The organism is Candidatus Pseudomonas phytovorans (assembly GCA_029202525.1).
Taxonomy (GTDB): Bacteria; Pseudomonadota; Gammaproteobacteria; order Pseudomonadales; family Pseudomonadaceae; genus Aquipseudomonas; species Aquipseudomonas phytovorans.
In genome coordinates this window covers 1069524-1299194 of record CP119325.1, presented here as the reverse complement: position 1 = coordinate 1299194, position 229671 = coordinate 1069524, and the positions used below count along the sequence as shown (strand labels likewise).

General features: G+C 61.1%; 205 protein-coding genes, 2 tRNA genes, 3 pseudogenes and 1 riboswitch (2 of these 211 running past the window's edge). Of the genes and pseudogenes, 92 read left to right on the top strand and 118 right to left on the bottom strand.

Annotation, left to right across the window (positions count from 1 at the left end; genetic code table 11):
* Positions 1 to 376: the beginning of a TonB-dependent siderophore receptor gene (locus tag P0Y58_05700; GenBank protein WEK31694.1), read on the bottom strand. The gene continues 1946 nt to the left of window position 1, outside the view; the window shows 376 of its 2322 coding nt (coding positions 1–376); its start codon is at positions 374 to 376; its stop codon lies beyond the left edge, outside the window.
* A 182-nt stretch (positions 377 to 558) separates the two neighbouring features.
* On the opposite strand from P0Y58_05700, the gene P0Y58_05695 reads away from it, so the two are divergent.
* Both P0Y58_05695 and P0Y58_05690 read left to right on the top strand, forming a co-directional pair.
* Positions 559 to 1281 (top strand): response regulator, encoded by a 723-nt coding sequence (locus tag P0Y58_05695; protein ID WEK31693.1) that lies wholly within the window; start codon positions 559 to 561, stop codon positions 1279 to 1281.
* Complete coding sequence (locus tag P0Y58_05690) at positions 1278 to 2654, top strand: ATP-binding protein (protein WEK31692.1); 1377 nt, start codon at positions 1278 to 1280, stop codon at positions 2652 to 2654. The genes P0Y58_05695 and P0Y58_05690 overlap by 4 nt, the downstream gene beginning before the upstream one ends.
* Before the next feature lie 7 nt (positions 2655 to 2661).
* Here the strand turns inward: P0Y58_05690 and P0Y58_05685 are convergent, their stop codons facing one another.
* From P0Y58_05685 to P0Y58_05670, 4 genes are all read right to left on the bottom strand, one after another.
* Positions 2662 to 3672, bottom strand: a complete 1011-nt coding sequence (locus P0Y58_05685) for an NAD(P)-dependent alcohol dehydrogenase (GenBank protein ID WEK31691.1) — start codon at positions 3670 to 3672, stop codon at positions 2662 to 2664.
* Entirely contained in the window at positions 3669 to 4292 is a 624-nt protein-coding gene (locus P0Y58_05680; protein ID WEK31690.1) for an HAD family hydrolase, read from the bottom strand. Before P0Y58_05680 ends, P0Y58_05685 begins: the two co-directional genes overlap by 4 nt.
* Positions 4289 to 5158 carry an acyl-CoA thioesterase II gene (gene tesB / locus P0Y58_05675; GenBank protein WEK31689.1) on the bottom strand — a complete coding sequence of 290 codons (870 nt, stop codon included), beginning with the start codon at positions 5156 to 5158 and terminating at the stop codon, positions 4289 to 4291. The genes P0Y58_05680 and tesB overlap by 4 nt, the downstream gene beginning before the upstream one ends.
* Before the next feature lie 96 nt (positions 5159 to 5254).
* Positions 5255 to 5824 carry a GNAT family N-acetyltransferase gene (locus P0Y58_05670; GenBank protein ID WEK31688.1) on the bottom strand — a complete coding sequence of 190 codons (570 nt, stop codon included), beginning with the start codon at positions 5822 to 5824 and terminating at the stop codon, positions 5255 to 5257.
* Positions 5825 to 6003: 179 nt separating this feature from the next.
* Between P0Y58_05670 and P0Y58_05665 the strand changes: the two genes are divergently transcribed.
* The 3 genes from P0Y58_05665 to P0Y58_05655 all read left to right on the top strand — a co-directional run bounded on the left by P0Y58_05665 (position 6004) and on the right by P0Y58_05655 (position 9034).
* Positions 6004 to 6690 carry a histidine phosphatase family protein gene (locus P0Y58_05665; protein WEK31687.1) on the top strand — a complete coding sequence of 229 codons (687 nt, stop codon included), beginning with the start codon at positions 6004 to 6006 and terminating at the stop codon, positions 6688 to 6690.
* A 39-nt stretch (positions 6691 to 6729) separates the two neighbouring features.
* On the top strand, positions 6730 to 7644 hold the full coding sequence (locus P0Y58_05660; protein ID WEK31686.1) for a histone deacetylase: 915 nt from the start codon (positions 6730 to 6732) through the stop codon (positions 7642 to 7644).
* A gap of 148 nt (positions 7645 to 7792) precedes the next feature.
* Positions 7793 to 9034: a TIGR03862 family flavoprotein gene (locus P0Y58_05655; protein WEK31685.1), complete on the top strand. Its 1242-nt coding sequence runs from the start codon at positions 7793 to 7795 to the stop codon at positions 9032 to 9034.
* A gap of 135 nt (positions 9035 to 9169) precedes the next feature.
* Here P0Y58_05655 and P0Y58_05650 read toward each other — a convergent pair whose 3' ends face one another.
* The 5 genes from P0Y58_05650 to P0Y58_05630 all read right to left on the bottom strand — a co-directional run bounded on the left by P0Y58_05650 (position 9170) and on the right by P0Y58_05630 (position 13616).
* The gene (locus tag P0Y58_05650) at positions 9170 to 10492 is read right to left on the bottom strand and encodes a DEAD/DEAH box helicase (protein ID WEK31684.1); all 1323 of its coding nucleotides are present in this window, start codon (positions 10490 to 10492) and stop codon (positions 9170 to 9172) included.
* 54 nt (positions 10493 to 10546) lie between these two features.
* Positions 10547 to 11467: a drug/metabolite exporter YedA gene (gene yedA / locus P0Y58_05645; GenBank protein WEK31683.1), complete on the bottom strand. Its 921-nt coding sequence runs from the start codon at positions 11465 to 11467 to the stop codon at positions 10547 to 10549.
* Positions 11468 to 11593: 126 nt separating this feature from the next.
* The gene (locus P0Y58_05640; GenBank protein ID WEK31682.1) at positions 11594 to 12199 is read right to left on the bottom strand and encodes a 3'-5' exonuclease; all 606 of its coding nucleotides are present in this window, start codon (positions 12197 to 12199) and stop codon (positions 11594 to 11596) included.
* A 10-nt stretch (positions 12200 to 12209) separates the two neighbouring features.
* Entirely contained in the window at positions 12210 to 12689 is a 480-nt protein-coding gene (locus tag P0Y58_05635; protein WEK31681.1) for an NYN domain-containing protein, read from the bottom strand.
* A gap of 162 nt (positions 12690 to 12851) precedes the next feature.
* The gene (locus P0Y58_05630) at positions 12852 to 13616 is read right to left on the bottom strand and encodes a DUF2076 domain-containing protein (GenBank protein WEK31680.1); all 765 of its coding nucleotides are present in this window, start codon (positions 13614 to 13616) and stop codon (positions 12852 to 12854) included.
* 167 nt (positions 13617 to 13783) lie between these two features.
* On the opposite strand from P0Y58_05630, the gene P0Y58_05625 reads away from it, so the two are divergent.
* Complete coding sequence (locus P0Y58_05625) at positions 13784 to 14440, top strand: YciC family protein (GenBank protein ID WEK31679.1); 657 nt, start codon at positions 13784 to 13786, stop codon at positions 14438 to 14440.
* Here P0Y58_05625 and hrpB read toward each other — a convergent pair whose 3' ends face one another.
* Positions 14441 to 16969, bottom strand: coding sequence for an ATP-dependent helicase HrpB (gene hrpB / locus P0Y58_05620; protein ID WEK31678.1), 2529 nt, complete (start codon positions 16967 to 16969; stop codon positions 14441 to 14443).
* A gap of 117 nt (positions 16970 to 17086) precedes the next feature.
* Here hrpB and P0Y58_05615 point away from each other — a divergent pair, with 117 nt between their 5' ends.
* Entirely contained in the window at positions 17087 to 17506 is a 420-nt protein-coding gene (locus P0Y58_05615) for a polyribonucleotide nucleotidyltransferase (GenBank protein ID WEK31677.1), read from the top strand.
* Positions 17507 to 17532: 26 nt separating this feature from the next.
* The gene (locus P0Y58_05610; protein WEK31676.1) at positions 17533 to 18402 is read left to right on the top strand and encodes a cation diffusion facilitator family transporter; all 870 of its coding nucleotides are present in this window, start codon (positions 17533 to 17535) and stop codon (positions 18400 to 18402) included.
* 36 nt (positions 18403 to 18438) lie between these two features.
* Here P0Y58_05610 and P0Y58_05605 read toward each other — a convergent pair whose 3' ends face one another.
* Positions 18439 to 19275: a hypothetical protein gene (locus P0Y58_05605; GenBank protein ID WEK31675.1), complete on the bottom strand. Its 837-nt coding sequence runs from the start codon at positions 19273 to 19275 to the stop codon at positions 18439 to 18441.
* Positions 19276 to 19670: 395 nt separating this feature from the next.
* Here P0Y58_05605 and P0Y58_05600 point away from each other — a divergent pair, with 395 nt between their 5' ends.
* Together P0Y58_05600 and P0Y58_05595 are read left to right on the top strand one after the other, a co-directional pair.
* Complete coding sequence (locus P0Y58_05600; protein ID WEK31674.1) at positions 19671 to 20147, top strand: Lrp/AsnC family transcriptional regulator; 477 nt, start codon at positions 19671 to 19673, stop codon at positions 20145 to 20147.
* Between the two features lie 54 nt (positions 20148 to 20201).
* Positions 20202 to 20405 (top strand): DUF2788 domain-containing protein, encoded by a 204-nt coding sequence (locus P0Y58_05595; GenBank protein WEK31673.1) that lies wholly within the window; start codon positions 20202 to 20204, stop codon positions 20403 to 20405.
* A 187-nt stretch (positions 20406 to 20592) separates the two neighbouring features.
* On the opposite strand, the gene P0Y58_05590 is transcribed toward P0Y58_05595, so the two are convergent.
* The 3 genes from P0Y58_05590 to P0Y58_05580 all read right to left on the bottom strand — a co-directional run bounded on the left by P0Y58_05590 (position 20593) and on the right by P0Y58_05580 (position 24531).
* Positions 20593 to 21231 (bottom strand): pseudouridine synthase, encoded by a 639-nt coding sequence (locus P0Y58_05590; protein ID WEK31672.1) that lies wholly within the window; start codon positions 21229 to 21231, stop codon positions 20593 to 20595.
* A 6-nt stretch (positions 21232 to 21237) separates the two neighbouring features.
* Positions 21238 to 22701, bottom strand: coding sequence for an AMP nucleosidase (amn, locus tag P0Y58_05585; GenBank protein WEK31671.1), 1464 nt, complete (start codon positions 22699 to 22701; stop codon positions 21238 to 21240).
* 177 nt (positions 22702 to 22878) lie between these two features.
* On the bottom strand, positions 22879 to 24531 hold the full coding sequence (locus P0Y58_05580; GenBank protein WEK31670.1) for an acyl-CoA dehydrogenase family protein: 1653 nt from the start codon (positions 24529 to 24531) through the stop codon (positions 22879 to 22881).
* A gap of 377 nt (positions 24532 to 24908) precedes the next feature.
* Between P0Y58_05580 and P0Y58_05575 the strand changes: the two genes are divergently transcribed.
* Positions 24909 to 26263 (top strand): IS3 family transposase gene (locus tag P0Y58_05575; protein WEK31669.1). Its coding sequence is split into 2 segments (ribosomal slippage): positions 24909 to 25401 and positions 25401 to 26263, totalling 1356 coding nucleotides; the frame shifts between segments, so codons are not numbered across the junction.
* Positions 26264 to 26344: 81 nt separating this feature from the next.
* Here P0Y58_05575 and P0Y58_05570 read toward each other — a convergent pair.
* Positions 26345 to 28330 carry a 7TM diverse intracellular signaling domain-containing protein gene (locus P0Y58_05570; GenBank protein WEK31668.1) on the bottom strand — a complete coding sequence of 662 codons (1986 nt, stop codon included), beginning with the start codon at positions 28328 to 28330 and terminating at the stop codon, positions 26345 to 26347.
* Positions 28331 to 28595: 265 nt separating this feature from the next.
* Here P0Y58_05570 and P0Y58_05565 point away from each other — a divergent pair, with 265 nt between their 5' ends.
* The 4 genes from P0Y58_05565 (at position 28596) to P0Y58_05550 (ending at position 32166) form a co-directional block, all read left to right on the top strand.
* Entirely contained in the window at positions 28596 to 29393 is a 798-nt protein-coding gene (locus P0Y58_05565; protein WEK31667.1) for a hydroxymethylpyrimidine/phosphomethylpyrimidine kinase, read from the top strand.
* Positions 29394 to 29406: 13 nt separating this feature from the next.
* Positions 29407 to 30030 carry a thiamine phosphate synthase gene (gene thiE / locus P0Y58_05560; GenBank protein WEK31666.1) on the top strand — a complete coding sequence of 208 codons (624 nt, stop codon included), beginning with the start codon at positions 29407 to 29409 and terminating at the stop codon, positions 30028 to 30030.
* Positions 30031 to 30047: 17 nt separating this feature from the next.
* Complete coding sequence (hemL, locus tag P0Y58_05555; GenBank protein ID WEK31665.1) at positions 30048 to 31331, top strand: glutamate-1-semialdehyde 2,1-aminomutase; 1284 nt, start codon at positions 30048 to 30050, stop codon at positions 31329 to 31331.
* Between the two features lie 289 nt (positions 31332 to 31620).
* The gene (locus tag P0Y58_05550; protein WEK31664.1) at positions 31621 to 32166 is read left to right on the top strand and encodes a tetratricopeptide repeat protein; all 546 of its coding nucleotides are present in this window, start codon (positions 31621 to 31623) and stop codon (positions 32164 to 32166) included.
* 3 nt (positions 32167 to 32169) lie between these two features.
* On the opposite strand, the gene P0Y58_05545 is transcribed toward P0Y58_05550, so the two are convergent.
* Positions 32170 to 32496 carry a DUF1820 family protein gene (locus tag P0Y58_05545; protein WEK31663.1) on the bottom strand — a complete coding sequence of 109 codons (327 nt, stop codon included), beginning with the start codon at positions 32494 to 32496 and terminating at the stop codon, positions 32170 to 32172.
* Positions 32497 to 32745: 249 nt separating this feature from the next.
* Between P0Y58_05545 and P0Y58_05540 the strand changes: the two genes are divergently transcribed.
* From P0Y58_05540 to lnt, 4 genes are read left to right on the top strand one after another with little or no spacing between them, the layout of a single operon-like run.
* Positions 32746 to 33744, top strand: coding sequence for a PhoH family protein (locus P0Y58_05540; protein WEK31662.1), 999 nt, complete (start codon positions 32746 to 32748; stop codon positions 33742 to 33744).
* Entirely contained in the window at positions 33737 to 34210 is a 474-nt protein-coding gene (gene ybeY, locus P0Y58_05535) for an rRNA maturation RNase YbeY (protein ID WEK31661.1), read from the top strand. The genes P0Y58_05540 and ybeY overlap by 8 nt, the downstream gene beginning before the upstream one ends.
* 25 nt (positions 34211 to 34235) lie before the next feature.
* The gene (locus P0Y58_05530) at positions 34236 to 35075 is read left to right on the top strand and encodes an HlyC/CorC family transporter (GenBank protein WEK31660.1); all 840 of its coding nucleotides are present in this window, start codon (positions 34236 to 34238) and stop codon (positions 35073 to 35075) included.
* Positions 35076 to 35083: 8 nt separating this feature from the next.
* Positions 35084 to 36601: an apolipoprotein N-acyltransferase gene (gene lnt, locus P0Y58_05525; protein WEK31659.1), complete on the top strand. Its 1518-nt coding sequence runs from the start codon at positions 35084 to 35086 to the stop codon at positions 36599 to 36601.
* 155 nt (positions 36602 to 36756) lie between these two features.
* Here lnt and P0Y58_05520 read toward each other — a convergent pair whose 3' ends face one another.
* Together P0Y58_05520 and P0Y58_05515 are read right to left on the bottom strand one after the other, a co-directional pair.
* Entirely contained in the window at positions 36757 to 37518 is a 762-nt protein-coding gene (locus tag P0Y58_05520) for a YdcF family protein (GenBank protein ID WEK31658.1), read from the bottom strand.
* A 135-nt stretch (positions 37519 to 37653) separates the two neighbouring features.
* Positions 37654 to 37968, bottom strand: coding sequence for a hypothetical protein (locus tag P0Y58_05515; protein ID WEK31657.1), 315 nt, complete (start codon positions 37966 to 37968; stop codon positions 37654 to 37656).
* 228 nt (positions 37969 to 38196) lie between these two features.
* On the opposite strand from P0Y58_05515, the gene leuS reads away from it, so the two are divergent.
* From leuS to P0Y58_05490, 5 genes are all read left to right on the top strand, one after another.
* Positions 38197 to 40803: a leucine--tRNA ligase gene (leuS, locus tag P0Y58_05510; protein WEK31656.1), complete on the top strand. Its 2607-nt coding sequence runs from the start codon at positions 38197 to 38199 to the stop codon at positions 40801 to 40803.
* Positions 40804 to 40864: 61 nt separating this feature from the next.
* Positions 40865 to 41470 carry a hypothetical protein gene (locus P0Y58_05505; GenBank protein ID WEK31655.1) on the top strand — a complete coding sequence of 202 codons (606 nt, stop codon included), beginning with the start codon at positions 40865 to 40867 and terminating at the stop codon, positions 41468 to 41470.
* Positions 41471 to 41509: 39 nt separating this feature from the next.
* A complete protein-coding gene (holA, locus tag P0Y58_05500; GenBank protein ID WEK31654.1) occupies positions 41510 to 42547 on the top strand; it encodes a DNA polymerase III subunit delta in 1038 nt (345 codons plus the stop codon).
* Between the two features lie 209 nt (positions 42548 to 42756).
* Positions 42757 to 42921 (top strand): alternative ribosome rescue factor ArfA, encoded by a 165-nt coding sequence (arfA, locus tag P0Y58_05495; GenBank protein WEK31653.1) that lies wholly within the window; start codon positions 42757 to 42759, stop codon positions 42919 to 42921.
* A gap of 60 nt (positions 42922 to 42981) precedes the next feature.
* Entirely contained in the window at positions 42982 to 44298 is a 1317-nt protein-coding gene (locus tag P0Y58_05490; protein WEK31652.1) for a lytic murein transglycosylase, read from the top strand.
* 33 nt (positions 44299 to 44331) lie between these two features.
* On the opposite strand, the gene P0Y58_05485 is transcribed toward P0Y58_05490, so the two are convergent.
* The 13 genes from P0Y58_05485 to P0Y58_05425 all read right to left on the bottom strand — a co-directional run bounded on the left by P0Y58_05485 (position 44332) and on the right by P0Y58_05425 (position 56789).
* Positions 44332 to 45270 carry an LD-carboxypeptidase gene (locus tag P0Y58_05485; GenBank protein WEK31651.1) on the bottom strand — a complete coding sequence of 313 codons (939 nt, stop codon included), beginning with the start codon at positions 45268 to 45270 and terminating at the stop codon, positions 44332 to 44334.
* A gap of 109 nt (positions 45271 to 45379) precedes the next feature.
* A complete protein-coding gene (gene lipA, locus P0Y58_05480) occupies positions 45380 to 46396 on the bottom strand; it encodes a lipoyl synthase (protein WEK31650.1) in 1017 nt (338 codons plus the stop codon).
* A gap of 2 nt (positions 46397 to 46398) precedes the next feature.
* Positions 46399 to 47046, bottom strand: a complete 648-nt coding sequence (gene lipB / locus P0Y58_05475) for a lipoyl(octanoyl) transferase LipB (GenBank protein ID WEK31649.1) — start codon at positions 47044 to 47046, stop codon at positions 46399 to 46401.
* Positions 47046 to 47321: a DUF493 domain-containing protein gene (locus tag P0Y58_05470; protein ID WEK31648.1), complete on the bottom strand. Its 276-nt coding sequence runs from the start codon at positions 47319 to 47321 to the stop codon at positions 47046 to 47048. The genes lipB and P0Y58_05470 overlap by 1 nt, the downstream gene beginning before the upstream one ends.
* Positions 47322 to 47394: 73 nt before the next feature.
* Entirely contained in the window at positions 47395 to 48555 is a 1161-nt protein-coding gene (locus tag P0Y58_05465) for a D-alanyl-D-alanine carboxypeptidase (GenBank protein ID WEK31647.1), read from the bottom strand.
* A gap of 272 nt (positions 48556 to 48827) precedes the next feature.
* Entirely contained in the window at positions 48828 to 49829 is a 1002-nt protein-coding gene (locus P0Y58_05460) for a septal ring lytic transglycosylase RlpA family protein (GenBank protein WEK31646.1), read from the bottom strand.
* The gene (gene mltB / locus P0Y58_05455; protein ID WEK31645.1) at positions 49829 to 50839 is read right to left on the bottom strand and encodes a lytic murein transglycosylase B; all 1011 of its coding nucleotides are present in this window, start codon (positions 50837 to 50839) and stop codon (positions 49829 to 49831) included. Before mltB ends, P0Y58_05460 begins: the two co-directional genes overlap by 1 nt.
* A gap of 17 nt (positions 50840 to 50856) precedes the next feature.
* A complete protein-coding gene (gene rodA / locus P0Y58_05450) occupies positions 50857 to 51960 on the bottom strand; it encodes a rod shape-determining protein RodA (protein WEK33278.1) in 1104 nt (367 codons plus the stop codon).
* A 38-nt stretch (positions 51961 to 51998) separates the two neighbouring features.
* Entirely contained in the window at positions 51999 to 53888 is a 1890-nt protein-coding gene (gene mrdA, locus P0Y58_05445; GenBank protein WEK31644.1) for a penicillin-binding protein 2, read from the bottom strand.
* Positions 53889 to 53904: 16 nt separating this feature from the next.
* Entirely contained in the window at positions 53905 to 54372 is a 468-nt protein-coding gene (gene rlmH, locus P0Y58_05440; protein WEK31643.1) for a 23S rRNA (pseudouridine(1915)-N(3))-methyltransferase RlmH, read from the bottom strand.
* Positions 54373 to 54381: 9 nt separating this feature from the next.
* Entirely contained in the window at positions 54382 to 54813 is a 432-nt protein-coding gene (gene rsfS, locus P0Y58_05435; protein ID WEK31642.1) for a ribosome silencing factor, read from the bottom strand.
* A gap of 43 nt (positions 54814 to 54856) precedes the next feature.
* Complete coding sequence (gene nadD, locus P0Y58_05430; protein WEK31641.1) at positions 54857 to 55516, bottom strand: nicotinate-nucleotide adenylyltransferase; 660 nt, start codon at positions 55514 to 55516, stop codon at positions 54857 to 54859.
* Between the two features lies 1 nt (position 55517).
* Positions 55518 to 56789 carry a glutamate-5-semialdehyde dehydrogenase gene (locus P0Y58_05425; GenBank protein ID WEK31640.1) on the bottom strand — a complete coding sequence of 424 codons (1272 nt, stop codon included), beginning with the start codon at positions 56787 to 56789 and terminating at the stop codon, positions 55518 to 55520.
* Positions 56790 to 57308: 519 nt separating this feature from the next.
* Between P0Y58_05425 and P0Y58_05420 the strand changes: the two genes are divergently transcribed.
* Together P0Y58_05420 and P0Y58_05415 are read left to right on the top strand one after the other, a co-directional pair.
* Entirely contained in the window at positions 57309 to 57977 is a 669-nt protein-coding gene (locus P0Y58_05420) for a DNA-3-methyladenine glycosylase (protein WEK31639.1), read from the top strand.
* 2 nt (positions 57978 to 57979) lie between these two features.
* Positions 57980 to 59296 (top strand): bifunctional DedA family/phosphatase PAP2 family protein, encoded by a 1317-nt coding sequence (locus P0Y58_05415; GenBank protein WEK31638.1) that lies wholly within the window; start codon positions 57980 to 57982, stop codon positions 59294 to 59296.
* A gap of 128 nt (positions 59297 to 59424) precedes the next feature.
* Here the strand turns inward: P0Y58_05415 and P0Y58_05410 are convergent, their stop codons facing one another.
* Genes P0Y58_05410 through P0Y58_05400 form a run of 3 tightly spaced genes read right to left on the bottom strand, consistent with a single transcriptional unit; the run spans position 59425 to position 61100 of the window.
* On the bottom strand, positions 59425 to 60015 hold the full coding sequence (locus tag P0Y58_05410) for an LON peptidase substrate-binding domain-containing protein (GenBank protein ID WEK31637.1): 591 nt from the start codon (positions 60013 to 60015) through the stop codon (positions 59425 to 59427).
* A gap of 9 nt (positions 60016 to 60024) precedes the next feature.
* Positions 60025 to 60741, bottom strand: a complete 717-nt coding sequence (locus tag P0Y58_05405; protein ID WEK31636.1) for an LrgB family protein — start codon at positions 60739 to 60741, stop codon at positions 60025 to 60027.
* On the bottom strand, positions 60738 to 61100 hold the full coding sequence (locus tag P0Y58_05400) for a CidA/LrgA family protein (protein WEK31635.1): 363 nt from the start codon (positions 61098 to 61100) through the stop codon (positions 60738 to 60740). Before P0Y58_05400 ends, P0Y58_05405 begins: the two co-directional genes overlap by 4 nt.
* 143 nt (positions 61101 to 61243) lie before the next feature.
* On the opposite strand from P0Y58_05400, the gene P0Y58_05395 reads away from it, so the two are divergent.
* The 9 genes from P0Y58_05395 to P0Y58_05355 all read left to right on the top strand — a co-directional run bounded on the left by P0Y58_05395 (position 61244) and on the right by P0Y58_05355 (position 72352).
* Positions 61244 to 61699, top strand: coding sequence for a MaoC family dehydratase (locus P0Y58_05395; GenBank protein ID WEK31634.1), 456 nt, complete (start codon positions 61244 to 61246; stop codon positions 61697 to 61699).
* Between the two features lie 116 nt (positions 61700 to 61815).
* Entirely contained in the window at positions 61816 to 62694 is an 879-nt protein-coding gene (gene prmA / locus P0Y58_05390) for a 50S ribosomal protein L11 methyltransferase (GenBank protein ID WEK31633.1), read from the top strand.
* Positions 62695 to 62736: 42 nt separating this feature from the next.
* Positions 62737 to 64101 (top strand): DUF3426 domain-containing protein, encoded by a 1365-nt coding sequence (locus P0Y58_05385; protein ID WEK31632.1) that lies wholly within the window; start codon positions 62737 to 62739, stop codon positions 64099 to 64101.
* A 196-nt stretch (positions 64102 to 64297) separates the two neighbouring features.
* Positions 64298 to 65311: a tRNA dihydrouridine synthase DusB gene (dusB, locus tag P0Y58_05380; GenBank protein WEK31631.1), complete on the top strand. Its 1014-nt coding sequence runs from the start codon at positions 64298 to 64300 to the stop codon at positions 65309 to 65311.
* Entirely contained in the window at positions 65308 to 65628 is a 321-nt protein-coding gene (fis, locus tag P0Y58_05375; GenBank protein WEK31630.1) for a DNA-binding transcriptional regulator Fis, read from the top strand. Before dusB ends, fis begins: the two co-directional genes overlap by 4 nt.
* An 80-nt stretch (positions 65629 to 65708) precedes the next feature.
* Positions 65709 to 67316 (top strand): bifunctional phosphoribosylaminoimidazolecarboxamide formyltransferase/IMP cyclohydrolase, encoded by a 1608-nt coding sequence (purH, locus tag P0Y58_05370; GenBank protein ID WEK31629.1) that lies wholly within the window; start codon positions 65709 to 65711, stop codon positions 67314 to 67316.
* Positions 67317 to 67498: 182 nt separating this feature from the next.
* The gene (purD, locus tag P0Y58_05365; protein ID WEK31628.1) at positions 67499 to 68791 is read left to right on the top strand and encodes a phosphoribosylamine--glycine ligase; all 1293 of its coding nucleotides are present in this window, start codon (positions 67499 to 67501) and stop codon (positions 68789 to 68791) included.
* A gap of 153 nt (positions 68792 to 68944) precedes the next feature.
* On the top strand, positions 68945 to 71716 hold the full coding sequence (locus P0Y58_05360; protein ID WEK31627.1) for a response regulator: 2772 nt from the start codon (positions 68945 to 68947) through the stop codon (positions 71714 to 71716).
* A gap of 39 nt (positions 71717 to 71755) precedes the next feature.
* The gene (locus P0Y58_05355) at positions 71756 to 72352 is read left to right on the top strand and encodes a MarC family protein (GenBank protein WEK31626.1); all 597 of its coding nucleotides are present in this window, start codon (positions 71756 to 71758) and stop codon (positions 72350 to 72352) included.
* Here P0Y58_05355 and P0Y58_05350 read toward each other — a convergent pair.
* From P0Y58_05350 to cobG, 7 genes are all read right to left on the bottom strand, one after another.
* Positions 72349 to 72996, bottom strand: coding sequence for a hypothetical protein (locus P0Y58_05350; GenBank protein WEK31625.1), 648 nt, complete (start codon positions 72994 to 72996; stop codon positions 72349 to 72351). The two genes, P0Y58_05355 and P0Y58_05350, sit on opposite strands and share 4 nt — an antisense overlap.
* Positions 72965 to 73657, bottom strand: coding sequence for a hypothetical protein (locus P0Y58_05345; protein WEK31624.1), 693 nt, complete (start codon positions 73655 to 73657; stop codon positions 72965 to 72967). Before P0Y58_05345 ends, P0Y58_05350 begins: the two co-directional genes overlap by 32 nt.
* 59 nt (positions 73658 to 73716) lie before the next feature.
* Positions 73717 to 74397: a hypothetical protein gene (locus P0Y58_05340; GenBank protein WEK31623.1), complete on the bottom strand. Its 681-nt coding sequence runs from the start codon at positions 74395 to 74397 to the stop codon at positions 73717 to 73719.
* 93 nt (positions 74398 to 74490) lie between these two features.
* A complete protein-coding gene (cobJ, locus tag P0Y58_05335; GenBank protein WEK31622.1) occupies positions 74491 to 76188 on the bottom strand; it encodes a precorrin-3B C(17)-methyltransferase in 1698 nt (565 codons plus the stop codon).
* Complete coding sequence (locus tag P0Y58_05330) at positions 76176 to 76907, bottom strand: precorrin-2 C(20)-methyltransferase (protein WEK31621.1); 732 nt, start codon at positions 76905 to 76907, stop codon at positions 76176 to 76178. The genes cobJ and P0Y58_05330 overlap by 13 nt, the downstream gene beginning before the upstream one ends.
* Positions 76907 to 77533: a precorrin-8X methylmutase gene (locus P0Y58_05325; GenBank protein ID WEK31620.1), complete on the bottom strand. Its 627-nt coding sequence runs from the start codon at positions 77531 to 77533 to the stop codon at positions 76907 to 76909. Before P0Y58_05325 ends, P0Y58_05330 begins: the two co-directional genes overlap by 1 nt.
* On the bottom strand, positions 77526 to 78857 hold the full coding sequence (gene cobG, locus P0Y58_05320) for a precorrin-3B synthase (protein ID WEK31619.1): 1332 nt from the start codon (positions 78855 to 78857) through the stop codon (positions 77526 to 77528). The genes P0Y58_05325 and cobG overlap by 8 nt, the downstream gene beginning before the upstream one ends.
* A 243-nt stretch (positions 78858 to 79100) precedes the next feature.
* Between cobG and cbiE the strand changes: the two genes are divergently transcribed.
* The 20 genes from cbiE (at position 79101) to P0Y58_05220 (ending at position 104587) form a co-directional block, all read left to right on the top strand.
* On the top strand, positions 79101 to 80312 hold the full coding sequence (gene cbiE / locus P0Y58_05315; protein ID WEK31618.1) for a precorrin-6y C5,15-methyltransferase (decarboxylating) subunit CbiE: 1212 nt from the start codon (positions 79101 to 79103) through the stop codon (positions 80310 to 80312).
* Positions 80305 to 81399 carry a cobalt-precorrin-5B (C(1))-methyltransferase gene (locus tag P0Y58_05310; protein WEK31617.1) on the top strand — a complete coding sequence of 365 codons (1095 nt, stop codon included), beginning with the start codon at positions 80305 to 80307 and terminating at the stop codon, positions 81397 to 81399. Before cbiE ends, P0Y58_05310 begins: the two co-directional genes overlap by 8 nt.
* Entirely contained in the window at positions 81396 to 82115 is a 720-nt protein-coding gene (locus tag P0Y58_05305) for a cobalt-precorrin-6A reductase (protein ID WEK31616.1), read from the top strand. Before P0Y58_05310 ends, P0Y58_05305 begins: the two co-directional genes overlap by 4 nt.
* Before the next feature lie 93 nt (positions 82116 to 82208).
* Positions 82209 to 82439, top strand: coding sequence for a type II toxin-antitoxin system VapB family antitoxin (gene vapB / locus P0Y58_05300; protein ID WEK31615.1), 231 nt, complete (start codon positions 82209 to 82211; stop codon positions 82437 to 82439).
* A complete protein-coding gene (gene vapC / locus P0Y58_05295) occupies positions 82439 to 82849 on the top strand; it encodes a tRNA(fMet)-specific endonuclease VapC (GenBank protein ID WEK31614.1) in 411 nt (136 codons plus the stop codon). Before vapB ends, vapC begins: the two co-directional genes overlap by 1 nt.
* A 130-nt stretch (positions 82850 to 82979) precedes the next feature.
* Positions 82980 to 83417 carry an NfeD family protein gene (locus P0Y58_05290; GenBank protein ID WEK31613.1) on the top strand — a complete coding sequence of 146 codons (438 nt, stop codon included), beginning with the start codon at positions 82980 to 82982 and terminating at the stop codon, positions 83415 to 83417.
* Positions 83418 to 83443: 26 nt separating this feature from the next.
* Complete coding sequence (locus P0Y58_05285; GenBank protein WEK31612.1) at positions 83444 to 84298, top strand: SPFH/Band 7/PHB domain protein; 855 nt, start codon at positions 83444 to 83446, stop codon at positions 84296 to 84298.
* Positions 84299 to 84523: 225 nt separating this feature from the next.
* Positions 84524 to 84913 (top strand): DUF2946 domain-containing protein, encoded by a 390-nt coding sequence (locus P0Y58_05280; GenBank protein ID WEK31611.1) that lies wholly within the window; start codon positions 84524 to 84526, stop codon positions 84911 to 84913.
* A 46-nt stretch (positions 84914 to 84959) separates the two neighbouring features.
* Positions 84960 to 85445, top strand: coding sequence for a copper chaperone PCu(A)C (locus tag P0Y58_05275; GenBank protein ID WEK31610.1), 486 nt, complete (start codon positions 84960 to 84962; stop codon positions 85443 to 85445).
* A gap of 22 nt (positions 85446 to 85467) precedes the next feature.
* Positions 85468 to 85899, top strand: a complete 432-nt coding sequence (locus tag P0Y58_05270; GenBank protein WEK31609.1) for a DUF2946 domain-containing protein — start codon at positions 85468 to 85470, stop codon at positions 85897 to 85899.
* A 66-nt stretch (positions 85900 to 85965) separates the two neighbouring features.
* Positions 85966 to 88032 (top strand): TonB-dependent copper receptor, encoded by a 2067-nt coding sequence (locus P0Y58_05265; protein ID WEK31608.1) that lies wholly within the window; start codon positions 85966 to 85968, stop codon positions 88030 to 88032.
* A 58-nt stretch (positions 88033 to 88090) separates the two neighbouring features.
* Positions 88091 to 89458, top strand: a complete 1368-nt coding sequence (locus P0Y58_05260) for a PepSY domain-containing protein (GenBank protein WEK31607.1) — start codon at positions 88091 to 88093, stop codon at positions 89456 to 89458.
* 237 nt (positions 89459 to 89695) lie between these two features.
* Complete coding sequence (gene cycA / locus P0Y58_05255; protein WEK31606.1) at positions 89696 to 91102, top strand: D-serine/D-alanine/glycine transporter; 1407 nt, start codon at positions 89696 to 89698, stop codon at positions 91100 to 91102.
* Between the two features lie 161 nt (positions 91103 to 91263).
* Complete coding sequence (locus tag P0Y58_05250) at positions 91264 to 98265, top strand: Tc toxin subunit A (GenBank protein WEK31605.1); 7002 nt, start codon at positions 91264 to 91266, stop codon at positions 98263 to 98265.
* Positions 98266 to 98457: 192 nt separating this feature from the next.
* Positions 98458 to 99723 carry an urea ABC transporter substrate-binding protein gene (gene urtA, locus P0Y58_05245; protein ID WEK31604.1) on the top strand — a complete coding sequence of 422 codons (1266 nt, stop codon included), beginning with the start codon at positions 98458 to 98460 and terminating at the stop codon, positions 99721 to 99723.
* A 211-nt stretch (positions 99724 to 99934) separates the two neighbouring features.
* Positions 99935 to 101389: an urea ABC transporter permease subunit UrtB gene (gene urtB, locus P0Y58_05240; protein WEK33277.1), complete on the top strand. Its 1455-nt coding sequence runs from the start codon at positions 99935 to 99937 to the stop codon at positions 101387 to 101389.
* Positions 101389 to 102468 (top strand): urea ABC transporter permease subunit UrtC, encoded by a 1080-nt coding sequence (urtC, locus tag P0Y58_05235; protein WEK31603.1) that lies wholly within the window; start codon positions 101389 to 101391, stop codon positions 102466 to 102468. Before urtB ends, urtC begins: the two co-directional genes overlap by 1 nt.
* Positions 102465 to 103322, top strand: coding sequence for an urea ABC transporter ATP-binding protein UrtD (gene urtD, locus P0Y58_05230; GenBank protein WEK31602.1), 858 nt, complete (start codon positions 102465 to 102467; stop codon positions 103320 to 103322). Before urtC ends, urtD begins: the two co-directional genes overlap by 4 nt.
* Before the next feature lie 19 nt (positions 103323 to 103341).
* The gene (gene urtE / locus P0Y58_05225; GenBank protein WEK31601.1) at positions 103342 to 104040 is read left to right on the top strand and encodes an urea ABC transporter ATP-binding subunit UrtE; all 699 of its coding nucleotides are present in this window, start codon (positions 103342 to 103344) and stop codon (positions 104038 to 104040) included.
* A gap of 31 nt (positions 104041 to 104071) precedes the next feature.
* Positions 104072 to 104587: a GNAT family N-acetyltransferase gene (locus P0Y58_05220; GenBank protein WEK31600.1), complete on the top strand. Its 516-nt coding sequence runs from the start codon at positions 104072 to 104074 to the stop codon at positions 104585 to 104587.
* A 128-nt stretch (positions 104588 to 104715) separates the two neighbouring features.
* On the opposite strand, the gene P0Y58_05215 is transcribed toward P0Y58_05220, so the two are convergent.
* Positions 104716 to 105021, bottom strand: coding sequence for a chaperone modulator CbpM (locus P0Y58_05215; GenBank protein ID WEK31599.1), 306 nt, complete (start codon positions 105019 to 105021; stop codon positions 104716 to 104718).
* Positions 105022 to 105023: 2 nt separating this feature from the next.
* Complete coding sequence (cbpA, locus tag P0Y58_05210; protein ID WEK31598.1) at positions 105024 to 105980, bottom strand: curved DNA-binding protein; 957 nt, start codon at positions 105978 to 105980, stop codon at positions 105024 to 105026.
* Between the two features lie 164 nt (positions 105981 to 106144).
* On the opposite strand from cbpA, the gene P0Y58_05205 reads away from it, so the two are divergent.
* Positions 106145 to 107416: an Hsp70 family protein gene (locus P0Y58_05205; GenBank protein WEK31597.1), complete on the top strand. Its 1272-nt coding sequence runs from the start codon at positions 106145 to 106147 to the stop codon at positions 107414 to 107416.
* A gap of 127 nt (positions 107417 to 107543) precedes the next feature.
* Here the strand turns inward: P0Y58_05205 and P0Y58_05200 are convergent, their stop codons facing one another.
* The 3 genes from P0Y58_05200 to P0Y58_05190 all read right to left on the bottom strand — a co-directional run bounded on the left by P0Y58_05200 (position 107544) and on the right by P0Y58_05190 (position 109761).
* Positions 107544 to 108551 (bottom strand): hypothetical protein, encoded by a 1008-nt coding sequence (locus P0Y58_05200; GenBank protein WEK31596.1) that lies wholly within the window; start codon positions 108549 to 108551, stop codon positions 107544 to 107546.
* Between the two features lie 70 nt (positions 108552 to 108621).
* Entirely contained in the window at positions 108622 to 108909 is a 288-nt protein-coding gene (locus P0Y58_05195; protein ID WEK31595.1) for a PsiF family protein, read from the bottom strand.
* 63 nt (positions 108910 to 108972) lie between these two features.
* Positions 108973 to 109761 (bottom strand): helix-turn-helix transcriptional regulator, encoded by a 789-nt coding sequence (locus tag P0Y58_05190; GenBank protein WEK31594.1) that lies wholly within the window; start codon positions 109759 to 109761, stop codon positions 108973 to 108975.
* A 124-nt stretch (positions 109762 to 109885) separates the two neighbouring features.
* Between P0Y58_05190 and P0Y58_05185 the strand changes: the two genes are divergently transcribed.
* Positions 109886 to 110758 carry a DMT family transporter gene (locus P0Y58_05185; protein ID WEK31593.1) on the top strand — a complete coding sequence of 291 codons (873 nt, stop codon included), beginning with the start codon at positions 109886 to 109888 and terminating at the stop codon, positions 110756 to 110758.
* Here P0Y58_05185 and P0Y58_05180 read toward each other — a convergent pair.
* Positions 110755 to 111645 (bottom strand): triacylglycerol lipase, encoded by an 891-nt coding sequence (locus P0Y58_05180; protein ID WEK31592.1) that lies wholly within the window; start codon positions 111643 to 111645, stop codon positions 110755 to 110757. The two genes, P0Y58_05185 and P0Y58_05180, sit on opposite strands and share 4 nt — an antisense overlap.
* A gap of 123 nt (positions 111646 to 111768) precedes the next feature.
* On the opposite strand from P0Y58_05180, the gene osmE reads away from it, so the two are divergent.
* The gene (gene osmE, locus P0Y58_05175; protein WEK31591.1) at positions 111769 to 112110 is read left to right on the top strand and encodes an osmotically-inducible lipoprotein OsmE; all 342 of its coding nucleotides are present in this window, start codon (positions 111769 to 111771) and stop codon (positions 112108 to 112110) included.
* A 48-nt stretch (positions 112111 to 112158) separates the two neighbouring features.
* On the top strand, positions 112159 to 112689 hold the full coding sequence (locus tag P0Y58_05170) for a ferritin-like domain-containing protein (protein ID WEK31590.1): 531 nt from the start codon (positions 112159 to 112161) through the stop codon (positions 112687 to 112689).
* Between the two features lie 130 nt (positions 112690 to 112819).
* Here P0Y58_05170 and P0Y58_05165 read toward each other — a convergent pair whose 3' ends face one another.
* Entirely contained in the window at positions 112820 to 114886 is a 2067-nt protein-coding gene (locus tag P0Y58_05165) for an AsmA family protein (protein ID WEK31589.1), read from the bottom strand.
* A 339-nt stretch (positions 114887 to 115225) separates the two neighbouring features.
* On the opposite strand from P0Y58_05165, the gene P0Y58_05160 reads away from it, so the two are divergent.
* The 3 genes from P0Y58_05160 (at position 115226) to P0Y58_05150 (ending at position 117622) form a co-directional block, all read left to right on the top strand.
* Complete coding sequence (locus P0Y58_05160; GenBank protein ID WEK31588.1) at positions 115226 to 115723, top strand: phage infection protein; 498 nt, start codon at positions 115226 to 115228, stop codon at positions 115721 to 115723.
* A 122-nt stretch (positions 115724 to 115845) separates the two neighbouring features.
* On the top strand, positions 115846 to 116481 hold the full coding sequence (locus P0Y58_05155) for a TetR family transcriptional regulator (protein WEK31587.1): 636 nt from the start codon (positions 115846 to 115848) through the stop codon (positions 116479 to 116481).
* A gap of 43 nt (positions 116482 to 116524) precedes the next feature.
* Complete coding sequence (locus P0Y58_05150) at positions 116525 to 117622, top strand: AGE family epimerase/isomerase (GenBank protein ID WEK31586.1); 1098 nt, start codon at positions 116525 to 116527, stop codon at positions 117620 to 117622.
* A 179-nt stretch (positions 117623 to 117801) separates the two neighbouring features.
* Here the strand turns inward: P0Y58_05150 and P0Y58_05145 are convergent, their stop codons facing one another.
* The 6 genes from P0Y58_05145 to P0Y58_05120 all read right to left on the bottom strand — a co-directional run bounded on the left by P0Y58_05145 (position 117802) and on the right by P0Y58_05120 (position 124248).
* Entirely contained in the window at positions 117802 to 118569 is a 768-nt protein-coding gene (locus P0Y58_05145) for an SDR family oxidoreductase (protein ID WEK31585.1), read from the bottom strand.
* Between the two features lie 593 nt (positions 118570 to 119162).
* Entirely contained in the window at positions 119163 to 119879 is a 717-nt protein-coding gene (locus P0Y58_05140; GenBank protein ID WEK31584.1) for an ABC transporter ATP-binding protein, read from the bottom strand.
* Complete coding sequence (locus P0Y58_05135; protein ID WEK31583.1) at positions 119876 to 120751, bottom strand: ATP-binding cassette domain-containing protein; 876 nt, start codon at positions 120749 to 120751, stop codon at positions 119876 to 119878. The genes P0Y58_05140 and P0Y58_05135 overlap by 4 nt, the downstream gene beginning before the upstream one ends.
* The gene (gene livM / locus P0Y58_05130; protein WEK31582.1) at positions 120748 to 122049 is read right to left on the bottom strand and encodes a high-affinity branched-chain amino acid ABC transporter permease LivM; all 1302 of its coding nucleotides are present in this window, start codon (positions 122047 to 122049) and stop codon (positions 120748 to 120750) included. Before livM ends, P0Y58_05135 begins: the two co-directional genes overlap by 4 nt.
* Positions 122050 to 122051: 2 nt before the next feature.
* Entirely contained in the window at positions 122052 to 122966 is a 915-nt protein-coding gene (locus tag P0Y58_05125; GenBank protein WEK31581.1) for a branched-chain amino acid ABC transporter permease, read from the bottom strand.
* A gap of 145 nt (positions 122967 to 123111) precedes the next feature.
* The gene (locus tag P0Y58_05120; GenBank protein WEK31580.1) at positions 123112 to 124248 is read right to left on the bottom strand and encodes a branched-chain amino acid ABC transporter substrate-binding protein; all 1137 of its coding nucleotides are present in this window, start codon (positions 124246 to 124248) and stop codon (positions 123112 to 123114) included.
* A gap of 470 nt (positions 124249 to 124718) precedes the next feature.
* Here P0Y58_05120 and pncB point away from each other — a divergent pair, with 470 nt between their 5' ends.
* The 6 genes and pseudogenes from pncB to P0Y58_05090 all read left to right on the top strand — a co-directional run bounded on the left by pncB (position 124719) and on the right by P0Y58_05090 (position 132929).
* Complete coding sequence (pncB, locus tag P0Y58_05115; GenBank protein ID WEK31579.1) at positions 124719 to 125924, top strand: nicotinate phosphoribosyltransferase; 1206 nt, start codon at positions 124719 to 124721, stop codon at positions 125922 to 125924.
* Positions 125925 to 125927: 3 nt separating this feature from the next.
* Positions 125928 to 126452, top strand: a pseudogene (nadE, locus tag P0Y58_05110) (NAD(+) synthase).
* 138 nt (positions 126453 to 126590) lie between these two features.
* Positions 126591 to 127859, top strand: a complete 1269-nt coding sequence (locus P0Y58_05105; protein ID WEK31578.1) for a tyrosine-type recombinase/integrase — start codon at positions 126591 to 126593, stop codon at positions 127857 to 127859.
* Entirely contained in the window at positions 127856 to 130291 is a 2436-nt protein-coding gene (locus P0Y58_05100) for a hypothetical protein (protein WEK31577.1), read from the top strand. The genes P0Y58_05105 and P0Y58_05100 overlap by 4 nt, the downstream gene beginning before the upstream one ends.
* Positions 130288 to 132420 carry a site-specific integrase gene (locus tag P0Y58_05095; GenBank protein WEK31576.1) on the top strand — a complete coding sequence of 711 codons (2133 nt, stop codon included), beginning with the start codon at positions 130288 to 130290 and terminating at the stop codon, positions 132418 to 132420. Before P0Y58_05100 ends, P0Y58_05095 begins: the two co-directional genes overlap by 4 nt.
* Positions 132417 to 132929: a hypothetical protein gene (locus P0Y58_05090; protein WEK31575.1), complete on the top strand. Its 513-nt coding sequence runs from the start codon at positions 132417 to 132419 to the stop codon at positions 132927 to 132929. The genes P0Y58_05095 and P0Y58_05090 overlap by 4 nt, the downstream gene beginning before the upstream one ends.
* A gap of 99 nt (positions 132930 to 133028) precedes the next feature.
* Here the strand turns inward: P0Y58_05090 and P0Y58_05085 are convergent, their stop codons facing one another.
* Entirely contained in the window at positions 133029 to 134183 is a 1155-nt protein-coding gene (locus P0Y58_05085; protein ID WEK31574.1) for a hypothetical protein, read from the bottom strand.
* Between the two features lie 698 nt (positions 134184 to 134881).
* On the opposite strand from P0Y58_05085, the gene P0Y58_05080 reads away from it, so the two are divergent.
* From P0Y58_05080 to P0Y58_05070, 3 genes are all read left to right on the top strand, one after another.
* Positions 134882 to 135250, top strand: a complete 369-nt coding sequence (locus P0Y58_05080) for a hypothetical protein (GenBank protein ID WEK31573.1) — start codon at positions 134882 to 134884, stop codon at positions 135248 to 135250.
* Between the two features lie 710 nt (positions 135251 to 135960).
* Positions 135961 to 136170 (top strand): hypothetical protein, encoded by a 210-nt coding sequence (locus P0Y58_05075; GenBank protein WEK31572.1) that lies wholly within the window; start codon positions 135961 to 135963, stop codon positions 136168 to 136170.
* 26 nt (positions 136171 to 136196) lie between these two features.
* Positions 136197 to 136652, top strand: a complete 456-nt coding sequence (locus P0Y58_05070; GenBank protein WEK31571.1) for a hypothetical protein — start codon at positions 136197 to 136199, stop codon at positions 136650 to 136652.
* Positions 136653 to 136875: 223 nt separating this feature from the next.
* Here the strand turns inward: P0Y58_05070 and P0Y58_05065 are convergent, their stop codons facing one another.
* From P0Y58_05065 to P0Y58_05045, 5 genes are all read right to left on the bottom strand, one after another.
* On the bottom strand, positions 136876 to 138153 hold the full coding sequence (locus P0Y58_05065) for a DUF5623 domain-containing protein (GenBank protein WEK31570.1): 1278 nt from the start codon (positions 138151 to 138153) through the stop codon (positions 136876 to 136878).
* Positions 138154 to 138482: 329 nt separating this feature from the next.
* Positions 138483 to 138974: a KilA-N domain-containing protein gene (locus tag P0Y58_05060; GenBank protein ID WEK31569.1), complete on the bottom strand. Its 492-nt coding sequence runs from the start codon at positions 138972 to 138974 to the stop codon at positions 138483 to 138485.
* Positions 138975 to 139220: 246 nt separating this feature from the next.
* Positions 139221 to 140213, bottom strand: a complete 993-nt coding sequence (locus P0Y58_05055) for a hypothetical protein (protein WEK31568.1) — start codon at positions 140211 to 140213, stop codon at positions 139221 to 139223.
* A gap of 111 nt (positions 140214 to 140324) precedes the next feature.
* Positions 140325 to 141662, bottom strand: a complete 1338-nt coding sequence (locus P0Y58_05050; protein ID WEK31567.1) for a hypothetical protein — start codon at positions 141660 to 141662, stop codon at positions 140325 to 140327.
* Between the two features lie 321 nt (positions 141663 to 141983).
* A complete protein-coding gene (locus P0Y58_05045; protein WEK31566.1) occupies positions 141984 to 142382 on the bottom strand; it encodes a hypothetical protein in 399 nt (132 codons plus the stop codon).
* 328 nt (positions 142383 to 142710) lie between these two features.
* Between P0Y58_05045 and P0Y58_05040 the strand changes: the two genes are divergently transcribed.
* Positions 142711 to 143520, top strand: a complete 810-nt coding sequence (locus P0Y58_05040; GenBank protein WEK31565.1) for a hypothetical protein — start codon at positions 142711 to 142713, stop codon at positions 143518 to 143520.
* A gap of 191 nt (positions 143521 to 143711) precedes the next feature.
* On the opposite strand, the gene P0Y58_05035 is transcribed toward P0Y58_05040, so the two are convergent.
* The 3 genes and pseudogenes from P0Y58_05035 to P0Y58_05025 all read right to left on the bottom strand — a co-directional run bounded on the left by P0Y58_05035 (position 143712) and on the right by P0Y58_05025 (position 146140).
* Positions 143712 to 144389, bottom strand: coding sequence for a GIY-YIG nuclease family protein (locus P0Y58_05035; GenBank protein ID WEK31564.1), 678 nt, complete (start codon positions 144387 to 144389; stop codon positions 143712 to 143714).
* Between the two features lie 53 nt (positions 144390 to 144442).
* Positions 144443 to 144656: pseudogene (locus P0Y58_05030) on the bottom strand (hypothetical protein).
* 119 nt (positions 144657 to 144775) lie between these two features.
* Entirely contained in the window at positions 144776 to 146140 is a 1365-nt protein-coding gene (locus P0Y58_05025) for a putative DNA binding domain-containing protein (GenBank protein ID WEK31563.1), read from the bottom strand.
* Between the two features lie 505 nt (positions 146141 to 146645).
* Here P0Y58_05025 and P0Y58_05020 point away from each other — a divergent pair.
* A complete protein-coding gene (locus tag P0Y58_05020) occupies positions 146646 to 147290 on the top strand; it encodes a hypothetical protein (protein WEK31562.1) in 645 nt (214 codons plus the stop codon).
* 47 nt (positions 147291 to 147337) lie between these two features.
* Here the strand turns inward: P0Y58_05020 and P0Y58_05015 are convergent, their stop codons facing one another.
* From P0Y58_05015 to P0Y58_05000, 4 genes are all read right to left on the bottom strand, one after another.
* Complete coding sequence (locus P0Y58_05015) at positions 147338 to 148039, bottom strand: RES family NAD+ phosphorylase (protein WEK31561.1); 702 nt, start codon at positions 148037 to 148039, stop codon at positions 147338 to 147340.
* A gap of 426 nt (positions 148040 to 148465) precedes the next feature.
* Positions 148466 to 148897: a hypothetical protein gene (locus P0Y58_05010; GenBank protein WEK31560.1), complete on the bottom strand. Its 432-nt coding sequence runs from the start codon at positions 148895 to 148897 to the stop codon at positions 148466 to 148468.
* Between the two features lie 643 nt (positions 148898 to 149540).
* Positions 149541 to 149831: a hypothetical protein gene (locus P0Y58_05005; GenBank protein WEK31559.1), complete on the bottom strand. Its 291-nt coding sequence runs from the start codon at positions 149829 to 149831 to the stop codon at positions 149541 to 149543.
* A 71-nt stretch (positions 149832 to 149902) separates the two neighbouring features.
* The gene (locus tag P0Y58_05000; GenBank protein ID WEK31558.1) at positions 149903 to 150244 is read right to left on the bottom strand and encodes a hypothetical protein; all 342 of its coding nucleotides are present in this window, start codon (positions 150242 to 150244) and stop codon (positions 149903 to 149905) included.
* A gap of 128 nt (positions 150245 to 150372) precedes the next feature.
* Between P0Y58_05000 and P0Y58_04995 the strand changes: the two genes are divergently transcribed.
* Positions 150373 to 150666, top strand: coding sequence for a hypothetical protein (locus tag P0Y58_04995; GenBank protein ID WEK31557.1), 294 nt, complete (start codon positions 150373 to 150375; stop codon positions 150664 to 150666).
* Between the two features lie 17 nt (positions 150667 to 150683).
* Here P0Y58_04995 and P0Y58_04990 read toward each other — a convergent pair whose 3' ends face one another.
* The 3 genes from P0Y58_04990 to P0Y58_04980 all read right to left on the bottom strand — a co-directional run bounded on the left by P0Y58_04990 (position 150684) and on the right by P0Y58_04980 (position 152684).
* A complete protein-coding gene (locus P0Y58_04990) occupies positions 150684 to 151076 on the bottom strand; it encodes a hypothetical protein (protein ID WEK31556.1) in 393 nt (130 codons plus the stop codon).
* 63 nt (positions 151077 to 151139) lie between these two features.
* The gene (locus P0Y58_04985) at positions 151140 to 151868 is read right to left on the bottom strand and encodes a metallophosphoesterase family protein (GenBank protein WEK31555.1); all 729 of its coding nucleotides are present in this window, start codon (positions 151866 to 151868) and stop codon (positions 151140 to 151142) included.
* Positions 151869 to 152342: 474 nt separating this feature from the next.
* Positions 152343 to 152684 (bottom strand): hypothetical protein, encoded by a 342-nt coding sequence (locus P0Y58_04980; GenBank protein ID WEK31554.1) that lies wholly within the window; start codon positions 152682 to 152684, stop codon positions 152343 to 152345.
* A gap of 338 nt (positions 152685 to 153022) precedes the next feature.
* On the opposite strand from P0Y58_04980, the gene P0Y58_04975 reads away from it, so the two are divergent.
* Positions 153023 to 153430 carry a sigma-70 family RNA polymerase sigma factor gene (locus P0Y58_04975; GenBank protein WEK31553.1) on the top strand — a complete coding sequence of 136 codons (408 nt, stop codon included), beginning with the start codon at positions 153023 to 153025 and terminating at the stop codon, positions 153428 to 153430.
* A gap of 113 nt (positions 153431 to 153543) precedes the next feature.
* On the opposite strand, the gene P0Y58_04970 is transcribed toward P0Y58_04975, so the two are convergent.
* The 4 genes from P0Y58_04970 to P0Y58_04955 form a co-directional block, all read right to left on the bottom strand.
* Complete coding sequence (locus P0Y58_04970) at positions 153544 to 154701, bottom strand: YiiX/YebB-like N1pC/P60 family cysteine hydrolase (protein WEK31552.1); 1158 nt, start codon at positions 154699 to 154701, stop codon at positions 153544 to 153546.
* 279 nt (positions 154702 to 154980) lie between these two features.
* Positions 154981 to 155400 carry a hypothetical protein gene (locus P0Y58_04965; protein ID WEK31551.1) on the bottom strand — a complete coding sequence of 140 codons (420 nt, stop codon included), beginning with the start codon at positions 155398 to 155400 and terminating at the stop codon, positions 154981 to 154983.
* A 253-nt stretch (positions 155401 to 155653) separates the two neighbouring features.
* Entirely contained in the window at positions 155654 to 157321 is a 1668-nt protein-coding gene (locus tag P0Y58_04960) for a hypothetical protein (GenBank protein ID WEK31550.1), read from the bottom strand.
* A gap of 550 nt (positions 157322 to 157871) precedes the next feature.
* Entirely contained in the window at positions 157872 to 159524 is a 1653-nt protein-coding gene (locus P0Y58_04955) for an NAD+ synthase (GenBank protein ID WEK31549.1), read from the bottom strand.
* 320 nt (positions 159525 to 159844) lie between these two features.
* On the opposite strand from P0Y58_04955, the pseudogene nadE (P0Y58_04950) reads away from it, so the two are divergent.
* Positions 159845 to 160150: pseudogene (gene nadE / locus P0Y58_04950) on the top strand (NAD(+) synthase).
* Positions 160151 to 160263: 113 nt separating this feature from the next.
* Here nadE (P0Y58_04950) and azu read toward each other — a convergent pair.
* Positions 160264 to 160713: an azurin gene (azu, locus tag P0Y58_04945; GenBank protein ID WEK31548.1), complete on the bottom strand. Its 450-nt coding sequence runs from the start codon at positions 160711 to 160713 to the stop codon at positions 160264 to 160266.
* A 350-nt stretch (positions 160714 to 161063) separates the two neighbouring features.
* On the opposite strand from azu, the gene P0Y58_04940 reads away from it, so the two are divergent.
* On the top strand, positions 161064 to 161651 hold the full coding sequence (locus tag P0Y58_04940; protein WEK31547.1) for a TIGR00730 family Rossman fold protein: 588 nt from the start codon (positions 161064 to 161066) through the stop codon (positions 161649 to 161651).
* A gap of 138 nt (positions 161652 to 161789) precedes the next feature.
* On the opposite strand, the gene P0Y58_04935 is transcribed toward P0Y58_04940, so the two are convergent.
* Positions 161790 to 164093, bottom strand: coding sequence for a YgiQ family radical SAM protein (locus P0Y58_04935; GenBank protein ID WEK31546.1), 2304 nt, complete (start codon positions 164091 to 164093; stop codon positions 161790 to 161792).
* Positions 164094 to 164598: 505 nt separating this feature from the next.
* Positions 164599 to 164862 (bottom strand): DUF3077 domain-containing protein, encoded by a 264-nt coding sequence (locus P0Y58_04930; GenBank protein WEK31545.1) that lies wholly within the window; start codon positions 164860 to 164862, stop codon positions 164599 to 164601.
* Between the two features lie 612 nt (positions 164863 to 165474).
* On the opposite strand from P0Y58_04930, the gene P0Y58_04925 reads away from it, so the two are divergent.
* Positions 165475 to 167109, top strand: a complete 1635-nt coding sequence (locus P0Y58_04925) for an ATP-binding cassette domain-containing protein (GenBank protein WEK31544.1) — start codon at positions 165475 to 165477, stop codon at positions 167107 to 167109.
* A gap of 171 nt (positions 167110 to 167280) precedes the next feature.
* Here P0Y58_04925 and dnaB read toward each other — a convergent pair whose 3' ends face one another.
* From dnaB to rnr, 7 genes are all read right to left on the bottom strand, one after another.
* Entirely contained in the window at positions 167281 to 168678 is a 1398-nt protein-coding gene (gene dnaB, locus P0Y58_04920) for a replicative DNA helicase (protein WEK31543.1), read from the bottom strand.
* Positions 168679 to 168790: 112 nt separating this feature from the next.
* Positions 168791 to 169237: a 50S ribosomal protein L9 gene (rplI, locus tag P0Y58_04915; protein WEK31542.1), complete on the bottom strand. Its 447-nt coding sequence runs from the start codon at positions 169235 to 169237 to the stop codon at positions 168791 to 168793.
* A gap of 20 nt (positions 169238 to 169257) precedes the next feature.
* Complete coding sequence (locus P0Y58_04910) at positions 169258 to 170121, bottom strand: hypothetical protein (protein WEK31541.1); 864 nt, start codon at positions 170119 to 170121, stop codon at positions 169258 to 169260.
* A 33-nt stretch (positions 170122 to 170154) separates the two neighbouring features.
* Positions 170155 to 170385, bottom strand: coding sequence for a 30S ribosomal protein S18 (gene rpsR, locus P0Y58_04905; GenBank protein WEK31540.1), 231 nt, complete (start codon positions 170383 to 170385; stop codon positions 170155 to 170157).
* 28 nt (positions 170386 to 170413) lie between these two features.
* A complete protein-coding gene (gene rpsF / locus P0Y58_04900; GenBank protein WEK31539.1) occupies positions 170414 to 170839 on the bottom strand; it encodes a 30S ribosomal protein S6 in 426 nt (141 codons plus the stop codon).
* A gap of 305 nt (positions 170840 to 171144) precedes the next feature.
* Positions 171145 to 171891 (bottom strand): 23S rRNA (guanosine(2251)-2'-O)-methyltransferase RlmB, encoded by a 747-nt coding sequence (gene rlmB, locus P0Y58_04895; GenBank protein ID WEK31538.1) that lies wholly within the window; start codon positions 171889 to 171891, stop codon positions 171145 to 171147.
* The gene (gene rnr / locus P0Y58_04890) at positions 171888 to 174467 is read right to left on the bottom strand and encodes a ribonuclease R (GenBank protein ID WEK31537.1); all 2580 of its coding nucleotides are present in this window, start codon (positions 174465 to 174467) and stop codon (positions 171888 to 171890) included. Before rnr ends, rlmB begins: the two co-directional genes overlap by 4 nt.
* 272 nt (positions 174468 to 174739) lie before the next feature.
* Here rnr and P0Y58_04885 point away from each other — a divergent pair.
* A tRNA-Leu gene (locus P0Y58_04885) sits at positions 174740 to 174826 on the top strand.
* An 88-nt stretch (positions 174827 to 174914) separates the two neighbouring features.
* Positions 174915 to 175001, top strand: a tRNA-Leu gene (locus tag P0Y58_04880).
* A gap of 105 nt (positions 175002 to 175106) precedes the next feature.
* Here P0Y58_04880 and P0Y58_04875 read toward each other — a convergent pair.
* The 4 genes from P0Y58_04875 to P0Y58_04860 form a co-directional block, all read right to left on the bottom strand.
* On the bottom strand, positions 175107 to 176594 hold the full coding sequence (locus tag P0Y58_04875) for a porin family protein (protein ID WEK31536.1): 1488 nt from the start codon (positions 176592 to 176594) through the stop codon (positions 175107 to 175109).
* A 74-nt stretch (positions 176595 to 176668) separates the two neighbouring features.
* Complete coding sequence (locus P0Y58_04870; protein WEK31535.1) at positions 176669 to 177499, bottom strand: hypothetical protein; 831 nt, start codon at positions 177497 to 177499, stop codon at positions 176669 to 176671.
* An 84-nt stretch (positions 177500 to 177583) separates the two neighbouring features.
* On the bottom strand, positions 177584 to 180679 hold the full coding sequence (locus P0Y58_04865) for a TonB-dependent receptor (protein ID WEK31534.1): 3096 nt from the start codon (positions 180677 to 180679) through the stop codon (positions 177584 to 177586).
* A 172-nt stretch (positions 180680 to 180851) separates the two neighbouring features.
* Positions 180852 to 181814, bottom strand: coding sequence for an AraC family transcriptional regulator (locus tag P0Y58_04860; protein WEK31533.1), 963 nt, complete (start codon positions 181812 to 181814; stop codon positions 180852 to 180854).
* A gap of 202 nt (positions 181815 to 182016) precedes the next feature.
* On the opposite strand from P0Y58_04860, the gene P0Y58_04855 reads away from it, so the two are divergent.
* From P0Y58_04855 to P0Y58_04840, 4 genes are all read left to right on the top strand, one after another.
* On the top strand, positions 182017 to 183039 hold the full coding sequence (locus P0Y58_04855; GenBank protein ID WEK31532.1) for a class I SAM-dependent methyltransferase: 1023 nt from the start codon (positions 182017 to 182019) through the stop codon (positions 183037 to 183039).
* A gap of 4 nt (positions 183040 to 183043) precedes the next feature.
* Positions 183044 to 184312, top strand: a complete 1269-nt coding sequence (locus P0Y58_04850; protein ID WEK31531.1) for an MFS transporter — start codon at positions 183044 to 183046, stop codon at positions 184310 to 184312.
* 121 nt (positions 184313 to 184433) lie between these two features.
* Positions 184434 to 185447 (top strand): extracellular solute-binding protein, encoded by a 1014-nt coding sequence (locus P0Y58_04845; protein ID WEK31530.1) that lies wholly within the window; start codon positions 184434 to 184436, stop codon positions 185445 to 185447.
* Positions 185447 to 187012: an iron ABC transporter permease gene (locus P0Y58_04840; protein WEK31529.1), complete on the top strand. Its 1566-nt coding sequence runs from the start codon at positions 185447 to 185449 to the stop codon at positions 187010 to 187012. Before P0Y58_04845 ends, P0Y58_04840 begins: the two co-directional genes overlap by 1 nt.
* A gap of 330 nt (positions 187013 to 187342) precedes the next feature.
* Here the strand turns inward: P0Y58_04840 and P0Y58_04835 are convergent, their stop codons facing one another.
* The 12 genes from P0Y58_04835 to P0Y58_04780 all read right to left on the bottom strand — a co-directional run bounded on the left by P0Y58_04835 (position 187343) and on the right by P0Y58_04780 (position 201856).
* Positions 187343 to 189277: a methyl-accepting chemotaxis protein gene (locus P0Y58_04835; GenBank protein WEK31528.1), complete on the bottom strand. Its 1935-nt coding sequence runs from the start codon at positions 189275 to 189277 to the stop codon at positions 187343 to 187345.
* A gap of 296 nt (positions 189278 to 189573) precedes the next feature.
* The gene (locus P0Y58_04830) at positions 189574 to 190866 is read right to left on the bottom strand and encodes an adenylosuccinate synthase (protein WEK31527.1); all 1293 of its coding nucleotides are present in this window, start codon (positions 190864 to 190866) and stop codon (positions 189574 to 189576) included.
* Positions 190867 to 190922: 56 nt separating this feature from the next.
* Positions 190923 to 192110: an ATP phosphoribosyltransferase regulatory subunit gene (locus tag P0Y58_04825; protein ID WEK31526.1), complete on the bottom strand. Its 1188-nt coding sequence runs from the start codon at positions 192108 to 192110 to the stop codon at positions 190923 to 190925.
* Positions 192111 to 192411: 301 nt separating this feature from the next.
* On the bottom strand, positions 192412 to 193281 hold the full coding sequence (hflC, locus tag P0Y58_04820; protein ID WEK31525.1) for a protease modulator HflC: 870 nt from the start codon (positions 193279 to 193281) through the stop codon (positions 192412 to 192414).
* Entirely contained in the window at positions 193281 to 194459 is a 1179-nt protein-coding gene (gene hflK, locus P0Y58_04815; GenBank protein WEK31524.1) for an FtsH protease activity modulator HflK, read from the bottom strand. The genes hflC and hflK overlap by 1 nt, the downstream gene beginning before the upstream one ends.
* Before the next feature lie 96 nt (positions 194460 to 194555).
* Positions 194556 to 195857 carry a GTPase HflX gene (gene hflX / locus P0Y58_04810; GenBank protein ID WEK31523.1) on the bottom strand — a complete coding sequence of 434 codons (1302 nt, stop codon included), beginning with the start codon at positions 195855 to 195857 and terminating at the stop codon, positions 194556 to 194558.
* Positions 195858 to 195869: 12 nt separating this feature from the next.
* The gene (gene hfq / locus P0Y58_04805) at positions 195870 to 196130 is read right to left on the bottom strand and encodes an RNA chaperone Hfq (GenBank protein WEK31522.1); all 261 of its coding nucleotides are present in this window, start codon (positions 196128 to 196130) and stop codon (positions 195870 to 195872) included.
* A gap of 94 nt (positions 196131 to 196224) precedes the next feature.
* Entirely contained in the window at positions 196225 to 197196 is a 972-nt protein-coding gene (miaA, locus tag P0Y58_04800) for a tRNA (adenosine(37)-N6)-dimethylallyltransferase MiaA (GenBank protein WEK31521.1), read from the bottom strand.
* Position 197197: 1 nt separating this feature from the next.
* Complete coding sequence (mutL, locus tag P0Y58_04795; protein WEK31520.1) at positions 197198 to 199096, bottom strand: DNA mismatch repair endonuclease MutL; 1899 nt, start codon at positions 199094 to 199096, stop codon at positions 197198 to 197200.
* The gene (locus P0Y58_04790) at positions 199093 to 200523 is read right to left on the bottom strand and encodes an N-acetylmuramoyl-L-alanine amidase (protein ID WEK31519.1); all 1431 of its coding nucleotides are present in this window, start codon (positions 200521 to 200523) and stop codon (positions 199093 to 199095) included. Before P0Y58_04790 ends, mutL begins: the two co-directional genes overlap by 4 nt.
* A gap of 11 nt (positions 200524 to 200534) precedes the next feature.
* On the bottom strand, positions 200535 to 201008 hold the full coding sequence (tsaE, locus tag P0Y58_04785) for a tRNA (adenosine(37)-N6)-threonylcarbamoyltransferase complex ATPase subunit type 1 TsaE (protein ID WEK31518.1): 474 nt from the start codon (positions 201006 to 201008) through the stop codon (positions 200535 to 200537).
* Positions 200996 to 201856, bottom strand: a complete 861-nt coding sequence (locus P0Y58_04780; GenBank protein ID WEK31517.1) for an NAD(P)H-hydrate dehydratase — start codon at positions 201854 to 201856, stop codon at positions 200996 to 200998. Before P0Y58_04780 ends, tsaE begins: the two co-directional genes overlap by 13 nt.
* 65 nt (positions 201857 to 201921) lie before the next feature.
* On the opposite strand from P0Y58_04780, the gene queG reads away from it, so the two are divergent.
* Complete coding sequence (gene queG, locus P0Y58_04775) at positions 201922 to 202986, top strand: tRNA epoxyqueuosine(34) reductase QueG (protein ID WEK31516.1); 1065 nt, start codon at positions 201922 to 201924, stop codon at positions 202984 to 202986.
* A gap of 128 nt (positions 202987 to 203114) precedes the next feature.
* On the opposite strand, the gene P0Y58_04770 is transcribed toward queG, so the two are convergent.
* Positions 203115 to 203726 carry a trimeric intracellular cation channel family protein gene (locus P0Y58_04770; protein WEK31515.1) on the bottom strand — a complete coding sequence of 204 codons (612 nt, stop codon included), beginning with the start codon at positions 203724 to 203726 and terminating at the stop codon, positions 203115 to 203117.
* Positions 203727 to 203817: 91 nt separating this feature from the next.
* The gene (gene orn / locus P0Y58_04765) at positions 203818 to 204360 is read right to left on the bottom strand and encodes an oligoribonuclease (protein ID WEK31514.1); all 543 of its coding nucleotides are present in this window, start codon (positions 204358 to 204360) and stop codon (positions 203818 to 203820) included.
* 150 nt (positions 204361 to 204510) lie between these two features.
* Between orn and rsgA the strand changes: the two genes are divergently transcribed.
* Entirely contained in the window at positions 204511 to 205542 is a 1032-nt protein-coding gene (rsgA, locus tag P0Y58_04760) for a small ribosomal subunit biogenesis GTPase RsgA (protein WEK31513.1), read from the top strand.
* A 42-nt stretch (positions 205543 to 205584) separates the two neighbouring features.
* On the opposite strand, the gene motB is transcribed toward rsgA, so the two are convergent.
* Positions 205585 to 206637: a flagellar motor protein MotB gene (gene motB, locus P0Y58_04755; protein WEK31512.1), complete on the bottom strand. Its 1053-nt coding sequence runs from the start codon at positions 206635 to 206637 to the stop codon at positions 205585 to 205587.
* A 3-nt stretch (positions 206638 to 206640) separates the two neighbouring features.
* On the bottom strand, positions 206641 to 207492 hold the full coding sequence (gene motA / locus P0Y58_04750; GenBank protein WEK31511.1) for a flagellar motor stator protein MotA: 852 nt from the start codon (positions 207490 to 207492) through the stop codon (positions 206641 to 206643).
* Positions 207493 to 207622: 130 nt separating this feature from the next.
* Here motA and P0Y58_04745 point away from each other — a divergent pair, with 130 nt between their 5' ends.
* The 3 genes from P0Y58_04745 to asd are packed head-to-tail and all read left to right on the top strand — an operon-like array spanning position 207623 to position 210885.
* The gene (locus P0Y58_04745; protein WEK31510.1) at positions 207623 to 209158 is read left to right on the top strand and encodes an HDOD domain-containing protein; all 1536 of its coding nucleotides are present in this window, start codon (positions 207623 to 207625) and stop codon (positions 209156 to 209158) included.
* 44 nt (positions 209159 to 209202) lie between these two features.
* Complete coding sequence (locus tag P0Y58_04740; protein WEK31509.1) at positions 209203 to 210012, top strand: rhodanese-like domain-containing protein; 810 nt, start codon at positions 209203 to 209205, stop codon at positions 210010 to 210012.
* Positions 210013 to 210021: 9 nt separating this feature from the next.
* Positions 210022 to 210885 carry an archaetidylserine decarboxylase gene (gene asd, locus P0Y58_04735; protein WEK31508.1) on the top strand — a complete coding sequence of 288 codons (864 nt, stop codon included), beginning with the start codon at positions 210022 to 210024 and terminating at the stop codon, positions 210883 to 210885.
* Between the two features lie 76 nt (positions 210886 to 210961).
* Here asd and serB read toward each other — a convergent pair whose 3' ends face one another.
* The gene (gene serB, locus P0Y58_04730; protein ID WEK31507.1) at positions 210962 to 212176 is read right to left on the bottom strand and encodes a phosphoserine phosphatase SerB; all 1215 of its coding nucleotides are present in this window, start codon (positions 212174 to 212176) and stop codon (positions 210962 to 210964) included.
* A gap of 134 nt (positions 212177 to 212310) precedes the next feature.
* Between serB and P0Y58_04725 the strand changes: the two genes are divergently transcribed.
* Positions 212311 to 213768 carry an AhpA/YtjB family protein gene (locus P0Y58_04725; protein ID WEK31506.1) on the top strand — a complete coding sequence of 486 codons (1458 nt, stop codon included), beginning with the start codon at positions 212311 to 212313 and terminating at the stop codon, positions 213766 to 213768.
* Between the two features lie 179 nt (positions 213769 to 213947).
* On the opposite strand, the gene P0Y58_04720 is transcribed toward P0Y58_04725, so the two are convergent.
* The 9 genes from P0Y58_04720 to P0Y58_04680 all read right to left on the bottom strand — a co-directional run bounded on the left by P0Y58_04720 (position 213948) and on the right by P0Y58_04680 (position 223259).
* Positions 213948 to 214658 (bottom strand): PqiC family protein, encoded by a 711-nt coding sequence (locus P0Y58_04720; protein ID WEK31505.1) that lies wholly within the window; start codon positions 214656 to 214658, stop codon positions 213948 to 213950.
* Positions 214659 to 214830: 172 nt separating this feature from the next.
* Positions 214831 to 217089, bottom strand: coding sequence for a DNA topoisomerase IV subunit A (gene parC, locus P0Y58_04715; protein ID WEK31504.1), 2259 nt, complete (start codon positions 217087 to 217089; stop codon positions 214831 to 214833).
* A 10-nt stretch (positions 217090 to 217099) separates the two neighbouring features.
* Positions 217100 to 217618 (bottom strand): TIGR02281 family clan AA aspartic protease, encoded by a 519-nt coding sequence (locus P0Y58_04710; protein ID WEK31503.1) that lies wholly within the window; start codon positions 217616 to 217618, stop codon positions 217100 to 217102.
* Entirely contained in the window at positions 217615 to 218601 is a 987-nt protein-coding gene (locus tag P0Y58_04705; GenBank protein ID WEK31502.1) for an esterase-like activity of phytase family protein, read from the bottom strand. The genes P0Y58_04710 and P0Y58_04705 overlap by 4 nt, the downstream gene beginning before the upstream one ends.
* A complete protein-coding gene (gene parE, locus P0Y58_04700) occupies positions 218598 to 220502 on the bottom strand; it encodes a DNA topoisomerase IV subunit B (GenBank protein ID WEK31501.1) in 1905 nt (634 codons plus the stop codon). Before parE ends, P0Y58_04705 begins: the two co-directional genes overlap by 4 nt.
* Before the next feature lie 36 nt (positions 220503 to 220538).
* Positions 220539 to 221147, bottom strand: a complete 609-nt coding sequence (locus tag P0Y58_04695; protein ID WEK31500.1) for an esterase — start codon at positions 221145 to 221147, stop codon at positions 220539 to 220541.
* Positions 221148 to 221399: 252 nt separating this feature from the next.
* Entirely contained in the window at positions 221400 to 222197 is a 798-nt protein-coding gene (gene cpdA / locus P0Y58_04690) for a 3',5'-cyclic-AMP phosphodiesterase (protein ID WEK31499.1), read from the bottom strand.
* A gap of 1 nt (position 222198) precedes the next feature.
* Positions 222199 to 222651, bottom strand: a complete 453-nt coding sequence (locus P0Y58_04685) for a DUF1249 domain-containing protein (GenBank protein ID WEK31498.1) — start codon at positions 222649 to 222651, stop codon at positions 222199 to 222201.
* Entirely contained in the window at positions 222642 to 223259 is a 618-nt protein-coding gene (locus P0Y58_04680) for an NUDIX domain-containing protein (protein ID WEK31497.1), read from the bottom strand. Before P0Y58_04680 ends, P0Y58_04685 begins: the two co-directional genes overlap by 10 nt.
* 185 nt (positions 223260 to 223444) lie before the next feature.
* Here P0Y58_04680 and P0Y58_04675 point away from each other — a divergent pair, with 185 nt between their 5' ends.
* Entirely contained in the window at positions 223445 to 224191 is a 747-nt protein-coding gene (locus tag P0Y58_04675) for an RsiV family protein (GenBank protein WEK31496.1), read from the top strand.
* Here P0Y58_04675 and cytX read toward each other — a convergent pair.
* Both cytX and thiC read right to left on the bottom strand, forming a co-directional pair.
* Positions 224160 to 225443 carry a putative hydroxymethylpyrimidine transporter CytX gene (gene cytX, locus P0Y58_04670; GenBank protein ID WEK31495.1) on the bottom strand — a complete coding sequence of 428 codons (1284 nt, stop codon included), beginning with the start codon at positions 225441 to 225443 and terminating at the stop codon, positions 224160 to 224162. The two genes, P0Y58_04675 and cytX, sit on opposite strands and share 32 nt — an antisense overlap.
* A 148-nt stretch (positions 225444 to 225591) precedes the next feature.
* Positions 225592 to 227472, bottom strand: a complete 1881-nt coding sequence (thiC, locus tag P0Y58_04665) for a phosphomethylpyrimidine synthase ThiC (GenBank protein WEK31494.1) — start codon at positions 227470 to 227472, stop codon at positions 225592 to 225594.
* 156 nt (positions 227473 to 227628) lie between these two features.
* A riboswitch (TPP riboswitch) is annotated at positions 227629 to 227735 on the bottom strand.
* 160 nt (positions 227736 to 227895) lie between these two features.
* On the opposite strand from thiC, the gene P0Y58_04660 reads away from it, so the two are divergent.
* Positions 227896 to 229329, top strand: coding sequence for a TolC family outer membrane protein (locus tag P0Y58_04660; protein WEK31493.1), 1434 nt, complete (start codon positions 227896 to 227898; stop codon positions 229327 to 229329).
* 114 nt (positions 229330 to 229443) lie between these two features.
* On the opposite strand, the gene waaA is transcribed toward P0Y58_04660, so the two are convergent.
* On the bottom strand, positions 229444 to 229671 hold the end of the coding sequence (gene waaA / locus P0Y58_04655) for a lipid IV(A) 3-deoxy-D-manno-octulosonic acid transferase (protein ID WEK31492.1). 1044 nt of this gene lie beyond the right edge of the window; 228 of the gene's 1272 nt are visible here — the last part of the coding sequence; its start codon lies off the right edge, out of view; its stop codon occupies positions 229444 to 229446.

Sequence of the window (229671 nt, the reverse complement as noted above, 5' to 3'; positions counted from 1 at the left end):
CGTCACGCACACCATCCACGGTCAGGCTCTGTTCGGCAGCAAAGCCGCGGATTGAAAACAGGTCGCCCCAGCCCAGGTTGCCCTCGCCCGAGGTAAAGGTAATGCCCGGCACATTGCGTAGCACCTCTTGCAGGCTTTGGGCGTTCTGCTCTTCCAGCACCGCCCGTGGCACTACACTGATGCTTTGCGGTGCGTCCAGCAGCGGCGTGGTGATCTTGCTCGACGTCACGCTGTCGACTTTGTAGCGGTCCTGTTTGCCAGTCACTTCGGTGGCAGGCAAGTCGACGGCGTGGGCCGGCATGACGCAGGCACCGAGCACCAGGCCGAAAGCCGGGGCCAGGGTTGCGGTCAGGCGCGGTGAGGACGCAGGGGGCATGTGAATTCCTTAAAGAAAATCAATCTCATTCATGGTGCGGAATTCTAATGATGGCCAGCCGCCCGCCGGTGTCCGCAAATGTATTGCCGTGCAGGCCATTGGCTCTGCAACACATTCCGTTACATTCGCATCGAATGACGCGGTGTAAGGTGCGCTCCAGTTCTGTTGCCGCAGGTGCCTGCATGACCAAGCCCGACCACATTCTGATCGTTGATGACGACCCCGAAATCCGTCAGTTGTTGTCTACCTACCTGGCCGAAGCCGGCTACCGCACCTCAGTGGCCGCCGAAGGCCGCGAGATGCGTCGGCGCCTGGACGAGCACCCGGTAGACCTGGTGGTGCTGGACCTGATGCTGCCCGGCGAGGACGGGCTCAGCCTTTGCCGCAATCTGCGTGCGCGCAGCAACATCCCGGTGATCATGCTGACCGCCCGTGGCACCTTGGTGGACCGTATCGTCGGCCTGGAAATGGGCGCCGATGACTACCTGGCCAAACCCTTCGACCCACGCGAGCTGCTGGTGCGGATCAAGGTGGTACTGCGCCGCACCCAGAGTTTCCCCGAGCGTGCGAAGTTCGATGAAGCCAGCCGCCTGCGCTTTGCCGGCTGGCGCCTGGACACTGCCACCCGGCAATTGCGCTCGCCCGCCGGGCTGGTGATCAGCCTGGGCACCTCCGACTACCGGCTGCTGCGCCTGTTGCTGCAACACCCCAACCGCGCCCTGAGCCGCGACTTTCTGCTCAACCACATCTACGACCGCGAACGCGAGCCGTTCGACCGCAGCATTGATGTGTGCGTCAGCCGCATGCGCCAGCACCTGGGCGATGACCCACGCAACCCAACGCTGATTCGCACAGTGCGCAACGAGGGCTACATGCTCACCGTCGATGACGTAAGCAGCGAATGAAGCGCTTGTGGCCACGTTCGCTGCAGGGGCGCATGGTGATGATCCTGGTCGGCGGCGTGCTGGCTTCGCAGTTGCTCACCAGCAGTATCTGGTACGAGGTGCGCCAGACCCAGGTCATGGAAATACCCCTGCGCCTGCTTGCCGGGCGCCTGGCCGACCTGTTGCAGGTGGCCAGAAACCAGCCAGCACAGCTGGATGCCTTGCTCGCGGGCATGGAATCGCCACGCTGGCAGCGCTTGCCGGCGCCCGCCTCTGACACGCCCCCGGACGAGCCGGAGCAGGCAGCATTGCTGCGTGATCTGCTAGCGGCGCGCACCGGTGGCGATGCACCTGTGCGCTTGCTGGCCCTGGAGGTAATCGGCCCCGATGGCCACCCCGGTGGCGCGCCGATGTTACTGCGCGGGGCACCGGCCAGCGTCCGCACCGTGGTGCAACTGACCCTGCCCGATGGCCGGCCGCTGTACCTGCAAACCACCGAGGACCAAGGTTGGCGCAATGCCTCGATCGGCTCACTGGTGTTCGACTTCATCTTCCGCATCTATCTGCTGCGCAGCATTGCCTTGGTGCTGATCGCCTTGCTGGCCGTGCGCCTGGCCTTGCGCCCGCTCAAGCAGATGGCCGCCGCCGCCGAAGCGCTGGGGCAAGACATCCACCGCCCACCGTTGAGTGTGGATGGCCCGCAGGAAGTGCGCCGGGCGGCCCAGGCGTTCAATGCGATGCAACAGCGCCTGATCGACAGCATTGCCGAGCGCACGCGCTTTTTCGCAGCGGTTTCCCACGACCTGCGCACGCCCATCACCCGTTTGCGCCTGCGTACCGAACTGCTGCCCGAAGAAAGCCTGCGCCAGCGGTTCCGCAGTGACTTGCAGCACATGGAAGACATGGTCTCGGCCAGCCTCGACTTCCTGCGCAGCGGCGAGCTGGAGAATGCGCGTGAACCGGTAGATATCGACGCACTGCTGATTGGCCTGCAAGCCGACTTTGAAGACCTCGGTTGTGAAGTATGCGTGACCGGTCATGCCCAGCCCTACAGCGCCCATCCCAGCGGGCTGCGCCGTTGCCTGCAAAACCTGCTGGACAACGCCCGGCGGTATGCGCCCGGGCCTGTGGAGATTGAAGTGCGCGACACGCCAGACCGGTTGCGTATCGAGATTGGCGACCGCGGCCCAGGCATCGAGCCAGAGCACATGGCACGGGTACTGGAACCGTTCTACCAGGCCGACCCTTCACGCAGTAGTGGCGGGCACGGGTTGGGCCTGAGCATTGCCGCCAGCATTGCCAGTGCCCATGGCGGCAGCCTCAAGCTTGGGCCGCGCATGGGCGGTGGATTGCTGATAACCCTCGACCTGCCAAGGCCGTTCGGCAACCGCTGAGTGGGGGCTACCAGGTCAGGCAGATCTTGCCGAAATGCCGGTTGCTTTCCTGGTAGCGGAACGCATCGACGATCTGCTCCAGTTCGAAATGCTTGTCCACTACCGGCCGCAGGCCGTTGGCATCGATCGCCCGCACCATCGCCTGCTGCTGGGCACGGCTGCCCACCAGCACACCCTGTAAGCGAATCTGCCGCACCAGCGCCTGCACCAGCGGCAGTTGCCCGGCCACGCCGGTCAGGATACCGATCAGCGACACATGCCCACCGATGCGCGCGGCAATCATCGACTGCTCCAGCGTCGCCGGGCCACCCACCTCGATCACATGGTCAACGCCGCGGTTGTCGGTGAGCGCGCGCACCTTCTCACCCCAGGCCGGGGTGCTCTTGTAGTTGATCAAGTGGTCGGCGCCCAGTGCCTTCAGGCGCTCCAGCTTGGCGTCGCTGGACGAGGTGGCGATCACCGTAGCGCCGGCCAGCTTGGCAAACTGCAGGGCGAAGATCGATACACCGCCAGTGCCCTGCACCAGCACCGTGTCGCCAGGCTTGAGGTGGTCGTCGCTCATCAGCGCACGCCAGGCCGTTAGGCCGGCCGTGGTCAGCGTAGCGGCTTCGGCATGGCTGAAGCTTTTGGGGGCCAAGGTGAACGCGGTAGCGCGGGCGGTCACCTGTTCGCGGGCATACCCATCGAGGCCGTCGCCGGGCACCCTGCCAAAGCCCTCGACATTGGCCTGGCCGTCGACCCAGTCGGGGAAGAAGGTACTGACCACATTGTCGCCGACCTGAAATTCGCTGACACCTTCACCCACCGCAATGACTTCGCCGGCGCCATCAGCCATGGGGATACGCCGCTCGCTCGGGCCCCACATGCCGCTGACCACAGCGAAGTCATGGTAATTGAGGGAGCTGGCGTGTAGCTGCACGGTGATCTCGCCGGCCTGGGGCGCGGGGGCCTCGCTGGTGCCGACCTCGACCTTGTCGTAGCCGCCGCCGGGTTGTACGTAGATGGCCTTGCTGGTCATGGGTGGGTCTCCGTATCAGAAGAAAGAATGGGGTTCAGCATCACCTTCAAAGCCCGGCAATCCGCTGCGTGCCAATCCACCAGCTCCGGCCATGGGTTATCCGGTAAATTCACCAGCACCGTGCGCGCCCCCGCTGCACGACCGCAGTCCAGATCGAACCGATAATCTCCTACCATCACCAGCTCGCTGGGCGCCACGCCCCAGGCACTGGCAATCTTCAGCAGCCCATCCGGGCTGGGCTTGGGCGCCGCTTCGTCACGCCCGAGAATGTGCTCCACAGGGAAGCAGTCTGCCAGGCCGATGGCCTCCAGCGTCACATGCGCCAGCTCACGCGCATTGCGGGTCAGAATACCCAGCCGGCAGCCGCGTTCGGCCAGTTCGCGCACCAATTCCACTGCCCCAGTGGCCGCCGTGGAGGCAATTGCCAGGTCACGCTCGTGCTCCAGCAACCAGGCATGCTTGGCCGCCGCCACGTCTGCGGGCAAGGCCGCCAGGTGGGTGAGAATGTCGTCCTCGGCCGGGATGTCCAACGCCACGCGAATGGCGTCGAAGTCATGCACCGCCACGGTCAGGGTGCCGTCCATGTCGAACACCCAGTTACGTACCTCGCCCAGGCTCATGCCCAATCCTTACGATGGCGAATCAGGCCTTCCTGGCTTGACGATGCCACCAGTTGCCCGGCCTGGTTGAAGATGCTGCCGCGGCAGAAACCGCGGGAATTCCCGGCCCAGGGGCTGTCGGTTGCGTACAGCAGCCACTCGTCGGCGCGCAGGTTGCCATGGAACCACAACGAATGGTCGAGGCTGGCGATCTGCATGTCGCGCTGCCACACCGACTTGCCATGCGGCAGCAACGCCGTGGTCAGCAGGCCGAAGTCCGAGGCATAGGCCAGCAGGTACTTGTGCAGGGCGGGCACGTCGGGCAGGTTGCCGTCGGCGCGGAACCAGGCGTACTTCACCGGGTCGCCGGGCTTGGGATTGAACGGGTCGCGCTCAGTGACCGGGCGGATCTCGATCGGCTTGGCACACAGCACCTTATCGCGAATTCGCTCGGGTAACTGGTCGGCCATGGCGCGGGCCAGTTCCACTTCGGTCGGCAGGTTTTCCGGGCCGACCACGTCAGGCATCTGCGCCTGGTGTTCGAAACCTTCCTCGTCGTACTGGAACGATGCGCTGCAGGTGAAGATGGTCTGGCCCTTCTGGATCGCCGTCACCCGACGTGTGCTGAAGCTGCCACCATCGCGCACGCGGTCTACCGAGTACACCACCGGCAGGCTGGCATCACCCGGGCGCAGGAAGTAGCCGTGCAACGAATGCACATGGCGCGCGTCCTCGACCGTCTGGCTGGCCGCCGACAACGACTGGCCCAGCACTTGCCCACCGTACAGCTGGCGGAAGCCCAGGTCCTGGCTACGCCCACGGAACAGGTTCTCCTCGATGGATTCGAGGCTCAACAGGTCGACCAGGTCGTCCAACACATGACTCATCGGGGGTTCTCCTCGCAAGGCAACACGTCTCTACAGCGCTCGTAATGAAGGCAAATGATACAGGGTTTGTCATTCGCGCCGGGCATGGCCGTGCATTCAGGCGCGCAGGGTGCGCTCCCAGTGCGCGCGATCGATGCGGTACAGCACATGCGGGCGCAGCGGGTGGCCCACGGCCAGGCGGGGGTGTTCGAAGCTGCCGTTCAGGTCCTGCTGCATGCCGATGGCCTGCATCACCTTCTGCGACGGCAGGTTGCTCTCGCTAGTGAACGACACCACCTCTTCCAGGCGCAATTGGGCGAAAGCACAACGCAGGCAGGTCCACGCCGCCTCGCTGGCAAAGCCCAGGCCCCAGTGGCGACGCGCCAGGCGCCAGCCGATCTCTACTGCCGGGGCGAAAGGCGCGTCGAAGTTGACATTGAGCAACCCGGTCATGCCGATGAACGCGCCGCTGTCCTTGCGCTCCAGCGCCCACAGGCCAAAGCCGTACTCATTGAAATGCCCACGCACCCGGCCGATCAACGCAGCCGCCTCGACGCGCGTCAACGGCGCCGGAAAATAGCGCATCACCTGTGGGTCGGCGCACAGCGCGGCAAACTCGCGCAGGTCATCGTCATGCCATTGGCGCAGCACCAGCCGTGCGCTTTCCAGTTCAAGAATAGGGGTCATCGGGTTTGCTCCGGTTTACCGCCTTGCAGTTTACAGCGTAGGCGCGGGCGCGGGTTTCACCCAGCCGGCAGCCGCCAAATGCAATTTTCACACGCCCTTCACCAGCCCCCGACAGGCCACTTGGCAGGATGCCGCCATCCACCTCCGCGCCAGCCGCGGCACTGCCAACGGAGCAACGCATGCTATCGAGCAACATCCTGGGCCACCCAGCCATTCACGCCCGGCGCAAGCGGCGCCTGTCACGCAAAGCCCTCGGTGCCGCCCTTGGCCTGTGCATGGTCGTGGCGGCGTTGACCACCTGGCTGGCGACGAGGACGCATATCGTGGACCTTGGCAACGAACAACAACTGAGTGACAGCGGCCTGCTGCAAGACTGGGCCGACGGGGCAGTGATCGTGATGATCCGCCATGCCGAACGCTGCGACAGCGCCCCCGGGCCCTGCCTGGACGATCCCACCGGGATTACCGTGGCCGGCAGCCAGGCCGCCGGCCGTGTTGGCCAAGGGCTGCACCAACTGGGCCTGAACAACGCCGACTTACTCAGCAGCCCCAAGCTGCGCACCCGGCAAACCGCGCACTTCATCCTCGGCCAGGCGGTGGCCAGCGAGGACTGGCTGGAAGGCTGTGATAACCAGTTCGCCAGCGAAGCACTGTCCCGCAAGCGCCCAGGCCACAACCTGGTGCTGGTGACCCACAATGGCTGCATCGACCATTTCGCCCGCCAGCAGAACGTTGCGGGGGGTGAGCGCCAGAGTGGCTACGCCAGCGCCCTGTTCGTGTCGGTGGATGGCAACGGCAAGGCACGCATCCTCGGGCGCCTGAACGAACCGGACTGGCAGCGCGTATTGGCCAGCGCAGGGCGATAACTGGCAAGATCAGCACTGGCCCTGACTGCGACCCCACCCATGCCGTTGCCGCTGATCTACCACGAAGACTACAGCCCGGAGTTCCCCGCCGAACACCGCTTCCCGATGGACAAGTTCCGCCTGCTGCATGACCACCTGGTCGACAGCGGGCTGACCACCGACCAGGCGTTGCTGCGCCCGGACATCTGCCCCAACGACATCCTCGCCCTGGCCCACGACCGCGGCTATATCGAGCGTTACATGAACGGCGACCTGTCCCGCGAGGACCAGCGTCGCCTCGGCCTGCCCTGGAGCGAAGCTCTGGCCCGGCGTACGGTGCGGGCAGTGGGCGGCTCGCTGCTCACCGCCGAGATGGCGCTGCAACATGGCATCGCCTGCCACCTCGCCGGCGGCACCCACCATGCCCATTACGACCACCCCGCCGGCTTCTGCATCTTCAACGACCTGGCGGTGATCAGCCGCTACCTGCTGGAGGCCGGCCGGGTACACCGGGTACTGATCTTCGACTGCGATGTGCACCAGGGCGACGGTACCGCGCGCATCCTGCACGACACCCCAGAGGCCATCACCGTGTCGTTGCATTGCGAACAGAATTTCCCGGCCCGCAAGGCTCAGAGCGACTGGGACATCCCCCTGCCCCGCGGCATGGGCGACGCGGCCTACCTGAAGGTGGTGGATGACACCCTCAACTACCTGCTGCCGCTCTATCAACCCGACCTGGTGCTGTATGACGCCGGCGTCGATGTGCACAAGGACGATGCCCTGGGCTACTTGCAACTGACCGACGCCGGCCTGGCCGCCCGTGACGAAGCGGTGCTGCGCCACTGCCTGGGCCGTGACATCCCGGTGGTTGGCGTGATTGGCGGCGGCTACAGCAAGGACCGCGAAGCCTTGGCCAGGCGCCATGGCATCCTTCACCACAGCGCGGCCCGGGTCATCAGTTGTTCACAATGACTGTGGAACCGCTTGTGGATAACCTGCTGGAAAGCTGCTGTAGCCCTTTGTACGCATGGCCTGCAGAACTATGATCATTTTTTGATCAGTGCTTCGATGGGCAGCGCTGCGCTAGAATGCGCCTCTTTTCCACAGCCTGCGGCCCACCATGCCCGATCTGAACCCTGCCTCCCCTCCTCCCGCCGTCGTCATCGGTGGCGGCCCAGCCGGCCTGATGGCCGCCGAAGCACTGGCCCAGGCAGGCCTGGCGGTCGAGGTGTTCGACGCCATGCCTTCGGTGGGGCGCAAGTTCCTGCTAGCGGGTGTTGGCGGCATGAACATTACCCACTCCGAGCCTTACCCGGCGTTCGTGTCACGCTATGCCGAGCGCCGGGGCGAAATCGATGCGCTACTGGGCGGCTTCGACGCAGACGCCTTGCGCCAGTGGATTCACGGCCTGGGCATCGAAACCTTCGTCGGCAGCTCTGGGCGGGTGTTCCCCACCGATATGAAAGCCGCCCCCCTGCTGCGCGCCTGGCTGAAGCGCCTGCGCGACGCCGGAGTAGTTATCCACACCCGCCATCGCTGGTTGGGCTGGAATGCCGACGGTGCCTTGAGGATCGCTTATCCACAGGGCGAGCTCGCGGTGAAGGCCGCGGTCGTGGTACTGGCGCTGGGTGGCGGCAGCTGGGCTCGGCTTGGTTCGGATGGGGCCTGGCAGCCACTTCTGGCCGAACGGGCTGTGGATATCTCGCCCTTGCAGCCAAGCAACTGCGGCTTAGAGGTGGAAGGCTGGAGCGCATTGCTGAAAGAAAAATTCGCCGGGGCACCGTTGAAGAACATTGCCCTCAGCGTCCCGGGCAGCGCGCCACGCAAGGGCGAGTTCATCCTCACTGCGCAGGGTGTGGAAGGCAGCCTGGTGTATGCCTGGTCAGCGCCAGTGCGTGAAGCCATCAACCGCGACGGCCAAGGGGTACTGCTGCTCGACCTGCTGCCAGACAAGCCTGTGGACAAGATTGCCCAGGCACTGGCCAAGCCACGCGGTTCGCGCTCAATGGCCAAGCATCTGCACAGCCAGCTGGGGATTGATGGCGTCAAGGCGGCGCTGCTGCGTGAGCTGACCGATCAGGTGACCTTTGCCGACCCACAGGCGCTGGCCCGTGCGATCAAGGCGCTGCCGATCACACTGGTGCGAACGCGGCCGCTGGATGAAGCGATCAGTAGCGCTGGCGGGGTGCGTTTCGAGGGGCTGGATGAGGGGTTGATGGTCAAGGGCATGCCGGGGGTGTTCTGTGCCGGCGAGATGCTCGACTGGGAAGCGCCGACCGGGGGTTACCTGCTGACCGCGTGCTTTGCCAGCGGCTTGCGCGCCGGGCGGGCGGCGGCAGATTGGCTCACTCGGGTTTCCTGACAGATTTTGGGGCTGCTTTGCAGCCCATCGCGACACAAGGCCGCTCCTACAAGGGTTGCACAATGGCTACGGCTTGCGCTGTACCTGTAGGAGCGGCCTTGTGTCGCGAAAGGGCCGCAAAGCGGCCCCAAAATCTCAAGGCTTACGCTTACGCGGCCCACCATTGAAGCTAGGCACCTTGCGCACTGCTTTCACCGCCGGCTCCGGCTCGCCACTGTCCATCCAGCGCCCCAGCCCGCGTTTGGCGCTGTTCTCTTTCGGCTTCTTGGGCTTCTTCGGCTTCTTGATCACCTGGCCGCTGGCGTCGGTCATCGGCACCCGGTGCTCAGGGATGAAGTCCGGCTCCTCATGGCGCGGCAAGGTCTGCCGGGTCAGCACTTCGATGGCCGACAGCATTTGCACTTCATCCGCACACACCAGCGAAATCGCCTCGCCTTTGTTGCCTGCCCGCCCGGTACGCCCGATGCGATGCACGTAATCTTCGGCAACGATCGGCAGGTCGAGGTTGACCACCAGCGGGAGGTCGTCGATATCCAGGCCACGGGCTGCCACGTCGGTTGCCACAAGCACCTGAATCTCGCGGGCCTTGAAGCTGTCCAGCGCACGCTGGCGGGTGGCCTGCGGGCGGTCGCCGTGGATGCCGTCGGCGTTCACGCCTTCAGCCAGCAAGCGCTCCACCAGCTGGTCGACACCGTTACGGGTCTTGGCAAACACCAGTACCTGCGTCCAGCGCTGTTTGCGCAGCAGGTGGCAGAACAGGTCTTCCTTGCGCTTTTTATCCACAGGCACCAGCCACTGCTTGACGCTGGAGGCGGCAGCGTTGCGCGGGCTGACTTCGATGCTGAGCGGGTCGTTCAAGGCCAGCCCGGCAAGCACGCGAATCTGGTCCGAGAACGTGGCGGAGAACAGCAGGGTCTGGCGCTTGCGTGGCAGCGCGGCGTACACCGACTGCAGCTCTTCGGCAAAGCCCAGGTCGAGCATGCGGTCGGCTTCGTCCAGCACCAGGGTTTGCACCTGGTTGAACTTCACCGCGTTCTGCCGGAACAGGTCAAGCAAGCGGCCCGGGGTGGCCACCAGCAGGTCGACACCACGGCGCAAGCGCATCATCTGCGGGTTGATGCTGACCCCGCCATACACCGCGTAGGTGCTCAGCGGCAGGTTTTCGGCGTACTCCTGCACGTTGTTGTGCACCTGCTCGGCCAACTCTCGCGTCGGCACCAGTATCAGTGCGCGGATCGAGTTGGCGGCCACCTTCTCGCCCTCCAGTGCCAGGCGTTGCAGCACCGGCAGGGCAAAACCCGCGGTCTTGCCGGTGCCGGTCTGCGCCGCAGCCATCAGGTCACGGCCGGCCAGCACAGCGGGGATGGCCTGGGCCTGCACCGGGGTCGGGGTGGTGTAGTCCAGCTGCTGCAGGGTGCGCAGCAACGGTTCGATCAGGCCGAGTTTGGCGAAATTCATGGCAATACCGTAAGGGGGGTTCAGCGAAGGCGGCAAGTTTACCGCATCACCCCCTTACTTGCAGATTTCGCCTTTCAACGGCTGCACTGGCTCAGGTGCCTTGCGCCACTGCGGCAGGCCGATCAGTACCACCGCGCCAATGATAACCGCCATGGCCACGCACTCTTCGGCGCCAATTTGTTCACCGGCAAAGACGATGCCCAGCAACACCGCCACCCCCGGGTTGACGTAGGCATAGCTGGTGGCGGCCGCCGGGCGCACATGCTTGAGCAGGTACATGTAGGCACTGAAGGCCAGGATCGAGCCGAAGAACACCAGGTAGGCCAGCGCGCCCCAACCAGCGGCGGTCGGCATCTGCGTCATGCGTTCGCCCGACAACACGCTGCCCAGCAACAGCACCGCACCACCCACGAGCATTTCTGCGGCGCTGGCCATGGGCCCCTGGGGCAGCGGCAAGCTCTTGCTCCACACCGAGCCGAACGCCCAAGACGCCGCCGCAAAAATGATCAGCGCCGCCCCCATTGGGCTTGCCTGCAAGTTGGAGCCCAGGTTGAGCAGGCCGATACCCACCAGCCCCAGGGCGATGCCCGCCCACTCCAGCCTGGAGTTGCGGTGACCGAACAACAGGCCGAACAGCAAGGTGAACAATGGCACTGTCGCCACCGCCAGCGCCGCCACGCCCGACGCTACCCCGGCATGCTCGGCCACGGTCACGCCGCCGTTGCCGCAGCTGAGCAGCAAAAAGCCGATTGCCCCTGCCGCTCGCCACTGCGGCCAGGTCGGCGCTGGTGCACCACGCCAGCGCAAAAAACCATACAGCAGGCCGCCAGCAATCAGGAAGCGCACCCCGGCCATGAGCATCGGCGGCCAGCTCTCCACCCCGATACGAATGAACAGGTAGGTAGAGCCCCAGACCAGGTACAGGGCCAGGAAAGCACCGATGAGCAACAACGGGAAGCGACGGGAGGCAGGCATGGGAAAAACTCGAAATCCGTTTACGGGTAATTCAGTTTAACGGCCTGCCGGGGTGTAGTTGCGTTACAGAACCGGCTCAAATGAGCAGCACACTTTTGGTGCGTCCGGCTTGGGCTCTGGCGGACCTCAGCGGAACTTGGCCAGGGCTTCGCGCACCTTCGCGGCAGGCACTTTCTGCAGGCGGCAAAGCAGGCTGTGGGACAGTTGCTGGATACCGTGGGCCTGGCGCAGTTCGCCGACCAGGTGTTGCAGCAGGTTGGCAGCCATCTCGGCATCGGCCATGGCCCGGTGCGCGGTACCGGTATCCGGCAGGCCGGCCCAGCGGGTCAGGGTGCCCAGCTTATGGTTCGGTGCCATCGGCAGCAGGCGCCGGGACAGCAGCAGGGAACAGGCGAAAGACTGGCTGCGGCTGCGGCCGATACGGCTCAGTTCGTAATCCCAGAACTTCTGGTCGAACGCGGCGTTGTGTGCCAGCAGCGGCGTGCCCCCGACAAACTCGGCCACTTCGTTCATCACTTTGTCCACCGGTGGCGCGCTGCGCAACATGGCGGTGGTGATGCCGGTCAGCCCGGCAACGAAGGCCGGCACTGGCACGCCCGCGTTCATCAGGCTCTGGTAGCGCTCGACAATGCGCCCGTCTTCCAGCATTACCACCGCCACTTCGGTGGCACGGCAGCCGGCTCCGGGGGAGATACCGGTGGTTTCAAAGTCGATTACAGCAATACGTTCCATCAACAGCGCCTCAGTGTTTGAGCAACAGCTTACCCTCGATGGGCACATAACGGGTGGCCGAACGGATCAGCGACAATGCGGTGAGCCCGGGCACCCCATACACCACGGCCTCTGTACCGTGACGCTGGATCACCCGTTCCAGCAGCAGGTCGAAATCACCATCGCCAGAGGCCAGCACCACCTGGTCGACCCGGCTAGCGGCATCGATCACATCCAGGGTAATGCCCACATCCCAGTCACCTTTGGCCGAGCCATCGCTGCGCTGGATGAAGGGCTTGAGGCGCACATCGAACCCGAGGTTGCGCAAGATCTGCTGGAACTGCTGTTGCTTGCTGTCGCCACGGTCGATGGCATAGGCCACCGCTTCAACAATTTGCCCTTCGCGGCTTACATCGGACCACAGGGCGGTGTAGTTGAAATGGCAACCGTGGGCTTGGCGCACGGTGTAGTAGAGGTTCTGCACATCGGCGAACAGCGCGATCTTTTTCACCTGGGAACCTCATGGTCGGCCTGGAATGCAGGGGGCTGCTGTGCAGCCCTTTCGCGACACAAGGCCGCTCCTACAGGGAATTGCGTACCCGTGTAGGAGCGGCCTTGCGTCGCGAAAGGGGCGCGGCGCGCCCCCAGAAATGCCAGCAGTATGCCAGACCTGTCAGACGTACGAATCGTCGTCCGAGAAGAACCCGCCATCGTCGCTGCCGTAATCGGTGTCGGCATAACCGCCCTGGTCATTGCCCCAACCACCGTTGTCAGCCACTTGCTGCTGCCCGCCCTGATCGTTCCAGCCGCCGCTGTCACTGGCTGGCGTTGGCTCTTCCTTGATCACCTCGACCACTTCTTCCGGCTGCGAGTTGTGGTTGAACAGGCTGCTGATGCCCTGCGCCAGCAACACACCACCGGCCACACCGGCTGCAGTCTGCATGGCCCCACCGAGGAAGCTGCTGGCACCACCGCGCGCCGGCGCTGCGCCAAAACCAGGCTGCTGCGCCGGCGCTTGTGGCTGGGAAAAGCCCGGGGCCGACGGTTCACGCCAGCCACCCCCCGAGGCCACCGGGGCTGCAGCAGGACGCTGCGGCTGTGCGGCTGGAGCCGTACTGCGCCCACCCGAACCAAAAATGCTCGACAGGAAGCCACCGCCGCCATTACCCGGCGCGCTGTTGCCAGCTGGTGCGGCCTGAGCCTGGGCCCGAGCCTGCTGCAACTCGGCTTCCAGCTGCTTGTTCTGTTCGTCGAGGCGCTTGATCGCGGCCTCCTGCACCAGAATCGCCTGGGCCATGTAGTAAGGCGCCGCTGGCTGCTGGCTCAGGTGTTGCTCGATGCACGCCTGAGCCTGCGCGTCACGCGGCTGGTTTGGGTCTTCGGCTTGCTTGATGCGGCCGAACAGGCCGTCGATCAGGGTTTGTTCTTCAGTGTTCATGGGGCGACCTCGTGGGGTACCGGGACAACGGACAGCGTCAAAGATGGGGTGTAGCGGCACGGGATTCAATCACTGGCGCCGTGAAACTTTTTTCAGCAAGTGACAGCCGCGCGCCTGCTTTGGGCTAAAGTTAGGCCCCTGTTTTTACTGCCATGCGATGTTGACTGATGAATCCGCTGAGCGTTCTGCGCGACTCCCTGTACTTCTTCCGCCGCCACCTGCCGAGCATCCTCCAGCTGTGCCTGCCGCTGGTGGTACTGGAAGCCTTGCTCACCCAGTTGCTGTACCAGCAACTGGGCGACCAGGCATCGCCGGCCTACGGCATGCTGGTGAGCCTGCTGTTCTACCCGCTGTACAGCGCGGCACTGATTCTTTACCTGCACACCCGCAGCAATGGCCAGGACATCGGCAAGCGCGACCTGTTCGCCCGCGCCCTGCAGCTATGGCCGCAACTGGCCTTGCTGATCCTGATCAGCTCGCTGCTGATCATGGCCGGCCTGGCGCTGTTCATCTTCCCGGGGGTGTGGATCATGATCAACCTGGTGTTCGCCGAGTACCTGCTGGTGCTGCGCGGCCTGCCGGTAGTGCAGGCGATGCGCGAAAGCGCACGCATGACCACCGGGCACTTCATGCGCATCATGATCTGCGTGGTGGCGGTGCTGGCACCGATCTGGCTGATCGACGGGCTGCTGCTGATGGCCTTCCCCGAGCCATCACCCGGCATGGAGCTGGCCATGGACAGCCTCAGCGGCTTCCTTCAGCTGTTCAGCACCGTGGTGCTGTACCGCCTGTTCACGTTGCTGGAAGGTGAAGCCGAGGCGTAATCAGGTGCCTCTAGGCTTGGCCCGCGCGGTGGCCTCGGCCACCAGCGGGTCATCCGGCCAGTAGTGCTTGGGGTACCGCCCTTTCAGGTCTTTCTTCACCTCGGCATAGGTGGTGCGCCAGAAATTGGCCAGGTCCTGAGTCACCTGCACCGGCCGGCGTGCCGGTGACAGCAGGTGCAACTTGACCTGCTGGCGGCCATTGGCGATGCGCGGGGTGTCGGCCAGGCCAAACAGTTCTTGCAGGCGCACGGCGAGAATCGGCGGGGTTTCGCTGTAGTCCAGCCGGATGTTGGAGCCCGACGGCACGGCCAAATGCGCGGGGGCCTGCTCTTCCAGCCGTTGCGGTAGCGGCCAGGGCAGCAGGTTACGCAGTAGCGACGGCAGGTCCAGCGCGGTGAAGTGGCTAAGGCGGGACACTTTGCCCAGGTAAGGCTGCAACCAGTCTTCCAGGCTGGCAAGCAGCGCCTCGTCACCCAGGTCGGGCCATTCGCTCTGCCCGCCCTTGTCCAGGTCCAGCTGGCGTAACAGCGCCACCCGTGCCTGCCACTGGCGCAGCTCGGGGGTCCATGTCAGCAGGTTCAGGCCTTTGCGGCGTACCAGTCCCAGCAGCGCTTTGGCGCGGGCGTCATCACTCAGGCCAGTCAAGGGCTCGCGGCTCAGTATCAGCTCACCGACCTTGGTTTGGCGTTCGGCCCGCAGCACTTGCTCGCGCTCGTCCCAGTCGAGTAGATCGACACACTCGACCTGCTCGGCCAGCACATCATCAAGCAGCGCAGGGTCGAATTCTGCCGCCAGGTAGATGCGCTCTTCGCGCTGGCCCTGGCGGCTGCCCAGGTCGGCAATCACCAACCAGGGGTGTTTCATCAAGGCATCGACCTCGCCGAACAAGGCTGCACGGCCATTGGCCAGGCGATACTCGGCGCCCCCCTCTCGCCGCTGCTGCGCGACCCGGTCGGGATAGGCAAGCGCCAGCAAGGCGCCAAGCCAACGCGGATGGTTGGGGTCGGCAACGGCGGCCCCGGCCTTGCCGCGCAGCAGGCCACGGTACTGACGCGCAAGCTGCCGGGCGCGCTGTACGCCACCTTGACCGCCACGGTTGGCCTTGCTCTCGCCGCTGACCAAAGCCAGCCGGCTGTGCAGGTCGGCACCGCCGCCACGCAGGATATCCCGCTCACCGAGCAACGCCGCCACATCGCAGGCCATGGCAGCCAGACCCAGGCTCTGGCCACGCAGCAACAAATGGGCGATGCGAGGGTGAGCCGGCAGCTCGGCCATGGCCTGGCCGTGACCGCTGAGCGTGTCGCGGCTACCCGGTTTGAATGCACCCAGCCGCGCCAGCAGGTCCTGAGCCTGGGAAAACGCCGCGCTGGGCGGTTGGTCCAGCCAGCGCAAATGATGCGGTGCCACGCCCCAGCGGGCGAGCTGCAGGGCCAGCCCGGCCAGGTCGGCCTGGAGGATTTCGGCGCTGCCATGGGCAGCCAGTTGGTCATGCTGGGCCTCGGACCACAGCCGGTAGCACACACCCGGCTCCAAGCGGCCGGCGCGGCCAGCGCGCTGGGTGGCACTGGCACGAGAGATACGCTGAGTGTCCAGGCGGGTCATGCCACTGCCGGGGTCGAAGCGCGGCACCCGGGCCAGGCCTGCGTCGATCACCACACGCACGCCGTCGATGGTCAGGCTGGTCTCGGCGATGTTAGTCGCCAGCACCACCTTGCGCTGGCCCTTGGGCGCCGGGTCGATGGCGGCGCGCTGGGCATTGAGGTCGAGTTCACCGTGCAACGGGCACAGCAGAATTTCCGGCCGCTCGCCCAGTGCCTCCTGCAGGCTCTGGTGGACCCGGCGGATTTCGGCCTGGCCCGGCAAGAACACCAGCACACTGCCCGCTTGGTCGGCCAGTGCCTGCAGCACGCTGTCCACTACCCGTGGCTCGATGAACTCGCCCGGCTGGAAGGGCCGCCCCCAGCGGATGTCCACCGGGTGCATGCGGCCCTCACTGCTGACCACCGGAGCGCCGTCCAGCAGCCGCGACAGGCGCTCGCCTTCCAGGGTTGCGGACATCAGCATGATCTTCAGCGGTGGGTCGTCACGCAGCAGCTCGCGGCCATTGAGGCTTAGCGCCAGGGCCAGGTCGGCATCCAGGCTGCGTTCGTGAAATTCGTCGAAGATCAGCAAGCCCACACCCTCCAGCGCCGGGTCGCTTTGCAGCCGCCGGGTAAGGATGCCCTCGGTCACCACTTCGATACGGGTTTTCGGCCCGACCTTGCTGTCCAGGCGGATGCGATAGCCCACCGTTTCACCCACCTGCTCACCCAGCTCACTGGCCAGCCGTTCAGCCGCCGCCCGCGCCGCCAGGCGCCGCGGTTCGAGCATGAGAATGGTCTGCCCGGCCAGCCACGGCTCGTTCAGCAGCGCCAGCGGCACGCGAGTGGTCTTGCCGGCGCCGGGCGGTGCTTCGAGCACGGCTTCGTCACGTTTTTCCAGGGCTTGGCGCAAAGCGGGCAAGACGGCATCGATCGGTAATGAAATCATGGTGGTCCTCGAACAATCTGGCGAGTATAACGGCGAACCCAGCCTGCTCTATCATGGTCTTAAGCATCAGGCGCAGGCGCTTCGCTTGCCCTGCTGAATACCTTCTCGGAGATTTACATGCGCATCCCATCCCGCGTCATCGGCGGCGCCATCATCGTCACCTTGCTGACCCAGCTGACGGCCTGCGGCACGCTCTTCTATCCAGACCGTCGCGGCCAGATCGGCGGCAAGATCGACCCCGTGGTTGCCGCCATGGACGCCATCGGTATCCTGTTCTATGTGATCCCGGGGTTGATCGCCTTCGGTATCGACTTTGCCACCGGCGCCATCTATTACCCGGGCGGGCACACCGCCCAGGTCGACCCGGCCAAGCTGCGCGATGCCGTCAGCCCCGACGGCAAGGTCGACAACCTGAAGTTGCAGGCCATTATCGAAAGCGAACTGGGCCAGCGCCTGCCGCTGAACGACCCGCGGCTGATTCAGCACCGCGGCAGTGTCGAGCAGTTGGCCAGCCTGGGCCTGATACCGGCAGCCTGAACCCCACATACGGACGTTGACCACGGATGATCACCCCGGCCGAACACAAGCGCCTGCTACGCCTGGCCACCCGCGCCTCACTGGCGGTGGCCAGTATCCTGGTGCTGAGCAAGGCGCTGGCCTGGTGGCTGAGCGGCTCGGTCAGCCTGCTGGCCGGGTTGACCGACTCGGCACTGGATGCGGTCGCCTCGTTTCTCAACCTGCTGGCCGTGCACTACGCCTTGCGCCCGGCCGACGACGATCACCGCTTCGGTCACGGCAAGGCCGAGGCCTTGGCCGGCATGGCGCAGGCGCTGTTCATCGGCGTCAGTGCGGTACTGATCGGGGTGCAGGCGGTAGAGCGCCTGCAAAATCCGCAACCACTGGGTGACACCGCCATCGGCATCGCGGTGATGCTGTTGTCGCTGGGGCTCACCCTTGCCCTGCTGGCACTGCAGCGCAAGGTCGTTCGCCTGACCGGCTCCACCGCCGTGCGGGCCGACTCCCTGCACTACCGCTCGGACCTGCTGCTGAACAGCAGTATCCTGCTAGCCCTGCTGCTTGCACGCTTTGGCTGGCCACAGCTGGATGCGCTGTTCGGTCTGGGTATCGCCTTCTACATCCTCTGGAGCGCGTTACAGATTGCCCGCGAAAGTACGGCGATCCTGATGGACCAGGAGCTGCCAGGCGATGTTGCTGAGGACATGACCATACTGGTTTTGGCCATACCAGGGGTAAAAGGCGTGCATGACCTGCGTACACGGGTGTCGGGCAACCAGTGGTTCGTGCAATTGCACCTGGAGCTGCCGGGGCAGTTGCCGCTGCATGACGCGCATGGGCTGTGCGTGGAAGCCTCACGGGTGATCCGCCAGCGTTATCCACAGGCGGATGTAATGGTGCACGCAGACCCTGTGTAAACCTGCAAGGGCCCTATCGCCGGCAGCACATCCGGGTCAGTTGATACTGTAGCCTCGGCCATTGAAGCAGGCCCCCAGCGCCCGCTGGTAAAGGCTGAGCACATTGGCCGGCGGCGCATAGGTCGCCGTGGCCGGGTCGAAGCCCGACTGGCTCACCGCCCAGCGGTGGCACTGGTAACGGTCCTGCTCCTGCTGTTGCTCTCCCTGGCCATTCATCGGATACGCCACCACGTCATAGCCACCGTTCGAGGGTGCCACCGGTACAGGCGCCGGGACGGCGACGGGCGGGTTGACCACCACATACTCCTGGCTGTCAGCCAGGTACTGGTAATACGTGTCGGCCACCAGGAAGAACATCGCACCACCCAGCCAGACTTCCTGCGCATAGGGCGGCAGGTAATTCACCCGCACGCCGTAAGGCGGGGTCACCACGATGTAACTGCCGCCATGCGGGCGATACCAGTAGCCCCCGGAGTAGAAATAGTCGGCACCACGGTAAGGCACTTTCCAGTAGCGGTCGGGGAAATGATCGACCGTGTGCCCCGGGCGATACTGGGGCCCAGGCCCCCAGCCATTGCCGTGGCCATCCGGGCGCCCCTGCCAGTCACCACCGGGGCGCTGCCCCGGGCCGCCGGCTTCCCATTGACGGTTATCGCCATGGCGCCGGGGTATGTCCTGGTAGTAGCCCTGCCTTGGCGGCTGGGTCTGGCGCACTTCGTCGCGCGCGTTCAGCGAGCGGCCGGGCGTGCCTTCTGCCTGCCCCTGCTGCCCGTGTTCGCCATGCCCCTCACCCGGCCCTTCAGCCAAGGCCCCCAGGCTGATGCTCAAACCCAGCAAACCAACACCTGCCAACTGCCAGATGCGCGACTTCATGGTGTTCCTCTCGGTAGAAAATACGGCAACTACAGCCAGTCTACCGTGACGGCCACACAGGCCAATTAAATTTCCAGACAGAAAAAAGGGAGGCCACAGGGCCTCCCTTTTGAAATTGTCGTCCGTGCTCGGCACTTGTGGCACCGGCTCACCTCACACCGTCTTCTGGAGGGTGTGTAGCCCGGGGGCCTGGCGCATCCTGTTGGATGGCTGGCCGCGACCGCCCGCCTAGAGCGCGTCGCCGTGGACTGATGTCCGGGCAGTGATTCTGTGGATAAAGATACCGGACAGGCTGCAGCAGAGGATTGCGAAGATTGCTCAGATAAATAGCACTTGCGCAATTTTTCACCCTCGATTGATAATTCGCCGCAATACGAACAGAAAAGGCAAATGCCATGAGCAAACTTGACCGCTACGACCTGAGCATCCTCGCCGAATTGCAGCGCGATGCGCGCATTTCCAACCAGGAACTGGCCGAACGTATCGGCCTGTCGCCCTCGCCATGCTCGCGTCGGGTCAAGCAACTGGAGGACGACGGCTACATCTCGCGCCAGGTGGCCCTGCTCGATCGCAAGAAGCTGGGCCTGAGCCTGACCGCCTACGTGCTGATCGGCATGGACCGCCACACCCCGGAGCGCTTCGAAACCTTCGAGGCGGCCATCCGCGTCCTGCCGCAGGTGCTTGAATGCAGCCTGGTCACCGGGATGGATGCCGACTACCAGCTCAAAGTGGTAGTACCAGACATGGACCACTACCAGAAACTGCTACTAGGCAGCCTCACCCGTATCGAAGGCGTCACCAGCGTGCGGTCGAGCTTCGTGCTCAACCAGGTACTGGCCAGCACCGAGTTGCCATTGACCCACCTGCGCTGATTGCCCACGGTAGCCGGCGTATAATCGGCTGCTCAGCCTGCCTGGAGAACACAGATGGATCCCGCCGTATTCGAAGAGTGGATGATGATCATCCTGGTGACCGTATTGATCGGTTTCATGGGTTTCATCGTCTGGGACCTGGCGAAAAAGTCCAAGGCCGGCAAGTTCGGGACATTGATCCTGTTCTTCGTGCTGGGGCTGGGGGTGCTGGCCTTCATCATCAAAAGCGTGGTGGTGGGGTTTCTGGAAGGGGTGTAATCCCTTTCGCAGCACCAGGCTACTTTCAGATGACTCATTGATTTAGCAGGGACTCTGTGGGAGCGGGCTTGCCCCGCGAACACCGGCAAAGCCGGTGCCATGCACCGCGTGGCTCCCTTCGCGGGACAAGCCCGCTCCCACAATGACCACTGGTCTCTGGGTAATCTCCTGCAGAACGATGCCTCGGTTACCGGTGAAGCTTCGGTGCAACTTCGCGCCAGCAGCCCTGCTCCAGCCCCTCCAGCGCCCAGTCACCAATTCGCACGCGCACCAGGCGCAAGGTCGGCAACCCCACCGCCGCCGTCATCCGCCGTACCTGGCGGTTACGCCCTTCACGGATCACCAATTCCAGCCAACTGGTAGGCACGCTCTTGCGAAAACGTACCGGCGGGTTACGTGGCCAAAGTTCGGGTTCTTCCAGGCGCCGCGCCTCGGCCGGCAAGGTTGGCCCATCGTTCAGCTCCACGCCATCGCGCAAGCGCTGCAACTGCTCGTCGCTCGGCTCACCTTCCACCTGCACCCAGTAGGTTTTCGCCAGCTTGTGCTTAGGGTCAGCAATCCGCGCCTGCAAGCCACCGTCGTTGGTCAGCAACAGCAAGCCTTCACTGTCGCGATCCAGTCGCCCGGCCGGGTACACACCCGCGATGTCGATGAAGTCCTTGAGGGTCGCACGCCCTTCGCCGTCGCTGAACTGGGTCAGCACGTCGAACGGTTTGTTGAACAGGATCAGACGCGGCTCGGCCGGCGGCGCCTTGGGCTGGCGACGCGGGCCGGCGGCAGGCCGCGCCTGGGGGCGGCGCGGCTTGTTACGGGGTGGCAGGGGCATGGATCCTCAGCGGAACGGCGGCTCATCGAAGCTGCGCAGTTTACGCGAGTGCAGCGAGTTGAGCTCGGTGCGCAGCAGGTCGAGGGCAGCAATGCCGATTTTCAGGTGCTGGCTGACCGCCCGGTTGTAGAAGGCGTTGGCCGACCCCGGCAGCTTGATCTCGCTGTGCAGCGGCTTGTCGGACACACACAGCAAGGTGCCATACGGCACGCGCAAACGATAACCCTGGGCGGCAATGGTGCCGCTTTCCATGTCTACCGCCACGGCACGCGACAGGTTGATGAGTGGGCGTTCCTGGGCCCAACGCAGCTCCCAGTTACGGTCGTCGTAGGTCAGCACGGTGCCGGTGCGCAAACGCTTCTTCAACTGCTCGCCACGCTCGCCAGTAACCTGCGCGGCGGCTTCCTGCAAAGCCAGCTGCACCTCGGCCAGGGCCGGGATCGGGATGTTCGGCGGCACCACCCGGTCGAGAATGCCGTCACGGCGCATGTAGGCGTGTGCCAGCACATAGTCGCCGATAGTCTGCGACTGGCGCAGGCCACCACAGTGGCCGATCATCAGCCAGCAGTGCGGGCGCAGCACGGCCAGGTGGTCGGTGATGTTCTTGGCGTTGGACGGGCCGACACCGATATTGACCAGCGTAACGCCATCGCCGTCAGCGGCAATCAGGTGGTAGGCCGGCATCTGGTAGCGGTGCCAGACCACGCTGGCCACCAACGCCTGGACTTCACCGTGGTCCATGCCCTTGTCGACCACCACGTTGCCCGGCAGCACCATGCGCACGAAGCGCGGGTCGTCGCGCAATTGCTCCAGGCCATGGCTGATGAACTGGTCGACATAGCGGTGGTAGTTGGTCAGCAGAATCCACGGCTGTACATGGCGCCAGTCGCTGCCGGTGTAGTGCACCAGGCGGCGCAGCGAGAAGTCGACGCGCGCGGCGTCGAACAGTGCCAGCGGCAGGACTTCGGCACGCTCCCAGTCGTACAGGCCGTCGGCGATGTTGTCGGTGGCGGCGGAAAGGTCGGTGCTGGGGAACACCCGCGCCAGTTGCGCGGCGGTAATGCCGGTACCCGCCAACTCGTCGCCCTGGTCGACCACGTACGGATAAGGGATGTTCTGTTCACTGACGCCGACTTCAACCGTAACGGTGTAGTCGTGCATCAACGGGCGCAGTTGCTCCAGCAAGTAGCCACGGAATGCAGCCGGCTGGGTGACAGTGACGCTGTAGGTGCCGGCCACTTGAACCTTGGCGTAGGCCCGCGTGGTGGCAGCGACTTCACCGTGGCTGTAGTAGGTCAGGCGCAACGCCGGGTAGCGGAACAGTGCGCGTTCTTCGGCATCTGGCTCAGTACGGTCCTTCAGGTAACGCTTGAGGGCCTGGCTAAGGGCCCCGGTGGCCTGTTCATGCAAGGCCGCCAGACGGTCGACGGCCTGTTCGGGGGTATCAACGACTACAAAAGCGTGGCTCACACTGTGCTTCCTGTCTGGACATGCATGTGAACCATCTTGCCTGCCTTCTGGGCTAAATACATCCCCATTGATCGGTGTTGGATTCATTCGCGGGCGCGCCCGCTCCCACAGGTATGGCGCTGACCTGGAAATCTGTGAAGGTTCTGTGGGAGCGGGCATGCCCGCGAAGAAACCAACTCAATTCGTCCAGGCTGGCGTCGCCCTTGCCACCAAGGCCTCCACATCGACACCACGCGGCAGTGCACCGTAAACCCGGCCACCACCCGCCAACCGGCTGCCGATAAACGCATCACTCACGAGCGCATTGCCCGCTTCCAGCAATAGCTTTGCCTGCAGCGCCAGGGCAATATCCCCGGTCAGCTGCCGCGCGCGGTACTGCATATCGCCGGTATCGGCAAACGCCCCCTTGAGGTTACCGATGTGCGCCGCCAGGCGCGGGTCACCGTGGCCATCGCCCAGCTCGGCAAACAACGCATCGAGCACACCCGGTTCTTTGGACAAGGCTCGCAGCACATCCAGGCACTGCACGTTGCCAGAGCCTTCCCAGGTCGAATTGACCGGTGCCTCGCGATACAGCCGTGGCAGGATGCAATCTTCCACATAACCCGCGCCGCCCATGCACTCGGCGGCCTCGTTGATCATGGCCGGCGCCCGCTTGCAGATCCAATACTTGCCCACTGCCGTGACCAGCCGGGCAAAGTGCGCCTGCTGCGGGTCGTCCAGCTGCTCAAGCGCGTGCCCCATACGCAGGCTGAGGGCCAACGCAGCCTCGCTTTCCAGGGCCAGGTCGGCCAGCACGTTCTGCATCAGTGGCTGCTCGCTCAGCACCCGCCCGCCAACCTTGCGGTGTGCGCAGTGGTGGGTGGCCTGCGTAAGCGCCTGGCGCATCAGCGCGCTGGAACCCACCATGCAGTCGAAGCGGGTCATGGCCACCATCTCGATGATGGTCGGCACGCCACGCCCTTCTTCGCCGATCATCCAGGCCAATGCACCGCGCAACTCCACCTCGCTGGAGGCGTTGGAGCTATTGCCCAGCTTGTTCTTCAGGCGCTGGATATAGAACTGGTTGCGGCTGTCGTCCGGGCGGTGGCGCGGCAACAGAAAGCAGCTCAGACCTTTTTCGGTCTGTGCCAGGGTGAGGAAGGCATCGCACATGGGTGCCGAGCAGAACCATTTGTGGCCGACCAATTCATAGGCCTGGCCAGGGCCCGGCGCACCCACCGGGTACGCCCGGGTGGTATTGGCACGCACATCGGTGCCGCCCTGCTTCTCGGTCATGGCCATGCCCAGAGTGACCCCGGCCTTGTGCCGGTCGCCGACGTTACGCGGGTCGTATTCACAGGCCAGAATCTTCGGCAGCCAGTATTCGGCCAGCTCGGGCTGCAAGCGCAGCGCCGGCACGGCAGCGAAGGTCATGGTCAGCGGGCAGCCTGTGCCGGCCTCGGCCTGGCTGTGCAGGTAGGTCATCGAAGCCCGTGCTACATGCGCGCCGGGGCGGGGTTCAGCCCATGGCAATGACGGCAGCCCGTGTTCGACGGCAGTGCGCATCAACTCGTGATAGGCGGGGTGGAACTCGACCAGATCGATGCGATGGCCGTAGCGGTCGTGGCTGCTGAATTCGGGTTTGTGGGCGTTGGCCAGGAAGCCCGCCTGCATCAACGGGCCGCCGGCCAGCGCGCCGTAGGCATCGATCCGCGACTCGGCCCAGCCCGCGCCAAAGCGCCTCGACCACTCTTGCAATGGCAGGTCGAGGCGGTAGAGGTTGGCACCGTCGAGAGACGGTGGCTGGTTGGTGACCTCGTGAGTTTCAGCGTACTGGTGCAGGTTCATCGGGGGCTCCTGGATCCGGGTAGGCTTGAGAGACCCAGTGAAGCACTCCCGGTGGGGGAGTCAAAGTGGCATTCATGACTAAACGTGTGGTGGCAGGACTTGAGGTTGCATAAGGGCTGACAGGTGCTCGCCACAACGCATTCAGCGCCTGGGAGATCGAGCGCCGCCCGCGCGGCGCTTCGCGGGGCAAGCCCGCTCCCACATCTGTTTCGGGCCAGTATCGCCTGTGCCTGCGCACGCGAACGCCTTGTTTGTCCTACACGATATCGAGGTGGACGCCAAAGGGGCCCGCGCGCCTCTGTCTCAGGAATAACTGGCCCGAGACAAATGGACTGCCCCCAAGAAGTTGGACAAAAAATCCAACCCTTGGGGGACCTATGGGCAAATACACAGAGCAGTTCAAGCTCACAGCCGTCTCAGCCTACCTGGATGGCAATAATGGCTTCCGAAAGGTAGCCCAGCATTTCGATGTTGATTTCAGCCTGCTCCGCCGGTGGGTTTCCAGCCATCAGAGCGAATCCAGCCTTTCTTCACGCTCACATGGGCGGCGTTATGACGACGATTTCAAGCGACAGGTGCTGAGCTACATGCACGAACATCGCCTTTCCATGCGGCAAACCGCAGCACATTTTGGCCTCGGTCAATCATCGCAGATAGGCAGCTGGCAGCGGCAGTACTACAGTGGTGACCCTATAGCCCCTGTCGACCGCCAGAAAAAGCCGATCAAAGTGCCGAAGAAGATCAAACCAGCAAAACCCACAAATACTGACGATTCGCAAAAGCCCCGAGACCAGCTGATGGCGGAGCTCGAATATCTGCGCATGGAGAACGCTGTCTTAAAGGAGCTCAAGGCTTTGCGAGAGGAAAAGGAACGAATGTCGGGGAAAAAGTCCTGATCGTTTCGAGGCTCAAGCCTAGATTCCCTTTGCCTGACCTGCTGCGTCTGGTCGGGCTGGCTCGCAGTACCTTTTACTATCAGGTGCAAGCTCAGCAGAAGCCGGACAAATATGCCGAGCTTAAAGAGCAGATTCAGCAGGTCTATCGCAAAGAGAAAGGGCGTTACGGCTATCGACGCGTTGCACTCGTGATCAGAAAAGGTGGGGTACTGGTCAACAAGAAGGTCATCGAGAGGCTGATGGCTGCCCTGGGTCTGCAGTCACTGGTGCGACCTAAGAAGTATCAGTCGTACCGAGGTGTTGTTGGCAAGATAGCGCCGAATCTGCTGGAGCGAAATTTCGTTGCCCAGCGTCCTAATCAGAAATGGGTGAGTGACGTAACTGAGTTCAAAGTGGCTGAACAGAAGCTCTATCTTTCGCCTGTGATGGATTTGTACAACGGAGAAATCATCGCTTACGAGACGGCGAGTCGCCCTCAGTACAGCCTGGTTGGGAACATGCTCGACAAGGCACTCAAAACCTTGGGAGAAAAGCCGAAGCTGGTGCTCCACACCGACCAGGGCTGGCAGTACCAGCAGGGTCAGTATCGCCACCAGCTGCGCAGTCGTGGGGTGAAACAGAGCATGTCTCGTAAAGGCAATTGCCTAGACAATGCAGCTATGGAAAGCTTCTTCGGCACGCTCAAGTCAGAATTTTTCTACCTCAAGCGTTTCGAGAGTATTGATGAATTGAAAGCGGGCCTGGATGAGTACATTCACTACTACAACCATGACCGCATCAAGCTAAGGCTCAATGGCCTGAGCCCTGTCGAGTACAGGACCCAGGCGGCAGCATAGAACTGTCCAACTTTTGGGGGGCAGTCCACAAATGTGGGAGCGGGCTTGCCCCGCGAAGCGCCGCGCAGGCGGCGCTCGATCTCAGAGGCGCCGCACCTGCATCGGCGAGCGCATCATCTGCACCTGCGAAACCGCCATGTTCAAACTCAATTCGAACCGGCTCCCCAGCCCCCGCGTCGACTCATGCGCCAACCGGGCCCCAAGCAGTTCGCCCATCTGCCGGCAGATCGACAACCCGATCCCCAGCCCGCCATACCGCCGGGTCATCGAGCCATCCACCTGGAAGAAGCGCTGATACAAGGTCGACTGTTCCAGGTCATCAAAGCCAATACCGCTGTCACTCACCGTAAAGGTCAGCGCCAGATCTTCCGGCCCCACCCGGCGCCCGCGCACCTGGATCATCACGCCACCCTGGTGGGTAAACTTCAGTCCATTGTCCACCAAACAGCCCAGGCAACGCGCCAGCTTCTGCCCATCGCCCAGCAGCCCGTCGGGCAGATCGGCTGGAATATCCAGGCTCAGGTACAAGCCTTTACCCAAAGCCTGCCCGGCATAACCTGCACGCAAGCCCTGCAACAAGGTGCGTAAGCTGAACGGCGCAGGCTGCGCACGCAGCCGGCCGGCCTGCAGCTCAGACAGCGTGAGAATGGCGTCAACCATGTCCATCATGCCCTGCGCCGACCCCACCGCCGTACGATGGTACTGAGCCATTTCGGCTTCCATCGGCAGCGTGTGCATCAATTCCAGCGAACCGATCACGCCATTCATCGGCGTACGCAGCTCATGGGTCACGCTGGCCAGAAACTCATCCTTCAAGCGGTTGCTCCTGGCCAGTTGCAGGTTCAACTGCTCCAGTGTGCGCCCGGTTTCACGCAACGTCTGCGCCTGCTGGTCACGCAGGCTGTTGATGCGGTCGGCCAGCGCCAGCGACAGCAATGCCACCTCCAGCGCCGAGCCCAGCTGGCTGGCATACATGGTCAGGAACACGTTCGGCAGGTAGCCCAGCACCATCAGGGTGTTGACCAGCCCTCCCAGCAGAAATGCCGTCCAGGCGATGATGAACCAGCGCGCCACGCGCAGCCCCCGCCACCAGGCGAACAGCCCGGCACTGAAAATGCTTACGGTGAACAGCAACGCCAGCACCGTGGCCATACGCAGGGCAACGCCATAAGGCATGCTCACCGCAAGCAACATGACCAGCGCGCCCCCCAGCATCAGCAGCTGCAACAGCCGGTCGAAACCCCGGCTGACGCGGCCCAGTTGCAGGAAGTGCCGAGCGAACTGGCAACCGAACAGCCCGGCGGCACCAATGAACAACGGCGTAGAGGCGTTCGCCCACCACGGGCTGTCCGGCCAGAAGTAAGCCACACCGGCACCGTTCACAGACACCTGGTAAAAACCGAACGAAGCGATATAGAGGATGTAGTAGAGGTAGCTGACGTCTCGTACGCTGAGGTAGATGAACAGGTTGTACACCAGCATCACCAACAGCACGCCGTAGATCATCCCCAGCACATACAGGCGTGTGGGTTGCTCCTCCATGTAGGCCTCGGCAGACCACAACGCCAACGGCGCCTGCACCGAGCCTTCACTGTGCAGGCGCAGATAAGCCGTCGTTACCTGGCCAGGCGGCAGTTGCAGTTCGAACAAGTAGTTGTTTTGCCGGATCTGCCGGCTGTCATACGGCAAGGCATCGCCGGTACGCTGAGCCAGGCGGTACACGCCGGTAGCGTCGGCAAGGTACAGCTCAAGGTGATCGAGCGGTGGGTAGGCCAACTCCAGCAGCCACTGCCGGGGGCCAGAGCCCGACCTTGCAACGGGGCGCAACTCCACCTTGAGCCAGAACACCGAACTGGAGTAACCGGCGTTCAGCACGTCTTCGTGGTGGGGGCGAAAGCGTTTGGCGAACCCGGGAGCACTGACCTGGGCGATGCTGGCACTGCCATCAAGGTCTTCATAAACCTGCATGGCCTTGCCCAACGGAAGATGCCGGGTAGCGTCGTCGAAATCGACCGCTCCGGCAAGCACGGGCAGCAAGCCCAGAAGCACAATCAGCAAATAGCGCATACAGCCCCAGCATGGCCTGTCCGGTCGCGTCGCGGTAGCCTCCCATCCGTTTGAGACGACGTGATCCGGCAGAACCCGTTTGTCGAGTTATCCGAGCACTCTAGCATAGCTTCGCAACCTGACAATCGACCATGTTAAAAACCAAAGAAAAGGCTCTAAATCAATGCTTTCAGAAGAGCACAGAACAAATATCTGACCGATCGATCAATAAATGTCGTTTGTCGGACGATCCGCCCAAACAGGTTTGGTGGTAAGCTCGCCGACCATGAATACCTACAGCTCCCGCCCCGTTGTCCTCTGTCTCTCCGGCCACGACCCCAGTGGCGGCGCCGGCCTGCAGGCAGATATCGAAGCCCTGATCGCCCAAGGCTGTCACGCAGCGCCTGCAGTGACCGCCCTGACCGTGCAGGATACCGTCAACGTTTCCGACTTCCGCGTGCTCGACCGCGAGTGGGTGCTGGCCCAGGCCAACGCCGTGCTGGCCGACTCCACAGTAGCCGCAGTCAAGCTGGGCATGCTCGGCTCGATCGACATGGTCGACACCGTCGCCGAACTGCTGGCTGCCCACCCGCATCTGCCGCTGGTCTGCGACCCGGTGCTGCGTGCCGGTGGCGGTGGCCGCCTGGGCAAGGACGAAGTGGGCTACGCCATGCGCGAACGCCTGTTGCCGCTGGCGACCATCGCCACGCCGAACCTGCCCGAAGCACGCATCCTGGCTGAACTGCCCGAAGGCACTGCGGACGAGTGCGCCGAAAAACTCCTGCCGTTCTGTAGACACCTGCTGATTACTGGCGGTCACGGCGACGAAGACGAAATTCACAACCGCCTGTATACCCAGGACGGCCAGCGTCACACCTGGACCTGCCAACGCCTACCGGGCAGCTACCACGGCTCGGGCTGCACCCTGGCCAGCGCCCTGGCCGGCCGCCTTGCCCTTGGCGAGCAGCTGGAAAGCGCCGTGCGCAGCGCCCTGGAATACACCTGGCGCACCCTGCGTGACGCCGAGCAGCTGGGCAAAGGCCAGTTCGTGCCGCGCCGCCTGCCCCTGGACTTCTGCTCCTGATACGAGGCCTTCAATGAAGCTACGCGGTCTGTACGCCATCACCGACAGCCAGCTGCTCGCCGGCCGTTTCCTGTCCCATGTCGAGGCGGCACTGGAAGGCGGCGTGTGCCTGCTGCAGTACCGCGACAAAAGTGACGACGCGGCGCGCCGCCTGCGTGAAGCCGAAGGGCTGCTGAAACTCTGCGAACGCTACGGCACCGAGCTGCTGATCAACGACGATGCCGAACTGGCCGCGCGCCTGGGCGTCGGCGTGCACCTGGGCCAGACCGACGGCCCGCTGACCCCGGCCCGCGCCCTGCTCGGCCGCCAGGCGATCATCGGCTCTACGTGCCACGCCAGCCTCGAACTGGCCGCCCAGGCCGCCAGCGAGGGCGCCAGCTACGTAGCGTTCGGCCGCTTCTTCAATTCCGTTACCAAGCCGGGCGCGCCCGCCGCCAACGTCGAACTGCTTGAGCAGGCGCGTGCCCAGGTGAAACTGCCGATTGCCGTAATCGGCGGCATCACCCTCGACAACGCCGCCCCGCTGGTCGCCCACGGTGCCGACCTGCTGGCGGTGATCCATGGCCTGTTCGGTGCCGACAGCGCGCAGGAAGTTACCCGCCGCGCCCGCGCCTTCAACGCCTTGTTCGCATCCTGATTTCGAGAGAATTTTTCATGTCCCGTTCCGAAGACCTGTTCGCCAAAGCCCAGAAGCACATCCCCGGCGGCGTCAACTCGCCAGTGCGCGCATTCAAGAGCGTGGGCGGCACGCCGCTGTTCTTCAAGCATGCAGAAGGCGCCTACGTCGTTGACGAAGACGACAAGCGCTATGTCGACTACGTCGGCTCATGGGGCCCGATGATTCTCGGCCACGGCCACCCGGATGTGCTGGATGCGGTACGCAAGCAGCTGGAGCACGGACTGTCCTACGGCGCACCGACCGCCATGGAAACCGACATGGCCGACCTGGTCTGCTCGCTGGTGCCGTCCATGGAAATGGTGCGCATGGTCAGCTCGGGCACCGAAGCCACCATGAGCGCCATCCGCCTGGCCCGTGGCTACACCGGCCGTGACGCCATCATCAAGTTCGAAGGCTGCTACCACGGCCACTCCGACAGCCTGCTGGTAAAAGCCGGCTCCGGCCTGCTGACCCAGGGCGTGCCTAGCTCGGCCGGCGTGCCGGCAGACTTTGCCAAGCACACCCTGACCCTGCCGTTCAACGACATCGCTGCGGTCGAGAAAACCTTGGCCGACGTCGGCCAGACCGTGGCCTGCATCATCGTCGAGCCCGTGGCCGGCAACATGAACTGCGTCCCCCCGGCGCCGGGCTTCCTTGAAGGACTGCGTGAGCAGTGCGACAAACACGGCGTGGTGCTGATCTTCGACGAAGTGATGACCGGTTTCCGCGTTTCTCTGGGTGGTGCCCAGGGCCACTACGGCATCAAGCCCGACCTGTCGACCTTCGGCAAGATCGTCGGTGGCGGCATGCCTGTCGGCTGCTTCGGCGGCAAACGCGAAATCATGGGCTGCATCGCCCCGCTCGGTCCGGTCTACCAGGCCGGCACGCTTTCAGGCAACCCGCTGGCCATGGCAGCCGGCCTGACTACCCTGAAGCTGATCAGCCGCCCGGGTTTCCACACCGAGCTGACCGACTACACCAGCCGCATGCTCGACGGCCTGCAACAACGTGCCGATGCCGCCGGCATACCGTTCGTCACCACCCAGGCGGGTGCCATGTTCGGCCTGTACTTCAGCGGCGCCGACGACATTGTTACCTTTGAAGACGTGATGAGCAGCGATGCCGAACGCTTCAAGCGCTTCTTCCACCTGATGCTGGAAGGTGGTGTGTACCTGGCGCCGAGCGCGTTCGAGGCCGGCTTCACTTCCATCGCTCATGGCGACAAGGAACTGCAGATCACACTGGATGCAGCTGAAAAGGCCTTCGCAGCCCTGAAGTAAAGCAGTGCACCGCGCCTTTGTGGGAGCGGCCTTGCGTCGCGAAAGGGCTGCAAAGCAGCCCCAGCAATCCAAGCATTTTTGCTGAAATTCTGGGGCCGCTCTGCGGCCCTTTCGCGACACAAGGCCACTCCCACAGGGGCCAATACAGGCAACAATTGACCCGATACAATCAGCTGACTTCCCCAACCAAGCAGAAATTCGAGTAAAACTTTGTAAGGTTGGCGCTGCTTATCCCATAATGTGCCACCAGAGACATTGGCCGCAGCTTCGCAGAGGTAAGTCGATCCCCATGAACCGCACCGGCCGCGCCCTGACCCTGGGCTGCCTGTTGCTTCTTCAGCCCCTGCTGGCCTTGGCGGAGGGCGGTAACTCGTTGCTGATTCCGGCGACGGGCCGCTGCACCTTGAATGTTCAGCCTGAAGACCTGGCAAACGCCCTCAAGGCCTGCGAGCAGACGGCTACCGCGGGGGATGCCCAGGCGCAATTCGAACTGGGCGAGTACTACTACACGCAAACGCCGAAAAACCTGAACAAAGCCCTGGACTGGTTCCAGAAGGCTTCGTTGCAAGGCCAGGCCGACGCCCAGTACCGTCTGGGTGCTATGTTTTTCCATGGCGAAGGGGTCAAGGCCAACAACGTGCAGGCCTACATCCTGCTGAAAATGGCCGCGGTCAACGGTGCAGAAGATGCGCTGGACATGGCCGACGAAGTGACCGAACAAATGCCCCGCGACGAACTGGAGCACGCCACCCAGGTGCTCGGCCAGATCTTCCGCAAATACCTGCTGGAACTGCAGAACGCCGAAGGGCGCACGCCGTTCTCGCCACTCCCCTGAGGCTTACTTTTCCGGCATTGGCATCGGGAACGGCATCACATTGCCGCCGCCTTTGGCTTCGCTGATCTTTGCCGTGCCCAGGCGCTCCACTTCGTCGATTCGCACTATTGAGTGCATCGGCACGAAACTGCGGATCACCCCCTCGAACTGGCTCTTGAGCTTCTCTTCGCTCGGGTCCACCACCAGTTGCGAGCGCTCGCCGAACACGAACTCCTCAATTTCCAGGAAGCCCCACAGGTCGCTCTGGTAGATCTGCTTGGCATACATCTCGAAGACCTGCCCCTGGTTGAGGAAGATCACTTTATAGATGGCAGGTTCGCGTTTGCTCATGTTTGGCGGGATAACACATGCGTAAGAAAAGGCAGGCATGATACCTGTTCCGGCCTCTTCGGGGTGAACACGCTCCCACAGGATCTCGACCGGCCTTGAAATCGGCGCAGTACCTGTGGAAGCGGGTTCACCCGCGAAGAGGCCGGAACAGGCCTTACATACCGTTGAACGTTTCAGTGCTTTCGCCACTGGCATTCAAGGGTTATTCTTGAGTTCACACCCATTGCCGTCGAGCGGCTAAAAACGACCTTGAACGCACCCATAGAACCCCATCGTTTCATCCTCGAGCCCTTCGAGGCCCACCGTTTCGCCAACTTGTGCGGGCAGTTCGACGAGCACTTGCGCCTGATCGAGCAGCGCTTGGCCATCGAGATCCGCAACCGCGGCAATCAGTTCGAGCTGATCGGCGAACCCAAGACCACCTCTGCCGCCGAACAGTTGCTGCGCCGTCTCTACCGCGAGACCAAGGCCAACGACCTGTCGCCGGAAACCGTGCACCTGTACCTGCAGGAGTCGGCTGTCGAGAACATCGACAACCCGGCCGTCAACGAGGTCAGCGTGTCGCTGCGTACGCGCAAGGGCAACATACGCCCGCGCGGGCTCAACCAGCAGCGCTACGTGAAGGAAATCCTGGCCAACGACATCAACTTCGGCATTGGCCCGGCCGGGACCGGCAAGACCTACCTCGCAGTGGCTTGTGCCGTGGACGCGCTCGAGCGCGAACAGGTGCGCCGTATCCTGCTGGTGCGCCCGGCGGTTGAGGCAGGCGAAAAGCTTGGCTTCCTGCCCGGTGACCTGGCGCAGAAGATCGACCCGTACCTGCGCCCCCTGTACGACGCCCTGTACGAAATGCTCGGTTTCGAACACGTGGCCAAGCTGATCGAACGCCAGGTGATCGAGATCGCCCCGCTGGCCTACATGCGTGGCCGCACCCTGAACAACAGCTTCATCATCCTCGACGAAAGCCAGAACACTACGCTGGAACAGATGAAAATGTTCCTTACCCGCATCGGCTTCGGCTCCACGGCGGTGATTACCGGCGACATTACCCAGGTCGACCTGCCACGAGGCACCAAGTCGGGCCTGGCGCACGTCATCGAGGTTCTGAAAGACGTTCCGGGCATCAGTTTTACCCACTTCCAACCCAAAGATGTGGTTCGTCACCCACTGGTGCAGCGCATTGTCGAAGCGTATGACCGCTTCGAGGGCCGCCAATACAAGCCCGAGGCGCCCGGCAAAGATGCTTGAACTTGATCTGCAACGGGCAACGGACGCTACCGCCCCGGATGACGCCGACTTCCGCCGCTGGTGCGAACTGGCCCTGCGCCAGCGTAGCGCCGACTCGGAAATGACCATTCGCCTGGTCGACGAAGCCGAAGGCCGTGAGCTGAACCACACCTACCGGCATAAAGACTACGCGACCAACGTGCTGTCGTTCCCGGCCGATGTGCCCGATGACCTGCTCGACATCCCGCTACTGGGCGATCTGGTCATCTGCGTGGCAGTGGTCGAACGCGAAGCTGCCGAACAAGGCAAGTCGCTAGAGGCCCACTGGGCGCACCTGGTCATCCACGGTTGCCTGCACCTGCTCGGCTACGACCACATCGATGATGAGGAAGCCGAGGAAATGGAAAGCCTGGAACGGGAATTGCTGGCAGAACTGGGTCACCCTGACCCGTACGCCGACGATGAAACCGACTCTCTCACACACTGAAACACGAAGGATCACGAGAACCGCCATGAGCGAAGATCGATCGAGCAACGGGCAAAAGTCCTGGCTGGGCAAACTGACCCAGGCTTTTGCCCATGAGCCGAAAAACCGCCAGGAGCTCCTTGAGCTGCTGCGCGAAGCCCATCAGAACAAACTGCTGGACAGCGAAGCGCTGACCATCGTCGAAGGCGCCATTCAGGTCGCAGACCTGCAGGTGCGCGACATCATGGTGCCGCGCTCGCAAATGAACAGCATCAAGGCCGGCCAGTCGCCTCGCGAGTTTCTGCCAGCAGTAATCGAAGCCGCGCACTCGCGCTACCCGGTGATCGGCGAAAGCCACGACGATGTGCTTGGCATCCTGCTCGCCAAAGACCTGCTGCCGCTGATCCTCAAGGAGAACGGCGACAGCTTCAACATCAAGGACCTGCTGCGCCCGGCCACTTTCGTGCCCGAGTCCAAGCGCCTGAACGTGTTGCTGCGCGAGTTCCGCGCCAACCATAACCACATGGCCATCGTCATCGACGAATATGGCGGTGTGGCGGGCCTGGTCACCATCGAAGACGTGCTGGAGCAGATCGTCGGCGATATCGAGGACGAGCACGACGTTGAGGAAGACAGCTACATCAAGCCGCTGCCCAGCGGTGACTTCCTGGTCAAGGCGCTTACCCCGATCGACAACTTCAACGAGTTCTTCGACAGCGAGTTCTCCGATGACGAGTTCGACACGGTCGGCGGCCTGGTGATGAGTGCTTTCGGCCACCTGCCCAAGCGCAACGAAACCACCGAGATCGGGTCTTACAAGTTCCGGATTCTCAACGCTGACAGCCGGCGGATACACTTGCTGCGCCTGACCCCGATCACCCGTTAAGGACAAACATGCGTTGGATCACCCGCCCCGGCTGGCCCGGTAACCTGCTGGCCCTGGCGGCCGGTGCTTCCACCCTTCTGGCCCTGGCGCCGTTCGACATCTGGCCGCTGGCCATATTGTCCATCGCTGTGCTCTACCTTGGCCTGCGCGAACTCACCCCGCGCCAGGCCATGTGGCGGGGCTGGTGGTTCGGTTTTGGCCTGTATGGCGCCGGCACCTGGTGGATCTACGTCAGCATGAACACCTACGGCGGCGCCTCGCCGCTGCTGGCGATCCTGCTGCTGTTGGCGTTTTTCGCCGCCCTGGCCTGGTTCTTTGCCCTGCCCACCTGGCTGTGGGCACGCTGGCTGAGGCGTACTGAAGCGCCGCTGGCCGATGCCTTGTGCTTCGCCGCCCTGTGGCTGCTGCAAGAGGCCTTCCGCGGCTGGTTCCTGACCGGTTTCCCCTGGCTCTACGCTGGCTACAGCCAGCTGGACGGCCCACTCGCCGGCCTGGCACCGCTGGGTGGTGTGTGGCTGGTTTCCTTCACCCTGGCGCTCACTGCCGCCCTGCTGTGCAACCTGCAGCGCCTGCGCGCACGCCCCTCGTTCCTGGCCGTGGCCTGCCTGCTGTTGCTGGCACCATGGGCACTGGGCCTGGCGCTGAAGGGCCATGCCTGGACCAAACCGGCGGGTGACCCGCTGAAAGTGGCAGCCATTCAAGGCAACGTCGAGCAGGACCTGAAATGGGACCCGGCGCACATCGATGCGCAACTGGCGCTGTACCGTGACCTGAGCTTCAGTTCCAGGCCGGTGGACCTGCTGATCTGGCCGGAAACCGCAGTGCCGGTGCTCAAGGACCAGGCTCAGGGTTACATCGACGTGATGGGCCGCTTCGCCGCCGAGCGGCATACGGCGCTGATCACCGGCGTGCCCGTGCGTGAAGTGGTGCATCACCAGCGCCGCTATTACAACGGCATCACCGTCACCGGTGAAGGCGACGGCACCTACCTCAAGCAGAAGCTGGTGCCGTTCGGCGAGTACGTGCCGTTGCAGGACATGCTGCGTGGCGCCATCGAGTTCTTCAACCTGCCCATGTCCGACTTCGCCCGCGGGCCGGAAGACCAGCCGCTGTTGCAGGCCAAGGGCTATCAGATTGCGCCGTACATCTGTTACGAAGTGGTCTACCCCGAGTTTGCTGCAGGCCTGGCCGCACGCAGCGACCTGCTGCTGACCATCAGCAACGACACCTGGTTCGGCAAGTCGATAGGCCCTCTGCAGCACTTGCAGATGGCACAGATGCGCGCACTGGAAGCCGGCCGCTGGATGATCCGCGCCACCAACAACGGCGTGACTGCACTGATTGACCCGTTTGGGCGCATTACCACGCAGGTGCCGCAGTTCCAGCAAGCGGTGCTGTATGGCGAAGTGGTGCCGATGCAGCAACTGACGCCGTACCTGAAATGGCGCTCCTGGCCGCTGGCGATTGTCTGTGTGCTGCTGCTGGGTTGGGCGTTGCTGGCAGGGCGCATAGCCAAAACCGTCTAACCAGGCGACACAGATCCCTGTAGGAGCGGCCTTGTGTCGCGATCGGGCCGCAAAGCGGCCCCGGCATTCTTGGTGTAAACGCTGAATTCTGGGGCTGCTACGCAGCCCATCGCGACACAAGGCCGCTCCTACAAGGAATCGAGTGCACCCTTGGCTCAGTAGAACACCCGATACCCCACCAACCCCACCACTTCATTGAACAATTGCCCGCTCTGCCACATTGCCCGGCTCTCCGGCAGCAAGCCGCCAAACGGCCGTGCATGATCGCGCCCCAGGAACCCCACCGGCGCCGGCACCACCTCGAACCCCGCCTGCTCGAAGCTCCAGCGCGAGCGCTGCATGTGCCAGGCCTGGGTCACCACCACCACACGGTGAATCCCCAACGGCTGCAACACCTTGGCCGTGAGCTGGGCATTTTCCCAGGTCGTGCGACTGGCCTCTTCGCGCCACTTCACTTCGACCGCAAAATCTTCATGCAGGCGATCAGCCATCAGCCGCGCCTCGCTCGGCGGCGTGCCGTAGTGCAATCCACCACTGGTCAACACTGGCAAGCCCGAGGCCTTGGCCAGCCGCGCGGCAAAGCGCATGCGTTCCAGCGCCGTGGCAGTGGGCTGGTCGCTACCGCCCCAGGCCGGGTCGCCGCGCTCACGCCCCGCCCCCAGCACCACAATCGCATCCGCCCGGCTCGCCAAAGTGGCCCAGTCGCTCACGGCCAACGGTGGCTCGCTTTCCAGCACACGGGCGGTTTCCTGCACCATCAGCGGCAGGCTCATAAGCCACAGGCCACCGAGCCCCATGGCAAAACACAGCGCCGCCAGCCGTGGCCGCCGCGCACGCAGCCACCACGCCGCGAGCAGCAGCAGGAAAAGGATGCCCGGCGGCATCAGCCATTGTTTGATGAAAAATCGGATCGGCATCGGCCACACCTCCTTGGCAGGCGTGCAGCCTAAAAGGATCAACGCCGGTCAACAAGGGTGCGACCGGCGCCAATCGTGAGTTGTGTGATATTGAAGAACCGGCGCGCGATGGCCTGCGCCTGACATCCTGAACGGCTAGCGATGTGGCAGCGTCCTGGATCTGGCCGTATTGGCTGGGCGTTTCTTGTCCTTGAGCCAGATGATCTTGGCCGATGTCGGCTCCGCTTGTGGGTAACTGCCGGCACAGGCACTTTGGCGCACCGGGAGGGAATCCAGGTAGGCCTTGATCACTTCGAACTCTGCGTGGCTAAGGCCGCGCAATTCCAGCTCCGCTGGCATCTCGTCGCGCAATCGTACCGAGGTTCTGGCCGTTTCCAACGCCAGGCCAAGCCGGTCTATCAGGCGTTCATAAAGCTCCGGCTTGATTGCGGGTAGCTGCGTCTCTCCCATCCGTTCACCTCATTGAAGATAAAGAATATCTCCCCCCACACCTGAGCTTAGCGGTGCAATGAAAAGCAGCTGCCTGCCGCGACCAGCGGGCATTCGCAACGAAGGTTTCCCACGATGCGCAGCGCTGCTGTATGCTACGGCGTTCACTCTAAACGACACCGGAGTACCGGTTGCAGCGAGGTTCCGCTGCCTGGAACAAGGTCTCTCCTCTCTCAGCCAAAAGTAGCCATGCACGAACAATACACGCCCCGTGATATCGAAGCCGCCGCCCAGAACTTCTGGGACGAGCAACAATCGTTCGCTGTTACCGAACAGCCAGGCAAAGACACCTTCTATTGCCTATCGATGTTCCCGTACCCGAGCGGCAAGCTACACATGGGCCACGTGCGCAACTACACCATCGGCGACGTGATTGCCCGTTACCAGCGCATGCTGGGCAAGAACGTCCTGCAGCCGATGGGCTGGGACGCTTTCGGCATGCCCGCGGAAAACGCGGCGATGAAAAACAACGTCGCCCCGGCCAAGTGGACCTACGAAAACATCGACTACATGAAGACCCAGCTCAAGAGCCTGGGCCTGGCCATCGACTGGGCACGTGAAGTGACCACCTGCAAGCCCGACTACTACCGTTGGGAGCAGTGGCTGTTCACCCGCCTGTTCGAGAAAGGCATCATCTACCGCAAGAACGGTACCGTGAACTGGGACCCGGCAGACCAGACCGTACTGGCCAACGAGCAGGTCATCGACGGCCGTGGCTGGCGTTCGGGCGCGCTGATCGAAAAGCGCGAAATCCCGATGTACTACTTCCGCATCACCGACTACGCCGACGAGCTGCTGGAAAGCCTCGACGAACTGCCGGGCTGGCCTGAACAGGTCAAGACCATGCAGCGCAACTGGATCGGCAAATCGCGCGGCATGGAAGTACAGTTCCCGTACAACCAGGCCAGCATCGGCCACGAAGGCACCCTGAAGGTCTTCACCACCCGCCCGGACACGCTGATGGGCGCGACCTACGTCGCCGTTGCCGCCGAGCACCCGCTGGCCACCCAGGCAGCCCAGGGCAACCCGGCGCTGCAGGCGTTCATCGACGAGTGCAAGGGCGGCAGCGTTGCCGAAGCCGACATGGCCACCCAGGAGAAGAAGGGCATGGCCACTTCCCTGCTGGTCGAGCACCCGCTGACCGGCGAGAAGCTGCCGGTCTGGGTCGCCAACTATGTGCTGATGCACTACGGCGACGGCGCCGTGATGGCCGTGCCGGCCCACGACGAGCGCGACTTCGAGTTCGCCCACAAGTACCACCTGCCGGTCAAGGCCGTGGTGCGCACCAGCGCTGGCGATGAAGTCGGCAGCGAGTGGCAGGCCGCCTATGGCGAGCATGGCCAGCTGATCAACTCCGCCGAGTTCGACGGCCTGGACTTCGCCGGTGCTTTCGACGCCATCGAAGCCGCCCTGATCCGCAAGGAACTGGGCAAGTCGCGCACCCAGTTCCGCCTGCGCGACTGGGGCATCAGCCGCCAGCGCTACTGGGGCTGCCCGATTCCGATCATCCACTGCCCGTCTTGCGGCGACGTACCGGTACCGCAAGACCAGCTGCCGGTCACCCTGCCCGAGAACGTGGTACCGGACGGCGCCGGTTCGCCACTGGCGCGCATGCCTGAATTCTACGAATGCACCTGCCCGAAATGCGGCACTGCGGCCAAACGCGAAACCGACACCATGGACACCTTCGTCGAGTCGTCCTGGTACTTCGCCCGCTACGCATCGCCGAACTACGACAAGGGCCTGGTCGACCCGAAAGCCGCCAATCACTGGCTGCCGGTAGACCAGTACATCGGCGGTATCGAACACGCGATCCTGCACCTGTTGTACGCGCGTTTCTTCCACAAGCTGATGCGCGACGAAGGCCTGGTCACCTCGAACGAGCCGTTCAAGAACCTGCTGACCCAGGGCATGGTGGTCGCCGAGACCTACTACCGCGTGGCCAGCAATGGCGGCAAGGACTGGTTCAACCCGGCCGACGTCGAAATCGAGCGCGATGCCAAGGCCAAGATCATTGGCGCCCGCCTGAAGACCGACGGCCTGCCGGTGGAAATCGGCGGCACCGAGAAGATGTCGAAGTCGAAAAACAACGGCGTTGATCCGCAATCGATGATCGAAGCCTACGGCGCCGACACCTGCCGCCTGTTCATGATGTTCGCCTCGCCGCCCGACATGAGCCTGGAATGGTCCGACTCTGGCGTCGAGGGTGCCAGCCGCTTCCTGCGCCGTGTCTGGCGCCTGGCCCAGGCTCACGTCAGCCAGGGCCTGCCGGGCAAGCTGGACATCGCCGCCCTGGACGACGCGCAGAAGGTCATTCGCCGTGCCATCCACGCAGCCATCAAGCAGGCCAGCAACGATGTAGGCCAGTTCCACAAGTTCAACACCGCCATCGCCCAGGTGATGACCGTGATGAACGTGCTGGAAAAAGCCCCACAGGCCAGCGAACAAGACCGCGCCCTGCTGCACGAAGGCCTGGAAGCCGTCACCCTGCTGCTGTCGCCGATCACCCCGCACATCTCCCATGAGCTGTGGCTGCATCTTGGCCACGCAGGGTCGGTGATCGATGCCGCCTGGCCGAGCGTCGACGAACAGGCACTGGTGCAGGACACCGTTACCCTGGTGGTTCAGGTCAACGGTAAACTGCGCGGCCAGGTCGAGATGCCTGCTGCGGCCAGCCGCGAAGAAGTCGAAGCCGCCGCCCGCAGCAACGAGAACGTCCTGCGCTTTATCGATGGCCTGACCATTCGCAAGGTCATCGTGGTACCGGGCAAACTGGTCAACATCGTCGCCAACTGATGACAACGCCCACCCGCAGTGGCTGCGGGTGGGCGGAACAGGCCCACAAGGGAGCAACAACATGATCAAACGCAATTTGCTGGTAATCGGCCTGGCGGTCATGCTCAGCGCCTGCGGTTTCCAGCTGCGCGGCACCGGCTCCACTGAGCTGAGTGTGAAAGAAATGGACGTCAGCGCACGCAATGCCTACGGCCCGACAGTGGTCGAGTTGCGCGAGGTACTGCAGCGTAGCGGTGTCAACGTGCATGCTGGCGCGCCTTACCGCCTGGTACTGACCAACGAGCAGGAGCGCGAGCGCTCGGCAACCTACAGCGGCGGCAACCGTACCGCCGAGTACGAGCTGACCACCGAGCTGAACTACAGCATCCAGGGCCTGAACAACCTGGAGCTGCTGAGCGACAAACTGGAAGTGCGCAAGATCTACGTGCGTGACGGCTCGAACATCACCGGTTCCGAGCAGGAAGCCACCCGCGCCCGTGAAGAAATGCGCCGCAACCTGGTCAACGCCATGGTCGTCCGCCTGCAGATGCTGAGCCCGTCCCAGCTCGACGAACTGCAGCGCAAAGCCGACGAACGCGCCAAGGCCGAAGCCGCCGCGCTGGAGGCGGCCCAGCGTCAGCAGGCCGAAACGCCTCAGCAGTCGCCACTGGAAGTACCGGGCAACTAAGCCCGTGCGGGGCGCCCTTGGGTGCCCCGCCTGTTTCCCATGAAACTCGCCCCCGCCCAACTCAACAAGCACCTGCAAGGCACACTGGCCCCGGTCTATGTGGTCAGCGGCGACGACCCGCTGCTGTGCCAGGAAGCCGCTGACGCCATCCGCAACGCGGCACGCCAGCAAGGTTTCGACGAACGCCAGGTATTCAGTGCCGACGCCAACTTCGACTGGGGCACCCTGCTCCAGGCGGGTGCCAGCCTGTCGTTGTTCGCCCAGCGCCGCCTGCTGGAACTGCGCCTGCCCTCGGGCAAGCCCGGTGACAAGGGCGCCGCCGCGCTGATGGAATACTGCGCCAAACCCGCCGAAGACACCTTGCTGCTGGTCAGCCTGCCCAAGCTCGACGGCAGCGCGCAGAAGACCAAGTGGGGCAAGGCCTTGATCGAAGGCGGCCACTGCCAGTTCATCCAGATCTGGCCGGTGGATGTGCACCAGCTACCCCAGTGGATCAACCAGCGGCTGCAGCAAGCCGGCCTGTCGGCACAGCGTGACGCTGTCGACCTGATCGCTGCGCGCGTGGAAGGCAACCTGCTGGCCGCCGCCCAGGAAATCGAAAAGCTCAAGCTGCTCGCCGACGGTAACCCGATTACCGTTGAAACCGTGCAGGGCGCCGTCGCCGACAGCGCCCGCTTCGATGTCTTCGGCCTGGTCGACGCCATTCTCAACGGCGAAGCGGCGCATGCCCTGCGCATGCTCGAAGGCTTGCGTGGTGAAGGCGTAGAACCGCCAGTGATCCTCTGGGCCTTGGCCCGCGAGCTGCGCCAACTGGCCGGGCTGGCCCAACAGTTCAGCCAGGGGGTGCCCCTGGACAAAGCCTTCAGCCAGGCCCGCCCGCCGATCTGGGACAAACGCCGGCCGCTGGTCAGCAAAGCCCTGCAGCGCCTGTCGGCGCAGCGCTGGGCGCAGTTGCTGCAGGATGCCCAGCGGATCGATGCGCAGATCAAAGGCCAGGCCGAGGGCTCGCCCTGGACCGGATTGTCGCGGTTGGCGCTGTTGATGGCTGGCCAGCGCCTGGCGCTCCCTCCGGAATAACACCCCTCCCCTGTGGGAGCGGGCGTGCCCGCGAATCAGGCGACGCGGTGGATGGCACCGGCTTCGCCGGTGTTCGCGGCGGTTCGACGCCTCGACACGCCCGCTCCCACAGGACTGCGATCGACCATAAACACAATCAATTGGCCCAACCCCGCCCCGAGGCCTACAGTGCGCCCCGAAACCCACCCACCCACCCCGGGAGCGCCACCATGAGCAAAAAGCCGAAGAAACACGGCCCCAACAAGGCCAAGTCGATCATCGCCCAACCGCTGTTCCGCTGCCGCCAGGAACAACCGGAAAAGGGCAAAGGCAGCTACCGCCGCGAAGCCTTCCAATCGAGAGATTGGGAGGCTTCCTACTTTTTGGCAGCATGAAAGCATCGCAAGCGCAGGCATGGTATGGTCGTCACCTGACCTGCAATTCTGGATCTGTGCATGCTCTTCCGTCTTATCCCCCGTTGGGAAACCCGCCAGCTGATCGCGGCCTCCAGCTTTATCCTGCTCGTGGCCTGCGCGGAAAAGCCCACCGCTGCCGACGCACTGCCGCTGGCCCCTGCCCAACCCGCTCCAGTGGTGACTGTGCCCGGCACAACGCCCGACGTCAGCACTGAAATCCAGCCTCTGCAAACCTTCGCCCAGTGGCAGGCAGGCTTCCGCCAGCAAGCCCTGCAAGCCGGTATCTCGCCAAGCACGTTCGACAGCGCCTTCCTCGGCGTCACGCCGGACATGGACGTGATCAAGGCCGACCGCAGCCAGCCAGAGTTCACCCGCCCGGTATGGGAATACCTCGAAGGCGCCCTGTCGCCTCTGCGTGTGCGCAATGGCAAGAAGCTGCTGGAGCAGAACGCCGAACTGCTGACCCGCCTCGAACAACGCTATGGCGTCGACCGCCAGGTGCTGGTCGCGGTGTGGGGCATGGAGAGCAACTTTGGTCAGTTCCAGGGCAACAAGTCGGTGATTCGCTCGCTGGCCACACTGGCCTATGAGGGCCGCCGCCCACAGTTCGCCCAGGACCAGCTCATCGCCGCGCTGCAGATCATCCAGCATGGTGACATTCAGCCCGAAGCCATGCGTGGCTCCTGGGCCGGCGCCATGGGCCAGACCCAGTTCATCCCGACCACCTACAACACTCATGCCGTGGACTTCGACGGTGATGGCCGCCGCGACATCTGGAACAGTACCCCGGATGCCCTGGCCTCGACTGCGCACTACCTGCAAAGCTCGGGCTGGAAGCGTGGTCAGCCGTGGGGCTTCGAGGTACAAGTGCCGGCTGGCTTCGATTTCTGGCAAGCCGATGGCGCGCTGCGCAAACCGGTTAGCGAGTGGCTGGCGATGGGCGTGACACTGCCTGCAGGCACTCAACTACCGGCAAACAGCAACCAGCTGTCTGCCGCCCTGCTGCTACCAGCGGGCGCACGCGGCCCGGCGTTCCTGGTGCTGGACAACTTCCGCGCCATTCTCAAGTACAACAACTCATCATCCTACGCGCTGGCGGTGAGCCTGCTGGGGGATCGCTTCAGCGGCTGGGGGTTCATTGCCGGCAGCTGGCCTAAAGAAGACCTGCCGCTAAGCCGCAGCGAGCGTATGGACTTGCAGATCCTGTTGAACAGCCGCGGGCATGATGCTGGCAATGCCGATGGCATTATCGGGGCCAATACCCGCAAAGCCATTCGCAATGCCCAGCAGGGGCTGGGGTGGCCGGCAGATGGCTATCCGACCCATAAGCTGCTCGAGAGCCTGCGTAACCAGTAAGATTTTTGGGGCCGCTATGCGGCCCCGGCAATCTCAAGCCTTGAACAGATCCTGTTCCAGCACCAAGCTCTGCGGATCACTGTCCAGCCGGACCCGAGCCCCCAACGGCAGACACACATTCGGGTCACAATGCCCACTGCGCCACCCTGCCAATACCGGCACCCCCAACGGGCCAAAGGTATCCACCAGCAACGGCGCCAAAGCCGCCGTGGTAATCCCGGCAAAGTCCCCCACCAGCACGCCCTTCACCCCCTCCAGCTTGCCCGCCAGACGCAACTGGGTCAGCAGGCGATCCACCCGGTACAGAGGCTCGTTGACGTCCTCGATAAACAGGATGCAGCCCTGGGTGTCCAGCTCGGCAAGCGTCCCCATGGTCGCACCCAGCATCGACAGGTTCCCGCCCAGCAGCGGCCCGCTGGCCACACCCGGCAATACACTTTCCAAGGCATGGTCGGCGGGATGCACGATCTGCTCGCCTGCCCGCACATGCCCGCCCAGCTGCGCCAGCAACGACGACTCGGTCGGTGGCAACTTGGCCCCCAGCAGGTCGGCATTGAGCATGCCGCCATGGAACGTAACCAGCCCGCTATACCGGTAAATAGCCGTGTGCAGCGCGGTAATGTCGCTGTAGCCGATCAACGGCTTGGGGTTGCGCCGAATCAGCTCGAAGTCGAGTTGGTCGAGCAGGCGCATGCTGCCGTAGCCGCCACGCATGCACAGTATGGCGTCGATGCCCGGGTCGGCAAAAGCATCGTGCAGGTCCTGAAGGCGCTGTTGGTCCGGCCCTGCCAGGTAACCCTGAGCCTGCAGGGCACCTGGGTAAATTCGGCAACGGTAGCCTCGATCAGCGAACCACTGGCTGACCTTGTGTGTATCCAGCCGCGCCGAGCCCGCCGGCGCAATGATGGCGAAACAGGCATCCTGCGAAATCGCCTTGGGCAAATGTGCGTGAAGGGTCTCGACACAATTCATCATGCAGCTCCAGACAGCTTGTCGCTTGTAGCTTATGGCTTCTCGCTCACAAAAAAAATGCCGATGCCGCCTTTTAGCGTGCATCGGCATACGTGGCTCTACGCTTGGCTCAGAGCTTGATCTTGGCTTCGTGAGCTTGCTGGTCAGCGTGATACGAAGAACGCACCAGCGGGCCGGAGGCGACGTTCTTGAAGCCCATCTTGTAACCTTCTTCGGCGAACCAGGCGAAAGTGTCCGGGTGAACGAAACGCTGCACCGGCAGGTGGCTGCGCGATGGCTGCAGGTACTGCCCAAGGGTGAGCATGTCGATTTCATGCTCACGCATGCGGTGCATCACCTCGATCACTTCCTCGTCAGTCTCGCCCAGGCCGAGCATCAGGCCCGACTTGGTCGGTACGTGCGGCACCATCTGCTTGAACTTCTGCAGCAGGTCCAGCGACCAGTCGTAGTCCGAACCCGGGCGCGCGGCCTTGTACAGGCGCGGTACGGTTTCGAGGTTGTGGTTGAACACATCAGGCGGCTCTTGCGCGGTGATTTCCAACGCAACGTCCATACGGCCCCGGTAGTCCGGCACCAGCGTCTCAAGCTGCACGCCTGGCGACAACTTGCGGATCTCGCGCAGGCAGTCGGCAAAGTGCTGGGCACCGCCGTCGCGCAGGTCGTCGCGGTCCACCGAGGTGATCACCACGTACTTCAGGCGCAGGTCGGCAATCGCTACCGCCAGGTTCATCGGCTCGTCTGCGTCCAGCGCTTTCGGCCGGCCGTGACCCACGTCACAGAACGGGCAGCGGCGGGTACAGATGTCACCCATGATCATGAAGGTGGCGGTACCACCGGAGAAGCACTCACCCAGGTTCGGGCAGGAGGCCTCTTCGCACACGCTGTGCAGCTTATGCTTGCGCAGCAGTTGCTTGATGCGGTCTACCTCAGGCGAAACCGGGATACGCACGCGGATCCAGTCGGGCTTCTTCGGCAGCTCGTCGGTAGGGATGATCTTTACCGGGATGCGCGCGACCTTGTCGGCGCCACGCAGTTTAACCCCAGCTTCCACCTTCTTCGGCGCGGGGCGCGGGGTGACATCCTGGGTGGGTATCAGGTTCGGCACGGCTTCTAGCACAGTTGTCATATTCAGTCGATTCCGCCCGTGAGGGTCGTCTGCTCAGCGTAGTCGAGGTGCTTGACCAGCTGTCCGCGCAGCCTTGTCCTGACCTCGTCGAGTTCGATCGGACCTGCCAGGTCGCGCAGCTGGGTCATGGCCAGCCCCGCATAGCCGCAGGGGTTGATTCGGCGGAATGGCGCAAGGTCCATGTCCACGTTCAGGGCAAGGCCATGGAACGAACGGCCGTTGCGGATTCGCAGGCCGAGGGAGGCGATCTTCGCTCCGTCGACATAGACGCCCGGGGCATCAGGCTTGGCCGATGCCTGCACGTCGTAACTGGCGAGCAGGCCAATCAAGGCCTGTTCGATACGGCTGACCAGCTCGCGTACGCCAAAACCCAGCCGCCGCACGTCCAGCAGCAGGTAGGCCACCTGCTGACCGGGGCCATGGTAGGTCACCTGGCCACCGCGGTCGGTCTGCACCACCGGGATGTCGCCCGGCACCAGCAGGTGCTCGGCCTTGCCGGCCTGGCCCTGGGTAAAGACTGCGATGTGCTCGACCAGCCAGATTTCATCCTGGCTGGCCGGGGTACGCTGCTCGGTGAAGCGACGCATGGCTTCCAGCACTGGTTCGTAGTGCTGCAGGCCAAGCTCGCGAAAACCGAGGCAGGTGGACATCAGAGCACCATTTTCACGATGCCGGTAGCACGCAGGGCGCTATTGATATCGTGCAGCTGGTCCTCGCTCGTGGCAACGATGTGCAGTTGCACGGTGGTGTACTTGCCTTCCTTGCTCTGACGCTCCGCCAACGTAGTCATGTCGACTTCGGCGTGCTTCATGAGGATCTCGATAACCGTGTCCTTGAAATGGACCACAGTATCGCCGATGACCTTGATCGGGTAATCGACGCAGGGGAATTCGATCTTGTGCGACTTTACGTCTGGTTCGCTCATGGCGGAAACGGCCTCGTAAGCCGTGGCAACAACAACGCCCCCGCGAAACGCGCGGGGGCATGCAGGTCACGTATCAGTTGAACAACCCGAAGAAGAATAGACGGATGCTATCCCACATACGGCGGAAGAAACCACCTTCCTCGACGCCATCGAGGGCGATCAGGTCGGCGCTGTGAACCACTTTCTCGTCCAGTTTGACTTCCACTTTGCCGATCACGTCACCTTTGGCGATTGGCGCGGTGAGCTGCGGATTCATGGTCATCGAAGCCTGAAGGCGCTTCAATTGGCCTTTAGGCATGGTCATGGTCAGGTCGTCTGCCAGGCCAGCCTTGATCTGGCTGGTGGCGCCCTTCCAGACCGGAGCCTGGGTCAGCTCGGTGCCCTTCTGGTAGAAGGTCTGGGTTTCGAAGAAGCGGAAGCCGTAGGTCAGCAGCTTCTGGGTCTCGGCGGCACGCGACTGCTCGCTGTTGGTGCCGAACACCACGGCGATCAGGCGCTGGCCATCGCGAACGGCGGAAGCCACCATGCAATAGCCGGCTTCGTCGGTGTGGCCGGTCTTCAGGCCATCGACGGTCTTGTCACGCCACAGCAGCAGGTTGCGGTTAGGCTGCTTGATGTTGTTCCAGAAGAACTCTTTCTGCGAGTAGATGGCGTAGTGGGCCGGGTCGACGGTGATGATCGCACGGGCCAGGGTGGCCATGTCATGCGCCGACGAGTAGTGCTCCGGGTTCGGCAGGCCGGTCGGGTTCATGAAGTGGCTGTTGCTCATGCCCAGATCGGCAGCCGTCTTGTTCATCATGTCGGCGAAGGCATCTTCGCTGCCGGCGATGTGCTCGGACAGGGCGACCGAGGCGTCGTTGCCGGACTGGATGATGATGCCGTGCAGCAGGTCGCTGACAGTCACCTGGGTGCCGACCTTGATGAACATGCGCGAACCGCCGGTACGCCAGGCGTTTTCGCTGACGGTAACCGGGTCGTTCTCGCCGATCTGGCCGCGGCGAATGTCCAGGGTGGCGATGTAGGCGGTCATCAGCTTGGTCAGGCTTGCTGGCGGCAGGCGCTCGTCACCGTTGTTCTCGACCAGCACGTTGCCGCTGGACGCGTCCATGAGTACGTAGGACTTGGCTGCCAGTTGCGGTGGTGCCGGCGTCATCTGCTCTGCCGCGAAGGCGGCAGGCGTGATCAGCAGCAGTACTGGCAGGCAAAGTCGTTTGGCAAGGTTGGTGATGTTCATCCGTCTCTCGAAAATCGCTAATGGTCTGAGATGTTCCCTGGGCAAGATCATGTGCCCAGCGCCAGTCAGTCTAGTTTTGTGGCCGTAGGCCTGGCCCGTTAAAGTGCGGCGTTATGTCGCTGCGGGCAAAAGCCGACATTGTACATGTCCGCGCCCGGCAATTCATGACAAAACCGACAGTTTGGTGTTGCCTTCTTCGCGGGTAAACCCGCTCCCACAGGTTCACGCGAAACCCTATGGGAGCGGGTTTACCCGCGAAGAAGGCAACACGGTCAGTCAGCTGTGACCAGCTTTGCCTGCCCCAAGTTCGCCAGGCGGATACTGTCTTGTGCTTGCTGGATCTCGCCCTGGCTGCCGATCGGCCCCAGGCGAACGCGGTGCAGGGTTTGCTGGTTACGTACGATCGAGCTGATGAACACCGGTGCACTGACCATGGTGCTGAGCTTGGAGCGCAGCAATTCGGCGGCGTCAGGGTTGGCAAAGGCGCCTACCTGCAGGAAGCTGCCGCCATTACCGCCCGGTACGTTGTTGCCACCCACCTGCACCGGCACCACCGGCGCCGCATGCTGCTGTGCCGGCGGGGTCCATTGCTCGACACGCCCGGTATTGGCCGCGATCGCCTGGGTCTGGGCCACCTGCGGTTCTTTCAGCACCATCGGCGGCGTCTGTCCACGCTGGGCCCACCACTGTTGCGGGTCGATACCCTCGACGCGCACATGCGCAGTGCCAGTCTCGGCATAGCCGAGCTTCTTGGCCGCCGCGTAGGACAAGTCGATGATGCGGTCGGAATAGAACGGCCCACGGTCATTGACCCGCAGGATCACGCTACGGCCATTGGCCAGATTGGTCACCCGCACGTAGGCCGGCAGCGGCAGGGTCTTGTGCGCCGCGCTCATGCCATACAGGTCGTACAGCTCGCCGTTGGCGGTGTTCTGGCCATGGAACTTGGTGCCGTACCACGACGCGGTACCCTCGGCGCGGTAATTGCGCGACTCCTGCATCGGGTAGTAGGTCTTGCCCAGCACCGTGTAGGGGTTGGCCTTGTAGTTGCCGGTGTGCACGGTCGGCGTGGCGTCGGGGATCTTGTTCACATCCACGTCCCACCACGGCGCGCCGTCCTTGTGCGCCCGGTTGATGTCCAGCCCCGGCTGGGTCCGCACCACGTTGCCACTGCTTTGCTGGGTCGGGCGGCTGGATGAACAGCTGGCCAGTACCACACCAACGGCGAGGCAGGTCAACAGCTTGAAGGAATTGGCAGAAATGATTGCGCGCATTACTTGACGCCCCGTGCTTGGACCAGCTGTTCCGCAAGCTGATGCACCGCCATGGCATACATCACGCTGCGGTTGTAGCGAGTGATCGCGTAGAAGTTTTTCAGCCCCATCCAGTACTCGGGGCCATTGTCGCCTTCGAGCCGGAAGGCGGTAACCGGCAGATCATCGCGCAGCGAATCATGGACCGACCAGCCAAGCGCGCGCAACTCCCCTACCGTTTTCACCGGTTCGATGCCGGTGGTCAGGCCTTGATCGGCACGTGCACCGTCCACCCAGGCGCGGCTGACCACGCCCCCGCCCGCTACCCAGCCATGGCGCTTGAAGTAATTGGCGACGCTGCCGATGGCATCGTCCGGGTTGTTCCAGATATTGATGTGGCCATCGCCGTCGAAGTCCACCGCGTAGTTGCGAAAACTGCTCGGCATGAACTGCGGCAGGCCCATGGCACCGGCATAGGAGCCTTTGAGCGTGAGCGGGTCGAGCTGCTCGTCACGGGCCAATAGCAGGAATTCGCGCAGTTCCTTGCGGAAGAACTCCGCCCGCGGCGGGTAATCGAAGCCCAGGGTCGACAGGGCGTCAATCACCCGGTAGTTGCCGGTATTGCGGCCAAAGAACGTTTCCACGCCGATGATCGCGACAATGTACTGCGCCGGCACGCCGTATTGCTGTTCGGCACGGGCCAGCACGGCCTCATGCTGGCGCCAGAAGTCCACACCACGGGCAATGCGCGCGTCGGTGAGGAACATCGGCCGGTAGTCCTTCCAGGGTTTGACCCGTTCGGCCGGGCGCGAGATAGCGTCAAGGATCGACTGCTTGCGCTGCACTTCACGGAACACGCCCATCAGTTGCTCAGGGGCAAAACCATGGTCGCGGCTCATTTCGCCAACAAACTCGGCCACCTGCGGTGAGCCCTGGTAATCGCCGGCATGGGCCAGCTGTACAGCGCCGAACAGGCCCACCGCGCCGATCCACGGCGCACAACGGGCAGCCCAGTTACGCACTGCTTGCATGAAATTCTTCACCTTATTCAAACCTGCGCGATCCATTTGCGGTGCGTATGGATCGACATCAGAACGCCAAACGCTGACAGCAGCGTCACCAACGATGTTCCGCCATAGCTGATGAAGGGTAGCGGCACGCCCACCACGGGCAGGAGGCCGCTGACCATCCCGATATTGACGAACACGTATACAAAAAAGGTCATGGTCAGGCTGCCCGCAAGCAGCTTGCCGAACAGGGTCTGCGCCTGGGCGGTGATCACCAGGCCACGGCCGATCAGCAGCAAATAGACGATCAGCAACAGGCAGATGCCGACCAGGCCGAACTCCTCGCCCAGCACGGCGATGATGAAGTCGGTGTGGCTTTCCGGCAGGAAATCCAGGTGCGACTGGGTGCCAAGCAGCCAGCCCTTGCCGAACACGCCGCCCGAGCCGATCGCCGCCTTGGACTGGATGATGTTCCAGCCCGTGCCCAACGGGTCGCTTTCGGGGTCAAGGAAGGTCAGTACCCGCTGCTTCTGATAGTCGTGCATGACGAAGAACCACATCGCCACTGCCACCGGCACCGCCGCCGCCAGCACACTGAGGATCCAGCGCCAGCGCAAGCCACCCATGAACAGCACGAAGGCGCCGGAGGCAAGAATCAGCAGCGCCGTACCCAGGTCGGGCTGCCGCACGATCAGGATGAACGGCACACCGATCAGCACCAGGCTGATTGCCACGTGCTTCAAGTGCGGCGGCAAGGTGCGCTTGGACAGGTACCAGGCGATGGTCGCCGGCATGATGATCTTCATGAATTCCGAGGGCTGGAAGCGGATCACCCCGGGGATGTTGATCCAGCGCGTGGCACCCATGGCGTTATGGCCCATGACGTCTACCACCACCAGCAACAGCACACCCGTGAGGTAGGCCAGCGGTACCCAGCGCGCCATGAAACGCGGCTCCAGTTGGGCAATGACGAACATCGACACCAGGCCGATACCGAACGAGGTGGCCTGCTTGAGCAGCAGGTCCCAGTTCTTGCCACTGGCCGAATAGAGTACGAACAGGCTGCCGGCCGCCAGGGTCAGCAGAATCACCAGCAAGGGGCCGTCGATATGAATGCGCTGCAGAAAGCTGGCGCGCCGACGCATCACATCCTCACTGGAGAGCATGCGATCGAAATTGTTCATCACAGGGCCGATTCCTGGGTAACGGTGGCCGGCGCGAACTCGGGCTTGAGCCGGCCGTTTTCGTCGAGCAGCCAGGCATCCATGATCTGGCGTACCACGGGCGCAGCGACACCCGAGCCGGACTCACCGTTCTCGACCATCACCGAAACCACGATCTTCGGGGCATCGGCCGGGGCAAAGGCCACGAACAAAGCGTGGTCGCGGTGGCGCTCCTGGAGCTTGTTGCGGTCGTACTTCTCACCCTGCTTGATCGCCACCACCTGGGCGGTGCCGCTCTTGCCGGCAATGCGGTACTGGGCACCGGCAGCGGCCTTGCGCGCCGTACCGCGGGCGCCGTGCATCACCTGTTCCATGCCATGGGTGACCTTGGCCCAGTCAGACTTGTCACGCAGCATGATGTTTTCCATGGGGTTGTCGTCCACTGGCGCCTGGCCTTCGATGGTCTTGGCCAGGTGCGGGCGGTTCCACACCCCCTTGTTGGCGATCAGCGCAGTGGCCTGGGCCAGTTGCAGCGGCGTAGCCTGCATGTAGCCCTGGCCAATGCCGAGAATCAGGGTTTCACCGGGGAACCAGGCCTGGCGGCGGGTGGCACGCTTCCATTCGCGCGACGGCATCAACCCGGCAGACTCCTCGAACATATCAAGGGAAACCCGCTGGCCAATGCCGAACTTGTTCATGTAGCTGGAAAGCCGATCGATACCCATCTTGTGTGCAAGGTCGTAGAAGTAGGTGTCGTTGGACCGCATGATCGCGGTGTCCAGATCGACCCAGCCATCGCCGGTGCGGTTCCAGTTACGGTATTTGTGGTCATAGTTGGGCAACTGGTAATAGCCCGGGTCGAACACCCGGCTGCTGGCATTGACCACACCACTGTCCAGGCCGGCAATTGCCACCGCCGGCTTGATGGTCGAACCGGGCGGGTACAGGCCACGCAGCACGCGGTTGAACAGCGGCCGGTCGATCGAGTCGCGCAGTTCGGCATAGGCCTTGAAGCTGATGCCGGTTACAAACAGGTTGGGGTCGAAGCTTGGCTGGCTGACCATCGCCAGCACCTCACCCGTACGCGGGTCGAGTGCCACCACCGCGCCGCGCCGGCCACCCAGGGCGGCCTCGGCGGCCTCCTGAAGCTTGATGTCCAGGCTCAGCACAATGTCCTTGCCCGGTTTCGGGTCGGTGCGCTTGAGCACCCGCAGCACACGGCCTCGGGCGTTGGTCTCGACTTCCTCGTAACCCACCTGCCCGTGCAGGTCGTCTTCGTAGAAGCGTTCGATGCCGGTCTTGCCGATGTGGTGGGTGCCGCTGTAGTTCACCGGATCGAGGGTTTTAAGCTCTTTCTCGTTGATGCGCCCCACATAACCCACCGAGTGGGCGAAATGCGCACCCTGCGGGTAATGGCGCACCAGTTGGGCTACCACTTCCACGCCCGGCAGGCGGAACTGGTTCACCGCCACCCGGGCGATCTGCTCTTCGTTGAGCTCGAACAGGATCGGCACCGGCTCGAACGGCCGACGACCCTGTCGCATGCGTTTCTCGAACAAGGCACGATCATCGGCAGTCAGCTCTAGCACTTCGACGATGCTGTCCAGCACTTCCTGCCAGTTACCCGCACGTTCGCGGGTCATCGACAGGCTGAAGCTGGGTCGGTTGTCGGCAACGATCAACCCGTTGCGGTCGAAGATCAGCCCGCGGGTCGGCGGGATCGGCTGCACGTGCACCCGGTTGTTCTCCGACAGCGTGGAGTGATAGTCGTACTGGATGATCTGCAGGTAATACAGCCGCGCGATCAGCACGCAAACAAGCAGCATGATCGCAACCGCGCCGACCACGACGCGGTTACGCACCAAGCGGGCGTCTTTCTCGTGGTCCTTGAGACGGATCGGCTGCGACATCGGACTGCTTACAGGCTCATTTGTGGTAAGGGTGCCCGGACAACACGGTCCAGGCGCGGTAGATCTGCTCGCCGATGAGTATCCTTACCAACGGGTGCGGGAGGGTCAGCGGCGACAGCGACCAGCGTTGCTCGGCGCGCGCGCAAACCTCAGGTGCCAGGCCTTCCGGGCCGCCCACCATCAAATTCACCGTGCGCGCATCCAGGCGCCAGCGGTCCAGCTCGGTCGCCAGCTGCTCGGTACTCCAGGGCTTGCCATGGACCTCGAGGGTGACAATGCGTTCCCCAGGCTGAACCTTGCTCAGCATGGCTTCGCCCTCCTGACGGATCAGGCGGGCGACGTCAGCATTCTTGCCACGGGTGTTCAGCGGGATTTCCACCAGCTCCAGCGACAGCTCGGCAGGCAGGCGCTTGGCATACTCATGCCAACCTTCCTCGACCCACTTCGGCATGCGCGAGCCGACCGCGATCAGGCGCAGACGCACGACGCTTCCTTATTCCCGGTCTTTGATCTTGGAGTCGAAGTAGTCGCTGGCGTTTTCCGGGCTGTGGTGCTTGGCATCGGCAGCACGGCTCTGCTCTGCACCTGCCCACAGACGCTCCAGGTCGTAGAACTGGCGGGCAGCGGCGGTCATCATGTGCACGATGACGTCGTTCAGGTCCAGCAGCACCCAGTCGCTGTCGCCCTTGCCTTCTTCGCCGAGTGGCTGCGCGCCTTGTTTTTTGACCGCTTCACGGACCTTTTCCAGCATCGCGTTGATCTGGCGGTTGGAGGTACCGGTGGCAATGATCATGTAGTCGGTCAGGCTGTGCTTTTCGCGCACGTCGATGACCTGGATGTCCTGGGCTTTAACGTCTTCCAGGGCGCTAATGGTCAGTTTGACCAGTTCTTCGCCACTGATGCCATTGGTTTTCTGCTTGCTCATATAAAACTCGTTCAACTCGTTGGATGAGGCGCCAAAGGCACCGTCAGTTAGGTGCACGATACAGTTCGTGCGCCTCTATGTAGGCCAGTACGGCGTCCGGCACCAGGAACCTCACCGATTTGCCGCTGGCCAGCAGCTGTCGGATCTGTGTAGCCGACACCGCAAGCGGCGTCTGCCAGACGAACGAAATATTTCCCGCCGGGCCGGACATGGCGGCGGGATCGCTCTCCGAGCGCGCAGCCAGCAGGTTGCGCAGCTCGTCAGGGGGTTCAACGTCGGCATCCGGGCGTTGCAGCACCAGGATGTGACAGTGTTGCAGCAACTCTTCCCAACGGTGCCAGCTGGGCAGGCCACAGAAGGCGTCCCAGCCCAGCACCAGGAACAGCTGGTCGTTGCCGGCCAGTTCGGCGCGGATCGATTCCAGCGTATCGATGGTGTACGACGGCTTGTCACGCGCTAGCTCGCGGGCATCGACGCTCAGGCAAGCGACGCCCTGCACCGCTTCGCGGACCATGGCCAGGCGATCCTGCGCGGCCACTTGTGGGGTGTCGCGGTGCGGCGGCCGGGCGTTGGGCAACAGGCGCAACTCGTCCAGCCCCATGAACTCGGCCACTTCCAGCGCGCTGCGCAAGTGGCCGATGTGCACGGGGTCGAAAGTGCCGCCTAGAATGCCGATACGCCGGACTGCCTGGGCCTCGCTCAACTCAGCACGACCCCTGGCCGCGCAACTGGCCGTCGCCGATCACCACGTATTTCTCGCAGGTCAGGCCTTCCAGGCCAACCGGGCCACGGGCATGCAGCTTGTCGGTGGAAATACCGATTTCCGCACCCAGGCCGTACTCGAAGCCGTCGGCGAAGCAGGTCGGGGTGTTGAGCATGACCGATGCCGAATCGACCTCGGCCATGAACTGACGGGCTTCACCCTGGTGTTCGCTGATGATCGAATCGGTGTGGTGCGAGCCATAGTGGTTGATGTGCTCGATGGCCTGTTCCAGGCCCTGCACAACGCGGATCGACAGGATCGCGTCCAGGTACTCGGTGTGCCAGTCATCTTCAGTGGCCGGCTTGGCATCGATGATCGCCCGGGTGCGCTCGCAGCCACGCAGCTCCACGCCCTTTTCCCGGAAGCGGCGGGCCATTTCCGGCAGGAAGCGCTCGGCCACCTGCTGGTCGACCAGCAGTGTTTCCATGGCGCCACAGATGCCGTAGCGGTAAGTCTTGGCGTTGAAGGCCACGTTCCAGGCTTTGTCCAGGTCAGCATGCTGGCTGACATAGACGTGGCAGATGCCGTCCAGGTGCTTGATCACCGGCACACGGGCATCGCGGCTGATACGCTCGATCAGGCCACGGCCGCCACGCGGCACGATGACATCGACGAATTCCGGCATGCTGATCAACGCACCCACGGCCTCACGGTCGGTGGTCTCGACCACCTGCACCACGGCGGCCGGCAGGCCAGCAGCGGCCAGGCCACGCTGAATGCAGGTGGCGATGGCACGGTTGGAATGGATAGCTTCGGAGCCGCCCCGCAGAATGGTCGCGTTACCCGACTTCAGGCACAGGCTGGCAGCATCGATGGTCACGTTCGGGCGCGACTCGTAGATGATCCCGATCACCCCCAGCGGCGTGCGCATCTTACCGACCTGGATGCCCGACGGGCGGTAGCTCATGTCGCGGATGGCACCGACCGGGTCCGGCAAGCTGGCCACCTGGCGCAGGCCGGTGATCATGCCGTCGATACGCGCAGGGGTCAGCGCCAGACGGTCAAGCAGCGCCGGTTCGAGGCCGTTGGCGCGGCCAGCAGCCAAGTCCAGCTCGTTGGCGGCAGTCAGCTCGGCACGGGCGCCGTCCAGCGCCTCGGCGGCGGCTTGCAGGGCGCGGTTCTTCTGCGCGGTGCTGGCACGGCCGATCACCCGGGAAGCCTCACGGGCGGCGCGACCCAGGCGGGTCATGTAGTCAAGAACGGACTCAGTCATGGGTTCGGTGTCTTGGCGAAGGGGAAATCGGCTGATTATAACTGCCGCGCAGGTGTACGCCCAGCGGCGGGTGGCGGATGGTAGAAAATGGCTGCCTGCCTTTAGGTTTTTGGCGCCTGTGAAATCGAGCGCCGCCCGCGCGGCGCTTCGCGGGGCAAGCCCGCTCCCACATTTGTTGCAACGTACCAAGCCTGTCAGGCCATGGTTGCCAGCTTGGTGGGGCTGGTCGCATTTTTGAGTTGGCGCCAATGCCGCCCCACATGTCTCAAGCCTTACACCAAGGCTGGCAACGCCTGTCCCACAGACAGGGCCACGTTGCAACAAATGTGGGAGCGGGCTTGTCCCGCGAAGCGCCGCGCGGGCGGCGCTCGATCTCACCGACGCCGAATATCTCAAGGCGAACACCCCGGCAGCCCCACCAATGAAACATACAGATACCATTCAATCGTAACCCCAGTTCAGCCTCGATTAAGCCATTCATTGCTATCATCCCCCGCCTCCCAGCCGCGAACTGCCCGCATGCCTGCCCTGCCCGACAGCTTTTTCGACCGCGATGCCCAGACCCTGGCCAAGGCCTTGCTGGGCAAGGTAATCCGCCATCGCCAAGGCGACCTGTGGCTGGCCGCGCGCATCATCGAAACCGAGGCCTATTACCTCACCGACAGAGGCAGCCACGCCTCGCTCGGCTACACCGAAAAGCGCAAGGCGCTGTTTCTCGATGGCGGGCATATCTACATGTACTACGCACGCGGCGGCGACTCGCTGAACTTCAGCGCCCATGGCCCAGGCAATGCGGTGCTGATCAAGTCTGCCTATCCTTGGCAGGATGCCCGCTCTGGCCCGAACAGTCTGGCGCAGATGCAACTGAACAACCCCGACGCCAGCGGCAAGCTGCGCCCGGATGAACGCCTGTGCGCCGGCCAGACCCTGCTGTGCCGAGCCCTGGGCCTGAAAGTACCGGACTGGGACGCCCAACGCTTCGACGCCGAGCGCCTGTACGTGGAAGATTGCGGCAACACCGTACCCCGGGTAATACAGGCCGCGCGACTGGGCATCCCGCACGGTCGCGACGAGCATCTGCCCTACCGCTTCGTCGACGCCGAGTACGCCCGGTTCTGCACACGGAACCCGTTACGTCGCGGCCAAGTCGAAGGCCGTGACTTCTTCATTCTCGAACAAGGAAGCTGAACATGGGCCAATGGCTCGATGGCCTGACCGGCTGGCTCAGCGCCAACCCGCAGTGGCTTGGCGTGGCAATTTTCCTGATAGCCTGCATTGAGTGCCTGGCCATTGCCGGCATCATCGTGCCGGGCACCGTGCTGCTGTTCGCCGTCGCGGTACTGGCCGGCAGCGGTGCCTTCACCTTGGGCGAAACATTGCTGCTGGGCTTTCTTGGCGGCCTGCTCGGCGACGCGGTGTCGTACACGCTGGGCAAGTACTTTCACCAGAATATCCGCCGCCTGCCACTGCTGCGCCACCACCCGGAATGGATTGGAAGCGCCGAAAGCTACTTCAAGCGATATGGCATCGCCAGCCTGCTGGTGGGGCGCTTCATCGGCCCGCTGCGGCCTATGTTGCCCATGGTCGCCGGCATGTTCGACATGCCCCTGCCACGCTTCATCGCCGTCAGCCTGGTGGCCGGCGCGGGCTGGTCGGTAGCCTACCTGCTACCGGGCTGGGCCACCGGCGCGGCCATGCGCCTGCCGCTACCGGAAGGCTTCTGGCTGGATGCTGGCATCATCGCCGGCACATTGGCAGTCATCATCGGGCTCAGCCTGAACAGCAGCATTCGCGATCAGCGCCACAGCACCCGGTTGGTCGCGGGTTTGAGCTTTCTGGCATTGGCCGGGATTTTCCTGGGCTGGCCCTACCTGCACGAGTTCGACCAGGGCGTGATGACGCTGGTACAGGAACACCGCAGCCAAGCCATTGATGGCACCGTGGTGCTGGTCACTCGCCTGGGCGACTTCAAAACCCAATTCTTCCTCGGTGGCTTGTTGACGGGTTTGCTGCTACTTGCCCGGCAGTGGCGCCATGCCCTGTTCGCCGGCGGCGCACTGATAGGTACAGCGGTGGCAAATGGCAGCCTGAAATGGCTGTTCGCCCGCGCCAGGCCTGAAGTACTGACAGACCCGCTGACCAGCTACAGCATGCCCAGCGGGCACAGTTCGGCGTCGTTCGCCTTCTTTCTGGTATTGGCAGTGCTGGCGGGGCGTGGCCAGCCGCCGCGCATGCGCCTGACCTGGGTCATGCTGGGCTGTATTCCGGCGCTGGCGATTGCGCTGTCGCGGGTGTACCTGGGGGCGCACTGGCCGACCGACATCCTCGCCGGGGCCATGTTGGCCTGTTGTGTGTGTGCGCTTAGCCTGACACTGGTGCAGCATCGCCAGACCCTGCCGGCGTTGCCGCAGCGGGTCTGGTGGCTGGTGTTGCCGGCGTGTGTGGCGCTGCTGGCGTTCTTTGCCATGCACGCGCTGCCGCATGCTTTGCTGCGCTATCAGTATTGATGTCGCCTGTCATGGCCTCTTCGCGGGCACGCCCGCTCCCACAGGTGCTGCACAGGTTTTGAATCCTGCGAGTTACCTTTGGGAGCGGGCGTGCCCGCGAAGAGGCCATGACAGGTGACAAAGAACCATCAGGCGAACAGCTCGCCCTGAATCCGCTCCAGCAGCCTCTGGATCTCGCCCAGCCGCTGCTGCGGCGAGTCGAGGGTCAGCAGGTCCAGCTTGTCTTCTTCCATGAACGGCAGCAGATACGCCAGCTGGTTGGCCAGCGCCTGGCGCCCGTCCACCGGGCGCGGCATGTCCAGCGCCTCGACCATTGGGTGTTCGCCCAAGGCCACCAGCAACGCCAACAAGTCATCATCTGCTTCAAGCAACGGGCTGTCCGCCTGCTCCGGCAACCATTGCACCTGCCCCACCAGCAACTGGTCCTTCTGCACCTCGGTACTGCCCAGATTGAAGCGCCGCACACCTTCTACGCGAATGCCCAGCAAGCCATTATCCTGCTGCACAAAGTCGCGAATCACCGCTTCACAGCCGATCGAGGCGACCATCGGTGGCGCCTTGCCAACCTGCTCGCCCTCCAGGATGCAGACCACCCCAAAGCCTTCACCCTGCTTCATGCAGCGCCCGATCATGTCCAGGTAGCGCGCCTCGAAAATCTGCAGATCGAGAAAGCAGCCAGGAAACAGCACGGTATTGAGCGGAAACAGCGGTAGTGTCATCACAACTCCTCAAGCCACCAGGCTGACCGCCAGCGGCAGGAACACCGCCGTGGCTACCCCCATCAAGCTCATCGCCAGTGCGGCAAAAGCGCCGCATTCATCACTTTCCTGCAAGGCGACCGAAGTACCCACCGCATGCGCGGTGACGCCCAGCGACATGCCGCGCGCCTCAGGGCTGTGCACGCCGAAACGGCTCAGCAGCGCCGGGCCGAAGATCGCGCCGATCACCCCGGTGATCAGTACGAATACTGCCGCCAGGGCCGCCACACCGCCAATCTGCTCGGCCACCAGCATGGCGATTGGCGAGGTCACCGACTTGGGTGCCATGGTCATCAGGATCATGTGTTCTGCACCGAACCACCAGCCTAGCAACAGGCAGCAGAGCGTAGCGAACAGCCCCCCGATAACCAGCGTAGTAAATGTGGGCCAGAACAGCTGCCGGATACGCCGCAGGTTGAGATACAGCGGCACGGCCAGCGCCACGGTGGCGGGGCCCAGCAGGATATTCATGATTTCGGTGCTCTTGCGGTACTCGCTGTATTCGATGCCGCACAGCAGCAACACGCCGATTACCAGCAACATCGACACCAATACCGGCTGCAGGAAGATCCAGCGGGTTTTCTCGTAGGCCGCCAGCACCACCTGGTAGGCACCCAGCGTGATACCGATACCGAACAAAGGGTGGTGCACGACTGCATTCAGCGCGCCTTGCCAGTCGGGCATCATGGCTGTTCCTCGCGCTTGCCCTGGCGGTGGATGAGCTTTTGCATCAGCACACCGACAAACACCAGTGTCACCAGGCAGGAAATCAGCAAGGCGCCAGCAATCGCCCAGAAGTCGGCGGCGATATCCTTGGCATACACCATTACCCCCACTGCCGGCGGCACCAGCAACAGCGGCAGGTAGCGCAGCAGGCTGCTGGCCGCTTCGTTCAGCGGCTTCCCCACCTCACCGCGGGCCATGAGGAAGGCCAACAGCAGCACCAGGCCGATGATCGGCCCCGGTAGAAACGGCACCAACAGATGATTGATCGCCGTTCCCAGCAGCTGGAACAGGACCAGCCAGGTCAAACCACGCAACAGCATAAGCATCTCCCTCGGGCATGGCAGCCATTATAAGCACGCACAGCTATATACCGATATTCGTCGAAAAACGGACAACTTGACTGAAACGGTTCGCCGTGCTGATCTTGCACTTTCGTACCAACTGACAACCTGGAGAGTCCGCGATGCCCTATGTACCGGTTACAGAGCTTTCGCAATACGTTGGTAAGGAACTGGGCCGCTCCGCCTGGCTAAAAATCGACCAGCAGCGTATCAACCTGTTCGCCGAGGCGACAGGCGATTTCCAATTCATCCATGTCGACCCTGAAAAGGCGGCAAAAACCCCGTTTGGCGGCACGATTGCCCACGGTTTCCTGACATTGTCACTGATCCCCAAGCTGATCGAGGACATCCTGATCCTGCCGCAAGGGCTGAAGATGGTGGTGAACTACGGGCTGGACAGCGTGCGGTTCATCCAGCCGGTCAAGGTCGACAGCCAGGTGCGATTGAAGGTCGACCTGGCCGAAGTGGTGGAGAAGAAGCCGGGGCAATGGTTGCTCAAGGCGATTGCCACGCTGGAAATTGAAGGAGAAGAGAAGCCTGCTTATATAGCTGAGTCGCTCTCACTCTGTTTTGTCTGATGTAGCTTTGGGGCTGCCATGCAGCCCCCGATCCACAAATCCCCTGCACTCGCGTAAACTGCCAGCCTTCGCGCAGCCTAGGGCTGCCCTCTGTCGATTTACCAAAGGTGCCCGCCATGCCCTGGCTGCAAGTTCGCCTGGCCATCAGCCCGGAACAAGCCGAAACCTACGAAGATGCCCTGCTTGAAGTAGGTGCCGTCTCGGTCACGTTCATGGACGCCGAAGATCAACCGATCTTCGAGCCAGACCTCAACACCACCCCGCTGTGGTCGCACACCCACTTGCTGGCGCTGTTCGAGGCCGATGCCGTGCCCGAGCAGGTGTTTGCCCACCTGCGCCTGCTGACCGGCGCCGAGCTGCCACAGCACCAGGCCGAGGTGATCGAGGACCAGGACTGGGAGCGCAGCTGGATGGACAACTTCCAGCCCATGCGTTTCGGCCGCCGCCTGTGGATCGTGCCAAGCTGGCACGAAGCCCCGGAAAAGGACGCCGTCAACCTGCTGCTGGATCCGGGCCTTGCCTTCGGCACCGGCACTCACCCCACCACTGCCCTGTGCCTGGAATGGCTCGACGGCCAGCAACTCGAAGGCACCGAGGTGCTGGACTTCGGCTGCGGCTCGGGCATTCTGGCCATCGCCTCGCTGCTGCTGGGCGCCCGTGAAGCGGTCGGTACCGACATTGACGTGCAGGCCATCGAGGCTTCGCGTGACAATGCCCAGCGCAACGGCATCGCCGATGAAAAGCTGGCGCTGTACCTGCCCGAGCACATGCCGGCCATGCAGGCCGACGTGCTGGTCGCCAATATCCTCGCCGGCCCGCTGGTGTCGCTGGCACCGCAATTGTCCGGCCTGGTTCGCCCAGGCGGCCTGCTGGCGTTGTCCGGCATCCTCGCCGAACAAGGTGAGGAGGTGGCCGCAGCCTACGCCGCCGACTTCGAGCTGGACCCGATCGTCGTCCGCGATGGTTGGGTGCGCATCAGTGGTCGCCGCCGCTAAGCGGGCCTAGAATATCTCTCTGCACAGCTCCCGGATTGCCGCATGACCGACAGTTTCGTCACCCAGTGCCCGCATTGCCAGACCAGCTTTCGCGTCACCCACCACCAGTTGAGCCTGGCCCGCGGTGTGGTGCGCTGCGGCCATTGCCTGCAGGTGTTCAATGCCGCCAGGCAACTGCTGGAGCAGAACCGTGCCAGCGCACCTGAGGTGCCAGTGCCTGTGCCTGTGCCTGTGCCAGCGGCACCTGCCGAGCCAGTGGTCGAGCCGCCGATCACGCCCGAGCCTGTCAGCCGCGAGCGCAGTATCACGCCTGACGAAGACTGGGCCCTGACTGCCCAGGCGCTGGACGCACTGGACCTCGACCAGGAACTGGCACGCCTGGAGCAGCGCGGCCAGCCGGCACCGGCACGCCCCGCCGACCAGGATGGCGGGTTGCAGGCGCGGCGTGACGAGTTGCACCCGGACGAGCATGCGGACGACTTGTTCGGCAACGCCACCGACGAGCCCTTCGAGCCACAAACGCCAGCAGAGCCCGCCCCGGTACTGCTGGAACCGCAGCCCCTGGAGCTGGACCTGGAGCCTGGGCCCGGCGAGCGCACTGAGCCAACCTTGGGCAGCAACCTTGACCTGGACATCGATGACGAGCCGCCCGTACACCGTGCAGCCGAAATCGATGACCAACCCGCATTCAGCGAACCGCTGCGCGCCAGCGATGACGAAATCCCGGAACAAGGCCTGAGCGCCCGCGACGATGAGCCGCTGGCGCTGCACCTGTCGGCGCGCGACGACGACCCCCTCGAGCCGCTGCCGGGTGAACGCCTGGAGCCAGGCCTTGCCAGCAAGCCCGAGCGCACAGCGCGCAAGGAACCGCTGGTCGATGTCGTCGACGACCCGCTGCAACTGGGCTGGGAAAAACCTGCGCCAAACTGGGGCAAGCGCCTGCTGTGGGGCTTTCTCACCCTGCTGGCCGCCGGCCTGCTGGCGTTCCAGTATGTGTGGTTCCACTTCGACGAGATGGCCCGCCAGGACCAGTACCGGCCGATCTTCCAGCAAATTTGCCCGATGGTCGGGTGCCAGGTGCCGACCCGCGTCGATATCGCACGAATCAAGAGCAGCAATCTGGTGGTGCGCAGCCACCCGGACTTCAAAGGCGCACTGATCGTCGATGCGATCATCTACAACCGTGCACCGTTCGCCCAACCGTTCCCGCTGCTGGAGCTGCGTTTTGCCGACCTAAATGGTCAACTGATCGCGAGCCGGCGTTTCAAGCCCAGCGAGTACCTGTCTGGCGAGTTGGCCGGGCGTGGCGACATGCCAAGCCAGACACCGATCCATATCGCCCTGGACATCCTCGACCCGGGGCCGAAGGCCGTGAACTACAGCCTCAGCTTCCGTTCGCCGGAATAGTCAGTAACCCTGTGGGAGCGGGCACGCCCGCTCCCACAGGGTCTGCGCGATGCCCGGATCTTTGCTCATACCAAATGTCATAAGCCGACAACTGTTCAGATTTTATCCAAATCCATCTTTATCCGGTCACCGAGAGCGGGTATCATGCCCACCCTTTTTCGAACTCCAAGATTCGGCCCCACAACAGGGATCACCTATGTCGGCGGTACGCATCGGCCCATACACACTACGTAACAATCTGATCCTCGCGCCGATGGCCGGGGTCACGGACCAGCCTTTCCGAACACTTTGCAAGCGCCTGGGCGCTGGCATGGTGGTGTCGGAAATGGTCTCCAGCGACATGAGCCTGTGGAACAGCCGCAAGTCGAGCCTGCGCCGCATCCATGAAGGTGATCCCGAGCCACGCTCGGTGCAGATCGCCGGTGGTGATGCGCAGATGATGGCTGCGGCAGCACGGGCCAACGTCGAAGCGGGCGCCCAGATCATCGACATCAACATGGGCTGCCCGGCAAAAAAAGTCTGCAACAAAGCTGCAGGCTCTGCTTTATTGAGAGATGAAGCCTTGGTCCACGAGATCCTTCACGCCGTAGTCGGCGCTGTAGACGTACCGGTTACCCTGAAGATCCGCACCGGTTGGGACCGGGCAAACAAGAACGGCCTGAACGTGGCGAAAATCGCCGAACAGGCCGGCATCCAGGCGCTGGCGGTGCATGGCCGCACACGCGCTGACCTGTACACCGGCGAAGCCGAATACGACACCATCGCTGCCATCAAGCAGGCGGTGTCGATCCCGGTTTTTGCCAATGGCGATATCACTTCGCCAGAAAAGGCCCGGGCGGTGCTGGATGCCACCGGGGTCGACGGCCTGCTGATCGGCCGGGCCGCCCAGGGGCGGCCATGGATCTTTCGCGAGATCGAGCATTACCTGCGTACCGGTGAACACTTGCCGGCACCGCAGCTGGACGAAGTGGAACGCATCCTGCTGGAGCACCTGGCCGCGTTGCATGCCTTTTATGGCGATGTGATGGGCGTTCGTATCGCCCGCAAGCACGTTGGCTGGTACCTGGCAACACGACCCGGCGGCAAGGAGTTTCGCTCCCGGTTCAACGCTTTGGAAGACACACAAGCGCAGTGCGCCAACGTTCGCGCGTTTTTCAGTGAACGTCGACAGAGCCTTGAGACAGAGGACGGACAAGGGGTGGCCGCATGACGATGATGACCGAGAATTTTGTGAGTGGAACAACGCCCGTGAGCGACAACGCCAACCTGAAACAGCACCTCAACACGCCGAGCGAAGAGGGCCAGACCCTTCGCGACAGCGTCGAGAAGGCGCTGCACAACTACTTCGCCCACCTGGAAGGCGCGACCGTGACGGACGTGTACAACCTGGTGCTCTCCGAAGTGGAGGCGCCCCTGCTCGAAAGCGTGATGAACTACGTGAAGGGCAACCAGACCAAGGCCAGCGAGATGCTCGGGCTGAACCGAGGCACCCTGCGCAAGAAGCTCAAGCAGTACGACTTGCTGTAAGCCAGAATCCCGATCAGAAAAGGCGGCCTCTGCGAAGAGACGCCTTTTTTGCTGACTCCACCGCGTTATTGGAACCCGAAATGACCGACCAGACTACCCGCCTGCCAGTCCGCCGCGCCCTGATCAGCGTCTCCGACAAGACCGGTATCCTCGAATTCGCCCGTGAGCTGCAGCAGCTCGGTGTCGAGATCCTGTCCACCGGCGGCACCTACAAGCTGCTCAAGGACAACGGCGTGAACGCGGTGGAAGTGGCCGACTACACCGGCTTTGCCGAAATGATGGATGGCCGGGTCAAGACCCTGCACCCGAAAATCCACGGCGGCATCCTCGGCCGTCGCGGCACCGACGACGCCATCATGAACGAGCACGGTATCAAGCCGATCGACCTGGTTGCGGTCAACCTGTACCCGTTCGAAGCCACCATTTCCAAGCCTGGCTGTGACCTGCCGACCGCCATCGAGAACATCGACATCGGCGGCCCGACCATGGTCCGTTCGGCTGCCAAGAATCACAAAGACGTCGCCATCGTGGTCAACGCCAGCGACTACGCCGGCATCGTCGAAGGCCTCAAGGCCGGTGGCCTGACCTACGCCCAGCGCTTCGACCTGATGCTCAAGGCGTTCGAGCACACTGCCGCCTACGACGGCATGATCGCCAATTACATGGGCACCATCGACCAGGCCAAAGAAACCCTGTCGACCGAAGCGCGCAGCGAGTTCCCGCGCACCTTCAACAGCCAGTTCGTCAAGGCCCAGGAAATGCGCTACGGCGAGAACCCGCACCAGAGCGCGGCGTTCTACGTAGAAGCCAAAAAAGGCGAAGCCAGCATTTCCACCGCCATCCAGCTGCAAGGCAAGGAACTGTCGTTCAACAACGTGGCCGACACCGACGCCGCGCTGGAGTGCGTGAAGAGCTTCGTCAAGCCGGCCTGCGTCATCGTCAAGCACGCCAACCCGTGCGGCGTGGCCGTTGTGCCTGAAGACGAAGGCGGCATCCGCAAAGCCTACGACCTGGCCTACGCCACCGACACCGAATCGGCATTCGGCGGCATCATTGCCTTTAACCGCGAACTGGATGGCGAAACCGCCCAGGCCATCGTCGAGCGCCAGTTTGTCGAAGTGATCATCGCCCCGAAAATTTCCCAGGCTGCCCGCGACGTGGTGGCTGCAAAGCAGAACGTACGCCTGCTGGAGTGTGGCGAGTGGCCAGCCGAGCGCCCTGCCGGTTGGGACTTCAAGCGCGTCAACGGTGGCCTGCTGGTGCAGAGCCGCGATATCGGCATGATCACCGCCGATGACTTGAAGATCGTCACCAAACGTGCCCCGACCGAGCAAGAAATCCACGACCTGGTGTTTGCCTGGAAAGTGGCCAAGTTCGTCAAGTCCAACGCCATTGTCTACGCCAAACAGCGCCAGACCATCGGCGTCGGCGCTGGCCAGATGAGCCGCGTCAACTCCGCACGCATTGCTGCAATCAAGGCCGAGCATGCTGGCCTGCAGGTGCAGGGCGCAGTCATGGCATCGGATGCATTCTTCCCGTTCCGTGATGGCATCGACAATGCGGCTAAAGTGGGTATCAGCGCCGTGATCCAGCCGGGTGGTTCGATGCGTGATGCTGAAGTCATTGCTGCCGCCGACGAAGCTGGCATTGCCATGGTATTCACCGGCATGCGCCACTTCCGCCACTGATTTACGGCAATCGGCCGCACTGAAGCAGGCATCTGCTGCGTTGGGGCCGGTTCCGCTGATGCTCATTGCCAAAAGGCAACTCCGCTCATCGGAACCGGCCCCGCCTTGCATCTACCTGCTTCATTGCGACCTCGTACAGCGTGAGGCCTTGCCTCCCGTCCGAAAGAATTCGAGGTTTTGACATGAAAGTTTTGATCATCGGCAGCGGCGGCCGTGAGCACGCCCTGGCCTGGAAAGTTGCCCAGGATCCACGCGTCGAGAAAGTCTTCGTTGCCCCAGGCAACGCCGGCACTGCCACTGAAGCCAAGTGCGAGAACGTCGCCATCGACGTATGCGCCCTGGAGCAATTGGCCGACTTCGCCGAGAAGAACGTCGACCTGACCATCGTCGGCCCCGAAGCCCCGCTGGTCATCGGTGTGGTCGACCTGTTCCGCAGCCGTGGCCTGGACTGCTTTGGCCCAACCAAGGGCGCGGCCCAGCTGGAAGGCTCCAAGGCCTTCACCAAGGACTTCCTGGCGCGTCACAAGATCCCGACCGCCGACTACCAGAACTTCACCGAAATCGAACCGGCCCTGGCCTACCTCCAAGAAAAGGGCGCGCCGATTGTGATCAAGGCCGACGGCCTGGCTGCGGGCAAAGGCGTGATCGTCGCCATGACCCTGCAGGAAGCCGAAGACGCCGTGCGTGACATGCTGGCCGGTAACGCCTTCGGTGAAGCCGGTTCGCGGGTGGTGATCGAAGAGTTCCTCGACGGCGAGGAAGCCAGCTTCATCGTCATGGTCGACGGCCACAACGTGCTGCCTATGGCCACCAGCCAGGACCACAAGCGCGTCGGCGACCAGGACACCGGCCCTAACACCGGCGGCATGGGTGCCTACTCCCCTGCCCCGGTGGTCACCGCCGAAGTGCACCAGCGCGTGATGGACCAGGTGATCTGGCCGACCGTGCGCGGCATGGCCGAGGAAGGCAACGTCTACACAGGCTTCCTCTATGCTGGCCTGATGATCGACAAGGCGGGCAACCCCAAAGTCATCGAGTTCAACTGCCGCTTCGGCGACCCGGAAACCCAGCCAGTCATGCTGCGCCTGGAGTCGAGCCTGGTGCTGCTGATCGAAGCCGCCTTCGCCAAGGCCCTGGACAAGGTCGAAGCCCAATGGGACCCGCGACCGAGCCTGGGCGTGGTGCTGGCAGCTGGCGGTTACCCGGGCGACTACGCCAAGGGCGACCTGATCAGCGGCCTGGACGCAGCAGCCAGGATCGAAGGCAAGGTGTTCCATGCTGGCACTTCGCTCAAGGACGGCCAAGTGGCCACCAACGGCGGGCGTGTGCTGTGCGCTACCGCAATGGGCAGCACGGTTGCCGATGCGCAGCAGCAGGCTTACCGCCTGGCCAAGGAAGTGAGCTGGAACGGCAGTTTCTACCGCACTGACATCGGCTACCGGGCCATCGCCCGCGAGCGCGGTGAGCACCAGTAACAAGCACTACCGGAACGCCGTGCCGCCCAGGGCTGTCAAACGCCCGGCGCACGGCATCCGGCTCGTCGACAAGGCCCGGCACGGGCCTTGCCTTCGACTTGGCGCGCCGCGCATAGTGAGTACCCGGCACATCGGCTAAGAAGGGATTTCGTAGTGCGTCGGCTTCGGATTGCCTCAGCTCTGATCGTCAGCTTGCTGACCCTGCTCTGCATGTTCCCGGCTGCGGCCGAAACTGACGGAGGCTGGACCGTTCTGCTCGACGAACAGGCCAATCTGCAACTGAGTGATGTGCGCTCCGAGCGTTACCGCAACCAGTTCAGCCCGCTTGTGCTGGCCGACCTGGATGCCGCCCTACCGGAACAGGCGTTGTGGCTGCACTATCGCCTTGAACCGGGCGACCAGGAGCAACTGCTTCGGGTATTCGCCCCCGACCTGTCTGGCCTTGACCTCTACGCCCTCGAAGGCGACCAACTTCTGCGTCAGCTGCACCACGGGCGCCAGGCCGGCAATGCCAGCCCGACCCTGCGCGGCAGCGACCATGTACTGCCCCTACCCAACAGCAAGCAACCGCTGGACATCTACCTGCGCCTGGTCTCCGAGCACCAGTTGCGCCCGGCCATCAGCCTGGAGCCTGCGGCTGTAGCCGCCTCGGATCAACGCCAGCCACTGCTGTTCGGCATGCTGTTCGGCGGCCTGGTCATGTTGATCCTGCACAACCTGATCCGCTTCCTCTACAGCCGCTCCACCACCACCCTGATCCTTGCGCTGTACCATGGCCTGATGCTGCTCAGCGGCCTGATCCTGCTGAACCTCAGCGGCCCTTGGTGGCACGTGTGGCACAACGCGCAAACCCCGGCCGCCTACCTGACACTGGTACTGACCGGACTGGCAGGGCTGTATTTCACCCAACACTTTTTCAACCCGTGCACATCACCGCGGCTTAACCGCCTGTTGCAGGGCGAAATGCTGGTGGTCGGGGTCAGCGGGCTGGTGCTGTTGTTCGTCGACACCCTGCCCCTCAACCTGATGACTTACGCCCTGATGGCCTTGGGCAGCGTGAGCATGCTGCTGGTCAGCAGCTACCACTGGTATCGGGGCTACGCACCCGGCCGCCTGTTCAGCCTGGCCATGGTGGTGTTCAACCTGGGCGGCTTGGTGCTGCTGCCGGCGCTGCTGGGCCTGACCCGCACCTCGACGCCTTGGCTACTGTGCATCCTGCTGGGGCTGGCTGTGGCCAGCGGCCTGCTGCTGAACCTGGCGGTCAGCGAGCGCCTGCGCCGCATGAGCGAGGAGCGCTTCAGTGCCAGCCGCGCCTTGGCCGCCAGCGATGCCGAAATAAACGCCAAGGCCGAGTTCCTGGCCAAGATCAGCCACGAAATCCGCACACCCATGAACGGGGTGCTGGGCATGACCGAACTGCTGCTGGGCACACCGCTTTCAGTCAAGCAACGCGACTACGTGCAAACCATCCACAGCGCCGGCAACGAGCTGCTGACGCTGATCAACGAGATTCTCGACATTTCCAAGCTGGAATCCCGACAAATCGAACTGGATGACGTGCAGTTCGACCTCAATGCGCTGATCGAGGATTGCCTGAACATCTTCCGCGCCAAGGCCGAGCAGCAGAACATCGAGCTGATCAGCTTCACCCAGCCGCAAGTACCGCGGGTCATCAGCGGCGATCCGACACGCCTGCGTCAGGCATTGTCGAGCTTGTTGGAAAACGCCCTGAAAAACACCGACCAGGGCGAAATCCTGCTGGTCGTGGCGCTGGACCAACGGGGTGAGATGCCACGCCTGCGCATCGCCGTGCAGGACAGCGGCGAGCCGTTGCCCGCCGCAGACCGCGAAGCCTTGTTGCAAGCCGAGCTGCACAGCCACCATTTCCTGTCCAGCAACAAACTGGGCGGCCACCTTGGGCTGGTCATCGCCAAACAACTGATCGGCCTGATGCAGGGTGAGTTCGGCATCAAAAGCAGCACCGGCATGGGCAACACCCTGTGGCTGACCCTGCCGCTGGACCCTTCACGCCTGGAACAGCCCCCCGCCGACCTCGACAGCCCACTACGCGATGCCCGCGTGCTGGTGGTCGACGACAATGACACCTGCCGCAAGGTACTGGTACAGCAGTGCAGCGCCTGGGGCATGAACGTCAGCGCGGTGCCCTCGGGCAAGGAGGCCCTGGCCCTGTTGCGCACCAAAGCGCACCTGCGCGACTACTTCGACGCCGTGCTGCTGGACCAGAACATGCCCGGCATGACCGGCATGCAACTGGCTGCCAAGATCAAGGAAGACCCGAGCCTGAACCACGACATCCTGGTGGTGATGCTCACCGGCATCAGCAATGCACCCAGCAAGGTCATCGCCCGCAACGCCGGGGTCAAACGGATACTGGCCAAGCCGGTAGCCGGCTACACGCTGAAGACCACCCTGGCCGAAGAATTGGCCCAGCGCGGCCGCGATCAGACGGTGCCGCCCAGCCTGCCCGGTATCCCGCAGGCGCTGGACCTGCCTGGCGACTTCCGCGTGCTGGTTGCCGAGGACAACAGTATTTCGACCAAGGTCATACGCGGCATGCTCGGCAAGCTCAACCTTGAGCCCGACACCGCCTGCAATGGCGAGGAGGCCCTGGAGGCGATGAAAAACCAGCGCTATGACCTGGTGCTGATGGACTGCGAGATGCCGATTCTGGACGGTTTCTCGGCCACCCAGCAGCTGCGCGCCTGGGAAACCGCCAACCAGCGCCAGCGCACCCCGGTGGTGGCGCTGACCGCGCACATTCTTACCGAACACAAGGAACGCGCCCGGCTGGCGGGCATGGACGGGCACATGGCCAAGCCGGTCGAGCTGTCGCAGTTGCGTGAGCTGATCCAGTACTGGGCCAACCAGCGCGAAGCCAAGGCAGACACGGCGCATACTTCCTAGCGACACCGACTCCCCCATATTTGCCAAGGACCAGCGCCCATGCTCCATGAGTTATTCAGTGTCTACCTGAAAATGCTCGTGCTCTACAGCCCGTTCTTTGTGCTGTCGTGCTTCATCAGCCTGACCCGTGGCCATTCCAGCAAAGAGCGCAAACAACTGGCCTGGAAGGTCGCCTTCGCAGCCCTGGTCGCCAGCGTGCTGCTGTACCTGTTCGGGCGGGCGATCTTCGGCATTTTCGGCATCACCGCCGACGCCTTCCGCATCGGTGCCGGCAGCGTGCTGTTCATTTCGGCTTTGGGGATGGCCCAGGGCAAGCCGGCGGTACAGGCCGACAATGTGCAGCAGGATGTGACCATTGTACCGCTGACCATTCCGCTGACGGTTGGCCCCGGTACCATCGGTGCCCTGTTGGTGATGGGCGTGAGCCAGCCGCACTGGGACGACAAACTGCTGGCCATCGTCAGTATCGCCCTGGCCAGCTTCACGGTCGGCCTGGTGCTTTACCTGTCACACGGTATCGAGCGCATCCTCGGTGACCAGGGCCTGCAGATCGTCAGCCGGCTGATGGGGCTGTTCGTCTGCGCCCTGGCCGCGCAAATCATCTTCACCGGCATCAAAGGCTACCTGGTGCCTTAAAGGCCGTAATCCAGAATACGCCGTAACGACACCTGCACCACGCGCTCCTGCACCCTGGGCAAGTAACTGTTTTCAAACGCCAGCAGATTGAAGCGTACCAGCTCTGCCCGCACGATCTGATGGCTGCGCTTGTGGCTGATGAAGCCTGCGCTGAAAGCCGAACGAATATCCACTTCGTGGTAGAGCACCATATCAACCCGGTTGGCACCTGCTGGCGCGCAAGGTAGCAACTGGAAATGCTGACGCTCATAGGCACGGCGCTCAAGTTCTCCCAGTACCGATGGGCTGGATAACAGTTTTTGCATGGAGAGGCTGGTTGCTGCAGCAAACTGCTCACCGGCAGTGGCGGCAATGGTTTCCAGTACCTGATCGGTCTGTTTGCTGCGGCGCTCGTCAGGCCAGTGGATCTGTTCGGCCGAAACCGAGTCCCACCCCATGAACTTGAGCTGATTGCGATAGTAGGTGAACCAGTCTTGTATCAACCCTTCCTGATACGCCGTCTCGGTGGCCCGCTCAGCCATCGCCAGGGCCAGTTTCACCTTATCTGACTGCTGTGGAGAAATCCCCGACAGGAACGAAACGATCCCGGCGCCAATCACAGCGCATGCGGCCTCACTCATGGTGTGCTCCTGCTGGCGCAGCATAAGGGTCGAACCGGTAGTCGCCTTGCCCGTCCTTGGCATTCATCAGCGCCTGAAGTTCTTCTCGCTGGCGTTGGAAGCGCCCGTTATCCAGTGCCAGGGAAATCCCATTGAACTCGGCCTCACCCTGAAGCACCTGCTTACCTAACAATCCGTCCAGCGAAACGCCCGAAAGCGGCTTGCCGGTCTGCATCGTGATGCAGCACAGGTCCAGCACCGGCCCGGGCTTGAGTATGCCGAACTCGATCACCAGCTTCGAACCTTGCGCCTGATCAAGTGCGCCAAATTTCAGCAAGTGTGGAAGACCTGCCTCTGATCGCCCCAAGCCCGCCTTTATCGCCGCCAGCACCGTCTCATGGCGAATCGAGCGCATTTTCAGCCATGCCTCAAGGGGTTGTATCTGCGCACTGCGCACAGGCTGCCCCAGCTGTTTCAGGTCATGCGTGCTGGCCAGTCTGATCCAGCCTAATTGCCGGTAAGCGTCGCGATAGGCGCTGTACCAGTGTTCGTAATCAGCAAACCGTGACCCTGCGTTCTTGTTGGCCACCAACTGTGCGTAGAGTATCGAGTCGAATGCCGCCTGGCGTTGCTCAACAACTGCACCAGTGGAGTACAACAGGGCCGTTCCGCCAATCAACATCAGTTGTTCAACCGCTCTGTCCATTGTGTTGCCTCATCACAAAGAAGCGACCAAGGCGGCGTTGCGATAACGCCGCCCTGCGGTCAGATGTCGTATTGCAGAACGTTTTCGACACTGCGCACGCCAAGCTTGTTTTCCACGGTTTCGCGGACCTTGTCGTAAACAAAGTTGTTGAGCGTGAGGACGGCCGTGCCGGCATAGTAGTGGGTCTTGTCCAGCTTCCACTGGATGCCGAGGATGTCGTCATCGCGTTGTGGGGCGGATGCCTGGATGCAACTCACCACCATGACCACATCGTTGTTTTCGGTTTCGATGCAAGCGGCCATACCGACCATGCCACGGGCCTTGTTCTTGCGTTTGTGATCCAGCACCTTGGCGTCGTTTTCGATGGTGCTCAGCTTGTCGAACGCTGTCTTGGCCAAGTCTCCCAGCACCGTGCCACCCAACATGGCATTGCCGACAGCGCCTATCGCGCGGACTGCTACAGCGCCTACGGTGACGGACAGCTCTGCCGAAGTTTCCAACTCGAAGCTGCGCCGTGGAATGGTAAAGCCAAGGTCGCGCATGACATCGACGAATTTGTCGTACCACTCCCGGCTCTGCTTTTCAGCGTCGAAGGCCTTGTCGGCAACCAATGTGGCGAAGTGGAAGGCATTTTTCACATCATGACGGCTTTGTGCAGACATGCCCGCGCCGCAGGCCAGCAGGTTGCCTTCGACCAGCATGGCAGCATCCTGGGTGGTGACTTGTGTTTCAGTGGACATCTGGAAACTCCTCGATGGTTGCCCCCCGGAACAGGGGCAGCCACCTTATCCAGCGCGCTGGCGACGCAACGCGCTGAAGGGTTTCCGACGCAACTAGCTGGCGGACGGGTACCAGCGCGGCGTGTAGGCCCACACCCCACCCGAGAGGCGAGGGAACACACAGGTTGTAGAGGAGCCGACCAACACCATGGTGCGCATATCGACCATTTCCGGCAGCAGTTCGGCCAAGGTGACTACCTTCAGCGTCTGCCCCGGCCTACCGATGTCACGGCCAAGGACTACAGGCGTGTTCCCCTCGCGATGCCGGCGCACCACCTCCAGCGCCACCCCTAACTGGTGCGGCCGAGCCTTGGAAATCGGGTTGTAGAATGCCAGCACCAGGTCGGCCTGGGCTGCCAGGTCCAGCCGTTTTTCAATGATCGACCAAGGCTTGAGGTTATCCGACAGCGACATCACGCAGAAGTCATGCCCCAGCGGTGCGCCTGCCTGGGCGGCCGTTGCGAGCGAAGCAGACACCCCGGGCAGGATCTCGAGGTCGACGCGATGCCACGCCGGGTCACTGGACTCGTGCAAGGCTTCAAGCACGGCGGCGGCCATGGCGAACACGCCAGGGTCACCCGACGACACCACCACCACCGAACGGCCTTGGGCCGCCAGTTCGAAGGCATGCCGGGCGCGCTGCATCTCTTCACGATTGTCGGTGCAGTGCATGATCTGGTCGTCACGAAACGGCCCGGCCATGCGCACGTAGGTTTCGTAGCCCAGTACATCTTCAGCCTGCGCAAGCTCGGCCTTGACCGCCGGCACCATCAACTCGGCAGCACCCGGGCCCAGGCCGATGACAGCCAGACGGCCACGGCGGCGGCCAACCTGTACCACCTCGACCGGGGCCGACGCCACGGCGATGACCACATCTGCCTGCTCGATCAATCGGGCTCCTGGCAATGCCGCGGCAACCATGCCAGCCACATTGTGCGGCTTGGCAGCGAAGCGCAGGGCAACACCCAAAGCCTGCGCAGCCTCATGCAGGGCACCGTCGGCCATGGCTTGTTCGTCCGCCAGCACGCAGGCAACGGCTGGCTCGGCGATGCCGGCCTGCTGCAATGCAGCACGAATACCATGCAGGTTGCCACCTGCAACACCCACTACCACCGAGCGCGGGTGGATCAACAGTTCGTCGCGGTTAGCCGGGCGGGCCTGGTGCCCCACATGAATGGTACGCCGGGCGTCTTCACTGGCAGGCAACTGCACTTGTTGCAGCCACGGTGCATCGCCCTCGATGCGCACCGACTCACCCGCCAGCAAATCAGAAACAAAGCGCTTGCCCTGCTCGATATCCGCCAAGGCATAACCTTGCGGCGGGTTAAGCAGGCAGGTGCCGAAACGCAGCTCGCCGCTGGTGGTGATCGCTGCGGCAACGCCCAACGCTTCGGCGATTTCGCGTGCCATCACGTTCACGCCACCCAGGCCACCGAGCAGCGGCACCACCGCACTGCCATCCTCGGCTACTGCCAGCACCGGCGGCTCGCTGCCTTTCTCGCTGAGCAGGCTGGCCAGGCTGCGAATGACGATGCCCGCCGCACACAGGGCGATGATCGGCGTGTCTTGCTGGTACAGCCCGCGCAGGGTATCGCCGAATGAGCTATACGACTGGTCCGCACCCTCGACACGCCCCTCCAGGCCGTGGATCGTGGCCTTTGGATAACATTGCTGTATACGCTGCGCCGTCGCCAGGCTGCCCGGGCCAAGGATGACGATCGCCGGTTCCTTGTGCATGCTCATCCCTGCCATTTTTCCCCCGGCACGATGATCAGCGAGAAGTACGGCGACGACTGCGGGTCAACCTGGTCCAGCGGCACGATCTTCTGGTTGGCCATGGTAGCCCGCTCCACATACAGCGCACGCCCGTCCAGGCCAAGTTCGGCCAGTACGTCACGTACTTTGGGGAAGTTGCGCCCAAGCTTCATGATCACCGCTGCATCGGCGTCGGCCAGGCGGCGCTTGAGCTCTTCGGCGGGCAGTACGCCAGACAATACCGACAGGCTCTGGTTGCGGTACACCAGCGGCGCGCCCAGTACCGAGGCGCCACCCAGCATCGAGCAGACGCCGGGGATTACTTGGGCCTCATAGCGCTGCGCCAAGCGGTCGTGCAGGTACATGTAGGACCCGTAGAAGAACGGGTCACCTTCGCAGATCACCGCCACATCGCGGCCGGCATCCAGATGCTCGGCCACCTGCACGCTGGCTTCGTCGTAGAAGTCGCTGATCACCTGCTCGTAGGAAAGCGGCGCCGGCAGGGCTTCGGTGGTTACCGGGTAAACCAGCGGCAGCAGCGTCTGCTCGGGTTGCAGGTGCGCCTCGATGATGCCGAAGGCGTTGCCCCGCTTGCCCTTGGCCACGAAGTAACCGACCACCGGTGCCTCGCGCAGCAGGCGCAAGGCCTTGAGGGTGATCAGTTCAGGGTCGCCAGGGCCCACGCCCAGGCCAAGCAGACGTCCACGCGGCGCCATCACTCCACCTCCGTGGCCAGGGCGTTGACCGCGGCGGCGGCCATCGCGCTACCGCCAAGGCGGCCTTGCATGATCACGAACGGCACCCCACGGCTGTCGGCAGCGAGCATTGCCTTGGACTCGGCAGCGCCGACGAACCCGACCGGAAAGCCGAGGATCAGCGCTGGCTTGGGTGCGCCAGCGTCGATCATCTCCAGCAGGTAGAACAGCGCGGTAGGCGCGTTGCCGATCACCACCACGCTGCCTTCCAGGTACGGGCGCCACAGCTCCAGGGCAACGGCGGAACGGGTATTGCCGGCGTCTTTGGCCAGGCCCGGTACGCTGGGGTCGCGTAGTGTGCAAATGACTTTGTTGTCCGCTGGCAGACGGGCCCGGGTGATGCCTTCGGCGACCATGTGCGCATCGCACAGGATCGGCGCGCCGTTGAGCAGCGCCTCGCGCCCTGCACGGCCAGCGCCCTCGGAGAACTGCAGGCCATCGATGGCATCGACCATGCCACAGGCGTGGATCACGCGTACGGCGAGCTTTTCGAGGTCTGCGGGGATCCGCTCAAGTCGAGCTTCCTCACGGATGATCCGGAAGGAATTGCGATAGATCTCCTGACCATCGCGGATGTAGTCAATCATCAAGGTGCTCCGTCGGCAGGTCGAGCATGGCGCCTGCTTCATTCAAGGTAAGGTCGGTGCCGCGCAGGGCGCCGAAGCCGGGCTGGCGCGCGTCACGCAAATAGAGGTCATAACGGCCCGGCGAGCGGGCCAGCAGGGTGGCCGGGGCAACATGGGCCACGGCGCAGGAACGGGGGCAGCCAGACAAGTGCACACTGGCGGGCACGCCGGGGCCCAGCAGCGCGGCCAGGGCAACGGCGTCGGCCTTGGTCTCGCCCAGGGCCTTGGCACAGCCGCTGGCGCCGGTGCAGGCACTGATGCGCGCCAGGGGTTCATGGTCGTGACACAGCAGGCCCAGCGCAGACAGTTGCGCCTGGGCCTGGTCGATGTGGTGTGCTGGCAGGTTGGTCAGCACGAGGCTTTGCCAAGGGCTGAGGCGCAGGCTGCCGTCGCCCCACTCACGGGCAATGCGCGCGGTGCCACGCAGCATGGCGGGGGTCAGACGGCCTTGCGGCGGGGCTACGCCAAGGGCCACGCCCTGCGCCTGCGGCAGCTTGCCCAGCCACGAGGCGCTGTGCTGTTCACGGCGCCAGGCGAGCACGGCGGCATCGCGGCGGATATCCAGGCCAAGCCCATCGACGAAATCGGTTGCCGAGTACACTTCAAGCAACTGGCGCATGCGCGACTGCGCCGGGGTTGCCAGGTCCAGAAAGCGCGCCAGCACCGCGTGCACCAGCCCAAGGCCCTGCGCCAATGGCACCGCGCCGAGTACCGGGCCATCGGCCGGGCAACCCGCCAGGCCGAACGCCAGCCAAGTCTGCTGCTCCAGGCGAAGGGCCGATAGCCACAGGTCGTGGGGGTGTTCAAGCATGGCCAGGTGTTCGCCGGCATCCAGCTGCACGGCAAACTTGGCCGACAACTGGTGAAAACGCGGGGTGCCTTCCAGCAGGTCGAGGATCTGCCCGGCCAACGGCCGTGCGTCCAGCAGCATCGCCGGGTCATGCCCGGCCAGCGGGCTGAGCATCAGGTTGCGCACATCGTCACCGGCCGCATCGCGCGGGCCCAGGCCGGCGGCGAGCAGGGTCTCGACCAAGGCGCGATGTTCATTGCCAATGCCGCGGATCTGCAGGTTGCCTCGGTTGGTGGCCTCGATCACGCCGCCGGCGAAGCGCTCGGCTGCCGTCGCCACTGCATCGGCCTGGTCGGCCAGCAGCAGGCCGCCCGGCAGCTTGATGCGGCAGATACCGCCATCACGGGCACTGACAATGCGCCATAACCCCGGGCAGGCCGAGGGGCGGGGCGAAACGTTGGGGGCATCGGCCTGGGTCAATGGGGTGTCCGGCAATCTGTGAAAATGCGCTTGAGTGTAGAAGGCGCGGTATTATGCCTGCTTTGTCCGGCGGCATGAAAAGCCGGTGGTCGAGCATGCTCGACGATTGAGTAGATAATCAGCACCGCGTCGCCCTTTTCGCGGGCATGCCCGCTCCCACAGGATCACCGCAGCCCTTGATGGTTGCGCAGTACCTGTGGGAGCGGGCGAGCCCGCGAAGGGGCGCGAAGCGGCCCCAGATATGGCGGAATGAAATACATGGCACCCTGGCTGACAGTTGTAGGCATCGGCGAAGACGGCTTCAGTGGCCTGGGCAAACAGGCCCGGCGCGCGCTGCTGGGCGCTGCGCGGATCTTCGGCAGCCCGCGCCAGCTGGCCTTGTTGCCACGCTGCATAACCGGCGAACGACTGAGCTGGCCAAGCCCCTTCTCCCTGACCCCGGTGTTGGCCCTGCGTGGCGAGCCGGTGTGCGTGCTGGCCAGCGGTGACCCGATGTTCTACGGCGTCGGCGCCAGCCTGGCGCGCCAGGTGCCTGCCGCTGAAATGCGTGTGCTGTCGATGCCCTCCTCCTGCGCCTTGGCGGCCGCCCGCCTGGGTTGGCCATTACAGGAGCTGCAAATGGTGTCGCTGGTGGCCCGGCCACTGGCAGCGCTGAATGCCCACTTGCATAGCGGTGCGCGCCTGCTGGTGCTGAGCAACGATGGCGACAGCCCGGCGGCCATTGCCGAGCTGCTGCGCGAGCGTGGCTTCGGGCCAAGCCGCCTGCGGGTTCTGGAACGCCTGGGTGGCCAGGAAGAGCGTGAGCTGGTCGGCACCGCTCATAACTGGCCACACACCGATATCGCGGCGCTCAACCTGGTGGCCATCGAATGCCTGGCCGCGCCCGATGCCCCACGCCTGCACCGGCTGGCCGGGCTGCCGGACAGCGCCTTCCGGCACGACGGCCAACTGACCAAGCGCGATGTCCGCGCCATCACCCTGGCACGCCTGGCACCGCAACCCGGCGAACTGTTGTGGGATGTGGGCGCGGGCTGTGGCTCGATCGGCATCGAATGGATGCGTGCCCACCCGGCCTGCCGCGCCCTGGCCATCGAGGCCGACGAAGGCCGCCAGGGTTTCATCGAATACAACCGCGATGCGCTGGGTGTACCCGGCCTGCAACTGGTCCGCGGCAAGGCGCCCGCTGCATTGGAGGATCTGGAGCAACCGGATGCAATCTTCATCGGCGGCGGCGTCACCCGCGAAGGTGTGCTCGACCGCTGCTGGGCAAACCTGCGCCCCGGTGGCCGACTGGTGGCCAACGCAGTGACTTTGCAAAGCGAACTGGCCCTGGCACATTTTCGCGAACAGCACGGTGGCGAGCTGACCCGCATCCATGTCGCTCATGCCCAACCCTTGGGCGCGTTCGACACCTGGCGCCAGGCGCTGCCGATCACCCTGCTGGAAGTGGTGAAACCTGTCGATGCGTGAAGAAACCCGTGAACAGCCCGCGCCTCTGCGCAGCGGCCTGACCACCGGCAGCTGCGCCACCGCCACCAGCCTGGCAGCCGCTCGCTTGCTGCTGATCGGCGAAAACAGCGACGCCGTCAGCATCACCCTGCCCAAAGGCAAGGTAGTGCAAATGCGTCTGGAATTCTGCCGGTTGACCGGCGAAAGCGCAGAAGCCGGCACGCTCAAAGACGCTGGCGACGACCCGGACGTGACCCACGGCGCCCTGCTCTACAGCCAGGTGCGCCTGCTGAGCGAACCGGGTATCTGCTTTGTCGCCGGGACCGGCGTCGGCACCGTGACCCGCCCGGGGCTTGTACTGGCGGTGGGTGAGCCGGCCATCAACCCGGTGCCACGGCGCATGATCACTGACCACCTGCAACGCCTGGCCGACGAATGCGGCTACCTCGGTGGCTTCGAGGTCACGGTCAATGTGCAGGGCGGCGACCAACTCGCCCTCAAGACCATGAACCCGCGCCTGGGCATCCTCGGCGGCCTGTCGATCCTCGGCACCAGTGGCATCGTGCGACCGTTCTCCTGTGCGGCCTATATCGCCTCGATCCATCAGGGCATCGATGTGGCCCACACCAATGGCTACACACACATTGCCGCCTGCACCGGCAACGCCAGTGAAGACACCATGCGCCGGGTCTACGGCCTGCCGGAAATCGCCCTGATCGAAATGGGCGACTTTGTCGGCGCGGTGCTCAAGCACCTGCGAAAGGTGCCAGTGCCGCGCCTGACCCTGTGCGGTGGCTTCGGCAAAATCAGCAAACTGGCCGCCGGGCACATGGACCTGCACAGCCGCCATTCCAGCATCGACCTGCCACAACTGGCCGGCTGGGCTGCAGATATTGGCGCGGGTGAAGCGCTGCAAGCCGCCATCATCGGCGCCAATACCAGCCAGCAAGCCCTGGCCATCGCACATGCAGCGGGCATCGCCCTTGGCGACGCAGTATGTGCCCACGCCTTGGCGTTCGCCCGCAGCGTGGTGCCGGCGCAGGTGCAAGTAGAGGTGTTCGCCATCGATCGCCAAGGCGGTATCGTTGGCCAGGCAGGTGTGCAATGACCGCGCGCATCCTGTTGTTGGGTGGCGTCACTGAAGCCCTTGCCATCGCCCGTCGCCTGGGCCCACAGCATGTCTATAGCCTGGCCGGTATCGGCCGCGTGCCGCAGGACCTGCAATGCCAGGTGCGGGTCGGCGGATTTGGCGGTGCCGAAGGCCTGGCCAGCTACTTGCGCGAGGCGGGCATCACCCTGCTGATCGATGCCACCCATCCCTATGCTGCGCAGATCAGCCGCAATGCTGCCAGCGCCGCACGCAATGCCGGCATCCCATGCTGGGCTTTGCGCCGCCGGGCCTGGCAGGCACAAACGGGGGACGACTGGCGCGAGGTCGAGGATTGGGCGGGGCTGATCGAAGCACTCAAGCCGTTTCGCAGACCGCTGTTCACGTTGGGGCGGGAGCCGCTGCAACATCTGGACGAGATTCCGCCCGAGCAATTCTGGACCCTGCGTGCGCTGGAGGCCTGCCCTGGCAACGACCGCTGCGAAGTGATTGGCGCGCGCGGGCCCTTTCATATCGAAGAGGAACGGGCGTTATTCCAGCGCCGCAGGATCGATGTGCTGATCAGCAAGAACAGCGGCAGCGTGGCGACCGAGCCGAAGCTGGAGGTGGCGCGGGAGCTTGGTGTGCCGGTATTGATCCTGAAGCGGCCAGTCCTGCCGCAGGTGGACCTGACGCTGGGACGCATGGAGGATGTTTTGGCCAGGCTTGGACTCTGAACACTTGCCCAGTCAAGCTGTATATCCCGTTGACATATACACCGCGACACCTAAACTTCAGTCACACATTTCCGCTTTTACTGGAGGCCCATTATGGAGCAAGGTGCTGTCTTCAAAAGCAACCGCAGCCAGGCCATCCGCTTGCCAAAGTCCGTCGCTCTTCCTGAAGACGTTACCCGCGTGGATATTGTGGCGATAGGCCGCACGCGCATCATCACGCCTGCAGGAGAATCATGGGACTGTTGGTTCGATGGTAGCGATGCCACGACGGATTACATGGCAAGCCGCGATCAACCCCCAGATCAGGAACGCGAAGGGTTTTAATGCTTAGGTACATGCTGGACACCAACATCTGCATTTTCACGATCAAAAACAAACCTCAAATCGTTCGCGAGGCATTCAACCGCCACCATGGTCAGCTGGCGATCAGTACAGTGACCTTGATGGAGTTGATTTATGGCGCAGAGAAGTCAGCCAACCCACAGCGAAATCTTACGGTCGTCGAGGGATTCGCTGCTCGCCTGGAAGTGCTTGACTACGATGACCATGCAGCAGCGCACACTGGCCAGCTGCGCTCAGAGCTGGCAAAGGCCGGCACGCCAATCGGCCCTTATGATCAGTTGATTGCCGGTCATGCTCGAGCGCTTGGCCTGATACTGGTAACAAACAACCTCCGTGAGTTCCAGCGTGTTCCTGGTTTACGGCTAGAAGATTGGCTGACTACACCCGCTTAAATCCTTCAGTACAGTTTTTTCCTACAACGCTAGTCGACTTTCCCCAGTGCAAACCCCGCTCAATCTAAATGGCCTTCGTGTCTCATGCTGCATTAAGCTTTAACCCCCTCCCCCGGAAGGTTTCACCCATATGGAAATGCAATGGTGGATCTGGCTGGTGTTCGGCATCGCGCTGATACTGCTCGAACTGGTCCTGCCGACGTTCTTCATCCTCTGGTTCGGCATCGGTGCCGTACTGGTTTCGCTCATCTCGCTGGCCGCGCCCAGCCTGCAGTTGGATATGCAGGTGCTGCTGTGGGTGCTGCTGTCGTCGGTCACCACGGCGTTGTGGTTCCAGTTGTTCCGGCGCAAACAACCGGATGTGCGCTGGACTGCCGACAGCGTCATAGGCGAAGTAGGCTTGCTGACCGCTGGCGTATCGGAGTTCCAGAAAGGCCGCGTGCGCTTCCAGAAACCGATCCTCGGCAACGAAGAGTGGACGTGCGTCGCCGACAGTGAAATCCCGGCAGGTGAGCGGGTACGCCTGACTGCCATCGAGGGGAACACCGCCCGCGTCATCCGGGCTTGAATCCGCACTAAAAGGAAGTTCGCATCATGACCAGCCTTATTGTCGTCGGGGCCATTGCCCTGTTCGTCCTGATCACCGTGTTCAAGGGGGTACGCATCGTGCCCCAGGGCGAGGAATGGATCGTCGAGCGCCTTGGCCGTTACAACAACACGCTAAAGCCCGGCCTGAACATCGTCATCCCGTATGTGGACGTAGTCGCCTACCGCTTGCCAACCAAGGACATCATCCTCGATGTGCAGCAGCAGGAAATCATCACCAAGGACAACGCGGTGATCGTCGCCAACGCCCTGTGTTTTGCCAAGGTCGTAGACCCGCAAAAGGCTTCCTACGGTGTGCAGAACTACGCCTTTGCGGTCACCAGCCTGACCATGACCTCGCTGCGTGCCATTGTCGGCGCCATGGACCTGGACGAGGCCCTGTCCAGCCGCGAGCAGATCAAGGCACGCCTGCGCGATGCAATGTCCGAACAGACCGAAGACTGGGGCGTGACAGTGCGTTCGGTGGAAATCCAGGACATCAAGCCTTCGGAAAACATGCAACTGGCCATGGAGCGCCAAGCCGCGGCCGAGCGTGAGCGCAAGGCCGATGTGACCCGCGCCGAAGGGGCCAAGCAGGCGGCGATCCTGGAAGCAGAAGCGCGCCTGCAGGCGGCCAAGCTGGATGCCGAAGCGCAGGTCAGCCTGGCCGAGGCCTCGGCGCGGGCGATTTCGTTGGTGAAAGAAGCGGTGGGCAACGAGACGGTGCCGGCAATGTACTTGCTGGGCGAGCGCTATATCGGGGCCATGGAAAACCTGGCGGGCAGCAACAATGCCAAGGTCGTGGTGTTGCCGGCGGACCTGCAAGAGACCGTGCGCGGGTTGATGGGCCGCAACAAGGCCTGATAATCCCGGGGCCGCTTTGCGGCCCATTCGCGGGGCAAGCCCGCTCCCACAGGTAATGCGTCAATTTCCAAATCAGCGCGGTCCCTGTGGGAGCGGGCTTGCCCCGCGAATGGGCTGCGGAGCAGCCCCAGACACCACCGCGCCTGCGTCACTTCACCGCACCCCGCCATTTTTACCTATACTCCGCCTTACAATACCCACCACGATTCCTGACCGGATCTCTCCATGCCCCCACGTCGGCACATCGCCTGGATAGCCTGCCTAGCAGTGCTGTTCAACCTGCTGGCCATGCCGCTGGCCTCTGCCGTGCCCAAGGGCCCGGCCGAGCAGCTGCTGTGGGGGGCCTTCTGTTCCAGCATGGCCAACAAGGCCAAGGTTGATGTTCAGGCCCTGGCCAAGATCGACCTCGGCCCGCAAAGCGACGACAGCGCCAGCATGATGAACTGCTGGTGCTGCTCGGGCGCCGCGCCGCTGCTGGCCCTGCCCGGCTATCCGCCGCAGTTGCACAACCCGCCGACACTGCTCGGCGCATTGCTGCCGCCACCCGCCAATTACCACGCCACGCCGCGCCAACTCTGGCCCGCGCTAAACCCCCGTGCCTCTCCACTGGTCTGAGTTCATCACGCTGTCTGCCTGAACCTGAACAGAACGGAGATTCACCATGCTCAAGCACGCCCTCGTCATGGCCGCCCTGCTGCTGCCCGGCGCCTTTGCCAATGCCCACGAATACAGCGTGGGCGACCTGCACATCGCCCACCCCTGGTCGCTGCAGTTGCCCCCCAACGCCCCTAATGTCGCCGCGTATTTCGTGGTGCACAACAACGGCAAGGCCGATGACCGCCTGCTTAGCGTCGACAGCCCCATCAGCGATGACGCCCAACTGCACGAGCACGCCATGAGCGCCAGCGGTGCCATGAAAATGCAGCAAGTACCCAGCGTGGTAGTGCCTGCCGGCAAGGACCTGACCTTCGCCCCCAGCGCCTACCATGTAATGCTGATGCAGCCCAAAGACCGCAGCCTGCTCGTTGACGGTAAGCGCTTCCCGTTGACCCTGCACTTCGAGAAGGCCGGCGATGTCACGGTCGAAGTGGCCGTGCAGAAGCAGGCGCCGACGGACCAGCCGCAAGCCCACGAACACGCGCACTGACACCTGCTGACAGGCACTCGCCATGAGCCTGCCGCGCAACAGCATCAGCCGTACCACCCGCCCTGACCGCAGGCGCGCCGGTGGCGGATGGCTAAGCCTGTTCGCCATGTGGATGATCTTCATCGGCCCGCTGATTTCCCAGTCGATGCCGATGGACCACCACGCCGGCATGAGCATGCCGATGGACATGCCGATGGCGGCTGCCCATCAGCATGGCGGCGACACCCATCACGGCCACGGCGGCGATGGCCAGTTGCATGTGATGTGGGAAAAGTGCGGTTACTGCAGCCTGTTGTTCAACTGCCCGGCCCTGCCCCAGGCCCTCAGCCCGCTCAGCGCCGGCAGCGTCACACCCACCAGCCACCTGCTTGCGCCAACTCACCAGGGCCATGCCCGGCAGGCTGTATTCCCCGGTGCGCGCAGCCGCGCCCCACCTTCCTCGATCTACGTCTGAAAGCACAATTTGCGCACGGAGCCAGGAGGCTTCGCGCTAACTCATGACTGATCGACTGGAATCATTATGTCCGGCTGCACCCCTGTTTTTGCCTTGTCCCTGCGTGGGACCCTCGCCGCCGTGTGCGGCTCGCTGCTCGCGCCCGTGGCCCTGGCCGCCGACCCTGGCCATGAAGGCCATGCGCACGATGCACCCGAGCTGAGCCCGACGGTAATCACCGCCGTAGCCCCGAGTTCGCCGCTGACCGTGGTCACCAACCCGAAAGACCCGCGCCAGCCAGTGCCGGCCAGCGACGGTGCCGACTACCTGAAGACCATCCCTGGCTTTTCGGCGATCCGTGCCGGTGGCACCAACGGCGACCCGGTACTGCGCGGCATGTTCGGCTCACGCCTGAACATCCTCACCAACGGCGGCCTGATGCTGGGCGCCTGCCCCAACCGCATGGACGCACCCACCTCTTACATTTCGCCAGAAACCTACGACCGCCTGACTGTCATCAAGGGCCCGCAAAGCGTGATCTGGGGCCCTGGCGGCTCGGCAGGCACCATCCTCTTCGAGCGTGAACCCGAGAAGTTCGGCACCCTCGGCAGCCGCGTGAACGCCAGCTTGCTCGCGGGCTCCCACGGCCGCTTCGACAAGGTGCTGGATGCCGCTGCCGGCAACAGCCAGGCCTACGCCCGCTTCGTCGGCAACCAGTCACGCTCGGACGACTACCATGACGGCAACAACGACACCGTGCCGTCACGCTGGGAGAAATGGAATGGCGATGTCGCCCTCGGCTGGACGCCCGATCAGGACACCCTGCTGGAGCTCACCGCCGGCAAGGGCGATGGCGAGGCCCGCTATGCCGGGCGCGGCATGGACGGCTCGCAGTTCAAGCGCGAAAGCCTGGGCCTGCGTTTTGAAAAGTCCAACCTCGGCGAGGTGCTCGACAAGGTCGAGGCGCAGGTCTACTACAACTACGCCGACCATGTGATGGACAACTACAGCCTGCGCACGCCCTCGGGCAGCGGCATGATGGGCATGCCGATGGTCAGCAATGTCGACCGCCGCACCCTGGGCGCGCGCATCAAGGCCACCTGGCGCTGGGCCGACGTGCAACTGATCAGCGGCATCGACGCGCAAACCAACGAACATCGCCAGCGTGGCGGCATGGGCGTAGACGCGCACAAGGCCCAGGCCTGGACCAAGGACGCCGACTTCCACAACTACGGCGCCTTCAGCGAACTGACCTGGTACCTCAGCGGCGAAGACCGCTTGATCAGCGGTGCCCGCCTGGACCGCGCCTCAGCCCGTGACTTCCGGCAAGGTGGCGCCACCGAAGGCGACACCCGCGCCGACACTCTGCCCAGCGGTTTCATTCGCTACGAGCACGACCTGGCAGCCATCCCGGCTACCGCCTACATCGGCCTCGGCCATGCCCAGCGCTTCCCCGACTACTGGGAGCTGTTCTCGCCCAAGCTGGCACCGCCCGGGGCGGCCAATGCGTTTGACGGTATCAAACCGGAGAAGACCACCCAGCTCGACTTTGGCATCCAGTACCGCACCGAGCGCCTGGAAGCCTGGGCTTCGGGCTATGTCGGGCAAATCCGTGACTACATCCTGTTCGACTACCGCACCGGCATGATGGGCATGAGCACTTCCCAGGCACAGAACATCGACGCCCGCATCATGGGCGGCGAACTGGGCGCCGCCTACCAACTGACTGAAAACTGGAAGGCCGACGGCACGCTGGCCTACGCTTGGGGCAAGAACAGCAGTGATGGCAAAGCGCTACCGCAAATGCCGCCCCTGGAAAGCCGGCTGGGCCTGACCTACAGCCGCGATGTATGGAGCGTGGGCGCACTGTGGCGGCTGGTGGCGGCACAGAACCGTATCGCCGAGAACCAGGGCAACGTGGTCGGCAAGGACTACGAAAAAAGCGCCGGTTTTGGCGTGTTCTCGCTCAACGGCGCCTACAAGGTGAACAACAGCCTCAAGCTCAGCGCAGGGGTCGACAACCTGTTCGGCAAAGCCTACGCCGAGCACTTGAACCTGGCCGGGAACGCCGGGTTCGGCTACCCGGCTACAGATCCACAGCCGGTCAACGAGCCAGGCAGGACCTTCTGGACCAAGGTCGATTTCAGCTTCTGACAACAACAACGGGCGCAGCGTCGGTTGCGCCCATCTGCTGGTCAAACAGGAGGTTCCCATGAGAGGAACACGCACCAATTTCTATAACCTGGCCTGGCGTTGGCACTTCTATGCGGGGTTGTTCGTGGCTCCGTTCATGATCCTGTTGGCGATTACCGGGATCATCTACCTGTTCAAGCCGCAGCTCGACCCGCTGCTGTACCGCGACCTGATGGTGGTCGAAGCCGGCCACCACCGACAGGGCGCAGATGCACTGCTGGCCGAAGTCCGCCAGGCCTATCCCAAGGGCCACGTCGGCCAGTACCTGCCACCGCTGAACGCTGAGCGCAGCGCACAGTTCGTGGTGCATGACGGCGGCCGCGAACTGAACGTGTTCGTCAACCCCTACAGCGGCAAGGTGCTTGGCGAGCAAGACGGCAAGCAGAACCTGCAAGCCATTGCCCGCGCCCTGCATGGCGAGCTGATGGTTGGCACGGTCGGTGACCGCCTGGTGGAACTGGCCGCTGGCTGGGGCATCGTGCTGGTGGTGTCGGGCCTGTACTTGTGGTGGCCACGCGGGCGCAATGGTGCTGGCGTGCTGTGGCCACGGATATCGGCTCGCGGCCGGCTGTTCTGGCGCGACCTGCACGCGGTAACCGGCTTCTGGGGTTCGGCCTTGCTGCTGCTGATGCTGGTCAGCGGCATGACCTGGACCGGCCTGTGGGGCAAGCAGCACGCCGATCTGTGGAACCGCTTCCCCGCAGCCATGTGGAACGACGTGCCCAAATCGGACCAACAGGCCGGTGAATTGAACAGCGCACACCGCCAGACCGTGCCCTGGGCGATGGAAAACACACCGATGCCGCAGTCTGGTGCACACGCCGAACACGCCGGGCACCACATGATGTCGGACATGCCCGCAGCGCCCCAGGTGAGCGTGCAGCAGGTCGAAGACCTCGCCACGTCCCGCCAGGTGGAGCCGGGCTACAGCATTACCCTGCCGACTACGGCAGACGGTGTTTTCACCATTGCTGTTTTCGCTGACGACCCGCGCAACGACGCCACCCTGCATGTGGACCAGTACACCGGCAAGGTGCTGGCCGATGTGCGCTGGCAGGATTACAGCCCGGTCGCCCGGGCCACCGAAGTGGGGGTAATGCTGCATGAAGGCAAGATGTTCGGGGCATTCAACCAGATCGTCATCCTGCTGGTGTGCCTGATGATTCTGCTGGGCTCGGTGAGCGGGCTGGTGATGTGGTGGAAGCGCCGGCCCGAAGGTGGGCTGGGCGTGCCGCCGTTGCGCCATGACCTGCCGCGCTGGAAGGCGGCAGTGGGGGTGATGCTGTTGCTCGGAGTGATGTTCCCGCTGGTGGGGGTGTCGATGGTGGTGATGTGGGTAGTGGACAGCCTGGTGGTGAGGCGCCGCCGAGAACTGGCCAGCGCCTGAATTTTGTATTGCCTGTACCGGCCTCTTCGCGGGCTTGCCCGCTCCCACAGGTTCTGCACTGCGCCTGAGGGCAGCAGGATACCTGTGGGAGCGGGCGAGCCCGCGAAGAGGCCGGCACAGGCGAAACGCTGCTACCCAAATGTAGAGTCGATCTGTCGCGCCCCGAACGGGAACCCGCGTGTTAGCCTAGCCGGCTACCTCTGACAAGAAGACTGACCTTACAAGGGAATGCAGCGTATGACGCAAACCTCACCCACAGCGCCAGATGATCAGCATCTGCAGCGCAACCTGACCAACCGCCACATCCAGTTGATCGCCATCGGCGGCGCGATCGGTACCGGCCTGTTCATGGGCTCGGGCAAGACCATCAGCCTGGCCGGGCCGTCGATCATCTTCGTCTACATGATCATCGGCTTCATGCTGTTCTTCGTCATGCGCGCCATGGGCGAACTGCTGCTGTCGAACCTCAACTACAAGTCGTTCATCGATTTTTCCGCCGACCTGCTGGGCCCCTGGGCCGGTTACTTCACCGGCTGGACCTACTGGTTCTGCTGGGTGGTCACCGGTATCGCCGACGTGGTCGCCATTGCCGCCTACACGCAGTTCTGGTTCCCCGACCTGCCGCAGTGGATACCGGCACTGACCTGCGTGGGGCTGCTGCTGTCGCTGAACCTGGTGACGGTGAAAATGTTCGGCGAGATGGAGTTCTGGTTCGCCCTGGTCAAGATCATCGCCATCCTCGGTCTGGTCGCTACCGGCCTGTATATGGTCATCACCGGCTTCACCTCGCCCAGCGGGCGTACTGCACAGCTGGCTAACCTGTGGAATGACAGCGGCATGTTCCCCCACGGGCTGATGGGCTTCTTCGCCGGGTTCCAGATCGCCGTGTTCGCGTTCGTCGGCATCGAGCTGGTGGGTACTACCGCCGCCGAAGCGAAAAACCCGGAGCGTACCCTGCCACGGGCGATCAACTCGATCCCGATCCGCATCATCGTGTTCTACGTGCTCGCGCTGATCGCAATCATGGCGGTGACCCCATGGCGCGATGTGGTGCCTGGCAAGAGCCCGTTCGTCGAGCTGTTCGTGCTGGCCGGCCTGCCAGCGGCGGCGAGCATCATCAACTTCGTGGTGCTGACCTCGGCGGCATCGTCGGCCAACAGCGGCGTGTTCTCCACCAGCCGCATGCTCTTCGGCCTGGCGCAGGAAGGTGACGCGCCACGCGCGTTCGAGAAACTGTCGAGCCGATCGGTGCCGGCCAACGGCCTGTACTTCTCCTGCATCTGCCTGCTGCTGGGCGCGGTGCTGATCTATCTGGTGCCGAACGTGATCGAAGCGTTCACCCTGGTGACCACCGTTTCGGCGGTGCTGTTCATGTTCGTCTGGACGCTGATTCTGCTGTCGTACCTGAAGTACCGCAAAAACCGCGCGGCACTGCACCAGGCGTCGAAGTACAAAATGCCGGGCGGGCGCTTCATGTGCTACGTGTGCCTGGTGTTCTTTGCTTTTATCCTGGTGTTGCTCAGCCTGGAGGCGGATACGCGCTCGGCGCTGGTCGTCACGCCAATCTGGTTCCTGCTGCTGGCAGTGACCTACCAGTTCGTACGCAGCAGGCGCCATCCACGCACGGCTGTGCGTAACGGCTGATTCTGCAAGGGCTGCTTTGCAGCCCATCGCGGCGCAAAGCCGCTCCCACATTGTGGACCTGATATTTTTGCCAGTTGTCGCTCCCCCGCCGTAGCCCTCAAATACTCCCAGACCGCGATGTATGGCAATGACCATCCTCACCCGTCAGGGAGTACGCCCGCATGACCGAGCAATCCGCCAGCGCCCACACCTACGCCAAACTGTTCCCCGAACAATTGGCCAACCCCTGCAGCCCCGATGCGCCCGAATCGAACACAGGGCCCATCGCTTATCTGCACGCCCTCTACCAGAAGGGCCTGGAGATGGAGGGGGCCAGCACGAACACCAGCCGCCTGACACTTGCGCATCGGCGCCCGGACATCGGCGCACTGCTGCTCGACCCCGGCAAACTGGAGCAACCCGTCAGTGCGCTGACCCTGGCCATTCGCGCCCTCACGCACCATGCGCAGGACCGTGCCGGGCCAACGGCTTACCTGCCCGAGGTGCTGGCCAGCGCAGGCCAGCACGCCAACCTGCCGTTCAACTATGCCCACGAGCAAGTCAAGGCGGTGCTCCAGTACAAGCAAATTCCGTACTTCGAACTTCTACAGCAGACGCAGTACAGCTACCCCAGCTTCTGCTACGAGGGGTTGCGCAGCGATGAGCTGCGCCAGGTCATGCGTAACGCCAGCGGTTTCAGCCCGGCCCTGCAAGCGTTATTGCTGGAAGAAAAACCCCTGCGTAAGACCGGCGACGATTGGCGCAAGTGGTACGGCATGGCCGACATCGACGCCAAAAAGGCCACTGCTTCGTTGCTAGACGTCGAGACATTCGGCCGCCGAACCGGGCTGAGCTTTGAGCAAATACTGGAAATGCTGGCCGTGGCCGGGATCGATGACAATGCTGCCGCCAGCTACAGCCTGGTGCGCAGCTCAAATGCCTACCGTCCCGCCGGTAAGCCTGTGCTGGACAGGTTCCATTACGGCGCGGCATACATCAATGCACGTCGAAGCACGCCACTTACGATCAAGGATGCCTTGCCAGGGGCGGGTATCAAACCTCAGCTCGACTCGCTCGATTACGACTGCCTGTCGCGCATGTACCAGATGATCCACCTGCAACGGGCGCTGGCACTGCCATTCAACGACGTAGACTTGCTGTTGACGTCGATCCTGCGGGCCGAAGGTCAGGTCGGCAACTGGCACCTGACGCCCTCCACCCTCCGGGCCATAGGGGTTTTCCGCTACCTGAACGAGGCCTACGGCATCAGCGCCGAGCAGTTCGCCGCCCTGGTGTGTGAAGTCAGCCCGTTTGCGGTTGGCGAGCAGGTACCCATGCTCGACCGGGTACTCGATGGCCCTGGTGCCGGGCAGCTCGACACACTCAACCCACTGATCCTCGACGACCGCGCATTTGACCCGGCTGATGGCGAGGACGGCCAGTTCAAGGTCGTGCCAGCACTGGCCAAGGCCTTGGGGGTGGATGAGCAGGCAACACGGGTGTACCTCGCACAGGTCAAGCAGGCACAAGGGCTGGAAACGCTCAGTGTTTCGCTGGCCTTGCTCTCAGCGCTGTATCGCCTAAGCCGTTTGTATCGCCTGTTCCAGCGCTCCGCCCGCGAGGCAAGCGCACTGATTGCGCTGTTGGCGACAAGCGGCGCCGACGTGCTAGCCCAGTTGGCCGGTACCCCGCTGATCAGTGATGCCCGCGGTAGCGATGTGCTCGACACCCTGGTCGCGCTTGGCAACCTCGACCAGTGGCTGCGTCAACAGCAGATCCTGCCCAGTGTTCTACTGGCGGCCTTGGCACCCATACCCACAACGGAAGTGGCGCTTGGCAGCTCGCTGCTCGATACGCTCCAGGCGCAACAGGAAATGATCAAAGTCGCGCTGCAGCCCAAAGCGGATGAAAGCCAGCAGCAAGAGTTGATCGCAACCCTGGTGATGATGATTTTTGGGTATCAACGGGCTGAGTCCGGCGTTAGCCGGCAGCATGTCCCTTCACTGCTGAGCTGGGCCGGTAAGACAGCGGCAGAGGTGCTGCAGTCAGCAATCGTGTTAATCGGTAAGACTGGCGAGGTCTCAGCCCAGACAGGGACCAAGGCCGAGAAAGAGGCCAAGGCCCGGTTGGAGGCAACCCAGTTGTGGTTCAAACTCGGACGCCGCTTCGCGCTTGTTACCCTGCTGCGCTTGAGCCCGGGTGCTCTCCAGGCGCTGTCTGACAACCCGGAATGGTTCGACCTGGAAAAAACGTCAGACAAGGCCATCAACCTGGATCTGTGTTATCAGCTCAGTCGCTTCCGGGCGTGGGTCGAAGTGTGCAGGGCAAATGGCAGCGATGAGCGTGACGCCACCAATTATCTGAGCAGCCACCGTTTCACGACCGATTCAAAAAAGGTTTCCCAAGCTGCCAGCGTACTAGCCACCTTGATAGGCTGGCCCGAGAATGAAGTGGAAGTGGCCTGCCCAAACATTTTTGAAACTGTGACGGTTGAAGATACAAGGCCAACCTTTGATGACTTTCTGAAAACGCTCTCGCAGACTGAAAAGTCTCGCTACGAGAAACTGAAATTTGCGGAAGCACTCAAGCAATTTGTCATTCGCCGAACGGGGGCCTATTCCTCCGCTCGAGATGCCCAGGGTTTTAATGACAAACTGATTGAGTTTCTTAATAACAACCCAGGGCCGCTACTGGTCAATCAGGAACAATATAAAAAAGGGTACAAGCCTGACTACTGGGCAGCAGAGTGGGAAAAAACCCAAACAGATGTTCAGTATGGTTACTTCCCTATTACCATGGAAGCGCTGGCGGGCATGCCTCAAACGGTCAGTCGCCTGGTCGGCACGCCCTGCGTGCCCAGCACAATCAGCGATATCGACTACATCCTGCGGCTGAAACGCCTCAGCGAGAAAACCGGCCTGGCCTGCAACTCGCTGCTAAGTCTCAGTGAACTCAACGAAACCTCGCCATACCGCGAATTCGAAGGCGCCAGCCAGTTACTCATGGCCGCCACCGATGACGCCCTGCGCGAAGCGCTGGACAAACAGATGCGCGAACGCTGGCGTGACGCACTGGCCGGCTATTTGATCGCACACTGGGCACCGCCCGAGCCTGACGCCAAGCCCACCGTGGCTACCTTCGATGACCTGTCAAGTTACTGCCTGACCGACATCCGGGTCAGCAGCGAGGTGACCACCACGCAGCTCAACCAGGCCATCGGCAGCCTGCAACACTACCTTTCACGGCTGTATGCGCGGCTCGAGCCGGGGTATAGCGACACCGGCCCCTCTGGTGAGGCTCAGGCCGAGTGGCAGCATGGGTTGGGGCAGTACGGTACGTGGAAACGCCTGATCGACCGCTACAACCACCCCGCCAACCTCATCTACTACGCCAACCGGACCAACAAGAGCGTGGCGTTCCAGGAACTGGAGGTGGCGCTCAATCAAGGCAAGATGGACACGTCGCTGCTGCACACCGCCATCTGCACCTACCTGGCCAAGTTCGAACGGGTCAGCAACCTGCAAGTGATCAGCGGTTACCTGGATGGACATGACCCCAAGCAGGACACCTACCATCTTATTGCCAAGACCAATACCACACCCCACGAGTACTACTGGCGAACTCTGGACATCAGCCTGCGTGACGATCAGAACCGGCTCAGCCCGCTGGCCTGGAGCGAGTGGGAGAAAATCGACCTGGCACCTGCCGGCGAAATAACCCAAAGCAAATCGAGAGACAAGCTTCACGACACCGTCCGCCCGGTGGTCATTGCCGGTCGCCGTTATGTGTTCTGGGTGGAGCGGGGCAGCACCGACTTGCCCGATGGCGCAAAACCAAACAAGACGTTGCCGGACAAACGCAAGTTGTCGGTGAACTTCATATTCCAACAGAGTGATGCGACCTGGAGCACCAGCAATGAACTGTTCTGCCTGAATGGCTATAAAAATGGAGCATGGGATGAAAACCTCACAAAAGACGTGAGCTTCATGCCCGGTTTGATCGTGGTTGTCCAGGAAACCAGTGAGGATGGGCTGTGGCTGACGGCGCTAATGCATGATAGCGCCAAGCCATTGGAAAAAGGCAAAACACCTGAGCTTATCCGGAATACCGACTACTACCTTGAAGCACGCGACCTCCTGCTGTTAGAAAATAAAAAAATCAATGACGAAAACGCAGATAAACTCTGTGAGTCATTACTCACTTCTTACATAAACGCAAACGACATCCAACACCCTTACAACGGCAGCCCCACCTATTTGGCACTTGCCAGCTACAGCCTAATACGCGCTGAAGTCATCGCAAAATTCTCTTCCCCAGACAATAAAAAAATCGAATTTCAAATAAACGGATGTACGGAGCCAGGGAATAAATCCGGTATAGCTGAAAAAAACCCTGATAACACTGAAATCAAAGTAGAAATTTTTGGCGACGGCAAATCAATTTTTAAAGATCAACGTCTCTTCCCATTTGTACACTACACCTTGACAACCGACATCGACGTCGGGACGTACAAACAATTTAAAATAGTTGTCACGCACCGCCTATATAAAAAACATAAAAGTCATACGGGGAATTGGCGCTGGGATTTCGATCATGAAGAAACAATGGGGACTTCAGTATTCGAAATACGGCCAATCACCAAGGCTGACGAGGTCTGGACTGTTTCCATTGCATCCAATGATAACCAGGCACAATATCTCGACCTTAGCCATGTTGAAAAACTTGAACCTGCCTTGCCAACGCACAAGATCCGCCTCAATACGCTGTTCGGCAAGAACCTGGTCGCGCGCGCTAGCCAAGGCGTCGAGCAGGTGCTGGCCTGGGACACGCAGAAACTGCAAGAACCGGACCTTGAGTCGGGCCCGCCTGTCGACATGGACTTGCACGGCGCCAACGCTCTTTATTTCCGTGAGTTGTTCCTGCATGTGCCCGCCCTTGTGGCCATGCGCCTGACCGAGCAACAACAGTTCGAAGAGGCCGAAGACTGGTACCTGCGTTACCTGTTCAACCCATACCGGACCAAAGCCGATGCGCAAGGCCGACCCGCGCCCTGGGGTACCCGCCCGCTTGCCCAGGGAGGGACCTTGAGTTCGGCCCTGCGCAAGGGTGTCGACCCGATCAGTCGGGTGTTCACCTTGTCGCGTCACTACCAACAGGCGATTTACCTGTCGCTGCTGGAGAACTGGCAATTGCAGGGCGACCACTTCTACCGCCAGCTCACCCTCAGCACGCTGAACCAGGCCTGGCTGTGCTACCAGCAGGCGCAGCAATTGCTCGGCCCGCTACCCGAGGGCAGCAATGCCTCGCGCTGGAACACGGTAACGTTGGCCTCGGTCGACGGCGGCGCTTTCCGCCGGCCACTCAATGGCCGGGTGCTCGATCTGCACCAGACCCTGCAAAGCCGCATGTACAACCTGCGCCATGGGCTCACTCTCGATGGCAAGCAGCTGCCTGCGCTGGACTGGAACAGCGAAAGCCTGGACGCATTCGACAATGGGCGAGGCGGCGTGAGCAACCTGCCAATCCCCTACCGCAGTGGCCAGGTTGATATTCCGCACTACCGCTTCCGTCAACTGCTACCTCTCGCCAGGGCAGCCGCCCAGCAGCTGTCGGACTTCGGCCGGCACTACATGAGTTTGATGGAGGAAGAGTTCAACACAAGTTTGGCAGTGCAGTTGAAAGCCCAAGATATCAAGATAGCCGACTTTGCGATTCGCTTGCAGAAAGAGGCCATCAGCGGCGTTGGGGCCAAGAAAAAGGTACTGCTGCTCAGCCGCGACAAAGTACTGGCGCAGAAAGAGTTCTTGAGCGATCTCATTGATGTGGGTCGCTCCCCTGAAGAGGAAAGCGCAACGGCGTTCACCTGGATCGGAAATACCTTCAGGGTCACCTCGCAAATCTTGAACACTTGCTCCGGTACGGTCGCGACGGTAACACCGACCATCTTCGGGCTAGCGCTCGGGGGTACCGAACCTAAAGGTGTGCTGCAAGCATTTGCCGAGGACTTCATTACAGCAGGCATGATAGCAGACGCTATGGCCGCAGAGTTGAAGACCCAAGCAGATTACAACCGCCGTGCTGCCGAATGGGCATTTAACAAAGCCCAGACCGAATGGGACCTAAAAATAATCGATCAGCAACTGAAAGAAACCAACATCGAACTCAACGCCAGCACCATCGCCCTTGCACAGTGCGAGCAGGCGCGTATCAACGAGCAAGAAACCTACGTCTCCATGACAACCGGGTTCACCATCATCCCCGTGTATAACTGGCTGGTGGCACGCCAGGAGTATATCTATGGCGTTGCCTACGACGCTGTACGCTCACTGTGCTTGAGTGTCGAAGCCGCCTGGCGCTACGAAATCGGTGACTACCGGCGTGACAGTTTCATTGATACCAGTGCCTGGCGCGATAACTACAAAGGCATGCTGGTGGGTGAATCGCTGCTGGTGAACTTGCAACAGATGGAGAATGAGTACCTTGCCCGAAACGAACGGCGATTGACCATCAAGAAGTCGTTCAGCCTCAAGAAAAAACTGGACAGTGATGCGACCAAGCCAGAAGAAAAGTGGGCCGGCATTTTCAATGCGGACGCCAAGCGCACCACCCCGCTGACCCACAGCTTCGAGTTCAAGGCTGATGACTTCGACAAAAGTTACCCGGGCCAGTACCTTCGCCAACTGAAATATGTGTCTGTCACGCTGGTATTCAAGGCAGACAAAAAGGTGGAAGAGCTGTGTGCAATCCTCAAGCAAACAGGTAGCGCTACGCTGCTGGAGCCCGACAAGAATGCAGCCCGCTCGTTCTACCCAGGCAATGACAGCGAGAAGAAAATAAAGGACGCGCGTGAAAACCCTAGGCTGGTACTGCGCAACCCCCGCGAAAACCAGCAGATCGCGTTGTCGTCGACCGTGGCCGAAGATGGGCTTGGCTACGATGCCGGTACCTGGGTGTATGAACTGATGTTCCACGATGGCCGTTACTTGCCGTTCGAAGGCACCGGCGCCATCTCGCAATGGACGCTGGAGCTATTGGGCGACGAGGACTTGCTCAAAGACCTTTCGATCATCGAGGACATACGGTTCAACATGGTGTACACGGCAAAGGCGGGTGATGACGAGTTCGTCAAGGAGATAGGCAAGATCAGAAAAGAGCCCGCTACAGCGAAGAAGGATAATACGTAACAGGTGATGGCCCCGGGGCCGCTGCGCGGCCCCAATCCTGTGCACACAAATCCCCCAGGCACCAACCTGGCCCGCGCAAACGCCCCAACACCTCGCACAACCCCTCTATCCCGCCGCTTTTGCCACTAGGCACACCCCTTGCAACACCCCTCCCCGCTTGCCCAACACAAAAAAACCCAGCGGAGAGAGCACATGAAGCGTCGCAGTCTGATCAAGGCCTTTACCCTTAGCGCATCGATTGCCGCAATGGGCCTGAGCTGGAGTATCCAGGCCGCCGAAACCATCAAGGTCGGCATCCTGCATTCGCTTTCCGGGACCATGGCCATTTCCGAGACGTCGCTCAAGGACATGGCGCTCATGACCATCGACGAGATCAACGCCAAGGGTGGCGTGAACGGCAAGATGCTCGAACCGGTGGTAGTCGACCCGGCCTCCAACTGGCCGCTGTTCGCTGAAAAGAGCCGCCAGCTGCTGACCCAGGACAAGGTCGCGGTGGTATTCGGCTGCTGGACCTCGGTGTCGCGCAAATCGGTGCTGCCGGTGTTCGAGGAGCTCAACGGCCTGTTGTTCTACCCGGTGCAGTACGAGGGTGAAGAGATGTCGCCCAACGTGTTCTACACCGGCGCCGCGCCCAACCAGCAGGCAATCCCGGCCGTTGAGTACGTGATGAGCGAAGACGGCGGCAGCGCCAAGCGCTTCTTCCTGTTGGGCACCGACTACGTCTACCCGCGCACCACCAACAAGATCCTGCGCGCCTTCCTGCACAGCAAAGGCGTGGCCGACAAGGACATCGAAGAGGTGTACACGCCATTTGGCCACGCCGATTACCAGACCATCGTCGCCAACATCAAGAAGTTCTCCGCCGGCGGCAAGACTGCAGTCATCTCAACCGTCAACGGCGACTCCAACGTGCCGTTCTACAAGGAACTGGCCAACCAGGGCCTGAAGGCCACCGACGTGCCGGTGGTAGCATTCTCGGTGGGTGAAGAAGAACTGCGCGGCATCGACACCAAGCCGCTGGTGGGCCACCTGGCGGCGTGGAACTACTTCGAGTCGGTGGATAATCCGGTCAACCAGAAGTTCGTCGCCGACTGGAAAGCCTACGCCAAGGCCAAGGGCCTGCCAGGTGCCGACAAGGCGGTGACCAACGACCCGATGGAGGCCACCTACGTGGGTATCCACATGTGGGCGCAGGCCGCCGAGAAGGCCAAGTCCACCGATGTCGACAAAGTGCGCGAAGCGCTGGCCGGGCAGAGCTTTAAAGCACCGTCGGGCTTCACCCTGACCATGGACAAGACCAACCACCACCTGCACAAGCCGGTGATGATCGGCGAGATCCAGGATGACGGGCAGTTCAGTGTGGTGTGGGAAACCGAGCAACCGCTGCGGGCGCAGCCTTGGAGCCCGTTCATTCCGGGCAATGACAAGCGGCCTGATTACGCCGTGAAAGGTAACTGAGTGTACGGGCCGCTATGCGGCCCATTCGCGGGTAAACCCGCTCCCACAGGGACCGCACAGGATTCAGCCATTGCACCGTACCTCCCACAGGGATTGCACAAACTTCAGCGCTTGCGCCGTACCTGTGGGAGCGGGTTCACCCGCGAAGAATCCACCGCCGATTTCCAGGATTGCCCGCATGCTCAGACTCCTGCTCACCTTACTCCTGCTAATGCCTCTGGCCACCCAGGCCAGCGAGGGCGAATTCTTCCTCACCGCCAAGCCCGCCGAGCAAGCCCGCCTGCTCGAAGGTTGGGCGGCGCAACCCGATGCCGCGCGCCTGCCACTACTGGACAACCTGCGTCAGGGCCGCATCGCCAGCGATGACACCCGCAAAGTCCGCCTGAACAACCGCCTGCGCGGCCTGATCGACAACGCCCTGGCCAGCCACCAGTTGCTCAGTGACAACAGCGAAACGCGTCTGACCGCCGCGCAACAACTGCAAAAAAGCGCACAACCGGCACAAATGGCCTTCCTCGACCGGCGCTTCGCCAGCGAGCCAGACGCCGCCGTGCACGCCGCCCTCGGCCTGGCCCTGGCCAACCTGCAACTGGGCGCCAGCGAGCCAGCCGTGCGCTTGGCCGCCGTGCGCTTGCTGGGCGAAACCGGTGACCCGGTGGCCCGCACCCGCCTTGAAGCGCTGCTGCAACCCGACGCAGAAGCCGACCCGGGCGTGCGCACCGCTGCCGAAACCAGCCTGGCCCAGGTCAAGCGCAAGCTGCTGGTTGGCGAACTGCTCGGCCAGGCGTTCAGCGGCCTGTCGCTCGGTTCGATCCTGCTGCTGGCTGCGCTCGGCCTTGCGATCACCTTCGGCCTGCTGGGGGTGATCAACATGGCCCACGGCGAGATGCTGATGCTTGGCGCCTACAGCACCTACATGGTCCAGGTGCTGTTGCAACGCTACGCCCCGGGCGCCATCGAGTTTTACCCGCTGATTGCCCTGCCGGTGGCCTTTGCCGTCAGTGCCGGGGTCGGCATGGCGCTGGAACGCACGGTGATCCGCCACCTCTACGGTCGCCCGCTGGAAACCTTACTGGCCACCTGGGGCATCAGCCTGATCCTGATTCAGGCCATCCGCCTGCTGTTCGGCGCGCAAAATGTCGAGGTCAGCAACCCGGCATGGCTGTCCGGCGGCATCCAGCTGCTGCCGAACCTGGTGCTGCCATACAACCGTCTGGTGATCATCGGCTTCGCCCTGGCCGTGGTGCTGCTCACCTGGCTGCTGCTCAACCGCACTCGGCTGGGCCTGAACGTGCGTGCGGTCACCCAGAACCGCAACATGGCCGCCTGCTGCGGCGTGCCCACCGGACGCGTCGACATGCTCGCCTTCGGCCTGGGCTCGGGCATCGCCGGGCTTGGCGGCGTAGCCCTGAGCCAGGTCGGCAACGTTGGCCCGGACCTGGGCCAGAGCTACATCATCGACTCGTTCCTGGTGGTGGTGCTGGGTGGTGTCGGGCAATTGGCCGGCAGCCTCTGGGCAGCATTCGGCCTTGGCATCGCCAACAAACTGCTGGAACCGCAGATCGGTGCCGTGCTCGGCAAGATCCTCATCCTTGCGTTGATCATTCTGTTCATCCAGAAGCGCCCGCAAGGCCTGTTCGCCCTCAAGGGACGGGTAATCGACTGATGAACCAGCCACTGCTTGTCACCGCTACACAAAAGGCCGGGCCACGCCTGACCCTGGCCATCGGCGCCCTCGTCGTCCTGCTGCTGGTAGCCCTGCCGTTGCTCTCACTGCTGCCGACAGACCATACCTTGCAAGTGTCGGCCTACACCCTGACCCTGGTCGGCAAGATCCTCTGCTACGCCATCGTCGCCCTGGCCCTGGACCTGGTCTGGGGCTATGCCGGCCTGCTGTCGCTGGGTCACGGCCTGTTCTTCGCCCTTGGTGGCTATGCCATGGGCATGTACCTGATGCGCCAGGCATCCGGTGACGCCCTTCCAGGGTTCATGGCATTCCTGTCGTGGACCGAGCTGCCATGGTACTGGGCCGGTACCCAGCATTTTGCCTGGGCCCTGTGCCTGGTGGTGCTGGCGCCTGGGCTGCTGGCGCTGGTGTTCGGCTGGTTCGCCTTTCGCTCGCGGATCAAAGGCGTGTACTTTTCGATCATGACCCAGGCCCTGACCTTCGCCGGCATGCTGCTGTTCTTCCGCAACGAAACCGGCTTTGGCGGCAACAACGGCTTCACCAGCTTCCGCACCATCCTCGGCTTCGACATCACCGCGCAGGGCACCCGGGCCGTGCTGTTCCTGCTCACCGTCGGCCTGCTGCTGGCCAGCCTGTACCTGTGCTGGCGCCTGACCCGCAGCAAGTTCGGCCGCCTGCTTACCGGCGTGCGCGACGCCGAGAACCGCCTGATGTTCTGCGGCTACGACCCGCGCGGTTTCAAGCTGCTGGTGTGGGTGCTGAGCGCTGTACTGTGCGGCCTGGCGGGCGCGCTGTACGTGCCGCAGGTGGGCATCATCAACCCCAGCGAAATGTCGCCGACCAACTCCATCGAAGCCGCCGTGTGGGTGGCCCTGGGCGGGCGCGGCACGCTGATCGGCCCGCTGCTCGGCGCCGGCCTGGTCAATGGCATGAAGAGCTGGTTCACCGTGGCCTTCCCGGAGTTCTGGCTGTTCTTCCTCGGCGCGCTGTTCATCGTCGTCACCCTGTACCTGCCCAAGGGCGTGGTCGGCCTGTTGAAGAAAAGGAGCCAGCCATGAGAGGCGTGCCCCCGGTACACCCGGAATTCATGCTCGAACCGGTATTCGACCAGCTCGGCGCCGGCCGCGACGCCATCGGCCTTGGTCAAAGCCGCAAGGCCGGCCTCGACACCCGCCACGGCACGGTGCTTAGCCTTGAGGACATCAGCGTCAGCTTCGATGGTTTCAAGGCGCTCAACGCGCTGAACCTGTACATCGGCGTGGGCGAACTGCGCTGCATCATCGGCCCCAACGGCGCCGGCAAGACCACGATGATGGACGTGATCACCGGCAAGACCCGCCCCGACACTGGCAGCGCCTACTTTGGCGACACCCTCGACCTGACCCGCATGAGCGAATACCAGATCGCCCAGGCCGGCATTGGCCGCAAGTTCCAGAAGCCCACGGTGTTCGAGGCGCTGACAGTGTTCGAAAACCTGGAGCTGGCGCTGAAGGCCGACAAGTCGGTATGGGCCAGCCTGGTGGCGCGCTTGAGTGGCGAGCAGCGCCAGCGCATCGATGAAGTGCTGACCACCTTGCGCCTGCTGCCCCTGGCCCAGCGCCAGGCCGGCTTACTGTCGCACGGGCAAAAGCAGTTTCTGGAAATTGGCATGTTGCTGGTGCAGGAGCCGCAACTGCTGTTGCTGGATGAGCCGGTGGCCGGCATGACCGATGCCGAGACCGAGTTTACCGCCGAGCTGTTCAAAGGCCTGGCAGGCAAGCATTCGCTGATGGTGGTGGAGCATGACATGGGCTTTGTCGGCAGCATTGCCGACCATGTGACCGTGCTGCACCAGGGCAGTGTGCTGGCAGAGGGGTCGCTGGAGCAGGTGCAGGCGGATGAGCGGGTGGTCGAGGTGTACCTGGGCCGATGATCAATTCCAAGGACATGACATGCTGAAAATCGACACGTTGCACCAGTACTACGGCGGCAGCCACATCCTGCGCGGCCTGTCTTTCGAAGCCAAAGTCGGCGAAGTCACCTGCCTGCTCGGCCGCAATGGCGTGGGCAAGACCACCTTGCTGCGCTGCCTGATGGGCCTGGTACCCGCCCGCGACGGCAGCATCACATGGGAAGGCAAGCCGATCACCGCCCTCAAACCGCAACAGCGGGTCCACGCTGGCATTGCCTACGTGCCCCAAGGCCGCGAGATTTTCCCACGCCTTACTGTCGAGGAAAACCTGCTGATGGGCCTGTCACGCTTCCCTGCCCGTGAAGCCCGTGAAGTGCCAGCGTTCATCTACGAACTGTTCCCGGTGCTGGAGCAGATGAAGCAACGTCGAGGCGGCGACTTGTCCGGTGGCCAGCAACAACAGCTGGCCATCGGCCGCGCTTTGGCCAGCCGCCCGCGCCTGCTGATTCTTGACGAACCGACCGAAGGCATCCAGCCCTCGGTCATCAAGGAAATCGGTGCGGTCATCCGCCGCCTGGCCGAGCGCGGCGACATGGCCATCCTGCTGGTGGAGCAGTTCTACGACTTTGCCGAAGCACTGGCCGACCAGTACCTGGTCATGGCCCGTGGCGAGATAGTGCAGCGCGGCCGTGGTGAAAACATGCAAGCCGAAGGTGTGCGTGGGCTGGTAACCATTTAATCTGCGAGCAACGACCCTGCGAGACGCTGTCATGAGTTACGAAATCCGCGACGCCCTGCCCACTGACGTACCGGGCATCCTCGACATCTACAACGACGCGGTGCGCAATACCACGGCGATCTGGAACGAAACCCCGGTCGACCTGGGCAACCGCCAGGCCTGGTTTGAAGCGCGGGCGCAGCAGGGGTATCCGATCTTGGTGGCTGTGGATGAGACGGGTGTACTGGGGTATGCCTCGTTTGGCGACTGGCGGCCGTTTGAAGGGTTTCGCTACACCGTGGAGCACTCGGTGTATATCCGCGGCGACCAGCGTGGCAAGGGGCTGGGGCCGGTATTGATGGCGGCGCTGGTGGAGCGTGCGCGGGATTGCGGCAAGCACGTGATGGTCGCGGCCATTGAAAGTGGCAATACCGCTTCGGTGCGCATTCATGAGCGGCTGGGCTTCGTGGTGACCGGGCAAATGCCTCAGGTGGGTGTGAAGTTTGGCCGCTGGCTGGACCTGACCTTCATGCAACTGGTGCTGAACCCGGGGGCTGAACCGACCTGAAATTGATGTCGGCTGAACCGGCCTCTTCGCGGGACAAGCCCGCTCCCACAAGTAACCCACTCCCTTCAGATTCAGTGAAGTACCTGTGGGAGCGGGCTTGCCCCGCGAAGAGGCCGGGCCTGCAAACCTTACATTTGGGTAAACCTGCCCAGCCTCTGTCTCAGCATGTTGTTCTCACTGCGCAACTGCTGCACTTCCTGCAACAGCTCCAGCGCCAGCGCCACCCCTTCCCACTCCAGCTCCAATTCCTGGTGCAGCTTGGCCGCACGCTTGGTCAGCAGCGGCGCCTGATCGTCGAACAACCAATCCTCAGGCGTTCGCCCAGAGGGTTCGACAATGCCGTGTTCGACGATTTCGATCACGCAGTCCGCCGTGACATCGGCTTCCTGACACAAGGTACGCATGTCCAGTTGAACGATCAGGGTGCTGCTCATGATCACTTACTCCATTGTGTCCTCGGGTTGAACGCAGCCTTCTCGGAAAGCTGGGTCCACAGTTCGCGGGCAGCCTCATCGGAGGTCGGCGGCATAACCACTTTCAATTGCGCGTAAAGGTTGCCGCGCTCACCGCTCTTGTTCGCCAGGCCCTTGCCCGGCACCCGAAGGCGCTGGCCGCTCTGGCTGTCGGGGCGGATGGTCAGGTTGATCTTGCCTTCCAGGGTAGGCACCGCCACCTTGGTGCCCAGGGCCGCTTCCCACGGTGCCAGCGGCACGGTGATGATCAGGTCATGGCCTTCGACATCGAACAGCGGGTGCGGTGCCATGCGGATGGTCAGGAACAGGTCCCCATTGGCCCCGCCACCGCTGCCCGGCGCGCCCTGGCCCTTGAGCCGGATACGCTCGCCGTCGGTCACCCCGGCCGGAATCTTCACGTTCAGGGTCTTGGTGGTGAAGCCGGTGCGTTGGCCCATGGCATTGGTTTGCGGCACCTGGAAGCTGATCTGCTTGGATTCCTTGCTCAGGGTCTCTTCAAGGAATACTGCCAGTTCAAGCTCCACGTCCTGCCCCCGCCTGCCGGCACTGCGTTGCTGCTGCCGGGCGCCACCGAAGGGGCTGCCTCCCCGGCCACCACCAAACATCGAGCTGAAGAAGTCGGAGAAGTCGCCGCCTTCGAAGCCACCACCGCCGCCTCGGTTTTCCCAGCCCGGTGGTGCCTGGAACGGCCGGCCATGCTGGCCTCCGTACTTGCGAATTTCGTCGAATTCGGCACGTTTCTGCGCGTCGCCCAGCACTTCGTAGGCCTCGTTGGCCTCTTTGAACTTGTCCTCGGCGTCGCGTTCCTTGCTGACATCGGGGTGATACTTGCGCGCCAGCTTGCGGTACGCGGCCTTGATCGCCTTGTCGTCCGCCGTGGGCTCTACGCCGAGTATCTTGTAATAGTCTTTGAAGTCCATCTGTGGATCACCAATGTGAAAGTGCGTGTTGCAACTGAAGATAGGGGTCAAGCATAGCCTTTCAAGGGCGCTTTGGGTTTGCGCCATGGCAGACGACTGGTCTTGATTCTGTAGCCAAGTGGCATACACTGCGCGGCCGTTTTCGCTCCGGAAGCTGATTTCCCATGTCTGACGTATCCCCGGCCCGCGCCCTGGGCATCGACTTTGGCACCTCCAACTCCACGGTCGGCTGGCACCGCCCTGGCGTGGAGTCGCTGATTGCCCTGGAAGACGGCAAGATCACCTTGCCCTCGGTGGTGTTCTTCAACATCGAAGAGCGCCGCCCGGTGTATGGCCGCCTGGCGCTGCACGAGTACCTGGAAGGCTACGAAGGCCGCCTGATGCGCTCGCTGAAAAGCCTGCTGGGCTCCAAGCTGATCAAGCACGACACCAGCGTGCTGGGCAGCGCCCTGCCGTTCAAGGACCTGCTGGGCATGTTCATCGGTGAGCTGAAAAAGCGCGCCGAGGCCGCCGCTGGCCGCGAATTCGAGCAGGTGGTACTGGGCAGGCCGGTGTTCTTCGTCGACGAAGACCCGGCGGCCGACCAGGAAGCCGAGGACACCCTGGCCGACGTGGCGCGCAAGATCGGCTTCAAGGACGTGTCGTTCCAGTACGAGCCGATTGCCGCGGCGTTCGACTACGAGTCAGGCATCAGCCGTGAAGAGCTGGTGCTGATCGTCGACATAGGCGGGGGTACTTCGGACTTTACCCTGATCCGCCTGTCGCCCGAGCGCCACCTGGTCGCCGAGCGCCAAAGCGACATTCTCGCCACCGGCGGCGTGCACATCGGCGGTACCGACTTCGACAAGCAGCTGAGCCTGCAGGGCGTGATGCCGCTGTTCGGCTACGGCAGCCGCATGAAGAGCGGCGCGCTGATGCCCACCAGCTACCACCTCAACCTGGCCACCTGGCACACCATCAACGCCGTGTACGCGCAAAAGTCGCAACTGGCGCTGGGCAGCATGCGCTACGACATCGAGGACAGCTTTGGTATCGACCGCCTGTTCAAGTTGATCGAGCAACGTGCCGGGCACTGGCTGGCGATGGAAGTGGAAGCCAGCAAGATCGAGCTGACCGAGCACACCAGCCGCAGCATCGACCTGCGCCGGGTCGAGCCTGAGCTGACTGCAGAGCTGACCCGCGTGCTGTTTGAAGAGGCGATCGATGGGTTGCTGGAGCGTGTGCGCGGTAGCGTGACCGAGTTGCTGGCCAAGGCTGGCGTGAGCGAAAGCCAGGTCGATACGGTGTTCTTCACGGGTGGTTCCAGCGGTATTCCGGCGTTGCGCAACAGTGTGGCGGCAATGCTGCCGAATGCGCGGCATGTGGAAGGCAATATCTTTGGCAGCATTGGTAGTGGCCTGGCTATCGAAGCCCGCAAGCGCTACGGAGCGGCCTGATACCTATCTGTAACCTGCGCCGGCCTCTTCGCGGGACAAGCCCGCTCCCACAGGATTACCTATAGCTCAGCGGCAATGGTGATCCTGTGGGAGCGGGCTTGTCCCGCGAAAGGGCCGGGACAGGAGATCAGACCAGCTCTTCCCGCTTCAGCTCACTCTTGAGGTAGGCATAGTAGATCGGCCCCGCCACCACACCAGGCAGCCCGAACGCCGCCTCGAACACCAGCATCGCCAGCAGCAGTTCCCACGCCTTGGCACTGATCTGCCCACCGACGATCCGCGCGTTGAGGAAGTACTCGACCTTGTGGATGACGATCAGGTAACCCAGCGCCGCCGCCGCCACCCAGACCGACAGCGACAGGCCGACGATGGTGATCAGGGTATTGGACATCAGGTTGCCGATCACTGGCAGCAAGCCCAGCAGGAAGGTCAGCACGATCAGCGTCTTGGTCAGGGGCAAGTGCACGCCGAACAGCGGCATCACCACGGCCAGGAAAATGCCGGTAAAGGCCGTGTTCAGCAACGAGATCTTGATCTGCGCGAAGACGATGTTGCGAAACGCCTTCACCAGCAGGTTCAGGCGCTCGAACAGCGCCGCCGCCAGTGGCTTGCGCCGGGATACATCGGGAATGCGCTGCAAGGCAATGATGGCACCAAGGATCATGCCGATCAGCAGCGTCACGAACATGTGCGCCATGCCCTTGCCCACCAGCTGCAGGTCACTGAGATGGCTCTTGATCCAGTCGCCGATGGCCACCTTGAATTCGGCAGCACTGGCGGGCAGGTAGGCTTCGATGAACGGCGGCAGCTGGCTGCGGGCCTGCTCGACCAGGGCCATGAACTTGTCCAGCGAAGCGCCGGGGTTTTCCGCCTCGTGCAGCAGGAAGCTGAAGGCGCCGGCAATCACCAGGGTCAGGGTGCTGACCACCAGCGTGCCGAGCAGCGCCACGGCCAGCCAGCGCGCGCGTTGGCCGGCCAGCAGCGGTTGCAGGCGTGGGGTCAGCATGTTGACCAGTTCGAACACCAGCAAGCCAGCCAGTAGGCTGGGCAGCAACTTCAGGGGCAAAGCCAGCAGCAGCCCGCCCATGACGATGATCAGGCTGGCCAGGGTGATCTGGCGGGGGGTAAAGGTCATACAGCCTCGACGGCAGACAGCGGGAATGCCCGCAGTCTGCCAGCCTTATGCCTGCAGGCATAGGCGCGGGTCATTTCTTCTTCAGGCAGTTGCTCATGAAGGCCTTGCGCTCGTCACCTTTCAGGGTCTTGGTGGTGGCGTCGGCGTTGCAGGTTTTCATCTTGTCTTGCTGGGTTTGCGGCACGTCTTTCTTCAGGCAGGTGCTCATGTAGGCTTTGCGCTCATCGCCCTTCAAGGCCTTGGTGGTGGCGTCGGCGTTGCAGGTTTTCATTTTTTCCTGCTGCGCGGTATTGGCCGCGAAGCCTTGGGCGCTGAACAACACCGCCAACACCAGCATTGGAATTTGCAGCACTTTCATGGAGTGGTCTCCTTGGCTCCGCGCCCGATGCACGGGGGTCGAGCTGAGTGTAGCCAAGAATTCTCAGCGCCCCGCCCGCGCCTGGCGGCGGTACTGCTCGGGCGTGCAGCGGGCCTGGCGCTGGAACATGGCAATGAACGCCGAAGCGCTGCTGTAGCCAAGGTCGAAGGCGATGGCCTGAATGGGCAGGCCGGCCTCCAGCGCTTCGATGGCACGCAAAAAACGCAGGCGCAGGCGCCATTCGCCAAAGCTCATGCCCAGTTCGCGCAAGAACTGGCGGGCCAGGGTGCGCTCGCTGACATGCACACGGGCAGCCCACTCGGCCAGCGGGCGGTTGTCGCCGGGTTCGGCGCTGAGCGCGTCGAGCACCTGGCGCAGGCCTTCGCTGTGGGCGAACGGCAGGTAGCAGGCCTGGGTGGGCGCCAGCAGCAACTGGTCGAGCAGCACCTGCACCAGCCGCTGGTCACGCTCCTCCTCGGCCACCTTGAGGTCGCGCCGGGCGAAGTCGCCGAGGATGGCCTTGAGGATATCGCTGATCATCAGGCTGCAAGGTTGCTGCGGGAGCGCGGCGCACAGGCTGCGGTCCAGGTAGATCGAGCGGTAGACGATGGCCTGGGGGTTGTAGCAGCCATGCTCGGTATCCGGCGGCACCCACACGGCGTAGTGCGGCGGCGATAGGAAACGCTGGCCGGCGACGTTCAGCTGCATCACGCCATGAGCGGAATAGTTGAGCTGGCCCCAGGTGTGGCGGTGCGGGGCGCTGAGGGTGTCGGCACCGAACTCGTCGTGGCGGAAGTACACCGGGGCGGGGAGCCGGGTGAATTGGGGGATGTTGAGGTGTTTGGGCGGCATGCTGACTGTTTGGCGGGGTGGGTTGGCTGTATAGGAGTATAGACCTGCTGGCGGACAGTCGATAATGGCTGCAATCGGGGCCTGCTTTGCAGCCCCAATCAGCCCAAAACGAGTACGCTGCTACATGAATTACCTGTTCCCCCTCACTGCCATCCTGATCTGGGCCGGCAATACCGTGGTCACCAAGATGTCCGCCGGTGCCATCCACCCCGCAGAGATCGGCTTCTATCGCTGGCTGCTGGCCGCCCTGCTGTTCACCCCGTTCATGTTACCTGCCGTGTGGCTCAACCGCGCAGCCATTCGCCCACACCTGGGCAAGGTGTTCGTGCTGGGCGTACTGGGCATGGCGTTGTACCAGAGCCTGGCCTACTTCGCCGCCGGCATCACAAGCGCTACCAACATGGGCATCATCCTTTCGCTGATGCCACTCATGTCGCTGGCGCTGTCCATCGCCTGGCTGGGCCAACGCCTGAGCTACGGCGCCCTGCTGGGCGCGCTGGTGTCGTTGTTCGGAGTGCTCGAAGTCGTCAGCGCCGGCCACCCGGCCAGCCTGTTGCAGCAAGGCCTGAACAGCGGCGACCTGCTAATGCTGGTGGCCACCCTGGCCTACGCGCTGTACAGCTTCCTGCTGAAAAAATGGCAGTTGCGCCTGCCGCCGATGCAGCTGCTGTACCTGCAAGTGCTGGTGGCTATCGTCGTGTTGCTGCCGCTGTTCCTGCTGTCGGACAAGACGGGCCTGAACAGCCAGATCATCGGCCTGGTGCTGTACGCCTGCGTACTGGCCTCGATGGTCGCGCCGCTGGTGTGGATGCAGGCTGTGCATCGCCTGGGGCCAAGCCGCACCACGCTGTTTTTCAACCTGCTGCCGCTGGTCACGGCGCTGATAGCCGCGGCCGTGCTCGACGAGCAACTGGCCAGCTACCACCTGGTCGGCGGCTTGCTGACCCTGGCCGGGGTAGTGCTGGCCGAGCGCTGGACCACGCCGATCCGCCGCTAAAGCCCGGCAGCCTTGAGCCGGGCGGCATGTTCGGTGAACAGCCGCACCGGATCGGCACCTTTGCCCACGGCGCCAAGCGACTGATTGACGATATCAAGGTGATCGAGCGGGTAGTTGTCGCCAATCACCTGCCCCAGGTGCGAGCTGAAACGCCCGACCATGCCGTCGCACTGGCCCTTCTCCTTGACGAAACTGCGCGCAAACAGGCGGCAGAAGCGGTTGCTGCCGTCAAAACGGTTGCGGCCTTGGTCAGTCAGGCCGGGCTGCAAGGTGCCGGACCAGGAGTAATAGCGCACGCCATCGACCTCATAGGCACCTTCACCGCCCCAGGCCTGCGGCAGGCCCTGTGGATAAGCCTGATTGAACAGCGCAACCCCGACGCTGGTCAGCGACTGGTGCGACGCGTGCACGTCGACCGGCAGCGGGTCGCGCCGCCAGCCGGTTTCCAGCCACACCAGCATCTGGGCAAAACCATGCAGCACGGCCTTGAGGATGCGCCCCTGGGCAGAATCGCCTGGCGCCGTGCGCTCCAGGTGGTCCGCCAGTTCCGAGCCGTGATTGGGGCCAGCCACCGAGGTGACCGAAGCCACGCGTTCCGGCCGCCTGGCCGCGGCATAGCGCGCACTCAGGGCACCCTGGCTATGGCCGATGAGGTTGACCTTGTCGGCGCCGGTGCGCTGGCAGATGTCTTCGATGATCGCCAACAACTGCTCACCACGCACTTCACTGGAGTGCAGCGGCGAAACCTGCACCGGATACACCTGCGCCCCGCCCTTGCGCAGGGCCGGCACGATGCCGAACCAGTAGGGGTAGAGCACCAACCGGACAAACCCGAGCATGCCCGGCACCAGCACCAACGGGTATCGCGTGGCCAATTCCTGCTGCATTACCCTGCCCCCTTTCCGTGGACGACCGGCCAACACTACAGCGGCAATCATGACCATCGCAATCGAACTCCCGGCGCGCGCTGTGGTTCCAAACCACACAGACCCTTTGCAAGGAGCGGGACCATGTACAAGCAGACCCTGGCAATCCTTCTGGCAAGCGCCACCCTGGCCGCCTGCGGCAGCCGCCCGGAAAACCCGGTGGACTACGTCACCTACCGCGACGAACCGCTGGTCAAGCAGGTGGAGCACGGCATGACCATGCAGAAGGTCATCGCCATCGGCGGCAGCCCGTCGAACGTGATCGACCTGCCGCACGGGGGTACCTGCAACGACTACATCCTCAACCGCGACGGCAAGCAGCAGCCCTATTACGTACGCTTCGACGCCACCGGCCACGTTGATGCCAAGGGTTTCAAGACTTGCAAACAACGCCAGGAGGATAGCGACGCCGTCCATGGCGCGTAAGCCTGCGTCCCACTTTCACCTACCGTCCTGATCTGTCTGGAGATAACCATGAGCAACGTTGAACTGACCGATGTGAAAACCCTGCGCGAGCGTGCCCGCCAGCATGTCGAGCAAGGCGCGGTGACCGAGGGCTATCACGCCGACCGCAAGGAAATCCTGCGCCTGCTGAACGAGTCACTGGCCACCGAGCTGGTGTGTGTACTGCGCTACAAGCGCCACTACTTCATGGCCAGCGGCATCAAGGCCAGCGTGGCTGCTGCGGAATTCCTGGAGCATGCCAACCAGGAAGCCGAACACGCCGACAAGCTGGCCGAGCGCATCGTGCAGCTGGGCGGCGAGCCGGACTTCAACCCCGATAACCTGACCAAGAATTCTCATGCCCAGTACGTGGCGGGCAATTCGTTGAAGGAGATGGTTCTGGAAGATCTGGTGGCGGAGCGGATCGCCATTGATAGCTACCGCGAGATCATTCAGTACATTGGCGATAAAGACCCGACTACGCGGCGGATGTTTGAAGACATCCTGGCGCAGGAAGAAGAGCACGCGGACGACATGTCCGACCTTCTGCAAGGGCTGTAATCGCAGGGGCTGCTTTGCAGCCCATTCGCGGCACAAGGCCGCTCCCACAGGGACTTCACAGGCCTGAAGGCTTGTGTAATACCTGTGGGAGCGGCCTTGTGCCGCGAATGGGCCGCACAGCGGCCCCCTGCTATTTCCGCCCTTTCACCGCAGCCGGCGCCTTGCCCGCCTTCATCTGCTGCAACAGCGGCGTGCACTGGTTGGGATCATCCCCACTGCTGGGTGCAATCAGCGCCAGCAACCCCGCCGCCGGCCCGGCCACCACGCCCAGCGCCACCATTCCTGCACCACGCAGCGCCAACGGCAGTGCCTGCACACCGGCATTGGGCTTGGCAAACGGCCCACGTACGTACAGAGGCGAACGCAGCGAAAACAGCCGCAGCCCTTTCGATTCCGGGGTGACCTTCAAGTCCAGTTGCTCAGAAGCAAAATTGGCCGAGCCGTTGATGGAGATGATCGCGTTCTCGGTATCGAAGATAAACAGGCGGGTCGTCGCCAACCCATCTTTGATACCCACATCAGCCGCCGCGCAATTGATCTTCACATCCTCATCACCGAACAACTTGCCGACCACGTAGTTGCCGACATTCAAGCCGGCAATCTCCATCAGGCTGCGGCTGATCGCGCCATCGTTGATCAGCATCCGCAGGTCGCCATTGGCCGTACCCAGCAAGGCCGCCACCGAATTGCCGCGGCCACTGATGTCAGCATCGCCGTTCAACTCACCAAAGCTGGTCTGCATCGGCGCGAAAGTGGGGAACAGCTGCTTGAGCTTGAAGCCCCGGGCTGTCAGTTGGGCGCGGCCCTGCAAGGGCACGCTGCGACCGTCCAGGCGGATTCTGGAGGCCAGGTTGCCGCCGGCCACGCCAAAACGCAGGGGCTCCAGGCGCAGCAGACCGTCTTCGAGAATTACGTGGGCTGAAAGGTCATTGAACGGTAGTTGCGTGCTGTGCACGATGCGTTTGCCGGCAAAGGTGACGTCAGCGTCCATCGCTCGCCAGCGCTCAGTGCGGAATTCTTCTACCGGCAGCACCTTGCCCGTCGGCTGCTTGCTGGCGCCCCCACGGGCCTTTTGCTCGGCGTTGGAGTCAGCACCGATCAGCGGGGCCAGGTCCTTGAACAGCAACTGGTTGGACACCAGGTTACCCGACAGCTTGGGCCGTGGCTGGCTGGCCACGAAGGCCAGGTCGCCGTGGATGTCGCTGTCACCGATCTTGCCGTTGAAGCCCTGGTAGTTGAACGTCGCACCTTGCGCCGCATGCAGGTTGGCGCTGAGGCGGCCGTCGGTCGAGTAGGCCGGGGTATCCGGCAAGGTTACCCCGGTCAATGGGTAGAGGTTGCCCAGGCTGGCACCGGACAGACGCAAGCGCAGGTCGAGGGCACCGAGGTTACGCGGGTCGGTCAAGGTGCCGGCGAGCACTACGTGGGTGTCGGCGATGCGCACATCGGCTTGCAGCGGAAACGGCTGGGTGGTGTCCTGCAGGGCCAGCAGGCCGCCGATCTTGCCGGTGCCGGACACCGGCTGGCCCTTGTAACGGCCCTGGGCCTTGAGCCCGAAGGCGTAGTCTTGGGCGCCACCGGCCTTCTCGGCGCTGGCCTTGCCGACAATGTCGCTGAACGGGATCGGCTTGCCCAGCGGGTCGATCTGCACCTTCATGCTGGTTTTCAGTGTTTGGTCGTCGAAGCTGACATTCCCCTGGTCGAAACCGATCGCACCGATATCCAGCTGCCATTTGGAAGGTTCTGCGTTTTCATCCTTGGGGCCGAAGTCGAACGTCCAGTTGGCCCGGCCATCGGCCAGGCGAGTGAGGCTGGCGGTGGGCTTGGTCAGGTCGATGCGCGGGATGCTGATCTGCTGGAACAGCAGCGGCAATGGTGCCAGGCGGAACTCCACGCGCTCCAGGCCGACCATTTTCGGCTCTTTGAGCCACTCCGGGTTGCCCAGGGTCAGGTCCTCGGCAATGAAATGCGGCCATGGTACCCAGGCACGCCAGCCACCCTCTTGCGGCTCGGTGCGCCAGTGCAGGGCAAGGTTGCCGTTGATTGCGAAGGGCCGGTGCAGCGCCTCGGACACTTTTTCGTTAAGCAGGGGCTTTACGCGGTTCCAGTCGAAGGTGGCGATCAACACCACCAGAATCGCCAGCAGGGTGAGCAGGGTGGCGAGAGTCCAGACGAGGATTCTGGCAGGACGCGTCATTGCGTGATTCTCCTTGCGGTATGGCACAAAACTGGCGCAGCGATGGCAGTCACTATGTCGGACTGTGGAAAACCCGTGGGGTTTTATCGAGTGCGCCATGATAGCGAAGTTTTCCTGGCCTTTTGCTCAGCAAACCGTCGCGCCAGGCGATGCCTGCTACCTGAAAACAGCACAATCAAATTACCACCCCCGGCCTGTAAAGCGCTGTCTAGAGCAGGTTTGAGCCTCTATCAATGCGGTCGATTGTTACCATTACCCGTATGAACTTCTCTCTGGCGTTACCGAGCGTAGCATTGGCTCCGTACCCACTTTCCAGCCCCCGAGAGGAGCACCGAAATCATGAAACGCCACCTGCTGACCCTGACCCTGTCCATACTGGCTGCCAACGCTTTTGCCCTGCCGGCCGACGAGCAACACCTCACCGCCGAATCACGTTCCAGCGCAGTTGAAATTGCACAGCCGCTGAAAACCGTTGCCGAAGGGGGCTCTGACCGCCTGATCGAACGCAGTGGCCGTGTTGCCGAAGGTGGCTCCGATCGCCTGATCGAACGCAGTGGCCGTGTTGCCGAAGGTGGCTCCGATCGCCTGATCGAACGCAGTGGCCGCGTTGCCGAAGGTGGCTCGGATCGCCTGATCGAACGCAGTGGCCGGGTTGCCGAAGGTGGTTCTGATCGCCTGATCGAACGCAGTGGCCGCGTTGCCGAAGGTGGCTCGGATCGCCTGATCGAACGCAGTGGCCGCGTCGCCGAAGGTGGCTCGGATCGCCTGATCGAACGCAGTGGCCGCGTCGCCGAAGGTGGCTCGGATCGCCTGGTTGAACTCAGCCGTGTGAGCTGATCCCCATGGCCGAAAAGAACCACCTTTGTCACAACGCTTGCTCCCCTCCAGGCCCGGTCCATTGACCGGGCTTTGTTTTTTTATCTAGAGTGCCCAGCCTTACCGTCACAGAAGCCCGCACCATGCTGCCGCGCGCCGAACAGAAGCTACAGACCCGCCAGGCCCTGCTCGATGCTGCCTGCCTGCTCATGGATAGTGGCCGTGGTTTCGGCAGTATCAGCCTGCGTGAGGTGGCGAAAACAGCCGGTATCGTGCCGACCGGCTTCTACCGGCATTTTTCCGACATGGACGCCCTGGGCCTGGCCCTGGTGGCCGAAATCGATACCACCTTCCGCCAGACCATCCGCCTGGTGCGCCAGAACGAATTCGAACTGGGCGGCATCACCGATGCTTCCGTGCGCATCTTCCTCGACGTGGTGGCGGCCCACCGCGCGCAGTTCCTGTTTCTGGCCCGTGAGCAGTACGGCGGCTCACAGGCCGTGCGCCAGGCCATTGCCCGCCTGCGCCAGGACATCAGCGATGACCTGGCCACCGACCTTGCGCGCATGAAGCGCTGGCAACACCTGGACAGCGCAGCGCTGGCGGTAATGGCCGACCTGGTGGTGAAAACCGTTTTCGCGACCCTGCCCGAGCTTATCGACAGCCCCGAATCGGGTTATCCACAGGCGCTGACAGCGCAAGAAAAGATCACTCAGCAGCTGCGCTTCATCTTTGTCGGGGCGCGGCACTGGCAGGGGCTGGGCAATCCACAACCTTAGTTCTGCTACCATGGCGCCCTGCCCGACAGCGACGAGCGCCGAGATGCCCAACCCCCGCCCCACCCTGCCTGAACTGGCCCGCTTCAACCAGCACTTCGCCGATTGCATCGTGCCGTTGTGGCAAGACCCGGGCTGGAATGCCGACATGGCCCTGCCCTACGAGGCCCTGGACGCCGAGCACCAGCCGTTGCCGGTGCAGCGCTACCGGGCCATGGCCTGCGCACGCCAGCTGTATCTGTTCAGCAGCCGTATCGGGCAGCCGGGTGCGGCCGAGCGCGCGGCGGCGTTGTTCCGCTCGTTGCAAAAACACTTCCACGACGCCGAGCACGGTGGCTGGTTCTACAGCATCGACGCCCAAGGCAAGCCGCTGGACCGGCGCAAGGACCTGTACACCCACGCCTTCATTGTCTTTGCCTGCGCGCACTACTGGGGCAAGGTGCGTGAAAGCCTGGTGGAGTCCACCCTGAACGCCGCGCTGGACATCATCGACCAGCAGTTCGCCCGTGACGACGGCCTGTACGAAGCCAGCCTTGGCGAAGACTGGGCCGATCTGGGCAGCGGCCCGCTGCAAAACCCTCAGATGCACCTGGCCGAGGCGTTTCTGCAGGTGCTTGCGGTGCGGGACGATGAACATACCCAGCAATCGCTGCTGCGACTGTGTGAAGCGCTGCAGGCGGACTTCGTCGAACCGGCCCATGGCCTGATGCTGGAAAAACCACGCGGTGCTGTGGATAACTGGTTTGAGCCTGGCCATCAGTTCGAGTGGTTCTACTTGCTGCAGACTTCGCCGCTACTGCGTGACACGCCGCTGCATGCGTCCATCGACCGGGCTTTCGGCTTTGCCGAGCAGTACGGGGTGAAGGATGGGGCGGTGCTGGCGATGCTGGATGTGGATGGCAAGGTGCTCGACGCTACCCAACGGATCTGGGCGCAGGCGGAATACCTGCGGGCGCTGGTGTTGCGCGCAGGCAGTGACGCGAAGCTGGCTGACCAGCTGCAGGTGCTGGAAGCGCGGTTCCTGCGTGAGGCGGGTTGGTATGAGTGCCGGGATGGAGAAGGCAATGTCAGCCGGCATGATATGCCTTCGACTACTCCCTACCATTTAGCGACTTGCCTGGAAGGGTTGCAGCGCCTGGGCTGACGCATTCGCTCGCAAACCACACGGACCCCTGTAGGAGCGGCCTTGTGTCGCGAAAGGGCTGCGAAGCAGCCCCGGCTATCTGTGCATTTTCGCTGAAATCCTGGGGCTGCTTCGCAGCCCTTTCGCGACACAAGGCCGCTCCTACAGGGTCAGTGTATGTCTCAAGCTAGCCTCTCGGATCAGCCCTTGACCGAGCGGTCGATGGAGAACCCTGCCCAGTCCTGACTCACCGGCATCAGCTCCAGGCTGTTGATGTTGATGTGCGCCGGCTGGTTGAGGATCCAGAAGATGGTCTCGGCAATGTCCTGCGGCTGGATCGGCTCCGCGCCTGCGTAGGTGGCATCGTACTTGGCCTGGTCACCACCGAACCGCACCAGCGAGAACTCGCTCTCGCACAGCCCCGGCTCGATGTTACTCACGCGCACACCGGTGCCGCGCAGGTCGCAGCGCAGGCTCAGCGAGAACTGGCCGACAAAAGCCTTGGTGCCGCCATAGACGTTGCTGCCAGGGTACGGGTAGTTGCCCGCCACCGAACCTACGTTGAGGATCGACGCGCCGCGACCGTGGGCAATCAGCCGTGGCAGCAGCAGGCGGGTGGTGTACATCAGGCCCTTGATATTGGTGTCGACCATGGTTTCCCAGTCGTCCAGGCTGCAGTTCTGCGCCGCGTCCACACCCAGTGCCAGGCCGGCGTTGTTGACCAGGCCACGGATCTTTTCGAACCCGGCTGGCAGGTTGTCGATGGCCTGCTCCATGGCTTTGCGGTCACGGACATCGAGTACCAGGCCATGCACTTCGGTCTGGGCCGACAGCTCGGCGCACAAGGCGTCCAGGCGCTCCTTGCGCCGGCCAGTTAGCACCAGCTTCCAGCCTGCTTCGGCGAAGCGGCGGGCAGTGGCCTCGCCGAAGCCGGAAGTGGCGCCAGTGATGAATACGGTGGACGTCATGCTCTGTTCCTCACGGTAGGTTGTCATGGCAGCTTTGCAGCATGCCCGCGCCGGGCGCTGTCAGCAAGCCGTTCGGGGCGCTGTACATTTTTTGTTCATATCCGGCAAACCCTTGCAGCAGAAGGCTCGGCGCAAGCTATGCGCATGTTATCCACAAGCCTTTCCCCACGGATTGGGGGCAACTTGTCCACTGCGCGGAACCCTTTCAGCGGGTTGTGGCCGGTGGATATCTTTTGGGTAATGGCGCAAGGCTTTCAAGCATGCCGCCTGTAGCGGTCTGTCCAATGTTTTTACACAGAGTTACCCACAGCCATGGCGCTAATTTCAGAGTGATTTCGGGGCTGTGTAAAACCTCGGAAAATCGTCCACAAGTGGCATGTGATCAAAAAATGATCGTATCTGTGCAGAGCTTGGTATCAAAGGGCTGGAGCGAGATGCCACCATGTTTTCCACAGGCGGCTCCACATTATCCGTGGACAAGATCAGCTTGTGGAAACAAGCGCTTGCGAGTGGTTATTGACGTGTATCGAGAGAGAGGCGCAGCAAGTTGTCCACATTGAGAATGGGGCTGCTTTGCAGCCCCGGCATCCAACTCAATGCCCGCCAAGATAGGCGTTTCGCACTTCTTCGTTGACCAGCAGCTCCTGCCCGGTGCCGGTCATGCGGATCTCCCCGTTGACCATCACATACGCGCGGTCCGACAGCTTCAGCGCATGGTTGGCGTTCTGCTCCACCAGGAAGATGGTCATGCCCGTCTTGGCCAGTTCGCGCAGGGTCGAGAAGATCTGCTTGACCACGATCGGCGCCAGCCCCAGCGAGGGCTCATCCAGCAGCAGCAACTTCGGCCGGCTCATCAATGCACGCGCAATGGCCAGCATCTGCTGCTCGCCGCCGGACATGGTCATCGCCCGCTGCGTGCGACGCTCTTTCAGGCGCGGAAACAGCTCGTACATGCGCTCCATGTCCTCCTTGGCATATTTGTCGCCAATCGGGATGGTGCCCATCATCAGGTTTTCTTCGACAGTCATGTCGGGGAACACCCGGCGCCCTTCCGGCGACTGGGCAATGCCGTTGGAGGCAATGTAGTGCGACGACTTGCGGGTGATTTCCGTGCCGCGGTACACGATTTGCCCGGAGGCTGCCCGTGGCTGGCCGAAGATCGACATCAGCAGGGTCGACTTGCCGGCACCGTTGGCACCGATCAGGCTGACTGTCTCGCCCTCGTTGATGTGCATCGAAACCTTTTTCAGCGCCTGGATCGGCCCGTAGAACACGTCCAGGTCCATCAGTTCGAGAATGGGTGCACTCATACCAGTTCCTCTTCGTCTGCACCCAGGTAGGCGGCGATCACCGTCGGGTTGTGGCGGATTTCCTGCGGCGCACCTTCGGCAATCACGTTGCCGTGGTCCAGCACCACGATATGGTCGGAAATGCTCATGACCATGCCCATGTCGTGCTCAATCAGCACCACGGTGATGTCGTGTTCGTCACGCAACACACGGATCATGCGGCTTAAAGCCTCGGTTTCCTGCGGGTTCAGGCCGGCAGCCGGTTCGTCCAGGCAGATGATCTTCGGCCGCGTGCACATGGCCCGGGCAATTTCCAGGCGGCGCTGCTGGCCGTAAGACAGCTCGCCGGCCAGGCGGTTGGCGCAGTCGACCAGGTCGACCACCTCCAGCCAGTAAAAGGCGTGGTCCAGCGCATCGCTCTCGGCCTTGCGGTAGGCCTTGGTGTTGAGCACCCCGGCCAAAAGGTTGCGGTTGACCCACATGTGCTGGGCCACCAGCAGGTTCTCCACCACCGACATTTCCTTGAACAGGCGAATGTTCTGGAAGGTGCGCGCCAGGCCTGCGCGGTTGACCAGGTGGGTACCGCCGAACATCTTGTAGTACATGCGGTTGGCAAAGCGCGCCGGCGACACGAAGTCGGCCGCCTGGAAGCGCTCGCCGAGCAGCTGGATGACGTTGGTGTGGCTGCCGCGCACGTTCAGCTCGATGCGCCCGCCACTGGCCTTGTAGAAACCGGTGAGGCAGTTGAACACCGTAGTCTTGCCGGCGCCATTGGGGCCGATCAGGGCGAATATCTGGTTGCGCCGGACCTTGAGGCTGACATCGCTGAGCGCCTTGATGCCGCCGAACTGCATCATCAGGTTGTCGACCGAGAGAATGATTTCGTCGCTCATGGCGCCACTCCTTTACGCGGGGTCACACCGGTACGGCTGATGCGGATCAGCCCACGCGGTCGCCAGATCATCATCAGCACCATCAGCACGCCGAACAGCAGCACCCGGTATTCGGAGAAGCTGCGCAGCAGTTCAGGCGCAACGGTCAGCACGAACGCTGCGATTACCACGCCCACGGTCGAGCCCATGCCACCCAGCACGACGATGGCGAGGATCAGCGCCGACTCGAAGAAGGTGAACGACGACGGGTTGACGAAGCCTTGGTAGGTGGCAAAGAACACCCCGGCCAGGCCGGCAGTGGAAGCACCCAGGGTAAACGCCGAAAGCTTGACCAATACGTGATTCAGGCCCATCGACCGGCAGGCGATCTCGTCTTCACGCAGCGCCTCCCAGGCGCGGCCGACCGGCATGCGGGTCAGGCGGTGCTTGATGTACAGCACGGCCAGCACGACCAGGAACAGCACCGCGTAGATGAACACGAACTTGAGGTTGGCGTTGTATTCGAAGCCGAAGAACTCATGGATCGGCACCCCGCCGTCCTTGGCCCGGCGGCCGAACTCCAGGCCGAAGAAGGTTGGCGAAGGCGCCGGCATGCCGTTGGGGCCACCGGTGAACGACAACCAGTTGTTAAGCACCAGGCGGATGATCTCGCCAAAGCCCAGGGTCACGATCGCCAGGTAGTCACCGTGCATGCGTAACACCGGGAAGCCGAGTATGCACCCCGCCAGCGCCGCCGCGATGGCCGCCAGCGGCAGCACGCTCCAGAAGCCCAGGCCAAGGTACTGGTAACCCAGCGCCAGGCCGTAGGCACCAATGGCATAGAACGCCACGTAGCCCAGGTCGAGCAAGCCGGCCAGGCCAACCACGATGTTCAGGCCAAGGCCCAGCAACACGTAGATCAGGCCGAGGATGACCACGGTCAGCAGGTACTTGTTGGCGAAGATCGGGAAGACGATGGCAATCACCACCAGCGCCGGGATGATGTAGCGCAAGCGCGACTTGTAGTCCGGCGCGTTCACATGCACGCCCGACCCACCGCTATCGAAGCCCTGGAGCATGCGCACGCCAGCGGCGGTCTGCAGGTACAGGCTGAGCAGGAAGCGCCCCAGCATCACCCCGCCGACCAGCCAGGCCACACGGCGGGGCTCGGCGTTGAAGGTGTAGCCGTCGAGCACCACGCCAACGACCGGGCCAAACACAATGAGTGCCAGCAGGCCGGCGACGATGGTCTCCAGCAGGCTGCGTTTAAGGTCGAAACCTTTGGTTTCGGAAGCAGAGGCAGTTTTGGCAACGGACATGTTCACACCTTAGCCACGAGCGGGCGACCCAGCAGGCCTTGTGGGCGGAAGATAAGGATCATCACCAGCAGCGAGAAGCTGAACACGTCCTTGTAGTCGGAGTTGATCAGGCCAGAGAACAGCGACTCGGAAATACCCAGAATGATCCCCCCGAGCATGGCGCCAGGCAGCGAGCCGATACCCCCGAGCACTGCGGCAGTGAACGCCTTGATGCCGATGATGAAGCCTGCGTAGAAGTCGAAGGTGCCGTAGTTCATGGTGATCAGCACACCTGCCAGGGCGGCCATTACCGCACCGATGACAAACACGTAGGAAATCACCCGGTCGGTGTTGATGCCCAGGATCGAAGCCATCTTGCGGTCTTGCTGGGTAGCACGGCACATGCGGCCGAGCTTGGTGTACTTGATCACGTAGGTCAGCAGGCCCATGCCCACGAAGGCGGCGATCAGGATGAAGATCTTGGTGTAGGTCAGTTGCACGAAGCCGGTGCCGACTTCAACGCGCAAGGCCCCTTCAAGCAGGGTCGGCACGCCTTGCTGGCGGGCGCCCTGGCTGATCTGTGCGTAGTTCTGCAAAATCAGCGAGATGCCGATGGCACTGATCAGCGGTGCTAGGCGGGTGGAGTTGCGCAGGGGTTTGTAGGCGATGCGTTCGATGGTGAAGCCATAAACGCCCGTGACGACGACGGTGAACAACAGCGTGCCCAACATCAGTAGCGGGAACGACTCGACGCCGAAATAGGCCAGCAATGCCAGGCTGATTGCCGCGAGGTACGCGGAAATCATATACACCTCGCCATGCGCGAAGTTGATCATGCCGATGATGCCATAGACCATTGTGTAGCCGATGGCGATCAGGCCATAGACCGACCCGAGGGTCAGGCCGTTGACCAGTTGCTGCAGGAAAATACCATCCATAACGCAATCTCACCTGAGTGAGACTGCACGGGCGCCGGCCACGGATGAAGCGGCCCCAAGCGGCGCAGAACCGTGCAGATCTCCGAAATAAAGACAGGTACCGCGGGGCTTGGGCCCGAGCATCAGCCCGGGCCTTGGGCCGTTATTATTTTTGTTTTTCCAGCTGGTGGTATTTACCGTCTTTGTCCCACTGGTAGACCACGTAGTCGGAAACGGTCAGGTCGCCTTTGCTGTCCCACTTCTTCTCGCCCATGACGGTCTTGACCGGGTTGGCCTTGAGCCACTTGGCCGCGTCTTCGCCCTTGTTCGACTTGGCACCGTTGAAGCCAGCGGCCAGGGCCTGCAGCGAAGCGTAGGCATACAGGGTGTAGCCTTCAGGCTCGGTACCGTTCTTGCGGAACTCTTCCACTACCGCCTTGCTGTCAGGCAGCAGGCGCGGATCGGCGCCGAAGGTCATGTACACGCCATCGACGTACTGCTTACCGCCGGCGGTGGCCACCAGTTCGTCGGTGACGATGCCGTCATCGGACATGAACTTGACGTCATTGAGGCCTGCTTCACGCAACTGGCGTACCAGCGGACCCGCTTCAGGATGCAAGCCACCGAAGTAGACCACGTCCGCGCCAGCACCGCGGATCTTGGTAACCACGGCGCTGAAGTCTTTCTCGCCACGGGTCAGGCCTTCGTACAGCACAGGCGTGACACCGCGCTTGGTCAACTGCGCCTTGGTCGCGTCGGCCAGGCCCTGGCCATAGGTGTCCTTGTCGTGCAGCACCGCGACTTTCTTGCCTTTGAGCACATCGACGATGTAGTCGCCAGCGACAATGCCCTGCTGGTCGTCACGGCCGCACATACGGAACATGGCGTTCAGGCCGCGCTCGGTCACTGCTGGGTTGGTCGAACCCGGGGTAATGGCGATGATGCCCGCTTCGTCATACACCTCAGAGGCTGGAATAGTGTTGGAAGAACAGAAGTGGCCCACTACGCCGATCACTTTGTCCTGGTCGGCCAGACGGTTGGCCACCGCAACGGCCTGTTTGGGCTCGCAGGCATCGTCGCCTGCAACCAGCTTGATCTGCTCGCCATTGATGCCGCCATTCTTATTGATGACATCGGCCGCTGCCTGCGCACCTTTCATGTACTGCTCGCCAAACGCCGCGTTAGCCCCGGTCATCGGGCCCGCTACACCGATCTTGACGTCGGCCTGTACATACGAAGAAACACCCAGTGCCGTAGCCACGGCGAGAGCCAGGAAACCTTTCTTGTAAAACGTCTGCGACATGAGGTGGTGCTCCTAGAGTTTTTTTTGGTTGGCACTACAACTTCTCAACCCTGAGCTCTGAGCAAGGGCCGTGCCATAGGTTTTGTCTTCCGGGAAAACACACTGTGCGGGGTGCCTACAGGCGACCGACGGCCTTTTCTTTATTGAGCGTGCAACCGTCTGCGATGCGGCAGGCGCCACCACACGTACAGACAAGGAGCAACCATCGAGTGCCATCATTGCAACCCTGGCAAGTGTTTACGTGCAACCGCCCTGTAACAACGGACGTCACCGAAGTGCACACCGCTGGTGCGCGACTGCTACAGGCGGCACCGTTTGAAGGCTAGCTGGTGCACGGAAAAACACCTCTGTTTTGGCTATTACGCGGCCCTTGTGGGAGCGGGTTCACCCGCGAAGTGGCCAGCCCAGACACAACAAGGCCAAAAAGGCTGGCACAATGTGAGCCATTCGCCGCTTCCGGAGCCCCCTTGATGAGCGAAAGCGCATTCGCCGAGCGCATCGTGCACAACCTGCTCGACACCGACTTCTACAAACTCACCATGATGCAGGGCGTGCTGCACAACTACCCGGACGCCGACGTCGAATGGGAATTCCGCTGCCGCAATGGCGAGGACCTGCGCCCCTACCTCGGCGAGATCCGCAACCAGCTTGAACTGCTCAGCGACCTCACTCTGGATGATGGCCAGCTGGCCTTCCTGGAACGCATCAGCTTCCTCAAGCCCGACTTCCTGCGTTTTCTGCGCCTGTTCCGTTTCAACCTGCGCTACGTGCGCATCGGCATCGAGAACGACCAGCTGTTCCTGCGCCTGAAAGGCCCATGGCTGCATGTGATCCTGTTCGAAGTGCCGCTGCTGGCCATCATCAGCGAAGTGCGCAACCGCCAGCTGCACCCGCACATGCGCCTGGCCGAGGCGCGCGACCAGCTGTACCGCAAGTTCGACTGGCTTCAGGCGCATGCCAGCGACGACGAACTGGCCGACCTGCAGGTAGCCGACTTCGGCACCCGGCGGCGCTTTTCCAGCCGCGTGCAGGAAGAAGTGGTGCGGGTGTTGCGCGACGACTTCCCGGCCCGTTTCGTCGGCACCAGCAACGTCGACCTGGCATGGAAACTGGATATCAAGCCGCTGGGCACCATGGCCCACGAATGGATCATGGCCCACCAGCAGCTCGGCCCGCGCCTGATCGACAGCCAGATCGCCGCGCTGGACTGCTGGGTGCGTGAGTACCGCGGCCTGCTCGGCATCGCCCTGACCGACTGCATCACCATGGATGCCTTCCTCGGCGATTTCGACCTGTACTTCGCCAAGCTGTTCGACGGCCTGCGCCACGACTCCGGCGAGCCGGTGGCCTGGGCGGAGAAGGCCATCACCCATTACCAGAAACTGGGTATCGACCCGATGACCAAAACCCTGGTGTTTTCCGACGGCCTGAACCTGACCCGCTCGCTGGAGATCTTCCGTGCCCTGCGTGGTCGCATCAACGTCAGCTTTGGCATCGGCACCAACCTGACCTGTGACATACCGGGTGTGGCCCCGATGAGCATCGTGCTTAAAATGACCGACTGCAACGGCGCGCCCGTGGCCAAGATCTCGGACGAAGCCGCCAAGACCCAGTGCCGCGACGAGAACTTCGTCGCCTACATGCGCCACGTATTCAAAGTCCCCAGCAAGGAGTAACCCATGCAAGCGGTTCAGCAAGAGATTGCCCAGGCGCTGAAGGTGCAGCCGCCGTTCGCCGACACTGCCGCGCTAGAGGCCGAAGTCGCCCGCCGCGTGGCGTTCATCAAGGACTGCCTGGCCAACGCCCGGCTCAAGACCCTGGTGCTGGGCATCAGCGGCGGTGTCGACTCGCTGACAGCCGCCCTGCTCGCCCAGCGCGCCGTGAACGAACTGCGCGCCGAAAACGGCGACAAGGCCTACACCTTCATTGCCGTGCGCCTGCCCTACCAGGTGCAGCACGACGAGCATGACGCCCAGGCGTGCCTGGACGTGATCAAGGCCGATGAAGTGCACACCGTGGATATTGCCCCGGCAGTGCGGGCCTTGGCGGCTGAAGTGGTGGCGTTGAAGAACGGCTCACCGACGCTGGTGGACTTCGTGGTGGGCAACGTCAAGGCGCGTACGCGCATGGTTGCCCAGTACACCATCGCCGGCGCACGCGCAGGCCTGGTGATCGGTACCGACCACGCCGCCGAGGCGGTGATTTCTACCCCCCTACACTAAACTGCACAACCCCCTCTGTACACCCCGTCCCATCCCCTTCCCAGCATCTCCCCTCCCCACCCATAATGCACACCGCCTGTTCCCCAGAAGGCTGGAACGGAATCCAAAGGTAGTGTGTGAATGAAGGTGATCACAGTCAAAGATAAGCCCCTCGACCTGAGCTACTCAGTCCTAGCTCAAGGGGAATTCCGTGAGCAATTCCTGGCCCAGCCTGAAGGGAAGAATCCCGAAGTGAAGGTAACAGGGTGCGTGTTGATGGGGAGTGGAGAGCAACTGCAACCCCTAACCTCCGAGTACCTATGCCGCAACCTCCAGAAGAACAAGCTTGCTGACCAAAGCACCACATCGTACGCAAGCCGAATCATGTACCTGGTGGAGCACCTGAAGACCCTTGAGGAATATGAGACTAGCAACCGTGACGATGCGCTGCTGAGCGTGACGGTAGGTAGGCTGGAGAGCTACCTTGCGGGGCTGAACGATGCCGGCCTGGCGCCCAAGACTATTAAAGGAAGAGACTCAGCCCATCTCCACATGTTCAAGACGTTCCTGTGCAATCCGTACGATGATGGCCCGGCGATCCGGGAGGACAATCCTTACGAAACAGGGCTGATTTGGAGAGGCAAAGCGAACGCCCTTGGGATTGTGCAGCCATGCAGCATGGACGAGCTGGAACAGCTTATTCTGCACGCAGTATCTGAGCGTGAGCGGTGCTTGATCCAGGCCGTGTACGACACGGGAGTGCGGGAGTCAGAAGTTCCTAGGATCACGCTGCAGGCAATACGGGATGCGCTGGATTACCAAAAGCTCCAGTTCATCACCCAGGCTGGTACGCACGTCAAACCGATGAAGGCGCCCTACTGCCCACTCCAAATCGCAGGGAGCAAGGGGAATAGGAACCAGATCAAACCTCGCACGACACTGGTCAGTCGGACGACGCTGGAGCGCATTGAGGACTACCACAAAACCCCTCTGTACCGTCGTTTCGCCAAACGGTACCCGAGCCCTGAGGAGACGCCAGCGTTCTTCAACGCTCACGGTGATCCCTACAAAACCAAGAGTATTGAAAAGCTCTTCGATCGCGTGACCAAGCGTGCTTTGAAAGCCAAGAAGATCAGGCGGCTCATCTCGCCCCACAAACTCAGGCACGGCGGCGCCTACGCAATTCTCAACAGCCCAGACCTAGGCAAAGACTATCTGGATCGTCTCGTCACGCTTTCGAAATCATATGGGCACCAACGAGAGATGACGTCCGAGGGATACACGCTTATCCCACTGGATCTGTATCAATTACTTGCTGAGCCGAGTGAACTAATTAAGACCAAAGCCAGCGAGATGGCATTGCTTCGAGAAAGAACTACTAAGCGAATCCGTACAGGAGACAAGAAATGAATATCGAAACTCCTGAAGGAACTCGCCAAGAAGTTAAAATGCGAACAGCCAAGCGCAAGCGCTTGGAAAGCGATATCACACAAGAGATCGAAGCCTGGGCCACGCATATCAAGTCGAGAAGAGAGAATCTGCTCGGGGTTCAATTGTGTCAGAACGGTGAGCCGGCTATTGCACCCACCTATCTAGAAAAGCAGTTGGAGTCAAGTTACAACGTCTTCAAAACTAGGACGGAGATCCTAGACTCGGTTATCCAGCAGATGATGGATGAAAAAATTATCATTGCCGGGCACAACTCAATTGCCAACGAGTGGCGACGAAAATTGCTGTGCTGGTATGAAGGGCTTTCAGATTCAGAAAAACAGGCCATCCCAATTTTCGGAAAGACCATCTCGGTCAGTAAGTGCCTTGGTAAAGTCCCAGGAATGGGCAACCTCAAGTGGGCGCGCTTAAACATCCCCCTCGTCGACGAGACCTTTAATGAAATTCTGGAAGACCTGAAAAAGCGAGGCGTAATCAAAAGCGACTACAAGACGGTTGCTGAGCGAAATGCTGAAGTCGAACAGAATAGGGAAGACTCGCAAAGAGGCGAAACTTGGCAGACACAGCTTAATACTTTGCGCGCCATCCCTCTCTCGCACATCACCGAATTGGTACCAATTGATCCTGCACGCCCCTTCGTACAAGTATTCCATATGTTCGCCGCAGCATCCATGGGAACAAAGTCTCTATCAGGGCAGCTGGGTTTCGTTGAGGGTTTCAGACAAGTCAGCCAACACCTTAAAGGAATTGGCTTCACAGGCACTGAGCACGCACTTGAACTCATTACGCCTAATTATCTTGCACGTTTGCGAAACCATCTAAAAGAACAAGTATTCATTGGAGCAATGTCGACACACACAGCGAACGACACAGTTTCATCCACTCGCAAAATGCTGAATCGCGCACTCAAAATAAAAGGCATCGGCTTCACATCGTTTACAGACACCGAAGGTTTTGAAACCACACGATCTACCGACGAGTACCGCCCCTATACCCGTCGCGAGCGCCTCATAATCAAAGACGCATGTGAATCAGAGATCTGGGAGACAAATAAACTTGCTGCCGACTACGTAAAATTCAGCGGCGGATGCGACCCAATCAACGACAAAGGTCATGTACAAAACGGTCTGGGCACATTAGAAAACGCCAGATGGATATTTGAAAACAAGCTCGACTGCCAGCGCGTAAGCGCAGCTTTCGCTGATGATAACAACCCCTATGAGAAGGGCTTTTCCAAGATCCTCGGATACTCCAAGATGGGCATTGCTGACATCTATGCCAGCTGGGGCGTGATCTATGAACTTACCTCTCGGGTTATCGCTCCGTATGTAGTCCGCCTAGCGCAGGTCACTGGCCTCAACGCGGACTCGCTAAAAACACTCGATCTAGATGACTTTGTTAAAAGCCACGACATCACCAAACGGCCTTATCTGCGCTACTGGAAAGAACGGTCAGGTGGAGAAAAGTTCTACCATCTTGACTTGTTTCATGCTGACCTCACGTGGCTAAGCGTCGCGCAGAGCGTGGAGGTCGAAAAGATTTTCAAAGATGTTGCTTTCTTGACCCGCCACATTCGGGAGCGTGCTGCTCCGGCCATCAGAAACAGGCTATTCATTTATGAATCGCAGAAGATGTCTGAATACCGCGAAGTCAAATCGCTTGAAAACTCTACCATCATCAACCTAATGATGAACCGGTTCGCCAAGGATCATAACCTGAAGAAAGACGACGGTAGTGAACTTTCGATTTCAGCTTCGAGGTTGAGGCCTAGTCTTGTTGCGGAACTGGTAGAGCAAGATGTGTCACTGCGAGAGATTCAGATGATTCTCGGACACAAACACGCAAGTACCACGATCGGCTATCTCGACAAGTTGGAATTCAGCAAGAAGGCGCGAAAGATTGTTGATGAAGCCCTGAAAAAAATTCACAAGGAATACGTGCTGGCCCAGGCGAGCGGCGGAGACATCCAAACACCGGCCAAGACTAACGTCGACACCGTCAACGACCCTAGCTCACCGGCAGTCATCATCAGAACTGGCTTGGTGGAGTGCCGAAACGTTTACGATCCACCGGCAGAGATCCGCAACTCGCCAGGCTATGTGGAGGGAAACCCGTGCGCACTGCTGAACAAGTGCCTGTCCTGCCGAAACAGCATTATCTCGGTTTCCAACCTGCCAGACCTGTTCGCAATGCGGCGTGACTACCGAACTATGATGGATACCACTGGCGTAGGTCGGACGCCGTATGGGCGCGTCATCCGAGAGAACCTGGAGACCCTTGATAGCATCCTGACGCCGTCAGCCCAAGGCTTCGACGCACAGCAGTTGGAGCATGCAGAGCGCCTGTCTGAACACATCCTCACGAGCACTCTGGTAGAAGGAATGACCCTATGATCGCCACACTCGACAACCTTATCTACCAAATCAAGCCAGTGAGGGAGCATTTCGTTCGCCTGCTTAGCGCCCAGAATGTGCTTTACGCTGGGTATGCGGGAGCAGAGGCAGGCCAACAGCAGAGCAGCGCTGTGCACGATCCTGTGAGGGTCTTCGATGCCCTCATGAACCTTCCCGTGAGCAAGCTCAGCGTGCTCCGGGATCCTGTGTGGGACTTCACAGACGAAGCAGAACCAGTCGCAAGGCTCATTGAGGGTGCGAAGTCCAGAATTGACTTCACGAATTACCCAAACCTCAATAACACAATCTTGTTTGAGCTGAAGATTGCCTTCATGTGTGCATTGCAGATGCCTGGTGCACTCCGCCGGAGTGATCGGCTGGTAATTCCTAAGCCTCACACGGTGTGCGATATCTTCAAGTCGGTAATACCGTTCTACGACAAGATGTGCGAGCGAAAGCGGCGTGAGCAAGGGGACGATTTCTTTGAGCTATCCTATTACAGTCTGGCCGACTTTCGTGAAGAGGACTATATCGAAGAGGCCAAAGTTCACGATCGAGCATTTCGAAACACAACAAACCAAGGTTTCAAATACCTGCGATCACACTTCCTTCATGAAAACCTGTTTGCTAGGTCTCTCCCCTATGTAGAAATGCACACTTTGGAATGGAAGCAAAATAGCGTAACCAATCCAAAAAAAAGGGAGAGACAAAAGTACTTTAGTAATCGAATTTTCGAAAAGTGCTCTCGCAAGGCGACCTTCGTAGTCGTTGACTTCCTCAGAGCACTGAAAGAACCGATCCACGATAAGGACGGGCTTGAACGCGTGATGGCGGATGGCTACAACGCAGCCGCAGAGGCCAAGCTTACCAAAAAGAACTTTGACATCTACGTTGCTATGAGGATGTCCGCTAGGGGGTATACCGGAAAAGAAATCGAACCGTTCCTTTACTCTACAGATCCGGAATTTTGGTCGTTGCAGTCGCGGCGTGATGGGATGTTTAAGAAAAAAGATGCCCTTTCCCTGCTAACCAAAGCAAACATGGACGATGATTTCTATCAATACCTCACGCACGTGAGTAACAGTGCATTCTACGTTATCGGCCAATATACAGGCATGAGGCCATCCGAGCTATCGGGCATTATGGCTGAAGGTTGCCTAGACAAAGACGATTTCGGCCACAATCTGATCTTGAGCACTGTCATCAAAAACCGGGAACTGGCAGGTAAGCTCTTTGGGGATAAGTGGGCAGCAATCCCTATTGTCATGGATGCAGTGCGAACCCTTCAAATCTTGAACCGATTCAAGCAACACCCTTATCTGCTAGCCAATATGAACACCATAGCCCCTGGCGAACAAGATAAAGCGAAGTCTATCGGCAGCTTCACATACGTGTTGTACTCATTCTTGTCAGAGGTTTTGGAACTTGATGAGCTCGAAGAGCTGGATGTATCTGCATACACACTACGACATTCATTGGCGCATCAAATGATGAGAGCTGCAGTAGGGCTCCCTTTCGTGTCCTACCAGTTGAAGCATTTCGGCAACGCGGTGGGTGCAATCGGACAACATCGAATGAGTACCGTCACGATCGACTACGGCGGTATTGGTGAAGCTCTAACGGCAGACGGGGGCCGGGCAGTCGGAAGGTCTATCCGGCATGAGGCTGAGCTCGAATTGGTCATGAATACCTGTGACCCCGATGGCAGCTATGTCGGTGAGCACGCAGAAGCGTACAGAGCGCGGCTCAAAAAGTACTACCAAGGCTACATCGAGGCAGGCTACACCAAAGAGGAAATCTTTGATCGGATGGTGGAGAACGACTTCGCTATCATCAACGTAGGCCAAGGCTTCTGTTACGGTGAGGCCACAGAGGAGTTCGATGCTTCTCTGCCCTGTATTGGCTCACTACGGTGTAATCCCAACCGGTGTAAAAATGCCTTCGTGACCAAGGCCAATGCGCCAAAGTGGCGTGAGGTCTATGTGCAGAACACGATTGCTCTGAAGAAGTTTGAGTCATCCAGCGAGATAATTCATGGTGACTTCGAAAAATCGGTTGCCCAGTTGAAAGCAGCTATTGAAGAGGCTAAGGGAGTGCTTGAGGGGCTGGGAGAGGAATTGGTAGTATGAGTTCTGCTCCTTACGACGATAAGAATAGCGAACAATTTGAAGCCGTTACGGAGCAGCTTAAGGAAGCTCTGCGCAGATTAGAGAAGGATTCTTCACTGTCAGCTTCAGTTTCTTCACTAGCTAGGCTGTCGGGCGTACACAGGAATACCATCTACAACCGCCAGTGGCCCCAAGAGAAACTCGCAGAAATCAAAGAGCGGCGCATACAGCAGAAAAAAGATGCAGTAATCGCCAAGGCTGCTCCGGAGTCACCTGAAGTGCTACTGGAACAATGCAGGCTTGAGGTCATCTATTGGTTCACTCAATTACAAGCTGCCCGAGAAGCTAATACAGCATTGAACAATTCACTTAAAGAGACTGAAAGTAGTCGCAATATACATATGAAGCTGTCGCAAGAACGCCTGCAGACCATCAACAAGCTGACATCCGAGATCAATAAACTTCAGGATGCGCTGGCATTGCAGGAAGAAGAGCTATTGCTGATGAAGCATAAACTATCTACAGAATAGAGAGCCTCTCACGAAAAGGTGGGTATCGAACGCACTCGCACCCACCTATTGCACTCAAACCAACAGCCTACCTGGATCTAGCAGTCGATAGGCTATCGATTACTGATATACACTGATGACTTCTATATCGCTTACGATCCTTTTGGTCAGTATAGCGATTTCCTTGGGATCAGTATACGCTACCCCCCAACGCGGATATTTGTCTGTAAAGTTATAACGAAGGTAGGTCTCGCCTGATACTTCATGTTCCTCTCCAAGCTCATCCGTGATGAATTCAGGCTCCCATTCAGAGGCACCGTAGGAGCTCAAATGCCCGAGGAGATTTCTGCAATCAACCGCAATCCGTCTCAAGTAGGGAAATGCCGATATTCGTGCTTTCTGTCTGGCTAAGTTGTTCAGAAGTTCATAGCCCTCCTCAACCACTACCAGATCGCGCTTATCAATTTTAGTGATGGCTTCACCGTAAGTGCGAATCGCCCTGCTAGCTTCTTTCATTGCCCCAATGAATTTTTCAACACCACGAATAATATCAATGTGTACTAGGGGGGATTCGCCAATCGAACTTAATGCTTGCACATCAATGCTCGACAATAAGCTCTCAATCGCATGAACAGCTTCTAGAGTGGGAGGGGTTTCTTTAGGATCTATTTTATCCCTATATCTGCCAACCTCGTAATGTAGCTCTTGGATATCGAGACCATCAAGGTGGAAATTTTGGCCAGCGGGTACAGCAATCTGCCACTTCCAAAGCAAAAATGTACTCAATCCGAGGTAACTGCGGATCTCATCCCAACCCAGAATATGCAGCTCAGGTAGAGCTATACTTGGGAGGCATGGATAAGGAGTAGAGTCATCGCGTTCAGCCTGCGCATTAGCGTTCTGCTTCTCAATCCAATTCGATAAAGAAACCTTAACGTCTGGCTGCTTGATCATAAAGAAATAATGGGAGACTTCTTTATCGTAGTCTCTGAGCTTCTTCAATTCGTCCCGAAGCTTTGTTGTAGTAATTTCTTCGTGCTTCTTGCACTGTGCAACAGCTTGGGTAGCAGGATCCCTGACATCAATTCCGTACTGCTTGTCACCGGTAGTACCATATGCACTGATTCGGCTATGAGTTCGGTTGAGAATAGGAATTCGTCGAGACTTGAGCACATACTCAAAAATGTCAACGCAAAGCCTTTCAAAATCCTTCGCATCGACGGGCGGCTGAAATCGTTTGAGTTTATCTTCTACAGCTGGTGGAAGCTTGTACATCTTCGCTCCTGCGTATTTGGAGTGTGCCGAACCAAATCATTCTGTTCAGACGGGCTCACGGCACCTTCAGCGTTGGCCTCGACCACCAATCGGTTGGCGAAGGCTTGATCTTAAGACCACCTTGATTATGACGCCATGGACAACAGCGCGCCCAATAATGGCACAATGCCATTGCCAGGCAAAGGTTTAGAAAGAGCCGTATCCATCCATTTCCAGCAAACTGCAGGGTGATCTTGCATAGCTCCGGACAAGGCCCGGCATCTGCTTAGAGGCCGTCAAGGCTCAGTGCAAAACCTCGACGCAGGTCTTGCCCGACTTCTCGTCCGCTCTGGTGCCATCTTAGGCGTCCTCTTCGAGTCCGAAGAGGCGACATGCACGTGATACACAGCCTGCAGTCTTTCGCCAATCTTAGTACATGAAAAATTAATAAAAGGCACAAGATATGGCGCCCCAATGACTCTGAGGTACATCATCTAGTATCCGACTCGCTTACACGCCATCACGTTCATTATGGGAGATCGTCATTCGGTAGGCTAAAGGCTGGAGAATCCCCTGCGGAGCCATATTGCCATCACCCTGCAAATGTATCACCATTCGGCCGCTAGGTTCGCCTCGCCGAGCGAGCAGTAAGAGTTGTCCATTAACACCAGCCAGCAGGCTGTGTTATGGGCGTACATGACCACCACAGGGAGTAAAACATGTCTGCATTTTCAGAAATAAGCAGCTTCGGAGAAGAGTGGAAAGGAACCACAAACTTCAAGGTCATGCCTGTTGGGAACTATGTATTTACAGCGATGATTACGTACATTTCAGATCGTTACGGAACTGAGCGCGGAAACTGCACTGTACAGATTATCCGAAATGGAATGCAAGATGGCGAGATCATAATTTATGCCAATGGAGCACTTCAGTCCGAATCTCACCACTTGAGCTTTATTGCAAAATGGCAAAAATACGAGTTCGACAAACAGGACGGAACGCTGGTGGTAACTGGCAATTCTGATAAAATGGGCGGCGATTATTCTGTACGGATGCTGCCAAGCGGACAGGTACCAAGCTTCCTATAGATTCAGCGTCCTTCCAGTCTTTAGGTCGTGAGAGCTAAGCCCATTGACGTCGCCCTCTGGGGCGGGCTGCTAAGCCCGCCTTCACACGCCCCGCTACAATTACAAGCGCAAAATTAGGTTATGGGCTCGTTTTCCTAGCTCACAGGGATTTCTGCGCGCTTTTGCTCAAGGAGAAACTCAAGGATCGCTTCGTCTGTTGCCATTCCCGATCGAATTTTACCCGCTAGCAAATCAATAGCTTTCCACGAGTCGGGCGCTTCCATTGCACTTTTCAAAAATGACTAACCCATGGACTGTATAGCGCACCTAATCTTAAGCCTCCGGCGAACTCACCTTCCGAACCCCAGCATTTAGGGCGATGGTGCCCGGGTATATTTTATTGGACGCGATCACCCTTATCGCAAGGATTTCCGTTCGCCAACGAAACTTTTATTCCAAGCCGTTCGAGGCAAAGGTCGTTCAAGAATACCTGCATCCGGCGCAACCTTGTCCAATATTCCCAGCAGTCATGGCATCGACGCCAATGTCGACAGGCTGGACGAGTGACTGGCTCGGACACTGTCGAACTGCACTTACAGCTTGACCGCTGCGGCAGGCCTCGGCCCCAAATTCTAAGACAGGGCAGAAAGCGAGCGTGAGCATCTTGGTTCGTAGCCTAATATGGGGAAGGCAGATCAGCATCTCTTACCCTTACCAGGAGCATTCCCAAGATGGAAATCTTCGGCGACTCATCGGAAAAAGCGACGGCATTGCTACACCGACTGGGTGTCCATGAAGTGGCTTCCGAGATCTGGGCGTTCATAGACATGGACGTCGCGAGCCACGGCCATGTTCATCACTCTCAGCAGCCGGTGGCTCTTGCTCGTACGCCGCTATCAATCCGACGTTTGCAGCCGGCCGCTTTCCCGGATACACGCTGATCGACCTGGTTGAAAAAGTGAGTTGTATGGACGGCGCTGAACTCGCCGCATTGGCGAAGGTTTGCCAGGTACCTCCACCGATAGACTGGTCAACCGAGGAACGAGGTGAAAAGTTCGGAGAGGTCGCTTGGCACATCGTTAAGAAATACGAGTTGGATGCCTGCTTCACCCAAAGTAGGCCGTGGGGGATCCAAGAAGGTAGTCATTACAGGATGCGTCCTTGCGGCTTCGATCATGATCGGTCAGAGCCTGATCCTGAGGGGTTAAAAGCAATGCGCCAGGCATACAGAGAAATGACCGTTTTACAGCGTGTGATGGTACTTACGCTGCTTCACCTATATTCTCCAAGAAAGGACGACTTCTACCTGATAGGTGGCTGCCCGACCAATATTTCTGCAGCTAAAGCACTTGGAGTTTTGCGAGCAGATGGAAGTGCGATAAGGGAGTGGGGACTGCTCGTAACTCATTACGCAGGCTGGTGATGCTGCCCGCGTGCCTGATTGGCGGCGAGCGTCCGGCAAACACACCTTCAGATCTCCAGATTGAAGATCATCGTTTCTACCTGAAATGTGCGGACACCATCAACCTTAATGCTGGAGTTCGACAGGTGAGTTATCCGAGACCTCTGCCAGTGCCAAGCTGGAGATCCAGCAGTCCGGAAATAAAAACCGGCACTCTCGTGCCGGCTTATGACTGTCCTTAAAATCAGATTTTGACGATGGCTTCGCGAGCTGCGTCCAATTTTTTCAGCTGATCCCTCAAAGGTTTCGAGTCTAGGTAGGTACCGACCATAATCGAACGGAGATGATTTAGTGCGGCCACCATCTCTGAGTTTGTCTCGTAACGTGGGATATCGCGACCACCATAGTAGACATCCACATCAACCTCTCGTCGATTTTCGCCCCGGTACTCAGCGTACATCCAATTCTCCAGCTCAGACTGGATCTGAACGAGCCTTGAGTGGGCCGCCAGAGGAGTTGCGGATAGGTACAGGCGCTTCAAAGTCCACCCCATTTCCTTATGGTTTTGGAGGGACATTTTCTGATTCGGGCGCCACCGAGAAGCCCAACCTTCCTCCCACTGGTACTCGATGGCGTTCTTGCTGTAACCATAAGTGGTACCTGGACGAGGCTTGCGCTTCTTGCCAGAGACTTCTCTCTCGGGACTCAAAAACTGCGTATTGAAAGGCTCCGAACGCATAGTCCACGCATTTGGATAACTGCCAAGCTTTTCTACCGTGCTCACTACTCGTGCCAACAGCTCAGCATCACTGCCGACAAAGTAAGGCAAGGTGCGACCTGGGTTGTACAACCCTTGCCACGACGGCTTAGCCCACCGGAATCCATTGGCGCGAACCCATACGTCGCGCCTTTCATGTTCCTCCGGCCTAGTAACATGGTCATACGGCTCGTCAAGCATCAACCAGCCACCCGTTTTCGAGCAGATCCACTTCGAGATGTGGTCTGAAGAAGGCAACTCAGTTGCTGCTTCCACCGCTGCATACTGTGCTTTGGTGGCGGCTGGAATCAGCCCCGTGGCCTCCAAGAACCGAAGGGACAAAGCTGCACGCGTCAACAGCTCTTGAGCACGCGCTTGGCTGTCAGCGTTACTTCTCATCTCCAAGTGATCAGGGGACTCTACGAAGAACGCTTTCAGTCCTTGAGCGTAGCTGCAGTGGCGCTTACTCAAAAAGTCCAGCAGTGGCCTAGGGAGCTTGACCTCGAGGATCTCAAGCCCGTTGGAACGCGGAGCGGTAGATGAGTCGCGCCAGTAAACAGAGAGGAAAATGCTGAACTGCAGTGGGGGCGTGAAGCCAGCCTGCAAAGATTTTCTCGCATGTTGATAGCTTTCATAGCCAGATCGCCTAGCAACCAAATCTAAGGCCGCAAGGTGAGTCAGGTCTTTGTTGATGCGTTCGACGCGCTTGGCTTGACGCTTGATGCCGTCGAGATTCGACGGGCAGAAGTCGAGAGTGGTGCTCATGTTGATTTCCCTGCCCCTTCCGCAACGCCACCCGCCTACGCCGCACCAGGGCCGCGAAATGACATGGCCTTGAGCATAGAGAAATAACAGGTAGTGCCGAAACCGGCTTTCTAAGACGGGTGTGATGCGCCTACCCAGCGCAGTAATTAATCTAACAAACAGGAAAACGAAAGCGCAAGCCCCTCTCAACCCTACTGACGCCGCGCCGAACATTAGTAGGGGTATCTGATGACATGACAGGAGTCTGAGCGTCGCCTGGCTTGGATGCCCTTTTTACTCGGGCCTAGAAACGACGAAGCCCGCATTGAGCGGGCTTTCGTTCGTCGATTTCAGTTGGGGTTATCAAGCCCCATTGTTAGCTGCAACTGATCCTTCAGATGGGCCACACGATACTCAAGGCGAGGCTTCTTGTTGCGCCACTCCAGGAGCCCTCTTCCATGCTCGCTTGCCTCACGCCGGCCTTCGTTCAACGCCTTGCACGCAGCGTCGAAACGCTCTTTCATCGACGAGTTATCACGCGCAATCCTGTCGATGGTGATGTCGCACCAACGAGCGAGCTTACGATCGATCTCCCTGACGAATTCCACAGCCACCTTCGGATGCAGCCAGGTGGAGGCAGCACTGATCTGAGTAAGCTCCTGGACATCCTCCACGCAGAGGGCCTGAGCAATATCAGTCAGGTACTCCTGCGTTTCAGGTGATCTCAACCAGCTATCTACTGAAGCCAAGTAAAGCTCCGCAACGTGACTAGCATTCAGCCACCCGCTCATGCTGAACACGATGGTTTTGTTTTGATACTCAACGTGGATCAAATCTTTCATATAAGGGTTCCGCCTTTTTCTATGGACGTGCGAATGCCTCACGAACGAGTAGTCGCGATTCTTCAGTCATAGGCACGTAAATTTAAGGTCAACAGATGCCGCAGAGATGCAGCGAGAGGGGAAATCCAAGGCACAAAAAAACCGGCCATTAGCCGGTCTCAGTGTCTTGCTGATGCAACTACCACATCATAGGGCTTAAATTATAGCAAAAGGCCATTTCAATCAAGCCCTTCACGCACTGCGGCTTTACTTTGATGACTTTGACAGGCGTCGCAGACAGGAGTGGCAGACACGATAGCTAGACCCTCTGGAGTCTTTAGCGATAGTGGAGTGGTCTTTGGTGGTGGGATTGCGACAGGATCTGCACGCCATGGTTCGCCCTCTGCTAGAGCGAGCGACGAGGTTAGCAGGCTCGCAATTTAAGAAATCGTCATCCTGCATAATCACCTTCTTTCCAGGCACCCGCCCGCCCAAGGCAATCAATTCAGCAAGGGCCAGGTAATTCCCCTCCGACTCACCTGCATAGCTGATACCAATCCTGGATCGACGACCTCGTTCTGCAAACAGGTTTTTCGCAATCTGCTCAAGCCAGTTCTCGTGAGTCCCTTCTGAGCCAAACTGCCTCGCCAGGCTTTCCTTTTCGAATGGCTTCAAGCTGCTAAACAATGCCGCTGGCGACTGCGAACGAATCAGCGATCTCCAACCCACACTAATTTCGATCGTGATACCGAGCCTATCCTGGGGGTTCTCTCCTGATGGTAGCGCGAGCCATTGCTTGGGTTTCCTGTACCCATCTGAACTGAGCTCCGATCTTCTATCTAGGTAGATCCAGGTGTTCTCGTAAGGAAAATACCCGTACAGCATGAGCTCCAACAGTCGGGTCGTAGGAGGCGCTAGGTACTCTACACCGTGGTATACCCCCTGCCGGCTGAAATGGTACGCATGGTGGACTCGCCGCTTCGAGTCGGTCGGAGTGAGGAACTGGCTCGCGGGTGGGCATTTGAAAATTTTGTCTAGGTGGCCGATGAACTGTGCCTCAGCTTCTATGGAGTCCAGGCGATGGCCCTCTAGTCCGAAGAGCTGCCACCAACACACCGAAGCCTCATGCTCCATCCGCTTCCGCAGCTCAATCGCCAGCTGGCGATCTAAGTACTCCTCTTCCTCATTCGAGAGGGATCTGGCGTCCTTCGCCTTGGCACGGAGCCAGGCTTGGCTTTTTTGATAGTCGTTGTAATCCACGAACACCTAACCTTAGTGATCACCGGACTGCTACCTTGATCCATCGCAGACGATAGGCTGACTCTGCCGGGCCAAAGAATTCAGGCTACGAAGCCGCCTGCACTCGCAGCACTAGACCTCAGCGACTTCTTCGCGCTTTTGTTCCAGGAGAATTTCAAGGAGCGCTTCGTCAGTTGCCATTCCCGATCGGATTTTACCCGCTAGAACATCAATCGCTTTCCACGAGTCGGGCCTTTCCAAAGCACCTTGCAAAAACGACTGCGCCAAGGACTGCAAATGCTCGGATCCACTACCTTCAGCATGCCGCCCCAGACGACCGAACATCCCGATCACTGCCTTACCTGGCGTACTCTCGTCGATACCAAAGAGACCTGAAAACACCATGCCTAGTGATCCGGCAACATGATGATCCGGTCGATTCCAGGTGTGCTTGATGCCGCCGCTCTTATCGGCTTGTTCAACCAGCTTCCGAATTTTGTTGGGAATGGTCGCTGCTGCTTTGGCCCGGTTGTAGTACTGCATGTTGGCCAAGCTGGCCGCGTCCTTGACAGCCTTCCATATCACCGACCAAAGCTCTGCGACACTGTATGTCCGAAGCGCATGCCTTATGTTTGCTTTGATCTTCTCAACTGCTTCGTCTTCGAGTTCATGCTGATAGGTGCTGCATTGATCGTCAAAGTAACGCATCACATCATCCAGGGCGAAGTCCAACCATAGGTCAGTCAGGCCCTCGGAATCAGTGAAGATATGCTCTTCTAGACTCCGGAGGGCTGTTGGGCCGCGCCCAAGGTCAGCGTCCGGGGGAAGGAAATACTGAATCCCGTAAACGTACCACCAGAGCTCGCCGTCTTGAATGAAGTAGGTGCCCGGTTTGGCTGCAATCGGATCATCGAGCAGCACGCCCTCCCGCAGGAGACGGTCGATAAAGTGCTTACCACCTTTGGGTGATAAATCATCGCAATCGTTTATGGTGAAGGTTCCGGTAGCCAGCTTTTGCCCCAAGAGGGCGTCCAACGCTAATAGCAGGATCACTGCTTCATCGGAAAGCTCGCCATAACACAAGGATGCGGAGGCGTTTCGCTCATTTTTATAAGCAAGCCGCTTGGAGATCTCAGCTTGCTCTAGCGCTTGCTGCTCAGCTTTTTGACGGCGGAGCACATCCTCACAGCTTTCGCAGGGAAGGCTAGATTTCTGGGAGGTCTTCTTGGCATCTGCGCGACCGTTGACTCTAATTGGCCCGTCGCACACGTAGCAGCACTGATTGTCATCATAGGCAAGGCAGTATTCCCTGACCTGCCTGGCAATTTGACCCGATTGGACGACATCTCTGAACGGTACCAAATCAGCTACGCGTTCGAGAAACGCCCCCTCCTCGTCCATAGCCCAGTACCGTGTTGCCAGAGCTATTTCATCTGGATTTTTGGTCAAATATTGCAACCTGACTGCCATGCATAATCCTACTAACGATGGTTGATCAATGCTCTACCTGAGCCATGCGCTAGCGGGAAAGACGCCGAGAACAGGCGCATCGAGTTTAACATCATAATGCCTTCACTCGAGCCAGCCTGATTGATTGCAAGAACGCCTCTACCCCCCTTATAGGATTTCACATCGTCAGTACCCCCTGCGGGATTTACGAGCTTCAGTGAGCATCTGGGAGGATCGCGAGGAGGCGTAGGCGGCCCCTTCGAGCCCGGATTAGCGACATGCGCATGACATCGCCTACAGGGCCATCGACAGCCTGCTTCCAGGTGCGGGCCAGTCTGTTGCCTAAACCAGATCGTCATCGTGCTCCCAGTCGCTATCAAAGCTAAACGAATCGATTGGTCGACGAGACGGACGCTGCTGGGGTGGCTCGGCGTCACCCATTGCTTCAACAAAGCTCTTCTCAAACTCGGCCTCGATTCCAGAGGATGAAGCAGTCGCGATCTGCTCGAGTATCACCGAAAAGTTCTTCCCACCCCTCTCTTTCAGAAAGGCCGCTACGGTGGTGAGATTCTTGAAAACCCTAGGGTTACCGCGCTGGGTGTGCAGGGTGTGCGCTAGGTCGGAGTGCTCAATCTGCAAGGTGTAGCCGTCAGCTTGTGCCAAGACTCGGACTTCACACCCAGCTACCTCCAGGTGGAATTGCAGCTGCCGCTCAGTGATAGGAAAATCGGTGCCGGCCATTTCAATCCTTGGATTTCGACTTCAAAAATGAAACTTTGCTATCAAAAAGCATTTTTTGATTTAATGCAAGACTCTAGAAAATACTAATAATTCTCCGCTTTAATCCTTTATATAGCGCTTATCCTGTGGCTTACAGGCGCTTATACAAACGGCTCTATATCTAGATACAGCCGGCCTCGTCCCTGTAAATTCTGCCTCATCACGGAACGGAGCCTATTGCCATGCCTAACCTAATTGCCCTTGTCGAGGCGGCTAACTCGACTAATCCACTGACTTTGGCCCTTTGCATCGGATTGATTCTTAGCTTGGCGGTGTTGAGGAACGGTAAATGAGTTCGCCAAAACCTGATCTCCGCTGGGCGAAAATGCCTAATCGGTGGGCTATGGCTGGTGAACTGGCTAATTTCGGCGAGCTGAATAACCAAGGGAATATCGACCTGGTGGCGATCAACACCTCCCTGGCTGCGCTGAAGGTGTACTTGGCTATCTGCACCCGGGCGAACTACAAAACAGGGATCGCCAAGACGACGTATCCAGAGCTCTGCGACTTGGCGGGACATTCGCGGAACGTGATTGCACGCTCGCTCGAGGTGCTTGAGAGCTTCGGGTACATTCGCCGTGATACTGGGAAGACCAGGGACGGCTCACTGATCTATGTCGAGAAATGGCTTGAGGATGAGGGGTTCGCCAAGATCCCAAAAAGCTGGCTGTACCAGGGCCGTGGGCCGAAACAAGATCAGTCGAGTGAGCACAAGGTGACGAAGCTGGTGAAGCTCAAGGCTTTTAGCTTCAACAAGCGCGTTTCGCTGCAGGCGCTTAAGATCTACATCTTGCTACTGGCCATGCGTCACCGTGACTCTCCGAAAGGCGACGGCTTGACTGTGATCAGCTACGACAACATCGCTGACCGAACGGGTGTGGGTCGCCACGCGGTGAGTCCGGCGATCACCCTGCTTATGGAAATGAACCTGATTACGTTCCGCTCTGGCAACCATGGCGGCAACGATGCCATGGACTTTGATAGGACTAACCGCTACCTGATCAAGGGCCTCAACGTGCGTTATCAAGGGCTGACCGATGACGCCTCTCCCCACGTGCCGGCAGCTCGAGTACCAGCCCAACCTGAGCAAACTGCCTAGTAGTTACAAAGGCCGGTGAGTTCTGGCGGTGTGCAGATGTTCACTGCCGGATGAATGGTGTTGGTGACTTCCCCTTGCGGGGAAATGCCAAGGTACAGCCGCCTCATGGCACACTCGCAACTATCCTAGGTACTCCGGCCGAGGCCATGAAGTACAGAGTATTCGGGACTCGACGACACAAAACCCGCTTCTTACGCTTCCTCGATCTTGCGATGGATGGCGATCAGCTCTGGCAGGAATTTCAGGCAATGGGCCGTGAAGAACTCTCGCGATTTGTTGATCCGATATTTGTCGAACAGGCAATGCAAGGCTTGCTCAAGCTTCGAGTAGTTGGTCGTTTCCAGCTGGCTTACGATTGTGAAACGAAACGGCACACCCGTTGTGTAAAGCTGGGTGATTCGTTTGTCGACTGAGCCGGTGGTAATCCCGATTTTGACTATCTCGACCTGATCAGCCGTGTAAAGCCCTGTGGAAAGCACGTACAGGGTGCCGACATCGGCCTCGAGCTTAGCGAGGTCTTCACCCTCAATGAAATCGTCAGCCTTTATCTCGACGTCGTTTGCATCGGCCAAAAGCGTCATCAGGTGAGGCTTCCTGCTCTTGTCTGCGGAAATGTCCGAAGCACTTCTGCAGGCTAGATAGATACGTGCCAGCACAGCATGATCCAGATCCTTGTAGTTGCCAGCTGCCACGTTTCTCAAATGGCTAGGTGTGCCAACGTGCTGGGGGTACTCCACTTTCACAATGTCTCGGATTTGCTGGGGTGTCAGCCCCTCTGGATTTTGGCGGAGAATCTGGCGAATAACATCTGTGAAGCTGAGTTCGTTCTGCATCATCACCTTAGGGATTTCGAGTGGTTCTTGGCTCACGGCAGTGTCCCGGTTCCTTATTAGGAGATTTACTGCGAGCTTGTTTTGCATTCCTAGTGGCTAGGTTTTGCTGGCCCGCCGAGCGAGCGCGCGCAATTGGTAATCAGTGACTGCTTGAAAGCTGTGTTCAGCTAGCAGCCGTAGACGCTCAAGCTCAGCGCCATTGACACCGTCTGCCTGGGCTTGGTGATACCGCTTCATAGCGTCTACTGCCTCCCTGTACTTAGGATGGACAGGTAACAAAGCGCTGCTGGGATCGGTCACCACAACGGTTACTCCGGGAGTTTTTCTCAAAGGTGCTCGGTGTCATGGGCCGCATCAGCGTCCTGCGACTCATGGCCTTCATGTGCTACACACCATCAGCCTGACGTAGCCCCGATTTCTTCTCATTTACGTTTCAGTAACCGGTTAACCTCAACCTCAATCGCATCGGGTTTCAGCTCAAAACCAGCAAAGCTTCCGAGTAACCTTGAGGTAGCGCGCTGAACGTATGGAGCAATACTGCTAGCGGGAGTGTCGGCCGGCACCTCGACATAGCTTTCGATGGAGTCTTCACGGGTCGCCCCACGAGGCGAAGAGAAGCCATTATCAAGCCAATGATCAATATGGCGTCCGCGCAAGCCATTCCAGCGGAACATGAAGCCAAGCTTGGCATCAGCGTCGAAGTCCAATGCTTCCGCGAAACGAAGGCCCACCGCGATGACTTCGGCCACAAAGTACACTGCTAAGCGCGGATCTAGGGCAGTACCTGGCTCTACCTTAGTAGTCAAATCGTCCAGCAATATCCGAGATTGATAAAACTGCCCGCGTGCATGCATACGATAGAAATCAAGCTTGTCAGCGCTTGAACCTAGAACCAAGGACTCCCATGCAGTTTCCAGCTTGTAGGGCCGATCAAGTGGGTTATTGAAACCTGAAGTCACCAGCCAGGCAGGCCATCCGGTGTACTCAGGGTTAGCCGAGTCAACCTTTGCCAAGAAGTCCTTGGTGGAATCCTCGATGTCCTTGGGCGGATCGAAAACCAAGCCGACCTCCCAACTCCCCTTTTGCAAAAGTGCTTGAGCAGAAGGATCCAGCTGGCGTGCCTCGATTGACAGTTCGCGAGCACGTGCGCCCTCCTGAAGGATTGACCGCGCGCGATGTTCAAGGGTTGGGCTTTTGAGCGCTGAACTGAAGATATTGGCTCCCGCGTTACCCAGCTGGCGTCTGAGAAATCGACCAATATCAGCCTCTCGATTATCGAAGCAGATCTCGAGAAGGTCGCGCCAATCCGATGCCTTGATTGCTGAGGTGCTGGGCGTACCGTTGGAACCGAGCGTACGAAAGTAGACCGTATCTTCTCGGACTAAAGGTTTGCCATTCTGGCCAAGCAGATCTCTCTTTGCAGCTGCAGGTACCGTTACTCCTTGAGGTACAGCTATCACCGGGTGTAGCAATCCCTCACGCTCAACGAACGCTACCTGTACCTCGATTGAGATCGACGAATACTTTGAAACGATGCCTTGGATTACATCGACGTGAAACGCTGCCTTCACGTCATCCGGAGCACCTTGGAGATCTGGGCGCAGGGTTGCGTTGTCGAACCCTATGATCAAATAACCGCCATTGCGGTTGTACAGGGCTATAACGGCTTTGGTGATCTTGGCGATGCTTTCATCTGCCTTGGGATCAATCCACGTTTTGATCTCAACGTTCAGCCCCTCGGAAAGGCGGCTCACCAAACTGTCGAGTCGAGCCTTTGAAATGTCCATGCTAACCCCTCGAATTGAAAGCCCGCTGGCGGGCAGCGATCACACCTTCGCCCAGGTAACGTCGCTCAGCCTGTCCACCATCGGTTGGGAAAACGCCGTAATCCAAGCGCGCTCTAGCTCCTGAAAATCATCTACTAGCTACCTCTATGCAACACGTCGGAGGCTAACCCGCCGAGACATCAATATGCCACCCCTTTCCAGAGGCCATATGCCGGCAGAAGAGCAGATGGACGCATTACAAGTCTCCGATGCGGCCCAACCGATTTTGGTGGCTACCATTTCACTCGACTGATTTTCGATCTGGAGTGGAAAGGAGGTACCAAAGCCTCTACTACCGCCCCTACCGTAAGGTGTCATGGGCCTTTTAGCCAGATTCCGAAGCCTCCTAAGCGGTTTTCTCGAAGGCCTTGATCACCCGTCTGTCGCCATACCCTGAAAATATGTTTGACGATTTTTTGTATGCATTGGTATAGTAAATCGTCAATCAGAAACACCGAGGTGCTTTATGGACTCGCAAAGATCAATCCACGCAATAGTCGATACCCTGGCCGCAACCCTTGAAAAGGTTCCAGATATGGCGGGTGGATCGGTGCGCGTGCTTAAGCTTCTCACCAACGTCTTCCAGCAGTGGTCTGAGGAAAAAACCAAGGAGAACCTTGGATCCTTGACGGACGCGGAGCTGCTTCAGAAGCTTGCAACTAGTGGCTCCGTCGCAGGGGCTTTAAGCACCAGAGAAACCCGCAAGCAAGCTCGACGCGTCGCTGCAAAGATCGAGTTCTTTGATCGACTCAAGGATTTCGGCGGAGTACTGAAAAGCCAAGCAGTAGCCAGCGCCTTGGGAACAACAAGACAAACCATCAACAATCATGTGAAAAAAGGCACCTTAATCGCGATCCAGGAAGGAAACGATTACCTTTATCCAGCATTTCAGTTTGTTGGGGACGAGAAGCTTCCACACTTGGAGGAAATCTTAGGTTTGATGAAAAATGTCAGCGCGGAGGCTCAGTGCACATTCTTCCTAAATCCTATTGCCTTCGATGGCGGAAACGCAGAGTTGCCGTATGTAGTTCTTAAAGACGGTGCTGATGAGAACCAGTTGGAAGCAATCAAGCGTGAAGCGTCTCTTTTCATGAGCTCAACGCCTGCGTAAAAAACAGCGCACCCAAAGCTGGGGCGCTGCGTGAATGGTAGCGGAGCTTAAGAGCTAAGCACCTTGTAGCCGAGGATCTCGGTCAAGATCTCCTCTGCATCAATGCTGTCATCCTCAAAGCCTTCCGGAAGTTCTCCTTTGTACTCGAACTCCGGAAGCTTCGTCATCTCAACAGTCTTAACCGTTGTGGTCTCACCTGGCGCCGTCCACAGCGCGTAACAACTGTGTCCGTCCGGGTGATGCCGCGACTCATAAGCGATTCCATCAAAAGGGTTGCCTGGCAACCTGGCCACTGCTGCCACAATTTCTTGCGTAAGCGTGTAGTCTGGGCCAGTCACTTCGTCCACCGTCCGGTTCATTCTGGACAGACATGGCTTCAGATTCAGCAGCTTCAAATCCCTGGTCGTCTCTACCACGCACATGTCTTTTTTCTCAAGATCTGTGGTGTTCAATACGATACCAATCCCTTTCGATTCCTTGGGCCGAAGCCTTCCGAACGTCTCGGCCAGCGCCCCGCTGGGGTGTTCAGCCCCATACCAGATCCCGATTTCTTCCATGGGATCGTTAAACCTACCCAGTTCTTTAGGCTTTTTAGGACATCCGTAGTACTCAGCATTCTCATGCCCGGAATCCTGAACCCTGTAGGAAGTTGAGCCGCCCGGAAGCAGTTTAACGCTCAGTTTACCGCCAGAGTGCAGCCTTTGAACCAGTTGCTCGGTTTGCTTAATATCGTCGTCGCCTGTAACCATTAATCACCTCGTTATAGAAAAGTACTGTCATAAGATCACCATTTGAAGGTTGCTTACGAAAAGGACGCTGGAATTCCAGCGGCGCCGACACATGCCGAGCGCTCGGTGATTCTAACAGAGTGAAAGCGGAGGCAAACAGAGCTAGAAAGCTCGCGTGGCAACAAGCTTGGCCGGACGAATAGTTAGAAACTCGATTGGATGCCAGAGCATCCACATGGATATGCTGTTGCGGCAAATTTCAAATCAGCCGTAAACAAGAGTACTCTCTTTAACTGACGTCAAAACTGCCGTAGACGTATATGTTTTGGCTGAAATGCCGCACTGAGCCTGAATGAATAGCGAGTTGGGTAAATCCCTGCGAGTATAGGATGGAGGTGCCCGCGTAATCCCAAAGGTATCGGAAGGTTCTTACGGCTTGAAGGCCAATCACTCACAATGCCACACACCCAGGTTTCGTGCTCGGGCAAAATCTTGCTCTGTCGCTATTCGAATTTCGTCAGAGTTGAATTTATTAGCGAATATCTTGAAATCTATTCCCAGCCCTTCGCAGATACTTGAATAGAATGAAGGCTCTTTAGGATCATCGCCGTTGACGTAAAACCCCTCCTGAATTCGGGAATAAAAATCAAGAGCCCTCCGGATAGAATCCGCCTGACCAATTAAAATAGATTTAACCGCAACAACCGCTCGACAAGAGAACTCAGTATCATAATTAAAATAAGGCTTTTCTAGGACTTTGAACCCAAAAGGCTGCCCCGTAACACTTGCGACATGCTGCCATTCGTTTTTCAAAAAACTGCGGAAGTCAGAATTCCATTCATCTCCACCACCAGCACGCAGGCCGCCTACGGTGAGCAAGAAGTTGAGATTTTCTTTAGCGCAGTATTGTTCGACATCTTTAACTGTAGGTGATATACCCCAGCACCATGAGCACATAGGGTCACCTACATACCGTATGACAACATCGTTTACCGAAAATTTTGAACATGCCCTTTTAGCTTCAAGCTCGGCGCAGTGCCTTCAATGCTACAGGCGCCGGTTACAGGATCACAAGTTCTCATATCACCCCCAATAATATTGAGCTTTAAGGTACAAAATTCCAGAGAACCCTTAAACCTCAGCACTCGTTAAACACTGTTCAATTTTTTTAAACTAGAGGCACTCACAGGCTTAGCTGCCTGTACCAACGGGGGTTATTGCAGTGCGTCGCATGAAACGAAAAACCCGTCATGAGAGATGGGGCTTGGTATGTGATTTACTTACGAGGTGAGAGGTGTATTCCCGCAATCATGCACTTCACCGAGCAGCTCAACGAAGTACTGGCAACGAGCCTGGTAGCTGGAAAGCCCCATTGACGGATGCCAAGCTCATGAGCGGTTCAGCCATGAGCTGAGGGCTTGCATGTCGGGTGTATGCAGAACTGTCAATGACCCGACATGCCCTCCATCAACGCAGATGCGCTGGCTCGTTTACAAGCTCCACCTCTAGATGGCAATGATGCTCACTCGGCACCATCCGTACTAACCCGGCCAAACGCATCGTTTTTTTGAATTGCGTCACCCTCATCCTCCAGCATCACGCTGGCCCATCGAGTGCGCTTGATGTCAGATACCAGGGAGAAAAAACAACCCTCACACAGATGAAGCTCATAGACTTCACCACTGTGCCCTGCACCCTCACCCCAAGCCGCATGCAGCGTTCCAAACTGAACCCCTACCTCGCCAACCCGGGTCGACAATCCACACATATCGCATACGACGTCTTCGGGCTGCCCTGATGGTGTCAACTTCATGTGATATCTCTACCGCCGGCTACGCATACTGCATCGCTGGGCTTGCCCCGATGCACACGAGATACCGGATCTCAATGCTTGGCCTTCGAAATCTCGCGAGCGGCGTCGCCTGCCCAGTCGCACACGACGTACAGACTGCTCAGTGTGCGCACAACGAAGAATCCATGGATTTCCTGTGCAGCCATGATTATGGAGGTGCGGATCGATGCGCCGTCCTCAAAGCGCTGCTCGCGGTCATTGAAGATGACGCCCTGAAGATAAAGCTCCCCAGGCCCATATTGCACGCTGGATAGATATGCGGTGACTTCGAGGTCAAATGGAACCTGCATCGCCTTCACCACGCTGCTCGGCATCGTGGCTCCCGATGCTTCGTCAACCGGGCGAGTAGAAAGAGGTACACGGTTTCTTGCCATTTCTATCTCCTTTGGAGCGTTGACGTTCTGGAGACAGCCGGCCAACAAGGCCAAGGCAGGGCAATAACAGGCGAATGAATAAACGCATGATAGCCTTGCTACCGTCCATCCCCTGCGGAGCACCTTGTTTGAGCACCACCTCTGTTAGCGGCTACTACGCATCCTTGCTGCGGGCACCCTCCTTCGCCGCCGACCCTATCGGCAAACGACAGAGCGAGTTCTGGAAGCGCCTTGTTGATGACATTCACACATGCAGCACTGAGCATGACCTTCGCGAAGCGAGAGGCAGAGCGGAAGAATTCATTCTGGGGCTGGTCGAAGCTGGCCACCTGGAGCGTGACGGCGAGCGAGACTACGTGATTCTGAGCTCTATACATCGCCGCCAGGATTTCTTGCGTACACTTCTCGCGACGCTCAACTGATCGCCATACTCGGCCTTTCAGGCACCCGCAAAGGTGCCTGGCTCGCGCGTCGGAGATGCGTCAGGTTGGTCGGCGGTTGCCATCAGTGCTCGAAGACTCTTCCGGCCCGCTCCGCGCTTGAAAGAGGTCAGTACGAAATTCCCTGCCTTGGTATCAACCACCCAGAACCCCTCTGCTCTCATCATCTTGAAGATCGGCGTCGTCGTCAGCAAATATGCCCCTGTACGCTTTTCAATAAGCCCTGGAACGGTTTGACCAACCACAACACCGACTGCGCAATCGTTCGAAATGACGACATCGCCCAGATAGGCAGTGATCGGTACAGGGTACTGCCGAGTCATCGCTCGTATGATGCGCGTGAGCTGAAATGTCGAGAGCCCTCTGGAGTAGCTGGTGATCTCATCTGTCATGTGTTCTTGTGCTCCTGCGTCCAAAACAACAACCTCCTTGAGAGCGTTCGCTCCTAGAGGCGCTTAGATTTCAATGATGAAATCAGGTACAAAGCCGGGCTTTTCACCTGGATACCCTCTGGGGTTCGAAACGAGTCGACACCCCGTAACGACCGTGTCGACTGCGTGGTGGGTGTGACCAAAGATCCAAGCATCAGCCTCGGCTACCAAGTCGTGCCATAGGTTGTAATACGCTGCACCGAGATGGCCTTCATGACCATTACCAGCTACCTCAGGGATGGGGCAGTGATGTGTGATAACGACTGTTTTTCCCTCAAAATGCTTGGCCAGCTCAGTTGTAAGAAACTGGCGCGTAGCGATGTTGAGGCCGATAAGGTCAGACGGACGAAGCTTGCTGTAACCCTCCCCGGCGCGGATTCTCCTGAAATCGTTCATCCATTCGGCGCAATCCCTCATCGCCGCCTTGTAGTCTCCCGTCGAAGTGAAGTCCGTCCACCCTGTCGCAACCAGAAAGCGGATGCCGCCGACAATCAGGCTCTGGCTCTCCAAAACATGGACGTGCTTCGCCGCCGCTGTCTGCATCTTGATCAGCGTTTTCGAGATGTGCCCCTTGTAGTGCTCATGGTTGCCACAGACATAGATCACTGGGCACTTGAACGCTTCGTTGGCCCACGTTACACCGCGACTGCGCACCGAAATGTCACCCGCCAGTATCACCAGGTCGACCTCCGCCGTAGGCGGCTGGAAATCACAGAATTCGAGGTGCAGATCGGAGTAGACGAGAATCCTCATAAGCTTGCTCGCGCCCCGCTCGTTTCGGAATGGATCGCCTCTCCAAGGCTTCTCCGAAGGAAAGCCGGGCTAGCTCTATGGCTGCAGAGAAAAGACAACATCAAGGGTCGCTTCCTTGCTATACCCATCACCCAGAAGCAAATAGACAGTGCTCCGAGTCTCAAACATGCAGTGCTCCGGCTGAGAGACCGCATAGGTGGTTCGCACCCAGTGCCCAGGATCGAAACGTCGTTGACTGTCCTGAACAACCTCATGAGCAAGGATCACCATTGGCGGAACTCCTGCCGGCGATAGCTCACCTTCGTTTGCTACAACGTCGATCAGGATCCACCGCCTGACCAAACAGAAAGGTTTGCCAGGAAACCGCTGCTGGGCCGCATGCACGAGTCCTGCAGGATCACCACCCCACCCTTGCACCAGATCACCGGCTCCGTATAGGAAGGACATAATCTCTTCGAGAGAGGCAGCCATCACTCACCCCCTCGCGCTCGAGTAGACCTTTCCATCACGTGTAACAAACTCGTAGATGGTGTTCGGGTGACTGCCTTCCTGAATGCGGATTTCCGAGAGCACCTGCATGGAAAATTCATCCTGTTTCGTCATTGTCGGTGGTGCCATCAGCTGAACCTTGTTCACGCTCAGGAATTCCACCGCGTCCCCCTTACACAGCGAATCCACAGCCTCAACGCTCGAGACAATACGCATAGACGGCCCAAGGCACCCGTCGACAAAACCACTACCTTCAACGATGAAGTAATAAGAATCTGCATTCAGGCTCGCCGAATCCCAAAGCAAACGCAGGTGATCCGGCGCCAAAAATTGCCCCTGAAGATCAGTCCGCTTAGTCACTAACACAGCCGATACCCCGCTCACTTCTCGGGCTCTAAGCTAGTGTTAAGCCCATAAACAATTCATATAAATTGACAATTTTCCTTTAGACGGTGAGTGTCATCGCTCACAACTTTCCACGCACCAGTCGAGGGTGAGGCACGATATCACCAATTCACATTCACTGACTATATTTCATAGATGTGAATTTTGCGATGTGGCCTTATCCTTCCCTTTACGCGGAAGTCTTGATGCCCTCGCCCTACTCCCTCGCAGCAGTCCTGCGCACCGTGCGTGCTGCTCGAGGCCTATCTCAAGAGCAGTTGGTGAAAACGCTGGACGCCCGGCACCTGCACAATGTTGAGCACGGCTCGACGAACATGACGTTGAAGATGCTGGAAGGTATCAGCGGCCACCTTGACGTCGACCCCGTAGCACTCCTGGCAGCCGCTTCCAGCTTCGAGCGCCACGAGACCTTCGAAGAGTTCATGGCCTATCTATGGAACGAGCTCGAGAAGCTGCAGGAAATGAAGGTCATGGAGAACGTTCCAGGTCAGTTCACTGACGGCGTGCTAATCGCAGCCAAAGGCGGTAAACCCGCTACCTCGGCTGAAAAAATCAAAGCTGTCCTTGACTGCAAAGCCGGTGGGCTTACTCAGAAAGAGACGTCGGTGAAGCTGGGGATTCCTGCTTCCACCGTGCACAAGATCTGGCACCGGAATGGTGATCGGTAGACTAGGGATCGTCAGCCGCCGATTTGGATGGGATGCCGGACGCAAGCACTGCCCCTGCTTTCACAGGCAGGCCCTCAATCAACGGTATCGGCAGATGGATGGCGGATCAGTGATTAAACCATAGCCCTGGACAACGCTATTTTCGCAGGTAATCCAAGGTGGGGGTTCTCGATAACGGTTTGTCCCCTATCCAAAGGTTCCTTGATTTCCAGCATTAACTCCCGGGCTCCCTGCGCAGCCTCAGACATGCCTACGGATTCACAAGCGATGGCGATGTTGGTCAGCCGAATCCAAACTCCATTCATGAGATTTTGATAGAGCTTGAGGTGCTCCATCACAAAGCTTAAGCCAGTCGAAAGGTAGTTCTGGATGGAGTTATCGATGTTCAAGGTATGGCGCTTAGCCAAGCTATACTCCTTCCCTAGCTCTTGGCCGATGAAGCCCTCAAGATCGTCTGCAAGCCTCAGCTCAAGCGTCATCAAATCCGGCTGGTACCGAAACGGACTCGCCTGCATGTCATGGTTGAAATAGGTGAGGTAGTCATTTTCGTGCAGGAAGCCGACGACTATCTCATCAAGCTGTGGCCGCTTGATCAAGAGGTCAGCAACGTCGCTGATGGTCTGGATATCGAATACTGCCTTGAGCGCAAGATCTGATTCGACCAAGTCTCTGACTTTCGCCAACCACTCAAAAGTGTCAGCCGCATTTTTCTTGACTGGGTCGTTGGACATCGCGAAGTCAACCTCACCGGGGAGCACCTCCCGAACAATCCCTGGTACCCGTTCAAAAGCTTTGCATCTCGCGAGCTTTCCCGGCGTGCAGTAGTGAGGTGAGCCAAGGTTGATGAAGTCGTAGTCGATTTGCGTGTATGCCAAGGCAACCAAGCGCGAGCAGAACTGCTTCTTTGTGGACTCAAGCTTCATCAAGCGCCGTGGAAGCACGAGCATCGCCTCATCCAAGGCGTACAAAGAGCCCACCTGTGAGTGAGCGTAGTAACAGATCTGGTCGAGCTCGTGGTCGCTCAGCGGCTTCCGACTTCTAAGCACTGCGCAGTGGCTCGGCTTGTCCAGCATCAGCCTCTGAGCATTTTTTGAAAAGACGCCCTCTCTTACCGCTTCGATCATGGTGCCACCAACCCAGATCGCGGCATGCGAGAACCGAGATCCGGTACCCACCCTCACCCCTTTGCTCACAGCGGCTTTTTCAGCAGTAAGGATGATGTCGCCAGGCTTAAGCCGTGACCGCTCGATCGTGTATTTCTTTTCCATCATTTCCATCTCATGGTTAGGTCACCACGGCTCTCGCACGGATCAGATCGCGTGTGCCCCTAGCGCTCAACCGGGAAGCCCGCTGCGTCGTTCAGACCGGAAGTTTGGCCGTGTACACTTTAAATTGAGGGCAAAATACCACCCGTTCAAGCTGACCCATGAAATCGAAGCAACGAGCTTAACCGGGCCTCTGGACAGCATGATCGTGCCCTGGACACTGGTTGCAGAAGTTGGTCACTAGGCGGGTAACTGAACACCTAGTGCTAGCTGATCGCTTCAACGTCATTCTGCGAAGGCTTGCAGGCCCATGTCGAACATCCCGCCCGAGACAAGCAAGGTAATCAACATCTGCTTGTGCTCAGCAAAGAAGCTCCACTCCTCTAGCCCGATACCCACACCGATCAGCAGCGTCGTCATGAGCAAGAATCGCCAGGTCGGAGCAAACAGCCTGATCAACTTTGGAAGCGAGATGAGTTTGATGAACTCATCGACATGCTGGTTGTAGGCGCGTCCTAGAATGAAAGCGATCCCCATCAGAATTGCGCCTAGGCCAAGTGCCGTCCACTGCGTCAGCGGCAGCAAGAAAATTGCACCACCTCCCCAGAAAAGGCCCTTGCCAATCTTTGCTAGATTGCTGCTGTACTTCTCAGCCAGGCTCTCAAACCAAGGCATTCTCGGATCGATAAATGGAGCATTCTGCATGCGCTTCCTCGCAGGTATTCAGAGCGTCAGTCATGAGACCAGGCTAGATGGGCCGACCATCACCGCGCTGGACTCACCGTGGACATCCGCAATCAGCATACTGTACGGATGCACAGCACGCTCGCGAAAAAGGTTACAGCTTTTGACGAATGATCCTTGGATGACTGCATCGGCCTATGAGAGCTATCTCGGCCTTCGCCGCGCTCATATGGATACGTCGCTTATCCGGCGCAGCCGGCTCTCGTCCTATGTATCAGCCGCCGTGATCAAAAGCCTCCGGCGTCTCGGTGAGCGCCTCGCCTACGCTCCAACTATCATCAGGGTGCAATAGTGTAGTAATCGTAGAATCCTCTGTGGTGTAAACCTCAAACTTTGGCTGACCCTTAGCCTCAAGATCCGTATAGAACACATACTCAACGTTCGTAAATATGTGCGAAAGGCGCGGAGCTTCTATTGACTGACCAAACAGATCGAATTTTACACCTGCAGGTTCCGAAATACGGAGTGCAGAAAAAGCCCCCTGTTTTTCGAGAGATTCAAACGTACACCCCTCGGTGTAATCGAACTCACCCTTGCAAAGCATTTTAGAGTCTCGAGGACTAATCACAGCCCCCTCGATCAGCTTGTTGTACTTTCTCAGAATTGAGTAAGTATCCGGGCTCATCTCCGTGTTGAGCATCACAACAGGAGCATCGCAATTCACGGCGACCTTCCGCGCTAACTCAAGGTAGTGAATAATCCAGTCAATCCGCGAGTGGAACTCCTCACTGCCCTCAGCAGAACGCGAGTCGTATGGCACGAGCTGATTTTTTATCTCAAGCTCAAATACTAACCGACCTGTCGACAGGAGTTCTGCCGCTTTTAGCAAGCGGGAGAATCGTGGAAACTCTAGGATGTCCTTTCCACGCCAAGCATCGAGAGAAATCGAAATATCAAATTTCGTGTCTTGCCCATCATGGGAACAGTGCGCTCTGATAGCCACAAGACCTTCTAACGCTTTACCGTCAAACACTGTACGCAAAGTGCCAGAGGTGTAGTAGAATGTGAACGTATCTACGATCTTCTCACTGCCCTCCTCAGTCCGCACATAGAGGGTACCGGCCAACTCGCGCTTAGGTGCACCCATCGTTAGCGTACCCTTTTGGGTTCCTCGAGCCTTTTCGTGCAGCTGTTCTATTAGCTCGGATCCTTCCAATCTGAAGTGGTCACTCGGAATCACAAGCTCTCTGCCCTCTTCCAGGAGCGCTTTTTCCGCTGCAAGGTAGCCTTCAATCTTGTCTGTACCTTCGATGATCAGCTGCAGGTTGACCTCATCTCCAACAGGCTGAATGAAGTACTGGTAGTGACCGCCACTCTTGTTCACCTCAACCCGGAAACGTGGATCCAGGCTCTCCAGGCTAGCCTCGTACCCCTTAATCACCTCTGGAATAGGCGCATTGATCGGGTCGCCACTCATGTTCACGAACCGCTGAAGCAACTCCGCTGAGCCTTGGTTGAGCGCTGACTTCAACTCTTTCTCGGTAAAACTCTTCTGGTTGAGCTGCGCATTCGCTTTGATCTCAGCCTCGCGCTTCCACTGCCAGAGCTCATCAACGCTGTAGTTGTCCTTGTCAGCGTCAATGAGCCTCGAGTGGGTTTGACACATCCAGATCCCGTTGTCGAAATGCTTACGATCATCCGAGGTCTGCTCAGGGTCGTAGCGGGGGCCTAGCGGTGCAGCAGCTTTAATGTGACACGCAACGCCTAGGTTTACGACTCCGTCACCCGAAGCGTTGGCGCCATGGGTATTCACCGAGCAGCCAGGAAAGGCGCAAACATTTCCAACGCTATCTCGAAGTCGCTGGATGGTCTTGAGTGAAAAATCGTCCCGCTTGACGGTGACTGCCTTCAGTTCCTGTCCTTTTGTCTTTGACCCGCTCATGCACTCTCCTAGTGACGACTTCCGCGTTTCGATGTGCGGATGATGCTAGGAAATAGGTCGAATTGCGACAGTGCGACTGCCTGCAGAATTGAGCCTAGGTCGACATCGCACTAGAGGGCCTAGCAGCGCGCACAAGGCGTCGGATGCCGGAGCGAAGGGCTCTCAGACAGAACAGCGATGCTTGGTAGCGTATGGAGCCTGGATGGAGCTTTCAGCTGCATGTTCTGGCAGAGGATGGTGAATTTTCGCCCCACCATTCAAACGCTGCTCAGCACCAAACCTGAAAAACGTCGCGAATTCGCGCACCGCGCGGCTGCCTCTGATCTTGGCCTGTAGGCCTGCCTGAGACCACGTAGGACTAGACGTGGGATGAGACGGCTTGGTATCGCTTCGACCCGTGTAGGGCCAGCTTAGCCTTGGAGATCGGCTCGGAGAGGATTAGGGGAACCGTGTGTCGCTACGCCTGGCCCCATCGCGGATGGGGCTGGCTTACTGTCTTACTTTCCTTACTGACTTACTTACTTGCTGTCTTACTAGAGCCTTACAGTAATTACTCGCCAATACTCCACTTCGAAGTAATTGGATAACGACGATCTCGACCGAACCCTCTCTCGGTTACACGCGGGCCGACTGCAGCTTGACGTCGTTTATACTCATTTAGGTCAACGAGTCTAATAACCTTGTACACAACCTCTTTATCGAAGCCCTCTTCAATGATCGCATCTGCTGAATAGTCATGTTCAACGTAGAGACGCAGAATCTCATCCAGAACAGGATACGGAGGAAGCGAATCCTCGTCCTTCTGATCAGGCGCAAGTTCTGCTGATGGCGGACGATCAATCACGCGCTGTGGAATTACGTACCCAAGCGTGTTTCGGTACTCGCTCAGCTTGAACACAAGCGTCTTCGGAACATCTTTCAATACATCGAAGCCACCCGCCATATCACCATATAGCGTTGCATACCCAACAGCCATCTCACTCTTGTTACCAGTAGTCAGTACCAAGTAGCGTTTCTTGTTGGAGATAGCCATCAGAATCACACCACGGCAACGAGCCTGAAGGTTTTCTTCAGTGGTATCTTTCGCCAAACCTTCAAACTCTGGTGCAAGAGTAGCAAGGAATGCTTCAACCATCGGCTGAATTGGCATCACGCTATATTTCACGCCTAGCAAATCAGCTTCTTCTTTCGCGTCGTCCTGACTCATCTGTGCTGTGTAGTGATACGGCATCATCACCGCCTCTACATTCTCAGCGCCCAGTGCATCGACAGCCACAGCCAAACTAAGTGCCGAGTCAATACCACCTGAAAGACCAAGTACTACACCCTTAAACCCGTTTCGTTGTACGTAATCTCTCACGCCAGTTACTAGGGCTAGATAGACGCTGGCTTCGATGCTCAGTAGTTCTGACTTCTCGGCTGAGACAGGCGTAACTTTCTGACCATCGAGCTTAAAGTCAACTGCGTGCAGCCCCTCTTCGAAGGCCGGAGCACGCTGAACAACCTGGCCATCTCCATCGACAACAAAGCTGTTCCCGTCAAAGACAAGCTCATCCTGACCACCGACTTGGTTGACGTAAACCATCGGAATCGAGCACTCACTTGCTCTCTGAGCTAAAAGTTCTTCACGCTCAGCTTGCTTGCCTCTATGGAACGGCGAGGCATTCAGCGTCAGCATCAGTTGTGCACCGGCATTGCATGCTTGACCCAGCGGTTCAGGGAACCAAATGTCTTCGCAGATACCAAGTGCTATCTTGACTCCATATAAATCAACTACACATGGCTCACTACCAGGCACAAAGTAGCGCTTCTCGTCGAATACACGATAGTTCGGAAGCTGCTGTTTGTAATAACGCGCTACTTCTTGCCCATCCGCAAATATCCCGCAGCTGTTGTAACGACGACTTTGAAGTTCTTCGTGACCGGAGCCTTCCTCAACCCACGGGAAGCCGACTACGATCGCAATGCCTTGAGCAGCGCTTTTAACTTGCTCTAAAGCCTTCTCAATCCGATGTTGCATGCTGGTTCGCAGCAGCAAATCTTCCGGCGGATAGCCGCAGAGAGTTAGTTCGGGGAAAACGATAATTTGGGCATGGAGCTCATCACGGGCCTTCTTCGCCGCTTCGATGACCTTTTCGACGTTACCTTGAATATCCCCTACTCGGATATTCAACTGGGCCATTACCACTCTCAAACTCTGCATGGTTCCTCCTATGCCTTGAGCGGGACGGCAAGATGCAGCGCTGGGCCGGATGGGAGGGGTGGCGACCAGGATGGGGATCTGGGCTTCGGGAGGGAAGCTCAATGGTGGCCATTTACTCGGAGGCGGGAGCGGCATCTTGCGATACTCGTTCCCATTATGCCCTAACCTCATCGCTCCATTTCTAGACCGGGTATGGGCAGGTCAAAAAAATTTACACTTTTTTTTCTGGTTGTGCAGTTGTGATTTTTGCACAGATGCCTACCCTATATATAAGCCTTATAGAGATGTGTGTTGTGCACTTTATAGGGGGGTAGAAGGCTTTGGGCTTCTTTACCAAGTTTGGTGATGGCGCCTGCGACCTGGCGCCGCTGAGCGGGCTGGTGAAGAACCAGGTACGGGCCATTGCGCGCAGCTTTGGTGCGCCGGAGTCACTGGTGGAAAAGGTGCCGACTGCCGACCTGGAAGACCTGGAACCGGGCAAGCCTGACGAAGCGTCCCATGGCGTGACCTACCAGCAGATCGATGCCTTCCTGCATGGGTTGCCGGTTGATCAGGCAGCGTTTGACATCATCGTAGCTACCTACCGCAAGACCCAGCACAAGCGCGAACTGCCGTTCGCCCCCTAAAAGCTTCGCGGGGCAAGCCGCTCCCACAGGTCCGCCACTCCTTGATGAATGGTGATATCCCTGTGGGAGCGGGCTTGCCCCGCGAATGGAGGGCAAAGCCCTCCCTTACTGCATCACTTGACTACAACCTTGCCCTTCATCATCGAGATGTGGCCCGGGAAGGTGCAGAAGAAGCTGTAGTCACCACCGGCTTCCAGCTTGGTAGCGTCAAACTTCACTTCGGTTTCTTTGTCTGGAGCGCCGATCATCTTGGTGTGGGCGATGATCGCGGCGTTGTCAGCCTTGATGTAGTCCTTGTCCAAACCCTGGCTCATGCCTTCGGTGGCAATGCCCTGCATGTCGGCAGTCTTGCTGATCACCAGGTTGTGACCCATGACGTTCTTCGGCAGGTTGCCAGAGTGGGTCAGTTTGAGGGTGAACTCCTTGCAGGACTTGTCGACGGTGATTTCTTTGGTGTTGAAGGACATCTGGTCAGTCGAATCAACAGTCACCGAGCACTCGGCTGCAAAGACAGAGGCGCTGGCGAGGGTCAGCAGGGATACCGCTACAGCTTTCGCAAACATCATGAATCTCCTTGGCAGGGTTTTATCAATTGCGAGACTGCCTGAAACCGTTCAGCCCCTTTCTGATATGGGTCAAAGGGGGCGTCAAGTGGCCAGCCAGTAGAATTGTTCAATGGATTGTATACAACCAATCTAAGAGCACATCATGCCCTTTTAATAGACGATGGGACAACCTCTCATTTAGGAGCAATACCAAATGCCCATCTCTGCATTCATCAACAGCCTGCTCGCCGCCTACGCTCACGGGGCTACGGGCGCCATCTGCGAATTCTCCCGCCCGGAATGAACCCGGCCTTGGAAGCAACGGGCATGCGCCGTACCCTGTACAGCTCAGTGACAGGAGATGAGCAATGCCCGTACGTTCCGTTTGTGTGTTCTGTGGCGCCAGCATCGGCGCCAACCCAGCCTACCGTGAAGCAGCCGTGGCGCTTGGCCAGGCCATTGCCCGCCGTGGCCTGACCTTGGTGTATGGCGGTGGTGCGGTCGGCTTGATGGGTGTGGTGGCCGACGCGGCCATGGCAGCCGGAGGCGAAGTGGTCGGGATCATCCCGCAGAGCCTGCTGGATGCCGAGGTTGGCCATAAGGGCCTGACGCGCCTGGAAGTGGTGGATGGCATGCATGCACGCAAGGCACGCATGGCCGAGCTGAGCGATGCGTTCATCGCTTTGCCGGGTGGGCTGGGTACGCTGGAAGAGCTGTTCGAGGTGTGGACCTGGGGACAACTGGGCTATCACGCCAAGCCGTTGGGACTGCTCGATGTAAATGGCTTTTACGAGAAGCTGGGCGGGTTCCTCGATCATATAGTCGAGGAAGGCTTTGTACGGCCGCAGCACCGGGCGATGTTGCTGCTGGGTCAGCAGCCGGATGAGTTGCTGGACGAGATGGACAGCTTTGTCGCGCCGGTGGCGCCGAAGTGGGTCGACAAGAAGCCTGATTGAAGGCTGAAATCCATGGGACCGCTTTGCGGTCCATCGCAGGCAAGCCAGCTCCTACAGGGATTGCACATAGTCTGAGGCTTGCGCTGTACCTGTGGGAGCTGGCTTGCCTGCGAATGGGCCGCAAAGCGGCTCTCGAAATCAACGCGGGATGACGGGCTGACGCGGCTTCTTGCTGCCCTTGCCACCACCCTTGGCCGCTTCCTTGCGCTCCTTGGCCGCCTGCTGGTTACGCGCAAACGCATCGGCCTTGGCCTGCTCGCGCTTGTCCCACGGTTTGCTGCCATCGCTGGCACGCGGCGGCAGGCCGGTGTGCTGGGTAAGGATCTTCTGCTCCTTGCCCACCTTGTGGCTGCCCGCCGGGGTCGAGTTCTTGCGGCGTGCGCTCTGGTAGGTATCGGTCTGCGGCTGGTTCAGCGGGATCAGTTGGTGCTTGCCCGGCCCGATCAGGTCGGCGCGGCCCATGCGCTCCAGCGCTTCACGCAGCATCGGCCAGCCCTTCGGGTCGTGGTAACGCAAGAACGCCTTGTGCAGGCGGCGCTGCTCGTCGCTCTTGACGATCTCCACCCCTTCGCTCTTGTAGGTCACCTTGCGCAGCGGGTTCTTGCCCGAGTGGTACATGGCCGTGGCCGAGGCCATTGGCGACGGGTAGAATGCCTGCACCTGGTCGGCGCGGAATCCGTTGCCCTTCAGCCACAGGGCCAGGTTCATCATGTCTTCGTCGGTGGTGCCCGGGTGCGCGGCGATGAAGTACGGGATCAGGTACTGCTCTTTGCCCGCTTCTTTCGAATACTTCTCGAACATGCGCTTGAAGCGGTCGTAGCTGCCGATACCCGGCTTCATCATCTTGTCCAGCGGGCCACGCTCGGTGTGCTCCGGGGCAATCTTCAGGTAACCGCCCACGTGGTGGGTGACCAGTTCCTTGACGTATTCCGGCGATTCCACCGCCAGGTCGTAGCGCAGGCCCGAAGCGATCAGGATCTTCTTCACACCCGGCAAGGCACGGGCCTTGCGGTACAGCTCGATCAGCGAGCTGTGGTCGGTGTTGAGGTTTTCACAGATGCCCGGGAACACGCACGACGGCTTGCGGCAGTGCTTCTCGATCTCGTGGGTCTTGCAGGCGATGCGGTACATGTTGGCGGTCGGCCCGCCAAGGTCGGAGACCACGCCGGTAAAGCCCGGCACCTTGTCACGCATTTCTTCGATTTCGTGCAGGATCGACTCGTGCGAGCGGTTCTGGATGATGCGGCCTTCGTGCTCGGTAATCGAGCAGAAGGTGCAGCCGCCGAAGCAGCCACGCATGATGTTCACCGAGAAACGGATCATCTCGTAGGCCGGGATGCGCTCCTTGCCATAGACCGGGTGCGGGATACGCGCGTAGGGCATGCCGAACACGTAGTCCATTTCTTCGGTGGTCATGGGGATGGGTGGCGGGTTGAACCACACGTCCACTTCGCCGTGCTTTTGTACCAGTGCGCGGGCGTTGCCCGGGTTGGTTTCCAGGTGCAGCACGCGGTTGGCATGAGCGTAGAGCACGGGGTCGTTACGCACCTTTTCAAACGAAGGCAGGCGGATGACCGACTTGTCGCGGGTCATGCGCGGGCTGTCGAGAATCTGCACTACCTTGGCTTCGTTCGGGTCTTCCTGGTCGCCTTTGGCCTGCTCGATGGCACAGGCCTGGGTGTCCTGGGTGTTCACGTACGGGTTGATGATCTTGTCCACGCGGCCTGGGCGGTCGATGCGCGTGGAGTCGATCTCGAACCAGTCTGCAGGCGTGTCACGGCGAATGAACGCGGTGCCACGCACATCGGTGATGTGCTCGATCTTCTCGCCCTGGGACATGCGCTGGGCGACCTCGACAATGGCCCGCTCGGCGTTGCCGTACAGCAGGATGTCGGCGCTGGCGTCGATCAGGATCGAATGGCGGACCTTGTCCTGCCAGTAATCGTAGTGGGCGATACGGCGCAGCGAAGCCTCGATGCCGCCGAGCACGATCGGCACATGCTTGTAGGCTTCCTTGCAGCGCTGGCTGTACACCAGGCTGGCACGATCCGGGCGCTTGCCGGCCAGACCACCAGGGGTGTAGGCATCGTCAGAGCGGATCTTCTTGTCTGCGGTGTAGCGGTTGATCATGGAGTCCATGTTGCCCGCGGCCACGCCGAAGAACAGGTTCGGTTCGCCGAGCTTCATGAAGTCTTCTTTGGACTGCCAGTTCGGCTGGGCAATGATGCCCACGCGGAAACCCTGGGCCTCCAGCAAACGGCCAATGATGGCCATGCCGAACGACGCATGGTCGACGTAGGCGTCCCCGGTCACGATGATGATGTCGCAGGAATCCCAGCCGAGCAGATCCATCTCCTCCCTGCTCATTGGCAGGAAAGGTGCTGGCCCGAAGCATTCGGCCCAGTACTTGGGATAGTCGTAGAGTGGTTTGGCTGCTTGCATGTCAGTGACCGGTTCTGTTGTGCAGGGAAATCGCGGGCGCGGAATATAGCACAAATTTTGACCAAATCCGACTGTGTTCGTGGGGATTGGTGGGTGGGGCGACGGTTGGGGGGGCGGGTCGTCAGGTGGCTGGATTGGGGGTTGGAGCGCAGGCGCCGGGTGTTCGCCACAGCAGTTTCGGCGCCTATGAGATCGAGCGCCGCCCGCGCGGCGCTTCGCGGGGCAAGCCCGCTCCCACATCTGTTTCGGGCCAGTTACTCCTGCTTCCTCCGCACTCGCACCCTGGTGCATGGCTGGGAATTGCAGAAATGCAGAGGCGACACCTTCAATAGAGAAGGGGACACACAATGGGGCGCGCGCCAATGGCACAGGCGGGACTGGCCCGAAACAAATGTGGGAGCGGGCTTGCCCCGCGAAGCGCCGCGCGGGCGGCGCTCGATCTCACTGGCGCTGAAATTGTTGTGGCGAACACATGGCTGCCTTCATGCAACCTGAAGCCAGCCCCTCACTGCTTCATCCCCAACTCCGCATCATCCATCAGCGCCTTGGCCATCGCACTCAGATAATGCGCTGCCCAGAGCATCATCGGTTTCTCATCCATCAACCCCATGATGGTCAGCTCGCGCACATAGCCCATCAACTCCGAAGACTGCTCGCGGGCGTCTCTGCACGGGATGCCCGGCTCGATGCGAAACAGCGGATGGGTGCCGTTTTCACCTTGATAGAAAGTAGTTTTGCCGACGGTGTACTGGGTGTCTTGTGTTGTCATTGTTCAATTCCCTGAAAGTTCTCGGCTGCCTGGCCCGTGGCCTGGATCAGGGTGTCTTCAAGGGAATGAAAAGCGTGGGGTGGATCGGGGACAATTTTTAGCATGCTGTAGCTCTCTGTAGGTTCACAAGAGCCGCACTCATGACTTGCAGTGTGATGGGTGGCGGCCACGTACGGGTCTGCAAGACCGGACAGAGAACGAAAACCGGCAGGTTCGAAAACCTCCCGCACGCAGCCACCATCAAGCGAGCCCAATGGCGTGCCATTGGCTTACGGTGAACAACATTCGTTCCTGTGTCGGGCTTGCAGGCCCGGTCGCTGCTTTGGCAACGACAGGGCCAGACTAGGCCGCCCAGAAAACCACCGCAATGGCGCAAAGGCGGTAGGAAGCTATTTCAGAAACGGCCTACACGCAACGGGAAAAAACTGATAATCCCCTCGAAAACCGAGTCACAACGCCGACCATGGCAAGCCCCGCAGCCAGCTACATTTTCAAACAGTTGGCTGGCAGACAATCCTCCGAACTTACTGAAGGATAGAGGGCTCCTGCGGCTTGGCCCCTTCACACCTATCAGGCCCAGCTTCTTTTTTCTCGCAGAGTTCCCAGAGCCTTATGCACATCTTTTCAGGCATCCTCGCCGCCCTCAGCGCAACACTAGTCCTGAAAGTCGCGACCGTCGTACCTGCCCTGATCCTGGCCGACATCATTGACAACTTGTCCACCTCGGCCTCGTCTTCCCAGCTTCTGCTCGGTGCCTTCATATGCCTTGTCGCGCTGCAAGCCTCAATGACCCCTTTGCAAGCCTGGTGCCTGGCGCGGCTCTGCCAGGAGCGTGTGAGGCAACTCTCGATCCGCTGGTGCCGAGTATTGCTGGACAAACGCTTCGAGGCCTATGGACAACTCCATGGCGGAACACTGGTGAAGGTGCTGGATAGGGGGATTACAGCACAGGAGCGGTGGTTAGGCTTTCTGATTGGTTCGGCATGGCCGGTGATAGCCGAAGCGGCAGTGTTGATAACGCTCTTCGCATACATGGGAGCTACTTCGGTATTGATCGGCCTGGTCCCCTTGAGCCTGGCATATCTGTGGGCCAATGATCGTCTGGTGCGCTGGCGTCGTCCACATATCGAGGCGGTGAACGCGCGCGAGGATGAACTTGCGGAACAATGGGTGGACACATTCGCCAGCGCGGCAACGGTAAAGCTGGAGAAGGCCGAGGATGCGGCCATGCTCCCGGTCAACCAGACGCTCTCGGACTATGCCGATTCAGCAGTGCGGGTAGCCCGCAGTGGGGGCTGGGTACAGGGTTTGCGCACTTTGTTCATTGGCCTGGGCAGTGGTGGCTTGCTGATGTGGGGCATACATGATCAGTCATTGGCAACACCACAGCTAAGCCTGGGCGAGATGGTCGCACTCTTCACGTTGGTGAGTGGATTGCTGGCAGGGGTTGCGCAACTGGCTGAAGCCTGGCGATTGCTGGACCAGTTCCGGCTCGACAAACGCAAACTCGAACACTGGCTGCAACTCCCCCCGTTCGGCCCGACCCTACCAACCGACACGGGGTCCCACGACAAAAAAGCAGGCCTGAGCATCGACCCCTGCCACCTGAGCGCTCGGAACACACTTCAACTGCAACTCAAAGAACCCCTGGTACTGCACAAGGGCGAACGAGTCGCGCTGATAGGGCCCAGCGGATGCGGAAAGTCGACCCTCCTGCATACGCTCGCAGGCACGGTGTTCCAGTTGCGCAAGCATGTTCATCTAAACGGCAGATGCCTGGCTGCGCTTGACGCTGGTGAGCAGTTCAGCCGGTTGCGACTCTGCCCTCAGGATACGCACTTCATACCCGGCCTACTGCCCCGTGCGGTGCTGTTCGAGCGTACGCACGAACAGGCTCAAGTCGAGCGATGGCTTGAACGACTGGGCCTGAACAAAGATTGGTATGCACTTGACCTGGATGCACGCGCAGAATCCATTTCGGGCGGTGAGGCACGCAGGCTGACGCTGCTGCGCGTCCTTAATCAGCCAGGGGAATTCAATTTCTTTGACGAACCCACAGCGGGGCTTGATGCCGTCTCGGCTGAGCGTACTTGGGATCTGTTGTTCGAAGCATTCCAAGGGAAAGGGCTGATTTGTGTGACACACGATCAGAGTGCCCTGTCACGATTTGACCGGGTTATCACCCTGTGCGAAGGGCGGATCATCAGCCAGGTGCAGGTGGGGATCAGCGACCGTCAGAATGCTTGAGCTGGACACAGTTCATGAGAAGTGGCTCTCCAACTCAAGCTGTAAATGCTGGCGTGATCTGTGTGGGAGCGGGCTGGCTCGGGAACACGGGCGAAGCCCGTGCCATCCACAGCGGCGCCTGCTTCGCGGGCTTGCCCGCTCCCACAGAGTAACGGTCACGGCCTTTGGGAATTACTCGTCATCATCGAAGTTGTACATGCCCGGTGCGAGGTTCTCGAAGCGGGTGTACTTGCCGATAAACGCCAGGCGCACAAAGCCGATGGGGCCGTTACGCTGCTTGCCGATGATGATTTCGGCGATGCCCTTGTGCTCGGTCTCCGGGTGGTAGACCTCGTCGCGGTACACGAACATGATCACGTCGGCGTCCTGCTCGATTGCACCGGATTCACGCAAGTCGGAGTTGATCGGGCGTTTGTTCGGCCGCTGTTCAAGGGAGCGGTTCAGCTGCGACAGTGCAACCACCGGGCAGTTGAACTCCTTGGCCAACGCTTTCAAAGAGCGGGAGATCTCGGAAATTTCATTGGTCCGGTTGTCACCGGCGGAGCCTGGAATCTGCATGAGCTGCAGGTAGTCGACCATGATCAGGCCGATCTCGCCATGCTCCCGCGCCAGGCGGCGTGTGCGCGAGCGCATCTCCGAAGGGCTGATGCCCGCCGTATCGTCGATGAACAGCTTGCGATCATTGAGCAGGTTGACCGCCGAAGTCAGGCGCGGCCAGTCGTCGTCGTCCAGCTGGCCAGAACGAACCTTGGTCTGGTCGATACGCCCCAGGGACGAGAGCATACGCATGATCAGCGATTCACCTGGCATCTCGAGGGAGAACACCAGCACCGCCTTTTCGCTGCGCAGCACGGCGTTTTCCACCAGGTTCATGGCGAAGGTGGTTTTACCCATCGAAGGACGACCGGCAACGATGATCAGGTCAGCGGCCTGTAGACCGCTGGTCTTCTCGTCCAGGTCGGTGTAACCGGTGGAAATGCCGGTGATCTCGCTGTCGGAGTTGAACAACGTGTCGATCCGGTCGATAGCCTTGGTCAACAGTTCGTTGACGCCCACCGGCCCGCCGGTTTTCGGCCGCGCTTCGGCAATCTGGAAGATCTGCCGCTCGGCGTCGTCGAGAATTTCTTCGGCGTTGCGGCCTTGGGGGTTGAAGGCGTTGTCGGCGATATCAGTACTGATACTGATCAGCTGTCGCAGCGTGGAGCGCTCGCGGATGATCGCGGCGTAGGCCTTGATGTTGGCCACCGACGGGGTGTTTTTGGCCAGTTCCGCCAGGTACGCCAGGCCGCCGATCTGCGACGACACACCTTCCTTGTCCAGCTGCTCATGCAGCGTAACCACGTCGAACGGGTGGTTAAGGTCCACCAGCTTGTGGATGGCACGGTAAATCAGGCGGTGGTCATGCCGGTAGAAATCGCCATCCGACACTTGGTCCAGCACCCGCTCCCAGGCGTTGTTGTCCAGCATCAGGCCACCGAGCACGGCCTGTTCGGCCTCGATGGAATGCGGCGGCACCTTCAGGGCGGCGGTTTGCAGGTCAAGCTGTTCGGAGGTTGTTATCTCGTTCATGGCCACGAAAGAATTCTGGGGGACGAAAAAAACAAAGGGCACGGCCTGTAAAAACAGGACCGTGCCCGATGTTAACCGCCTGGCTCGCAAGGAGCCAGCCAGTTAGCGCAGCTTAGGCAGCTACGACGACCACGCGTACGGTGGCTTCAACGTCGCTGTGCAGGTGCACGGCTACGTCGTATTCGCCAACCTGACGGATGGTGCCGTTCGGCAGACGAACTTCAGCTTTGGCCACTTCAACGCCGGAGGCGGTCAGGGCGTCAGCGATGTCGTGAGTGCCGATCGAACCGAACAGCTTGCCTTCGTCGCCAGCGGTGGCAGTGATGGTCACTTCCAGCTCGGCCAGTTGGGCAGCACGGCTTTCAGCCGAAGTTTTCTTGTCGGCAGCTGCTTTTTCCAGCTCGGCGCGACGTTCTTCGAACGCAGCCAGGTTGGCGGCGTTGGCAACGGTGGCCTTGCCGAATGGCAGCAGGAAGTTACGGCCGTAACCAGCCTTAACTTTAACTTTGTCGCCCAGGTTGCCCAGGTTAGCGACTTTTTCCAGCAGGATCAGTTCCATTTGGTAAAACCTCTTAACTTTTAACCTTCACCGTTCGCGGAGTCATTCCCCTTGGGGGACTTGCGACCGCGAAAATCAATCAGGCTGTCGACAATGGCCAAAACCACCAGCAACGGATAAATCAGCTGCATGATCAGCGGGAGCGTCACGTACATGCCCACCAGCCAGAAACCGGCCAGTCGACCCTGTGCCACCAGCCCGTGCATCAAAGCGATGCCAGCCAGTACCAGTACCAGGCTCGACGCCGATGCCAGGACGATGAACTGCGGGCCGATAAACGGCGCCACCACCATCACTGCCACCAAGACCGCCATGGTCTGTTTCGGCAACTTCAGCTCGCGAAACTCGCGGCCGAAGCCTCCAGGGTTGTACAACGCTGCCTGCCAGTAGCGCGCCAGCATTAACGCCAGCACACTGAACAATTGCACCGTCACTGCTGTGGAAGCGACCAGCACAGGGCGGATCAGCTCACCGGAGAGCACCGGTTGCCCTTCGATTTTCGGCATGGCTTCGGCAAACGCCTTGGCCAGCACATCGAAGGTTTGCGCCAGCGCCAGATCAAGCACGAGGCTGAAAGCCACGGCGAACACGGCACTGACGGGCAACACCCGGCTCCAGGGATGCTCGGCACGCAACATGGCGGCCAGGGCAAGGGCACCCGCAATCACCAAAAAGGTGATGGGATCGCCCATGACCCACACGGCCAGCCCAGCCAGCAAGCCGCCGGCGATGACCGATGTAGCATCCTTGAACCCACGCCGCAGCAGCACAAGGCTGCCGGCAGCGGCACTCAACCAGAACAGCAGCGGCAGTACCGCGCTGATGACCACCACCAGGGTGGCCTGCACACGACCGCGCATGATGAAACTTGCTAACGCTCGCATGCTAATCCCTTACTGCTTGTCGACGACCCGGTCTCAGCGGCCGTGGCTGTCGGTGTAGGGCAGCAGGGCCAGGAAGCGGGCGCGCTTGATAGCGGTAGCCAGCTGACGCTGATAACGAGCTTTGGTACCGGTGATACGGCTTGGAACGATCTTGCCGGTTTCGGATACGTAAGCTTTCAGAGTGTTGAGATCTTTGAAGTCGATCTCCTTCACGTCTTCAGCAGTGAAGCGGCAGAATTTACGACGACGGAAGAAACGTGCCATTTAATAGGCTCCTCTAAAGGTCCGTGGATTACTCGTCAGCGTTATCGCTGGAGTCGCTGTCATTGCTGTCGTCGCCTTCGGCGGAGTCAGCATGCTCAGGACGCTCGCGACGCTCACGGCGCTCGCTGCGGTTCTCTTCAGCCTTCAGCATCTCGGACTGGCCGGTAACGGCTTCGTCGCGACGGATGACAAGGTTACGGATAACGGCATCGTTGTAGCGGAAGTTGTCTTCCAGCTCGGCCAGGGCCTTGCCAGTGCACTCAACGTTCAGCATCACGTAGTGAGCCTTGTGAACATTGTTGATTGCGTAGGCCAGTTGACGACGGCCCCAGTCTTCCAGGCGGTGGATTTTGCCACCGTCTTCTTCGATCAGCTTGGTGTAACGCTCAACCATGCCGCCGACTTGCTCGCTCTGGTCCGGGTGAACCAGAAAGATGATTTCGTAATGACGCATGAATGCTCCTTACGGGTTAGTAGCCTGCCAGGAAATCTGGTCAGACAAGGAGTGAATGACACTGTATGTCTTGCACGGAGGGGAGGCACATATGCGCCTGCCAGCTCGGCAAGGGGCGCAATTGTAGAGAAGCCAAGGCGCACAAGCAAGGTAATTGGTGATTATTTGAACAGCCTGAAACATATTCTCAGGCTACCGGCCCTTTCGCGGGCACGCCCGCTCCCACAGAGATCCCACAGCCTTGAAGACAGTGAAAATCCTGTGGGAGCGGGCATGCCCGCGAAAGGGCCAGCACAGGCTGAAGATCAGCGCTTGGCCTGGCGCTGGCGCACGGCCTCGAACAGGCAAACCCCGGTCGCCACCGACACGTTCAGGCTGCTGACGCTACCGCCCATCGGCAACTTCACCAGGAAGTCGCAATGCTCGCGGGTCAACCGGCGCATGCCTTTGCCTTCCGCGCCCATGATCATCACCAGCGGCCCGGTCAGGTCCTGCTGATAAATCTCCTGCTCGGCCTCGCCGGCAGTACCGACCACCCACAAGCCACGCTGCTGCAGCTTCTCCAGCGTGCGCGCCAGATTGGTCACGGCCACCAGCGGAATCACCTCTGCCGCGCCGCAAGCCACCTTGCGCACCACAGGTGTCAGGGTTGCCGACTTGTCCTTGGGCACCAGTACCGCCGTGGCACCGGCTGCGTCAGCCGTGCGCAGGCACGCTCCAAGGTTGTGCGGGTCGGTGACACCGTCCAGCACCAGGATCAGCGGCGGCGTTTCGGTGCGCTCAAGCAACTCTTCGAGCATCAATTCGCCCCACACCTGGCTTGGGCTGACCTCGGCGACCACGCCCTGATGCACGCCCTCGACCCAGGCATCCATCTCGCGGCGCTCGGCCTGGCCAACCGCCACGCGATTTTCCGCAGCCAGCGCCAGCAGCGTCTGCAGGCGTGGCTCGCTGCGCCCTTCCGACAGCCAGATCTGCTTGACCCGCTTAGGATGGTGCTGCAGCAACGCCTGCACGGCATGCACGCCGTAGATCTTTTCCAGCTGACTCATGACTTGCTCTTGCTCTTGCGTGGCGCACCGGACTTCGGCGGGCCTTTACGATGCTTGGTCGGTTTGCCGGTGCCGGAGGGCTTGCCGCCTTTATCCGGCTTGCTGCCGGCGCCGCTGCGAGCGTCGGTCATCAACGCCTTCTTCATTTCGCGGCTTTTACGCACGTCGGCGTTACGCTGTACGGCGTCTTTCGGGAAGTACGCTTCAGAGGCTTCGCTCTTGCGGCTGCGCGGCTTCGGCGTGGCTTTCGCTTCGGTTACCGGCTGCTGCTCAACCTTGTCAGTTGCTGGCGCGGCACCACGCTGCTTGCGGCCGATCGGGGCAGCCAGCGTCTTGTCGGCCACTTCGAAGTCGATCTTGCGCTCGTCCAGGTCAACACGCATGACCTTGACTTCAATCGTGTCGCCCAGGCGGAAGCTGCGGCCGGTGCGCTCACCGGACAGGCGGTGGTGGACCGGGTCGAAGTGGTAGTAGTCGCCCGGCAGCGCACTCACGTGCACCAGGCCTTCTACATAGATATCCGTCAGCTCGACGAACAGGCCGAAGCCGGTCACCGCGGTGATCACACCCGGGAAGGTTTCGCCCACGCGGTCCTTCATGTACTCGCACTTGAGCCAGTTGACCACGTCACGGGTGGCTTCATCAGCCCGGCGCTCAGTCATCGAGCACTGCTCGCCCAACTGCTCCAGGGTGTTCTCGTCGTACGGGTAGATGCGCGCCTTGGGAATGCTCATGGCGCCGGCACGTTTGACGTGCGGGGTGTCGACCTTGGAACGGATGATGCTGCGGATAGCGCGGTGCACCAGCAGGTCCGGGTAACGGCGGATCGGCGAGGTGAAGTGGGTGTACGCCTCGTAGTTCAGACCGAAGTGGCCGTTGTTCTCGGTGCTGTACACCGCCTGGCTCAGCGAGCGCAGCATCACCGTCTGGATCAGGTGGAAGTCCGGGCGCCCGGCGATGCTCGCCAGCAGAGCCTGGTAATCCTTCGGCGACGGGTCCTTGCCCTTGTGCAGGCTCAGGCCCAGCTCGCCAAGGAAGGCACGCAGTTTTTCCAGGCGCTCCGGCGGCGGGCCGTCGTGCACACGGTACAGGGCCGGCACGCCGTGCTTCTGCAGGAACTCGGCGGTGGCCACGTTGGCCGCCAGCATGCATTCCTCGATCAGCTTGTGGGCCTCGTTACGCACGGTCGGGCGAATTTCCGCGATCTTGCGCTCATCGCCGAAGATGATGCGGGTTTCCTGGGTCTCGAAGTCGATGGCACCCCGGGTATGACGGGCATCCAGCAGCACCTTGTACAGGTTGTACAGGTTCTTCAGATCCGGCACGACCTCCTTGTACTCGTCGCGCAGCGCCTTGCCCTCACGGGTGCGAGCGTGTTCAAGCATGCTGCTGACCTTGTTGTAGGTCAGGCGAGCGTGGGAGTGGATCACGCCTTCGTAGAACTGATAGTCGACCATCTGGCCGGCTTTGTTCATGGTCATTTCACAGACCATGGCCAAGCGGTCGACGTGCGGGTTCAGCGAGCACAGGCCGTTGGACAGCTCTTCGGGGAGCATCGGCACCACGCGCTCGGGGAAGTACACCGAGTTACCGCGCTGCTGGGCCTCGACGTCCAGGGCCGAGCCCAGGCGCACATAGCTGGACACGTCGGCAATAGCCACATACAGGCGCCAGCCACCGGAGAACATGCGTAGCTTGCCCAGCGGCTCGCAATACACCGCGTCATCGAAGTCGCGGGCATCTTCACCGTCGATGGTGACGAACGGCAGGTGGCGCAGGTCGACGCGCTTCTCTTTGTCTTTGTCTTCGACTTCGGAGCGGAACTTGCGCGCTTCCTTGACCACAGCTTCGGGCCAGACGTGCGGAATGTCGTAGCTGCGCAGGGCAACGTCGATTTCCATGCCCGGCGCCATGTAGTTGCCGATGACCTCGACCACATCGCCTTGCGGCTGGAAGCGCGGCGTTGGCCAATGGGTGATCTTGATCTCGACGAACTGGCCGATCTTCGCACCACCATTACGACCGGCGGTCACCAGCACTTCTTGCTGGATCTTCGGGTTGTCCGGGGTCACGTAGCCGATGCCGCCTTCTTCGAAGTAACGGCCGACCACGCTTTCGTGGGCACGGGAGATGACCTCGACGACCACGCCTTCTCGGCGGCCACGGCGGTCGGTACCGGACACTCGCGCCAGCGCGCGGTCGCCATCGAAGGCCAGGCGCATCTGCGACGGGCTGAGGAACAGGTCGTCGCTGCCATCATCGGGGATGAGGAAACCAAACCCATCGCGGTGGCCGGAGATACGGCCGCAGATCAGGTCGAGCTTGTCTACCGGGGCATAAGTGCCGCGCCGGGTATAGATAAGCTGGCCGTCGCGCTCCATCGCACGCAGACGGCGGCGCAGGGCTTCGATCTGGTCTTCTTCATACAGACCAAACTCTTTCGCCAGCTCCTCGCGCGCAGCGGGTTCGCCACGGTCGGCAAGGCGCTGCAGGATCAGCTCACGGCTGGGAATGGGGTTGTCGTATTTTTCCGCTTCGCGAGCGGCCTCGGGATCGAGGGATTGCCAATCGGCCATCAGAAGGGGTTCACCTTGGGGTATATAGATATGAATTCTGGCATAGGCCTATTGAAACCGGAAATGTCTGGCTTGGACAGCCCCCGCTGCGGTGCATAGACAGCAGTATTAGGCCTGTGGAATCAACGGGTTGAATTTTTTGAATTTTTTTTTGATTGGGGGCTTTACAGCCCTGGGGAGCGTCCGTATAGTGCGCACCACAACGACGGACAACCCCGAAGTTGTAGTAGAGATGAACGGCGCTGTAAAGCATCTTTTAATCTCGAATGTGTGCCCAGGTGGCGGAATTGGTAGACGCGCTGGTTTCAGGTATCAGTGACCGCAAGGTCGTGGAAGTTCGAGTCTTCTCCTGGGCACCAAATATTTTCAAGTAACAGATGACCAAGGATCTGTTACTACTGTGTGAAAGCTGACGATAGTCGCCTTCAACAGATGATGCAAAGCTTTGCCCAGGTGGCGGAATTGGTAGACGCGCTGGTTTCAGGTATCAGTGACCGCAAGGTCGTGGAAGTTCGAGTCTTCTCCTGGGCACCATACAAAAACCCACTAGCTTGCTAGTGGGTTTTTTCTTGCCTGCGATTTACCCCCTGCCGCCGTTCGTGGCACAAGGCCGCGCCTACAGGGGCCGTGCAAACCTGTTCAGAAGGTTTTCTCGAATTTGAGTGCTACCTCAGTCTGCCGATAGGCATACGCCCAGTCGATGCTGCTGTCATTGACCGTGCGCTTCACATACAGGTTGGGCACCACGCTGGCAACGGCAAACCGTGGCATGCCCAGGTTGGCGATATAAATCTGCTGCCGGTCCCTGCGCAAACCACCCAGAAAAGCATCTTCCTCGTCGTAGCGGGTTTCCCGGTACAAGGCCGTGAGGCTCAGGCTTACGCCCACGTCGAACATGCGGTACACGCCCAGGTTACCCATGTATTCGCGGTTACTGGCCGAGGCTTCGGCCTGCGTGCGTCGGGTGTAAGTAATGCCGCCAAACACCAGGGTGCGGCTGTCGAGCAAGTACGAAAGCGACCCGCCCAGCGTCCGTTCGTCGAAATCATCGAAATAATCGCGCTGCTCGCCCTGAAAGCGAAAGTGCTTGTACTGCCCGACCAGGCCTGTACGCCAGCGATCGGTCAGCGCGTACTTCCACTCCCCTCTCATGCCGCTGGCCTGGTACTTGGTGTGGTGGTTGCTGTAGTAGGTTTCGAACAATGGTGTGAACGACGCGTCATGCAGCGCGCTGAGGTAGTTGTAGCCGGCATACAGCACGCTGGTGTTTTCGTCGTACCAGGTTTGCGGTGCCTCTTCGCTGTGCCGGTGGTAGTCATTGCCATAGCTGAGGCCGCGCACCAGCAGGTGGTGGTTACCGCTCAGCTGCAGGCGGCGCTCGGCAGCCAGGTCGTAGACCAGACTGGATGATTTGATCGGGTCAGGCATCTTGCGGCTGTAGTCCACGCACTCAAGGACGAAGCACACCTGAGTGGTGGTGAGCATGCCGTTGCCCTGGTTGATATTGCTGTTGTAGCCAAAGCCTGCCGATAGCGACCCGTGCCAGCTGTCGCGCTCGTCCAGGGCGTGCTGGTAGCCCTGCAGAATGGGCAGTACCGCCTCCGGCAGTTCGGCCAGTTTCACTTCATCGAAAAGCGCCTGGGCCTCTGCAGACTGGTTGTCCTCGAACAGGGTCCTGGCCAGTTCCAGCTTGGCCCGCACATGCCCGGGCTCCAGCGCGATGGCCTGGCGAAGGGCTTCGATAGCACGCCCATGCTCACGCTGCTGGCGCGCCAGCATGCCCTCGGCAAGGTACACCAACGCCTCTTCATGCCCAGCCAATTGCCGATAGCGCGCTACAAATTGCCTGGCTTTTTCCCATTGCTGAAGGTTGAGCGCCACATAGATGGCTGGCCCCAGGTCTTGCAACGTGTTTTGCACATTGTAGGTCTGGCCTTCGATGGTAATCAGCGAGGCATCATGCTCGGCAGGGTCGGCCCTGGGCACATGGGTGCGTTCACGTTCATCGACATTTCGGTCGATCTTGTTCAACAGTTGCCGGGTATCGTCTTCATCAGCGAGCAGTGCCGGGCACTGGGTGGCCAACAGGCACAGCGAGAGAATGCGCAAGGACGCAGAACGCGACATGGGATAAGTCCAGCCAGGAAATGACAGCAGGAAAAGAGGGCGCTATGCGCCCTCTCCTTTCTTGCGCTTGCGGGTTACTGCTTGGCACCGCCGAAGGCGATGTTGCTGGCGGCGGTGGCGCCTTTGTAGATACCTGCCAGCGCCTGAGCGTTGGCGCCGTAGAAGCGGCCTTCAATGTTGCTACTGCGGGCGAAGGTGCCGTTGGAGGCAATGCTGGTACCGGCGAAGTTGAGAGTACCCACAGTACCGGTGATGGTGCCCGAACCCGAGCCGTAGTTAGCGGTCAGCACGCCCGAAGTAACGCCTGCGCCGGTGCCGGGGTTGTATTGTTTGACCCCGACCACGTTGTATTTGGCGTTGACCAGGGTCGGCATGGCGGTGGTCGGGTTCTCGCCCGAGTACCACACTGCACGGCTGCTACTGGACAGGTTCAAGTCGGTGCTGTTGTCAGGCTGGGTGCCGGTTTTGCGTGGCGCCCACTCACCGAAATAAACCTCGTTGCCGGTTACCTTGGCGATGACTTCGCCGCCAAACTCCGGAAACCCTTCCTGAGGATTGGAGATCTGGCGGTAGGCATACACGGCCGTGTTATAGGCGTAGTTGTTTTTCCAGGTTTCAGAAATTTTGGTAGCGCCGCCCAAGGTGATATGCGCCGAGGTAAAGCCTGGGGTAGCAATCACGGCATTAGTCTGATTAATAGGGCCAGCGGCAAAACTGACGACCTTGGAAGTATCTGCAAGCGTGGGTGAGTTGCTGGTCGGCATTGCAATGCCAGCAGTACCCACGGCCATCAGATTGGATTGCGCCGCTTTAACCAGCGTGGACGAAGAACCGCCGGCCACAGGGGCAGCAAAGCTGGTGGATGCCACAAGCGACAAGGCAGAAACCATAAACAGTTTTTTCACAACAACCTCCTAGTTAAGATGTAAAAAACCACTATTTTTTAATACTAAAAAATAGCCAAAAAACCTTTAGATACTTTAGATACTTTAGAACCTGACAGTAAATCCGGCCTTCAACGTACGCCCCGGCGCTGGCATCATGACGCGCGCCAACGGGTCAATGTAATAACGGTTGGTGATGTTATTAACGCCCATCTCGAGGTCGAGACTTTTATTGACCTGGTAACTGGCATAGGCATCGAATACCCAAACAGGGTGCCATTGGAATGGCCGATTGCCCGTGGTCACCGCTAACGAGCCGTTACGGATCCACTCTTCTTCGTCCTCGTTCTTGGCACTGGAGTGGTAGGTCATGCGCCCACCCAACTCCAAGGCCTCGCCGAACAGGCGAACGCCGCCATCCAGATCAATGGAATACTTGGGCTGCAGGCTGGTACGGGCGAAGGTGGTCGGGAAGCCTGCGGTGACGCACGTGCTGTAGTCCCGTTGGAAGAAGGGCTCCAGGGTAGCCGCGTACTCTTTGTCACACAGCTCCTGCTTGAGGCGGTACGTACCCCCCAGATTGACAAAATAACGTCCCGTATCGAAACGAGTTTGTAACTCGATGCCGGAGTATTTCTTTTTGTCGAATTGAACAATATTGAAATAGTAATCGCGATCGATGAAGTCACGAATTTCATTCTTATAGTAATTTATCCGAAAATCGGCATAGCGAAAATCAGGCATGAACCCGCGAAGGTCGTGTACGTAACCCGCCTCCCAGTTGTAAGAATGTTCCGGCCCTACTGCACTCGCCCTGCGCAAACCACCGAAGGTCGACTGGGTCGCTTCATACACCGAAGGAAAACGTACAAACTCGCTGTAACGTATATAAATGCGCGCCCTGTCTGTCAGCAAAAAAGTAGCGCCAAACATGGGCGTCCATGCCGTGCCTTGCAGTTTGTCGGGTTTGCTCCAGCGGTCGTTTTCGCTGACTTCTTCAACCACCGCGCCTTCATTAGCGTACCCGACATAACGCAAGGCATTGCCATTGCCACCCTGGGCATTGGAGACTGTCTCTTTCAGATCAACTTCACCGTTACGAAACTTGTTGGTCGCCGTGTCAATCCTGAAGCCGTCATAATCGGCAGTAAACGAAGTTTTATTTTTATAGAGGTAGCCATCAACGGTGGTATTGGCCAGTTCTATCTCCACCATTTCATCGACCATCTCGTCAGGCAAACCCCAAGACTCAACCTCCGCCCGCAAGCCATCACGGAACGCCTGCGCCTCCGTTGCCGTCATCAGCTCCCGGTAGCTGAACGCCTGGCCCACAACCGCCGACGTATCCCCCCAGCCGGCATCCTTGTTCTTGCGGTGCTTGGCCAGGCCATCATCGAACGCGCTGTAATCGGCAAACCGTGCGCCAGCGTTCAGCACCAGCCAAGGCGTAGCCGACCATTCGTTATTGAACGTGAAGTTGAACTCCTGCCGGCTACCACTGCGTGTGCCCACAAAATTGCCTACCCAGGCGGCCAGGTTGGTAGAGCCCACGTCAGCAGCTGCCTGCTGGGCCAGCTTCTCGTCGCTGAAGTTACCGGCCAGGGTCAGCACCAACGAATCGGTAAGCTGCATACGGTTGCTCAGGTTCACGCCCCAGCGGTCGTGGTCGGAAACCTGCAATGCCCTGGCCAATACATTGAAGCGGCCATCGGTATTGGGCAGGCGCTGCGGCGCTGCACCGCAACTGGCGGCAGTGCCGGCCGCCATGCATCGAACGTAGTTGTTGTAGCCAACATCCTGGTCGCTTACGAAGGTGGCCGCGATGCCATACACTTCGTCACCGTTCTGGTGGCGGCGCGAGTTGTTCTGGGTCATCCACACCCCGGCCTGCAGGTCGATCAGGGGGTTTTCATCAGGGTTCCAGTTGTAGGTCAGGCTGTAGGTGTCCTGCTTGATCTCGCTGTAGGGGAACTGCAGCGCATAATCCTCACCTTCGGGTTTGTTTCTCACCATGTAACTGATCAGGTACGGAACGCTTTCACCAAACTCCTGCTCGCTGCGCATATACGTCAACTTGAGGCTTTGCTGGTCAGGCAGGTACCACGTGCCCTTCAACAGTGAGGTGCGCATTTCGCTGGATGTGTTGACCACCTCCTGCCCAGGTGCGTACAGGTTGGCAACGTAACCTGTCGCAACAGCGCCCGACACATTCCCGCCTTGCACAGCGCTCGCTTCGTCCCACCATTTGTCAGTCTGATAACGCTGGCTGCCGCCCTTTCCGCTGTAGTAGTTACCCTTCTTTCGGTAGCTGTAGGCCGCCAGTAAATCGAAGTCATCATGACGGGCGCCGGCAGCGATACGGAAGGCGTTGTCGTTAAAGTCGAAATCGGTGCCACGGTTCTGGGTGTGTGGCGACACTTGCATGATGGCCTTGTTGCCTACCGCCAGCTGGCCGTTGTAGCCAGAAGAAACACCCTCGATATCGCGGTAGTCCTTGCCGAAGTAATCCATGGCCGTTTCGTCGGGCTTGACCGAGTTGGTGGCGGTTTCGCTCTTGATCTCCAGGCCAAACTGCTCGCCGGGCCGCACGATATCCTCGGCTTCCAGGGTTTTGATCTGTACCGAGCCGCCCACGCCACTCTTCACACCCGGGGTCATGGAAGGCCCCTTTTCCACAGCGATGCTGCCGATCATGCTGGGGTCTACATAGTTGCGGTTGGAGACGCCCGCCGACCCCATCCACACCGAGCTTGCCTGCTCGGTGCCGTCCACGGTGACCGGAATACGCCCCTCACCCTGGATACCGCGAATATTCGGGTCCAATGCACCGCTGTTGCGGGCATCACCGCTGTAAACCCCATTCAGCCCACGGAAAACATCCCCGACCGATGCGCCTTTGTAGCGCTCAAGCTCCTTCTTGCCGACATAGGCGCCAGAAATGTCCTTGCGGTAGACGTCGCTCTTGCCCTTCTCATCCTTGTCTTCCCACTCCCCTTTCACCTCCAACGCTTCCAGCACCTGCAGGCCTTTCTGCGAGGTGCCGGCCTTGCTCATCTCTTCTTCATATCCGGCCGGCAGCTCGATCTCGATCGGCCCCATGCTGGGTGCGGAAGATGGCGCGGCCGCCGCTTCGCCCTCGGCCAGTGCAAGGGGGCTGGCAAGCGCCAGCAGGACGGACCAGGCCAGCGGCTTGAGGCGCATTGGCGAGGGCGTTGTGGTAAGCAAGGGCATGGCGAGACCTGTGTTTATCGGTACATGGCAGTTTCATGGCCACTCTGCGGCGGCGATGTGATACTACCGATAAACGCAAATGAATCTCGTTTAGCTTTGTATGCTTTTCGCAAAAATACCTATGCGCTCAGGGCCTCGGTCTTCAGCGCTTTTTGCCAAAGATGGACTTAGGCGTACGCCCAAAGTAACGGGTAAAGGCGACCGTGAAATTGTTCGGGTACTTGTAGCCCACTTGCCACGCGGCCTGGGCCACTTGCTGCCCGGACTCGAGCAGGGTCATGGCCTTGCGCATGCGCAGGTCCAGCAGCATGCGTGCCGGGGTGGTGTCGAACAGGTGGCGGAAGCCTTCCTTAAGCTTGTGCTCGTTCATCCCCACAGCGGTCGCCAGGTAGTCCACGGTCAGCGGCGTATGTAACTGATCACAGAGAATGTTGCGGGCCCGCTCGATGCGCTCGATGTCGCGGGTGCCCAGCGGCGAGGCTGCGCCCTCCTGCGGCGCCAGCAGGTTGAACTGCTCCGACAGCAGGCTGAGGGTATGTATATGCAGGTCCAGCCGGTTGCACGGGTTCAGCTCACCGGCTTGCAGGTAGCGCACCAAGGCCGCTGCATGGGCCTGGGCAGCTTTGGAGCTGCGGCGAAAATCCAGGCGGTTGAGCCGCCCGCTGCCCAACACCTGTGCCGCCCGCTCCTCGCCGACGTATTTGCACAAGGTTGGCTGGTCGATCACCACCCGCAGTTGTGAAGCCGTCTCGTTGGCCTGGTAGCGGCGCTCGCCGGGCGTTGCGCGGAAGGCCGTGATGGTGGTGTGCCCTGCCTCGAAGGCCAGGTTGCTGCCATCCTGGCCGAGGAAGCCCGACTTACCCTGCAAACCCACGGTGACCACCATCACGTGGCCGTCATGGGGGCCGCAAGTTTCTTCGATCAGGGTGCGCACCGGGTGATAGTGCAGGCGCCCCAGCGACAAGCCTTGTTCCAACTGCAACAACTCGGCATGGCACTGGCCGAGGTCTTCGCCCAGCTGCATGCGCATGCGCCCGTCCTGGCCAACCGAACGGTGCCGGGGTTGATCCATGCCGAGGCGGCAACTTCCTTTCACTGTGGTCATGACGGCATCCCTGAACACCCGCGGCCAGCGCTTCGCATAGAAACGGCTCCGGCTCGCATACTTGGCGTGAATGATTCTCATTTAGTATATATCACCTTTTTCAGTGATTCGGCCATGCCTTGTTTCGCTTCACCAAGGTGGTCAAGTACAGGGAGTTACCGTGCCTCAACGTGCAAAACTTGCCAGTCCCCATCATCAAGCCTTGAGTAGCCCTCACCCCTTGCAGGCCTGCTGGGACCTGCAGTTGAACGGGCTGGGCGCCGATGCCTTGCAGGTAGCGCTGGAATGCGGCGTGTTCGACCACCTCAGCACATTCACCGCTGCGCAGCCGCTGGCCGCCACCCTCGCCCTCGACCCGGGCACCACGGGTTACTTGCTTGAACTGTTGTGGAGCCTGGGCCTGCTGGAGCACGACGGGCAACAGCCGCCGCGCTACCGCAACCTGCCGCTGGCCGACCTACACCTGCGCGCTGACGCCGCTGGCTACTGCGGCGATGCCCTGCTGTTTCGTCACAAAGTGCTGCGCCATACTGGCAGCCAGCTTGGCGACTACCTACGCAATGGCCTACCGCAATTACCCGTTGCCCCGGCCGCCTTGGCCAAAGGCTGGGCCAATGCCGCACGGGTACAAATTGCCCAAGAGCAGCGCGCGGTCACCTGCGAGGTAGCCTGCGCACTGCTGGAGGGCTTGCCGGAGTACCCGCAACTGAAACGAATGCTCGACCTGGGCGGTGGCCCCGGCCTGGTCGCCATTGCCCTGGCCCAGCGGCTGCCAGCCTTGCAGGGGGTAGTTTTCGAATATCCCGAGGCCGCCGAAGTGGCGCGTGGCAACATTCGCAGCGCCTGCCTTGACCAACGCCTGCAAGCCGTTGGCGGCGACCTCAACGAAGACGACATCGGCAGCGGCTACGACCTGATCTGGTGCTCCTCGGTGCTGCACTTCGTCAACGACCTCCCCGCCACCCTACAACGCCTGCACAGCGCCTTGCGCCCCGGCGGCCTGCTGGTGTGTTGCCAGGCCGAAGTGCCGCGCGCGCGCCAGGACGCTGCACACGTACTGCCCTACTACCTGCACATGCGCCTGCAAGGCCGCCACATCCTGGCCGAAGGCGAACTGGCGCGCATGCTCCAGGACGCAGGCTGGAACGCGGTGCAACAACTTAACGGCCTACGCTTTCCGGTAACCCCGGTGAACGCGGTCATCGCTCGCAGACCTCTGGTGTGAACTCATGAATGCAACCCGTAATGCCGGCCTGCAATTGCTGTTCGGCTGGCTCAACCTGGCGCTGGCAGTGCCCAGCATCTACCTGATGTTCGGCATGCCACTGGTGATGCGCCAGTATGGCTGGAGCGGCACCGAAATCGGCCTGTTCCAACTGGCCGGGCTGCCGGCAGTGTTCAAGTTCCTGATGGCCGTGCCCGTGCAGCGGGTACGCCTGGGCAAAGGGCACATGGTGCACTGGATGCTACTGCTGGGCGCCGTGCTACTGGTGCTGTACTGGCTGATCGGCCGGCAGAACCTGATTGAGCAACGCTTGCCGCTGTTCGCCATGACCTTTGCCATCAGCATCATCGCCACCTGGATGGACATCCCGCTCAACGCCTTGGCGGTGCAATGGCTGCCGCGAAGTGAACAACTGCGGGCCGGCAGCATTCGCTCGGCAGCCCTGTTCCTTGGCGCGATCATCGGCGGCGGCGCCATGTTGCTGGTGCAGGCCAGGCTGGGTTGGCAGGCACCTTTCCTGATCATGGGGACGGCTCTGGCGGTCGGAGCACTGCCGCTGTGGGCGCTGCGCCGACGGGCACAGCCAAACGAAGCCGAGCATCAAAGCCGGACAGGCTTGGTCGCCGACTGGTTTAGCTTTTTTAGTCAGCCTGGCGCCGCCCAATGGAGCTGGCTGTTGCTGAGCGCCTTTCCGTTTATTGGTGCGGCCTGGCTATACCTCAAACCCCTGATGCTCGACCAAGGTATGCCCATGGAAGACGTGGCCTGGCTGGTGGGTATCGCAGGCGGCACAACCGGTGCCGTGTTCAGCCTGCTTGGCGGCCGCCTGGCTCGCGTGCTTGGCACTGCTCGGGCAATCGTCTTGTATCTGCTGGCCGCGCTGCTGGCCATGCTGCTGCTCACAATCAGCGTGTGGCTGCGCCTGGGCCCGGGCTGGCTGGCTGCCAGTGTGCTGTGCCTGGCAGCAAGCATGGGCGCGGTATCGGCACTGATGTTCGGCTTGACCCTGTTCTTCAGCCGGCGCCGGCAAAATGCCAGCGACTACGGTCTGCAGTCGAGCCTGTTTGTCGTTACACGCTTGGCCGCCCCGGTGGGCGCTGGCTTGCTGCTTGATCGGCTTGGCCAGCATGGCATGCTCGCCTGCCTTAGCGCGGGCCTGCTTCTGGCCCTGCTGTTGGCCTGGCGGGTTCGCAGGGGTATCGCCGCCGGTACACAGGCATTGCTGGCCGAGGACGTCGGCTTGGTCTCCGTTACGGGTAAAGGCGAGCCATGAAGCCAATGCAGCCGATGCAGCCGATAGTCTGCTCATGAATTTCTCGTCACCCGGCCACCTGAGAAACGATTTCGTTTACCATTGTTTCCAAATATGTAGCCGTAAGCGAGGAAGTACCCGCATGACGATCCGCCCGCAACCGCTGATGCGCACCCTGGCCGCCGCCGTGCTGAGTCTGGTCATCGGCGCTCCGGCCGCCATGGCAGACGCACCCGTCAACCTGACCATGTACAACGGTCAGCACAAGGAAATCGGCGAAGCCATCGCCAAGGCCTACGAGGCCAAGACCGGTATTCACATCGATATCCGCAAGGGCAGCAGCAACCAGCTGGCCAGCCAGATCATCGAGGAAGGCGACCGCTCGCCCGCCGACATCATCTACACCGAAGAATCCCCGCCCCTGAACAACCTGGGCGAGCTGGGCCTGCTGGCGAAGATCGACGACGCCACCGCGAACATGATGCCCAAGGAGTACGTAGGCGCCAACGGTACCTGGATGGGTATCACGGCCCGTACACGCATCGTGGTGTACAACCCGAAGAAGGTCGACGAAAAAGACCTGCCAACCACAGTGATGGACTTCGCCAACCCTGAGTGGGAAGGCCGCGTCGGTTACGTACCCACCAGTGGTGCGTTTCAGGAGCAGGCCGTGGCCATTCTGAAAATGCACGGTCGTGAGGCCACCGAAGAATGGCTGACCGGCCTGAAAGCCTTCGGCAAGACCTACACCAACAACATGGTCGCCCTCAAAGCCGTTGAAAAAGGCGAAGTGGCTGCGGTGCTGGTCAACAACTACTACTGGTACGCGCTTGAACGCGAACGCGGCAAACTGGACACCAAACTCTATTACCTGGCGGACGGCGATGCCGGCAACCTGGTAACCATCTCGGGCGCAGCCGTGGTCAAGGCCAGCAAGCACCCGAAAGAAGCCCAGGCCCTGCTCAACTGGATGGCCAGTGAAGAAGGCCAGCGCGTGATCACGCAGACCACTGCCGAGTACCCGCTGCACAAGGGCATGGTTTCTGACCGTGGCCTGAAGCCGTTCAACGAACTGCGCCCGCCGAACATCTCGCCGGCCGACCTGGGTAACGCCGAGGAAGCCATCCAGCTTGAGCGCGAGGTCGGCCTGCTCTGATGACTGCCGCCCTGTCCGAGCCGGCGCCGGTACGTTTCGTACCGCGCCGCAAGCGCCCCTCCATCTGGGTAGTGCTGCCTGTGCTGTTCCTGGTGGCGATGAGCCTGCTGCCACTGGCTTATGTCGCCATCAAAGCCTGGGAAGCCGGCTGGCGCGAAGCCCTGCACCTGCTGTGGCGCCCGTTTGTCTGGGGGCTGATGCGCAACACCCTGATGCTGATGGTCGGGGTGACGCTGACCTGCATGGTGGTCGGCCTGGCGCTGGCCTGGCTGCTGGAGCGCAGCAACCTGGCAGGCCGCCGGCTGTGGGGCGTGGTGTTGTGCCTGCCGTTCGCCGTACCATCGTTCGTCAGCAGCTTCACCTGGGTGTCGCTGAGTTCGGACTTCGAAGGCCTCGGCGGGGCGATCCTGGTCATGGCCTTGTCCAAATACCCGCTGGTGTTCCTGCCGGTGGCGGCGACCCTGCGTAACGTCGACACCTCGCTGGAGGAGTCGGCGCGCACCCTGGGTTGCAGCCGCTGGAGCGTGTTCACCAAAGTCACCCTGCCGCTGCTTTGGCCGTCAATGCTCGGTGGTGCGCTGCTGATTGCCCTGCATATGCTGGTGGAGTTCGGCGCGCTGTCGATCCTCGGCCTGCAGACCTTCACCACGGCCATCTACCAGCAGTTTGAACTGGAGTTCAGCAATGCCAATGCGGCCATGCTGTCTGCGGTATTGCTGGCGATGTGCCTGGTGATGTTGTGGCTGGAACTACGCGTACGCGGCAAGGCCCGCCATGTGCGCATCGGCCAAGGCGTGGCACGCCGCGCGCAACCGGTGCGGCTGCGTGGCTGGGCGCCGCTGGCGCAGCTGTTCTGCGTAGGGCTGGCGGTGCTGGGTAGCGGCATCCCGCTGGCCATGCTCGGCTACTGGTTGAGCGTGGGTTCATCGGCAGCGTTTCCGGTGGCCGCCATCTCCAAAGCGCTGTTCACCTCGTTGTCGGTGTCGCTGGGCGGTGCCGGCTTCTGCGTGCTGCTGGCACTGCCGATCAGCTTCCTGGTGGTGCGTTACAAGGGTCGCCTGGCGATCTGGGCCGAGCGCCTGCCGTACCTGCTGCACGCCCTGCCCGGCCTGGTAATCGCGCTCACTCTGGTATTTTTCGCCCTGCACTACGTGCCGGCGCTGTATCAGACCACGGCCTTGCTGCTGCTGGCCTATGCGCTGCTGTTCCTGCCTCTGGCGCAGTCGCCGGTACGCACCGCGCTGAACAAGGCCTCGCCGACGCTGGAGGAAGCTGCGCGTACGCTGGGTGCGAGCAGCTTTGCTGCGTTCTGCCGGGTCACCCTGCCGATCATCTTCCCCGCGATGGCTGCGGCTTTTGCGCTGGTGTTCCTGGATGCCATGAAAGAGCTGACGGCTACCCTGCTGCTGAGCCCGACCGGGATGACCACCCTCGCCACCGAGGTCTGGGCGCATACAGCCAACGTCGAATTCGCGGCGGCGGCGCCTTATGCGGCGTTGCTGATCGTGGTGTCGGGGCTGCCGGTTTATCTGCTGACTACGCGGATGTATCTGAACAAGGCGTGATGGGTACGCCGTGAGTGCTTTGCCGACGCGTATATCGAGCGCCGCCCGCGCGGCGCTTCGCGGGGCAAGCCCGCTCCCACATTTGTTGCAACGTGCCAAAACTGTCAGGCCATGGTTGTCCACCTTGTTGGCTTGACTTGACCTCTTGGCTGGCGCTAGCGCCGCCCTACCTGTCTAGAGGCATGCACCAAGGCGAGCGCCGCCTCTTTAACAGGCATGGCCACGTTGCAACAAATGTGGGAGCGGGCTTGCCCCGCGAAGCGCCGCGCGGGCGGCGCTCGATCTCACAGGCACAGGAAAAGACAGGTCGAACACCCCCAAGCCCCCAACTCAAGCCCTGAACTGCCCCAGGCTGGCCCTCAGTTGTGCCGCCAGCTCATCCAATACCTTGCTGCTGGCCGTAGTCTGCATCACCACTTCAGCCGAGCGCTCAGCCTGGGCATGGATGGTCTCTACCCGCCCCCGCACCGCCTGGGCACCATTCGCCTGCTGCTCAGCCGCTCGGGTGGCCAGGCCGATGGCCGCATGCACCTGCTCCACCGCCGCCTGCACAGACTGCTGCCGGCGCTCGTTGTCACGTAGTACCAACAAGCCTTCACTGGCCTTGAGCCCGGCCTGGCTAATGGTGGCCACGGCCTCCTTGGCACCCTTCTGCAGCGCCGCGATGTGCGACTGGATATCACCCGTTGAGCTTTGCGTCTTGCTCGCCAGCGCCCGCACCTCATCGGCCACCACGGCAAACCCGCGCCCGGTCTCACCTGCCCGGGCAGCTTCGATGGCCGCGTTCAGCGCCAGCAGGTTGGTCTGCTCGGCAATGCCGTGGATCACCGTCAGCACCACTTCGATCTGCTCGCTCTGCTTGGCCAGGCGCTCGATCACCTGAGAGCCAGCATCCACTTGGCCAGCCAGGTTTTCGATCAAACCGGCCAGCTGGGTAGACGTGCGGCTGTTTTCATCCGTGGCCTGGCGGATATCCACGACTTGCTGCAACGCCGCCTGCATCGCATGGCTTTCGGCCTGGGCTTCGTCGGCCATGCTCGAAAGGTCGCGCAGGCTGGCCGCCACTTCATCGCGCTGCAGCGCAGCAGCAGCGTCGGCACCGGCGTTGCGCTGAGCCATCGCGCCAATTTCCACGCCGGTGCGCTGCGCCACTTCCCCCGCCTCGCGCACGATCGGTTGCAGCTTGTCGACAAAGCGGTTCACCGCCGATGCCATATCACCAATTTCATCGCGGCTGTCGAGCGGCACGCGCTTGGTAAGGTCACCTTCACCGGCCGCCAGATCGTTCAGGGCGCCAATCAGCAAACGCAGCTTGCTCAACACGCGACGACCAAGCACCAGCGCCACCACCAGCAGCACGCCCACGCCAACGAGCACCAGACCCAGACCGATGCGCCAGCGCAGCTCGGCGGCGGCTTCGCGCACGGTCTGAGCGGTATTGGCCTGCATTGCGGCAGCACTGCCTTGGGCCTTCTCCAGGCGTTCGCGCAGGGTCTTGCCACTGTCGGCAGCAGCGCCGACCAGGCTGTCACCAACCAGTTGTTCACCACTGGCGATCAGTGCCGCAAAGCGTTGATCCAGGGCCTTGAGCTCCTGATCAACACCGGCGGTGGAAACACCCATCAGGACTTTGCCGATCTCGGCACCATTGGGGTTGATCGAGGCTTCGACGAAATACACCGACGGATCGCGGCGCGCAGCTTCGAGCACCTTGTCCAGCGCTCGCTCACCCTGGCCCTTCTCGATCAGCGCCTGATTGATCGGGTTTTGCCGGTTCAGGTAGCGGGTCAGGTGCTGGCCCTGGGCGTCGTCGTAGATCACGAACAGCACGTTGGGGTTGCGCTGGGCACGCCGGGCAAAGTCCGAGAGCACCGGCACGTCGTTGTCCCAGATCGCCCTCGGGGCGACTGAAGCCAGCAGCTCGGCCATGTCGTTGGCGGAGTCCTTGAGGTTCTTTTCCAAGGTGTTGCGCAGTTGCTGCTGTTCGCTTTGCAGGCGCTCCGACAACCCGGCGCTCAGGCGCTGGCGGGTGCTGCTGGACAGGCCGTCGAGACCCGAGCGTACATCCTGCCCGGCCTGCTCCAGGTCGCTGGCCAACTGCCGGCTGTCGTTACCCAGACGTTCGCCAAGGTCGGCTTCCAAGGCAGTGACCGTGCTTCGAGTGAGCGCAACGGCAACCAGCACCTGCACCAAAAGAGCGATACCAAGGGCAACAAACACAGGCCGCAAAAGGCGGCTTCGTAACAGTGAGAGGATGGCAGACACGGTGTAACCCTCGTGTTTTCTGGCGCCACTATTTTGATGGCATCTACAGAAACTTCTTACAGCAAGGGTTGTGCCGGGGGCAGCAGGCAAATGCGCCAAGGTCTAGCAATGGGCTTTCCTGTACCGGCCTCTTCGCGGGCTCGCCCGCTCCCACAGGAATTGCACATATTCTGAAACCTGTGGAGGTCCTGTGGGAGCGGGCAAGCCCGCGAAGAGGCCGGCACAGGATTAATCCATAAACAAAAACGCCGCAGCCCCTTTCAGGGCCACGGCGTCAGATCAGCCTGGAGGGCAGATCAGGCGAACGGGTGACGCAGCACGATGGTCTCGTTGCGGTCCGGGCCGGTGGAGATGATATCGATCGGCGCGCCAACCAGCTCTTCGATGCGCTTGATGTAAGCGCGAGCAGCTTCTGGCAGGGCTTCCAGGGACTTGGCGCCCACGGTCGACTCGCTCCAGCCTGGCATCGTTTCGTACACCGGCTCCAGGCCGATGTAGCTGTCGGCGTCGGACGGGGCATCATTGACGGCGCCGTTTGCGTCCTTGTAACCGACACAGATGTTGATGGTTTCCATGCCGTCCAGCACGTCCAGCTTGGTCAGGCAGATGCCCGAGATGCTGTTGACGTCGATGGCGCGACGCAGGATGACGGCATCGAACCAGCCGCAACGGCGGGCACGGCCAGTGGTGGAGCCGAACTCGTGACCACGCTTGGCCAGGCCAGCGCCGGTTTCGTCGAACAGTTCGGTCGGGAACGGACCGGAACCAACGCGAGTGGTGTAAGCCTTGGTGATACCCAGGATGTAGTCCAGGTACATCGGGCCAACACCGGAACCGGTGGAGATGCCACCAGCGGTGGTGTTGGAGCTGGTGACGTACGGGTAGGTACCGTGGTCGATGTCCAGCAACGAACCCTGGGCGCCTTCGAACATGATGTCCTTGCCAGCACGACGCAGGTTGTGCAGCTCGGCAGTGACGTCGAGCATCATCGGCTTGAGCAGTTCGGCGTATTCCATGCATTCGTCCAGCGTCTGCTGGAAGTCGATGGCCGGCTCTTTGTAGTAGTTCACCAGCTGGAAGTTGTGGTAGTCCAGCAGCTCACCGAGCTTGGCGGCAAAACGCTCACGGTGGAACAGATCACCGATACGCAGGCCACGGCGGGCAACTTTGTCTTCGTAGGCTGGGCCGATACCACGGCCGGTGGTGCCGATCTTGGCTTCGCCACGGGCTTTTTCACGGGCCTGGTCCAGGGCCACGTGGTACGACAGGATCAGCGGCGCAGCCGGGGAGATGCGCAGGCGCTCGCGCACCGGTACGCCCTTCTCTTCCAGCTTGGTGATTTCGCGCATCAGGGCGTCCGGAGCAACGACCACGCCGTTGCCGATCAGGCACTGTACGCCTTCACGCAGGATGCCGGACGGAATCAGGTGCAGAACGGTCTTTTCACCGTTGATCACCAGAGTATGACCCGCATTGTGGCCACCCTGGTAGCGCACTACGGCGGCAGCATGTTCGGTCAGCAGATCGACGATCTTGCCTTTGCCCTCATCACCCCATTGGGTGCCCAGGACGACGACATTCTTACCCATTACATTGGTCCTCATTCACGCAAACTTGGTTGCCGGCCTGTTGCCGACGCAGAAACTCACTGGGCCAGCGGCAGAACCTGCCAGCGCCCGTCTTGCTGAATCAATTGCCGATCACAATCCGCCTCGAGAGCAGCACTCAACGGCTGGCCAGGCAGGGCCTGGACCACACGCTGGCCCTCGTTGCGCAACTGGCAGACTTGCTGCCAGAGGGCCGCGTCGCCACTGTCCGGCATCCAGATGCCGCCCGTTGGCAATACGACCTCCGCTCGCCCCAGTGTGACCAGGGTCTTCAAATCCGTGGAGAAACCGGTGGCCGGCCGTGCCCGGCCAAAGTCGGCGCCGATGTCGTCGTAGCGCCCGCCCTGGGCGATCGATTGACCCTCGCCCGGCACGAACACGGCGAACACCACGCCGGTGTGATAGTTGTAGCCGCGCAGCTCGCCGAGGTCGAAGTACAGCGGCAGGTCCGGGTAGCGCGACGCCAGGCGATCGGCGATCGACAGCAGGTCGTCCAGCGCCGCCAGCACGCCGGCCGGGGCACGGCCCAGGCGCACGCGAGCTTCGGCCAGCACTTCACGGCCACCGCACAGCTCGACCAGTGCGCGCAGCATGTTGCCCAGGTCCTTCGGCAGGTCGGCAGTCAGCGCCTGCACTTCATCGACGGCCTTGCGCTGCAGGGCGTCGAACAGCTGCTGCTCGACCGCACCGGACAGGCCGGCAGCACGGGCCAGGCCGCGGTAGATACCGACGTGGCCCAGGTCCATGTGTACGTCCGGCACATCAGCCAGTTGCAGCGTGGCCAGCATCAGGCTGATGACTTCCACGTCGCTCGTCGGGCTGGCATCGCCATACAGCTCGGCGCCCAACTGGATCGGGCTGCGCGAGGTGGACAGCGCACGCGGCTGGGCGTGCAGCACGCTGCCGGCGTAGCACAGGCGGCTCGGGCCTTCACGGCGCAGGGTGTGTGCGTCGATACGCGCCACCTGCGGGGTGAAGTCGGCGCGGAAGCCCATCAGGCGGCCGGACTGTGGGTCCACTACCTTGAAGGTGCGCTGATCCAGGTCCTGGCCGGCGCCGGTCAACAGCGACTCCAGGTACTCGATATGCGGAGTGACGACCAGCTCGTAACCCCAACTCTGGAACAGGTCCAACACCTGGCGGCGCGCGATCTCGATGCGCGCAGCCTCAGGTGGCAGTACTTCCTCGATGCCATCTGGCAGCAGCCAGCGGTCTACCGTTGCCATTACGCCATTTCCCCTCTGGTCCGGGCGACTTGCCAGCAGGCGAGCCGTCAGTAAAGCCGGTATCGCGCACAGCAGCGGGCAGCACTGATCCCAGCGCAGCCACCGTACCCGACACCCTCAAATTGCCTTGCGAGCTGACCAAACCGTCAACTGGCGCTTTGCCAATCAACCTTTCAGACGCAAAAAAGCCGGGAAATTTCCCGGCTGCCTCATCATACACCCCTTTTCATTCAGGATGCACCCCGCCTGGTGTTTTAGCTGCCAGGCGGGGCGCCGCTGCATGAAAATCAGGGCCTGAGCATCACGGCTTGCTCTTGTCCAGGTAGCGGAAGAACTCGTTCTTCGGGTCCAGGACCAACACGTCGCTTTTGCTCGAGAAGCTCTCGCGGTATGCCTGCAGGCTACGGTGGAACGCATAGAAATCAGCGTCCTGGCTGTAGGCCTTGGCATAGATGGCGGCCGCCTGGGCGTCGCCGTCACCGCGGGTTTCTTCTGCTTCGCGATAAGCTTCGGCCAGCAGCACACGTCGCTGACGGTCGGCATCGGCACGAATACCTTCAGCCAGTTCGTTACCCTTGGCACGGTGCTCGCGGGCTTCACGCTCACGCTCGGTGCTCATGCGGTCGAACACGCTGCGGTTGACTTCCTTCGGCAGGTCGATGGCCTTGACGCGCACGTCGACCACCTCGATACCCAGCTCCTTGCTGGCCATGCGGTTCAGCGATGCAGTGATGTCAGCCATCAGTGCGTCACGTTCACCGGAAACCACCTCGTGCAGGGTACGTTTACCGAACTGGTCACGCAGGCCGCTTTCCAGACGACGCGACAGGCGCTCGTCGGCGATCTGCTTCATGCCCGACGTGGCGGTGTAGAAGCGCTCGGCATCCTTGACGCGCCACTTGGCGTAGGCGTCGACCATCACCGCTTTCTTCTCCAGGGTCAGGAACCGCTGGGTCGGGGCGTCGAGGGTCATGAGGCGGGCGTCGAACTTGCGCACCTGGTTCACGTACGGAATCTTCACGTGCAGGCCTGGCTGAACATCCGCCTGGACCACCTTACCGAAGCGCAGCAGTACCGCACGCTCTGTCTGGGACACGATGTAGAAGCTGTTCCAGGCGACGATGCCCAGAACGACGGCGGCGATCAGGGCGATCAGCGATCTATTGCTCATCAGCGGCTCTCCCTAGTACGCACCGGCTGTTGCTGTTGCAGGTCCTGCGCCGCACGGGCGGCCGCATCGTTGACCGATGGCGACACGCCGGAGGTTGGCGCGGCCGGGTTGCGGCTGCCTTCGACCATCTTGTCCAGCGGCAGGTAGAGCAGGTTGTTCTGCCCGTCCTTGGTTGCCACCATGACCTTGCTCGAATTGCTGTAGACCTCTTGCATGGTCTCCAGGTACAGACGCTGACGGGTCACGTCAGGTGCCTTGTGGTACTCGGTAACCAGCTTGGTGAAGCGGTCGGCCTCACCCTTGGCCCGGGCGATGACTTCGTCGCGGTAACCGTTGGCGTCCTCGATGATGCGCTGGGCCTGACCACGGGCTTCCGGCACCACGCCATTGGCGTAGGACTCGGCCTGGTTGCGGGCACGCTGCTCGTCTTCGCGGGCACGGATCACGTCGTCGAAGGCTTCCTGCACTTCACGCGGGGCTGCCGCGCTCTGTACGTTGACCTGGGTAACGGTGATACCGGTACGGTAGTTGTCGAGGAAGCGCTGCAGGCGTTCGCGGATATCCACGGCCATTTGCTCACGGCCTTCAGTCAGCACCTGGTCCATCGAGGTGGAACCCACCACATGGCGCAGGGCACTGTCGGTCGCGTGCTGCAGGCTCACCTCAGGCTGGTCGACGTTAAGCACGAAGTCCTGCAGGTTGCTGATCTTGTACTGGACGGTCAGCGGCACCTCGACGATGTTCTCGTCTTCGGTCAGCATCTGGCCCTGTTTGGTGTAGGCACGCTCACGCGTGACGTTTTCCATGTACTTGCGATCAATCGGCGGGAAGTAGATGTTCAGGCCGGGACCGACCGTCTCATGGTACTTGCCGAAGCGCAGCACCACGGCCTGCTCCTGCTCGTCGACCACGTACACGGCACTGTACAGCCAGATGGCAGCCAGCACCGCCAGGCCAATGCCCAGCAGGCCAAGGCCACCGCCCTTGCCGACATTGCGGTCACCGCCGCCACGTTTCTTGTTACCGCCGAACATGCCGTTCAGGCTGTCCTGCAGTTTGCGGAAGGCCTCGTCCAGATCCGGCGGACCTTTCTTGTCACCACCACCGCCACCGCCACCACGGCGGCCGCCCCAGGGATCCTGATTGTTCGAGTTGCCACCCGGCTCGTTCCAAGCCATAGCGCTCTCCATCTGATAAAGCAAAGACGCGCCCACGGCGCGCCGTCCAATGCTACAGAATGCCTGTCACTGCTGCCCGGCGACCTCGACGGGCATTTATTGCAAAGTGTGTTGCTCGACAAACACTTGCGGCTCCATGCCTTCGCGGCTGACCAGGCGATTCAATTCGACCATGGGCAGTCGCACGCTCAGCAGGCTACGCCCTTCTTCATCATGCTCTTCACTGCGCACTGCACCCAAAGCAAAGAATTGCGCGCGCAAACGGGCAAAACGCTGCTCCAGGCACAAGGTACCGACAAACAGATCATTCCCCAGCAACTCGGCAATCGCCTGGCCAACCAGCTCCAGGCCACGCCCATCGCGTGCCGATACCCAGACCCGCTCCGGCTTGCCATCGGCATTACGCTGGATCTGCGGCTCGACATCTTCGAGCAGGTCGAGTTTGTTATACACCTCGAGGATCGGCAAGCCTTCAGCGCCAATCTCGCCCAACACGGCCAGTACCTGCTCGATCTGTTCCATGCGCTCAGGCTCATGGGCGTCGATCACATGCACCAGCAGGTCGGAGTTGCTCGACTCTTCGAGCGTAGCCCGAAATGCCTCGACCAGCTTGTGCGGCAGATGGCGAATGAAGCCGACGGTGTCGGCCAGCACGATCGGCCCCAGGTCGTTGAGCTCGAGCCGGCGCAGGGTCGGGTCGAGGGTGGCGAACAGCTGGTCCGCGGCGTACACCTCGGATTCGGTCAGGGCGTTGAACAGCGTGGATTTGCCGGCGTTGGTGTAGCCCACCAGCGAAACTGAAGGAATATCCGCGCGCTTGCGCCCGCGACGCGCCTGTTCACGCTGGCTACGTACTTTTTCCAGGCGTGACTTGATCTGGCGAATGCGTACGCGCAGCAGGCGGCGGTCGGTTTCCAGCTGTGTTTCACCCGGGCCACGCAGGCCGATACCACCTTTTTGTCGCTCAAGGTGAGTCCAGCCGCGCACCAGCCGCGTGCTCATGTGATCAAGCTGGGCCAGTTCGACCTGCAGCTTGCCTTCATGGGTACGCGCCCGTTGGGCGAAAATATCGAGGATCAGCCCGGTACGGTCGAGCACACGACACTCGAACACTCGTTCAAGGTTGCGCTCCTGACTGGGCGTGAGGGTATGGTTGAAAATCACCAGGTCTACCTGTTCGGCATGGACCAGGTCGTGCAGCTCTTCGACCTTGCCACTGCCAATCAGGTATTTGGCGGAAGGCTGATGCCTTGACACCGTGACCAGCGAAACAATGTCGGCACCGGCCGACAATGCCAGTTCCTGAAACTCCTGCGGGTCTTCGCGCGCCTCAGGGTTCTGACCTTCCAAGTGAACGAGCAACGCCCGCTCACCACCACCGTGGCGCTCAAAGAACAATGCAGGCTCCTATCAGGCGTTGCCTGGCTCGCTGTCGCCGTGCTCGCCGTCGGTCGGGCTTGGCAGGCGGACCGGACGGGCCGGAACCACTGTCGAAATGGCGTGTTTGTAGACCATCTGGCTGACGGTGTTCTTCAGCAGAACCACGAACTGATCGAACGATTCGATCGAGCCCTGCAGTTTGATGCCGTTGACCAGATAGATGGATACCGGAACCTTTTCTTTTCTCAAGGTGTTCAAGTAAGGGTCTTGTAGCGAATGCCCTTTTGACATATGCCGCACTCCTGTAAGGATAAATAATAGAAAATCAAGAAAATCGATAAATTAGGCCGCCCCTTCGCAAGAATAGACGGCAATCAGCAGGGACTCAGCTCAATATGGAGATGGCCCCAAGGTATTTCAAGGTGCGGGACAGATTGTCGCAGGCCATGCTGTCAAGCCAGTGCACATCAGGCCAGCCACGCAACCAGGTGAACTGCCGCTTGGCCAGCTGCCGGGTAGCGATGATACCGCGTTCTCGCATCTCATTCTCATTTAGCGTGCCATCCAGATAATCCCAGACCTGGCGATACCCCACTGCCCGTATAGACGGCAGCCCGGCGTGCAAGTCACTTCTGGCTCGCAGCGATCGGACCTCGTCAACGAAGCCCTGTTCCAGCATCTGCGAAAATCGTAACGCAATTCGCTGATGCAAAATGTGACGATCTGTAGGAGCAATCGCCAAACTCGCGACAGTATAGGGCAAATGTCCGCCAGCGCCTGCGTCTGCGCCGCTACTTTCCGCGAATTGACGCTGGCGATGAGCCGTCATGCTCTCGCCGCTCACCCGGTACACTTCCAGCGCGCGGATCAACCGCTGCGGGTCGTTGGGGTGAATCCGCGCCGCCGATTCCGGGTCGATCTCGGCCAACTGGCGGTGCAGTTCGGCCAGCCCCAGCGCCTGGGCCTGGGCTTCCAGGTCGGCGCGCACCGCAGCATCGGCTGCCGGCATGTCGGCCAGGCCATCGATCAACGCCTTGTAGTAGAGCATGGTGCCGCCCACCAGCAACGGGACCTTGCCCCGCGCAGTGATGTCGGCCATGGCCTCCAGGGCATCGGCGCGAAATTGCGCGGCCGAATAGCTCTCGGCCGGGTCGCGAATGTCGATCAGCCGGTGCGGGTGGGCAGCCAGTATTTCTTTCGACGGCTTGGCCGAACCGATGTCCATGCCGCGGTAGACCAGCGCCGAGTCGACACTGATCAGCTCGCACGGCAGCACTTTGGTCAGCTCGATAGCAAGGTCGGTCTTGCCGGCCGCCGTCGGGCCCATCAGGAATATTGCAGGGGGCTTGCCGCTCATTTCATCGACCGCGCAGGAAAAGTTTGTCCAGATCGTCCAGGCCCATCTGGGTCCAGGTGGGACGGCCATGGTTGCACTGGCCACTGCGCTCGGTGTTTTCCATGTCGCGCAGCAGGGCATTCATTTCGGGAATGGCCAGGCGCCGGTTGGCGCGCACGGCGCCGTGGCAGGCCATGGTGCCGAGCAGTTCATTGAGGTGTGCCTGAATACGGTCGCTGGTGCCGTACTCCATCAGGTCGGCGAGCACATCCTGAACCAGGCGGTTGGCCTCGGCCTGCTTGAGCAAAGCCGGGATCTGGCGTATTGCCAGGGTCTCGGGGCCGAGGCGCTGCAGTTCAAAACCCAGGCGCTGGAACCACTGCGCATGCTCTTCGGCGCAATCCGCTTCACGCTGGCTCAGGGCCAGGGTTTCAGGCACCAGCAGCGGCTGGCCGCTAAGGCCTTCACTGGCCATGGCCACCTTGAGGCGCTCGTACATGATGCGCTCGTGGGCAGCATGCATGTCTACCAGCACCAGGCCAACGGCGTTCTCGGCCAGGATGTAGATACCCTTGAGCTGCGCCAGTGCGTAGCCCAGCGGGGGAATGTCACCCTGGCTTTCGGGCAGCGCCGTTACCGGTGCCGCACCGTCTTCCAGCGGTTTGTAAAACTCGCGATACACCGCCTGGGCCTCGGCGGCCGGCAACGGCTGCGACGGGCGTGGGGTGTATTGATACTGGTAACCGGCGCCACTGCCGCCATTGGAGATTGCATGCTGCGGCGTCTGGGGCCGTTCCAGCACTGGCGAGGCCAGGCGCATTTCGCCTTGGGGGCCGAACTCACCGGCCTGCTGGCCAGTGGGGCGGATCATCTCGGATACAGCGGCAGGCGCAGCCAACTGGTCTTCCGGACGCACATCGGCCAGCGCACGGTGCAGGGTGCCATACAGGAAATCGTGCACCGAGCGCCCCTCACGGAAGCGCACTTCGTGCTTGGTCGGGTGCACATTGACGTCGACGCCATTGGGCTCCAGCTCAAGGAACAGCACGAATGTCGGGTGCCGACCATTGAACAGCACGTCACGGTAGGCCTGGCGCACAGCGTGGGCGACCAGCTTGTCGCGCACCGCGCGGCCATTGACGAAGAAGTACTGCAGGTCTGCCTGGCTGCGCGAGAAGGTCGGCAGACCCACCCAGCCCCACAGGCGCAGGCCGTTACGCTCGACGTCGATCGGCAGCGCCTGCTCCATGAAGCCCGGGCCGCAGATGGCACCCACTCGCCGCGCGCGGGCGGTTTCATCATGGGCCTCGTGCAGGCTGAGGATGCTCTTGCCGTTGTGGCGCAGATGGAAGCCGACGTCGAAACGTGCCAGCGCCAGCCGGCGGATGACTTCCTGCAGGTGATCGAATTCGGTTTTCTCGGCTTTGAGGAACTTGCGCCGGGCCGGGGTATTGAAGAACAGGTCGCGCACTTCCACCGAAGTACCCACCGGGTGCGCAGCCGGCTGCACCCGCGGGGTCATGTCGCGGCCTTCGGTTTCCACTTGCCAAGCCTCGGTGGCACTGGCAGTTCGCGAAGTCATGGTCAAACGGGCCACCGAGCTGATCGACGCCAGCGCCTCGCCCCGGAAGCCCAGGCTCATTACACCTTCGAGGTCTTCCAGCTCACGGATCTTGCTGGTGGCGTGACGGGCCAGGGCCAGCGGCAGGTCGTCAGCGGAAATACCGCTGCCATCGTCCCGCACCTTCAACAGCTTGACGCCGCCTTGCTCCACTTCCACGTCGATGCGCCGGGCGCCGGAATCCAAGCTGTTTTCCAGCAGCTCCTTGGCCACCGAAGCCGGCCGCTCGACTACCTCGCCGGCGGCAATCTGGTTGGCCAGCCGCGGGCTGAGCAGCTCAATGCGCGAACCGCCACTCATTGCGAAGCCAATGTGGTAGCAGGTACGTCGAGGCGTTGGCCAACCTTCAACTCGTCGGTCTTGAGGCTGTTGGTGCTGCGCAGGCTGGCCACACTGACCTGGTAGCGCACAGCGAGCATCGCCAGGGTCTCGCCTGGGAGCACCGTATGTTCACGCGGGCCAGCGGCTATCTTGCCGGTGTCGCGCAGCCAGGCGATGTAGGTGCCAGGGGGCGGGTTTTGCTGGAAATACTGGCGCACACCGGTGTATATCGAACGCGCCAGGGCCTGTTGATGGCTGGCGGTGGCCAGCTTGGCGGCTTCATTGTTGTTCGAGATAAACCCGGTTTCCACCAGGATCGACGGAATATCAGGCGATTTCAGCACCATAAAACCCGCCTGCTCCACACGTTGCTTGTGCAGCGAGGTGACGCGAGCCATGTTGCCCAGCACCTTCTGCCCAACATTGAGGCTGGAACTGAGCGTGGCAGTCATCGACAGGTCGAGCAGCACACCGGCCAGCATGCGGTCCTTGTCGTCGAGGCTGACGTTACCGGCACCACCGATCAGGTCGGAACGGTTTTCCGTATCGGCCAGCCAGCGCGCGGTCTCGGAGGTGGCACCGCGGTCGGACAGCGCAAACACCGAGGCGCCAAAGGCGGCCCGGGACGGTGCGGCATCAGCGTGAATCGAGATGAAAAGGTCGGCGCCTTTCTTGCGGGCGATTTCCGTGCGTTTGCGCAGCGGGATGAAATAATCGCCGGTGCGGGTCAGTTCGGCACGGAAGCCCCTTTCGCTATTGATCTGGCGCTGCAACTCTTTGGCGATCTGCAGCACGATGTCTTTTTCATGCTGGCCGCGCGAGCCTGACGCCCCAGGGTCTTCGCCGCCGTGACCGGCGTCGATGGCAACGACGATTTCACGCTTGCCGCTCGGCACTGGCGGCAGCTTGATGGCAGGCTGGGCCGGACTCACCGGCACTGCAGGCGTGGTCGCAGGCGTTTGTACCGAGACGGGTGCTGGCGGCGGCGCAGTGGCCGCGATGGCGTCCGCTTCCTGGTCGTAGAGGTCCACCACCAAGCGATTGCCATACTGGGCATTGGGCGCCAAGGTAAAGCTTTTCGGGGTAACCGACTTTTTCAGGTCGACTACCACGCGCAGGTCGGTTGGCGTGCGCTGGGCCGAACGCACGCTGCTGATCGGCGTGTTGGAGGTGGCCACGTTCAATGGCGCGGCCAAGGTCGCGCCATTGATGTCGATAACCAGGCGATCAGGCGCGCTCAAGGTAAAGACGCTGTGCTGCACGGGGCCAGACAGGTCGAAGACCAGCCGCGTGTTGTCTGGCGCGCGCCACAGGCGCACGCTCTTTACTTGAGTGACGGCTAGAGCGTCAACGGTCACCGTTGTCAGCAGCAGCCCAACGATGGCGACCAGTGCGCGTATGCGCATACCTACCCCACTTACTGTTTATAGTGTTTGGCCAGTGACATGCACCAGGCCTCGCCGCGAGCCCCCTGCGGCGAAAGGATCAGCGAGCGTCCGCCCGCTTGGGGGCTTATGGTAATGGTCAGGTCAGGCTTTGGCAAAACGCCCGCACCCTTTTGTGGCCACTCGAACAGGCACAGCGGGTCGCCCTCGAAATAGTCACGGATACCCATGAACTCCAGTTCCTCCGGATCGACCAGGCGATAAAGGTCGAAATGGAACGCCCGAACGTCACCGATTTCGTAGGGTTCGACCACGGTGAAGGTCGGGCTTTTAACTGCACCCGTATGGCCCAGGCTGCGGATCAGCCCTCGGCAAAGCGTAGTCTTGCCCGCCCCCAGGTCGCCTTCAAGAAAGATCACGCCGCGACCGCCGGTCACCGCGGCCAGTGCTGCGCCAAACTTGACCGTGGCGTCTTCATCGGCCAGAAACAGGGTTATGCCAGACACGCAGAATGCTCCTCCAGAAACTCACGAATGACCGGCGCCAGATCACTGGCCGCCAGGCCTCTACCTTTTACACCCAGCCGCTCGCCTGCGCAGGCATGCAACCACACCCCCAGGCCAGCAGCCTGCCAGGCATCCAGCCCCTGAGCCAACAACGCTGCCAGCACACCGGTCAGCACATCGCCAAAGCCGGCCCCGGCCATCGCCGGGTGGCCTCGCTCGCACAGCATCAGTTGCCCGGCCGGGTCGGCCACCAGGGTGCCAGCCCCCTTAAGCACGCAAACGCTGTTGTAACGGCGCGCCAGCTTGCGCGCAGCGCCCTGGCGGTCGGCCTGCACCGCTTCGGTGGAAATGCCCAGCAACCGCGCCGCCTCCCCCGGGTGCGGGGTGAGGATGCTGCCACTGGGCAGGGCCAGCGGGGTACACGCCAGCAAATTCAGGGCATCGGCGTCCCACACCTGCGGCCGCTCGGCGTTGGCCACGGCCGACAGCAGGCTACGCCCCCACGCCGCCTGCCCCAGCCCTGGGCCTACCACCAGCACCGAGGCGCGCTCCAGCACGCCCATCAACTGATTGGCCGAGCTGACACCCAGGCACATGGTCTCGGGCAGGCGGGCCAGGCTCGCGCCAACATGCTCAGGGCGCGTCGCCACGCTGACCAGCCCGGCGCCACAGCGCAGGGCGGCCTCAGCGCTCAACAGCACAGCGCCGCCGGTGCCAAGATCGCCACCGACCACCAGTACATGGCCGAAGTCGCCTTTATGGGCATGCGCGGCCCGCGCTGGCAGGTGCGCAACGGTCACACTGCTGAGCAGTTGCGGGGCATGGCTTGTGTGTTTGGTCTGCGGCATGGGGTCAAAGGCTCCAATGTCTGGCAGAATTATACGCACCTGAGCCCGTATTGCCTTGCCCATCCATGTCCAGCTGCACACCTGACCTCGCCCAACTGGCCCAATCGATCAAGATTTGGGGCCAGGAACTCGGTTTTGCCCATGTCGGCATCGCCGGGGTCGACCTTGGCGAACACGAACACCACTTGCAGCGCTGGCTCGATGCCGGCTATCAAGGCGAGATGGAGTACCTGGGCGCGCACGGCAGCAAGCGCTCGCACCCCGACCAACTGATTCCCGGCACGGTGCGAGTGGTTTCGCTGCGCATGGACTACTGGTCTGGCGACACCCAGATGGCGCAGCGCTTGGCACAGCCGGAAAAGGCCTACATCTCGCGTTATGCGCTGGGCCGGGATTACCACAAGCTGGTGCGCAAGCGCGTGCAGTTCCTGGCAGACCGTATCCAGGAGGCCATCGGCCCGTTCGGCTATCGCGCATTCGTCGATAGCGCCCCGGTGCTGGAAAAGGCCCTGGCCGAACAGGCCGGGCTGGGCTGGATCGGCAAGAACACCTTGCTGCTTAACCGCAAGGCCGGCAGCTATTTCTTCCTTGCCGAGCTGTTTGTCGACCTGCCGTTGCCGGTGGACGAAGCGACTGCCAGCGAGCACTGCGGTCGCTGCCAGGCCTGCCTGGACATCTGCCCGACCCAGGCGTTTGTCGGGCCTTATGTGCTGGATGCCCGGCGCTGCATCTCATACCTGACCATCGAGCTGAAGGGCGCGATTCCTGTCGAGTTGCGCGCAATGATGGGCAACCGGGTGTTCGGCTGCGATGACTGCCAGATCGTCTGCCCGTGGAACCGCTTTGCCAAGCCCAGCCAGGAGCAGGACTTCCAGCCACGGCATGGGCTGGAGAATGCCGAGTTGGCGGAAATGTTCCTGTGGGACGAGCGCACCTTCCTGCGCAAGACCGAGGGTGGGCCGTTGCGGCGGGCGGGGTATGAGCGGTTTTTGCGCAACCTGGCGGTGGGGTTGGGCAATGCGCCCTCCACCATCCCTGTGATCGAGGCGCTGAAGGCCCGGCGCGAGAACGAATCAGAGCTGGTGCGCGAACATGTGGAGTGGGCGCTGGCCCGGCACGGCTTCCAGTAACAACACATTACCTTGTGGGAGCGGGCTTGCCCCGCGAACACCGGCGAAGCCGGTGCCATGCTCCGCGCCGCCTGCTTCGCGGGACAAGCCCGCTCCCACAGAGACCGGGTAGCGCCTCAGCCCTGCGATTATTGCTGGTCGTTGTAATGGAACTTGGGCATTTCCCAGTGGAAGCGGATCGCCAGCAAGCGCACCAGGAACCCGCCGAACAAGGTCAGCAGCATCGCCTGCTCTGCCGGCACCTTGAAATACACGCACCCCAGGTAGAACCACGCTGCCGCAAACGACACGCTGGCATACAGCTCACGGCGGAACACCAGTGGAATGTCGTTGCAGAAGATATCCCGCAAGATCCCGCCAAACACCCCGGTGATCACCCCACTGATCGACGCCACCAGCATGCCCTGCCCCATTTCCAGCGCGGTCATGCAGCCGATCAGGGTAAAGGCCACCAACCCCAGGGCATCGAGCACCAGGAACAGCGAGCGCAGGCGGCGCATCATCGGCGCAATGAAAATCGTCAGCAACGCCGCAAAACTGGTCAGCACCAGGTACTCCGGGTGCTTCACCCAGGTCAGCGGGTAATGCCCGAGCAGCACGTCGCGTACCGAGCCGCCACCCAGGGCGGTGACGCAGGCAATCAGCACCACGCCGAACCAGTCCATGCCGCGGCGCCCGGCAGACAACGCGCCGGTCATGGCTTCGGCGGTGATTGCAATGAGATAGAGCATCAACAACATGGTGCGGGTCCGTGCGGGAAAGGCGCGCAGTCTAACCAGTTGCCAAGGGCACCAAAAGGGGGCGCAGTTACAATAACTGCGCCGTTTCGGATCACACCTTGATGAAGTGCTCGCGGTAGTGGCGCAACTCGGCGATCGATTCGCGGATGTCGTCCAGCGCCAGGTGGGTATTGCCCTTCTTGAAGCTGTCACGCACGTCCGGTGCCCATCGTGCGGCCAGCTCCTTCAGAGTGGAGACATCCAGGTTGCGGTAGTGGAAGTAGTTTTCCAGGTTGCGCATGTGGCGATAGAGGAAGCGGCGGTCCTGGCAGATGCTGTTGCCGCAGATCGGCGACTTGCCTTTGGGCACCCACTGTTCGAGGAAGGCGATGGTCTGCGCCTCGGCTTCAGCCATGCTGACCTTGCTCTCGCGCACGCGCTGGGTCAGCCCCGAACCGCCATGGGTGCGGGTGTTCCATTCGTCCATACGCGCCAGCACTTCGTCACTGTGGTGGATGGCGATTACCGGGCCTTCGGCCAGGGTGTTCAGCTCGCTGTCGGTGACGATGGTGGCCATCTCGATGATGACATCACTGTCCGGATCCAGGCCGGTCATTTCCAGATCGATCCAGATCAGGTTCTGTGGGTTTTGCATGCAGGGCTCCTCATATAGGCCGTCATATTAGCCTAGCGGCCAAAGCACGCCCATTCGCGCAACAAAGGTAAGCGAAATAGTCCAACGCCTGGCGTGCTAAACTGCCAGCCGTTTTCAATGCCCTACCCGGGCCTTTCTCACGGTACCTTCATGGCCAAACGCCAGCTCAATCGCCGCCAGAACTGGCGGATCGAAAAAATCCAGGGTGAGCGCGCCGCTCGCGCCGCCAAACGCGAGCAGCATGCGCTGCAGGAACTGGAGGGCGGCGACCTGGGGCCAGAGCAACTGGGCCTGGTGATCGCGCACTTTGGCGTGCAGGTAGAAGTCGAAGCCCAGGATGGCGAAACTGCAGGCCAGGTGTTCCGCTGCCACTTGCGCGCCAACCTGCCGGCGCTGGTCACCGGCGACCGTGTCGTGTGGCGTGCGGGTAACCAGGGCATCGGCGTGATCGTGGCGCAGATGCCCCGCAGCACCGAGCTGTGCCGGCCAAACAACCACGGCCAGCTGAAACCGGTGGCAGCCAACGTTGACCTGATCGTGATCGTGTTCGCCCCGGCGCCGGAGCCGCACCCGAACCTGATCGACCGCTATCTGGTCGCTGCCGAGCACGCCGGCCTGCGCCCACTGCTGCTGCTGAACAAGGCCGACCTGATCAACGACGAGAACGGCCCCGCCCTGCACTCGCTGCTGGAGGTCTACCGCGATCTGGGTTACCCGCTGCTGGAAGTATCGGCACACCACGGTGACGGCATGCAGCGCCTGCAGCAGCAACTTGATGGCCACATCAGCGTGTTCGTCGGCCAGTCGGGGGTGGGCAAGTCGTCGCTGGTCAACAGCCTGCTGCCAGACGCCGGCACCCGTGTCGGCGACCTGTCGGAATGGTCGGGCCAGGGTACCCACACCACCACCACCGCGCGGCTGTACCACTTCCCTAACGGCGGCGACCTGATCGATTCGCCGGGCATCCGTGAGTTCGGCCTTGGTCATGTCAGCCGCGACGACGTGGAGGAAGGCTTCATCGAGTTCCGCGACCTGTTCGGCACCTGCCGCTTCCGCGACTGCAAACATGACCGCGAACCGGGCTGCGCCCTGCTCAAGGCCCTGGACGAGGGGCGCATCAAGCCGCAACGCATGAACAGCTACCGCTCGATCATCGCCAGCCTGACGCAAGACAGCTACTAAGCGTAAGCGGTAGAAGCGGCCCTCCCCCGGGCCGCGACTGCGTTACTGCTCCTTGGCCTCATCCATCTTCAGCGTGCCATCTTCGAAGATGTTCAGCTTCTGGCGCAGCTCGCGCGGCTGCATCGGCGCTTGCTCTGTCTCGGCAGCCGTCCCCGGTGCAGTTGGCGCAACGGGTGCCGAAGCCCCTGGCGCAGCGCCACTGGCCGGCGGCACGGCAGGCTCGGTGGCAGGAGCCTCCGGCGAACCCTGCTCACCCTCGATATTGCGCTGGGCCTTCTTGGTCAGCACGATGATATCGATACGGCGGTTGACCGGGTTGAACGGGTTTTTGCGGTCGAACAGCGACGACGAGGCATAGCCCACCACCCGCGCCACCTGCCCGTCCGGGTAACCACCTGCCACCAGCGCACGGCGCGCAGCATTGGCACGGTTGGCCGACAGTTCCCAGTTGCCGAACTCGCCACTGCCGGCATACGGCTTGGCATCGGTGTGGCCACTGACGCTGATCTTGTTTGGCACCGCCTTGATGGTATCGGCCATGGCCAGCAAGATGTCTTCGAAGTACGGCTGCAAACGGGCGCTACCGATGTCGAACATCGGCCGGTTCTCGGCATCCATGATCTGGATGCGCAGGCCGTCCTGGGTAATTTCAAACAGAATCTGGTCTTTGAACTTCTGCAGTTGCGGGTTCTCTTCGACCTTGTTCTGCAGTTCCTGCAGCAGCAGTTCCAGGCGCTCGCGCTCGACCTGCTCGGCCATGGTTTCGACCTGGTCCTTGTTCAGCTGGACCGGGTTCTCCTGCATCGGCTCGGTCTTCACTTCCGGATTGATGGTCTTGTCCGGCGCCATCTCAGGCGTGCCGCCCAGGTCGATGACGTATGGCGTGCCGCTTTCAGAAAAACCGATCGGGTCGTTGAAGTAGCCAGCAATGGCGATCTTCTGCTCCGGCGTGGCGGTGGACATCAGCCACAGCACCAGGAAGAAGGCCATCATCGCCGTGGCGAAGTCGGCGAAGGCGATTTTCCAGGCGCCGCCATGGTGGCCGCCGCCATAGCGCTTGACGCGCTTGATGATGATGGGCTGATTGTTTTCCATGAATCAGCGACCGCGTACTGCTTGTTCCAGCTCGGCAAAGCTAGGGCGATGCTTGGGGTAAAGCACCTTGCGCCCGAACTCGACGGCCAGCGAAGGTGGCATGCCCGAGGCCGAGGCAACCAGCGAAGCCTTGATCGATTCGTAGAGGTTCAGCTCTTCCTTGGCATCGTGCTCCAGGCACTTGGCCAGCGGGCCGAAGAAGCCGTAGGCAGCCAGAATACCGAAGAAGGTACCGACCAGCGCCGCACCCACGTGCATGCCGATGGCAGCCTGATCACCCTCGCCCAGCGAAGCCATGGTCACCACGATACCCAGTACCGCCGCAACGATACCGAAACCAGGCATGCCATCGGCAATGCCTGTCACCGCATGGGAGGGGTGCTCGAGCTCTTCCTTCATGCTCAGCAGTTCCATGTCGAACAGGCCCTCAAGCTCGTGCGGGGCCATGTTGCCGGTAGACATGATGCGCAGGTAGTCGCAGACGAACGCGGTCATGCGCTCGTCGGCCAGCACTGTCGGGTACTTGGCGAAGATCGGGCTGGCAGATGCGTCCTCGATGTCGGCCTCAATGGCCATCATGCCTTCGCGACGGCTCTTGTTGAGGATCTCGTACACCAGGCCCAATACCTCCAGGTAGTAGGCATGGGTGAAGCGCGAGCCGAACATCTTCATCGACTTCTTGATGACGTGCATGGTCATGTAGCCGGGGTTGGCCTGCAGGAATGCACCGAAGGCTGCGCCGCCAATGATCAGTACTTCAAACGGCTGGATCAGTGCAGCGATCTTGCCGTGGGAGAGCACGTACCCGCCGAGCACGCTCGCGAATACGACAATGATGCCGATAATTTTAGCCATAGGTTCAAAGCACTTGCTGTCGTGGTCGGGGTGAGAGACGGGAGCTTTAAAACTCTTCTTCTACTTATCGGCAGAACTGCGCCAGACTATAGCCACTCAATGCGAAAAGCCAGTTCGGACTGATGTCAAAATGCCAATTGAAACCAAGGTGCCCGCTCAGGCCCCACGTACGCTAGAGGCCTGGGTAAAGCTGCTCGAGAGTGTTCGCATACCCGTGCCGAAGCACAGCTACGACCGGGTCATGGCTGCCATCCACGATAACCGCCGCTCGCTGCGCGATATCGCCGAACTGATGCAGGATAGCCCGGCACTGGTGCTTTCGGTGATGCGCGAAGCGAATCACCCCACCAACGCCAGCCAGGCAGAGCCCGCCGAAAGCCTGGAAGTCGCCCTCAACCGCCTGGGCCTGGAGCGCAGCGAGCAACTGCTCAAGCGCCTGCCCTCGCTGCCCGTCGAAGAAATCCCGCCGGTGCTCAGCCAGTTTCAACTGATCAGCCAGCACGCTTCGCAACAGGCCAGCGGCCTGTTCGCCAGCCGCCTGGCACGGCTGTGGCAGGAAATTCACTGGGGAAGCCTGCTTTTCCTGTCACCGCTGTGGCCGCTGGCGCTGGCTTACCCCAAGCTGCTGGACACCTGGGAGCTTCGGGTTATCCACAAGGGCGAGGACGCCGCCCAGGTAGAGGAAGAGCTGTTTGGCGTGCGCATCATGGCGCTGTGCCAGACCATGGCAGAGTACTGGCGCCTGCCGCAGTGGGTGACCCAGGGTTACCGCCTGCTGCTGGAAGAGCGCGAACAACTGGCCCTGGTGCTCAGTATCGCCCGCGACGAAGACCTGCTCAGCCAGCAACACCGCCTGGACGCCGAGCCCGGCCTGCGCCGCTGGTTCAACCAGCCGGCCAACACTGTGCTGCTGGCCAACAACCTTGCGCTGGCCGCGCAGGTAGGCTGGGACAACCCGCACCTGCTGCGCTGGCAGCTGCTGACTGCGTTGTACCTGCAGACCTCGCTGGAAGACGTACAGCAGCAAGTACACCAGCAGGCGGCCGCCAGCGCCCGCCGCCACGCCAGGCATGCCCTGTTCCACCCGGCTGAAGCACTTATCTGGCCCTGGCACCAGCGCCGCCCGCACCCGGACATGCTGGCCCCGCCACCGCCCAGCAGCGACGACCTGGCGCGCTGGCGCAAGCTGTGCCAGGACCTGTTGGCCCAGCCCAGCCCGTTCACCAACACCGTGCACCTGGCCACCCAGGCCGGCGAAGCACTGCTGGCCTGCGGCATGCAACGCATCATGCTGCTGAGCCTGGACAAGGCCAGCGACTACCTGCGCGTGCAGCAGATCGCCGGCTTGCCCAAAGAGGCCGGGGCCTTGGCCCTGCAGGTATCACAAAACAAATTGCTGCAAAAGCTGATGGCCCAGGCCGGGCAACTGCGTATCACCCCGGAAAACCACACCCAGTTCTCGGCCCTGCTGCCACCCCCGCTGCGTGCGCTGTTTCGCAGCGAGCACGTGCTGCTGCGCTCGCTTGCAGTAAACGATCAGGTGCTGATGCTGATGGTGGCCGACCAGGGTTGCCGGCCTTTGGCCGATATCAGCGTGCAGGCCTTTGGCAAAACCGCGCAATGCACCGAGCGGGCGCTGTCAGTGTTTGTCAACCGCAAGGGCTGAGCCTTGAGCTACAATCACCCCTCTTTCCACACTGGAGACCGTGGATGACTGACTTTTCCGGCCTGCCCCTGGTGATCGAAGCCGCGGACCTGTTGCCGCGGCTGGGTTCGCCACAGCTGATCCTGGTCGACCTGAGCAACGCCAACCGCTATGTCAGCGGGCATATCCCCGGCGCGCGCTTTGTCGAAGGCAAGCGCACCCAGCTTGGCCAGCCACCTGCGCCGGGCCTGCTGCCGGCCCTGGGCGAGCTGGAAAAGCTGTTCAGCGAACTCGGCCACCGCGACGATGCCGTGTATGTGGTGTATGACGATGAAGGCGGTGGCTGGGCCGGGCGCTTCATCTGGCTGCTCGACGTGATCGGCCACAAGCGCTATCACTACCTCAATGGCGGCATCCAGGCCTGGCCGGCGGACAAGCTTTCCACCGAAGTGCCTGCCAGCGGCAACGCCGCAGTGCACCTGCACATCGACAGTGAACCCACGGCCACCCGCGAGTACCTGCAAAGCCGCCTGGACAGCGAGGACCTGGTCATCTGGGATGCGCGCGGCCCGCAGGAGTTCAGCGGCGAGAAAGTGCTGGCAGCCAAGGGCGGCCACATTCCCGGTGCGATCAACTTCGAGTGGACCGCTGGCATGGACCTCAACGACCACCTGCGCATTCGCCAGGACATCGCCGAAGTCCTGCACAACCTGGGCATCACGCCCGACAAGGAAGTGATCACCCACTGCCAGACCCACCGCCGCTCCGGCTTCACTTATCTGGTGGCCAAGGCCCTCGGCTACCCACGCGTCAAGGCCTATGCCGGCTCGTGGAGCGAATGGGGCAACCACCCGGACACGCCTGTAGAAGTTTAAGGAACCTGCATGAAATCCCGTTTGTTCATCATCAGCCAGTACCTGCTGCCGCACCACCTGCTGTCGCGGCTGGCCGGCTGCATCGCCGAGTGCCGCGCCCGCTGGTTCAAGAACGCCTTCACCGCCTGGTTCGCCAAGCGCTACCAGGTCAACATGAGCGAAGCACTGGTCGAGGACTTGAGCGCCTACGAGCACTTCAATGCGTTCTTCACCCGCGCCCTGAAGCCCGGTGCCCGCCCGCTGGACGAAACCCCGGGCGCCATCCTGTGCCCGGCCGACGGCGCCGTCAGCCAGCTCGGCCCGATCGAGCACGGTCGCATCTTCCAGGCCAAAGGCCACGGTTTCAGTGCGCAAGAGCTGCTGGGCGGTGACCCGGCCATGGCAGCGCCATTCATGGGCGGCGAGTTTGCAACCATCTACCTGTCGCCCAAGGACTACCACCGCGTGCACATGCCGCTGGCCGGCACCCTGCGCGAAATGGTCTATGTGCCGGGCCGCCTGTTCTCGGTCAACCAGACCACCGCAGAGAACGTTCCCGAGCTGTTCGCCCGCAACGAGCGCGTGGTCTGCCTGTTCGACACCGAGCGTGGGCCGATGGCCGTGGTGCTGGTGGGTGCGATGATCGTCGCCTCGATCGAAACCGTGTGGGCCGGGCTGGTGACCCCACCCAAGCGTGAGCTGAAGACTTTCCGTTACGACGAAGCCAGCCGTGCGCCGATCCACCTAGAGAAAGGTGCCGAGCTGGGCCGCTTCAAGCTGGGTTCGACCGCCATCGTGCTGTTCGGGCCAGAGCAGGTGAAGTGGGCCGAAAACCTGGGTGCTGGTTCCGCAGTGCGCATGGGGCAGCTGTTGGCGGCGCCTGCGCAGGCTTGATTCGCGCCATATGAAAAAGGCCCTGCATATGCAGGGCCTTTTTATTGGGGGCGCTGTGCGGCCCCGGATTTTCAGATCAGCCGCGCGCGTCGCGGTCGCGCAGGCCCAGCAGGTACAGCACGCCATCCAGCCCCAGGGTGGAAATGGCTTGTTTGGCCGACTGGCGCACCAGCGGCTTGGCGCGGAACGCTACACCCAGACCGGCCAGCGACAGCATCGGCAGGTCGTTGGCGCCATCACCCACGGCAATGGTCTGCTCCAGCTGCAAGCCTTCTTCGTTGGCCAGCTTCTGCAGCAGCTCGGCCTTGCGCTGAGCATCGACGATCGGCTCCACAGCCACACCGGTCACTTTGCCGTCGACCACTTCCAGTTCGTTGGCGAACACGTAGTCGATGCCCAGGCGCGCCTGCACCTGACGAGCAAAGTAGGTAAAGCCACCGGACAGGATCGCGGTCTTGTAGCCCAGGCGCTTGAGCTCGGCGAACAGGTTTTCGGCACCCTCGGTCAGGCGCAGCGAGGCACCGATTTCGTCCAGCACACCCACATCCAGGCCCTTGAGCAGCGCCATGCGCTCCTTGAAGCTGGCGCGGAAGTCCAGTTCACCGCGCATGGCGCGCTCGGTGATCGCCGCCACCTGCTCACCCACGCCGGCCGCCTTGGCCAGTTCGTCGATGACTTCGGCCTCGATCAGCGTCGAGTCCATGTCGAACACCGCCAGGCGACGGTTGCGGCGGAACAGGTCGTCCTTCTGGAAGGCGATGTCGATGCTCAGCGCTTCGGCCAAGGCAAAGAAGTCGGCACGCAGGGCCTGGGCATCGCTCGGCGTGCCACGCACGGAGATCTCGATGGCCGCCTTGCCCTTGTCAGTTTCGGCTTCCAACGCCACACGTGCCGACAGGCGCTCGATGCGCTCGATGGTCAGGCCATACTGGCTGATCACCGCACTCACCCGCTGCAGTTGCTCAGGGGTGATCTTGCGGCTGAGCAGGGTGACGATGTGGCGCGCTTCGCCCTGGCCGTCAGCCCAATGCTGGTAGTCCGCCTCGGAAATTGGCGTGTAGCGGGCCTGCAGGTTCAGTTCGTGGGCCTTGGCCTGCACGCTTTGCAACAGGGCCGTAGCCACTTCGTTGTCCGGGATATCGACCAGGATACCGAACGACAAAGTGCCGTGCATGACTGCCAGGCCGATGTCGAGGATGCTCACACCGCCCTGCAGCAGGACGCCGGTGATAGCCGCAGTGAGACCGGGACGGTCCTCACCGGTGATGTTGATCAGGACGATTTCGCGCACAACCTGGCTCCGACTTCGATGAAAAATGCGCATTCTACCGATTTTCCGTGACCATCGGGCGCCAACGACACTTTGCCGACAAAACCCGGGTCGCTATACTGCCCCACACTTTCTGCCATTAAGAGCCGAGCTCAGTGAACCGGCCCACGCCCGTCAAACCAGACAATTTCTTCCTGATGATCTATCGTGCCCTGAGTCAACGTCGCGTGCCGCTGGCACTGCGCATCGCCTGCACCAACATCTTCCTGGTCGCGCTGGCGCTGGTGATCTATGCCTGCGTGATGGGCCTGCAGTTCAAGCAGGCCATGCACGAGCAGGCCGATGCCTTGGGCCAGAGCCTCACCACCCAGACGGCCACTTCGGCGACCGAACTGCTGGTAGCCAACGATATCCTCAGCCTCAATGTACTGCTGGGCAACCTGGTGAAAAACCCGCTGGTGGCTCATGCAGCGATCTACAGTGTGGACAACCGTATCCTCGCCGAGGCCGGCCAGCGCCCGCGCAACAGCCTGCTGGGCGAGGCCGAGGGCGTGTACCAGACCAAGATCAGCTTCCAGGATGTGACTGCCGGGCAACTGCGCATCAGCCTGGACATGAGCCAGTTCCAGCAGCCGATGCTGATCAGCCTGCAGAGCATGGGTATCCTTGCCGCCATCCTGCTGGTGCTGGCCTTGACCCTGAGCCTGCGCCAAGGCCGCCACATCACCCTGCCGTTGCTGCAACTGCGGGTATGGCTGCGCGATCCGCAGCCTTATACCCCGGCAACCGACCGCCAGGACGAGATCGGCGACATCGCCCGCCAACTGCATGCGCGACTGGCCCCGCCGCCACCGCCGGAGCCGGAGTTCGAAGAAGAGGACGACGAGCAGTTCGACGACCCGCACGATGCCGCCCCGGCGCCCAAGGCCGCGCCCCGAGCCAAGGTTGCCGCCCTCGAAGACGAGGACGACGACGAGGCCTTCGCCGGCCTGCTGGACGATGAAAGCGCACCCAAGGCCGCCCCGATCGAGTCTGACGAGCCACAGTACAGCGCCGTACTTGCCGTACAGCTGGGCTCGCAGGAACAACTGCGCCGCCTGCCGCGCACACGCCTGACCGAGCTGACCGACCGCTACCGCGATTGCCTGGAGCATGCTGCCTCGCTCTATGACGGCGAAACCCACACGCTCAACGACGGCAGCACCCTGGTGCTGTTCCACAGCCGCGTGTGTGGCGAGGACTACCTGACCAACGCCATTTGCTGTGGCGAGTTGCTGCGTGCCTTGGGTCATGCCCTGCAGATCGAAGTGGCCGACAGCGGCATCACCCTGCAACTGCAGCTGGGCCTGGCCCTGGGTAATGACCTGCATGGGCTGGAGCTGGTTGACCTGTTGATGGCCGAGAAGGCCCAGGATGCCCTGGCGCTGTCGCAGCACAGCCGCAACTTGTTGCTGGTGGAGCGGCAGATCAGCGATGACTCACTGATTCGCCAGCGTGCCCGTATTCGCCCGATTGCCAGCCCTGAGGGTGCTTGCTGCGTGGAACGGTTGATGGAGCCATACCCGTCGATGCTGGAAAGGCAACTGGCGCGCATGCACGAGCGCCGGGCCTGAAACCGAGGTGGTTTTTTCGCGGGTAAACCCGCTCCCACAGGGATGTCACCGCCCTCGAGCCTTGCGCCAAACCTGTGGGAGCGGGTTTACCCGCGAAGAGGCCAGCACGGGCAACACATGAACAGCCAGCCACAAAAAAGCCCGCATGATCGCGGGCTTTTTTGTATCTGGCTATTCGGTCAGAACCGATAGACTTCCATATCGGTACGAATCGGCGAGGCCATCGGGATCTTGGATTTCTCCGGTTCCTTCTTCACCTGCACCGGCGCAGCAGGCTTTTTCGGTGGCTCTTCGACGATCGCCGGCTGGTTGGCCAGCGGCTTGACCGCGGTGCTCAACTGTTCGGCCAGTTTCTGCAGCAGTTGGCCCTGGGCCTGAACCTGCGACGACTCGCTGCCCTCATGCGGCTGCTCAAGGTGAATGATGCGGTTATCACGCACATGGCCACGGCGGTCCAGCAGGCGCCACTGGGCATCCAGAACTGCCGGCTGGTTGGTACCCGAATCCAGGCGGGTGATAGACAGCACTACTTGCACGTCCGGGCTGAAGCCGGTGGTGGCTGGTGCCAGCACCACACGCTGGCTGTCCAGGCGCCAGGCAAGCTGGCGCACCAGCAACTGGTCGATATCCGACGAAAGGCTACCGGCCCAACGACCGTCGGTCGCCGAAGTCAGGCTGCCATCGGCTTGGCGCTGCAAGAACGTCTCACGCTGAAGGTAATCGGCCACCGATACCGGGCCAAGTACCACGGCCATGCCTGCACTCTGCGAAGGCTGGCCAGGATCACCACTGTCGAGCTGGTACAGGGCAACCGGCTGATGCATGGTGCACCCGCCAAGGCCCAGCAGGCCAGTCATCAACAGCGCAAATGGAAGGCGCAGAAGTTTCATCATCCCATCCAGGCGGTCGCCTGAAGGCACACCGCAGTGATACATATAAATTCAAACGGGCACACGACTACGTCGGCACCGCAGGGGCCATATCATCCGCGAAATAACCGCCCGACTCCAGCATTTCTGCCCGGAACGGCGCTGAAATTGCCGTTCCAGACATTTCTGCCCGTTACGCCGGCACTTCCACCTGCAAACCATCGACGCGCTGGAAGCCGCGTGGCAGCTTGCTGCCTCGCCGTCCGCGCTCGCCCTTGTAATGCTCCAGGTCGTCCACCTTCAGAGACAGCGTACGCTTGCCGGCTTGCAATACAAGGGTCGAGCCTTCGGCAATCACAGCCAGGTCGGTGACAAATTCTTCACGGCTGGCTACCCGGTCGCCCGGCACGCCAATGATCTTGTTGCCCTTGCCCTTGCCCAGCTGCGGCAAGTCGCTGACCTTGAACACCAGCAGGCGGCCTTCGGTGGTAACCGCTGCCAGCCAGTCTTGCTCCCGATTGGCCACCGGGCGCGGGGTCATGACTTTGGCCCCGTTGGGCAGGCTGAGCAAACCTTTGCCGGCCTTGTTCTTGGCCTGCAGGTCCTCACCCTTGACTACAAAGCCGTAGCCCGCATCCGAGGCAACCACATACAGCGCGTCGTCGTCCGGCAACAGCACACACTCGAAGGTGGCCCCTGGCGGTGGCGTCAGGCGGCCGGTCAGCGGCTCGCCCTGACCACGAGCCGACGGCAAGCTGTGAGCAGCCACCGAGTAGCTGCGGCCCGTAGAGTCGATGAGTACCGCAAACTGGTTGGAACGCCCCGCTGCCGCAGCCTTGAAGCCATCGCCGGCCTTGTACGACAAGCCGGTGGCGTCGATGTCGTGGCCTTTGGCGCAACGCACCCAGCCCTTTTCCGACAGCACCACGGTGACCGGCTCGGTCGGCATCAGTTCGTTTTCCGACAGGGCCTTGGCTTCGACGCGCTCGACGATTGGCGAGCGGCGTGCATCGCCGTAGGTTTCGGCATCCTTGATCAGTTCGCTGCGCACCAGCTTGCGCAGCTTGGCCTCGCTGCCCAGCAGGGCCTGCAGTTTGGCTTGCTCCTTGAGCAGTTCATCCTGTTCGCCGCGGATTTTCATCTCTTCCAGACGCGCCAACTGCCGAAGGCGGGTCTCGAGGATATACTCGGCCTGGATCTCACTCAGCTCGAACCGGGCAATCAGGGCCTGCTTGGGATGCTCCTCGGTACGGATAATGTGGATCACTTCATCCAGGTTGAGGAATGCGGTGAGCAAACCGTCCAACAGGTGCAGGCGCCTTTCCACCTTGTCCAGGCGGTGCTGCAGCCGGCGGCGAACCGTGTTGGTACGGAACTCCAGCCACTCCACCAATAATGCACGCAGGTTCTTCAACTGAGGGCGGCCATCCAGGCCGATGATGTTGACGTTGACCCGGTACGTGCTCTCCAGGTCGGTAGTGGCGAACAGGTGCTGCATCAGCTCATCGGCATCCACGCGGTTGGAGCGCGGAATGATCACCATGCGGCAGGGGTTCTCGTGGTCCGATTCGTCACGCAGGTCGGCGACCATCGGCAACTTCTTGGCCTGCATCTGCGCGGCGATCTGCTCAAGTACCTTGGCACCGGAGACCTGGTGCGGCAGAGCAGTGACGACGATGTCGCCATCCTCGACGCTGTACACGGCACGCATGCGGATCGAGCCGCGGCCGCTTTCGTACATCTTGAGGATTTCTGCCCGCGGCGTGATGATTTCCGCCTCGGTCGGGTAATCCGGCCCCTGGATGTGCTCGCACAACTGCTCGATGGTGGCCTTGGGCTCGTCGAGCAGGCGCACACAGGCGCTGGCCACTTCACGCAGGTTGTGTGGCGGCACGTCGGTCGCCATGCCCACGGCGATACCGGTGGTGCCGTTGAGCAGGATGTTCGGCAGGCGCGCCGGCAACACAGCCGGCTCCTGCAGGGTACCGTCAAAGTTCGGTACCCAATCCACGGTGCCCTGGCCAACTTCGCCAAGCAGCACTTCGGCGTAGCGCGACAACCGCGCCTCGGTGTAACGCATGGCGGCGAACGACTTCGGATCGTCCGGCGCACCCCAGTTGCCTTGGCCGTCGACCAGGGTGTAGCGGTAGCTGAACGGCTGCGCCATGAGCACCATGGCTTCGTAGCAGGCCGAGTCGCCGTGGGGGTGGAATTTGCCGAGCACGTCACCGACGGTACGCGCTGACTTCTTGTGCTTGGAGTCGGCATCGAGCCCCAACTCGCTCATGGCATAGACGATGCGTCGCTGCACCGGCTTCAGGCCGTCGCCGATGTGCGGCAAGGCGCGGTCCATGATCACGTACATGGAGTAGTTGAGGTAGGCCTGTTCGGTGAAGTCAGCCAACGAGCGGCGTTCGACGCCGTCCAGGCTGAGTTCCAGTGAGTCGCTCATGCGGGCCTCGTCATTTCAGGTTCTGGCGCAACAGCATGGTGCCGCCGCGCTGGGTAAATTCAAGTTGTTTCAGGGCACTCATGCCCAGCAATACGGTTTGCCCGTCAAGGCCCGGCACCACGGTGGCGCGCACGTCCTGCAGGCGAATATCGCCCAGTTGCAGGCTGGCCAGGCGCGTGCGGTAGCCTTGGGTGCGGCCATTGGCGGTGCTGAGCAGCACCGGGCTGCCGCGCTCCAGGTTCAGCCCACGTGCCAACACCTCAGGGATCGCCACATCGGTGGCGCCGGTATCGAGCATGAAATGCACCGCCTGGCCGTTGATGGCGCCATCCACCATGAAATGGCCCTGGCCATTGCCCAACAGGCGCACTTCGACAAAGCCTTCGCCGTGCTCGGACTGCACCTGGGCATTGGGGTTTCGCTGGCGGTCTTCCCACTGGCCGAAAAAGCGCGTGGCAAGGAACATCGCCGCCGCCCAGGCGAGGATCATCAGTACCCTGCCCGCCCGCTTGCCCGGCGCCTGGCTCATGGCTTGGCGCTCCAGCCACCTTCCGGTGCATCGAAGCGCCACACGATTGGCCGATTTTCGCCATCGGCGCGGTCGCCGTTGTTGTTGTCCAGGCCGATCCAGGCGCCCTTGGTGTCGATCACCAGCGCTTCGGCCAGGCCGAACGGCTGGTCATAGCGCCGCATGGGCTCAAGCGCCTCGGCGGCGAATGACCAGCAACGCTCGACCTTGCCGGTGTTGGTATCACGCCGGCAAACCCGGTAGGCATTGCGTTCGAGGGTGAACAGCTTGCCCTCGAACAAGGCCAGGTCGGCAAAATCGCGCGACAGTGCCCGGGCATTGGGCATTTGCGCCGGCTGCATCTCGACCCCGGCCTCGCTCAGCAGCACACAGCTGCGCCCGCAAGTCCACACCGATTGCTGGCGCTCGATAGCCACCAGGCCACGGCGCTCACGTTCGGCCGCCAGCCACAGGCGGTCACCCGCAGGGTTGATTGCCAGGCCTTCGAACAAGGCATTGAAGTTCAGCAGCATGCCGCTGGCGCGGGCCTGGCGCACCATGGCCGGGTCGATCTTCAACCAGGCCGGTTCGCCGTCCACCGGCAATTGCAACACGCCAGCATGGGCCTCGCTGGCCAGGTACAGGTTACCCGCTTGGTCGCAGGTGATACCTTCGAAATCCAGCTCACCACCGCGAATGTACGACGCCGCCCAGTTGCGCGACTTCAGGCCCCACGGCAGGCCGCTTTCCGGCGGCGGTGGCGGGGTGAAGGTCAACGGTTGCGCGCGCCAGGTCTGGTTCTGCTGGTCGAAGCGGTAAATGCGGTCGTCGTCGCGGTCGGACACGCCCCACAGCCCGCCCCGGCATTGCACCAGGCCGGACAGGTTACCACTGCGCATGCCGTCGATCGGGTGCTCGGCACTCAGCTTCAGCTCCGGCCAGTTACCCGCCAAGGCAGGCAGGGCAACCAGCGCCAGGCAAACGGCAAGTACCTGCCGAATCAAACCATGACCTCAGCCAGGTTGCCTTTGGTTTCCAGCCAGCTCTTGCGGTCACCGGCGCGCTTCTTGGCCAGCAGCTTGTCCATCAGCTCGCAGGTGGCCTCAACATCGTCCAGGGTCAGTTGCACCAGGCGCCGGGTGTTCGGGTCCATGGTGGTTTCGCGCAGTTGCGGCGGATTCATCTCGCCCAGGCCCTTGAAGCGGGTCACCTGCGGTTTGCCGCGCTTCTTCTCGGCCACCAGGCGGTCGAGGATACCGTCACGCTCGGCTTCGTCGAGGGCGTAGTAGATTTCCTTGCCCAGGTCGATGCGGTACAGCGGCGGCATGGCCACGTACACATGCCCGGCCTCGACCAGCGCCCGGAAGTGCTGGACGAACAGCGCACACAGCAGCGTGGCGATGTGCAGGCCGTCAGAGTCGGCGTCGGCAAGGATGCAGACTTTGCCGTAGCGCAGTTGCGCCAGGTCTGTGGCACCCGGGTCGACACCGATGGCCACGGCGATGTTGTGCACTTCCTGGCTGGCCAGGACTTCGCCACCGTCCACTTCCCAGGTGTTGAGGATCTTGCCGCGCAGCGGCAGGATCGCCTGGAACTCCTTGTCCCGTGCCTGCTTCGCCGAACCACCGGCCGAGTCACCCTCGACCAGGAACAGTTCGGCCCGCATCGGGTCCTGGCCGGCACAGTCGGCCAACTTGCCAGGCAGTGCCGGGCCCTGGGTAATGCGTTTGCGCTCGACCTTCTTGCTGGCCTTGAGGCGGCGCCCGGCGTTGCTGATGGCCAGCTCTGCCAGTTGCATGCCCAGCTCAGGGTGGGCATTGAGCCACAGGCTGAAAGCGTCCTTGACCACGCCGGAAACGAAGGCAGCCGCCTCGCGCGACGACAGGCGCTCTTTGGTCTGCCCGGAGAACTGCGGCTCCTGCATTTTCATCGAAAGCACGAAAGAGATGCGCTCCCAGACGTCCTCTGGCGCCAGCTTCACGCCACGCGGCAGCAAGCTGCGGAACTCGCAAAATTCGCGCATGGCATCCAGCAGCCCCTGACGCAAACCGTTGACATGGGTGCCGCCCTGGGCAGTGGGGATCAGGTTGACGTAGCTTTCCTGCACGCTGTCGCCACCTTCCGGCAACCACAGCAACGCCCAGTCTGCGGCTTCCTTGTTGCCCGCCAGGCTGCCACAGAACGGCTCGTCAGGCAGGCGCTGGAACTCGCTGACCGCATCGACCAGGTAAGAGCGCAGGCCGTCTTCATAATGCCACTCGACCTTCTCGCCGCTGGCCTTGTCTTCGAAGCTGACCAGCAGGCCCGGGCACAGCACGGCCTTGGCCTTGAGCACATGCTTGAGGCGGCTGATGGAGAATTTGGGCGAGTCGAAATACTTGGGGTCGGGGCTGAAGTAGACGCTGGTGCCGGTGTTGCGCTTTCCGACCGAACCGACCACTTCCAGCTCGCTGGCCTTGAAGCCATCGGCGAAGGTCATCTGGTATTCGTTGCCGTCACGTTTGACGCGCACCCGCACCTGGGTCGACAGGGCGTTGACCACCGAAATGCCCACACCGTGCAAACCACCGGAGAACTGGTAGTTCTTGTTGGAGAACTTGCCGCCGGCATGCAGCTTGGTAAGGATCAGCTCGACCCCGGACACACCCTCTTCCGGGTGGATGTCCACCGGCATGCCGCGGCCATCGTCGCTGACCTCCAGCGAATGGTCGGCATGCAGGATGACCTGCACCGAACGCGCGTGGCCGGCCAGGGCTTCGTCGACACTGTTGTCGATGACTTCCTGGGCCAGGTGGTTGGGGCGGCTGGTATCGGTATACATGCCCGGCCGCTTGCGGACCGGGTCAAGGCCCGAGAGGACTTCGATGGCGTCTGCGTTATAGGCGCTAGCGCTGGGATTGGCCATAGGGTCTCGTCGTCAGTCTGGTGAATGCAAAAAAAGTCAAAATACAGAAAAATCGAGCGCCGCATACTGCCCGCGAGCAATGCCGGCAAAAGCCAACAGCGCCGGCAGGCGCTCGGCAAAGCCCTGGAAGCTGTGATCGCCACCGGCCTGGATACGCAGGGCACATGCGCGGTAATACCGCTCGGCGTGGCGATAGTCCAAGGTTTCATCGGCGGTTTGCAGCCACACTTGATAGCGGCTGGCATCTGACGGGGCCGGCACTTCCAGCTCGGCCAGGGCCTGCACGTGATCGTGGGTCAACTCCCAGGTTTCACCGCTATAGTGGTTACGCTGAGTGCCCAGGTAGCCGTCGAAATGCTTGTGCGGCGTTACCGCAGGGTTGATCAGCAAAGCCTTGAGGCCATGGCGCTCGGCCAGCCAGGTGGCATAGTAGCCGCCGAGCGAACTGCCCACCAGTAACGGCGCGCCGAGTTCGGCGATGGCTGCTTCGAGCTGGGCGATGGCCTGGCGCGGGTGGTGGTGCAAGGCGGGCACGCGTAGCTGCGCCGACAGGCCCAGTTGCTGCATCACGGCTTCGAGTTGGCGCGCCTTGGTCGAAAGCGGCGAGCTGTTGAAGCCATGGATATAGAGGATGGAACCCGACATGCTGCCCCCGGAATCTGTGGCTTCGCGCCGGATGATGCGGGCGCAGGGACGCGCAGTGTAGCGCGTTCGCCGGGTTTTGACGCAGTACAACGGGTATCGCAATAATTTCTTCAAATTGCCAGTACCAGCCCCTGCGCGATCCCTGTGGAAGCGGGCTTGCCCGCGAAGCAAGCGACGCGGTGGATGGCACGGGCTTCGCCCGTGTTCGCGGGCATGCCCGCTCCCACATGGATGGAGCAGGCCTGAATACCTCTAATAACCCGGGCTATCGAAGTCGAGTTTCACCTCAAAGTCCGTGGCCCGCTCCACCCCGGTTTCCAACCGCCCGTCGGCATGCAGGCGCAACCAGCGGTACCCTGGCTTCTCTTCGCTCACCTGAAAGTCCTCGCTGCGCGCCGCGAACTGGATACAGGTAGACGGCGTAGCCAGCAAACGCCGGCCGTCGCGCACTTCATCCCATTCCTGGTGCACATGCCCCCACAGCAACGCCCGCACCTGTGGATAACCTTCAATGATGTCGAACAGCGCCTGGGCATTGCGCAAGCCGATCGGCGCGATCCACGCGCAGCCGATGTCCACTGGCTGATGGTGCAAACACACCAGGCAATGCCGCTCACCCGCTTCTTTCAAAGCGGCTTCCAGCAATGCCAGCTGGTCGTCCTCCAGCAGGCCGTGTGTCGCCCCCCGCACCGCAGTGTTGAGCATGACAATCCGCCAGGCGCCAACATCGGTTACGGCTTGCACCAGCTCCGGGGCCACTTCAGCCATGAGCTTGGCTTCGTCATGGTTGCCCGGCAACCAGCGGGTGGGCACGACAAACGGTGCAGTCAGCTCACGGAACGTTTCATAAGACGCCACGCTGGCGTCCTGGGACAGGTCACCCGTGCACAGCAGCAAGTCGACAAGCGCTTGCTCACGCCGCGCTTGCGCGACCACATGGCGCAGGCTGTCGCGGGTATTGAGGCCCAGCATGCTGCCGGCCGGGTCGGCGAAAAGATGGGCGTCGGTCAGTTGCACCACATATACAGGGCGCGTGTGGTCTGAGTGCATGTCAGCGAACGCTTGCCAGTTCGTGGCCACAAGCCAGGCAGTGGCTCAGCCATTCACCGAGGAACAGGTTGAGCTGGGCCTTTTCGTCCGGCTGGTGCATGGCCTCGTTCGGATACGGGTAGATGCTGCGCAGGCGCCGGGTGTGCTCGGCACTGACCACTTCGGCCATGCGTGCATCGTGGTAAACCTGCACTTCCAGGTGCGGCACCGGCAGCCACGGCAGGCTGTGCTCCTGGCGCACGTGCAAGGTGGTGGTGTAGGGGCAGGCCAGCACCACGTCCAGCACCAGCACGCCGAGCATCTGGTCGCCTTGGGTCATGCCGATGCGGCGCGAGCTCTGGGTGGTGCGCATGTCGGGCAACAGGCGCATCAACCGGGCGTAGTTGGCCTCGCAGGCGGCCTGCAGCCCGACCAGGTCGACTCGATAGCGCTCGCGCAGCAGGTTCACTTCCACATACCTCGTACTTCGTCACGGTTCAGCGCCAGCCATTGCAAGCCAATGATGGTCGCCGCATTGCAGATGCGCCCGTCGCGCACCGCCTGCAAGGCATCCTCGAACGACCACACGCGCACGCGGATGTCTTCGCCCTCTTCTTCCAGGCCATGCAAGCCGCCTGCGCCTTCGCTGATGCAGCGGCCAAGGAACAGGTGAACGTATTCGTCACTGCCGCCGGGCGACGGGAAGTAGCGGGTCATCGGCCACAAGGCGCTGAACGTCAGGCCGGCTTCTTCCTCGGCTTCGCGGTGGGCGACTTCCTCGGGTTGCTCATCTTTGTCGATCAGCCCGGCAACCATCTCGATCAGCCAGGGGTTACCGACCTTGTCCAGCGCGCCGACACGGAACTGCTCGATCAGCACCACTTCATCGCGCAACGGGTCGTAAGGCAGCACACACACTGCATCGTGGCGCACGAACAGTTCACGGCTGATCTCGCGGCCCATGCCCCCGGCAAACAGCTCGTGGCGCAGGTGCACCTTGTCGAGCTTGTAGAAGCCCTGGAAGCAGTTGGCCCGCTTGACGATCTCGACCGCCTTGGGCACCGAATTCAACGTGTCTGACATGGAAATCCTCGTTACCTCAATTACCGCATCGCGCCATCCTACTCTGCACGCTTGCCCGTTTCACCCCTTTCCGGCAACCGTTCGCACACTCGGGACAGCGCGTCTTCACTCTGTTAGCTTAGTGGCGAACTGAAGGCCGCGCAGACGGTCAAAGGCCGACTTTTCCCTGTTCTGCAAGGATCATCATGACACTTGTCAAACTGACTTCCGTGGCCGTGCTGGCACTCGCGCTGGGCGCCTGCCAGAGCCTGTTCACGCCCAACTACCGGGCCCCGCTGGAGGTCAAGCGCGACGCCTGGGAGCATGTCAAACCCGGCTGCAGCGAAAGCGACTGCCCGCTGGTAAACATCGACATGGTCCACTTCCCGGCCCTGCCCAAGCTCGACGGCATCGTCGAGAAGCGCCTGCTGCAACTGACCGACGACAATCAGCATGGCACCGCGCCAAGCACCTTGCAGGCCTACGAGCAGCAATATCTGGCCAGTGCCGACAAACGTAACAGCAGTTACCTGCAAGCCAAGGTACGCGAGCAGCATGACGGGCTGGTGATCATCGAGTTGTCCAGTTATCTGGACAGCGGTGGCGCCCACGGCATGCCCGGGCGCGGCTTCATCAACTATTCGCGCAAGCTGGACAAAGTGCTGACCTTGCAGGACATGCTGGTGCCTGGCCAGGAGGACACCTTCTGGAAAACCGTCGAGGAGTCACACCGTGCCTGGCTGATGAGCGTGGGCATGGACAAGGACGCCGAGTTCGTCAAAACCTGGCCGTTCAAGAAGTCGCCGCACATCGCCCTGACGTACGGCGCGGTGGTGGTCAAGTACGAGGTCTACGCCATCGCGCCCTATTCCATGGGCCACGTGGAACTGAAAATCCCGTACCCGCGCCTGAATGGCGTTCTCAAGCCTGAACTGTTTCCCGGCCGCGGCTAAGGCTTAGCAGCCCATGCAGTACACCCGCCAGCAGCAATGCTGGCAGGGTTGCACCCAGCTCCGGTGCATTGGCGGCGATCAGGTGATAGGCCGCCACCCCCACCAACCACGCCACCAGCGCTTGCCAGTGCAAGCCATCGACCTGTGCCGGCAGGCGGCGGCGACGTATCACGTAGTGGTCCATCAGCACCACGCCGAACAGCGGCGCGAACACCGAACCGATCAGCAGCAGGAAGTTTTCGTATTGCGCCAGCGGCGCCAGCAGGGCGATGAGGGTGCACAGCGCGCCGATGGCCAACGCAAGGTGCTCGACCTTCAGCGGCAGCAGCACGCCGGTGGAAACTGCAGCCGAGTGGATGTCGGCAAAGGCCTTTTCGGACTCGTCCAGCAGAATCAGCAAAAGCGGGATACCCATGCCGGCGCCGGCCAGGGCCAGCAGCAGGGCATTGACTTCACCGCTGCCAGCAAAGGCCAGCGTGTAGGCCACGCCCAGGCTCATCAGCCAGGTGTTGCCGATGAAATAGCCCACGACGGTGCCGCCGAACACATGCTTGCCGCTGCGGGCGAAGCGCGAGTAATCGGCAATCAGCGGCAGCCAGGACAGCGGCATGGCAATGGCGATATCAAAGCCCACCGCCAGCGACATCGAGCCGTCCCCGGCGCGGTTCCACAGCGCAGCCAGGTCGGCCTTGGCGAACAGGTTCCAGGTCAGCCAGATGCACGCGCCCAGCAGCAACCAGATACCCCAGGCGCGCAGCACCTTGCGCACGAACGCCAGTGGCCCACTGACTGCCAGCAGGGTGGCCAGGGTGCCGAAACACAGGGTCCAGAGCATCGGGCTGTTCCAGGCACTGTCTTCGCCAAACGTGCGTGCACCCAGCAGGCTGGCTGCATCGCGCATGACGATGATCTCGAACGCGCCCCAGCCTACCAGTTGCAGCAGGTTTAGCAGCGCGGGCAAGCGGGCGCCATGGCTGCCCAGGCTGAGTTTCAGGGTACCCATGGCAGACAGGCCAGTGTCGCTGCCGATAACCCCGGCGGCCCCCAGCAACAGCACACCGACACCGGTGCCCAGGGCGATGGCGAGCACCGCGCCGGCGAGGCCAAGCCCTGGCGCCAGCATGGCGCCGACCTGCAGCACCATGAGGCCGATGCCGAGGGAGAACCACAGCGAGAACAGGTCGCGGGCGCCGAAGATACGCTGGTGGTTGGGGACCGGGTGGTCGGGGGAGAATTGGCTGGGGGTGGTCATTGTTATGTTCGCCGGAAGAATTTATGGGGCTTCGCAGACCCATTGTGGGAGCGGGCTTGCCCCGCGAAGGTGCCAGGCCTGCCAAACGCGTTGGCGCAGCTGACGCATTCGCGGGGCAAGCCCGCTCCCACAAAGGGAAATGACGGTCTTAGACTTTCTGGTACAGCTGGCTGCCTTCCTGGCGGAACCGCTCGGCCTGCTCGCGCATGCCTTGCTCGACCGACACGTCCACGGTCTCGATCCTGGCGGCGTATTCACGCACTTCCTGGGTGATCTTCATCGAGCAGAACTTCGGCCCGCACATCGAGCAGAAGTGCGCGACCTTGGCCGACTCCTTCGGCAGGGTCTCGTCGTGGAAGGCGCGGGCAGTGTCCGGGTCCAGGCCGAGGTTGAACTGGTCTTGCCAGCGGAACTCGAAGCGCGCCTTGGACAAGGCGTTGTCACGGATCTGCGCACCCGGGTGGCCCTTGGCAAGGTCGGCGGCGTGCGCAGCGATCTTGTAGGTGATGATGCCGGTTTTCACGTCGTCCTTGTTCGGCAGGCCCAGGTGCTCCTTGGGCGTGACGTAACAAAGCATGGCGCAACCGAACCAGCCGATCATTGCCGCACCAATGCCCGAGGTGATGTGGTCGTAACCCGGGGCGATATCGGTAGTCAGCGGGCCGAGGGTGTAGAACGGCGCCTCGTCGCAGCACTCCAGCTGCTTGTCCATGTTCTCCTTGATCAGTTGCATCGGCACGTGGCCGGGGCCTTCGATCATGCACTGCACGTCGTGCTTCCAGGCGATCTTGGTCAGCTCGCCGAGGGTTTCCAGCTCGCCGAACTGTGCGGCGTCGTTGGCGTCGGCGATCGAGCCGGGGCGCAGGCCGTCACCCAGCGAGAAGCTGACGTCGTAGGCCTTCATGATTTCGCAGATTTCGTCGAAGTGCGTGTACAGGAAGTTTTCCTTGTGGTGCGCCAGGCACCACTTGGCCATGATCGAGCCACCGCGGCTGACGATGCCGGTGACGCGCTTGGCAGTCAGCGGCACATAGCGCAGCAGCACGCCGGCATGGATCGTGAAGTAGTCCACGCCTTGCTCGGCCTGCTCGATCAGGGTGTCGCGGAACAGCTCCCAGGTCAGGTCTTCGGCCACGCCGTTGACCTTTTCCAGAGCCTGGTAGATCGGCACGGTACCGATCGGCACTGGCGAGTTGCGGATGATCCACTCGCGGGTTTCGTGAATGTGCTTGCCGGTGGACAGGTCCATGACCGTGTCCGACCCCCAGCGAATGCCCCAGGTCAGCTTGGCCACTTCCTCTTCAATCGAAGAGCCCAGGGCGCTGTTGCCGATGTTGCCGTTGATCTTCACCAGGAAGTTGCGGCCAATGATCATCGGCTCCACTTCCGGGTGGTTGATGTTGGCCGGAATGATCGCGCGGCCACGGGCGACTTCCTCGCGGACGAACTCGGCGGTGATTTCTTTCGGAATGCTGGCACCAAAGCTGTGGCCAGGGTGCTGCTGGTCGAGCAGGCCGGCAGCGCGGGCCTCCTGCAGTTTCATGTTCTCGCGGATGGCAACGTATTCCATCTCGGCGGTGATGATGCCTTGGCGGGCATAGTGCATCTGCGAAACGTTGACCCCTGCCTTGGCCCGGCGCGGGTTGCGCACATGGGCGAAACGCAGCTTGCTCAACTCGGCATCGTTCAGGCGCTGCTGGCCGAAGTTGGAGCTCAGGCCGCCCAGGCGCTCGGTATCACCACGGTCGTCGATCCAGGCCGAGCGCACATCAGCCAGGCCTTTGCGCACATCAATGATCACATTGGGGTCGGTGTACGGGCCGGAGGTGTCATAGACCAGCACCGGGGCGTTGGTTTCGCCGCCGAAATCGGTCGGGGTATCGTCCAGGCTGATCTCACGCATGGGGACACGAATGTCCGGGCGCGAGCCTTCGACATAAACCTTGCGCGAACGCGGTAGCGGTTGCACGGACTGCTGATCGACTTGTGCCGATTCGCTGAGATTGATCGTTTTTTCTTGTTTGCTCATCACGGGCTCTCCAGACAGCTTCCTAGCGGATGGAATGTCGGGGGAGAACCTGAAAGACGCGGACGCACCCTGAGACGGATGCAGTGCCGGATATGGGGTGCCCATAGCTGTTTACAGCTACGAAAATCCCGGACCTGGCACAAGAGGCTCCCCGGGAAGGTGAGCAATCTTGTTCCCTACGCAGGCGCTAACCTGATCAGGTTCAACGGGATCCGCAACTTTGCGATCTCAGCCTTTGCTTCAAGGCACCCCGACAAGAACATGCGCAGTCTAGACTGGAGTGGTCGGCAAAGCCAAGCAGCTAAATGCGCGGTTGATGAAAGGCACACCGGGCGATTGTTGCCAGGGGCGCATGGCACTACACTGGCCCGTCGCTCGATACTCAACAGTTCAGTAATTAAATTTCGTACAAGGATTGCCTCTATGCTGCGCAAACTCTCACTGGCGATAGCCGTGTCTTGTGCGTCCAACGGAGTGGTCTGGGCAGCGGACGTGCCCTCTACGGTCAAGACCGACCTGGTCAGCGTCTATCAGGAAGCGGTCGACAACAACGCCGACCTGGCAGCGGCACGCGCCGATTACGGCGCCCGCCGCGAAGTGGTGCCACAGGCCCGCGCCGGTTTGCTGCCGAATCTGTCGGCTGGTGCCGAGATGATGAATACCCGCACCAAGCTCGATGAGCCGTCCATTACCTCCAACCGCAGCGGCAACTCCTGGAGCGCGACCCTGGCCCAGCCGATCTTCCGCGCCGACCGCTGGTTCCAGTTGCAGGCAGCCGAAGCGGTCAACGAACAGGCGGCGTTGGAGCTGTCGGCCACCGAACAGAACCTGATCCTGCAAACTGCGCAGAACTACTTCGCCGTGTTGCGCGCGCAGGACAACCTGGCCGCCACCAAGGCTGAAGAAGCCGCGTTCAAGCGCCAATTGGACCAGTCCAACGAACGCTTCGATGTGGGCCTGTCGGACAAGACTGACGTGCTGCAATCCCAGGCCAGCTACGACACGGCCCGGGCCAACCGGATCATCGCCGAGCGCCAGGTGCAGGATGCCTTCGAGGCGCTGGTCACCCTGACCAACCGTGAATACACCTCGATTCAAGGGGTGGTGCATACCCTGCCCGTCCAGGTGCCAACGCCAAACGACGCCAAGGCCTGGGTCGAAACCGCTGGCCGCCAGAACCTCAATCTGCTGGCCACCAACTATGCGGTTTCCGCTGCCGAAGAAACCCTGCGCCAGCGCAAGGCCGGCCATGCACCGACCCTGGATGCAGTGGCCAAGTACCAGAAGGGCGACAACGACAGCCTCGGCTTCACCAACCCTTCGCAACTGGGCGTGCGCTACAGCGGCGATGTCGAACAGACCAGCGTTGGCCTGCAACTGAACATCCCGATCTACAGCGGCGGCCTGACCAGCTCGCAGGTACGCGAGGCCTACCAGCGCCTGAGCCAGAGCGAACAGCAGCGCGAAAGCCTGCGCCGCCAAGTGGTGGAGAACACGCGCAACCTGCACCGCGCGGTGAACACTGATGTGGAACAGGTGCAGGCGCGCAAGCAGTCGATCATCTCCAACCAGAGCGCGCTGGAAGCCACCGAAATCGGCTACCAGGTCGGTACCCGCAACATCGTCGACGTGCTCGATGCCCAGCGCCAGCTGTATACCTCGGTGAGGGATTACAACAACAGCCGCTACGATTACATCCTCGACAACCTGAGCCTGAAGCAGGCGGCCGGTACGCTAAGCCCGCAAGACCTGCAGGACCTCAAGCGCTACCTGAAACCGGACTACAACCCGGACAAGGACTTCTTGCCGCCGGATTTGGCTGCTGCTGCGGCCAAGAACTTCGAGCGCCGCCCTTGAGATAGGTGTTGAGTTCTTCGCGGGCTCGCCCGCTCCCACAGGGATTGCGCAGCCCTCAAACCCTGCATAAATCCTGTGGGAGCGGGCGAGCCCGCGAAGAAGCCAACGCAAATATCAGCGCATTAGCGCAGCCAGGCCATCAAGCAAGCGCTGCAACGCCCCCTGATTGGCCCGCATCACCGCCCTGCCCGCCTCGCCCATGCGCTGCGCAGCCTGCGGCAACTCGACCAGCCGCCGCACTTCCCCGGCCAGCCCGTCGGCATCGTCCACCTGCTGCAACGCCCCCGCCTCGCGCAACATCGCACTGATTTCGAGGAAGTTGAACACATGTGGCCCCATGAT

What these genes read in the sequence shown, in the direction of transcription:
- urtE (WEK31601.1), top strand. Translation starts at nt 103,342, where the DNA reads ATGCTGAAAATCGACACGTTGCACCAGTACTACGGCGGCAGCCACATC.
- livM (WEK31582.1), bottom strand. Translation starts at nt 122,049, where the DNA reads ATGTCCGTTGCCAAAACTGCCTCTGCTTCCGAAACCAAAGGTTTCGAC.
- orn (WEK31514.1), bottom strand. Translation starts at nt 204,360, where the DNA reads ATGCAAAACCCACAGAACCTGATCTGGATCGATCTGGAAATGACCGGC.
- P0Y58_04990 (WEK31556.1), bottom strand. Translation starts at nt 151,076, where the DNA reads ATGACAGATGAGATCACCAGCTACTCCAGAGGGCTCTCGACATTTCAG.
- azu (WEK31548.1), bottom strand. Translation starts at nt 160,713, where the DNA reads ATGTTTGCGAAAGCTGTAGCGGTATCCCTGCTGACCCTCGCCAGCGCC.
- P0Y58_05605 (WEK31675.1), bottom strand. Translation starts at nt 19,275, where the DNA reads ATGAAGTCGCGCATCTGGCAGTTGGCAGGTGTTGGTTTGCTGGGTTTG.
- P0Y58_04970 (WEK31552.1), bottom strand. Translation starts at nt 154,701, where the DNA reads ATGATGGAAAAGAAATACACGATCGAGCGGTCACGGCTTAAGCCTGGC.
- P0Y58_05325 (WEK31620.1), bottom strand. Translation starts at nt 77,533, where the DNA reads ATGATTGACTACATCCGCGATGGTCAGGAGATCTATCGCAATTCCTTC.
- hrpB (WEK31678.1), bottom strand. Translation starts at nt 16,969, where the DNA reads ATGATTTCATTACCGATCGATGCCGTCTTGCCCGCTTTGCGCCAAGCC.
- mrdA (WEK31644.1), bottom strand. Translation starts at nt 53,888, where the DNA reads ATGTCGCAGCCGATCCGTCTCAAGGACCACGAGAAAGACGCCCGCTTG.
- P0Y58_04675 (WEK31496.1), top strand. Translation starts at nt 223,445, where the DNA reads ATGACACTTGTCAAACTGACTTCCGTGGCCGTGCTGGCACTCGCGCTG.
- P0Y58_05060 (WEK31569.1), bottom strand. Translation starts at nt 138,974, where the DNA reads ATGAAAGATTTGATCCACGTTGAGTATCAAAACAAAACCATCGTGTTC.
- thiE (WEK31666.1), top strand. Translation starts at nt 29,407, where the DNA reads ATGAAGCTACGCGGTCTGTACGCCATCACCGACAGCCAGCTGCTCGCC.
- vapC (WEK31614.1), top strand. Translation starts at nt 82,439, where the DNA reads ATGCTTAGGTACATGCTGGACACCAACATCTGCATTTTCACGATCAAA.
- purH (WEK31629.1), top strand. Translation starts at nt 65,709, where the DNA reads ATGACCGACCAGACTACCCGCCTGCCAGTCCGCCGCGCCCTGATCAGC.
- rnr (WEK31537.1), bottom strand. Translation starts at nt 174,467, where the DNA reads ATGGCCGATTGGCAATCCCTCGATCCCGAGGCCGCTCGCGAAGCGGAA.
- motA (WEK31511.1), bottom strand. Translation starts at nt 207,492, where the DNA reads ATGGCTAAAATTATCGGCATCATTGTCGTATTCGCGAGCGTGCTCGGC.
- P0Y58_05145 (WEK31585.1), bottom strand. Translation starts at nt 118,569, where the DNA reads ATGACGTCCACCGTATTCATCACTGGCGCCACTTCCGGCTTCGGCGAG.
- cbiE (WEK31618.1), top strand. Translation starts at nt 79,101, where the DNA reads ATGGCACCCTGGCTGACAGTTGTAGGCATCGGCGAAGACGGCTTCAGT.
- P0Y58_05080 (WEK31573.1), top strand. Translation starts at nt 134,882, where the DNA reads ATGTCTGCATTTTCAGAAATAAGCAGCTTCGGAGAAGAGTGGAAAGGA.
- P0Y58_05305 (WEK31616.1), top strand. Translation starts at nt 81,396, where the DNA reads ATGACCGCGCGCATCCTGTTGTTGGGTGGCGTCACTGAAGCCCTTGCC.
- P0Y58_04960 (WEK31550.1), bottom strand. Translation starts at nt 157,321, where the DNA reads ATGAGCGGGTCAAAGACAAAAGGACAGGAACTGAAGGCAGTCACCGTC.
- urtB (WEK33277.1), top strand. Translation starts at nt 99,935, where the DNA reads ATGCCTCTGGCCACCCAGGCCAGCGAGGGCGAATTCTTCCTCACCGCC.
- P0Y58_05195 (WEK31595.1), bottom strand. Translation starts at nt 108,909, where the DNA reads ATGAAAGTGCTGCAAATTCCAATGCTGGTGTTGGCGGTGTTGTTCAGC.
- P0Y58_05075 (WEK31572.1), top strand. Translation starts at nt 135,961, where the DNA reads ATGGAAATCTTCGGCGACTCATCGGAAAAAGCGACGGCATTGCTACAC.
- P0Y58_05355 (WEK31626.1), top strand. Translation starts at nt 71,756, where the DNA reads ATGCTCCATGAGTTATTCAGTGTCTACCTGAAAATGCTCGTGCTCTAC.
- rsgA (WEK31513.1), top strand. Translation starts at nt 204,511, where the DNA reads ATGGCCAAACGCCAGCTCAATCGCCGCCAGAACTGGCGGATCGAAAAA.
- cobJ (WEK31622.1), bottom strand. Translation starts at nt 76,188, where the DNA reads ATGGCAGGGATGAGCATGCACAAGGAACCGGCGATCGTCATCCTTGGC.
- P0Y58_05310 (WEK31617.1), top strand. Translation starts at nt 80,305, where the DNA reads ATGCGTGAAGAAACCCGTGAACAGCCCGCGCCTCTGCGCAGCGGCCTG.
- P0Y58_05630 (WEK31680.1), bottom strand. Translation starts at nt 13,616, where the DNA reads ATGAACACTGAAGAACAAACCCTGATCGACGGCCTGTTCGGCCGCATC.
- P0Y58_04925 (WEK31544.1), top strand. Translation starts at nt 165,475, where the DNA reads ATGCACATCTTTTCAGGCATCCTCGCCGCCCTCAGCGCAACACTAGTC.
- P0Y58_05015 (WEK31561.1), bottom strand. Translation starts at nt 148,039, where the DNA reads ATGGTTACAGGCGACGACGATATTAAGCAAACCGAGCAACTGGTTCAA.
- fis (WEK31630.1), top strand. Translation starts at nt 65,308, where the DNA reads ATGACGATGATGACCGAGAATTTTGTGAGTGGAACAACGCCCGTGAGC.
- P0Y58_05490 (WEK31652.1), top strand. Translation starts at nt 42,982, where the DNA reads ATGCTCTTCCGTCTTATCCCCCGTTGGGAAACCCGCCAGCTGATCGCG.
- P0Y58_04850 (WEK31531.1), top strand. Translation starts at nt 183,044, where the DNA reads ATGAATGCAACCCGTAATGCCGGCCTGCAATTGCTGTTCGGCTGGCTC.
- P0Y58_05215 (WEK31599.1), bottom strand. Translation starts at nt 105,021, where the DNA reads ATGAGCAGCACCCTGATCGTTCAACTGGACATGCGTACCTTGTGTCAG.
- P0Y58_05165 (WEK31589.1), bottom strand. Translation starts at nt 114,886, where the DNA reads ATGACGCGTCCTGCCAGAATCCTCGTCTGGACTCTCGCCACCCTGCTC.
- miaA (WEK31521.1), bottom strand. Translation starts at nt 197,196, where the DNA reads ATGAGCGGCAAGCCCCCTGCAATATTCCTGATGGGCCCGACGGCGGCC.
- P0Y58_04940 (WEK31547.1), top strand. Translation starts at nt 161,064, where the DNA reads ATGCCCGTACGTTCCGTTTGTGTGTTCTGTGGCGCCAGCATCGGCGCC.
- P0Y58_05485 (WEK31651.1), bottom strand. Translation starts at nt 45,270, where the DNA reads ATGAATTGTGTCGAGACCCTTCACGCACATTTGCCCAAGGCGATTTCG.
- P0Y58_05090 (WEK31575.1), top strand. Translation starts at nt 132,417, where the DNA reads ATGAGTTCTGCTCCTTACGACGATAAGAATAGCGAACAATTTGAAGCC.
- motB (WEK31512.1), bottom strand. Translation starts at nt 206,637, where the DNA reads ATGGAAAACAATCAGCCCATCATCATCAAGCGCGTCAAGCGCTATGGC.
- P0Y58_05520 (WEK31658.1), bottom strand. Translation starts at nt 37,518, where the DNA reads ATGCCGATCCGATTTTTCATCAAACAATGGCTGATGCCGCCGGGCATC.
- cbpA (WEK31598.1), bottom strand. Translation starts at nt 105,980, where the DNA reads ATGGACTTCAAAGACTATTACAAGATACTCGGCGTAGAGCCCACGGCG.
- P0Y58_05460 (WEK31646.1), bottom strand. Translation starts at nt 49,829, where the DNA reads ATGCGCGCAATCATTTCTGCCAATTCCTTCAAGCTGTTGACCTGCCTC.
- P0Y58_05545 (WEK31663.1), bottom strand. Translation starts at nt 32,496, where the DNA reads ATGAGCAAACGCGAACCTGCCATCTATAAAGTGATCTTCCTCAACCAG.
- P0Y58_05615 (WEK31677.1), top strand. Translation starts at nt 17,087, where the DNA reads ATGCGCATCCCATCCCGCGTCATCGGCGGCGCCATCATCGTCACCTTG.
- P0Y58_05000 (WEK31558.1), bottom strand. Translation starts at nt 150,244, where the DNA reads ATGGCAAGAAACCGTGTACCTCTTTCTACTCGCCCGGTTGACGAAGCA.
- yedA (WEK31683.1), bottom strand. Translation starts at nt 11,467, where the DNA reads ATGCCTGCCTCCCGTCGCTTCCCGTTGTTGCTCATCGGTGCTTTCCTG.
- P0Y58_05180 (WEK31592.1), bottom strand. Translation starts at nt 111,645, where the DNA reads ATGCAGCAGGAATTGGCCACGCGATACCCGTTGGTGCTGGTGCCGGGC.
- P0Y58_05530 (WEK31660.1), top strand. Translation starts at nt 34,236, where the DNA reads ATGAGCGAAGATCGATCGAGCAACGGGCAAAAGTCCTGGCTGGGCAAA.
- rlmB (WEK31538.1), bottom strand. Translation starts at nt 171,891, where the DNA reads ATGAGTCAGCTGGAAAAGATCTACGGCGTGCATGCCGTGCAGGCGTTG.
- P0Y58_05515 (WEK31657.1), bottom strand. Translation starts at nt 37,968, where the DNA reads ATGGGAGAGACGCAGCTACCCGCAATCAAGCCGGAGCTTTATGAACGC.
- P0Y58_04860 (WEK31533.1), bottom strand. Translation starts at nt 181,814, where the DNA reads ATGACCACAGTGAAAGGAAGTTGCCGCCTCGGCATGGATCAACCCCGG.
- P0Y58_05140 (WEK31584.1), bottom strand. Translation starts at nt 119,879, where the DNA reads ATGAGTGCACCCATTCTCGAACTGATGGACCTGGACGTGTTCTACGGG.
- rplI (WEK31542.1), bottom strand. Translation starts at nt 169,237, where the DNA reads ATGGAACTGATCCTGCTGGAAAAAGTCGCTAACCTGGGCAACCTGGGC.
- P0Y58_05100 (WEK31577.1), top strand. Translation starts at nt 127,856, where the DNA reads ATGAATATCGAAACTCCTGAAGGAACTCGCCAAGAAGTTAAAATGCGA.
- P0Y58_05470 (WEK31648.1), bottom strand. Translation starts at nt 47,321, where the DNA reads ATGAGCGAACCAGACGTAAAGTCGCACAAGATCGAATTCCCCTGCGTC.
- P0Y58_05045 (WEK31566.1), bottom strand. Translation starts at nt 142,382, where the DNA reads ATGGCCGGCACCGATTTTCCTATCACTGAGCGGCAGCTGCAATTCCAC.
- P0Y58_05665 (WEK31687.1), top strand. Translation starts at nt 6,004, where the DNA reads ATGCTATCGAGCAACATCCTGGGCCACCCAGCCATTCACGCCCGGCGC.
- P0Y58_05550 (WEK31664.1), top strand. Translation starts at nt 31,621, where the DNA reads ATGAACCGCACCGGCCGCGCCCTGACCCTGGGCTGCCTGTTGCTTCTT.
- holA (WEK31654.1), top strand. Translation starts at nt 41,510, where the DNA reads ATGAAACTCGCCCCCGCCCAACTCAACAAGCACCTGCAAGGCACACTG.
- P0Y58_05025 (WEK31563.1), bottom strand. Translation starts at nt 146,140, where the DNA reads ATGGACATTTCAAAGGCTCGACTCGACAGTTTGGTGAGCCGCCTTTCC.
- urtC (WEK31603.1), top strand. Translation starts at nt 101,389, where the DNA reads ATGAACCAGCCACTGCTTGTCACCGCTACACAAAAGGCCGGGCCACGC.
- P0Y58_04710 (WEK31503.1), bottom strand. Translation starts at nt 217,618, where the DNA reads ATGAGCCAGGCGCCGGGCAAGCGGGCGGGCAGGGTACTGATGATCCTC.
- P0Y58_05265 (WEK31608.1), top strand. Translation starts at nt 85,966, where the DNA reads ATGTCCGGCTGCACCCCTGTTTTTGCCTTGTCCCTGCGTGGGACCCTC.
- P0Y58_05410 (WEK31637.1), bottom strand. Translation starts at nt 60,015, where the DNA reads ATGACACTACCGCTGTTTCCGCTCAATACCGTGCTGTTTCCTGGCTGC.
- P0Y58_05285 (WEK31612.1), top strand. Translation starts at nt 83,444, where the DNA reads ATGACCAGCCTTATTGTCGTCGGGGCCATTGCCCTGTTCGTCCTGATC.
- P0Y58_04965 (WEK31551.1), bottom strand. Translation starts at nt 155,400, where the DNA reads ATGCAGAATGCTCCATTTATCGATCCGAGAATGCCTTGGTTTGAGAGC.
- osmE (WEK31591.1), top strand. Translation starts at nt 111,769, where the DNA reads ATGTACAAGCAGACCCTGGCAATCCTTCTGGCAAGCGCCACCCTGGCC.
- P0Y58_04720 (WEK31505.1), bottom strand. Translation starts at nt 214,658, where the DNA reads ATGAAACTTCTGCGCCTTCCATTTGCGCTGTTGATGACTGGCCTGCTG.
- P0Y58_05670 (WEK31688.1), bottom strand. Translation starts at nt 5,824, where the DNA reads ATGACCCCTATTCTTGAACTGGAAAGCGCACGGCTGGTGCTGCGCCAA.
- P0Y58_05570 (WEK31668.1), bottom strand. Translation starts at nt 28,330, where the DNA reads ATGCGCTATTTGCTGATTGTGCTTCTGGGCTTGCTGCCCGTGCTTGCC.
- parC (WEK31504.1), bottom strand. Translation starts at nt 217,089, where the DNA reads ATGAGCGACTCACTGGAACTCAGCCTGGACGGCGTCGAACGCCGCTCG.
- P0Y58_05160 (WEK31588.1), top strand. Translation starts at nt 115,226, where the DNA reads ATGAAACGCCACCTGCTGACCCTGACCCTGTCCATACTGGCTGCCAAC.
- P0Y58_04910 (WEK31541.1), bottom strand. Translation starts at nt 170,121, where the DNA reads ATGCGAGCGTTAGCAAGTTTCATCATGCGCGGTCGTGTGCAGGCCACC.
- P0Y58_05395 (WEK31634.1), top strand. Translation starts at nt 61,244, where the DNA reads ATGCCCTATGTACCGGTTACAGAGCTTTCGCAATACGTTGGTAAGGAA.
- P0Y58_05690 (WEK31692.1), top strand. Translation starts at nt 1,278, where the DNA reads ATGAAGCGCTTGTGGCCACGTTCGCTGCAGGGGCGCATGGTGATGATC.
- P0Y58_05695 (WEK31693.1), top strand. Translation starts at nt 559, where the DNA reads ATGACCAAGCCCGACCACATTCTGATCGTTGATGACGACCCCGAAATC.
- P0Y58_05660 (WEK31686.1), top strand. Translation starts at nt 6,730, where the DNA reads ATGCCGTTGCCGCTGATCTACCACGAAGACTACAGCCCGGAGTTCCCC.
- P0Y58_05105 (WEK31578.1), top strand. Translation starts at nt 126,591, where the DNA reads ATGAAGGTGATCACAGTCAAAGATAAGCCCCTCGACCTGAGCTACTCA.
- P0Y58_05505 (WEK31655.1), top strand. Translation starts at nt 40,865, where the DNA reads ATGATCAAACGCAATTTGCTGGTAATCGGCCTGGCGGTCATGCTCAGC.
- cytX (WEK31495.1), bottom strand. Translation starts at nt 225,443, where the DNA reads ATGACCACCCCCAGCCAATTCTCCCCCGACCACCCGGTCCCCAACCAC.
- P0Y58_05685 (WEK31691.1), bottom strand. Translation starts at nt 3,672, where the DNA reads ATGACCAGCAAGGCCATCTACGTACAACCCGGCGGCGGCTACGACAAG.
- P0Y58_05330 (WEK31621.1), bottom strand. Translation starts at nt 76,907, where the DNA reads ATGGCGCCGCGTGGACGTCTGCTTGGCCTGGGCGTGGGCCCTGGCGAC.
- P0Y58_04955 (WEK31549.1), bottom strand. Translation starts at nt 159,524, where the DNA reads ATGCAGAGTTTGAGAGTGGTAATGGCCCAGTTGAATATCCGAGTAGGG.
- arfA (WEK31653.1), top strand. Translation starts at nt 42,757, where the DNA reads ATGAGCAAAAAGCCGAAGAAACACGGCCCCAACAAGGCCAAGTCGATC.
- P0Y58_05595 (WEK31673.1), top strand. Translation starts at nt 20,202, where the DNA reads ATGGATCCCGCCGTATTCGAAGAGTGGATGATGATCATCCTGGTGACC.
- dusB (WEK31631.1), top strand. Translation starts at nt 64,298, where the DNA reads ATGTCGGCGGTACGCATCGGCCCATACACACTACGTAACAATCTGATC.
- P0Y58_05385 (WEK31632.1), top strand. Translation starts at nt 62,737, where the DNA reads ATGACCGACAGTTTCGTCACCCAGTGCCCGCATTGCCAGACCAGCTTT.
- P0Y58_05345 (WEK31624.1), bottom strand. Translation starts at nt 73,657, where the DNA reads ATGGACAGAGCGGTTGAACAACTGATGTTGATTGGCGGAACGGCCCTG.
- cycA (WEK31606.1), top strand. Translation starts at nt 89,696, where the DNA reads ATGACGCAAACCTCACCCACAGCGCCAGATGATCAGCATCTGCAGCGC.
- lipB (WEK31649.1), bottom strand. Translation starts at nt 47,046, where the DNA reads ATGTCCACCTGCCTCGGTTTTCGCGAGCTTGGCCTGCAGCACTACGAA.
- P0Y58_05290 (WEK31613.1), top strand. Translation starts at nt 82,980, where the DNA reads ATGGAAATGCAATGGTGGATCTGGCTGGTGTTCGGCATCGCGCTGATA.
- rpsR (WEK31540.1), bottom strand. Translation starts at nt 170,385, where the DNA reads ATGGCACGTTTCTTCCGTCGTCGTAAATTCTGCCGCTTCACTGCTGAA.
- urtD (WEK31602.1), top strand. Translation starts at nt 102,465, where the DNA reads ATGAGAGGCGTGCCCCCGGTACACCCGGAATTCATGCTCGAACCGGTA.
- P0Y58_04825 (WEK31526.1), bottom strand. Translation starts at nt 192,110, where the DNA reads ATGGCAACGGTAGACCGCTGGCTGCTGCCAGATGGCATCGAGGAAGTA.
- P0Y58_04935 (WEK31546.1), bottom strand. Translation starts at nt 164,093, where the DNA reads ATGCAAGCAGCCAAACCACTCTACGACTATCCCAAGTACTGGGCCGAA.
- P0Y58_04660 (WEK31493.1), top strand. Translation starts at nt 227,896, where the DNA reads ATGCTGCGCAAACTCTCACTGGCGATAGCCGTGTCTTGTGCGTCCAAC.
- P0Y58_04865 (WEK31534.1), bottom strand. Translation starts at nt 180,679, where the DNA reads ATGCGCCTCAAGCCGCTGGCCTGGTCCGTCCTGCTGGCGCTTGCCAGC.
- P0Y58_05120 (WEK31580.1), bottom strand. Translation starts at nt 124,248, where the DNA reads ATGTCGCAGACGTTTTACAAGAAAGGTTTCCTGGCTCTCGCCGTGGCT.
- P0Y58_05260 (WEK31607.1), top strand. Translation starts at nt 88,091, where the DNA reads ATGAGAGGAACACGCACCAATTTCTATAACCTGGCCTGGCGTTGGCAC.
- rpsF (WEK31539.1), bottom strand. Translation starts at nt 170,839, where the DNA reads ATGCGTCATTACGAAATCATCTTTCTGGTTCACCCGGACCAGAGCGAG.
- P0Y58_05220 (WEK31600.1), top strand. Translation starts at nt 104,072, where the DNA reads ATGAGTTACGAAATCCGCGACGCCCTGCCCACTGACGTACCGGGCATC.
- P0Y58_05580 (WEK31670.1), bottom strand. Translation starts at nt 24,531, where the DNA reads ATGAACCTGCACCAGTACGCTGAAACTCACGAGGTCACCAACCAGCCA.
- ybeY (WEK31661.1), top strand. Translation starts at nt 33,737, where the DNA reads ATGCTTGAACTTGATCTGCAACGGGCAACGGACGCTACCGCCCCGGAT.
- P0Y58_05655 (WEK31685.1), top strand. Translation starts at nt 7,793, where the DNA reads ATGCCCGATCTGAACCCTGCCTCCCCTCCTCCCGCCGTCGTCATCGGT.
- P0Y58_05650 (WEK31684.1), bottom strand. Translation starts at nt 10,492, where the DNA reads ATGAATTTCGCCAAACTCGGCCTGATCGAACCGTTGCTGCGCACCCTG.
- P0Y58_05070 (WEK31571.1), top strand. Translation starts at nt 136,197, where the DNA reads ATGGACGGCGCTGAACTCGCCGCATTGGCGAAGGTTTGCCAGGTACCT.
- P0Y58_05135 (WEK31583.1), bottom strand. Translation starts at nt 120,751, where the DNA reads ATGAGCGACGAAATCATTCTCTCGGTCGACAACCTGATGATGCAGTTC.
- lnt (WEK31659.1), top strand. Translation starts at nt 35,084, where the DNA reads ATGCGTTGGATCACCCGCCCCGGCTGGCCCGGTAACCTGCTGGCCCTG.
- hemL (WEK31665.1), top strand. Translation starts at nt 30,048, where the DNA reads ATGTCCCGTTCCGAAGACCTGTTCGCCAAAGCCCAGAAGCACATCCCC.
- P0Y58_05465 (WEK31647.1), bottom strand. Translation starts at nt 48,555, where the DNA reads ATGAACATCACCAACCTTGCCAAACGACTTTGCCTGCCAGTACTGCTG.
- P0Y58_05415 (WEK31638.1), top strand. Translation starts at nt 57,980, where the DNA reads ATGGGCCAATGGCTCGATGGCCTGACCGGCTGGCTCAGCGCCAACCCG.
- P0Y58_04845 (WEK31530.1), top strand. Translation starts at nt 184,434, where the DNA reads ATGACGATCCGCCCGCAACCGCTGATGCGCACCCTGGCCGCCGCCGTG.
- vapB (WEK31615.1), top strand. Translation starts at nt 82,209, where the DNA reads ATGGAGCAAGGTGCTGTCTTCAAAAGCAACCGCAGCCAGGCCATCCGC.
- P0Y58_04790 (WEK31519.1), bottom strand. Translation starts at nt 200,523, where the DNA reads ATGCGCATACGCGCACTGGTCGCCATCGTTGGGCTGCTGCTGACAACG.
- P0Y58_05005 (WEK31559.1), bottom strand. Translation starts at nt 149,831, where the DNA reads ATGAAGTTGACACCATCAGGGCAGCCCGAAGACGTCGTATGCGATATG.
- P0Y58_05420 (WEK31639.1), top strand. Translation starts at nt 57,309, where the DNA reads ATGCCTGCCCTGCCCGACAGCTTTTTCGACCGCGATGCCCAGACCCTG.
- P0Y58_05600 (WEK31674.1), top strand. Translation starts at nt 19,671, where the DNA reads ATGAGCAAACTTGACCGCTACGACCTGAGCATCCTCGCCGAATTGCAG.
- queG (WEK31516.1), top strand. Translation starts at nt 201,922, where the DNA reads ATGTCCAGCTGCACACCTGACCTCGCCCAACTGGCCCAATCGATCAAG.
- P0Y58_05065 (WEK31570.1), bottom strand. Translation starts at nt 138,153, where the DNA reads ATGAGCACCACTCTCGACTTCTGCCCGTCGAATCTCGACGGCATCAAG.
- P0Y58_05155 (WEK31587.1), top strand. Translation starts at nt 115,846, where the DNA reads ATGCTGCCGCGCGCCGAACAGAAGCTACAGACCCGCCAGGCCCTGCTC.
- P0Y58_05050 (WEK31567.1), bottom strand. Translation starts at nt 141,662, where the DNA reads ATGGCAGTCAGGTTGCAATATTTGACCAAAAATCCAGATGAAATAGCT.
- thiC (WEK31494.1), bottom strand. Translation starts at nt 227,472, where the DNA reads ATGAGCAAACAAGAAAAAACGATCAATCTCAGCGAATCGGCACAAGTC.
- P0Y58_04930 (WEK31545.1), bottom strand. Translation starts at nt 164,862, where the DNA reads ATGACAACACAAGACACCCAGTACACCGTCGGCAAAACTACTTTCTAT.
- P0Y58_05200 (WEK31596.1), bottom strand. Translation starts at nt 108,551, where the DNA reads ATGACCTTTACCCCCCGCCAGATCACCCTGGCCAGCCTGATCATCGTC.
- P0Y58_04780 (WEK31517.1), bottom strand. Translation starts at nt 201,856, where the DNA reads ATGCCGCAGACCAAACACACAAGCCATGCCCCGCAACTGCTCAGCAGT.
- P0Y58_04840 (WEK31529.1), top strand. Translation starts at nt 185,447, where the DNA reads ATGACTGCCGCCCTGTCCGAGCCGGCGCCGGTACGTTTCGTACCGCGC.
- P0Y58_05640 (WEK31682.1), bottom strand. Translation starts at nt 12,199, where the DNA reads ATGGAACGTATTGCTGTAATCGACTTTGAAACCACCGGTATCTCCCCC.
- P0Y58_04745 (WEK31510.1), top strand. Translation starts at nt 207,623, where the DNA reads ATGCCAATTGAAACCAAGGTGCCCGCTCAGGCCCCACGTACGCTAGAG.
- P0Y58_05425 (WEK31640.1), bottom strand. Translation starts at nt 56,789, where the DNA reads ATGACTGAGTCCGTTCTTGACTACATGACCCGCCTGGGTCGCGCCGCC.
- P0Y58_05095 (WEK31576.1), top strand. Translation starts at nt 130,288, where the DNA reads ATGATCGCCACACTCGACAACCTTATCTACCAAATCAAGCCAGTGAGG.
- P0Y58_05340 (WEK31623.1), bottom strand. Translation starts at nt 74,397, where the DNA reads ATGTCCACTGAAACACAAGTCACCACCCAGGATGCTGCCATGCTGGTC.
- rsfS (WEK31642.1), bottom strand. Translation starts at nt 54,813, where the DNA reads ATGAGCAAGCAGAAAACCAATGGCATCAGTGGCGAAGAACTGGTCAAA.
- pncB (WEK31579.1), top strand. Translation starts at nt 124,719, where the DNA reads ATGAGCGAAAGCGCATTCGCCGAGCGCATCGTGCACAACCTGCTCGAC.
- P0Y58_05040 (WEK31565.1), top strand. Translation starts at nt 142,711, where the DNA reads ATGAGTTCGCCAAAACCTGATCTCCGCTGGGCGAAAATGCCTAATCGG.
- P0Y58_05170 (WEK31590.1), top strand. Translation starts at nt 112,159, where the DNA reads ATGAGCAACGTTGAACTGACCGATGTGAAAACCCTGCGCGAGCGTGCC.
- cpdA (WEK31499.1), bottom strand. Translation starts at nt 222,197, where the DNA reads ATGCACTCAGACCACACGCGCCCTGTATATGTGGTGCAACTGACCGAC.
- P0Y58_05270 (WEK31609.1), top strand. Translation starts at nt 85,468, where the DNA reads ATGAGCCTGCCGCGCAACAGCATCAGCCGTACCACCCGCCCTGACCGC.
- P0Y58_05085 (WEK31574.1), bottom strand. Translation starts at nt 134,183, where the DNA reads ATGTACAAGCTTCCACCAGCTGTAGAAGATAAACTCAAACGATTTCAG.
- P0Y58_05565 (WEK31667.1), top strand. Translation starts at nt 28,596, where the DNA reads ATGAATACCTACAGCTCCCGCCCCGTTGTCCTCTGTCTCTCCGGCCAC.
- rodA (WEK33278.1), bottom strand. Translation starts at nt 51,960, where the DNA reads ATGCGTCGGCGCGCCAGCTTTCTGCAGCGCATTCATATCGACGGCCCC.
- asd (WEK31508.1), top strand. Translation starts at nt 210,022, where the DNA reads ATGAAATCCCGTTTGTTCATCATCAGCCAGTACCTGCTGCCGCACCAC.
- P0Y58_05190 (WEK31594.1), bottom strand. Translation starts at nt 109,761, where the DNA reads ATGCCGCCCAAACACCTCAACATCCCCCAATTCACCCGGCTCCCCGCC.
- lipA (WEK31650.1), bottom strand. Translation starts at nt 46,396, where the DNA reads ATGACAACTGTGCTAGAAGCCGTGCCGAACCTGATACCCACCCAGGAT.
- P0Y58_04695 (WEK31500.1), bottom strand. Translation starts at nt 221,147, where the DNA reads ATGTCGGGTTCCATCCTCTATATCCATGGCTTCAACAGCTCGCCGCTT.
- P0Y58_04740 (WEK31509.1), top strand. Translation starts at nt 209,203, where the DNA reads ATGACTGACTTTTCCGGCCTGCCCCTGGTGATCGAAGCCGCGGACCTG.
- P0Y58_04680 (WEK31497.1), bottom strand. Translation starts at nt 223,259, where the DNA reads ATGTCAGACACGTTGAATTCGGTGCCCAAGGCGGTCGAGATCGTCAAG.
- hflC (WEK31525.1), bottom strand. Translation starts at nt 193,281, where the DNA reads ATGAGCAATAGATCGCTGATCGCCCTGATCGCCGCCGTCGTTCTGGGC.
- P0Y58_05150 (WEK31586.1), top strand. Translation starts at nt 116,525, where the DNA reads ATGCCCAACCCCCGCCCCACCCTGCCTGAACTGGCCCGCTTCAACCAG.
- dnaB (WEK31543.1), bottom strand. Translation starts at nt 168,678, where the DNA reads ATGAACGAGATAACAACCTCCGAACAGCTTGACCTGCAAACCGCCGCC.
- mutL (WEK31520.1), bottom strand. Translation starts at nt 199,096, where the DNA reads ATGAGTGGCGGTTCGCGCATTGAGCTGCTCAGCCCGCGGCTGGCCAAC.
- P0Y58_05020 (WEK31562.1), top strand. Translation starts at nt 146,646, where the DNA reads ATGGACTCGCAAAGATCAATCCACGCAATAGTCGATACCCTGGCCGCA.
- hfq (WEK31522.1), bottom strand. Translation starts at nt 196,130, where the DNA reads ATGTCAAAAGGGCATTCGCTACAAGACCCTTACTTGAACACCTTGAGA.
- mltB (WEK31645.1), bottom strand. Translation starts at nt 50,839, where the DNA reads ATGCAAGCAGTGCGTAACTGGGCTGCCCGTTGTGCGCCGTGGATCGGC.
- P0Y58_05185 (WEK31593.1), top strand. Translation starts at nt 109,886, where the DNA reads ATGAATTACCTGTTCCCCCTCACTGCCATCCTGATCTGGGCCGGCAAT.
- P0Y58_05610 (WEK31676.1), top strand. Translation starts at nt 17,533, where the DNA reads ATGATCACCCCGGCCGAACACAAGCGCCTGCTACGCCTGGCCACCCGC.
- P0Y58_05590 (WEK31672.1), bottom strand. Translation starts at nt 21,231, where the DNA reads ATGCCCCTGCCACCCCGTAACAAGCCGCGCCGCCCCCAGGCGCGGCCT.
- P0Y58_04770 (WEK31515.1), bottom strand. Translation starts at nt 203,726, where the DNA reads ATGTTGTTGATGCTCTATCTCATTGCAATCACCGCCGAAGCCATGACC.
- P0Y58_05250 (WEK31605.1), top strand. Translation starts at nt 91,264, where the DNA reads ATGACCGAGCAATCCGCCAGCGCCCACACCTACGCCAAACTGTTCCCC.
- P0Y58_05405 (WEK31636.1), bottom strand. Translation starts at nt 60,741, where the DNA reads ATGATGCCCGACTGGCAAGGCGCGCTGAATGCAGTCGTGCACCACCCT.
- P0Y58_05280 (WEK31611.1), top strand. Translation starts at nt 84,524, where the DNA reads ATGCCCCCACGTCGGCACATCGCCTGGATAGCCTGCCTAGCAGTGCTG.
- P0Y58_05400 (WEK31635.1), bottom strand. Translation starts at nt 61,100, where the DNA reads ATGCTGTTGCGTGGTTTGACCTGGCTGGTCCTGTTCCAGCTGCTGGGA.
- P0Y58_05205 (WEK31597.1), top strand. Translation starts at nt 106,145, where the DNA reads ATGTCTGACGTATCCCCGGCCCGCGCCCTGGGCATCGACTTTGGCACC.
- urtA (WEK31604.1), top strand. Translation starts at nt 98,458, where the DNA reads ATGAAGCGTCGCAGTCTGATCAAGGCCTTTACCCTTAGCGCATCGATT.
- P0Y58_05680 (WEK31690.1), bottom strand. Translation starts at nt 4,292, where the DNA reads ATGAGCCTGGGCGAGGTACGTAACTGGGTGTTCGACATGGACGGCACC.
- P0Y58_05625 (WEK31679.1), top strand. Translation starts at nt 13,784, where the DNA reads ATGAATCCGCTGAGCGTTCTGCGCGACTCCCTGTACTTCTTCCGCCGC.
- P0Y58_04830 (WEK31527.1), bottom strand. Translation starts at nt 190,866, where the DNA reads ATGGGTAAGAATGTCGTCGTCCTGGGCACCCAATGGGGTGATGAGGGC.
- parE (WEK31501.1), bottom strand. Translation starts at nt 220,502, where the DNA reads ATGGCCAATCCCAGCGCTAGCGCCTATAACGCAGACGCCATCGAAGTC.
- purD (WEK31628.1), top strand. Translation starts at nt 67,499, where the DNA reads ATGAAAGTTTTGATCATCGGCAGCGGCGGCCGTGAGCACGCCCTGGCC.
- P0Y58_05275 (WEK31610.1), top strand. Translation starts at nt 84,960, where the DNA reads ATGCTCAAGCACGCCCTCGTCATGGCCGCCCTGCTGCTGCCCGGCGCC.
- P0Y58_05350 (WEK31625.1), bottom strand. Translation starts at nt 72,996, where the DNA reads ATGCTGCGCCAGCAGGAGCACACCATGAGTGAGGCCGCATGCGCTGTG.
- prmA (WEK31633.1), top strand. Translation starts at nt 61,816, where the DNA reads ATGCCCTGGCTGCAAGTTCGCCTGGCCATCAGCCCGGAACAAGCCGAA.
- tesB (WEK31689.1), bottom strand. Translation starts at nt 5,158, where the DNA reads ATGAGTCATGTGTTGGACGACCTGGTCGACCTGTTGAGCCTCGAATCC.
- leuS (WEK31656.1), top strand. Translation starts at nt 38,197, where the DNA reads ATGCACGAACAATACACGCCCCGTGATATCGAAGCCGCCGCCCAGAAC.
- P0Y58_04875 (WEK31536.1), bottom strand. Translation starts at nt 176,594, where the DNA reads ATGTCGCGTTCTGCGTCCTTGCGCATTCTCTCGCTGTGCCTGTTGGCC.
- hflK (WEK31524.1), bottom strand. Translation starts at nt 194,459, where the DNA reads ATGGCTTGGAACGAGCCGGGTGGCAACTCGAACAATCAGGATCCCTGG.
- P0Y58_04985 (WEK31555.1), bottom strand. Translation starts at nt 151,868, where the DNA reads ATGAGGATTCTCGTCTACTCCGATCTGCACCTCGAATTCTGTGATTTC.
- P0Y58_05125 (WEK31581.1), bottom strand. Translation starts at nt 122,966, where the DNA reads ATGGATGGTATTTTCCTGCAGCAACTGGTCAACGGCCTGACCCTCGGG.